A 225,944-nucleotide genomic window follows, 5' to 3' on the forward strand; every position below is an offset into this window, starting at 1 on the left:
CCCGGGTGGGCGAGTAGCTGTACCAGGAGAACGACGCCCCGCGTGGGCATCCGCGCGGCTCGTATTCCGGCCGGTCCGGGCCCACCGACGGGTAGTCGGTTTGCTGGGTTTCCCAGGTGATGATCCCGTCCTTGACGTAGATCTTCCAGGAGCAGGAACCGGTGCAGTTGACCCCGTGGGTGGAGCGCACCACCTTGTCGTGGCTCCACCTGTCGCGGTAGAACACGTCGGCCTCGCGGCCGCCGCGCCGTGTCACCGTGCGCAGGTCGGCCGAGAACTCGCCGGGCGTGAAGAACCGCCCGCTGCGTTCCAGCAACTCTTCGAGCGCTCCACCAACGTGTGGTGTGAGAGTCAACAGGTACCCCTTCTACTCCGTATCGCTGCGTCGTAGCCGGGCCGTCGCTTCGACCCCAGGTGCGTTGTGTTGAGCGTCGGCCCATGCCGTATCGGCGGCGCCATCGATGTCGGGGGCCCGGGCCGCGCACCCACATCGGGTGCGGGGGAAGGGTCTATCACCTCCGCCGTACGCGGCCTGTTAACGAATATCCGTCTGCTCAGCATGGGTTCTGCGGACCAGAGGGTTCCGGCGCGGGCGAAGGATCGCCGTCGACACCCACCTCTAGGTCAAGTCGTTTACTACAAGTTCACGTTGGGTTATATCTCCAAGTTCACCTTCGTGACCTTCTGCGGCGCTGAATGTCAGCTGCCGAAAGGCTGTGGACTTGTTATGAGGCCCCGCCGTCGAGCGTCCGCACCAGGTCAGCGACCCAGGCGCGGTCGGCGGGCACCCAGTCGACGTCGGTCAGCTCGGCCGCCGTCACCCAGCGCACCGCCCGGTGGTCGCGGGCGTGCGGCTCGCCGCCGAGCAGGTGCACGCGGTAGGCGCGCAGCGTCATGCCGTCCAGCGCGATGTCGTCGCCCAGGCGGTCGCCCACCGCGACGTCGCCGACGGCCAGCCCCAGTTCCTCGGCCAGCTCCCGGGCCAGCGCGCCGGGTTCCGTCTCACCCGGCGCGACCTTGCCGCCGGGCAGCTCCCAGCGGCCGGCCAGCTCGGGCGGCCGGACGCGCTGCGCCACCAACACACTGGCGCCGCGGATGACCGCTCCGGCGACGACGATCTGGGTGGGCATGGCCAGACGGTATACGGTCGAGATATGGCTGTGTTAACGGATGAGCAGGTCGACGCCGCACTGCCCGATCTCAACGGATGGGAGCGTGTCGACGGCGCGCTGCGCCGCTCGATCAAGTTCCCGAGTTTCCTCGCCGGCATCGACGCGGTGCGCCGGGTCGGCGAGCACGCGGAGAGTAAGGACCATCACCCGGACATCGATATCCGTTGGCGGACAGTTACTTTCGCCCTGGTTACGCACTCCGAGGGGGGCATAACCGAGAAGGACGTCGCCATGGCTCACGACATCGACGGGATCGTCGCGAGCTAGTCCTCCAACGCGGCCCGGTCTTCGGCCGTCACGCTGGCGTGACGCTCGGCGCCTTCACCGGCGACGGCGATCCAGGCCAACGTCGCCACGGCGGCCACGATGTAGATCAGGCCGGCCCAGGCCAGATACCACGGCCGGCTGATCTGCCAGATGGTCGGCTGAGCGAAGAGCAGCAGCCACGGCACGCCGACAAGGGTCAGCGCCAGCCAGCCCCAGCCCACGACGCGTGCGCCGCGCCGCTCGCGCAGCGGCCCGTGAATCGCCCAGATCATCAGCGGCACCAGCCACACCCAGTGGTGAGTCCACGAAATCGGCGACAGCAGCAGCCCGAACAACTCGACCACCAACAACTTGCCCAGCCGGTCGGACGGGTCCAGCGCCCGCCAGGCCAGGACGGCCAGCACCGCGGTGACGGCGATGGCGGCCAGGACCGGCGGGCCGAAGCCGGCGTCGTGGCCAAGGATCCGGGAGATGCCGCCGCGCCAGGATTGATTGATCGACGTGGCGATGGGGCCCACGCGATGCGCGTCGCCCAGCAGTTTGGTGAAGTAGTAGCGCGTCTGGTCCCCGACCACCAGTGCCGACACGCCGATGGTGGCGACGAAGACCACGCAGGAGAAGGCCGCCGCGGTCCACCGCCGCACGCCGAGCAGGTAGACCCCGGAGATCGCGGGCGTCAGCTTGATTCCGGCCGCGACGCCGACCAGCAGGCCGGACAGCCACCACCGCGTCGTCAACACCGCCCACAGCACCCCCACCATCAGCAACACGTTGACCTGCCCGTAGTCGAATGTGCTGCGCAGCGGCTCGATCCAGATCGTGACCCCCGTCCACGCCATGGCCATGGGGCGGCCGTCGCCGCCGGGCGCCACGCCGATCAACCGCTGGCTGATCCGTATCGCGCCGTACAGCGCGGCCATCGTCGCGATCTGCCACGCGAAGGCGACCAGGCCGAAGGGCAGCAGGCTCAGCGGGTAGAACACCACCGCCGCGAAGGGCGGATAAGTGAACGGCAGCGGGAAGTCCGGCGTCTGATCGGCGTAGACGTAGCTGTACAGCGTGCCGGGATGGTCGATCGCGGCGGCGCCGCCGAGGTAAACGTGCAGGTCGACGAAGTTCGCACCGTGGGGCGACAGATATGTCCAGCCGAGTCGCGCGGCAACACTGGCGACTAGCAGCGCGGGTGCCGCCGCCCGAAGCAGACTCGCGAACCGCCGGCGCGGGGGTGCCGCCGGGGTGGCCGAAGTGGTGTCTATGCGCCCGACTTTAGCGATTGAGGTGGCCTGAGCGGCACCGGTAGACCTCGTCACCGCCAGCGGTCCTGGTCGCCGGGCGTTCGGTCACCGCCGTCACTCGTATCAATAACGATCAAATAAATGCCACACGTGTCACTTGAGTCCCATCAGTATCAACGTAACTTCGGCGGCGGACCCGTTTTCCACAACCAGGGAGAGTCATGCCAACCATCTGGACTTACATGCGTGCAGCGGCCGTCGTCGTCGGTTCGTCCGCAGCCCTACTCACGGGCGGTATCGCCCACGCCGACCCCGTGCCGGCTCCGCCGATTCCGAACATTCCGCAGCAGCTGATCAGTTCGGCGGCCAACGCGCCCCAAATCCTGCAGAACCTCGCTACCGCCCTGGGCGCGACCCCGCCGGCGGCGCCGGCCGCTCCGGGCATCACCTTCCCGGGAGTTCCGTCGGCCGCCGCAACGTCGCCGGCGAATCCCGCGTCGAGCATCCCCTCGATTCCCGGGTTGACGCAGGCGGCGACGCCGTCCGCGCCGTCCGCCCCGGCGGCCACGCAGGGCCTGCAGGGGTTGATCCCGGGTCTGGGGCAGACGGCACCGGCGGCGCCCGCCGCACCGGCCACGTCGTCCATCCCCGGACTGCCGGCCATCCCGGGGCTGTCGACGCCGACCGCCCCCGCCACCCCGCCGACCCCGCAGATTCCGCAGGCGAAGGTCGACATGCCGGCGTTCCTGCCCAATCTGCCGGTCAACATGCCCGCGCAGATGACCCTCCCGCAGGACCTGCCGGCACTGGCCGGGGCTCCGGCGGCTCCGGCGGCAGCGCCCGCGCCGGCCGCACCGGCAACCGGGGCCAACCCGGTAGCGCCGCTGCTCGCCGCCCTGCCCTGATTAGTCAGCCCGACAGCAAAGCCACCCCCTACTGACCGGAGGACACACCGTGGCAACCACTTGGAATCTGTCCAAAGGATTGGCCGCTGTCGTGACGGCGTCGGCTGCCGCGTTCGGGTTGTGCCCGAGCGCGGCAGCCGAACCGGCGACACCGCAACCCAACTCGACTCAAGAACTCCCGGGCCTGCCGGCGCTATCGCAGCTGAGCCCGATCATTCAGCAGGCGGCCACCAACCCCGGGCAGGCGACACAGCTGCTCATGGCCGCGGCGCAGGCCTTCAGCCACAACCAGGGCGCGCCGACCGAGTCCAAGAACGTCGCCCAGTCGGTGAATCAATTCCTGGCCCAGCCGTTCCCGGGCGCGCCCGCGCCCGAACCCGGCACGGCCCTCCCGGACGGCGCGCCGGTGCCGCACGTCCCGGCGGCGGGCGTCGAACCGGGCGCCCAGTCACACCTGCCCGCCGGAATCGACCCTGTACATGCCGCCGGTCCGGGACCGGCCGCAGCCCCGTCGGCCGCCGGCGTCGAACCGGGCGCTCAGTCACACCTGCCGGCCGGAATCGACCCGGCGCATGCCGCCGGCCCGGCACCGGTCGCCGCGCCGCCGGCTTCCGCGCCGGCGCCGGGCACCGTCGCACCGGTCGCGGCACCCGTGCCGGCGCCTCCCGCGCCGGCCGAAGCTGCACCCGCCGCCGCTCCCGCACCGGCCGCCGCGCCGGCCGCGGCTCCGGGCTTCGGCCCGGACGCTCCGCCCACGCAGGACTTCATGTATCCGTCGATCGGCACCAATTGCCTGGCGGACGGCACCAGCGCGATCGCCACCGCGCTGTCGGTGGCGGGCCCGGCGAAGATCCCGACTCCCGGACCGGGCCCCGGGCAGACCGCCTACGTGTTCACCGCCGTCGGCACCCCCGGGCCGGCCGAGGTGCAGAAGCTGCCGCTGAACGTCACGTGGGTGAACCTGACCACGGGCAAGTCGGGAACGGTCGCGCTCAAGCCGCGCACCGACATCAACGGCGACGGGCCGACGACGCTCACCGCGATCGCCGACACCGGGTCGGGCAGCATCATGTCGACCATTTTCGGGCAGGTCACCACCAAGGAGAAACAGTGCCAGTTCATGCCCACGATCGGCTCCACGGTGGTGCCGTAGGGCCAGCCGCTGATCCCTGCCCTGAGCGCGCGTGTCCCCACCGGGGGCACGCGCGCTCGGCGTTTAGTGACAGCTAGTACGCCATGAACAGGATCGCGTCGCGATCGTATTCGAGCCCCGGATGATCGCTGGCGAGATGAGCCTGGGTCAGCTCGACCAGCTCGTCCTCATCCTTGCCGACGATGGCTTCCCCGCACGGACACGTTATGTGTGTCTTCACGTTGCCGCCCTTCCCTTCTGGTGACCTACTACTTGGCCGCCTTGGCTGCGGCCTTCATCTGCTTCTTGTAGGAACGCACTTTGCCCATCGATTGGGCGTCGACGATATCGGCGACGGAGATGTGCGTGCCGGCCTTGCCGAACTGCCCGGCGGCCGCGCGCCAGCCCTTGACCGTGACGCCGTACTGCTTGCCCAACAAGGCCAGGAAGATCTGCGCCTTGACCTCGCCGAAGCCGGGCAGCCCCTTGATTCGCCGCAGCAGCTCCTCGCCGTCGGGGTCCCCGGCGGTCCACAGGCCGGCGGCATCGCCGTCATAACGGTCAACGATGATCTGGGCCAGGGTCTGGATGCGTTTGGCCATCGACCCCGGAAAGCGATGTATCGCAGGCTTTTCCGAACACAGCGCCGCGAACTTGTCGGGGTCGTACTCGGCGATCTCATGAGCACCGAAGCTGCCCATCCGGTCCGCGATCTTCTTCGGCCCCGAAAAGGCCGTCTCGAACGGCACCTGCTGATCGAGAACCATCCCGATGAGCAGGGCCAACGGATTGTCGTCCAGCAGCGCGTCGGCCTCAGGATCTTGAGCGAGCCAAAGTTTCACCGTCAACGACCAACCTTTCCGCTGAACACCCTAAAACCGATGACCTATGTGTTGAGAGACTACCCATCAGAAAGGCGCTTACGGCCGGCGAATAACCAGGGAGTTGGGTGACGTGGTGGTGGATGAGGCCCGCTTGGCACTGATGCTGGACCGCGACGAACTGCATCAACTCGTCACCGCCTACTGCCGGGCCGTCGACCGCGCCGACTACGACGCGCTTCGCGGCCTCTACCACCCCGAGGCGACCGATTCGCACGGCTCGTTCTCCGCGGGCGGCGTCGAACAGTTCATCGCCCAGCTACAGGCCGCGGAACCGTATGTGCGTGTCTCCCAACACAACATCACCACGACGAACTTCGTGATCGACGGCAACACGGCCCGCGGTGAGATCTATTGCCTGGTGTTTCACACCTTCGCCGGGCCCGACCACGACTTAGACGTCATCATCGGCGGCCGGTACCTGGACACCTACATCAAAGACGACGGCCGCTGGAAGTTCCGTGCACGCACCATCGTGGCGGAATGGGCCTACCAAAACGACCCGTCCCGAGTGAACTTCGGACACCCCAGCACCCGGGGCAGCCTGCGCGGCGAGCCCGGCCAGGCCGACCCTTCGGTCAGACATTTCACACCGTCCGCAGGCTGACCCGCCAAAGTGCTTGGCGCGCACCGGGCGACGGCCGGCGGTCAGCCGCTCTTGCGACGAAATTCGCGGCGGTTCTCCACCGGGCCGTGCGCGCGAGTCTGCTTACCGCCGCCACTCTTGTGGTCGGACCCGCCCGACGACTTGGCCATCTTGCGGTCGAGGGCTTCACGGAACTTGCGCTTGTTGTCGTCGTCCGATTCCGGCGCCTCGGAGGACTTCGATTCAGCCATAACGGCAGCCTAGCCGGGATTGCCGCAATCGGGCGGCTACCGCACTCCGGGCGGCATGCCGTACACGTGCGAGATCGGCAGGGTCAGCAGCACCCGCCGATCAGTGACCATGGCCTCGCGGAACTCGTCCCAATCCGGGTGTTCGCCGGCGATGTTGCGGTACAAGGCAATCAACGCCGCGACGGTGTCGTCGCCGGGGGCGGCCGCGGGCGGCGTCAGAATCGCCGTGCCCTCGGCCACCGCGTACGACCACCCGTCGTCCGCGTCGACCAGGATGGACGCCCGCGGATCGCGGCGCAGGTTGCGCGTCTTGGCCCGCGGCTCGGTGATCGACACCCGCACGGCCAAGTCGCGCGGGTCGAAGTGGTAACTCACGTTCGACAACTGCGGGCGCCCGTCACGTTTGATGGTGGCCAGGACTCCGAGAGAGTTTCCACTGATCACGGCCAGCAGCTTGTCGTCGAAGACTTGGCGTCCCATGGGAGAAAGCCTACGTCGCGCGTCCAGCAACCGATCCCGGATCGCGTCAGCACCGGCCGCCCTGGTGAAATCGGATGATGACCAAGTACGCGGCGTTCCTGCGTGGCGTCAACGTCGGCGGCGTCAACCTCAAGATGGCCGAGGTGGCGCGCGCTTTGACCGACGCCGGATTCACCAATGTGCGAACCATCCTGGCCAGCGGCAACGTCCTGCTGGAATCGTCCGCCGGTGCGGCGGCGGTGCGCAAGAAGGCCGAAGCCGCGCTGCGCGAGAGATTCGGCTACGACGCCTGGGTGCTGGTCTACGACCTCAAGACGGTGCGCGCCATCGTCGACGCCTACCCGTTCGAGCCCGAGGTCGACGGCTACCAGTCCTACGTCACGTTCGTCGCCGACAAAGCGGCGCTCGACGAACTCGCCGCACTGGGCGAGGCCACCGGACCGGACGAGCGGATCGGCCCCGGCGCGGGCGTCATCTATTGGCAGGTACCCAAGGGCAGCACCCTGGACAGCACGATCGGCAAGACGATGGGCAAGCCGCGCTACAAGTCGTCGACTACGACGCGCAACCTGCGCACGCTGGCGAAGGTGCTGCGTTAGGACAGCGCGCTCAGTCGTCCGGCACGTTGGTCAGGTAGCGCATCGCGTCGGACTTCGTCAGCCCCAGCGCCCGGGCCACCTCGACGTACTCCTTGGCGGCGGCCGCCATCGCGGCGTCGGTCGGGTCGAAGCGGGAGATGAAAGTACCGAAGCGCCCGCGGGTTTCGACGATCGCCGCGGACTCGAGTTCGCGATAGGCGCGGGCCACGGTGTTGGCCGCGACGCCCAGCTGGCCGGCCAGGTCGCGCACCGTCGGGAGCCGGGTTCCGGGCGGCAGCGCGCCGGCCCGAACGCCGTCGATGACTTGGGTCCTGAGCTGGTCGAACAGCGGCCTGCCCGCCTTCATGTCGACCTTCAGCAAATCCCGCAGCTCCACCTCTTCAGTATGTCCCAAGCACAGCTATCTTTGTGGGATGCGAGTAGCGGTGCTGAGCGGCGCGGGGATTTCCGCCGAGAGCGGGGTGCCGACCTTCCGCGACGACAAGAACGGTTTGTGGGCCCGCTTCGATCCCTACGAGCTGTCCAGCACACAGGGTTGGCGCGACAATCCCGAGCGGGTGTGGGGCTGGTACTTGTGGCGTCACTATCTGGTGGCCGACGTCGCGCCCAACGCCGGGCACCGCGCGATCGCCGCGTGGCAAGACGGCGCCGAGGTCAGCGTCATCACCCAGAACGTCGACGACCTGCACGAGCGGGCCGGCAGCATGCCGGTTCATCACCTGCACGGCAGCCTGTTCGAATTCCGTTGTGACCGTTGCGGTATGCCTTACACGGGCGAGCTGCCCGCGATGCCCGAACCGATGCTGGAAGTGGAGCCGCCGGTCTGTCACTGCGGCGGCCTGATCCGGCCCGACATCGTGTGGTTCGGTGAGCCGTTGCCCGACGCGCCGTGGCAGTCCGCCGTCGAGGCGACCGAGGCCGCCGACGTGATGGTGGTCGTCGGAACCTCGGCGATCGTCTATCCGGCGGCCGGGCTGGCCGAGCTGGCGCTCTCCCGCGGCACGGCCGTCATCGAGGTCAACCCCGAGGTCACGCCGCTGTCCAGGCACGCGACGATCAGCATTCGCGAGACGGCCGGCCAGGCGTTGCCGGGGTTGCTGCAGCGGCTGCCCGCGCTGTTGAAGTAGCAGCGCGGGAATTACGGCCTGCGCGCGCGGCCCAGCAGGATTTCCGACACCGGCGTCGGCGCCCATGCGGGCAATGTGAACTCGCGCCGGGAGACGTCGACTTCGAATCCGGCGTCGATGATCGAGCGCTCGGTGTCGCGGTGGGTGTGGCAGTTGCCGAACAACCGGGGCCACAGCGTCGCGTCGGCGATCCGCTGGAAACGGCCCCGCGCTCCCGCGCTCGCCACGTGCTCGAGGTAGCGCAGCTCTCCGCCCGGGCGCAGCAGCGAATACAGGCGTTGCAACACGCCGCCGGGATCCTGCACGGAGCACAACACCAGCGAGCAGACCACGGCGTCGAACGGCTCGCCGCCGCTGAATCCTTCGGCCGTCTCGCCCGTCACGACGACGCGGGCGGGCACCACGTCCGCCGCCGCCCGCGCCTGGGCGGCCAGCCGCGGCTCGGGCTCGACCGCGACCACCTCGTGGACCGACTCCGGGTAGTGCGGAAAGTTCGTCCCGATACCCGCACCGACCTCCAGCACCCGCCCCGACAACCCCGAAAGGTTCTCCCGGCGAAGGGCCCGGATCACCTCGGTTTCATGGGTGGCGACGACGGGCCAGATGCGCGCGAAGAACGGGTTGTCCACCGCCGTTGTCATACACGTCAACCTTCCGACTCGGATGAGCCTCACAATAGGGTCTTGCCGACGAACCGATCGGCGCGTCAGCCGATGTTGGGCACGGATTCCACCAGCGGGCCAGCCTCCAGCGGCACCGGCTCGACGTGTTCGTGGGCGCCTCCCTCGCTGATGCCGAACCGATCATGCAGCCACGCCAGCGGCCTGGGCGCCCACCAATTCCACCGGCCCATCACATGCATGAACGCGGGCACCACGACCATCCGCACCAGGGTGGCGTCGGCGAACACGGCGAGCGTCAGGCCCAGGCCGAACATCCGCATGAACGAAACGTGCGCGGCGATCAGCGCCGCGAACGACATCGACATCACCAGGGCGGCCGCGGTGATCACCCGGCCGGTACGGGCGACGCCGAGGGCGACGCTCTCGTCGTTGGCGGCGTGCGCCTCCTTCGGGGTCGGCCGTCCGGGCCGGGCGGCCCCGGACGCGAGCCAGTACTCGCGGATCCGCGAGAGCAGGAACACCTCGTAGTCCATGGACAGCCCAAAGGCGATGCAGAACAGCAGGACCGGCATGTTGGCGACCAGCGTCCCGCTCGGCGTGGTTCCGAGCGCGCCGAGATGCCCGTCCTGGAAGATCCACACCAGCGCGCCGAAGGCCGCGGTCAGCGAGAGGATGTTGCAGGCCAGCGCCTTCGCCGGCAGCACCACGCTGCCGGTGAGCAAGAACAGCAGGACGAACGTCACGGCGGCCATCAACCCCAGCACCAGCGGAAGCCGGTCGGTGACCGCGTCCACGCTGTCGCGGTTGACCTGGGCGACACCGCCCATCGCAACGGCTCGGCCGGCCGGCCCGGGCACCTCATGCAACCGCTTGAGCTGCGCGTCGTTGGCCGGCGAGAACAGCGGCGCCGCGCTGCTGACGGTCAGGAAGGCGCTGCCGTCGGCCAGACCGGTGGCCCCGGCGGGTGGTCCCGTGCGGTTCCCGCCGACGAACGTCCCGCCCGGAGCCGACACGTCCGACACGTCGGGAACCCGCGACAAGTCGGCGGCGTACCGGTCAAGGTCTGCCGGATTCAGGGCACGCGCGTCGGGAACGACGACCGGCACGGACGTGGCGGAGTCGTCCGCGAAATCGTTGCGCAGTCGGTCACCGACCTGGTGCGACGACGTCGAACGCGGCAGCACCCGGTCGTCCGGGAAGCCCCATTTCACGCCGAGGAACGGCAGCCCGAGCAGGAGCAGCAACGCGACGACGGTCAGGCCGATCGGCGCCCACCGGCGCATCACCAGCTTGCTCGACCGGTACCAGAACAGCTGCTCGACGGGCTTGTGCGCCGGCTCGGGGCGCCGGAACACCCGGCGCAACAGCCGGCGCACGTCCAGCGCGTCCAGCCGGGGACCCAGCAGGACGATGGCGGCCGGCGTTAGCACGATCGAGGCGGTCGCGACGAAGGCCACGGTGGCCACGCCGGCGTAGGCGAACGACTTGAGGAAGTACATCGGGAACGCCACCGTCGCCGACATGGACAACGCCACGGTGACCGCGGAGAACAGCACCGTGCGCCCCGACGTCGCCATGGTCCGGATCAACGCCTCTTCCCGGTCGCTGCCCTCGGCCAGCTCGTCGCGATAGCGGCTGACGATCAGCAGTGTGTAGTCGATGGCCAGCGCCAGGCCCAACGCGGTGCTGAGGTTGAGCGCGAAGATCGACACTTCGGTGCTGAACGTGATCAGCCGCAACACCGTCATCGAACCGACGACGGCCAGCGCGCCAAGCGCCATCGGTAACGCCGCCGCCAGCAGCCCGCCGAACACCCAGATGAGGATCAGGAAGCTCAGCGGGAGTGCGATCATCTCCATCACCAGCAGATCGGCCTGGTTCTGCGTGTTGATCTGGGCGTACTGCATCGCCGCGCCGCCGGCGCTGACGGTCACGCCGTCACGGTCGTGGATGAACTGGTCCGCGATGGTCTGGGCGTTGGTCTGCGCGTAGTTCTCGCCGCCCTTGAGGTTGACCACGAGCAGGCCCGACTTACCGTCGCGGCTGATCAGGTCGGCGGCCGCCTCAGGCGCGACCGTCCACGGCGACGACACGTTGTAGACCAACGGTGACTTCTGCAGCTGGTTGACCAGGTCGGTCCCCACGGTGCGGGCCTGTTCGCTGTTGGTGCCCCCGGGCGCTGTCACCAGGATCAGCATCTGCTGACCGCTCTGCCCGAACTTGTCGGTCAGCACCTGGATCGCGTGGGCGGACTCCGAGTGCGGATCCTGGAAGCCCCCGGGCGACAGGCTCTTGGCGACGGGGATGCCGAAGATCGCGGCGGCGATGAAGACCAGGACACCTATTGCAATGATGCGGCGCGGCGCCGCGATGGCCAATCGGGCGATCCCCTGCAGCATGTCGAGCCCTTCCGCCGCCGGTGCTGATCGCGCTGGCAGCTGGCGTACCAGCGACAACGTAACAAACGCTAGTTTCCACGCGTCAAACAGATTCCTTTATAAGCACGGACGACGGCGGCAGCCGCGCGGTTCAACGCGGCGTTTTAAACCGCCGCGACAGTAAGAGTCCGGCCAGAAAAATGTGTGCCAACTAAGCAGGTCACGGGCCTAAACGCCGCGGTCGGCCGCTTACAACCTACCGAGCGGTAAATTGCCACGGTTTTCCGAATCGTGACTCAAAGATTCCTTAATGGTGGCCCATACGCTCAGTGTCATGTGGATCGACGACACAAGTGCCGACGTCATCAAGGTTGACTTCGAAGCCCTCTACCACGGCGACGTCCTGGTGGAAGGCGAGACCTCGGAGCAGTTCGACGAACTGCAAGCGGCGAGCTGAGGTCCGACCATGAGCATGCTCGCACGCCTGTTAATGGCCGAACCCGCCGTCAGTCGATGGTTCCGTCGATAAGTTCTTGCTCCGTTACGAAAGCCCCCCGCTCGTCGCGGGGGGCTTTCGTGTTTGAAGGCGTCAGCGTGGCGCCATGCGGATGGCGCCGTCCAGGCGGATGACCTCGCCGTTGAGCATCGGGTTTTCGATGATATGCACCGCGAGCGCGCCGTACTCGTCGGGATCACCCAGCCGGGCCGGGTGGGGAACCTGCTTGCCCAGGGACTTCTGCGCCTCCTCGGGCAGCGAACCCAGCAGCGGGGTCTTGAACAACCCCGGCGCGATGGTCACCACGCGGATGAGCTCGCGCGACAGGTCGCGCGCGATCGGCAGCGTCATGCCGACCACGCCGCCCTTGGACGCCGAGTAGGCGGCCTGGCCGATCTGGCCATCGAACGCGGCGACCGAGGCGGTGTTGACGATCACGCCGCGCTCCTCCCCGACCGGTTCGGTTTTGGCGATGCGCTCGGCGGCCAGCCGCAGCACGTTGAACGTCCCGATCAGGTTGACCCCGACCACCTTCTTGAACGCGTCCAGCGGAAACGGGCCGTCCTTGGACAGCGTCTTGATCGCGTTGCCGATGCCGGCGCAGTTGACGTTGATGCGCACCGGGCCCAGCGACTCGGCGGTGTCCAGCGCCTTGCTGACGGCGGCCTCGTCGGTGACGTCGGCCTGCACGTACCGGGCGCGCTCGCCGAGCTCTTGGACCGCCTCTTCGCCCCGCAGGTCGATCACCACCACCTGCGCCCCGGCGTCCAGCAGCCGCTTGGTGGTGGCCAAGCCCAGGCCCGAGGCGCCCCCGGTGACGACGGCTACGGCGTCCTTGATTTCCATTCGAGTCCTTCCTTGCGTCCAGCCAACCAGTTGGTTGGCGACTATACCCAGTCGTTGAGCACGGCTTCGACGTCGGGCAGCGGGGCGGCCGGCGGGCGGGGCACGTCGGGCGTGGTGCGGGAGAACCGCGGGGCGGGCAACGGCTGCAAACCACCCTCAACTTCGTAGAACGTGTTCCGCTCGGTGATGTGCGGCTCGGTGTGCACCTCTCCGAACGCCAGCACCGGTGTCACGCACGCGTCGGAATCGGCGAACACCTTCGCCCAGTGGTCACGGTCGTGGGCGGCGAAGGCCGCCGTCAGCGCCGCGCGCAGCTCGGGCCAGCGGCTCACATCGTTCTGCGCCGGCAGGCTGGCGGCGTCCAGGCCCAGCCCGGCGAGCATGGCCGCGTAGAACTGCGGCTCGATGGCGCCCACGGCGACGTAGCGCCCGTCGGCGCACTCATAGGTGTCGTAATAGGGCGCGCCGCCGTCGAGCATGTTGGTGCCGCGCACGTCCGACCACATGCCCAGCCCCCGCATCGCCCACATCATCTGGATCAGCACGCTGGAGCCGTCGACCATCGCGGCGTCGATCACCTGACCCTTGCCGGAGTTCTGTCGCTCCCACAATGCGGACAGGATGCCGACCAACAAGAACATGGAGCCGCCGCCGAAGTCGCCGACCAGGTTGAGCGGCGGCACCGGCCGCTCGTTCGCCCGGCCGATGGCGTGCAGGATCCCGTTGAGGGAGATGTAGTTGATGTCGTGGCCCGCTTGCTGACTGCGCGGGCCGGACTGTCCCCAGCCGGTCATCCGGGCGTAGATCAGCCGCTCGTTCACCTCGGCGCACTGCTCGGGTCCGAGGCCGAGCCGTTCGGTGACGCCGGGGCGGAAGCCCTCGATCAACACGTCGGCTTTGGCGACGAGCTTGAGCACGATGGCACGTCCCTCGTCGGACTTGAGGTCGACGGTCACCACGCGCCGGTTGCGCAGCATGGCGTCCTTGGCGACACCGCCGGGACCGGTCGATGGCCGATCGATGCGCACCACGTCGGCGCCCAGATCTCCCAAGATCATCGCCGCGTGCGGACCCGGCCCGATGCCGGCCAACTCGACGACCCGAAGTCCCTTCAGCGGTCCAGCCACGACCCACCGACCTTTCGTCTGCTCTGACGCCCGTTGTTGTTGGCATCTTCGCAGCCGCCCGCGGCGGGCGCGCAGCCCGGTCACTTAGGGTGAGCCCATGCCGCAATCCGCGATCGACACCCTGACCCCCGTCGCAGGCCTTTCCGTCACGCTGTCCGGCGGCGTGCTGTCGGTGACCATCGACCGCCCGGACAGCCTCAATTCGCTGACCGTGCCGGTGATTATCGGCATCGCCGATGCGATGGAACGCGCGGCGATCGACCCGGAGGTGAAGGTGGTGCGCCTCGGCGGCGCGGGCCGCGGCTTCTGCTCCGGAGCTGGGATCAGCGCCGACGACGTGTCCGACACCGGGCTCTCGCCCGACGAGATCGTCCTGGAGATCAACCGGCTGATCCGGGCGATCGCCGCGGTGCCGCACCCGGTGGTCGCCGTGGTCCAGGGACCGGCGGCCGGCGTCGGGGTTTCGCTGGCGCTGGCGTGCGACATCGTATTGGCATCGGAGAGCGCCTTTTTCATGCTCGCCTTCACCAAGATCGGCCTGATGCCCGACGGCGGCGCGTCCGCGCTGATCGCCGCGGCCGTCGGCCGCATCCGGGCGATGCAGATGGCGCTGCTGCCCGAACGGCTGGCTGCCGCCGAGGCGGTGTCCTGGGGACTGGCCAGCGCGGTCTACCCCGCCGACCGATTCGACGCCGAGGTGGACAAGGTGATCGCCCGGCTGTTGGCGGGACCGGTCGCGGCGTTCGGCAAGACCAAGCTCGCCATCAACGCGGCCACGCTCCCCCAGTTGGATCCGGCTTTGCAGCGTGAGTACGAGGGGCAGGCCGTGCTGCTGCGATCGCACGACTTCGTCGAGGGCGCAACCGCTTTCCAGCAGCGCCGCACCCCTGACTTCACCGACCGCTGAGCCTGGTGCTTACCGGTGGCCCAAGCCGGTAATCCTCCCCCGCGTCGGGTCCGAATAATTCGAAGACGACGAACGGAGAACCCATGGCTGAACAGGTGAGCTGCCTGGTGACCGGGGCGACCGGCTACATCGGCGCCCGGTTGGTGCCGCGACTGCTCGACGAGGGCCACCGGGTGCGCGCCCTGGCGCGCAACCCTGCCAAGTTGGCGGACGTGCCGTGGCGGCAGCAGGCTGAGGTCGCGCGCGGCGACCTGGGCGACGTCGATTCGCTGGTCGCGGCGTTCGACGGGATCGACGTCGTCTACTACCTCGTTCATTCGATGGGCACGGCGAAGGATTTCGCCGACGAGGAGACGCGGGCGGTCCGCAATGTCGTGACCGCGGCCCGGCAAACCGGCGTGCGGCGCATCGTGTATCTGAGCGGGCTGCATCCCGAGGGTCGCCAGCTCTCGCCACACCTCGAGTCGCGGGCGGCCGTGGGCGACGCGCTCATCGCCTCGGGCATCGAAACCATCGTGCTGCAGGCGGGCGTCGTCGTCGGCTCGGGTTCGGCGTCGTTCGAAATGATCCGGCACCTCACCGACCGGCTGCCGGTGATGACGACCCCGAAGTGGGTGCACAACAAGATTCAGCCAATCGCGGTGCGCGACGTGCTGTATTACCTGGTCGCCGCGGCTACGGCGGCGGTGCCCTCGTCGCGTACCTGGGACATCGGCGGGCCCGACGTGTTGGAGTACGGCGACATGATGCGGGTCTACGCCGAGGCCGCGGGCCTGGGCAAGCGGTATTTGATCGTGCTGCCGTTCTTGACGCCCACGATCGCCAGCCTCTGGGTCGGAACCGTGACACCGATCCCGCCCGGTCTGGCGCGCCCGCTGATCGAGTCGCTGGAATGCGACGCGGTGATGCGCAACCACGAGGTCGACAGCGTCATCGAGCCCCCGCTGCCCGGGCTGACCACCTACCGCCGGGCCGTCGAATTGGCACTCGACCGCGCGGCGCACGGCGTCCCGGAACCCTCGTGGTCGTCGTTGCGGACCGAACCGGCCGAGGCGCTGCCCACCGACCCGGATTGGGCGGGCGAGATCGTCTACACCGACGCGCGCACCGAGGAAACCGCCGCTGAACCCGCCAACGTCTGGGCGGCGGCGGAGGACGCCGTGAACACGCGGGCGGCAGGCTGGAAGGTCGAGGAACGCGCGGCGGGAACGCTGTTGCGGCTGCGCTCAACCAAGCGAGCGCCGGGACGGGAATGGCTCGAGATCACGGTCACGCCGCACGAGGGCCACGGCAGTCGCTACACCCAGCGGTCCATCTTCCTGCCGAGGGGCATCCCGGGCCGGGTGTACTGGTTCTTCGTGCGGCCGGCGCACGCGGCAGCCATGCGCGCGCTGGCCCGCGAAGTGGTCGGTTCGATCCGATAACGGCGTCAGACGCCGAACATCGGGGGCAGCACGAGCACCATGATCAGCCCCCACACCAAGTGGGTGAGCATCGGCGCCAGGACACCGCCGGTCGCCCGGCGCTCGAACGCGCACACCGTGCCCAAGATGACCGCGGCGAAACCGAGCATGGGGTTGCCGCTGGCCAGCGTCGCGCAGGTGTAGAGGACGGTCGAAATCACGATGGGGTGGTAGCGGCCCAGGGCGGTGTAGAGCGCGCCGCGGAAGAACACCTCCTCGGCGACGCCGTTGACGAGCGTGATCGCCACGATCACCGGATACCACCCGTGGTGGGCGTATTCCAGTACCCGGGTTATCAGCTCCGCCACCGGCGTGATCTCGCGAGCGATCAGTCCGCCGATGACGAACACGCCGCCCAGCAGGAGGCCGATGGTCGTCCCGGTGATGACCGGCCTTTGATTGCGGCCGCGCCAGCAGATGCCGCCCAGGTGCAGCGGGCCGGAGATGAACCCGCCGGCGAGCCACACCCCCGCCAGCGCCAGGGTCAGCCAGTAGAAGCTCGAATCCCCCGGATGGCGCCGCAGCGAAAACCCGAGTACCCCGGCGCCGACCACGACCGTGATGGCGACGATGACGCGCCGGCGTCGCACGACGGCCGGCGATTCGTGATGGGGCACAGCGACGTTGGTGAGGGCACGCCACCACTCGGACAGCGTGCCGGTGTTGGACGGGGCGGTTGACTGACTCATGCGGGATGCACCTTCGGGGTCAGGGCGATCAGGAGATCAAGGCCGGTGCGAAGCGCTCCGGCGAGCGGTCCGGGGACCATGCTCACCAGCCCCAGAGCCGGCCGCACGATGGGTGGGGTGACCCGCCGGGCGACGTGGCGGATGCGCCGCACGTCACCACCGGCCCACGCGGGATCGGTGTCGGCGAGGTGATGGGGATCGGCCAGGGCGTTGACCGGGGACGGACGATTCGACCGATCGGCCAGGGCCAGGGCAATGGCGTCGTCGACGCCGAGCAGGCCACCGGGCGGGTCCGGCACCCGACGGCGTACGTCGCCCTTCGACGCGACCATCGGGTGGTCCAGCGATTCGACCAGATCACCGGCCAACCCGGGCGGCACCGGCAGGGCGACGCCGGTGATCAGCGACGCCAGGCCCGTGTCGACCCTGCCGACCGGCAACCCGGCGTGCCACCTGCCGGAGATGCGCGTATACGTCTTGAGCAACTCGCGGTAGGACGTGGTGTCCGGGCCGCAGATGTCATACGCCCCGGCCGGCACCAGCTCGGAGTCGGCGGCGGCGACGAGGTAATGCAGGACATCGCGGATCGAGATCGGGTCGATCGGGTTGTCCATCCAGCTCGGCATGGGAATGAGCGGAAAACGGTCACCCACGTAGCGCATCATCTCGAACGAGGTCGAGCCGGCACCGATGATCATCGCCGCGCCCAGCCATACCAGCTCCGGGCCGCCCGGGACCGTCAGGGCCTCGGCCACTTCGGCCCGGCTCGTCAGGTGCTCGGACAACACCTCGCCGGCGGGCACGAATCCGCCCAGGTAGACGATCCGGCGCACACCGGCGTCCCGAGCCGCCGCGGCCAGGTTGGCGGCCGCGGCCTTGTCGGCGTCCCGGAAGCCGGGCTGCCCGATGGCGTGCACCAGGTAATACACCACGTCAACAGGCCCGCCGCCGGCGAAGGCGGCTCGGGTCGACGCGGGATCCGCGGCGTCGAGGGTCACCGGTGTGACTTCACCGTGCCATCCGAACCGCCTGAGGCGCTCGGGTTCTCGGGTGGCGGCCAGGACCTGATGCCCATCCGCCAGCAGCGCCGTGACCAGCCGCGATCCTACGTAGCCCGTGGCACCGGTGACCAGGATCCGCATACCGTCGACACTAGCGGGCGCAGACCGCCCGGGGGTGGCGGGCATCACGCCACGGTGGCTTTCGGCCCGCAATCTTGCACTGGCGTTACGCTCGCGGGGTTGAACCCGCGCGGCGGCGGCACCGTAGACCCGGTAGTCGTCAATAGATAGTGGAGACATGTATTACCTGCTGGTCCTTGCGGTCGGCATCGAGCGCGTCGTCGAGCTGGTGCTGTCCAAGCGGAACGCACAGTGGTCGTTTGCCCAGGGCGCCAAGGAATTTGGCCGCCCGCACTATCCGGTGATGGTGCTCGTCCACACCGGGCTGTTGGTCGGCTGCGTTCTCGAGCCGTGGGGGCTGCACCGGCCGTTCATCGCCTGGCTCGGTTGGCCGATGCTGGCGGTGGTGGCGCTCAGCCAGGGCCTGCGCTGGTGGTGCATCGCCACGCTGGGGCGGCGGTGGAACACCCGGGTGATCGTGCTGCCGCAGGCCCCGCTGGTGCGCCAGGGTCCCTACCGGTGGCTGCACCATCCGAACTATGTTGCAGTGGTGGCTGAGGGGTTGGCGCTGCCGTTGGTGCACACGGCGTGGCTGACGGCGGCCATTTTCACTTTGACGAACGCGGCGCTGCTGAGGGTGCGGCTGCAGGTCGAGAACTCCGCGCTGGGCTACACGTGACCGACTACGACACCGACCTGTTGATTGTCGGCGCGGGCCCGGGCGGCCTGGCTACTGCGTTACACGCACGCCGCCAAGGACTTTCGGTGATCGTCGCCGACCCGCGCGAGGGTCCCATCGACAAGGCGTGCGGCGAGGGGCTGATGCCCGGCGGGCTGGCCGAGCTGACGTCTCTCGGGGTCGACCCGGTGGGCATGCCCTTCCATGGCATCGCGTACGTCAGCGAACACCGCCGGGCGCAGGCGCGGTTTCGCCACGGGCCGGGCCGGGGGGTGCGGCGCACGACGTTGCACGCGGCACTGGCCGCGCGCGCCAAAGAGCAAGACGCCGAATGGATTCAGGCGCGGGTGACCACCGTGCAGCAGGACGCCCACGGAGTGACGGCCGCCGGTGTGCGCGCGAAATGGTTGGTGGCGGCCGACGGACTGCATTCTCAGGTCAGGCGGTCCGTCGGAATCACGGCGACGGCGGGAACGCCGCGGCGCTATGGCGTCCGTTGGCATTACGGGGTGCCGGCGTGGTCGGAATTCGTCGAAGTGCACTGGTCGCGATGGGGCGAGGCATACGTGACCCCGGTGGAACCGGACCTCGTTGGCGTGGCGATCCTGTCGCGGGGCCGGCCCGACCTCGCCTGGTTCCCCCGGCTGGCCGGGCAGTTGCAGGGCGCCGGCCGCGGCGAGGCGCGCGGGTGCGGGCCGTTGCGGCAGGTGGTCTCCCGCCGCGTCGCGGGACGGGTGCTCCTGGTCGGTGACGCGGCGGGGTATGAGGACGCGCTGACCGGCGAGGGCATCAGCCTTGCGGTCAAGCAAGCGGCCGCGGCGGTCGCCGCCATCGTCGACGAAAACCCTTTGTCGTATGAGCTTGCGTGGCAACGGATTACCCGAAGCTACCGGTTACTTACCCGCGGCCTGGTGTTGGCCAGCGCCCCACCGCTCGCGCGCCGTGCCATCGTGCCGGTGTGCACGCTGCTGCCCGGCGTGTTCCAGCGCGGGGTGAATGTCCTCGCGACCTGAGCTAGTGCTGATCGTGGCGACCCGCTTCGCCCGGCTACGCCGCGCTCGCGATCGCCACTAGCGCGCCTTCCAGACCGGTTCGCGCTTCTCGGCGAAAGCGAGCGGCCCCTCCTTGGCGTCTTCGGACCTGATCAGGACGCCCATTTCTCTCATGGTGCGCTGCCATCCCGCTTCCTCGTCGGTGATGACACCGTCGTCGACCCCGTAGGCGATGCGCTTGCTGGCCTGCACGGACAGCGGCGCGTTGACGGTCACCCGCGCGGCCAGGGCGAGCGCGGCCTCGAGCACCGTGCCCTCCTTGACCACCTGGTTGATCAGGCCCCACTCGAAGGCATCGGTGGCGGTGATCGGCTCGCCCGTCAGCAGCAGCTCCATCCCCACCTTGCGCGGCAGCTGCTGCACGATCCGGAACACGCCGCCCGCGGCCGCAATCAGCCCGCGTTTTACCTCCGGCAGGCCGAACTTGGCCCGCTCGTCGGCCACCACCAGGTCACTGGCCAGGGCCAGCTCGGTGCCCCCACCCAGGGCGGTGCCGTTGACCGCCGCGATGGTGGGCTTGTCGATGAAGTGGTGCACGTAACCCGCGAAGCCCCACTCACCGTGCTCGGGGTGATACAGGTTCTCCCGGCGCGAGATCGCCTTGAGATCGGCGCCGGCACAAAACGACTTGTCGCCGGCGCCGGTGATCACCACGGCCCGCACCTCGGGGTCGTGCTGCGCCGCGTCGAGCGCGTCCCCGACGCCGATGCTGACGGCACCGTTGACCGCGTTGCGGGCCTCGGGCCGGTTGATGGTGATCACCATGACGTTGCCGCGTCGTTCGACCAGCACCGCCGGCTGGTCGCTGGCAGCGTCCGTCACAACAGCTCCACGATGGTGGCGTTGGCCTGGCCACCACCTTCGCACATCGTCTGCAGGCCGTAGCGAATTCCCTTGTCCCGCATGTGATACAGCAGCGTGGTCATCAGCCGCGCACCCGAGCCGCCGAGCGGGTGGCCCAGCGCGATGGCGCCGCCGTTGGGGTTGAGCTTCTTCTCATCGGCGCCAATGTCTTTCAGCCACGCCAGCGGGACGGGGGCGAACGCCTCGTTGACCTCGTACGCGCCGATGTCGCCGATGGAAAGGCCGGACTTCTTGAGCGCCTTCTGGGTTGCCGGGATGGGCGCGGTCAGCATGATCACCGGGTCGGCGCCGGCCAGTACCGCGGTGTGCACCTTGGCGATCGGCGTGAGGCCCAGTTCCTTGGCCTTCTCTGCCGACATGAACAGGAGTGCGGCCGAACCGTCGGTGATTTGCGAAGAGTTGCCGGCGTGGATCACGCCGTCTTCCTTGAACGCCGGCTTCAGCGACGCCATCTTCTCCATCGGGGTGCCGCGGCGGATACCCTCGTCCTTGAGGACGACCTTGCCATCCTGATCCTTGATCCCGACGATCTGGTCGTCGAACGCGCCGGAATCCTGTGCGGCGGCGGCCTTTTCGTGTGATCCCAGCGAGAATTCGTCGAGCGCGGTGCGGTCGAAGCCCCACTGCTCGGCGATCATCTCGGCACCGAGGCCCTGGTTGGGCGTCTTGTGGTAGCGGTCCTTGAAGGCCTGCGGGTAGGGGTTGCCGCCACCGGCCAGCGACGAACCCATGGGGGTGCGCGACATCGACTCGACACCGCCGGCGACGACGACGTCGTAGTGTCCGGCGACCACGCCCGCCGCGGCGAAGTGGATGGACTGCTGGCTCGACCCGCATTGGCGGTCGACGGTCACGCCCGGCACGGTCTCGGGCCAACCGGCGGCCAGCAGCGCGGTGCGGCCGATGTCGAGGGCCTGCTCACCGGCCTGCATGACGCAGCCCCAGATGACGTCGTCGACGATTCCCGGGTCGATACCGGCCTTGTCGACCAGCCCGTTGAGGACCTGCGCGGACAGGTCGGCCGGGTGCACCCCCGACAGGCCGCCGTTGCGCTTCCCGAGCGGTGAGCGGACGGCCTCGACGATGACGGCTTCAGCCATGGTTGTGTCTCCTTTGACGTTAGGACCTCAGGTATTGGTGAAAGTGAGTCTTGCCTCGATTGTCAACCAACGCGTTGGGAGGGCGCGGGGCGGGGTGGTCCTAGGCGCCGCCACCACCGGCCGTGTTCTTTGCGGGCAGCAGTCGGCGACGGAGGAGGGGCAGCCCCGGGCCGTCGAAGGCGCAGCAGCGCGGGACGGCCGGTGACCGTCATCATGAGGGCGGCCGCGGGACCGCAGACTTCGATTCCCCTCCCCCACGCCCGGTCAACGTCAGTCGCGTACAACGAGATGCCCCAGAGCCGACCCAGCCGCACGAAGCCGAACGGCCACGGCCCGGTCAAGAAATCCAACGCCAGGGCCGCCAGCCCGGGGTCTGGCTTGAACGGCAGATCAAGCGGGAGCCTGATATCGCCGCTATGGACCAAGACGTCAGCGAGCGGGTCAAGCGGCCCGAACAGCGGCGGACTCAACGGATGTTCGGCACAACCGCGCAGGGTGGCCGCGATGTCGGCAGCCGGTAGACGTGCCCGACGGCGCGCAAGCTCGTCGATCGCGCGTGCCATACTGCCGCGGCGCAGAGCCGTTCCCATGAAGACCCAAAAACTGTCGGCGAAGACGCTGACCAGGTGTGCGGCCACCGTCTTGATATCCCAGCCCGCGCACAAGCTTGGTGCTCCTAGCTGTGCGTCGTCCAGGCGGTCGATCAAGGTCGCGATCTGATGTCGCTGGTCCGCAACAGCAGCGAAGACATATCCGCGGTCCACCCGCACCAGACCACTTTAGTCCGGAACAGATATTTGGTTCAATAGATCATCGATCGTCGGCAAACGCGACCACGGATTTCGGGGAAGGGGTGCGGCGTGGGCAACCGGCAGACGGCGCGCACGCCGGTTCGGTGAAGTTCGCCGATGGGCCGACGACCTCACGACATAGTCAAGAATTCGCCAAACCAGAAGTTTGTTCTGTGACGCGAGCCGTACAACGGCAATAATGGTCGAGTGAAGCGGCTCAACGGCATGGACGCGATGCTGCTGTACAGCGAGACGCCGAACCTGCACACGCACACCTTGAAGGTGGCGATCGTCGATCTCGCCGATCATCCCGGTGACTTCGATTTCGAGCTGTTCCGGCGCACCTTGCTGCGGCGTCTGCACCGGCTGGATCCGTTGCGCTACAAGCTCGTCGACATCCCGTGGCGACTGCATCATCCGATGTGGCTGGAGAACTGCGACGTCGATCTCGACTACCATCTGCGGCGCCTCCGGGTGCCCAGCCCCGGTGGGCGCCGGGAGCTCGATGGAGTCATCGGCGACATCGCCACCGCCCCGCTGGACCGCGGGCGACCGCTTTGGGAGTTCTATTTCGTCGAAGGCCTGGCTGGGCAACGGATCGCGATCATTGGAAAGCTGCATCACGCCCTGGCCGACGGGGTGGCATCGTCCAACCTCTTGGCCAGGCTGATGGATCTTCCGGGCGCAGCGCAAGACGAACGCGACAACGACACGACGTGCGTGTCGCCGTCGAAAGGGGAGCTGCTCCGCGCGGCGGGCCGCGACCACGCGCAACAGTTGGCCGCAATGCCCCGGGTGCTGGCAAGCGCGTTTTCTGGAGTGCGGCGGCTGCGCCATCGCGCCCGCGAGCGAGGCACGCAGCCCGATCTCGCCCGAATGCTGCACGCTCCGCCGACGTTCATAAACCACGTGGTGTCACCGGTACGCACGTTTGCGACCGCCACGCTGTCGCTGGCCCAGGTGAAAGAGACCAGCAAGAGCCTGCAGATCACGGTCAACGACGTGGTGATGGCGAGCGCCGCGGGCGCGTTGCGGCAGTTGCTACTGCGCTACGACGGCAGCGCGGACCGGCCCCTCGTCGCATCAGTCCCGGCGAGCACGGACAGGTCTTCGCAGCGGATCAGCGGCAACGAACTCGGTGGCATGGCGGTGTCGCTGCCCACGCACATCGACGACCCATTGGAGCGGGTGAAGCTCACGGCCACCAGCACCGCGATCGCCAAAGAAAACAACGAGCTTTTCGGTCCCGAACTGTATGGCAAGTTGATCACCTACCTACCGCCGTTTGCGGCGCCGCCGGCCTTCGGCTGGTTGGCCCGTCGGAATTCGCAGACCAGGCTGTTCAACCTTCCCGTGTCCAACGTCGTGGGACCACGTGAGCCGGGCCAGCTCGCGGGGGCACCCGTCAGTGAAATCTATTCGGCGGGGCCGCTGATCGCCGGGTGCGGCATCAACGTCACCGTGTGGAGCTACGTCGACCAGCTGAACATCTCGGTCATCGCCGATGACCGCACCCTTGGCGACACCCACGAGATGACCGACGCCATGGTTTGCGCATTTCATGAAATCCGCTCGGCGGCAGGCTTTTCCGACACGCCGGCGTAGGAGTCGACTCAGCCCAGAATGGGGAACCGTCGCCGACGGGCCAGCCGGTCGAGGGCCGCCTGCATTTGCGACCGGACTTCCACGTCCACCTCGTAAGCGTCTGGTTCGCAGCCGAATCGGGCTCCGACGTCGATCGGTCGCAGAACCTGGGCAACGATCTTGGTGGGCAACGGGAGGTTGAACGGCACGATGACGCTGAGGCCGAACGGAAACCCCAGGGTTACGGGCAGAATGTCCGACCGGAACCGCGACAGGCCCAACCGCTTCGCCAGCCATGTGCCGCGAGTCAAAAACAGTTGGCTTTCCTGTCCGCCGATGGACACGGCCGGCACGATCGGTACTCCTGCTTCGATGGCGCACCTGACGTATCCGGTGCGCCCGTTGAAGTCGACGACGTTTTCGGCCAGTGTCGGCCGATAGGCATCGTAGACACCGCCGGGGAAGACCAGCACGACGCCGCCCGACCGCAGCGCGTTTGTGGCGTTTTCCGTGCTGGCGTGAATCACGCCCAGGCGGGCCATCCAATCAGCCATCGGTCCCGGGAACAGTCCGTCGTGGCCGAGCGTGTACAGCGGGCGGTCGTAGCCGAAATTGCGGTAAAACGCCGCTGCGAAGATCAGCACGTCGGGCGTCAGCATGCCGCCCGAATGGTTGGCCACCAGCAGGACGCCGCCCGTTGCGGGGAAGGACTCCAGTCCACGCACCTCGAATCGAAACCAGCGCCGGGCAACGGGTTCCACCGCGGCGACCAGCCGCTCGGTGAGGTCGGGGTCCCAACCGGTGATCTCGGTTGCGCTCACGCGACCGGTGTGAACTTGAGGTGCAGCTCGGTGAGACCCCGCATCTGCCAGGTCGGTTCGTAGGAATAGCGGCGCCCATCCGCCGGCCCGTGCTGCGCTTCGGCAATACTGATGTCCGTCATCCGGTCCAGCACGCGATTGAGCGAAATCCGTCCTTCGGTCCGCGCCAGCGGCGCGCCGGGGCAGGAATGATTTCCGCGCCCAAAGGCAAGGTGTTCGCGGACATTCGGCCGATCGATGCGGAAATCGTCGGGTTGATCGAACTTACGGGCGTCTCGATTACTCGCGCCGGGCAAGAGCATCACCGTGCTGCCGGCCGGAATCGGGATGCCGCCGATCGATGTCGAGGTTCGGGCCATGCGGAAGTGACACTTGACCGGGCTTTCCATGCGCAGCGTCTCTTCGACGAAAGTTGGAATCTTACTGCGGTCTTCGCGCAGCAACGTCTGCAACTCAGGGTTCTCGGCGATCATTCGGACGCCGAAGCTGAGCAACTTCGTCGTGGTCTCCTGGCCGGCGGCAAAAAGGAAGGTGGCCAGGCGGACGACATCGATGACTTCGGGAGTCGAACCGTCGGGATATTTGGCCTGTGCGAGCTCGGTCAGCACATCATCCCGGAGTTCGCGCCGGCGTTCGGTGATGTGGGTGGTGAATTTTTCGTCGAGGTACTCCAGCGGGTTGTGCGCCCGTGTTATCGAGTCGTCCTCGATTCCGCCGGAAACCTTGCCGGAGAAGGCGATGCGGAACTCTTCGTGGTCTTCGGGTGGAACTCCCAGGAGGTCGGCGATCACCAGCCCCGAAAAGGGTCGCGCGTAGTCGTCGAGGAACTCACACGATCCACGGGACACGAATTCGTCGAGCTGCTCATCCGCGAGTCGCCACATGAATTCTTCATTTTCCTTGAGCCGCTTGGGTGTCAGCAGACGATTGAGTAGGCCTCGCGTACGGGTGTGGTCCGGAGGGTCTTGGGTGACGATGTGCTCGCTCATCGGAATCTGCGGCCGGTGCTGTTCGATCAGCGCACCAATGTCGTCGCCCTCGGGCTCGAAGGGCAACCCGGAGAATGGACCCGCCACCGACACACATGACGAGAACGCCGGGTCTTTGTAGACGGCGAGCGCTTCGCGGTGCCCCGTGATCGCCACCACCCCCGGCCCGGGCTGCGGCAGCACAGGGCAACGCTGCCGCAAGTGGTCGAAATAGGGATACGGGTCCGGAACAAGCGCCGGGTCAGTGAAGAAATCGACCGACTCGAAATCACTCAACGGAACTCCTCGGCATCCAAGCGATCCCTCAGGGCCCAGGCCACCCGGGGCGCAACGAACTTAGACTCCAATGTACGAGCTGAACAAATATTAGGTCAAGCGGAGTGGCGATCGTGGCGGTCCGATGCATTCCCCTCCCGCCGACACCAGCTCTTCGGCGAGGCGTATCGCGTCGGTCATGGGCGGTTCATGTTTCCGGAAGCCTCAGCGCCGTAGGGTGCCGCGATGTGAGCACCCCCGCACCCGGGCCCGGTTGGTGGCTGGCGTCGAACGGCAACTGGTATCCGCAGAAATGGGAGAGCACTTTCGTCGCGTACACCAACGAATCCCTGCAAGCGGTCTTAGAAGAGGCGAACCGTTTGACGCAGGCTTACGGGGAGCAGGGGTGGGAGATCGTCGGGTCGTCGGTGCAGCGCACCCAGGTTGCCCACCGCTTCAAGGACTACGGCCCAGGCGGGGACCACTACTTCGAGTGGAGCATCGTCTGCACCCTGAAGCGGCCCGTAGCGCCGGGCTGACATCGCCTCGTGCCGGAAGTGGTCCGCTAGCCGGCGGGATAGCCGACCGATTTGATCTCGGTGTATTGGTCGAAGCCGGCGACGCCGTTCTGCCGGCCCACCCCGCTGGCCTTGTATCCGCCGAACGGGGTGTCGGCGCCGTACGGGGCGCCGCCGTTGACGCCGATGAAGCCGGCCCGGATCCGGCGGGCCACCGCCAACGAGCGCTCCAGCGAACCCGACATCACGTTCCCGGCCAACCCGTACTTGCTGTCGTTGGCGATCCGGATCGCGTCCTCCTCGTCGTCGAACGGGATGACGGACAGCACCGGGCCGAAGATCTCCTCCTGCGCGATCGTCATGGAGTTATCGACGTCGGTGAAAAGCGTTGGGCGAACATAGAATCCCTTCTCGAAACCGGTGGGCGCATCCGGGCCGCCGACCAACGCCGTGGCGCCCTCCTCGACGCCCTTCCTGATGTAACCCATGACGCGGTCGCGCTGGACCTCCGAGATCACCGGCCCGCATAGCGTTCCGGGGTCCTGCGGATCACCGCACGTGACGTTCTCGTAGATGCTCTTGAGGATTTCCACGCCCTCGTCGTAGCGCGACCGCGGCAGCAGCATCCGGGTGGGGTTAGCGCAGCCCTGCCCGGCATGCATGCACGGGGCGATGCCGATCGCGCACGCCAGTCCGAAATCGGCGTCCTCGAGAACGATGGTGGCCGACTTGCCGCCGAGCTCGAGGAACAGCCGCTTCATGGTGGCGGCGCCCTTTTCCATGATCCGCTTGCCGACGACGGTCGAGCCGGTGAACGAGATCAGGTCGACCTTTGGCGACAGCGTGAGCTCCTCGCCGACGAAGTGATCCGATGCGGTGACCACGTTGACGACTCCGGCGGGGATGTCGGTCTTTTCGGCGATCAGCCGGCCGAGGCGGGTCGCGTTGAACGGGGTGTTGGGCGCCGGCTTGAGCACGACCGTGTTGCCGGTGCCCAGCGCCTGGCCGAGCTTGTTGAGGGTGACCTCGAAGGGGAAGTTCCACGGCACGATCGCGCCGACCACACCCACCGGCTCCCGCCATACCTTGATCGTGGTGTTGGCGCCGGTGAGGCTGATGACCCGGTCGCCGAGGTCGGTTTCCCAGGCGTACTCGTCGATCAGTCTGGCCGGGTACTTCAGCCCGTCTTCCAGCGGGGCGTCCAGCTGCGGACCGAACGTGATGGCCCGGGGCGAACCCACCTCGAGGATTAGCTCCTCGCGCAGCTCCTCCTTCTCCGATTCGATCGCCTCGTGCAGTTGCAGCAGGCAGCGCTTGCGCAACTCCCGGTTGGTCGACCAGTCGCTCTCGTCGAAGGCACGCCGGGCGGCGTCGATCGCCCGGTGCATGTCCTCCTTGGACGCGTCGGCGACCTCGCCGAGCGACTCCTCGGTCGCCGGGTTGATATTGGTGAAGGTGCCCGCTTGGCCGTCGACGAGCTTGCCGTCGATCATCATCTTCGGCTCGAAGCGGACCTTTACAGCCTCAGTCATATCTGTCACTCTTTCAGACTCGTTGGCGGGGCGTCCCGCGGGGCGCTGGTTACCCTACGGAGAGCCTTACCGGAAACTAGCCAATTGGCAAGCTGCGACCCGTTCCGGGACCGGTTATTGGGGGTCGAACAGCACCGGTACCGACGTGGGCGAGCGGAAGACCTGCCCGCGGATATGCGGGTCGTCCGCGTCGGGGTCCAGCCGCAGGTTCGGCAGCCGGTCGAGCAAAAGGTTGATGGCGGTTCGCATTTCCAGCCGCGCCAGGTGCATGCCGAGGCAGACGTGCACGCCGTGCCCCCAGCCCAGGTGGGCCCTGGTGTGCCGGAAGATGTCGAACGTGTCCGGATCCTGGTAGCGGTCTTCCTGCCGGTTGGCGGCGCCCAGCATCGGCATCACCGTCGAGCCGGCCGGTATCGGAACCCCGCCCAGTTCGGTATCGCGGGTGGCCAACCGGGTGATGGTCAGCAGCGGTGGTTCCCACCGCACGCCCTCCTCGATGGCCTGCGGGAGCAGCGACCGGTCCGCTCGGATGGCGTCGAGTTGCTCGGGATTCGACAGCAGCGCTAACAGTAGGCTGCCCAGCGACCGGTACGTCGTCTCCACCCCGGCGGGCAGCAGGAGGCGTAGGAACGAGTAAATCTCCTCGTCCTCGAGCTTCTCCCCGTCGATCTCGGCCTGCGCCAGCGCGCTGATCAGATCATCCTTGGGCTCGGCGCGGCGTGATGCGAGGATGGGTGCGAAGTAGTCGCAGAGCGCGGCCGAGGCGGCAAGGCCGCGTTCGGGGTTCAGGATCCAGCTGAGCAACGAGATGGACCACCGTTGGAACTGGGGATAGTCCTCCTCCGGCAGGCCCAGCAGGCCTGCGATAATCTGACTCGGGTAGTCGAAGGTGAATTCCTTGACCAGGTCGGCCTTGCCGTTCGCGGCGAACTTGTCGATGAGACTGTTGGCTACCCGCCCGACGAGCTCGTCTTCCCAGCGCGCCAATGCCTTCTGCGAGAACGCCTTTGACACCAATGACCGCAGCCGGCCGTGCACCGGTTCGTCCATTCCCAGCATCACCCGCTCCCCCAGTACCGGGCCGAACGCCGCGATGACCGCCGCAGACGAGAAGGTCTCGTTGTCCCGCAGCATCTGCTGGGCTTCCTCATGGCGGTAGACGATGAAGACCGGTTTGGATTCCTCGTGCGGCATCCCGGAGGTGTCCAGGCGCTGAATGGGCTCCTCGCGGCGCAGCCGCGCCAGTTCCGTATACGGGTCGCGCACGTCGCCGGAGACCGCATCGTCGAAGGCGCCGAAGTCCTCCAGGTCGTCGAAAAGCTGTTCCATGATTACCCCTCAGTCCCTTGAGTTTCCTTACGCTTCGCCGCCAGAGCGGCCAGGCGTTGCAGCACCGGCTGCGGTAGAACGCGCGCCGCCCATACCATCGCCCTCTGGCCCAATGTCAGCGGCCACGCCCCGCCCCGCATCGACCCTTGTTTGGGTATGCCCAGCACGACCCGCGACACGTGATGCATGCCCGCAGCCGGCAGGATCCTGTTGGCCGCCAGCAACATCGACGCATCCGGTCCGACACCACGGCGGCGGAACGGACCCCGGTCATCCAGCGCCTTGAGCAGGCCATCGGCGAACCGCTCGGGCGGCCGGGCAAGCTTCATCGCGGCCCTGCCCCGGCTGTTCATGGTGTTGTGCAGCCGCGTATACGGTCCGTCGAAGTTGCGATCATCGATGGTCCCCGCGTCGGTGATGATGTCGGTGTCGTACATGCCGGCCACCAGGACGGTGACACCGAGACCGAAGGGCGCGATTTCGCATCCCATCGACTCACCCCACCGCTCCAGCGCTCCCTTGGCCGCCGAGTACGGTGCGGTGCCCGGCTGACCCCGCACCCCGGCCGCACTCGATACCAAGACGATTCGGCCCTCGCCCGCCGCGCGCATCGATGGCAGCAACGCCTTGGTGAGGGCGACGGGACCCATCACGCTCGTGGTGAACATGTTCTGCCACAGCGCCATATCGGTCTCCTCGACCATTCCCGCGGCGGAGATCCCGGCATTGTGCACGATCGCGTAGGGCGCGCCGACGGCTTCTTCGATGGCCTTGGCCGCCGCGGAGATCGAAGCGGGATCGAGCAGGTCGAGTTGGACGCCGATCAGCCGATCGTCGTCTTGACCGGCCCCGGTGGCCTCCCGTAGCAGCGGGAGCCCGCGATCGGGGGTCCGCATGGCCGCGACCACCCGCCAGCCTTCGCGGTGCAGGCGCACGGCCGAGGCGAATCCCAGCCCGCGGGACGCACCGGTGATGGCGACGGTGCGCGGCTCAGCCATGCGCGCTCGGGGTTGCGCAGGCGCCTTCACCCGGCGCATCGACATGAGGCCGCCCATTGGGTTCCCCGCTCGCCCAGGTCGACCAGATGCCGACCGAGTAGGGGCCCTGCGCGCCGGCCTTCTCGTAATATCCCTGCGGGTCATACACTTTCGCCTCCGGATAAGGCCACGGGCACGCGACTGAAGTCGCCGCATGGCTGACCTTGATGACCCAGAACCACGCTCCGTAGGCGAAGTAGGACACGTTGATGATCGCGAACATCACCAGGAACGTGCCGAGGACCGGGCGCGCCGGGAAGATCCTGGCCTTCGCGGCCAGCTTCTCGGCAACCGATTTGCCGGTGTCGTCGCGGTAGCACAGTATCGCCGCGGGGACCATCACGAAGGTCACCGAGAACGACTCCCAGATCAGCGGGAACTGGAACGTCGTACCGGTGAACACCGAGCCCCACGGAATCACCTGGGAGTAGATGTACATGCCCATGTGGACGAGCTGGATCTCCAGCCAGGCATCGAAGACGAAGCCGATCGCACAGGTGAGCAGACCCAGGCTGACCAGCGGGTGCCGCGACACGAACGCCGTCGGCCCGTACTTGGCCTGCAACTTGCGCAGAATCCAGATCGCCGGGAAGTAGGGCCCGAAATAGAAAGTGACGTAACCGAATACGACGAACGGCTCGACGGTCGGCGACAGCGACACCAGCGGCCAGGACTCCGGCCAGTGGATGAGGTCGGGGTTGTACACCGCGAACGGAGACCAGTTCATGATCGGGTCCTGCCACACGATCAGCGTGGTGCACAGGAACATCAGCATCACCGGACTGCCCGGGTTGCGGCGCCAACCCCTGATGAACACCACGAGCAGGACGAGCAGCATGATGACGGTCGAGATGTGCAGGAACGTGATGTAGTCCAGACCGAAGATGAACTTCACCGGGCGCGGCCGGCCGTGCACGTTCGGGTTGGCGACGCGCGGGTCGAGGGCGACGCGGCAGTTCGCGATGAAGAACAGCGCGAACGCGGCGAGGGCGGCGCCGGCGATCCAGCCGCCCCAGCCGCGCTTCTCCGTGCGCGGCGGGAGCACCGGTTTCTGTTGTGCGGCAGACGGTGTCGATTGGTCGGTGCTCATGTCAACCTTACTCTCCGAAACGATCCACGAGATGCGAGTTGGTGCCGTCGGCATCGAGCGTCCGTGCCACCAGATAGCCGGCGCCCATCCACGCGCGGCGGGTCCATTTCCCGAAGGAGACACGAGTGCCAGGGGCGCCCGACGCGGCGGGCATCATCTTCACCCGCTCCAACGCCTCTTTGACGCCGCGCGGACTCAGCGGGTGCGCATCGGCGAACGCGCGGACCAGGGTCGCTGCGACGTCGTGGTTGACCACCGACACGCAATATTCGGGCCGACTGCCGTCGTATTGCTTCGCGTACCGGTCGAGGAACTCCTGGCCGAGCCGATTCTCCTCGTCGTACTGGTCGACCCCGACCCACCCCATGAAGGCGTCCCACATCACGGGGTTCACCCAGGCGTTTTGGAAAGCCGTGGTGGTGAATCGCGGTGGATCCCAGTTGACGGCTTCCAGCGCGGGGTTGATGAACACGATGCCGAAGCCGAAGCCCAGATGCACGATCGCCTCGGACTTGGCCTCGTGCAGCGTGCGGACGGCGTCGTTGATGTCTTGCGCGGTCTGGGCGATCGCCGCTTCCGCGACGATGCGAATCCCGTTGCGGCGGCAGGCACTTCGCAAGCTCTTCAGGTAGCTTTCGCCGATCAGGTTCTGCTCCACGAGAACTCCGATCTCGGAGAGTCCGCGTTTGGCGACGAGGTCGGCGATGAAGATCGGCTCGTCGGTCATCGAGCCCTGCGGGAAGGCGAAGGTCCATTCGCCCAGCCAGTCGTCGGTGCCGGTGACGCTGATCGCCGGCACTTTGAACCGCTCCTCGATGGCCTCGCGGGTCGGCACGCAGTTGTCGGTGATGTGCGGCCCGAACACCACCAGGCAGCCCTCGTCGACAAGCTCGCCGAAAGCGTCGATCACCGCCTTGACCGAGCCTTTCGGTAAACCCTCCACCTCGCGGTAGATCATCTGCACGGGTCGATCGATCAGGCCCTGTTCGACCGCTTCTGCGAAGACGAGGTCGAAGCACCGCGTAAAACTCGCCATCAGTTCTTCCGGGAACCCCGGCGGCAGCCTGAAGTCCATCAGGTAGCCGACCTTGATCGGCTCAGCGCTGCTTTCGTAAGACATCCAACCTCCCGGTTACTAGCTCACAGCCGCAATTCATTTCGCCGCCCCGCCCAGATATATCTCGATCATCTCGCCCAGGGCCCTGCCCACCGCCACGTCATCGGTGAGCGGTCCCGCGATCGCGGCGCGAGCCGCCTCGCGCATCGTCAGCCCCTCCGCGACAAGCCGGCCCGCCGCGATCAGCACCCGGGTCGACGCCACCTCGCGCAGTCCGCCGGTTTCCAGCCGCCGGATGGCTTGTCCGAACCGCACCAGCTCGACGGCGGTGGCCGCGTCCACGCCTGCCTCGTGCGCGACAATGCCCTCTTCGACATCGGCTGCGGGGAAATCGAATTCAATTGCGACCATCCGCTGCCGGGTGGAATCCTTGAGGTCCTTCAGCACGCTTTGGTAGCCGGGGTTGTAGGACACCACAAGGCCGAATCCGGTCGCCGCCTCCAGCGTGACCCCGAGCCGCTCGATCGGCAGCTGCCGCCGGTGGTCGGCGAGCGGATGCAGCACCACGGTGGTGTCCTGCCGCGCTTCCACCACCTCGTCGAGATAGCAGATCGCGCCCTCGCGCACCGCCCGGGTCAGCGGGCCGTCCACCCACACCGTCTCGTCGCCCTGCAGCAGATACCGGCCGACGAGATCCGCGGTGGTGAGGTCGTCATGGCAGGCGACGGTGATCAGCGGCCGCCCGAGGTCGTGGGCCATCGCCTCGACGAATCGGGTTTTGCCACAACCCGTCGGGCCCTTCAGGACGACGGCCAGCCCCTGGCGGTACGCCGCCTTGAAAATGGTTTCCTCGCCGCCGATCGCCTTGTAATACGGCCGCGTTCCGCCGGCCTCGGGGATCGCGCCGTTGCGGTACGCAAGCCCGGACTCGTTGGCCATAGCTTCCCTTCTGCTACCCACGGTGCATGGAGCCTATCCCGGAACAGATGTTTGTTTCAAGCTCTCTGACGAGGACGTTTAAGTTCGGCAATACAATTCGCCGGCACCTCATGAGACCCTGCGGCGAACCTCGGCCGAGCGCAGCGCGGACCGGAACAGCGGCCCGATCACGCCGGCGAGTTGGTCCGGGCGCGCGATCGTGGCGTGTGCGGCGCTACCGAACACCCGGCGCAGCGACGCCACGTCGGTCCCCGCGCCGACGGTCAGGCAGACGCAGCCGGTGCCGCGGTGGCGTGCCTCGTTCAGGGCGCGGCGCGCGTCGGCGGCGCCGTAGACGCGCTCGTACCCGTGGTCGTAGGCGAGCCCGTCGGAAAGCACGACCAACAGCCGCCGCGACGTGCCACCGCGCGCCTCCAACACCGCCGACCCGTGCCGGATGGCCGCGCCGAGGCGTGAGTACGCCCCGGGTTCAAGGCTGTTGAGCCGTTTCATGACTCGCGTGTCGAGGTGGTCGTCGAACCGCTTGACCGGCACCACGCTCACCGCCCGGCGGCCCTGCGAGTAATAGGCATAGAGCGCAACCCGGTCACCCAGGTCGTGGAGCGCGACGGTGAGGTTGGCGACCGCCGCACGCTGCTGCTGATGCACCGTCCGTCCCACCGTGCCGGGCTCCGCCGCCGATCCGGACACGTCGAGCAGGAGCAGCACCGACAGATCTCGCCTGCGCCGCAGGCTGTCCAGATACACCGCCTCGCCGGGCACCGACCCCGCCAGCACCTCGACCCTCGCCTCGACCGCCGCGTCGATGTCGATGTCGTCGCCCTGCGACTGCCGGTGGCGGCGGTGCAGGCCCATCCCGAGCCGGGACAGTGGGCGGCGCACACTGGTGGCGGCTTCGATCGCGTGCGTCGCCGATGGTTTGATCTCCGCCTCGACCTCGCGCACGGTGCACCACGCCCGCCGGTACTTGCGCCGCGAGACGTCCCATTCGGGATACGTGACGCCATCCGTGGGCTTCACCTGGTCTTCGGCGCGCTCGCTCGACGTGGCGGCCAGCGACGTCACCGCATGCAACGCGCGCCTGGCTGAGTCGGTCCGATGCGTCGGGGTGTCCGCACCGGGCGGTCCACCGCCACTACCGGTCTTGCGCGCCGACGACAGCATCTTCTTCAGCCACTTGCCGATGAAACCGCCGCCACCCACCGGGCTGGTGAACATGTCGGGATCGTCGGAGTCGTCGATCTCGCCGTCGCGGAGTTCTTCCAGAGCCGTCGGACCGCGGCTCCTGGGCACATGCCCGGGCTTTTCGCCCTCTCGTTGTTCGGCCGTCCGGTCGGACGCGGCCAACACCTTCGCCGCCCGGATGGCGCCGAATTCCCTTGGCGGATCGTCGATCACAGTCCGTCCGTCTGCGATCAGCAGCGAAGCGGCGGGCGAGTCGCTGCGACTCGCGATGCCGCGGTCCCCCAGCGACGCGAGAACGCCAGGCATCAGGTGGCTATTCGCGATGAGTGCGCGGTGCCCCTCCACCGCCAGGTAACGGTTGGCCAGCCGAGGGTGGCGAAGCAGGCGACGCATCAGCTCCGGGTCCAGGCTGCCCGCCGCGATCATGGAGGCCTGCACGGCAACGGCCTCGAGCCGCCCGCGGGCGCTCGCGCCGGCATCGACGTGGATCGTCTGGCCGTCGGTCCAGGAACGTTCACCCGGCGCCAGCTCGACCACCGCCACGGCGCGGCCGGCAAGCGCGGACGCAAGCATGCCGAGGCCCGGCAGCCGGTCACCGCGAACGTCGGTGGACACCCTTTTTCTCCGAACCGCTTGGACTTCGTTGACCAAATATCTGTTCCACCGTAAAGTCCGGTTCCACCCCAGTCAATCGACACGACGCACGTTGGCAAGGAGCACATGGTGATTGACTTCACCGGCCAGGTCGCAGTGGTTACCGGCGCCGGGCGCGGGCTCGGTCGACTGTACGCGCTGGACCTGGCGCAGCGGGGTGCCGCGGTGGTGGTCAACGACGTCGGCGGCTCGATGCGCGGCGTGGGCACCGACTCCGGCGTCGCCGACGACGTGGTCGACGAGATTCGGAAGGGCGGCGGCACCGCCGTCGCCTCGTACGATTCGGTCGACAGCCCGGCGGGCGGCCAGGCGATCGTCGACGCGGCCATGGGCTCGTTCGGGCGGCTGGACGCGGTGATCAGCAACGCCGGCATCTTCGGCAGTGTGTCGTTCGAGGACCTCTCGCTTGACGACTGGACTCGGATGCTGCGCGTGCATCTAGACGGCGGCTTTCACCTGTCGCAGCCTGCGTACCGCGTGATGAAGAACAACGGGGGCGGGCGGTTCGTCTTCATTTCGTCGTCCGCCGGGATCTTCGGTCAGCCGATGGAGGCGCACTACGCTGCGGCGAAGGCCGGCCTGGTGGGGTTGACGAACGTGATCGCGATCGAGGGCGAGGCACACGGAATTCTCGCCAATTCCGTTATGCCGACCGGCTTCTCGCGAATGGTCACCGAAACCGTCGGCGACGAGAAGTTCCTCGCCGAATCCGGCTTCATGCGGGCCATCCGGCCGGAGCTGGTCGTGCCGCTGGTGACGTTCCTCGCCAGCAGCGCGTGCACGTTCACCCACCGCAACTATTCGGCCGCCGCCGGCCGCTACGCGCGGGTATTCGTCGGACTCAGCGAAGGGTGGCTCGCGGACGCCGACAGCCAACCGACGGCCGAGGACATCCGGGCACACCTCGACGAGATCTCGTCGACGGAAAAGTTCATCGTGCCCGCCTCGATCGTGGACGAGGTGCTGGAAGTGTGCGAGCGCCGCGGCGTCAGCGCGATGCCGGGCAACGCCGAGGTCGCCTTCCCTGAACATTGACCAAAGATCTGCCCAACCGTAAAGTCCGGCTTGGTCGCAGTTGAAGGGTTTAAGACAAGCAAACGTGGACTTCTCCTACCCGGCGGAAGTGGAACAGTTCCGCATCGAGCTGCGCGACTGGCTGTCGCAGAATCTGACCGACGAGCTGGTGGCCGCCCGTCGGCCCGCCGGACGCGACGACGCCGCCATCGAGATGCTGCGCGCGTGGAGCGCGACGATGGCCGATGCGGGCTGGGCCGCGGTCTCCTGGCCTCGTGAGTACGGTGGCCGCGGCGCGACGATTCTCGAGCAGCTGGTCTACACCGAGGAAACCACGCGCGCTCGAGCACCGATGCCGCTCAATGTTATTGGGCTGAACAACATCGCCCCCGCCATCATGCAGTACGGCACCGAAGAGCAGAAGCTCACGCTGCTCCCCCGCATGATGCGGGCCGACGACATCTGGTGCCAAGGGATGTCGGAACCCGAAGCGGGGTCCGATCTCGCGGCACTGCGCACCCGCGCGGTGCGTGACGGTGACGACTTCGTCGTCAACGGCCAAAAGGTCTGGACCTCGCTGGGACATCGGGCGGACTGGTGCCAGCTGTACGTGCGCACGGATCCCGACGCGCCCAAGCACAAGGGCATCTCCTGCCTTATCGTCGACATGACGCTGCCGGGCATCGACGTCCGCCCGCTGGTGACGCTCAACGGCGACGCCGATTTCGCCGAGGTGTTCTTCCACGACGTGCGGGTCCCGGCGGACGCGTTGCTCGGACCGTTGAATGCGGGCTGGCAGGTGGCCACCACCACGCTCAGCCACGAGCGCGCCGGCGCCGCCCGGCTGTACGCCGAAATGCAGGTACGGCTCGAAGAACTGGTCGACGACATCGCCGCGCACACCGACGCGCTGGACGACCCCGTGACGCTGCGGCGCCTCGGCGAAATCGGGCTCCGCATCAAGTATCTCGAGGTCCTGTGCCAGCGGTCGATCTCGGCGATACTGCACGGCGGCTCCGAAACTACGGCGTTCGCCTCGGCAAGCCTCGCCAAGACCGTGTGGGGCGAGCTCGGGCAGGATATGGCCGCCCTGGCGTTCGACGTGCTGGGCACCCGTGGCGCCGGTGCGCAATGGGCGAACTACCGGCTGACGTCGCGCTCGCTCACCATTGCGGGAGGGACGACGCAGATCAACAAGAACATCACCGCCCAACGGGTACTCGGGTTGCCGCGCAAATGAATCTCGAGTTCACCGACGAGCAGGTCGCCCTGCGCGACACCACCCGGCGCTTTCTGGCCGAGAAGGCCCCTATCTCGGGTCACGTTCGGCCGCTGCTCGACGATCCGATTGGCATTAGTGAACCGGTGTGGCTTGGCCTTGCCGATCTGGGAACGACCGGTCTGCTGGTACCGGAGGACTACGGCGGCGCCGGCATGACCATGGTCGAGGCCGGCATCGTGGCCGAAGAGCTGGGCGCCGCCCTGCATCCGGGGCCGTGGTTGTCGACCGCGGTCGCCACCGCGCGAGCGCTGACGCGGCTCGGCGCCACCGACGCCGCGGCAGGGCTGTTGAGCGGAATCGCCGATGGCACCACGGTCGCCACGGTCTGCTTCCCGGATGCCGAGGTTGCCGCGAGCCCACCGGGCCCCGACGTCGAGTTGCGGGGGGAGATCGCGTCCGTGCCCGACGCGGCCGCCGCGGACGTGTTGTTGGCCCTCGCCGAGGATGACGGCGGCCCAGGGCTTTTCGCGGTGCGGGCCGACGCGCCGGGCGTTTCGGTCACGCCCGAGCGCGGCATCGACCAGACCCGCAAGCAGTTCCGTGTCACTTTCGAGGGGGCGCCCGCGCAGCGACTGGCCGCGGCGTCTCCCGAAGACGTCGCGGCGGTGTTGGACGACGTGCTGATCGCTAATGCCGCGGACGCTCTCGGCGCCGCACGCGCGGTCATGCATATTGCCGTCGAATATGCCAAAACCCGAACGCAATTCGGTCAGCCGATCGGCTCGTTCCAAGCGGTCCAGCATCTGTGCGTCGACATGTTCGAGACCGTCGAGTTGGCCCGAAGCGGGGTGATCCACGCCCTGTGGGCCGCCGACAACGCCGGCCCGGACGAGCGGCATCTTGCCGCGCTGCGCGCAAAGGCGTTCGCCGGGCGGCTGGCCACCGTGGGTGATACGGCCATCCAGGTGTTCGGCGGGATCGGCTACACCTGGGAGCACGACGCGCACCTGTACCTCAAGCGGCTGCTGAGCTGGAGCGCGTTCCTCGGTAATCCCGACCGGTACCTCACCGAACTCGGTGCGCGCCTTGCGAAGAGATGATAGTACCGACGACCTGCTCGCCGCGATTCGATCGGTGCGCAAGACGCTCGGGAGTGCCTGCGCATCGGTGTACGGACGCCTAGAATGGGTCCCCGTCACCGCTGTTATGCAGCGCATTCGCGGGCCCGGGTCTGATAACCTCTAACAAAGATTTGGTTCGGCGAGAGGGACGATTGCGTATGTCTGCCGGTCCGCAGTCGTCCGGATGTGCGCACAGCTGATCATGCCGAGAGCGGAGCCATTGCGAGCCAGCGTCCCGGTTGACTTGGGTACCCGGCGAACCGAGATCCTCAGCACCGCCGCCTCGTTGATCGCCCAGTCGGGATTGCGGACCTCATTGCAGGAGATCGCCGACGCGGCGGGGATCCTCCCCGGCAGCCTCTACCACCATTTCGAGTCCAAAGAGGCGATCCTCATCGAGTTGATCCGCCGCTATCAGGACGATCTGGATCGGATCGGGCATGCCGCGCAAGCGAAGTTGGACAAGCCCGACCCCCGACCGGTTCCCGAGCAGGTCGTCGAACTGGGCTCGGCGATCGCGGACTGCGCCGTGCGGCATCGGGCGGCGCTGCAGATGTCGTTCTACGAGGGGCCGAGCACGGATCCGGAGCTGATGAAGCTGACGCAGCAGCGGCCCGTGGCGATTCAGGAGGCGATGCTGCAAACCCTGCGCGCGGGCAGGTGGAGCGGCTACATCAAACCCGATATCGATCTGCCCACGTTGGCCGACCGGATTTGCCAGACCATGCTGCAGGTTGGCCTCGACGTCATGCGCCATAAGTCCCCCGCCGACCAGGTGGCGGCGCTGCTGTGCCGAATCATGTTGGAGGGATTGGCAACCCGGCCGCCCACCGACTCGGAGCTCGACGGGTCCAACGCCTTCGCCGCCGCCAGGGACGTCATCGAGACCTGGTCGGACGACAGCGAAGCCGATCCCAGCGACAAAGCGGCGCACGTTCGTGCGGTGGCGCGAACCGAGTTCGGCCGAAAAGGCTACGAGGCCACCACCATCAGGGACATCGCGTCGGCTGCCGGTCTTGGCACCGGAACCGTGTACCGGGTGATCGGGTCGAAGGACGAGCTACTCGCATCGATCATGGAATCGTTCGGCCGGAAGGTCGAGGCGGGCTGGGTCAACGTCCTGCGCTCGGATGCCACGCCCATCGAGAAGCTGGACGCACTGAGCTGGGTCAACGTCAATGCGCTCGATCGGTTTTCCGACGAGTTCCGGATTCAGCTCGCCTGGATGCGTCAATCGCCACCGGACACCCCCAACCCGGGGTGGTTGTACGCGACCCGCCTCCGGCAGATGAAAACCCTCCTTTCCGAGGGCATCCGATCGGGCGAGATCGGTGTGGACGGCGCGTCCACCGCGATGCTGGCGCGCTGCGTCATCGGCTTGCAGTGGATACCGGAGAACATCCTCGCCGAGGTGGGCAAACGCGCGGCGTTGGTGCACGTGCGGGACACGGTTTTGCGTGGTGTCGCGGTTCGCGCCGGGTAGGTGTTGAACCAAAAAACTGTTACCCATACAGTTGGGCGATTAGAATCGCGTTGGCAGTGAATGAGAAGGGGATTTCCATGACTGTTGTCGATCGGTTGCGGTACGACGGCAAGCGGGCTCTCGTCGTTGGCGGAGCCACCGGCATGGGTGCGGCGGCGGCCAAGTCGGCCGCCGAGCTGGGCGCCGAAGTGATCGTGATGGATTACGCGCCGGTCAACTACGACGTCGCCAAGTCCATCCAGGTGGACCTGCGCGATCCCGAGTCGATCGACGCCGCGGTCGAGCAGTTGGACGGTCCGGTCCACGCCCTGTTCTCGGCCGCCGGCATCGCCGACGGCACAACCGACCTGATGGCGATCAACTTCATCGGCCACCGCCATCTCATCGACCGGCTGCTCGAGAAGAATCAGCTGCCATCGGGCTCGGCGATCTGCTTCATCTCCTCGGTCGCCGGCATGGGCTGGGAAAACGACCTGGAGCTGCTGACGGAGTTCCTCGCCACGCCTGACTTCGCCTCGGCGCAAGAGTGGGTCAAGGCCCACGAGTCGGAGGGCATCATCCACTACGGCTTTTCCAAGAAGGTCGTCAACGCCTACGTCGCGACCCAGGGCTATCCGCTGCTGAAGAAGGGTATTCGGATCAACGCGATCTGCCCCGGCCCCACCGACACCCCGCTGGCGCAGGCCAACGCCGCTCTCTGGCTCACCTTCGCGCAGGACTATCGCGAAGAGACCGGTTCGAAGGTGCACACCCCGGAGCAGATGGGCGACGTGATGGCGTTCCTGAACAGCGCCGCCGCCTTCGGCATCAGTGGGATCACGTTGCTGGTGGACTACGGGCACACGATGGCCTCGCTTACCAACGCCTACCCGCCGGGCAAGCCCATCATCGACATCATCATGGGGCGGGTAAAGCTCTAGCGGGTCTCCGAGCGCCCGGCTGGCCGAGCGCCGAGCCGCGAGCGCCCTGCCAGCCGGGCGCTCGGCCCGGAAGCTACCGTCGGGGGCATGGCACGGATCATCGTCATCGGCGGCCACGGCAAGGTCGCGCTGCAACTGGCCCGCATACTGACCGAACGCGGCGACCATGTCAGTTCGGTCTTCCGCAACCCCGACCACTCCAAGGACGTCGCCGCCACCGGCGCCCAGCCGGTGGCAGCCGACGTCGAGCAGCTCGGAACGGGTGAGCTGGCCCGCCTGCTGGCCGGGCACGACGCGGTGGTCTTCTCGGCGGGAGCAGGTGGCGGCAACCCGGCGCGCACCTATGCCGTCGACCGCGACGCCGCCATTCGCGTGATCGATGCCGCCGCGCGGGCGGGCGTCAAGCGATTCGTGATGGTCTCCTACTTCGGCGCGGGGCCGGATCACGGTGTACCGCAGGATAATTCGTTCTACCATTACGCCGAGGCCAAAGCGGCCGCCGATGCCCACCTGCGTGCAAGCGGTCTCGACTGGACGGTGCTGGGACCGGGACGACTCACCCTGGAACCGGCCACCGGCCACATCGCGCTGGGTAAGGGCAAGGGGGAAGTCTCGCGGGCCGACGTCGCGCTGGTGGTGGCCGCCGCGCTCGCGGACGACTCGACCGTCGGCCGAACGATCGACTTCAACAACGGCGAGACACCGATCGCCGAAGCGCTGGCCAGCTGACGAGGAGCATCGGAGTAAGCTCCGGAGCGCAGCTGGTCTGCCGTCGCCGCGCCACGCGACGCCGGCATCGAGCGAGGCGCGTTAGTCATGCTTCGCAAGAGGGAACCCGGTGAGAGTCCGGGACTGTCCCGCAGCGGTATGCAGGAACGACCGCCGTCACAAGCACTGGTCTTGGCAGCCACCGAGACTGGGAAGCGACGGCCAGTAGGAGCACCACAGGGTGCGTGCCTGCGAGTCCGAAGACCTGCCAGCTGTGCCGGGCGCGCCGCGTCCGGCGGCTCATCGCCTCGTGGAATGGGCGTTTGGCTGAACGCGTTGCGGTTGTGCGCAAGGTGCACGCCGCGGCGGATCGGCTAGACGTCCTCCGGCGGTGACCACCCCGCTGATTGATAGGACCAGACCGTGACCGCTCAACCATTCACCGCCACCGTCACCGGCTCCCCTCGTATCGGGCCGAAACGCGAACTCAAGCGCGCCACCGAGGGCTACTGGGCCGGACGCACCAGCCGATCGGAGCTGGAATCCGTTGCCGCCACGCTGCGCCGAGACATGTGGGCCGGCCTCGCTGCCGCCGGCCTGGACTCGGTACCGGTGAACACCTTCTCCTATTACGACCAGATGCTGGACACGGCGGTGCTGCTCGGCGCCTTGCCCGCCCGCGCCGCGCAGGTCCCCGACGACCTGGACCGCTACTTCGCCGCCGCGCGGGGTAACTCCGAGGTCGCGCCGCTGGAGATGACCAAGTGGTTCGACACCAACTACCACTACCTGGTCCCCGAGATCGAGCCCGCGACCACGTTCTCGCTCAACCCCGACAAGGTGCTCTCCGAACTCAAAGAGGCGCTCGGGCAAGGGATTCCCGCCCGCCCGGTCGTCATCGGACCGATCACCTTCCTGCTGTTGAGCAAGGCGGTCAACGGCGGTGGTGCGCCGATCGAGCGGCTCCAGGAGCTGGTGGAAATCTACTCGGAGTTGTTGCCCCAGCTCGCCGATAACGGCGCGCAGTGGGTGCAGTTCGACGAGCCGGCGCTGGTGACCGACATCTCCCCCGACGCCCCGGCCCTGGCCGAGGCCGTCTACAACGCGCTGGGCAAGGTCAGCAACCGGCCGGCCATCTACGTCGCCACCTATTTCGGTGACCCCGGCGCCTCCCTGGCCGGGCTGGCCCGCACGCCGGTCGAGGCGATCGGCGTCGACCTGGTGTACGGCGCCGACACCGCCCTGGCGGGCATCCCGGAGTTGGCCGGCAAGACCCTGGTGGCCGGCGTCGTCGACGGGCGCAACATCTGGCGGACCGACCTGGAGGCGGCACTCGGCAAACTGACCACCCTGGTGGGTTCCGCTGCCGCGGTAACGGTTTCGACCTCCTGTTCCACGATGCACGTGCCGTACTCCCTGGAACCGGAAACCGATCTGGACGACGCGCTGCGCGGCTGGCTGGCGTTCGGCCAGGAGAAGGTCGCCGAGGTGGTGACGCTCGCGCGCGCACTGCGCGACGGACGCGATGCCGTCGCCGACGCGATCGCGGCGTCCAATGCCGCGGTGGCCTCGCGCAAGAGCGATCCGCGGCTGCACAACGACCGGTTACGCGAACGCATCGACTCGATCGTCGCGTCGGGCACCCATCGTGGTGACGCGTCGGGGCGCCGCGCCAGCCAGGAGGAGCGGCTGCACCTGCCGCCGCTGCCCACCACGACCATCGGCTCCTACCCGCAGACCTCCGCGATCCGCAAGGCGCGCGCCGCGCTCCGGGCCGGCGAGATCGACCAGGCGGAATACGAGAACCGGATGCGCAAGGAGATCGCCGACGTCATCAAGCTGCAGGAGGAGCTCGGGCTCGACGTGCTGGTGCACGGCGAGCCCGAACGCAACGACATGGTGCAGTACTTCGCCGAGCAGCTGGAGGGCTTCTTCGCTACGCAGAACGGATGGGTGCAGTCGTACGGCAGCCGCTGCGTGCGCCCGCCGATCCTGTACGGCGACGTGATTCGCACCCACCCGATGACCGTCGAGTGGATCAAGTACGCGCAGTCGTTGACCGATAAGCCGGTGAAGGGCATGTTGACCGGCCCGGTCACCATCCTTGCTTGGTCGTTCGTCCGCGACGATCAGCCGCTCGCCGACACCGCCAACCAGGTTGCGCTCGCCATCCGGGACGAGACCGTGGACCTGGAGTCCGCCGGCATCGCGGTCATCCAGGTCGACGAGCCGGCGCTGCGCGAGCTGCTGCCGCTGCGCCGCGCCGTGCAGCAGGACTACTTGCGTTGGGCCGTAGGGTCTTTCCGGTTGGCCACCTCCGGCGTCGCCGACTCCACGCAGATCCACACCCACCTGTGCTATTCGGAGTTCGGTGAGGTGATCGGGGCGATCGCCGACCTGGACGCCGACGTGACGTCCATCGAGGCGGCACGTTCGCACATGGAGGTGCTCGACGACCTCAACTCGATCGGCTTTTCCAATAGTGTCGGCCCCGGCGTCTACGACATCCACTCGCCGCGGGTGCCGAGCACGACCGAGATGGCGGAGTCCTTGCGTGCGGCACTGAGAGCCGTTCCGGCGGAACGGCTCTGGGTCAACCCCGACTGTGGGCTGAAGACTCGCAACTCCGACGAGGTCACCGCGTCGCTGAAGAACATGGTCGCCGCGGCGCAGGAGGTGCGGGCGAGCGGCTAGGGGTTTCGCGAGCGTAACCGCACTGCGAAATTCGGCTGGATTTTTCGCAGTGTGGTTACGCTCGGGATCTATTCAGGCCCGGACAGCACCTCGACGGGGACGTCGTCGGCCCACGGCTGCCGGGTCACCATGTCGGCGACCCGCACGGTGCCGCGCTCGAATTCGCCCGTCGCCGCGTCCACCAGTCGGTAGGCCTGAGTCTGCTTGTGGATGGGCTGCGCGTCGAGCAGGACCACCCGCACCTCCCCCGGCTCGAAGTGGCAGCGCTCCTGCAGGGCGGCGATCAGCTGTTCGTTGTGCATGTGGCCGTCGCCGAAATTCCAGCCGATGGCGGTGCTGCAGATGCGCTCGCCGTCGGTGAGGACGTAGTCGTCCTCGTTCTGGCCCGCCATCGCACGGTGCGCGAGCGTGAACAACGCGCGGCCGTGAGTGTTGAACCCGCGGAACGCATATCCCATGTAGAGCGGGATCTGCGCGGCCTCCGGGCTGCCGTAGAACCGCTCCAGCTGGGCCTGCGGCATGCTCGCGATCGCCACGATGCCCCGGGTGATCTTGTCGGTGGCCGAGGGCTTGATGCACCACAACGTGGTGTCCCAGTTGCCGGCGTAATACCGCATCCCGGGCAGGAAGGAAATCTTGCGCGGAAACATGTTGCCGAGCAAGACGATTCCCGCGATGACGACGAACAAGATTGCCACCACCACCGGGTGCCTCAGGTCACGCAGACCGAGGCGGGCGTGCGCGACGAACAAGGACAGCACCCCGAAGATCATGAAGACGTTCCACTCCAGCGGCACGCCCATGGGGATCGACACGAGGATGCCCAGGTGGAAACAGACCATGACGATGGCGGCAATCGTGATGGGCCAGCCGCTGTGGCAGAAGAACAGCGGCAGCGGCACCAGCATCTCGATGGCGGTACTGATATGCGCCAGCCACCGCGACAGCCGGCCGGGCCGCAGGTCCTCCGGGAACTTCTCGAAGAACTGCCGCTTCAGCCACCGCGGCCGCACCAGCGGGTTGTTGGACATCATCGTGGAGATCACGAACGGGAAATGCTTGTTGAGCTTTGACGTGGCGGCGCCCATCCAGATGACCAGGAACACCACCTTGGACCCGACGATCATGTCGGGCGCACCGAAGAGGAACGTGACCGCCATGGTCGCGTACACCTCGCCGCGGGCGGCCAGGAAGATCACCTTGTCGCGCAGCCCCAGCACGCCGAGCAACAGCAAGATGAGCACGATCTTCCACGCGGGCAGCAGCCCGATCCTGGTGCCCAATTCGGGCATCGGTCCGGTGCCGTCGGCGAACAGCGCCGCGAACGTCACCAGCAGGAACAGCGCGTACAGCGCGACGTCGACCGGCTTGCGCTTGGTGCCTCGGGTCAGCGGGACCCGGTCCGGCCAGGGGGGCAGCCGGATGGTGCCGAACCGCATCCAGTACAGGATCGAGCCCATCGGCGGGAAGAACCGGTTGTTCAGCGGCCCGAAGCCGCAACCCAGCCCGATCACCTCGAACAGCATCGTGTAGAGCACGACCTTCTCGAACACGATCGGCTCCGACCACCACGACGCGACGTGGGTGAACCCACCGAGCCCCCTGGTGGCCGAGGCGAACAGCCACGCGCCCAGGATGTAGAGCAGGATTTTGACGACATAGAACAGGTGCAGCGCGACCGGCGTGCCGAAGCCGACCTCGGCCCAATGCTTGGCCATTGGACGGATCTTTTCGCTACGGGTGCCCTTGTTCCACTCGGCCATGTCGAGCTGCGGCAGCTCGGGCTTGAGAAATCCCATGGTGGTCAGATTAGAACGTGTTCTAGGCGCACGGGGCTTAAGCCCGGCAAGAAAGCTTTGCCTGCGACCACGGTGCCGGATAGCGTGAAACCGGATCGGCGCGGTCCCTAGGAGGCGTCCACGATGACCAGGCTTCAAATTCTCATGTCGGCCGCGGCGCTGGCGGCGTTCGCCATTGCCACGCCCGTCGCCAGGGCCGACGCGCCCGCGCCGGGCGATGCCTGCAAGGTCTTGCACGCGACCACCCAGGATGCCAACAACAGGACGATGTGGTGCAACCCCACGATGACGGGCACCCACGACCTGGTGTGGCAATACGGCGGGCCGGCCTAAGCCCGCGGTCGCACCCGTCCGAGTGTGAGCTGAGGGCTTTCAGTGTGAGCTGGGGGCGAGAGATCCGGAAAATTTCCGTCCTGTTTGCACACTCAAAGCCGTGAGCGCACATGCGATTTCACTAACGGAAGATTCCCGGCGGAATCATCGGCGCCCGCTCGAGTGCCCGCGGGTCGACCATCACGTTGAGAGCGTCGAGGCGGCCTGCCCGCAGATCGGCGAGCGCATCCACGGCGGACAGAAACCGTTCCCGCTCAGCCGGTTCCACGACGTCGCCGGCGAGCTCGGTGAACTTCTGCTCGTACTGTGGACGCCCGAAGGGCCGGGCGCCGAAGGGATGCGCGTCCGCGACGGCCAGCTCGTCGACGATCACTTCCCCGCCCTTCAGCGTGACCTCGGCACGCGCCCCGAACGCCTTCTCGGCCGGATCCGTCGAGTGGTAGCGGCGGGTCCACTCCGGATCCTCCACCGTCGAGATCTTGTGCCACAGTTCGACGGTGTCGGGCCGGTGGGCCCGCTCGGGAGCGTAGGAGCGTTCGTGGTGCCAGCCGCCGTCCTGCAGCGCAACGGCGAAAATGTAGGGCAGCGAGTGGTCGAGCGTCTCCCGCGACGCGTCGGGGTCGAATTTCTGCGGATCCCCGGAGCCCGTTCCGATGACGACGTGGGTGTGGTGGCTGGTGTGCAGCACGATGGTCGCGATCGCACCGAGGCCGCCTTGCAGACCAATTAAGCGCTCGCGTAGCCGCCGGGCCAGGTCGATCGGCGCCTGGCTCTGGTATTCGGCCGAGTGCTCCTTGGTGTAGCTGTCCAGAATCGCGCGCTTCGGCTCGCCGGGAGCGGGCAGCGGCACGCGGTATTCGCGCTCGGGCCCGCCCAGCAGCCAGGCGATCACCCCGTCCTCGCCCTCCCAGATGGGCGCCGGAGATCCCTCGCCGCGCATCGCCCGATCGACCGCCTCGACGGCGACCTTGCCGGCGTGCGCCGGGGCGAAGGCCTTCCAACTGGAGATCAGCCCCTTGCGGGATTGGCGGGTGCTGGTGGTCAGGTGCAGCGCCTGCCCGACCGCCTGGTAGATCGTCTCGGTGTCCAACCGCAGCATGGTCCCGATGCCGGCCGCCACGGACGGTCCCAGGTGCGCGACATGGTCAATCTTGTACTCGTGCAGGCAGATTCCGCGGGCCAGATCGATTTGGATCTCGTAGGCGGTGGCCAGGCCGCGGATCAGGTCGGACCCGGGCAGGCCCAGCTGCTGGGCGACCGCGACCAGCGGGGGGATGTTGTCACCCGGGTGGGAGTACTCGGCGGCCAAATATGTGTCGTGGAAGTCGAGTTCGCGCACCGCGACGCTGTTGGCCCACGCCGCCCACTCAGCCGAATAGGTTCCGTCGACGCCGAAAACCCTGGCCCCGCGCCGCGCCGGATGGGCCAGCGCTTGTTGCCGCGCCACCGTGACCGGCCGGCGCAGCACGGCGGCGGCACTCACCGCCGCGTTGTCGATGATCCGGTTCGCCACCATCTCCGCGGTTTCCGCTTCGACGGCAACCGGGTCGGCGGCGACTTCGGCGATCTTGGCGGCCAGGTGTTCGCGACGGGGAAAGTCGTCGGAGCTGCGCCGCGTCCGAACCGTATGCGTCAACACAATCCGCACCCTATGACCAACGCGTGCAGAAATGTCCGTTAACCCACCGCCACCGGTACCGGCCGAGGTGTAGTTTGCTGCTGGGGCGGTGCCTAGGTTGAGGAGCCAGCCATGTCCGAGGTCGACTATTGCGTCGTCGGAGCGGGGTTCGCGGGTTTGACGGCCGCCCTGCGGTTGAAACAGGCGGGTCATTCGGTGGCCTTGCTGGAGGCGCGTGACAGGGTCGGCGGCCGCACCTTCACCGAGTACCGCCCCGACGGGACGTGGATCGATCGTGGCGGCGCGTGGATCGGACCGGGCCAGGACCGGATCTACGCGATGATGGACGAGTTCGGTGTCCCCGAGTACAAGCAGCACAACGACGGTGACGCCATGATGATCGTCGACGGCAGGAAGCACCGCTACGGTGGCACCGTCCCGTGGACGATGAGCCCGTGGGCTGTCGCCAACCTCGGCGTCGGTTTGCTGTCGATCGAGAAAATGGCGAAATCGCTTCCGCGCGAGGCGCCGTGGGACGCCAAACACGCCGACGAGTGGGACCGCATCAGCGTGGGCGAATGGATCGAGCAGAACACCATGTCCAAGCAGGCCCGCGAAATGCTGGACATGGCCTTTGCCGGCCTCTACACCTCGGCGGCGTCGGAGACGTCGTTGCTGTGGGGGTTGTTGCAGACGGCGTCGGCGGGTGGACTGACGTTCGCGATTTCGGGCAAGGGCGGCTCGCAGGATGCCCGGCCGGTCGGGGGGATGGGCGCCATTTACGGTCCGATCACGGCCGAATTGGCTGATTCCGTGCACCTTTCGCAACCGGTCCGGCAGATCGCCCAGGACGCCGACGGTGTGACGGTGACGGCCGCCGACCTGACGGTGCGCGCCCGGCGGGTCATCGTGGCGATCCCGCTGGCGATCGCCTCGTCGATCGTCTACGAGCCGTTGCTGCCGGTGGATCGGGCGATGCTGCACCAGCGCATGCCGAGCGGCGCGGTCATCAAGACGTCGATCATCTACGACGAGCCGTTCTGGCGCGCCGATGGGCTGTCCGGCCAATCGGCCGCACCGGAAACCCCGGCCACCCTGACGATCGACGCCTGCACGGACACCGGCGACCCCGGCGTCATGTGCGTCATCACCGAAGGACCCGCGGCGCGTCGGCTGACGAGGCTCAACGAGGCCGAACGCAGGGCGGCGCTCGTCGGCGAGCTGGTCGACCGGTTTGGCGAGAAGGCCAGGACGCCGCAGGAATACCACGAGCAGAACTGGACCATCGAGCGCTACTCCGGCGGCGGGATGATCAGCCACGCCCCGACCGGCGTGCTGACCGAGTTCGGTTACACCCTGCGCGAGCCCTGCGGTCGCATCCACTGGGCGGGGACGGAAAGCTCGGCCGTGATGTGCGGGTGGATCGACGGCGCGATCCGCTCCGGTGAGCGCGCGGCGGCCGAAGTGCGGGAGGCCGAGACCGCCGCGGTCGCCTGACGACGCCGGCCCCTAGCTAACCAGTCTGCTTAACCGGCGGCCGGTAGAAGATCACCAGCTGACCGATCGCCCCGGCCAGGCCGAGCACCACCGAGATCAACAAGCCGCGCCAGCCGTCCATCCAGTTGTGCCCGAACACGACGTAGTCCAGGCTCAGCTTCCCGGCGCCCAGCGTGGCGACCGCGACGGCGCTGACCGCCAGGACCAGGTTGTACTCCCAGCCCTCCTTGACGATGAAGAAGCCGTTGGCGCGATGCACGGTCCAGGCCGCGACCAGCATCAACGACACGAAGCCGGCGGCGGGGATCGGGGTGAGCAGACCGGCGGCCAAGCCCAGCCCGGCGGCCATCTCGGTCGTCGCGGCCACGGTGGCGTGGAACTTGCCCGGCTTCATGCCGATGCTTTCGAACCACCGCGCGGTGCCCGGGATGCGGCCGCCGCCGAAGAACTTGTTGTAGCCATGCGCGGCCAACGTCACGCCCAACACCAGGCGCAGGATCAGTAACCCGACGTCGTAGGGAGTCATACCTGCAAACCTAGATCATCGGGCGGACCGGATAACAGGACCGCCGAGCAGCTAACTTCGGTGGCGCATGTGGGAACATTGCGGACGTTCCGACGTTGGCCAATCCGCCGCTGACCAGAAGGGGGTGCACCACGGCTCGTATCGCACGAGGCAGCGGCGCTTCCTGTAGCGCGCCCGGGGCCTCGCCTGACGGGCAATCCGTGGTGTTACTCGACGGCACAGCGAGTCATCCGCGGGCACTGCTGGGCAACAAGGGCCACGGCATCGAGATGATGCGCCGCCACGGCCTGCCGGTACCGCCCGCCTTCTGCATCACCACCGAGGTGGGGCTGCGTTACCTCGCCGACCCCGGGTCAACGATCGACGCGATCTGGGACGACGTGCTGGACCGGATGCGCTGGCTGGAGGCGCAGACTTCGCGCACGTTCGGTCGGGGTCCGCGTCCCCTGCTGGTCAGCGTGCGCTCGGGGGCCACTCAGTCGATGCCGGGGATGATGGACACGATCTTGGACCTCGGCATGAACGATGATGTCGAGCAGGCGCTGGCCGCGGCCGACACAACGTTCGCCCGCGACACGCGCCGGCGGTTCGACCGCATGTACCGGCGCATCGTCGGGTTGGACGACCACGAATCGCCGCCCGCCGACCCCTATGCGCAGCTACGCGCCGGCATCGAGGCGGTGTTCGCCTCGTGGAACTCGCCCCGCGCGGTGGCCTACCGCGCCCATTCCGGCGGCGTCGACGATCAGAGCGGCACGGCGGTCGTCGTGCAGGCGATGGTTTTCGGCAACTACGGCCCCGATTCGGGTGCGGGCGTTCTCGTTTCGCGCAATCCCGTCACCGGCGACCGCGCACCGTTCGGCGAATGGCTGCCCGGAGGACAGGGGGACGACGTGGTGTCCGGATCGGTCGACGTCGAGCCGGTCACCGCCCTGCGCGACGAGCAGCCGGCTGTCTACCACGAGTTGATGGACACCGCACACAAATTGGAGCGCCTCGGCTCCGACGTTCAAGAGATCGAGTTCACCGTCGAAGGCGGCAAGCTCTGGCTGCTGCAGACGCGGGGCGCGGAGCGGTCGGCGCAGGCAGCGGTGCGCCTCGCGTTACAACTGCGGCACGAGGGGCTCATCGACGACGCCGAGACGCTGCGACGGGTGACCCCGGCACACGTACAGACCCTACTGCTACCGGCGTTGCAGCCCGAAATACGTTTGGCGGCAAATCTTCTCGCTAAGGGATTGCCAGCCTGCCCGGGCGTCGCGTCGGGTAGGGCATACACCGACGTCGACGAGGCGCTCGATGCTGCGGAGCGAGGCGAGTCGGTGATCCTGGTGCGCGACCACACCCGGCCGGAAGACGTCTCCGGCATGCTTGCCGCGCATGGCATCGTCACCGAGGTCGGAGGGGCGGCCAGCCACGCGGCAGTGGTCAGCCGCGAACTCGGCCGGGTGGCCGTAGTGGGGTGCGGACACGGAGTCGCCGCATCCCTGGCCGGCAAGTTGATCACCATCGACGGCGCCGAAGGCGAAGTGCGCGAGGGCAACCTGAGCCTGTCCGCGTGGTCGGAAAGCGATACACCCGAACTGCGGGAGCTGGCCGACATCGCGCGAAGGCTCAGCCCGCTGCGTGCGCACACCTCCGGCGGCCACCTGCGGCTGGATGACGCCACGGAGGATGCGGTGGCGGAGGCGATGAAACGCGGACACACCGACGTCGTCTCGGCCACCCCGCTTATCGTCATGCTGACCGCACTGCGGCTCGCGGGTGAGACCACGTCATGACCGAATTGGCGGTGTTGCAAGCGGTTCGGCTGAAGGGCCGGCTGCGTCCCGCCGAGCTTGCCGAGACACTGAACGAGGACATTGCCGACGTGACGACCATCGTCGGACAGCTGGCCGCGGCAGGCCTATTGGCCGACGGTGCGACCGTGCGGATCACCCCCGCCGGGCGCGAGCGGCTCGCGGCGCTGCTCGACGAGGAGCGCAGGGGCGCCGACCGGGCGGCGCTGGCCACCGCCTACGACGACTTTCGGCCCGTCAACGCCGATTTCAAATCCCTGGTCACGGACTGGCAGCTGAAGGGCGGCCCCGGCGGCACCCCCAACCCGCACGATGACGCGGAATACGACGCCGCGGTGCTGTCCCGCCTCGACGATGTGCATGCGCGGGTGCTGGCGATCATCGAGTCGGTCGCGGCGCAGCTGCCGCGGCTGAACGCATACCCGGCGAAATTGATTGCGGCCCTGGGCAAAGTGCGGGAAGGCGAGACCGCGTGGCTGACCAGGCCGCTCATCGACTCCTACCACACGGTGTGGTTCGAGCTGCACGAGGAGCTGATCTCGGCCGTCGGCCTCACGCGGGAGGAAGCGGCCCGATCCGGCGATGCGCAGTAGCTACAACACCGCGTCGAGAAGCCGCACATAAGCGTCGATGTCGGGAACGGCCGACTCGGCCGCGTGCACGCTGACCGCGATGGTGTCCCCGATGCCGTGCACACCATGCGTCAGCCCCATCACCGGCGACAGCCCCGGGTAGCCGGCTGTCAGGACCACCCGGGCCCCGCCGAAGCTGAGGTCGGCCGGCCCGCGGTAAACGCTGGACACCACGGTGTTGCCGGACACCTGCTCGGGGCGAACATCGAAATCGAATTGGGTTACTCCCCAACGCAAGAGGACTGCGGGCACCGCCGCAAAAGCTCGGTCGGCGTAGCGCGTGGCCGGATGCGCGAAGCGGCGCCGGCCGTCGGCCAGCTCCGCGGCGATCCGCTCGGCGCGGGCGTCCCACCCCAGCTTCGGATGCAGACCCACGGTGACGTTGCCGAAGTGGTTATAGGCATGTGCGACACCGGGTTTGGCCATCGGAACCTCGGCGCCCAACGTATCGGCGGCGTCGCCCAGCAACTCCGAGAGCGCCGCGGAGATCGCCGTCAGCGCGCCCACTGTGACGGTAGGGCCGCGCAGCTGCGAGCGGTGTCGCACCAGCGTTCGCACCGAGCGGGACGCACCGGGGCGCGCATTCGTCGGCAGTAGGGGCCGGGGACCGGCCCTAGGGGCCAGCAGCCCCGCGCGGGTGTCGCGCTCCAGCTGGCGATGGGCGCGAGCCGCCTGCGCGGCTCGCCACAGCAAGAACCCGGCCCGTAGCCGTCGCACCCCGGGCACGCGATCCGGCCGGCCGAACAGCCAACCCGCCATCGCGGATGCTCGGGCCCCGTCGGCCAGCGCGTGCGCGACCTGCATCACCGCCACGCTCCCCGGACCGGTCACGCCCGGGATGCCCAGCACCGCGCCGAAGACGTGCAGCCGCCAGGGCATCCGGCACACGTCCAGCTGGTCACCGGCCAGGGCGACGACCGCGGCCAGGCAGCCGGCCCAGCTGTGGTCGTCGAGGTCGTGGCGGACGACCCGGTCGGTCGTGACGGCCGCCGGAACCCACTGCGGGTAGACCAGCGGCCCGCGATCCCGCACTCGCAGCGCCAGCTCCGGGTCCTGGTTGGCCCGCCGGCGGAGCTGCTCGATGACGAGGGCGTAGTCGGCGGGCTCACCGTCGAACGCGTACAACAAGAACTCGTCGTTGGGAATCTTGGCCGACATCCAGTAGAACTGCGCATCGACGGCGGCCATCCGCTGCGCAGGCATTCAGCCGGGCGAGCCGATGAACCCGAGCACCAGGTCGGCGACCTTGTCGGGCTGCTCGAGCTGCAGGAAGTGCCCCGCGTGCTCCACGATGGCCACCTCGCTGCCCGGCGGCAAGACCTTCTCCGCCCAGCGGGCGAAAGCCGGTGTCATGCAGCCGTCGTCGCGGCCATGCAGGTACAGGCACGGCCACACCGGCTCTTCGGTCCACAGCTCGTTCAGTTCGGCATACTGCGCCGGCGGCCGGGTGTTGCGGATCGTGGCGCGGTACGGTCCCAGGGCCGCACGCCAGCTCTCCGGCGTCCCGATCGCCGCGTCGACGTGGCGTAGATCCTCGTCGGCGCGATAGCCCGGTGACCACCGTCGCCACAGCAACGGCAGCACCCAGGACGCGGAATGCTCTGGCAGCAAGGGCAATTGGAAGTACATGATGTACCAGCTGCGCAGCAGCTGACGCGCCAGGTGTGCGGCCAGCCGTCCTCGCTCCGCCGCGCCAGCCTTGCGACGGAAGGCCGACGACGGCGGCACGGACATGATCACGGCCTTGGTGAATGGGCTGTCGGGCATGGCGGCCAGACCGGTGGTGGCGATCGCACCCCAGTCGTGGCCGATCACCACGTCACCGTCGGTGCCGCCCGCTGCCGAGCGCACCCGCAAGGCGTCGTCCATCATCGCGCCGACGTGATAGCTGCCGTCGGCCGGGATCGACGACGGTGCGTATCCGCGCATGAAGGGCGCCACCACCCGCCAGCCGGACTCGACGAGCCGCGGGGCGATCTTGCGAAACCCGTAGGGGGTGTCGGGGAAGCCGTGCAGGCACAAGGCGATGGGGCCACCGCGTGGTCCCCAGGTGAGTGCCTTCAGGTCCCCCGCAGGGCTGGGCACGTCGATCCAGCCTGGTTCACCCATATTGACTCCCTGCTCGGCGCGTCCGCACGGACCAACCTAACGCGTGCGGGCCGAAGACGCACCGACCACATGCACTATGCGGTCAAAGGGGTGCTGCGACAGGGAGTTTCGTTACACTCGCGCGGCGGCCCGGTCCAGGTCGGCGATGATGATCTTTCGCATGCCGTACATCGCTTGGGTGGCTGCCGCCGCGCGTGCCCGGTCGGGGTCGCTGATCAGCTCGTAGAGCCGGTCCGGGACGATCTGCCAGCTCAGGCCGAAGCGGTCCTTACACCAACCGCACTGCGATTCCTGGCCGCCGTCGGTCAACCGCTCCCAGTAGTAGTCGACCTCGTCCTGGTCCTTGCAGTGGATGGTGAAGGACACCGCTTCGGTGAAGTGGAAGTGCGGGCCACCGTTGATGCCGATGAAACGGGTGCCGTCCAGCACGAAGCTGCCGGACAGGACGGTGCCCGGCTCGCCCGGTCCGGCCTCCGTGGTTCGGTTGAGGCCCTCGATGTGCGAGTTGGGGAAAATCGAGGTGTAGAACCTGGCCGCCTCCTCCAGGTTGTGGTCGAACCACAGCGACGGGGTGATCGATGGCATTGGCCGCGGCCTCCTCATTGGCTCGTTGGTGTTGTCACTGGATAGACCGCGGCCAGGGTGAAAATTCATCGCGTCGTCGACCCGCGAGACGGTGCTTAAGCTCCCTATGTAACGTCAGGTCGCATGAGCACCGTCAGCAGCCTCCCTCAGACGGTCGAGTTTTCCGGTGTCGGCGGCATCACCCTGGTCGCCGACGAGTGGAACGGCGGGACCGACGGCGCGGGACGGCCGAGCGTCCTCATGCTGCACGGTGGCGGCCAGAACCGGCATTCCTGGAAAAACACCGGCCAAACGCTCGCCGACCAGGGCTTGCACGTCGTCGCGCTCGACAGCCGCGGACACGGCGACAGCGATCGCGCGCCCAATGCCGACTACGACGTCGAGACCCTGACCGCCGATGTCTTGAAGGTGATCGAGGCGATCGGCCGGCCGGTGATGATCATCGGCGCGAGCATGGGCGGGCTGACCGGCATCCTCGCCGCCCACCGGGCGGGGCCCGCGGTGGTGACCCGACTGGTCCTCGTGGACGTGGTGCCCCGATTCGAGAAGGGCGGCAGCGCCCGTATTCGCGATTTCATGATCAGCGGCCTCGACGGTTTCGATTCGCTGGAGGAGGCCGCCGACGCCGTCGCCGAATATCTGCCGTACCGGGACAAGCCGCGCAGCCCCGAGGGCCTGAAGAAGAACCTGCGCCTGCGCGACGGCCGCTGGTACTGGCACTGGGACCCGGCGTTCATGACCAAGCCCGGCGACGATCCCGAGCTACGCACCGAGAATTTCGAGCAGGCCGCCAAACACCTGTCGATTCCCGTCCTGCTGATCCGCGGGAAGCTGTCCGACGTGGTAAGCCCCGAAGGCGTCCGGCATTTCCTGGCCAGCGTGCCCCGCGCGGAGTTCGTCGAGCTGTCCAACGCCGGGCATACCGCGGCCGGCGACGACAACGACGCGTTCAGCGACGCCGTGGTGAAGTTCGTCAAGCGGCACTGACGCCGATCGTGGCGACCCGCTTCGCCCGGCTTCGCCGCGCTCGCGATCGCCACTAACGCCGGCTAGTTAGCCGGCTTCTCGGCGTGCCCGCCGAACTGCTTACGCATCGCCGACAGCGCCTTGTTGGCAAAGTCATCGAGTGAGCGCGAGGCGAAGCGGGACTGCAACGCGGTCGTCAGCACCGGCGAAGGCACCCCCTCGTCGATCGCCGCGATGGCGGTCCACCGGCCCTCCCCGGAGTCGGAGACCCGTCCCGAGAACTCCTTGAGATCGGGCGAATCGTGCAGCGCGATCGCGGTCAGATCCAGCAGCCAGGAGCCGATGACGCTGCCGCGGCGCCAGACCTCGGCGACCTCGGGGATGTCGAAGTCGTACTGATAGAACTCCGGATTCGACAGCGGCGCCGTTTCGGCGTCACCCTCTTGAACCTGCTTGCCGATGTCGGCACCGCGCAGGATGTTCAGGCCCTCGGCGAGCGAGGCCATCATCCCGTACTCGATGCCGTTGTGCACCATCTTGACGAAGTGCCCGGCGCCGGACGGACCGCAGTGCAGATAGCCCTGCTCCGACCGGGCGACCTCGCCGTCACGCCCCGGGGTACGCGGCGCCGCTTCCACTCCGGGAGCGACAGAGGCGAAGATGGGTTCGGCGTGCAGAAAAGCCTCGTCGTCGCCGCCGATCATCAGGCAGTAACCGCGCTCCCGGCCCCACACGCCGCCGCTGGTGCCGCAGTCGAGTAGGTGAATGCCCTTCTCCGACAGCGTCTTTGCGTGACGGATATCGTCGCGGTAATACGAGTTGCCGCCATCGATGACGATGTCGCCGGCCTCCAGCGTATCGGCCAACTCGTCGATGACCCCCGTCGTGATGGTCCCGGCCGGCACCATCACCCAGACCACCCGCGGCGCGGTCAGCTTCTCGGCGAGCTCCCGCAGCGACGACACGCCGGTGGTCCGTTCCTCCCCCGCCATCGCCTTGACCGCGTCGGGGTTGTGGTCATAGACCACGCATTCGTGTCCGTCCTTGGCGACGCGGCGGACGATGTTCGCGCCCATCCGGCCGAGGCCGATCATCCCGAGCTGCATCTCTTTCTGTTCTCCTTACTGTGACGTCTGCTTTGGCAGCCACGGCTCGTGCCAGCTGCGATGACCGTGCAGCAGCGACTGCGCGGCCTCGGGTCCCCAGGAGCCCTGGTCGTAGTGATGGATCCGGCCCGGCTTGTCCAGCACGGGCTGCACGATCCGCCATGTCTCCTCGATCGCGTCTTCCCGGGCGAACAACTGGCGGTCCCCGGTGAGCGCGGCGTAAAGGAGCCGTTCGTAGGGACGCACGGCTTCCCCGAGATCCTCGGCGAACGACGAGTCCATGTGTACGTCGTGCCATTCGTCGCCGACTTGGGCGGACAACTGCAGCCGCATCCCCGGATCGGGATCGATGCGCAGCACGATCTGGTTGGGCGCAGGCGGCCGACGGTTGGGCAGGAACGAAAATCCGGGTACGTGGTGCAGGAACATTCGCACCTCGGTGACCTTCTCCGGCAACGCTTTTCCCGCGCGCAAGAAGATCGGCACGCCCGCCCAGCGCCAGTTGTCGATCTCGGTCCGCAAGGCGATATAGGTCTCGGTTTGGGAATCCTTGGCCACCCCGTCCACGTCGGTGTAGCCGCGGTACTGGCCACGCACGCAACGCTCGGGATCCAGCGCCGGCATCGCGCGGAACACCTCGGCCTTCTTGTCGTTCAGGTCATCGGCGCTGGGACCGACCGGGGGCTCCATCGCGACCAGCGCGAGCACCTGGAGCAGGTGGTTCTGCACGACGTCACGCAGGGCACCCACCGCGTCGTAGAACTTGCCGCGGTCCTCGATGCCGAAATCCTCGGCCATGGTGATGTGGATTTCGGAAATGCTGTCCCGGTCCCAGAGCTTGGCCAGGCCGTTGTTGGCGAAGCGCAGGTATTGCAATTCTTCGACGGGTTGCTTGCCCAGGAAGTGATCGACCCGCAGGATTTGGTCCTCGTCGAGCACCGCACGCAGCCGGGCGTTCAGGTCGCGGGCGGAGGCCAGGTCGTGGCCGAACGGCTTCTCCACCGCGACGCGTGCGCACTCCAACAGGTCGGCGTTGGCGAGGTTCTCCACGATCGGGGCGAACAGGGACGGCGGCATTTCCAGGTAGTACAAGGGCCGGCAGTCCTTGCCTATCTTCTCGGCGAGCTGGCCGTAGAGCTTGTCGTCGATGACGTCGCCATGGAGATACGACAGCCGGCCCGCGAGCCGGTCGAACACCGCGTCGTCGAACTTCTCACCCGACGCCTTGATGGCGTCGCGGGCGCGATCGACCAGCTTCTCGAGGGAGATGTCGTCGCTGGCCACGCCGACAATCGGGATGTCCAACATGTTGCGCGCCTCGAGCCGGTACAAGGCCCGGTACGTCATCTTGCGCGCCAGGTCCCCGGTGAGGCCGAATATCACCAGCTTGTTCGAAGAGTTGTCCCCGCCGTCAGCCAAGCCCGCACCTCCGAAAGTCATCGGCTCTTCCAGACTCACTACCCGCGGCGGTCGGACCTAACACTAGACACCGCACCCAGGCCCGACAACCGCACGCCAGCGCGGCCTTGGCAGGATGCTTGCGTGGGTGATGCGCTGCATGTCGCGGTCTACGTCCTGGCCGGCGTCGCCGCGATCGAGGCCGTCGCGCTCGCCGTGGTTTCGCGGTTGCTGGTGCGGAGCCGCCAGGAGATCGACGAGTTGCGCCACCGGACCGACACCCGCAGTTGGCTGCTGTCGGGCGGGCGGGAGGCCCTCAAGACCGTGTGGAACACCGCCAACGTGGTCCGCAAAGAAGGCTTCGGCGCTGCCGTACGCAGTTCGATCGAGGATCTCGCCGACTGGGCGGAGGTGGAACGACCCGACCTGGCTAGGGTCACCCCGGACGGCCGGGTGGTGATCCTGTTCTCCGACATCGAGGAATCGACCGCGCTCAACGAGCGCATCGGTGACCGGGCCTTCGTGAAGCTCATTGCGGCACACGACAAGCTGGTGTCCGACCTCGTGCAGCGGCGGTCCGGTCACGTGGTGAAGAGCCAGGGCGACGGCTTCATGATCGCCTTCTCCCGCGCCGACCAGGCGGTGCGGTGCGGCATCGACCTGCAGCGTGCGCTACGCAGGGACGCAAAGCGCAAGCGGCACGAGGAAATTCGCGTTCGGATCGGCATCCACATGGGCCGCTCGGTGCGGCGCGGCGAAGATCTGTTCGGCCGCAACGTCGCGATGGCGGCGCGGGTCGCAGCGCAGGCCGTCGGCGGCCAGATCTTGGTGAGTCAGCCGGTGCGAGACGCCCTTTCCGACTGTGACGACATCCGCTTCGACGAGGGCCGTGACGTCGAGCTGAAGGGATTTTCGGGCGACTATCGCTTGTTCGCCGTCGAGGCCCCGGCCGACCCCGATTCGGACTGAAAGCCCTCACCGTCGTATTCGGCCAGCCGCTGGTGCAGGCGGGACCGGACCTCGTCGGCCGTGTAGGCGCGTCGTTTGCGTTGGTCGCGAGCCACCAGCGCGCCCCCGGCGACCACACCGGCGACGCCGGCCAGCCCAAGCCATTTCCACACATTTCGCATGACCCCAGGGTATTCGCGCTGCGATTAAGTTGTGTGCTCTTGCAACTCCGAAGCCCAAGGGCCGGACGTGTTCACGACAGACGCGAAGTAGTCTCCTGATAATGCTCACCCTCGATCAAGCGCTGAACGAAACTCGCACGGGCGATCTCTGGCTGTTTCGCGGCCGTTCCCGGCCCGACCGCGCGATTCAGACGTTGACGAACGCACCGGTGAATCACGTCGGCATGACGGTGGCCATCGACGACCTGCCGCCGTTGATCTGGCATGCCGAACTGGGCGACAAGCTCGAGGACATGTGGACCGGAACCAATCACCGCGGCGTGCAGCTCAACGACCTGCACCAGGCGGTCTTGCAGTGGACGCAGCGTTACGACCAGCGGTGTTGGCTACGTCAGCTGACACCCCACCCCACCCGCGAGCAGGAGAACAAGCTCCTGCGGGTGATCGCCCGGATGGACGGCACCGCGTTTCCCACCACCGCCCGGCTGACCGGTCGCTGGTTCCGCGGCCGGCTCCCGACCATCAATGACTGGGTGCGCGGAATCCCCGTGGTGGACACCAAAGTTCGCGAGCAGACCCGGCGCCGTCGGGAACAACGCAAGATGAGCCTCGCCACGGCCTATTGCGCGGAGACGGTGGCGATCACCTACGAGGAAATGGGATTGCTGAACACGGACAAGGACACCAATTGGTTTGACCCGGGCAAGTTCTGGAGTGGCGACACGCTTCCGTTGGCGCCGGGCTATCAGCTGGGCGAGGAAATCGCCGTCGCGGTAAGCGGAGCCGGCTAGTCGACCGACATCTCACCCAGTTCGGACCATCCCGTCGCCTCGATGGTCTGGTTGATGATTTTCGGGGTGGATGTCAGTGCCTGCGGGAGTTCTTGCATCGCCCGCTGGAAGTGGTCGCTGTTGACGTGGATGCCGCCGGCCTCATCGTCACGGAAGGCCTCCACCAAGACGTACTCCGCCGGGTTGTCCAGGCTGCGCGACCACTCGAACCAGAGGTTGCCTTCCTCGGCACGAGTGGCGGCCGTGAAGGATGCGACGAGTTCTGGCCAGCGGTCCGTCCATTCGGGCTTCGTCTCGAACTTCACGACGATGAAGATCATTGCTGCCCCCGCCTTGCTCGCTCCTGGATGCTCCGCCGCGCCCGGATCGCGACGAGCAGCGCCAGGATATCCGTCCCTTGGGCGCCGCCGACGGTCCGGCCTCCAGCAAAGTGCGCCCCGGGCGTTCCGATTAAACACCCGGGGCGCACTCTCGCATTGATTCTGCGCGAATCGCGGACCGCTTACTCTCCGCGCAAGTGGCCTGCATCACAAACCGTGCGCAGACCGAGCTATTTCACTTTGCACTAGCTCCTGTTCTGCGCGCGTGTCCTATATGCGTCAAATAGTGCCGCCAAAGATCGAGACTTTCGCGAATTGGTTTCGTTAAGGATTCGCAATTCCCGGGTCGCCGGGCGGCGGCATTTCGGGCGCCGGCGGGGCCGGGGGTGCGGGCGGCGCGGGGGCGGTAGCGTCGACCAGCACGGGCGGCGCGTCCGGCGGTGGCGGCGGCGCGTCCGGCGGTGGCGGCGGCGCGTCGGGCGGCGGGGGAAGGGCACCTTCACCGTCCGGCGGCATGGGCAGGAACATGTGGTGGGTGAACCCGGCCTGGTAGGCGCCAGCCCCACCGATGTGCACTCCGCCGTGCTCACCGCTGGACACCGGGGTCCCGTCCGGCAGGGTCGCGGCTGTGTGGCCGCCGTTCCACCCGATCACGAGCGCGTTAGGGGCGGTTCCATATTGAAAGCCGCGCGCCAACAAAGCCGCTTCTTCATTCCCGGTGTTGAACCGGTTTCCGAAGACGGGCCTGTCGGATGCCGCGTTGGCAACCCAGGAAACGAGTCCCGAGCAATCCGTCCCGGAGGGAGAATCTCCACCCGCAATATAGGGCGTTCCGGATACCTGATTGATCAATGACATCAATGTCGCAAGTACTACCATGGCCGGGGACGCTAGCAATAGCAGTTATTATTCGCCAAAATTTGTGGCGCACGTCATTCGCAAACCGAAGAATGGCCTTCGCCGCATTACAGCAAATCCGGACCGGCTGTAGCTGCCGCCACCAGCAAACGGGGGCGCGGGTCAGTCGGGGCGGTCGTCCCCGCGTTCGGTATCCGCAATCTCGCGGTCGATGTCGGCTTGCTCTCGCCGGGCCGTGGCCTCGCCACGCTTCGCTCGTTCGTCCAAGCGCCGCAGTCGGGCGCGCTCCCGCTCTTCGTCCGTGCCCTCCCGAGCGTCCGCCCGGCGCTCCCGGTCGTCCGCTACTCGCTCGCGCTCGTCGGCGATTTGATCCCGCTCGTTGGCGAGCCGATCTCGTGTCCCGGCCATCCACTCACGCTTTCTGACTTCGGCCTCGCGATGTGCGAGCGCCCGCTCACGCTCATCAAGCGCGTCGGCCCTGCGTTCGGGCTCCTCGGGAGTGTCAGGGCAGTCCTCAGCGACCACGACGGGATTTTAGCGCCGCAACGGCCCGCCGCGCATGAGTGCCCGTGTGCTCTGGGGAGCCAACACCTGCCTTGGCTACTGGAACGTTCAGTCCTCACCACCGGCGGCTACGCCGTGCCCCTTACAGCCCTCCCGAGACGCATCCTGTCGAAATCTCCTGTGCAACAGTCACATTCCGAACTTGGCGCGGGCCTCGTCCGTCACCGGGGTGAACAGGTTGACAAGATTCCCGTCGGGATCCCGTAGCAGCAACGCGCGATTACCCCACGGCATTGTGGTCGGCGTTGTCACGACGTCCCCGACGCGCTCGTGCAGCCGCTCATATTCCGCGTCGACGTCGTCGACCATGAACTCCACGATCGCGCTGCGGTTGGCGGCCGGCTCGGCCGATCCGGCCGCAAACAGCGGCACGGTCTTGTCGCTGCCGATGGCCAGCGTGCCAACCGGCGTCGGAATTTCGGCGAAAAGCTCGTTGCCCCATACCGCGGGGGCCTCGGTGACCGTCTCGTAGAAATCGACGAGCCGCTTGACGTCGGCGGTGATGATGCGGGTGGAAACGAACTTCATGGAGCCCTCCTGGCAGCCGTGGCGGTGCAAGCTGGTGCGACGAGGGCATATTAAGGAACACCGCCGACAAGATCGCCGCCTCAAGGGCGAACTACTGCACGTTCCCTCAGGCAGGGGTCCAGATTCCGTTGTTCCAGAACCCCCAATTGCCCGCGCCCGTTGGATTCCACATCAGCTGAGCCCCCGGCGCCCACGCCGGCTGGGGTGGCGGCGGAGGCGCCCACGCCGGCGGCGGCCCCCAGGGGCCCGCACCCGCCGGGTAACTCTGGCCCGCCGGACCTTGCCAATCGTGGCAGCGATTCCAGTCCCAGTTGTAGACCTTGCCCCAGCTCGGGTCCCACGGATTGCCCGGGCACCAATGCGAGGTCGGCGCCGGCGCCGCCTCGGCCACTCCCCCGGTCAGCACGAAGGCTGATAACGCCATTCCGCTGCCCACCAGACGTTTTGCGAACCGCCCGACCCGGGGTTTGCGCTGCTTGACCGTCGCCATCTGTCCAGCATGGTCGACCCGCGACTCGGCCGCTAGACGTCGAACCCAAAGTTCCGACTTATTGGGCCACGAGGTGCACCGGCTGCCCGACCGGCTCAGCGGGGCGCCGCCTGCCCGCGATCCACGGGATCGACGCAAATCCGCTCACCACGGTCAAGCCCACGGCCTGAACCACGATGTACTGGGTCAGACCGCGTTCGTAGGCCACGTTGGCGATCGCCATTGCGCCCAGGCTTGCGACATAAACGGCGACCACGCCGACCGTGAACGCGTCGAACGACGGCTTCAGCCTGGCGCACCGCAGCGCGGTCACCGTGACCGCGCAGTAGGCGATGACGAGCGATACAGCGACCGGCCACTGAGGTCCGCCGAGCGCGGTGACGACGGTGACCGGCGACATCAGGATCGGCCCGGCCAACAGGACAGCCAGGGCCGCGAGCGGTGGGAATGCGCCGAATGCCTTCGCATTCGACCACCGGACGATACCGCTGCTCGTTGAGCCGTCGATTCGCGGCACCGCCCAAAACATGATGTAGAGGAATACGGCGTCCCAGATGCCCTGCCAACAGAGGTCGAGCAGGGGCCAGCCGAGCCAGAACTGGAAATACTCAAAGTTCGGGTTCCACGTCCACCACACGACGTGGCGCAGGTTGCCCTCAATGATGTAGGGGGCGTCAAGCGCGACCATGAACAGTCCGCCCGTAATCGCTGCCTGCCAACGCTTTTCGATCCCGATCGCCTCGATCACCTTGAAGCCGGTGAAAAGGAATACCGGGTAGAAGATGACCACGTACGCCGGCATCATCGTGGTGCCATGCCACAGCGGGAAGGCAGGCCAGTTGATCATCACCGCGAAGTCGCCCTGCCTGTACATGTTGAGCGTCGCCATCCCGGCTAATTCCAGCACCAGGCCGTAGATTGTCGCCGTGGCCAGCACTGCGCAGTAGACGCGTCGTCCACGTCGGAACTGGACAACGCTGTATGCCCCGGCCGCCACGAACATGATCAGCAGGGTCACGTCGAGCAGATTCGTCTGCCATGGAAGACCTGCGGGGTTGTTGAGCACAATCGCGTTCACCGGAGCACCTGCCCATCGGGCTAGACATATTTATCATAACGTATGCCCTTGGGTGGGGCGTCGTCAACGCCATCAGGGCATACTGGCCTCCACCGACATACAAATAGTACTTAATGTCTTGTCTCCTGCCTTCTTGACCGCTAGCGTCGACGCCATGACGGACTTACTGGTGAGGCGCGTCCGGTTCGACTTCGCGAGCGCCGACGTCCCGTTCAACTGGCAGCCGGAGCGGCCCGCGTTTGCCATGCAGTGCAATGCCATTTCGTTCTTTGCGCCCGGGTTCGAGAAACTGATCGTCGACGCAACGCGGGAAGCCATACCGCTGATGCGCGACCCGGCGGCGGTCGAGGAGGCAGAGTCTTACTTGCGCCAGGAGGCACAGCACTCGGCCGCTCACCAAAGCCATGTCCGTGCGCTGATCCGGCGTTGGCCCGGCTTGCAGGAAACGATGGACGACGTGGTTGCCTCATATGACCATCTCACCGCCATAAGGCCGCTTGCCTGGCGCCTCGCCTATCCGGCGATCGTCGAAGCCACGTTCACGCCGTACTTCAAGGTCTTCCTCGATCACGAAGACAAGCTATTTCGGGCCGGGGACGAGCGCGTTGCGTCGCTGTTCCTCTGGCACTTTGTCGAGGAAATCGAGCATCGCAGTTCCGCGCTGATCGTCTACAACGCCGTGCATGACAGCTATCTGTACCGCGCCAAGGCGATAGTCGACGTGCTCAAGCACATGAGCGAGATTCTGACGATCATCTCCAGCGGCTTTCAGAGGCATGTGCCGAAAGAGGACGGGGGCGAACTCGGCCAGCTGTTACCGAATGGTCTCTCTACCAGAGCACTTCGAGAGGCACTGCGCGCTGCGCATGAACTCACCAAGCCCGGTCAGTCAACCTACGCGGGTGTGCCCAAGCGAGAAGTCCTTACCATGCTCGTCGGCCTTGTCCGTTCGCAGGGGCCGCGTCACGACCCTGAAGGGGAAAACCTTCCCGAATTCGCCGGCCGATGGATCCAACGTTACGCAGAGGAACCGAAGAGTGCCGCGCGCTGGTACTCCGTCGGGGCCGCAAGTGGTTTGGAGGGCCGATGACAATTAATCCGTTGCGCCCCAGGGAATCCAACCATGCGTAGCCACGGCTGGGCGGGCAACACCCCGGCGACTGATGAAGAGGCAATCGACAGGATCCTCGACGCGGCCGACAACATCATCGCCGAACACGGATCCTCGATGCGTCTCACTGATGTAGCGCGCCACTTGGGCGTCACCAGGCAGACGGTCTATCGCTATTTCCCGGGAACCGAGGCCCTGATGGTCGCCAGCGCAATGCGATCGGCCCACGGCTTCCTCGATCAACTTGCAACACATATCAGCGGATTCACAGAACCCGCCGCGGCGCTCGTCGAAGGCGTCGCCTTCGCCGTCGAGAACCTGGCCGGCGAAAGCCAAATCAAGCACCTGCTGCGAACCGGAGCCCGCGAAGGCCAGACGGTGTCCCTGACCTCTGACACAGCTCGGGCATTCTCACGCTCGATGCTGCATCGTCTGGGCGTTGACTGGGCAATGCACGGCTTCGACGAAGCCGCGCTCGACGAGCTCGCCGAAATGGGCCTGCGCACTTTGCACTCGATCCTCCTCGACCCGGGTGAACCCCCCCGCCAAGGTGCCGAGTTGCGCAGATTCGTCGCCCGCTGGCTGGGCCCCGCGATCATCTACCCGCGCTTGGCTCAGGCGATGGATGCACTGCAGGAGCGCACCGCTCCGCTTCACCAACCGCGGCCAACTGCGGCGTGTTGATATCGACGGCTCCCATTTTCGCTGCCGCCCAATCTTCCGCCGACTCGTCGCCGCAAAGCGCAGCGTCGAAACTGCCTACGGTTCGCTGGTCACTGTGAAGTCGTAAAACCGCCAGCGCTTGACGGTTGTCTGCTGGTCTCCTTGGACGCGTGAACAAATTATTGACCGCTGCACTCGGGCGGCGATCCATCGAAGTGTCGTGCGCGTGGGCGCTTGCCGAGCTGCCCGGCGCAGTTCAGCTGTTGAAACTTGCCGAAACCCCCGCGCAAGACGCATTTTTGGCCTTCGTGAAGACGCTGCGGTCATCCGATCCCCGCCTACCGACCCGGTGTGCGGGGTGGACCGTGCACGAGTTGACCGCCCATCTGACCGCCGGCTCGGCCGAAATAGCCGACCTGGTCGAGCTTGAAATCTCCGGGGCGCCTCCGCGACCGACGCGCGACTTCGAAGAACGTGAGGCGCCCTATCGCGCGCTGGCGCCAAAGAAGTTACGGCGAGAATTGTTTCGGCAAGCCTTACGAGCCTCCATTGCCATTGAGCGCCTCTCGCGAGCCGGACGGGGCCGCCGCGTGACGTTCACCGGCGCACTGCTCGACGCACCGGCGTTGGTGCTGCACAGCGAAAGCGAACTCGTCCTTCATCGCTGGGACATCGTCGGCAACGATGGCGTCAGCGTCCGCGCGCTCAGCGACCCCCGCTTCGCGGCGCACGCCGCCACGACGGTCGCCGCCATGCGGCCAAACGTGTTTCCGCCGCGCGCAGGGGAACGCAAAACGATCATCCTGCGCTCCCCGGGCACCACTGATATCGCTGTGACTGGAGGATCAATAACGACCATCAGACCTGCTCCCCAAGACGCCGCCCACCCGATCGTTGAATGTCACCCTGCGACAAGGACAGTGCTGCTTTGGGGGCGGCATCCAGGACCGGGACTTCCCGAGCCCGCCGGGGACTCCGAAGCCCTCGCAGCCGTTACCGCGATGTTGCGCCCCGACCCAGCACGGCGGACCCGCTCATGGGGCCCGACCATATCGGGCGGGCAGCGCCCTCCGGGCCTGCCTGGCGACGCCGGGCACCGTGTTCGCCAGGTCTGACCGACTCTTGGCGAACGCACGAATCGTGCGGTAGAACGCCCAAAGTTGCTGTGGAGTAGGTAATTTCGGCAGCCATGCCAACTCCCAGTGAATCCCGTTGATCGGGTCGTCAAAGAACACTGCGTAGTAGCCGGGCCAGTACTGCGGATACTCGTTCGGTTCATCGGTGACGGGCACACCCCGCGCCACTAGGAAGTCGCGATGGAAGCGGTCGACCTCTCCCCTGCTCCGCGCCCACAGCGCGATGTGGTTGATGCCGACCGCCTGGTCGCGGTGGATGAGCTTCCCCCCGGTGCGGGCAGGCTGGATGCCGATGTAGCTGTGCGGGTGGACATGACGCGTCATGTAATACGTCGACTCGTATTCCATGTTGAGCGAAGAGAAACTGCTGTATCCAAGCCAGCCGAACAACGCGTCATAGAACGCGACCGAGTCGTCATAGTCCAGCACCGCGAACTCGACGTGACAAACACCTCGCCACCGCATCATGCCTCAGCCTCCGAGACGCGTAACACGACTGTCGCATCGTAACTGCAGAGGGGCGACGACTCGCCGCCGTCAATCTTGATCGGCCCGGCGCCCGGTCAGGTAGGCCGCGAGATTGGCCAGCGACGATCGAAGACCGTCGAGGTGATCGTCCACGGAAATGCCCGGTGGGACGTCATCGGCCCGGATGTCGACACGGGTGCTGCCGGCGCTCACCGCGGTAACCGCCCAGGTCATGGTCATCGTTCCCGCGAACGACGGGTCATCGGATTCGAAGTCGACGGCCTGCACGACCCGATCGTCGGGCACGATCTGTACGAACCGGGCAGCCACGACATCGGAGTCGCCGCTTGACTTGCCACCCGACTCGGGCGGCTCGGCGTAGGTCAACCTCATCCGGTAGGTCCCTCCGGGGCGGGCGTCGAAGTGTTCGAACTTTCCGGACATTCCGTGCGGCGGAAGCCATTCGACGAGCGCCTGCGCTTCCACCAGCGCGGCGTAAACCCGACTCAGCGGAGCGGCAATCATCAACGAGGCGGTGTCCGTTCGTCCCACGATGCCAGTGTTCCCGCTAGACGGTGAAGCGGAACACCAGCGAGTCACGTCACCGATGAACACCTCGGTGCTGCGCAGGTAGTGCACTCGGGAGTCGCTACGTCAGCCCGGCAACTCGCACACCAGAAGATGGAAGGCCCGTCGGCCATCACCGACGCGCCTGTCCTCAATCTGATCAAAACCCGCCTCGCGGATAACCGGCACCAGTTCGTCGATGGGGCGCAACCGGAATCCATGGCGAGTGAAGGGCAATTTGGACATCTGATCCGGATCACCGACTCCGAGTACCAGTCGTCCGCCCGGCCGCAGCACTCTAACAAGCTCTCTCAGAGCTGCGGCGAGGTCCGGCACGAAATAGATCGTGTTCGTCGAGATGATCGCGTCCAGTGCGGAATCCTCGAGAGGCAGACTCTCCATCCGACCGGAATGCAGACGTAACCGGCCCGCGAGCGATGTGGTCAGAGAACCGGCGTTTCGCGTCGGTGAGCATCGTTTCCGACATCTCGACGCCGTGAACAACCGCGACGTCGCGATTGAGCAAAAGGCCGATTCCGACGCCTCCTCCAAATCCGATGTCGGCGACTTCGGCCGCCGGTCCGACCCCCGTAGCGGCGACCGCGGCGACGACAACCGGGCGATTGCCACGGTTGAGGAGGCGTCCGACAACCCGGCCTGCGAACCCGGTTGGTTCACCGAGCTGGCGAGCCAGCGCGGTGAGCGCACGTTCAGCAAACGGCATGGCGATCATTAGACCAGCTGCCGCAACCCGTGTCGCCGAATCTCTATTCCGTGCGATGCCTGCTTGCTCACGTTGCACGGGAACTCGACTACACGTTGAAGCGGAACTCCACCACGTCGCCGTCGGCCTGCTTCACACCTGGTGACGGCTGGTTCGTGGTCGGCCCACTAAGCCGGAACCCTGAATCCCGACAGGTCGGCATGTTGGTTACAACCCGTAGGTGTAGACCGTACTGCGCTCCGGCCGGACGACAGCTGTCCGCGAGCTGCAGTGAGTTCATGCGGAAAGGGTGTCGGTCAACAGTCGCAGATAACGTTGCTGGGCCTCCGACGCGAGCGCCTGCCGCTGTTCCAAGAGCATCACACAACGCAACGTTAGATCGACCGATCCGTAACAGTAATGCGATATCAGCGCCAGGTGCTTGAGCTGCTCGTCGCTCATAGATTCCGCGTCGGCAAAGTCCCTCACGTAGACAATGTCGGCCTCTAACAGTTGGTTTGAGCCCTCCCAAGGAATCTCACCAGCCAAGGCAGAGGAGATTCGCCAGGGTTTCATATCGACGAAGCCGTGCGGAATGAACCCTTGGCCACGAAGCTCCAAGTCAATGTCTCCCAGCCCGGGCTGGTCCTTATACAACGTGACGAATGAGATTTCGGTCTGGATCACTACAGCCTCAGCCAGCTTCGCCCTGCCTCCTCGGAAAGCTGCAAGCTCACCGCCTTGAATATCGATCTTCAGGAAGTCGAGGTGTTGTATCTCGAGAACATCGTCGAGCCTGCAGGTTTGAATGGGAACGCGTTCGAGCACTTGTCCGAGCGGCTCGAGAACCCCGAAAAGACTTAATCTCGATGGATCCGGTTCAAGCAGGCTCGTCAATCCCTTGCCCCGACAAATCTTAAGTGTCCGAGCCTCGCCATCACCCACCGCGTACGGCAGGTAACGCTCATTAGGGCCTTCCTTTGCCACCAGCTTGTGAAACGCGTCTTCCTGAGGCTCAAAGCCAGTGACCCTGCACAGCCCCGCAGCAAGCAGTGGCATGTAGGGCGGCTCACCATCAATCATGTTCGCTCCCACATCGACTACTTCGGTGAGGCGCTCGGGAGTCAACAAAGCCTGCAACGATGCGTTCATAGCCTCATCTTCATACCTAGCTCACGTAATCAGGTCGCCCCTGAAGAGCGAACGGCGATCACGCTGACCTCTCCCCGGGTCGCAATGAACTCCGCGGTTTCTCGCTCACGGTGAATTCGTAGGGCCATCCGACGTCAGTCCTTCGACTACACGTTGAAGCGGAACTCCACCACGTCGCCGTCGGCCATCACGTAGTCCTTGCCTTCCATCCTGACCTTGCCCGCTGCCTTGGCCGCAGCCATTGAACCGGCAGCGATCAGGTCGTCATAGGACACGATCTCGGCCTTGATGAAGCCCTTCTCAAAATCGGTGTGGATCACCCCGGCGGCCTTCGGCGCGGTGTCGCCTTGGTGAATCACCCACGCCCGCGCCTCTTTTGGGCCGGCCGTCAGAAATGTTTGCAGCGCCAGGGTGTGGAAACCCGCGCGGGCCAGCGCGTCGAGTCCGCGTTCGGTTTGCCCGATCGACTCCAGCAGTTCGGCCGCCGACTCGTCGTCGAGTTCGTTCAGCTCCGCTTCGATGGCCGCGTCCAGGAACACCGCGTCGGCGGGGGCGACCAGCTGGCGCAGCTCGTCGATCCGCGCCGCGTCGGTCAGAACGGCCTCATCGGCGTTGAAGACGTAGAGAAACGGCTTGGTGGTCAACAGGTTCAGCTCCCGCAGCAGGGACGCATCAGCCCCGGCGCCGAACAGCGTCTTCCCGCCGTTGAGCGTCTCCTGGGCCGCGGCCGCGGCGTCGTATACCGGCCTGCGCTCCTTATTGGTGCGGGCCTCTTTCTCCAGCCGAGGCAGAGCGCGTTCCAGGGTCTGCAGGTCGGCCAGGATCAACTCCGTCTCGACCACCTCGATGTCCGATCGGGGATCCACCTCACCGGCCACATGGGTCACATCGTCATCGGAGAACACGCGGACCACCTGGCAGATGGCGTCGCATTCGCGAATGTGGGCCAGGAACTTGTTGCCGAGCCCCGCCCCCTCGGACGCGCCCTTAACCAGGCCGGCGATGTCGACGAATGTCACCGGCGCCGGCACGACCCGCTGGGATGCAAACAACTCGGCCAGCTTGTCCAGGCGCGGATCGGGCAGCGGAACGACACCCTCGTTCGGTTCGATCGTCGCGAACGGATAGTTGGCCGCCAGTACGTCGTTGCGGGTCAGCGCGTTGAACAGAGTCGACTTACCGACGTTGGGCAGACCGACGATTCCCAGGCTCAGGCTCACAGGGACCCAAGTCTAGGGGTCGCCGGCGGCACCGGCTGCTGTGGACCATTTCGTGCGCGATCGGCATGGCACGCCCGGGATCCCTACGAGGTATTTACGGGGCTTTCGGCCCATTGCCGGTACGGTCTACATGTGTCAGGACAGCGGGCAAAATCGACGGTGGAGGCCTCCCACCGCTCGATCCACCCAGATATCCCAGGTGTGCCGTGGTACGCCGCCCTGCTTCTCGCCGTCACCGCTACCGCCATCGGTTACGGAATTGACGCCGGCCAGAAGGAGCTGACGCATGTCTTCGCCGGCTTCTATATAGCCGGCTGCGTCGCAGCGGTGCTGGCAGTACGCCAGGACGGGCTGTTCACCGCGATGATCCAGCCTCCGCTGATACTTTTCTGCGCGGTACCCGGCGCCTACTGGTTGTTCCACGACGCCAAGGTTGGCCACCTCAAAGACTTGTTGATCAACTGCGGCTATCCACTCATCGAGCGGTTCCCGCTGATGCTGGGAACCGCCGGCGTGGTGCTGCTGATCGGGTTCGCCAGGTGGTATTTCGGGATGTCGCACGGGACGACCGCGGCGCCGAAGAGCTCCGACGACGCGGAGCCCACCGACGGCAAGTCCGTCGTCGGCGGCATTGTCGCCAAACTGCGCGCGATCGTGCACCCGGAATCGGACGCCGCCGACGAGGCAACTCCGGCCAAGGCTCGGCGCACCCGCGGGGCCGGTTCCGCGTCGCGGGCCCGCGGGACGGCGCGCAGTGATCGAGCCGCCACCCGCTCCGCCCGAACCGGTTCCCGCCGTACCCGGGAACCGCTGGACGACGCGGGCGAACGCGGCGATCGGCGCTCGTCCCGGAGAGGCTCGACAACCGCCCGGGACTACGACGCCGCGGAACCGCCCCGCCGGTCACGGCGCCGCCCGAGGCCAGATACCGATCCGGACGCGCGCGGCCAGTCGTCCCGGGAAGGCCGTCGGGACCCGCGCAGTCGCCGCAGCCCCTACGAGCGACCCGAGCCGCGGAGCGGCCGTTTCGACGGGTACGACCAGTACGACCCGCCAGGGGCGCCGGAGCTCTTCGGCGGCTACGACACTTACGACCGCTATGGGACCGCCTCCGAGCCGAGGCGCCGCCGCCCCGCCCCGAACGGCAACAACGGGACACATCACCCCATTTCGCAGGTCCGCTATCGAGGGGGCGGCGCACCCGACCAGCCCGCGGCCGAGCGGCGTAACCGCTCACGGACCTATGGCCGGCCGCGGCGACCGCCCACGGAATCCTGGGAATACGACGGCTGAGCGCCATCCGGCGCCCGACGGGTCAGAGCAGTGACCGAATCTCACGCGGCAGGGCGAATACCAGGGTTTCCTGCGCCGTAGTGACCGGTTGCACCACGTCGTAGCCGTAATCGGCGAGCCGCTCCAACACGCCCCGCACCAACACCTCGGGGACGGACGCGCCGGAGGTCACGCCCACGGTGGTCACCCCTTCCAGCCATGCCGGCTGGATATCGTCGGCCCAGTCGACCAGGTGGGCGGCCGCGGCCCCGCCGCCCAGCGCCACCTCGACCAGCCGCACCGAGTTCGAGGAGTTCCGCGAACCCACGACGATCACCAGCTGGCACTCGGGAGCCATCGCCTTGACGGCGACCTGCCGGTTCTGCGTCGCGTAACAGATGTCGTCGCTGGGCGGATCCTGCAGCTTCGGGAAGCGCTGGCGCAGCCGGTCGACGATCTCCATGGTCTCGTCGACCGACAGCGTGGTCTGCGACAGCCAGACCAGCTTGTTCTCGTCCCGGACCGTCACGTTGTCCACGGCGGCGACCCCGTCCACCAGCTGCACGTGGTCGGGCGCCTCGCCGGCGGTGCCGATGACCTCCTCGTGGCCCTCGTGGCCGATGAGCAGGATGTCGTAGTCGTTGCGGGCGAAGCGCCTCGCCTCGTTGTGCACCTTGGTCACCAGCGGGCAGGTGGCGTCGATGGTGTGCAAGTTGCGTGCGGCTGCCGCGGCGTGCACGGTGGGCGCGACCCCGTGCGCGGAGAACACGACGATGGAACCCTCGGGGACCTCGTCCGTCTCCTCGACGAACACCGCACCGGCCTTTTCCAGAGTGGTGACCACGTGCCGGTTGTGCACGATCTCGTGACGCACGTAGACCGGCGCGCCGTGCTTTTCCAGCGCGCGTTCGACCGTCTCGACGGCTCTATCCACGCCCGCGCAGTAACCACGCGGCTCGGCCAGAAGCACTCGCTTGCGGGCTGGATCGCTGGCTACCGAGCTGGACGCGCCGGGAATTCCCATGTCGACAGTCGGCGGCATGACACCCAGGGTACGTTCTGCGGACACGGGCTTGCCAGCTCGCGCCGGCGGGCTTGGAGTTAGCCGTCGCTTAAGGCAATCTTGGACCCATGGCTACTGCACCGTATGGAGTTCGGCTACTGGTCGGCGCGGCGACAGTCGCCGTCGAGGAGACCATGAAGCTGCCGAAAACCATCCTGATGTACCCCATGACATTAGCCAGTCAGGCGGCGCACCTTGTAATGCGATTTCAGCAGAACCTCGCCGAACTGGCGATCAAGGGTGACAGCACCCTGGAGAACATCTTTCCGCCAAAGGATGAGCAGCCGGAATGGGCAACCTTCGACGAGGACCTGCCCGAAGCGGTCGAAGCGCCGGGCCCCGCCGGGGACGGTAACGGCGAGGGTGATCGCCGAACCGAGGGCCGGTTCGCCCTGTACTCGCTCGCCGACGCCGCGTCCGATGCCGCCCCCTTGAAGCAGGGCAGAAAATCCCAGGACGCGCCGGCGGCTCCGCAGCCGTCGGTGGTGAGCGAGCTGGACTACGCGGCGCTGACGCTGGCGCAGCTGCGCGCCCGCCTGCAATCGCTGAGCGTCGACGAACTCGAAGCCTTGCTGGCATACGAGCAGGCCACCAAGGCCCGCGCGCCTTTTGAGACGCTGCTCGCCAACAGGATCACCCGCGCGAACGCGAAGTGACCCCGGCTGCACAATCCGAACCGAACTCCGCCGAGAACCCATTTCCGGTGCGCGCGGTGGCAATTCGGGTCGCCGGATGGATCGACAAGCTCGGCACGGTATGGGTTGAGGGCCAGCTGGCCCAGATCAGCGCGCGGGCCGACTCCAAGACGGTGTTCATGGTGTTGCGCGACCCGGCGGCCGACATGTCGCTGACCGTGACCTGTTCACGCGACCTGGTGGCCAACGCGCCGGTGAAACTGACCGAGGGCACGCAGGTGGTGGTATGCGGCAAGCCGTCGTTCTACACCGGTCGGGGCACATTCTCATTGCGACTCAGCGAGATTCGCGCTGTCGGCGTGGGCGAGCTGCTGGCGCGGATCGATCGGCTGCGCCGGCTGCTGGACGCCGAAGGGCTATTCGACCCCCGGCTCAAGCGGCCAATCCCCTTTCTCCCCAACATGATCGGCCTGATCACCGGCCGGGCCAGCGCCGCCGAACGCGACGTGACGACAGTGGCCACCGGCCGCTGGCCCGGGGCGCGTTTCGCCGTGCGCAACACCGCGGTCCAGGGACCCAACGCGGTGGCGCAGATCGTCGAGGCGCTATACGAACTCGACCGCCACGTCGAGGTCGACGTCATCGTGGTGGCCCGCGGCGGCGGCAGCGTCGAGGACCTGTTGCCGTTCTCCGACGAGACGCTGTGCCGCGCCATCGCCGCGTGCCGAACCCCGGTCATCAGCGCGGTCGGTCATGAACCCGACAATCCGCTGTGCGACCTGGTTGCCGACCTGCGCGCCGCCACCCCCACCGACGCGGCCAAGAAGGTCGTGCCCGACACCGCTGCCGAGCAGCGCCTGATCGATGATCTGCGCCGGCGAAGCGCGCAGGCGCTGCGCAACTGGGTCGCTCGCGAACAACGCGCGCTGACCCAGGTCCGCAGCCGACCGGTGCTCGCCGAACCGCTCACGGCCCTGACGGCGCGCGCCGACGAGATTCATCGCGCCCGTTCGGCGATCCGCCGCGACGTCACCCGTCTGGCCGCCGCGGAGACGGAGCGCATCGGCCATCTGAGCGCGCGGCTGGCGACGCTGGGCCCGGCGGCCACGCTCGCCCGCGGCTATGCCGTGGTACAGGCCGTGCCGGACTCCGGGCCCCCGGTGGTGCTGCGGTCGGTCGCCGACGCGCCCACCGGCAGCCGGCTACGGGTGCGGGTGGCCGACGGCGCGATCGCCGCGGTGAGCGAAGGGCGGACCGATGGCCAGTGAAGACGAGCAGTCAATTACGCCTATTAGTAAGCTCGGCTATGAAGCGTGCCGGGATGAGCTGATCGAAGTTGTCCGCCTGCTGGAGCAGGGAGGCCTGGACCTCGATGCATCGCTGAAACTGTGGGAAAGGGGTGAGGAGCTCGTAAAACGGTGCGAAGAGCACTTAGCTGGAGCCCGCAAGCGGATCGAGGATGCGCTCGCGGCCGGCCAGGCGGACGACGCCTGATTTCGGCCATATTGCGAAACACAAGCCATGACCATTTTCGAAATTGGAACACGTTTCAGTTATGCTGCGGCCCATGGCTGATGCATCACTGACCACCGAACTCGGCCGCGTCCTCGTCACCGGCGGCTCCGGATTCGTCGGCGCCAACCTGGTCACCACCCTGCTGGACCGCGGCCACCACGTGCGCTCGTTCGACCGGGCTCCGTCGCCGCTTGCGCAGCACCCGCAACTGGAGGTGCTCGAGGGCGACATCACCGACACAGCGATCTGCGCCCAAGCGGTGGACGGCATCGACACCATCTTCCACACCGCGGCGATCATCGATTTGATGGGCGGCGCGTCGGTGACCGACGCATACCGGCAGCGCAGCTTCGGGGTCAATGTCGGCGGCACCGAGAACCTGGTGCACGCCGGGCAGGCGGCGGGTGTGAAGCGATTCGTCTACACCTCGTCCAACAGCGTCGTGATGGGCGGCCAGAACATCCCGGGCGGCGACGAGACGCTCCCCTACACCAACCGGTTCAACGACCTGTACACCGAGACGAAGGTCGTCGCCGAGCGGTTCGTGCTGTCGCAGAACGGCATTGGCGACATGCTGACCTGCGCGATTCGGCCCAGCGGGATCTGGGGCCGCGGTGATCAGACGATGTTCCGCAAGCTGTTCGAAAGCGTGATCGCCGGCCACGTCAAGGTGCTGATCGGCCGCAAGTCGGCCCGACTGGATAACTCGTACGTGCACAACCTGATTCACGGTTTCATCCTGGCCGCCCAGCACCTGGTTCCAGGCGGCACGGCACCGGGTCAGGCGTACTTCATCAACGACGACGAACCGATCAACATGTTCGAGTTCGCGCGGCCGGTGGTCGAGGCCTGCGGCGTGAACTGGCCCCGGGTACGGGTCAACGGCCCCATCGTCCGCGCGGCGATGACCGGTTGGCAGCGGCTGCATTTCCGCTTCGGCATACCGGCGCCGCTGCTCGAGCCGCTGGCCGTCGAGCGGCTCTATCTGGACAACTACTTCTCGATCGCCAAGGCGCGCCGCGACCTCGGCTATGAGCCCCCATTCACCACCGAGCAGGCGATGGCGGAATGCCTGTCGTATTACGTCGACATGTTCCATCGGATGAAATGCGAAGCGCAACAGGATACGTCGGCGGGATAGCAGCGCGATCGCCCATTGCGGTGTCGCCGGCGATACCAATGCGACAGACTGGACACATGACGCTCCTCGGCGCCGATCCCGTCCTCGCGGTGCATGACCTTGACCGTGCGGCGGAGTGGTTCACTCGAGTACTGAATTGCACGGTGACTGAGCCCGACCCGGGCAATTGGGCATTCTGCTCGGCCGGGTCGGTGACGTTCCGGCTCGGCCGTTGTCCGGAGTCGTTGCCGGCGTCGGACCTCGGGGACCACAGCTACATCGCGTATTTGACCGTCGCCGGCATCGACGAGTACTACAGGCGCGCTCTCGCTGAGGGAGCCGACATCCTCAAGCCCCCGACGATCGAACCCTGGGGCCGGCGCGAGATGGGTCTGCGATCGCCCGATGGACACCGGTTCATGCTGTCGGAGCCGCTGTAAGCGGCCTTGACGAGGCTATCGGAAACCCACCATCTCGCTGCCCCAGGCCGCGCGGATGCTCGCATCGACATCGTGCGCGACGGTATCGCGCTTGTCGATGATCAGGCAGGCGCGATCGGCCTCCCGGTAGGGCCTCCAGTCCGGCTCGCCGGCCGGCCCCGCCGGCTTCGACTGCGCGGCGAAGTTGATCCACCGGGTGCGCATTCTCTTGGAGACCGACTTGGCGGTTTTGCTGCCGCCCAGTTTCAGCGTGGGATCCTTCGGCGCCCCGAGATTGCCCCAGACGTACGGCAATTCGGTGGCGTGGGCGGCATTGACCAACAGCAGCTTCAGTAGTGGGGTCGCATAATCGAAGCGGTACAGGTACACCGGCGCCACCCTGCTGTGGCCCTCGGCCAGCCAGACCGAGGGCATCCGGAATCCGACGTCGGTTGCGATGCTCAAACTCCTTGCCCTGCGCCGCAACCGCGAATACGTCGATCCGATCTGCTCGTCGGTCGGCAATTGCAGGTCGGGCTGCTCGGCGGCGATCTGGTCGAACATCGACGTGATCGCGCGAGGCGTGATCGGCATCAGCCGCGACCGCATCAACCGGAAGAGCGCCGCCTCGTGCTTGTTGGTTCCGATGATCAAGGGGACCGGAAGCGAGCGGCCCTCCTGCACGCGCTTGACCGGGTAGTCGTCCAGCAACTCGCCGTCGATGATCGGGACGAACGCCAGGAGGCCGGGATTACGCACGGGCACTTCGTCGAAGACCTCTTGGGACGCGGCAAGCAGCACAGCGGTGGGCACGTCGGGCAGCCGGTCCGCATCGACGTCAAGCCTGTCGAGGACGGTCTCGGCGACGCGCTCAGCCCTGCGCCGGTCGTATACCGATGTGGCCGGTGAACTCTGGGCGATCGCGCGGGCGAACAGCCCCCCGGCCGACGGGCTGGCGAGCAGGGTCGTCACGATCCCCGCGCCCGCGGATTCGCCGAACAGCGTGACGTTGCGGGGGTCGCCGCCGAACGCGGCGATGTTGTCGCGGACCCAGCTCAGTGCCGCCAGCACGTCGCGCAGCCCGACGTTGGAGTCGAACCGCCGCCGCGACGTGGAAAACGACGAGAGGTCCATGAACCCGAGCGCTCCAACCCGGTAGTTGACCGTGACCACGATGACTTCGCCGTCGCCGGCCAGCCGGCGCCCGTCGTACAGCGCCTGGCTGCCCGATCCCAGGACGTACGCGCCACCGTGCAGCCACACCATCACGGGCTTTCCGTCACCCGGCTGCGTGCCGGACGACGCCCAGACGTTCAGCCGCAGGCAGTCTTCGCCCTGCGGCGCGCCCAAGTCGAGCGGCATGTTGGGGAAGACCGGCTGCGGGCACGCCGGCCCGTAGCGGGTGGCGTCGGCGACCTCAGTCCACCGCTCAGGCGGCTGCGGCGCCCGGAACCGCAGCGCGCCGACGGGCGGGGCGGCGTACCGGACGCCCTTCCACGAGCTGACGCGGCCGTCGTCGGCGCCGCGGACGGGGCCGAAGGTGGTTTCGGCCACCCGGACACTGGTCGTAGTCGTCATGCGTGTGGAGCTTCCCTAACCAAGGCGTTGGGTGAGGAACTCGACTACCCGCTTGCGGGCCTCGTACGCCGGCTGGCCGTCGACTTCGCGGACCTCGTCGGTCAACACGGAGTGCGCCAGCTTGCCGAAACCGCCCACATTGCCGGGCCCTGAGTCGATCTCGATGACCTCGAACGCGTCACCAAGGCGCTCCTTGAGCACCGCGAACCGTTCGCGGGGCACGGCGCTGTCCTCGCTGAACCGCAGACCCATCGCGCACAGGCCTTCGTTGGCGCAGCGATCTGCCACGGTGGCCAGTTCGGATTCGCTCAGGCCGGGATCGCGGCGCCGCGCCCGCCCCAGTGGCAGCGGGACCGACGGCTGCGAAAGCACCGGGGCCAGCACGGCGTCGTCGACCGCGACGGCCAGCGCGAAGCCGCCGGTGAAGCATTGGCCGATCACGCCGACACCCTTGCCCGGGGTCGACGCGTTGAGGTCACGGGCAAGCGCGCGCAGGAACATCGACACCGGCCGCTGCTTGTTCGTCGCGAAGGCCGCGAATTCCTTTGCCACACAAGCCCGGCTGATCGAGGAGGCGATGTAGCCCACGGTCTTGGGTTTGCCCGGCTCACCGAACAGCGACGGCATGGCGACGGTGAAGCCGTTGTCCACCAGGTGATTGCCCAGGGCCAGCACACCGGGATGGATCCCGGGTATCTCGGGAATCAGCACCACCCCCGGGCCGGTGCCCTTGCGGTAGACGTCATGGGTGTAGCCGCCTCCGCTGAACGGCGCCACCGACCATCCGGACAGATCTGCTTGGGGTGCAGTCACGCTCGGCCTTCCTTCAGCGCGCGGGTAGCGGCGGCTGCGATTGCGTCGCCGAGGCCAGCGTACGGAACTGATCGGTGTTGCCGGCACCGGTTATCGCGATTTGGGTGGCCCCGGTCGGGCCGCTGAGCCGGGTGGTCCACACCGGCTCGGCGTCCGCCCCGCTCTGGCCGGCGCCGTTGTAGACCACCCAGTTGGTCCCGGCGACGTCGACCGCTCCGGCCGGATACGCCGACGAATGGATCGAGCCCACCAGCTTGTCCTCGTCGGCGTTGCTCTGGGTGAGGCTCAGATACATCCCGGTCGGGCTGATGTAGCCGACGACCGAGGTGGCCGCGTTCACCCGTTGACCGGTCGAGGGATCGGTGCGCCCGCCCTGGATGCCGCCGCGGTTGCCCGAGTTGGCCTGCCAGCCGGCGGGCAGCTTGGGCAGCCGAATGGGGAAGCCGAGCGTCGTGGCATCGGCCCGCAGCGCCGCCGGCGCGTCGTAGGACGGGACCGCACCCTGGTGACTGCCGGGCTGGAACGAGCACATCCCCACCAGACCGGCCAGCAAGATGCACCCGATGACCAGCGGCATCAGTGACCAGAACATGTCGCGACCGTCCTGCAGCAATCGCGGTTTGGCCGGCCTGGCAGCCGGTCCGGCCGCGGGGGCCGGCTCGCCGGCCACCTGGGCCTCCGAGCTGGCATTCAGCGGCGGCTCTTCGGTCATCCCCCGAGTATCCCAGTTCCAGCAGACCGATCAGCTTCTGGGACAATCTCCAACCATGACAGTTGAGGGCAACCGCCCATCTGGACGGCCACGTGGTGAAGCCCCGGACCGCAACCTGGCCCTGGAACTGGTCCGGGTGACCGAGGCCGGCGCGATGGCCGCCGGCCGCTGGGTGGGCCGCGGCGACAAAGAGGGCGGCGACGGCGCGGCCGTCGACGCGATGCGCGAACTGGTCAACACGGTGTCGATGCGCGGCGTGGTGGTCATCGGCGAGGGCGAGAAGGACCACGCGCCGATGCTCTACAACGGCGAGGAGGTCGGCAACGGCGACGGCCCGGACTGCGACTTCGCCGTGGATCCGATCGACGGCACCACGCTGATGAGCAAGGGCATGCCCAACGCCATCTCGGTCCTGGCGGTCGCCGACCGCGGCGCGATGTTCGATCCCTCGGCGGTGTTCTACATGAACAAGATCGCCGTCGGGCCCGAGGCCGCCAACGTGCTCGACATCACCGCCCCGATCGCCGAGAACATCAAGGCCGTCGCCAAGGTGAAAGCGCTGTCGGTGCGCGACATGACCGTGTGCATCCTGGACCGGCCCCGGCACGCCCAGCTGATCGAGGACGTCCGGCTGACCGGTGCCCGCATCCGGCTGATCACCGACGGCGACGTCGCCGGCGCCATCTCGGCCTGCCGGCCGCACTCGGGCACCGACATGCTGGCCGGGATCGGCGGCACCCCCGAGGGGATCATCGCCGCCGCCGCGATCCGGTGCATGGGCGGTGCCATCCAGGCGCAGCTGGCGCCCAAGGACGACGAGGAACGCCAGAAGGCTATCGACGCCGGCCACGACGTCGATCGGGTGCTGACCACCGAGGACCTGGTGTCCGGAGAGAACGTCTTCTTCTGCGCCACCGGGGTCACCAACGGCGACCTGCTGAGCGGCGTGCAGTACTACCCCGGCGGCTGCACGACGCAGTCGATCGTGATGCGGTCGAAGTCGGGCACTGTCCGCATGATCGAGGCTTATCACCGGCTCTCGAAGCTCAACGAATACTCCGCCATCGACTTCACCGGCGACAGCACCGCCGCCTATCCCCTGCCCTGACCGAAACCAGCGAGGACTGCTACCTATGGCCGATAGCGCCACCGATACCGAATACCGCATCGAACACGACACCATGGGCGAGGTCCGGGTGCCCGCAAAGGCGTTGTGGCGCGCGCAAACCCAGCGTGCCGTGGAGAACTTTCCCATCTCGGGCCGGGGCCTGGAGCGCACCCAGATCCGCGCCCTGGGCCTGCTGAAGGGCGCGTGCGCACAGGTCAACAAGGACCTCGGGTTGCTGGCACCGGAGAAGGCGGACGCCATCATCGCCGCGGCCGCCGAAATCGCCGACGGCCAACACGACGACCAGTTCCCCATCGACGTCTTCCAGACCGGGTCGGGCACCAGCTCCAACATGAACACCAACGAGGTGATCGCGAGCATCGCCGCGGCCAACGGTGTCACGGTGCACCCCAACGACGACGTGAACATGTCGCAGTCGTCCAACGACACCTTCCCGACCGCCACCCACATCGCGGCGACCGAGGCGGCGGTGCGTCACCTGATCCCGGCGCTCGAGGTGTTGCATGAAGCGCTGGAGAGCAAGGCCCGCGAGTGGCAGACGGTGGTCAAGTCGGGCCGCACCCACCTGATGGATGCCGTTCCGGTGACCCTCGGCCAGGAATTCAGCGGCTACGCCCGCCAGATCGAGGCGGGAATCGAACGGGTGCGCGCCACGCTGCCGCGGCTGGGCGAGCTGGCGATCGGCGGGACGGCGGTCGGCACCGGCCTCAACGCCCCCGACGGCTTCGGAGCCCGGGTGGTCGAGACGTTGATCGCCTCCACCGGCCTGAACGAACTGCGCACGGCCGCCAACTCTTTCGAAGCTCAGGCGGCGCGCGACGGCCTGGTCGAGGCCTCCGGCGCGCTGCGCACCATCGCGGTATCGCTGACCAAGATCGCCAACGACATCCGCTGGATGGGATCGGGCCCACTGACCGGCCTGGCCGAGATCCAGCTGCCGGACCTGCAACCGGGTAGCTCGATCATGCCGGGCAAGGTGAATCCCGTTCTACCGGAAGCGGTTACGCAGGNGGCCGCGCAGGTGATCGGCAATGACGCCGCGGTGGCCGTCGGCGGCTTGTCCGGCGCGTTCGAGCTCAACGTCTACATCCCGATGATGGCCCGCAACATCCTCGAGTCGTTCAAGCTGCTGACCAATGTGTCGAGGCTGTTCGCGGAGCGCTGCATCGTCGGGCTCAAGGCCAACGTCGAGCACCTGCGGGAGCTGGCCGAATCGTCGCCGTCGATCGTGACGCCGCTGAACTCGGCGATCGGCTACGAGGAGGCCGCCGCGGTGGCCAAGCAAGCCCTCAAGGAGCGCAAGACGATTCGCCAGACCGTGATCGACCGCGGCCTGATCGGCGACAAACTCTCGGAAGAAGAACTGGACCGCCGGCTGGATGTCCTGGCGATGGCCAAAGTCGAACCGGCGAAATAGGCAGGTGGTTCAGCGATGACGGCTCCTCCCGGCGGCCCCTACGGTCAGGGACCCTATGGAAATCCGTACGGGCAGCAACCCTATTGGGGAGGCCAGCCGCAGGGCGGCCCGCAACCGTACCCGCCTACCGGCCCCTACCAGTATCCGCCACCGGGGTATCCGCAAGCGGGACAGCAGTTCCCGCCCGGGCCATACCCGCCCGGGCCCCCGCCGGGCGGTCCCGGCTCGAAGCTGCCCTGGCTGATCGTCGGTGGCCTCGTCATCCTGGCCGTCATCGCGCTGGTGGCGACGCTGGTCGTGATGCGCGGCGGCAGCCACGGCAGGTCCCCGGCCGCCGGGCCGTCGTCGACCACCAGCACCACCAGCCAACCGAAGGGTCAGCAGACCGCCACCGACTGCACCCCGAACGTGTCCGGCGGTGAGATACCGCGCACCGACTCGATCGCCGCCGGTAAGCTCTCGTTCCCGGCCAGTTCGGTGCCGCCCAACTGGACGGTGTACTCCGACGACCAGAACCCGAACCTGATCGGCGCCGTGGGCGTCGCCCAGGAAGTGCCCGGGGCCAGTCAGTGGATGATGACGGCGGAGGTCGGCGTCAGCAACCTCGTCTCCAGCATGGACGTCACCGCCCAGGCGTCGAAGTTGTTGCAGTGCATCGCCAACGGGCCCGGATATGCGAACGCGTCGCCCACGCTGGGACCGACGAAGACCTCGTCGATCACCGTCGACGGGACCAAGGCCGCCCGCGCCGACGCCGACGTCACGATCGCCGACCGCACCCGCAACGTCAAGGGCGACTCGGTCACCGTCATCGCCGTCGACACCAAGCCGGTCACCGTGTTCGTCGGCAGCACACCCATCGGTGACAGCGCTTCCGCGGACATCATCGGGCGGATGATCGCCGCGCTGAAGGTCGCGAAGTCCTGACGCGGCCCGACTAGGCCGGCGCCGAGACGTGGGTGGCTTCGGATCGCCCCCGCAGAACGGTGGAATAGCACTCGGCCCAATGCGTTGCCTCTGTTTCGTCCGCCCGCTCGATGGCCGCCGCGGCGCACAGGATCCGCCGGTCGGCGGTCTTGGCGAGGTCCGCCAGCCGCGCGGCCTCGTTGACGGCGTCGCCGATCACCGTGTACTCGTACCGGTTTTCGGCGCCGATGTTGCCCGCGAAGACGCGGCCCGCCGAGACGCCGATGCCGAAATCGACCGGTAGCCGGCGCAACTGGGTGCCCAGGGCGCGGGCGGTCGCCAGCGCGGCCGACGCCGGCTCGCCGGTCGGCAACGGCGCCCCGAAGACGGCAAGCGCGGCGTCCCCGGCGAATTTGTTGATCAGCCCGTGGTGTTCGTCGACGGCATTGACGACGATGCGGAAGAAATCGTTGAGGATTTCGGCAACCTCTTGCGGGGGACGGCTTTCCGCCAGCTGCGTCGAGCCCACCAGGTCGATGTAGAGGACCGCCGCCTCGACCACGTCCCCGGACAGCGACGCGCCCTCGTCGATGGCGCGCTGGGCGACGTCCGCCCCGACGTGGCGCCCGAATAGGTCGCGCAACCGGTCGCGCTCGGCCAGCCCGGCGACCATGCGATTGAAACCCGTTTGCAGACGTCCGATTTGCGAGCGCTCATAGGCCCCGACGTAGGTTCCGATGCGGCCGTGTTCGACCTCCGCCATGGCGTCCACCACCTCGCCGAGCGGATCGGAAATGGACCGTGACGTCAAGATCATGGTCGGCAGCCCGAGCACCAGTGCCGCCAGGGACACCACGAGGATCGGAACATCCAGCGACGCGGACTTCTCGATCAGCCACCCGTACGAGCGAAGGACGACCAGGGTTGCGATCACCCCGATGGGGAAGGCGCTGCACAAAAACCACAGCAGGACCAGTCGCGCGTATACGCCGGGCACTGCCAGCCGCGGCTCGCAGCCCAGCGTGGCGGCGCGCATGACTGGGCGCAGCACGCGCTGCGCCAGCAGCATCGCCGTTCCGGCGGCGGCCGGTCCGCCCAGCAGCACACCGAGCGCGATGGGCAGCAGCAGCTGCGCCCCGCCGCGCAGGTTCAGCAGCATGAAGATTCCGCCGGTGACACCCCAGGCCCCGAACAGGATCGCCGACTGGCGGCCGGGCAGCTTCATCGCGGCCTCGCGCTGCTCCTGGTTGGGCTCGGCCCCGGCCGCGTACCAGCGCAGCGTCGGGGCCGCGCTCAGGATCGCGGCCGCCGCGACGCCGACGATGCCCAACAGGACGAGCACGACCACCGCCGTGGTATTGGCCTGCGCGAAGTCGGAATTAGCCCCGACCGACGTGTGACCGCGCAGTGGAACCAAGATGGCGGCCGCTTCGATGACGGCCAGGAAGTAGGACAGTGCGAGGTCGACCCCGTATTGAATCGCCAACCGCCGGGCCGACTTTCGTTGCCCCGCAGACGCTCGCGGCCGGCGATTCCGAAGCCGGGCGCTCGCGCGGTCCCACAAGCTCGTGCTAAGCACCGTTGTTCGGACCGCCCGAGTTCTGGCCCGGGATGTCGGTGATCGGGAAGTTGGGCATCGGCCTGGGCGAGGACGTGCTCGGCAGCGGCGGGATGTCGCCGGGCGGGATGTCGTGGAGTTCGTTCACCGGCGGCCCGTTCTCGCGGCCGCCATAGCTGCTCCCCGGCGCGCGCGGGCCCAGCAGTTCGCTGACCGTCACCATCCGGTAGCCGTTGGCCTTGAGCACCGGGATGAACTGGTAGACCAGGTCGACGGTGCTCGAGTAGGTGTCATGGAACAACACCACCGAACCCGGCTTGATGTACGTCATCAACATGTACCGCGTCGCCGCCGTGTTCGAGTCGTTCGCCCAGTCGAAAGGAATGACATCCCAGAGGATTTCGGCGAGCCCGAACCGGCCCGCCGTCTGGCGCACGGCATCGTTGGACAGCCCGCCGGCGGGGCGATACAGGTTGGGGGTCCGGCCCGTGGCGGCGGCGATCGCGTCGTTGGCCTTGGAAAACTGGGAGGCGATGTCTTCGGGAGGGATCGTCACCATGTTGGGGTGTTCCCAGGTGTGGTTGCCGATCTCCATCCCGGCGTCGGCGACCTGCTTGGCCCCCGCAGGGTTCGCGGCCACCTTGTTGCCGATCTCGAAGAACGTGGCCTTCGCGTCGTTGTCCTTCAGAATCTGCAGCAGCCGGCCGTCGAACGGGCTGGGTCCGTCGTCGAACGTCAGCGCGACACACTTGACCATCGAGCAACTGAGATTGTCGGCGCGCGTCACGTGACCGGTCAGACCCCCGATCACCAGCACCGCAACCGCCGCGACGACACCGACAACCGTGCGCCAATAGCGCCAGGCTTGGCTGTCGGGTCTTTTCGGCACCGTCGAAGTTTATCGAACGCGTGGCCAGGCGAAATCCGCCGTCACTGCGGTCCGGCGATCTCCTCGAGCATCTCGGTGACCAGCGCGGCGATCGGCGACCGCTCGCTGCGCAACAGCGTGATGTGGGCGAACAGCGGGTGGCCTTTGAGCTTCTCGATCACCGCGGCGACCCCGTCGTGCCGGCCGACCCGCAGGTTGTCGCGCTGCGCGATGTCGTGCGTCAGCACCACCCGCGACCCGGCTCCCAGCCTGGACAGCACCGTCAGCAAGACGTTGCGTTCCAGCGACTGGGCCTCGTCGACGATGACGAACGAGTCGTGCAGCGACCGGCCGCGGATGTGGGTCAGCGGCAGCACCTCGAGCATGCCCCGGGAGAGCACCTCCTCGAGCACGGCCGGGCTGGCCAGTCCCTCAAGCGTGTCGAAGACCGCCTGCGCCCAGGGGCCCATCTTCTCGCTCTCGCTGCCGGGCAGGTAGCCCAGCTCCTGGCCGCCCACGGCGTACAGCGGCCGGAAGACCACCACCTTGCGCTGGGTCCGCCGTTCCAGCACGGCCTCCAGGCCCGCGCACAACGCCAGCGCCGACTTGCCGGTGCCGGCCTTGCCGCCCAGCGACACGATGCCCACCGACTCGTCGAGCAGCAGGTCGAGTGCCACCCGCTGTTCGGCGGACCGGCCGCGCAGGCCGAATGCCTCGCGGTCGCCGCGAACCAGCTGGACGCGTTTGTCCGCATTGACCCGGCCCAGCGCGTGCGAGCTGCCGCCGAGCAGCCGAATGCCGGTGTGGCAGGGCAGGTCTCGCGCTTCGGTCAGGTCGATCTCACCTTCGGCGAACAACGCGTCGATGTCCTCGGTGGCGGTCTCGATTTCACGCATCCCCGACCACCCGGAGGCCACCACGTCTTGCGCGTGATATTCGTCGGCGGCCAGCCCGACCGCGGCGGCCTTGACGCGAAGCGGAATGTCCTTGCTGACCAACGTCACTCGCTTGCCTTCGGCGGCGAGGTTGGCGGCGCAGCTCAAGATCCGGCAGTCGTTGTTGTCGCTGCGGAAACCGGCGGGCAGCACGGCGGGGTCGGTGTGGTTGAGCTCGACGTGAAGCGTACCGCCTTGTGCCCCAATGGGAATAGGCTGATCGAGCCGGCCGTGCAGGAGCCGGAGATCGTCGAACAGGCGCAACGCCTGACGGGCGAACCACCCCAACTCGTGGTGATGCCGCTTGGCCTCGAGTTCGCTGATCACCACCAGCGGAACCACCACCTCGTGCTCGGCGAACCGGCTGCACGCCCATGGGTCGGACAGCAGCACGGAGGTGTCGATCACGTAGGTCCGGATTTCGGTCACGTAGCGCTCCTCGAGCGGAATGAGCCCGCGCGGACCCGCACAGGCATGTCGGCGGGAACTGCGACACCAGGACCGGGGCCGGTCCTTCCGTTGTGGTGACGGGAGGTGCCGCCCTGGCAGCTGAGCATGACGCTGACCATCGAGATCGACGCTACTCTCGTCGCCGCTTTGCAGCAGCGCAGGCGCGCCGACGACGGGCGCGCGCGAAGATCGGCTAGGCGATGACGAACTGCTTGAGGGCGGGCTCGTCGGCCACACCCCATGCGGTGATGCGATCCGAGATCGCCTGCCGCAGCTGCTGTTGGTCGAAGATGCCCGCGTCGGCGACGTTGCGCAGCTTGTCCCGATAGGAGTCGATGTCGGCGCCGGGCACCTGCAGGTCGGCCGCTCGGGCCGCGATGGCCGCGATCGTCTCGTCGCGGGTGTAGGAGAGGCAGTGCTCGACCAGGTTGGAGAAGAAGACTTCGTGCCGACGCTCGTCGCGCGCGATTCGGTCGATGAGCCCGGCCAGGATGGGCTCCTCGAGCTTGGCCGCCAGGTTCTCGCAGAAGACGGCGTGCGTGCGCTCGGTGAGCGCCATGTGCACCAGGGTCTCCACCTGCGTGTAGGTGTCGGCGCGGTAGCCCTTCATGACGTACTGGACCCGCGCCTCCTCGTTGGCGGTCGGGTCGACCTCGCGGGTGACCACCAGGTACTCCCGCAGCGCGATGGCGTGCAGGTGCTCCTCCGCGGTCCACCGGCCCAGCCAGCGGCCCCACCAGTCTTCGAGGATGAAGTGCTCGACGAGCTCGCGGTGATGGCCGGCCAGGTTGTCCTTGAGCAGCAGCAGGATCTCGCAGGCGTCGGTGTACGCCCGGGGCAGCGTCGCGTCGGACGGCTCCCAGTCGCGTCCGCCGAGGAACGCGAAGTTCTCGCCCCTTTCGAACGGCACGTAGTCGTGGGCGAACCAGAGTTCCTCGGTGTTGAGGTGGCGATCCATGTTGGCTTCGCACACCGGCTCGAGTTCCAGGGTCAGCGCGTTAGCTACAGGTTTCTGTGCCATGCGGTTACTGTAACTCGCGTACACAGGTTCGTGAAATCGCCCGGCCCGTGTCGTGACAACTGGTGACTTTGGTCCTTTCGCCGCGCCTAGCGGTCGACCAGCGTCCACTCCTCGAGACCCTCGTACAGCGGGAAATCCCTGGCCAGGCGCGTCACCCGCTGCCGCAGCGCGGCCAGGTCCGCCCCGCCGCCCGCCGCCAGCGCGGTGGCGATGACGTCGGCAACCTCGGTGAACTCCGCGTCCCCGAAGCCGCGGGTCGCCAGCGCGGGCGTGCCCACCCGCAGGCCGGACGTCACCATCGGCGGGCGCGGGTCGTTGGGGACCGCGTTGCGGTTGACCGTGATGCCGATTTCGTGGAGCAGGTCCTCGGCGGCCTGGCCGTCCAGCGGTGAATTGCGCAGGTCCACCAGCACCAGGTGGACGTCGGTGCCGCCGCTGACCACCGACACACCGGCTTTGGTGACGTCGGGGGCCGTCAGCCGGTCGGCGATGATGCGGGCACCGGACAGGGTGCGCTGCTGCCGGTCGGCGAACTCGGGGGTGCCGGCGATCTTGAGTGCGACGGCCTTGCCGGCGATGACGTGCATCAGGGGCCCACCCTGCTGACCGGGGAACACCGCGGAGTTGACGGATTTGGCGTACTCCTGCTTACCGAGGATCAGGCCGGAACGCGGGCCGCCGAGCGTCTTGTGCACGGTCGTGGACACCACGTCCGCGTGCGGCACCGGCGACGGGTGCAATCCCACGGCGACCAGTCCCGCGAAGTGCGCCATGTCCACCCACAGCTTGGCGTCGACCTCGTCGGCGATCGAGCGAAAAGCCGCGAAGTCCAGAATCCGCGGGTAGGCCGACCAGCCGGCGATGATGACCTTGGGCCGGAACTCGAGGGCCTTGGCCCGCACCGCGTCCATGTCCACCAGGTGCGTCGTGGGATCCACACCGTAAAAACCGGTTTCGTAGAGCTTGCCGGAGAAGTTGAGCTTCATTCCGTGCGTCAGGTGCCCGCCGTTGGCGAGGTCGAGGCCCAGCAGCCGCTCCCCCGGCGTCATCAGCGCCTGCAGCACGGCGGCGTTGGCCTGCGCACCCGAATGCGGCTGCACATTGGCGAAGTCTGCGCCGAAGAGCGCCTTGGCCCGGTCGCGGGCGATGTTCTCCACGACGTCGACGTACTCGCAGCCGCCGTAGTAGCGCCGGCCGGGCAGACCCTCGGCGTACTTGTTCGTCAGGACGCTGCCCTGGGCCTGCAGCACCGCGCGCGGCACGAAGTTCTCCGAGGCGATCATCTCCAGGGTGTCGCGCTGACGGCCCAGCTCTTTGCCGAGCACCTCGGCGATGTCGGGGTCGACCTCGGCGAGTGCGGCGGACATGACGGACGTGGAGGGGCGGGCGTCGGGTGCAGCGGTCACGGCGCCAGTCTATCCAGCGACGGTTTAGCCAGCCCAGCCGTCGGGGGCGCGTCCGCCCCTGCAACACTTGCACCATGCCGCGGCTTAGCGAGCCGAGCCCCTATGTGGAGTTCGACCGAAAGCAATGGCGCGCGCTTCGCATGTCGACGCCGCTGGCCCTCACCGAAGAGGAATTGGTTGGCCTGCGCGGTCTTGGTGAGCAGCTCGACCTGCTCGAAGTGGAAGAGGTTTACCTGCCGCTGGCCCGGCTGATCCACCTTCAGGTCGCCGCGCGCCAGCGGTTGTTTGCCGCCACGGCCGAGTTCCTCGGCGAGCCGCAACAGAACCCCGACCGGCCGGTGCCGTTCGTGATCGGCGTGGCCGGCAGCGTCGCGGTCGGCAAATCGACCACGGCCCGCGTGCTGCAGGCCCTGCTGGCCCGCTGGGACCACCACCCCAGGGTGGACCTGGTGACCACCGACGGCTTCCTATATCCGAACGCCGAACTCGATCGGCGAAACTTGATGCACCGCAAGGGTTTTCCAGAGAGCTACAACCGCCGGGCGCTGATGCGGTTCGTGACGTCGGTCAAATCCGGCAGCGACTACGCGTGCGCGCCGGTTTACTCGCACCTCAAATACGACATCATCCCCGGCGCCAAGCACGTCGTGCGCCATCCCGACATCCTGATCCTGGAGGGCCTCAACGTCCTGCAGACCGGTCCAACCCTGATGGTGTCGGACCTGTTCGACTTCTCGCTGTATGTGGACGCCCGCATCGAAGACATCGAGCAGTGGTACGTGTCGCGCTTCCTGTCGCTGCGCGGCACCGCCTTCGCCGACCCGGAGTCACACTTCCATCACTACTCGGCCCTCAACGACACCAAGGCCGTCGCCGCGGCGCGCGAGATCTGGCGGTCCATCAACCGGCCCAATCTGGTCGAGAACATCCTGCCGACCCGGCCCCGGGCCACCCTGGTGCTGCGCAAGGACGCCGACCACTCGATCAACCGGCTCCGGTTGCGCAAGCTCTAGCGGTCACGCCGTTTCGAGACGGCGCACCCCCAGGTACTGCAGCCCGGCGAAAGCCGCGGTGTACACGCCGACGGCCAGCGTTGCGGCTATCCCGGTCGCGGACAGCGGCAGCGCGCCCGCGGCCACGATCGCTGCCAGTGTGAACACGATGTTGGCCGCGATGACGCCGATGCCGACGCGGCGCAGGTTGGGCGCCGCCGCAACGAGGAATACGGCCAAGCCGCTGAACACGAAGAGGGCGCCGAGGCTGTACTCCTGCAACGACGTCAGGCCCGTCAGCGATGAAAGTGGGTCGGCGAGAAAGGCGATGGCCAAACCGCACAGTCCCGTCAAGGTGGCGTCGGCGCGCATGGCGAAACGCAGCAGCGAGTCGGTCGCGTCATACAGGGGTCGAGTTGCCAGACCGGGTGCGCCAGATGCATACATCATGTGATTACTCCTCGCGATGGCGATTGGGGTCGAACATCAGCGTGCCTCCGGCCCACTGCCATATCGACTCGTGGCACTGCCAACTACTGCCACGGATAAAAAGACCAGTGGGTTCGCCGGGCTATTCCCATTTGCGGGCAAGAATCGAAATCGTTATTCGACAACCGCCAGTCTGGCGCTCAACAGCCCCAGCAGTCACAGCAGTCATGGGGCACAACCGTCGTTCCCGGATCAGTCGCTAGCCACCGGCACCCGCCCGCGCAGGTCGGCGGCGATCAGCCGGGCGGCGGCGTTCTGCCAGTTGTGCAGCGAGCGCTGCGGAACCTCGGTGACCAGCCACTGCCAGGCCTGACGAGCGGTGGGATCCAGTCCCGCGGCGGTGGCGTTCTGCGCGTACGCACGCACGCCGACGACGTACGGGAAATACAGCGAGTTGTAGTGGCGCCACTGCTCGGTGGTCCCGAAATCGCCGGCGTCCCGCGGCTTGAGCCGCCCGATCGCGTCCGCGAGAACCGCCTTGAGTTCGTTGGCCCGTTCCAGCGGATGGTCGGGCGCCCCCCGGGCGGCGAGCCGCTCATCGATGACGGGCAGTGCGGTCAACGGGCTGGCGACCAGCTTGCTCAGATCGCCGTAATGGCCCAGGGCGCGACGCGTGAGCCTGGCGAAGGTGACGTCGTCGACGTGGCGGAGCGGATCCACCGACCGCAACGGCAGCGCCGCGCCGGTATTCCGCAGCGCCGCCCGATCCTCCCGCAGCGCGGGCGTTTTCGAGAATGCCAGCCGGTCGAGAACCCCGGCCAGCGGGTCTGCCAGCACCTGCACGGCGATCGCGACCGCCAGGCTGGTAAACAGCAGCACGGTGAGCGCGGTCTGCGCGGCGCGGTCGTGGCGGGTCAGCGCCAGGCCGATCAGCGCCTGGCCGCCGAACAACACCGCCACCGCCACCGAGCCGGCAAACGAGCGGAGCATGTCGGCGCGCAACGCCTGGCCCTCGTCGAACGCATCCCACAGCGCGACGGCGAGCCCGAGCGAGAGGACGTCGAGACTCGTCGACGCCAGCGCCACCCAACTGGGCACCAGGCCGAGCGGAATGATCAGGATGGCGTTGCCGAGCGCGAAGAACAACGTCGCGACGACGGCGAGCCCGACTGCCGACCGCGGCCGACGCGCCTGCCGCAACGCGACGGCCATCGCGGCGAAGGTGGACACCGAGATCACCGCGAACATCACCCAGTGCCCGGTCCGGAGTGGTCCCTCGACACTGCCGGCCAGCATCGCCCCGAACAGGGTCAGCGCGGCGACCCCGGCCACCAGGACCAACTCGCGCGTGCGCGGTCTCGGGCCGTCGCTGGGCCGGGCCAGCTCGACGAGCACCGCGAACCACGCCACGCCGGGGATGGTCACCAGGTAGATCTCAACGCGGCTGAGCACGTGGGCGTACCCGGGGCTGGCGGTCCGCACCGCATCCAGCGCGACCACCAGCGCGAAACCGCACAGGCCGATCGCCGCCAAGACGAGCACCGGCTTCCGCGGATCGCGAGCTAGCAGGTACAGCCCGAGCCACCCGCTCAGCGTGAAAACCACCGCCGACAGCGCAGCCATGCACCCAGTTTGGCACGGGTTTGATGCGTGCCGACCCGCTACGCCCGGCTCGCGCCGCGCTTGCGATCGACACGGGCCTGATGCGTGCCGACCGGCTACTTGCCGTACCTGCGGTGCCGCTGACTGTAATCACGCAGCGCACGCAGGAAATCCACCCGGCGGAACGCGGGCCAGTGCGCCTCCGTGAACCACATCTCCGAATACGCGCTCTGCCACAGCAGGAACCCGGACAGGCGTTGCTCCCCCGACGTGCGGATCACCAGGTCGGGATCGGGTTGCCCGGAGGTGTAGAGGTTTTCGGAAATGCCGTCGACGCTGACCGCGTCGATGAGCTCCTCGGCCGATGCACCGTTGGCGAGTTCCTTGCTCAGCAATGCCCGCACCGCGTCGACGATCTCACGGCGGCCGCCATAACCGACCGCGACGTTGACGTGGAACGTCGCAATGACGGGTGTGGATTCCACCGCGTCGCGCAGCCGCCGGGCCGGTTCCTCGCCGAGCAACTCCAGATCGCCGACGGTGCGCACGCTCCAACGATTGGCCGGTGCGCAGATCTCCTCGACGACGTCGGTGATGATTTCGATGAGCCCCGCCAGCTCGTCGGGGTCGCGTTGGAGGTTTTCCGTGGACAGCAGGTAGACCGTGGTCATCCCGATGCCGGCCTCCTGACACCAGCGCAGCATCTCGGCGATCTTCGCCGCACCCATGCGGTAGCCGTAGCTGACGTCGGTATAACCGGCGTCGCGGGCCCATCGCCGGTTGCCGTCGCACAGGACCGCGATGTGACGGGGCAGGTGGGATTTGGAGGAGGCCAGGCCCTGCCGCAGCCGCAACTCGTAGACGCGATACAGCGGGTCTTTGAGACGCGGCGGGATAATTTCCACGGAGATTCAGCCTACTGTGAGCTGCGCCAAATTCCCCCCTGCTATTCGGCGATGTCACCCGCGCGGAGAGACCATGCCGTTACCGACGCCGACTATGTTGGTGATGAGCAGCCACTGGCAATCCCCGACCTGTAAGACGAGGGCACAGGAGACATGAGCAGCCAGACGAGCACGTCTGCCAATTCGGAGCGATCGGATCGCGAATCCGAGGCCGTCACCCCCGGCAACACCGTCGAACAGCTTGTCGAGGGTACGGCCCAGGCGCTGAGCAAGCCCCGCATGCGCGGCTGGATCCACTTCTTCTCCGCGTGGCTGGCGTTCATCACCGGCGCCACGCTGGTGTCGGTGTCGTGGGCCGCCTCATCGCCGCGCGCCGGTCATTCGACGCTGATCTACGCGGCGGCAACGGTAGCGATGTTCGCCGTCAGCGCCACCTATCACCGGGTGCAGTGGACGTCCGATGCGGCCCGGAACCTCATGAAGCGGCTGGACCATTCGATGATCTTCGTGTTCATCGCCGGCAGCTACACGCCATTCGCGCGCCTGGCCATGCCGCAGCAGACCGGCGTGGAGGTGCTGTGGATCGTGTGGGGCGGCGCGGTGGCGGGCATCCTGCTGAAGGTGTGCTGGCCGACGGCGCCGCGGTGGCTGGGTGTGCCGCTGTACCTAATGCTGGGCTGGGTGGCTGTGTGGTACTGCCCGACGATTCTGCACAAGGCCGGCGTGGCGGCGATGGTGCTGCTGGCCGTCGGCGGGGTGTTCTACAGCGTCGGCGGCATCTTCTACGGGCTACGGTGGCCCGACCCGTGGCCCAGCACGTTCGGGTATCACGAGTTCTTCCACGCCTTCACCGCGATCGCGGCCATCCTGCACTACATCGCTATGTGGTTCGCGGTGTTCTACGTCGGCGACCACGCGTGGCTGGTGCGCTGAACGGCTACAGCTGCGTGACGTCGGCGGGCGACCAGTAGGCCTTCATGTGAGCGACCTTGCCGTCCTCGTCGAACGCCATCACGTCGATCGGCTCGATCACCATCCGGTGCTCCCCGGCGGTGATCGTGAGCCGGAAATGGAAGGCGGCCTCGTTGCCGGCGACCCGCAGCGTCACCAGCTTGCATTCGCGCTGCACCTCGTTGACCGCCGAATAGAAGCCGTGGATCGCCTGGCGGCCGATGTGCACCTCGCCGCCGACGGGATCCTCGACGGTGGCGTCATCGGCGTACAGCTCGACCAACTCGTCGGCGCCGCCCTTGGCGACCAGTTCGATGTAGCGGTTGACCGTGTCGGTGATGTGTTGGGCGCTCGGCATGAAATGTCACGCTACCGTGGCGCGCCGAGCGCGCTCGCGAGGTCTTCGGCGGCGGTGACCGGCAAGTCGCACACCCGGCCGCGGCACACGTAGGCGGCGTCGGCGCCGGCCACCCGGTCGCGGCCGGTCAGCAGCTCCGACGAGTCCTTTTCGCCGCCCACGACGATCGCCCCGCCCGGTGCCAGCCGCCGCGCATCGGCCAGCAGCGCCGACCGCGACGGTTCGCAGGCGACCGCGATCTGCAGCGGTCCGCGCACCGCGGCCTCCGCCACGGCCAGCCAGTGGCCCGCCGAGCGTGGCGCGCGCTCCAGGAGCACCGAATGCGCGTTGAGCCCGTCGGCCGCCGCCCGCAGATACCGCTCCGCGCGGCCGCCCTCGACCAGGTGCGCCGCGGTGAGCAGCGCCTCGGTGATCGACGACGCGCCCGACGGAGTCGCCCCGTCCAGCGGGTCGGCGGGCCGAAGCATCAACCGCTCGGCGTCGTCGGCGGTGTCGAACCAGCGGCCGGGCCGCTGCGGGTCGGCGAAGTGCCGCAGGGCGGTGTCGAGCAGATCCGTTGCCGCCGTCAGCCAGGCGGCGTCGGCGTCCAGCTGGTAGAGGGCGAGCAGGCCGGTGGCCAGCATCGCGTGGTCTTCGAGGATGGCGGCGCTGTCGCCGACCATCCCGCCCAGGCTGGCGCGCCGCAGCCGCCCGTCGACCAGGTGCGAGCCCAGCAGTGCGCGTGCGCAATCGCGTGCGGCCCCGGCCAATTCGGGCGCGTCCAGGGCCACGCTGGTCTCGGCCAGCGCGGTGATCGCCAGACCGTTCCAGGACGTGACGACCTTGTCGTCGCGGCCGGGCTGGGCTCGGGTGAGCCGGGCGGCCAGCAGCGCGGCCCGGACTCGTTCGAGCCGTTGCGGGTCGTCGGGATCGGCGGGCAATTGCAGCACCGCGGCGCCGTGTTCGAAGGTCCCGGACGCGGTGACCGCGAAAGCGGTTGCGGCCCAGGGTCCGTCGTCGGGGCCGAGCACCTCGGTGAGCTGCCCGGGCGTCCAGACATAGGTCGAGCCCTCGCGGCCGTCGGCGTCGGCGTCCAGCGACGACGTGAACACGGCGCCGTCGGCCAGGTCGTCGAGCAGGAAGCGCGCGGTCTGGGCGGCGACTCGGCGCGCCAGCGGATCCCCGGTCCGCCGGGCCCAGTGCGCGTAGGCGCGCAGCAGCAACGCATTGTCGTACAGCATCTTCTCGAAATGCGGTACCACCCAAGCGTTGTCGACGCTATAACGGGCGAACCCGCCGGCCAGCTGATCGTAGATTCCGCCGCGGGCCATCGCGTTGCCGGTGTGCGCGACGGCCTCCAGCGCCGCCGTCGATCCGGTGCGTTCGTGGTTGCGCAGCAATGCCTCGAGAATCGCCGACGGCGGAAATTTGGGCGCGCCGCCGAAGCCGCCATGCACCGCGTCCCGGTCGCCGAGCACCGCGGCGACCGCGTGGTCACACAGCGCCGGCGCGACGTCCGGGCCGCCGGGGGGCAGCCCGGAGGCCATCGCACGCAATTCGCCCGCGATGGCCTCGGACGCCTCCTCCACGTCGCCGCGGCGCTGGTGCCAGGTGGCGGACACCGCCGAAAGCAGTTGCAGAAAGCCGTCTTTCGGATAGTAGGTGCCGCAAAAGAAGGGCCGGCCGTCGGGCGTCAGGAAACACGTCATGGGCCAGCCGCCGTGTCCGGTCAGCGCCACCGTGGCGTTCATGTAGACGGCGTCGAGGTCGGGGCGTTCCTCCCGGTCGACCTTGATGCAGACGAATCCGGAGTTCATCGCGGCGGCCACCTCGTCGTCCTCGAACGATTCGTGCGCCATCACGTGACACCAATGGCAGGCGGCATAGCCGATGGAGAGCAGGATGGGCACGTCGCGCTCGGCCGCGGCCGCGAGCGCCTGCGGGGTCCACTGTTGCCAGTGCACCGGGTTGTCGGCGTGCTGGCGCAGATACGGGCTGGTGGCCAGCCCGAGGGTGTTTTTCGCGGCAGCGTCAGCCGGGCTCATCGCCGGGTCCCGGTGCCCGCTCCGATCCGTTCGCCTGGCCCGGGGGGCGGTTGTCTGCCTGGTCGACCGCGTCGGTGCCTTCGTCGGCGGCCTGGTCGGGCTCGGGGTGCTTGGGGTCGAACGAGTCGGGCACCTTCTTGAGTTGCTTGTTCATCGAGCGCAGCAGGAACAGCGTGGCGATCAGCAGCACCACGACGATCAGCAGCCCGATCGGGCTGGCCTTACCGAAGTCCGGCCCGGTGTGCTGCGGCGCGCCGTCGGCCAACGCACTCGCGGTCAAAAACAGGTGGTTCACCCGTCACTCTCGATTCCGGCGAACAAGTCGTCCTCGGGCAGTCGGACGGGCACCCGCGAGCGCGCGAGCTCGAATTCCTCCGTCGGCCAAAGCCGCTGCTGCCATTCGATCGGCGCGGCGAAGAAGTCGTGGTCCGGGTCGATTTGGGTGGTGTGCGCCCGCAGCGCATCGTCGCGTTGACTGAAATACGCCGAGCACTCGACGCGCGTCGTGACTCGGGACTCGAACGGGTCGTGCGCGGCTTCCCAGTGCTCGAGCCACTTCGCGAACGGGGGTTCGTGCCCGTGTTTGATGGCCTCATCGTGCAACAGCTGCATCCGGGCCCGCAGGAACCCGTGGATGTAGTAGAGCTTCGAAACGACCCACGGCTCGCCCGCGTCCGGAAACCGCCGGTAGTCTCCGGCCGCCTCGAAGGCGCCGACCGAAACCTGGTGGCAGCGAATGTGATCCGGATGCGGGTAGCCGCCGTTCTCGTCGTAGGTGGTGATCACGTGCGGCCGGAACTCGCGGACCACGCGAACCAGCGACTCGACCGACTCCTCCAGCGGCACCAGCGCGAAGCATCCTTCGGGCAGCGGGGGCGGCGGGTCGCCTTTGGGCAAGCCGGAGTCGACGAAGCCCAGCCAGGTGTGCTCGACACCGAGGATCTCGGCGGCCTTCGCCATCTCGTCGCGTCGGATCTCGGCGATGTGGCCGTGCACCTCGGGCAGGTCCATCGCGGGATTGAGAATGTCGCCGCGCTCGCCGCCGGTCAGCGTCACCACCAGCACCCGGTGGCCCTCGTCGGCGTAGCGGGCGAGGGTGGCCGCGCCCTTGCTGGACTCGTCGTCGGGGTGGGCGTGCACCGCCATCAACCGCAGTTCGCTCACGTGCCCCCTTGTCTGGTCCGCTGTCGTCGGTTGCGAGACCTATAATTCCAGTTCTTCAGATCGTTGCATGCTGCCGGCCGGTGTCCGGCAGCCGACCACCCAGGCATACCCACGCATGACCGAAACTTCCCCTTCGCTCCCGGAGGCCCGCTACGGGCGCGCCGGACGCCCGCGCGTGCCCCGGCGTTGGGTGGTCATCGCGCTGGGCGTGCTGGTGGTCGCGGCCGGGCTGGTGATCGCCGTGGTCGGCTACCACCGGCTGGGCACCAGTCCCGTGACGGGCACGCTGGGCAGCTATCGGGTGATCGACGACGAGACGGCGTCGGTAACGATCAGCGTGACGCGATCCGATCCGTCGCGGCCGGCGGACTGCATTGTGCGGGTCCGGGCCAAGGACGGCAGCGAGACGGGCAGGCGGGAAGTGCTGGTCCCCCCGTCCGGGGCGGCCACCGTGCAGCTGACCACCACGGTGAAGTCCAGCAAACCGCCGGTGATGGCCGACATCTACGGCTGCGGCACCGACGTACCGGCTTATCTGCGGCCAGCGTGACCCCCTAACAACAGCCGAACTGCGAATTTCGGGTCATCAATTGTTTGCGCGGTGGTAACATGGGTGAATGCACGGTTCCTGATGGGACCGTGTATTGCTGCATTAAGGCCGTGAGCAGAACGGATCGGCAGCACACGGGGAGCAGACCCGGATACTCCCGGCGGCGGGGATAAACAGGCTTACGCGGGTACGCGGAACGACAACACGAGGAGCACGACGAGATGACCGACACTTCGGTGACCTGGCTGACCCAGGAGTCACATGACCGGCTGAAGGCGGAGCTCGATCAGTTGATCGCCAATCGTCCCGTGATCGCCGCGGAAATCAACGACCGCCGTGAAGAAGGGGACCTGCGCGAGAACGGCGGATACCACGCCGCCCGCGAAGAGCAGGGCCAGCAGGAGGCCCGCATCCGTCAGCTGCAGGACCTGCTCAACAACGCCAAGGTCGGCGAAGCGCCCAAGCAGTCCGGCGTCGCACTGCCCGGTTCGGTGGTGAAGGTCTACTACAACGGCGACAAGTCGGACACCGAGACGTTCCTGATCGCCACCCGCCAGGAGGGCGTCAACGACGGCAAGCTCGAGGTTTATTCGCCCAACTCACCGCTGGGCGGCGCCCTCATCGATGCCAAGGTGGGCGAGACCCGCAGCTACGTGGTGCCCAACGGCAACACCGTCGAGGTCACGCTGGTCAGCGCGGAGCCCTACCACTCCTAGCCCAGCGCCTGGTCTAGGTCGGCCAGCAGGTCGGCGATGTCTTCGATGCCGACCGACAACCGCACCAGGTCGTCGGGTACTTCGAGTTGGGAACCGGCCGTCGACGCGTGCGTCATGGCGCTCGGGTACTCGATCAGTGACTCAACGCCGCCGAGCGATTCGGCCAGGATGAACACTTTGGTGCGGGCGCACAGATCCCGTGCGGCCTGCTGGCCGCCCCGCATGCGCACCGACACCATGCCGCCGAAGCCGCGCATCTGCCGGGCGGCGATCTCATGCCCGGGGTGGCCGGGCAGACCGGGGTACAGCACGGTGCTCACCGTCGGCTGGCCGGAGAGGAAATCCGCTACAGCCGAGGCGTTTTCGCTGTGTCGCTGCATCCGCAGCACCAGGGTCTTCAGGCCACGCATAGCCAGGTAGGCGTCGAACGGGCCGGGCACCGCGCCCGCGCCGTTCTGCAGGAAGGCGAACGCCGCGTCCAGCTCCGCGTCGTCGGTGATCAACGCCCCGCCCACCACGTCGGAGTGTCCACCGATGTATTTGGTGGTCGAATGCAGCACCACGTCGGCGCCCAGCTTCAACGGTTGCTGCAGCGCGGGCGACGCAAACGTGTTGTCCACCAAGACTTTTAGCGAGAACTGTTTGCCCAGTTCGGCGATGGCCGCGACGTCGGCGATGGACAGCAGCGGGTTGGTCGGTGTCTCCACCCAGATCAGGCGGGTCTGCGGCGTGACCGCGGCCCGGACGGCGTCCAGGTCGGACAACGCCACCGGCGTGTAGCTGACGTTCCACTGCGTGAACACCTTGTCGATCAGCCGGAAGGTGCCACCGTAGGCGTCGTTGGGGATGATCACGTGATCGCCGGGCCGCAGCATCGCCCGCAGCGCGCAGTCGGCGGCGGCCATGCCGGAACCGAACGCCCGACCGTAGCCACCCTCTTCGACCGCGGCAAGCGAGGCCTCCAGCGCGGCGCGCGTCGGGTTGCCGGTGCGCGCGTATTCGAACCCGCCGCGCAGCACGCCGACCCCGTCTTGGGCGAACGTGCTGCTGGCATAGATCGGGGCGTTGACCGCCCCCGTCGCCGGGTCCGGCCGGTAGCCGGCGTGAATCGCTTTGGTGGCGAGTCCGGTGAAGTGTCCGGTGTGATCGTCGCTCATCGACGACCAGCCTAGGTGACGACCGAGTCGGCTACCGCGCCCGCACGACTAGCCCAGCTGTTGCTCGGTCCCGTCGAGCGGCAGGCAGACCGTCGTCATGATCTTGTCCGCCAGGGTTTGCCGCTTCGAATCCCACAGCGGGAAAAGGAAACCGATGAAGCAGATGATGGCGTCCACGAAGTGCGCGAGGGAACGCACGATGGACATCCCGAAACCGAGGGGCTGGCCGGTGACCTCGCTGACCACCTTGAACTTCATCACCGATTTGCCGACGCTCGACCCGGTGGTGCCCTGGCGGTAGCCGTAGTTCCAGATCAGATAGATCAGCCCCACCAGCGACGCCAACCACTGGGCGGCCAGGCCGATGCTCGAGTTCTGCGTCGCGCAGTACTGGTTGACGGCGTACTGCGTGACATCGGTGATGCACGACGTCTGCTGGGTGGCGACCAGGATCCCGGTCCCGATACCGTGCACAACGGCGTACGGGAGGATGTCGATGATGAACGCCACGAGCCGGGTGAGCCACGGCGTATAGGACTCCGTCGGCAACGTGCGGATCGCCGGTCCGGGAGGCGGTGGCGCGTACCCGCCGGCGGACGGCGGGGGCGGCGGGTAGGAGCCGCCGGGCGGCGGCGGAGGCGGCGGATAGGAGCCGCCCGCGGGAGTCGATGGAGGGGGCGGAACCGCCTGACCACCGGACGACCCGGGCGGCGGCGGAGGTGGCGGATAAGCCTCGCCAGACGGCGGTTGATCGGTCATGGGCACCCCTTCCACTGCGGACCAGCTGAACCAGGCCGCATTACAGTACCTGAGCGCGCAGCGGCCGGGCGAGACACGCGTCGCGGCCGAAAGGGAACGTCGCTAGCGCCGGCCTACCGGTCCACGAGGCCCGTCCGAGAGGAAACCGAGCAGGTCATAACGGGTGATCACACCGACCGGTTTGCCCTCCTCGACCACCATCAACGCATCCCAGTCGCGCAGTGCCTTGCCGGCCGCGCTGACCAACTCTCCGGCGCCGATCATCGGCAGCGGCGGGCTCATGTGCAGCGAGACGGCGTCGGCCAATTTGGCCCGGCCCTCGAAGACGGCCGAGAGCAGTTCGCGCTCGGATACGCTGCCGGCCACCTCGCCGGCCATCACCGGCGGCTCGGCGCCGACCACGGGCATCTGGGACACCCCGTACTCGCGCAGGATGCCGATGGCGTCGCGGACGGTCTCGGACGGATGCGTGTGCACCAGGTCGGGCAGCTCGCCGGATTTGCGGCGCAGCACGTCACCCACCGAGGCCTGTTCGGTCGAGCCGTCGAGACGGCTGCGCAGGAACCCGTAGGAAGACATCCAGGCGTCGTTGAAGATCTTCGCCATGTAGCCGCGCCCGCCGTCGGGCAGCAACACCACGACGAGCGCGTCGGGTCCGGCCTCCTCGGCGACCTTCAGCGCGGCCACCACCGCCATCCCGCACGACCCCCCGACGAGCATCGCCTCCTCGCGGGCCAGCCGCCTGGTCATGTCGAACGAGTCGGAGTCGGACACCGCGATGATCTCGTCGGGCACCGTGCGGTCGTACGCGGCCGGCCAAAAGTCCTCGCCGACGCCCTCGACCAGGTAGGGCCGGCCGGTCCCGCCGGAGTACACCGAACCCTCGGGGTCGGCGCCGATGATCCGCACCTTCCCGCCCGACACCTCTTTGAGGTAGCGGCCCGCGCCGGTGATCGTGCCGCCGGTTCCGATGCCGGCGACGAAGTGGGTGACCTTGCCGTCGGTGTCGGCCCAGACCTCCGGGCCGGTCGTGGCGTAGTGGCTGGCCGGGCCCTCCGGGTTCGCGTACTGGTCGGGCTTCCAGGCGCCCTCGATCTCCCGGGTCAGCCGGTCGGAGACGCTGTAGTAGCTGTCCGGGTGGTCGGGCGGCACGGCCGTCGGGCAGACGACCACCTCCGCGCCGTAGGCGAGCAGCACGTTGCGCTTGTCCTCGCCGACCTTGTCGGGGCAGACGAACACGCACTTGTACCCGCGCTGCTGTGCCACCAGCGCCAGGCCGACGCCGGTGTTACCGGAGGTGGGTTCGACGATGGTGCCGCCGGGCTTCAGTAGGCCGCTCGCTTCGGCGGCGTCGATCATCCGCACCGCGATCCGGTCCTTCGAGCTACCCCCGGGGTTGAGGTACTCGACCTTGGCCGCCACAGTGCCGGCGCCGTCGGGAACCACGGAATTCAGGCGAACCAGCGGCGTGCCGCCGATGAGCTCGCTGATGTGCTGAGCGATCCGCATGCGTTCATCGTCTCAGGCAGGTTCCGGAGGTGCACGACGGCTTCGTAGTTGGCGCCCGGCGGGGGTTGCGCTAGCCGGTGGCCTCGCGGATATAGTCGCCGATCTGGCGCAGCGAGCGAACCGCCTCCGGGACCATCGGAGCGGCCAGCTGGAAGTCGTGAATCTGGCCGGGCCACACCCGCACCTCGGCCGGCACACCGACCGCAGCCAGCCGGCTCGCCGCCAGCCGCGCGTCGTGCAGCAACACCTCGGATCCCGACACGTGGATCAGCGTCCGCGGCAGGCCCGGCTTGATGTGCTCCAACGGCTCGTAGATCTCCTCGGGCCGCCCCCCGACTTTGTGCTTTTCGGCCGCGCTGGCAACCAGCTCGGCCAGCGCGTCGAACGCCCGGGCGGAGAACATCGCGTCGGTGTTGATGTTGGGATGGGCCTGCTTGTATTCCTTTGCCAACTGCAGCAGCGGCGAGATCATGACCAGCGCGGCCGGCTCCTCGCCCTCCTCCTGGAGGCGTTGCGCCAGCGCGAGTGCGAGGTAGCCGCCCGCGGAGTCGCCGGCCAGCACGATCTGATCCGGCTCGTATCCGCGCAGCCGCAGCCATTGGTAGCCGTCGTGGCAGTCATCGAGAGCCATCCCGATCGAATGCTTGGGCAGCAGCCGGTAATTGACCACCAAGATCGGCGTGTCAGCAAACTGCGACAACGCTTCGACCAGCCGGCCGTGCGAGTTCGCCCCGCACGTCAAGAACGCACCGCCGTGGAAGTAGACGACCACCCGACGGGTTCCGTCCGCGGGCAGCACGCCCGGCGCACGCACCAGCTGTGCCGACGCGTTGGGCAAGTTCACCGTCTCGCGGACGGTGGCCGACACGGGGAGCACTACCCGGGCCGCCAGGTCGATGAGGCCCCAGGGCCAGGGGAAGTTTGGAATATGGCTGCCGACGGACAGAACCGGCCGAACCGTCACTCGCGACGTCAGGTTGGCCACCCGCGCAGCAACGCTGGGTCCCGATTCGAGGACCTCGACCGGGGTGCCATCGCTCGTCGCGAACCTGCGGGGCCTGCTCGCCCTGCGAGCCGCGAGGACGTCGTGCGGACGAAGGGCGTTCCGGGGCGAGCCGGATACCTTGCCGGGTGCGCTCATGCTCAACACTTCCTACGCCGTTGTAGTGCGATACAGCATGTGACGGGGCAGCTAAGCGTCTGGTTCAGCCGTTTGCTCGAGGCACTCAGCCAACCCCGCGAACTTAGCTTGACAGCCACTTCTTAAGACAACATTTAAAGAGTCCGATTTGTTACCTCATTTGATGCGCACCGTGATCACATTGTTGGTCAGCCGACGCCGCAAACATGCAAGCCGAACTAAACTGGTCGCGTGACCATGCGGGTGCCCCGTCGTTCGGCAATCGCCCTGGCCACGGCGGGCGCACTCGCCTCGACAGGAACTGCCTATCTGGGCGCGCGCAACCTGCTGGCCGGCCAGGCGACGCACGCGCGCACCGTCATCCCCAAGGCGTGGGACATCCCGCCGCGCGCCGACGGCGTATACACCCGCGGTGGCGGCCCGGTGGAGCGCTGGCACCGCGGCGTCCCGTTCGATCTGAGCCTGATGATCTTCGGCGACTCGACGGCCGCCGGCTACGGGTGCACCAGCGCCGAGGAAGTGCCGGGAGTGCGGATCGCGCGCGGCCTCGCCGAACAGACGGGCAAGCGAATCCGGTTGAGCACCAAGGCAATCGTCGGCGCCACGTCGAAAGGCGTGTGTGGCCAGGTCGATGCGATGTTCGTGGCCGGGAAGCCGCCGGATGCGGCGGTGATCATGGTCGGCGCCAACGACGTGACGGCCCTCAACGGCGTCAGCCAGTCGGCGCAACGGCTCGGGCTGAACGTGCGCAAGCTGCGCGCCCGCGGTGCGGTGGTGATCGCCGGCACCTGCCCGGACCTGGGTGTCATCACCGCGATCCCCCAACCGCTTCGCTCGATCGCACACGAGCGTTGTCTGCAATTGGCGCGCGCCCAGGCCGCGTCCGTCCGGGCCGCCGGCGGTATGCCGGTACCCCTGGCGCAGCTGCTGACGCCGCAATTCCGGTCGACGCCACACGTGATGTTCTCCCCGGACGGCTACCACCCGTCCGCCCCCGCCTACGCGATCGCGGCCGATGCGCTGCTGCGTGCGCTGTGCGAAGCGCTGGGCGAGGAGGTCGATCTCCCGCCGCTGGAGTTGGCGGCATCGACGACCGCGCCGGTGCTCGGTCAGCGGCACACCCGCACCAGTGTGATGTCGCGGCTGTGGCGGCGCCCGGTGCCGGGACCCGCCCCATCTTCGTGCCCGCCGGTTGCCAGCGACTAGATTTGTGCTAGCCCGTCGGTGTGGAGTCACCACCCCGGTTATGTAGCGAGCTCGTCGAAATCCGGAAGGGATTTGAAGGGAACCGTCATGCCTGAAGCTGTCATTGTCTCAACTGCTCGCTCGCCGATCGGCCGCGCGATGAAGGGGTCGCTCGTCTCCATGCGGCCCGACGACCTCGCCACCCAGATGGTGCGCGCCGCGCTGGACAAGGTGCCCGCGCTCAACCCGCACCAGATCGACGACCTCATCCTGGGCTGCGGCCTGCCGGGCGGTGAGTCCGGATTCAACATGGCGCGCGTGGTCGCCGTCGAGCTCGGCTTCGACTTCTTGCCCGGCACCACGGTGAACCGGTACTGCTCGTCCTCGCTGCAGACCACCCGGATGGCGTTCCACGCCATCAAAGCCGGCGAGGGTGACGCCTTCATCTCCGCGGGGGTTGAGACCGTGTCCCGGTTCGGCAAGGGCAACTCCGACTCCTGGCCCGACACCAAGAACCCGCTGTTCGACGACGCCCAGGAGCGTTCGTCGGCGGCCGCCGCGGGCGCCGACGAGTGGCACGACCCCCGCGCCGACGGCAACCTGCCCGACGTTTACATCGCGATGGGGCAGACCGCCGAGAACGTGGCCATCCTGACCGGCGTCAGCCGCGAAGACCAGGACCGCTGGGGGGTGCGCAGCCAGAACCGGGCCGAGGAAGCGATCAAGAGCGGGTTCTTCGAGCGCGAGATCTCCCCGGTGACCCTGCCGGACGGCACCACCGTGAGCACCGATGACGGCCCTCGTCCCGGCACCACCTACGAGAAGGTCTCCGAGCTCAAGCCGGTGTTCCGGCCCAACGGCACGATCACCGCGGGCAACGCCTGTCCGCTGAACGACGGCGCCGCCGCGCTGGTGATCACCAGCGACACCAAGGCCAAGGAACTCGGCCTGACGCCGCTGGCCCGCATCGTGTCCACCGGCGTCAGCGGCCTCTCGCCGGAGATCATGGGGCTGGGCCCGATCGAGGCGTCCAAGAAGGCGCTGGCGCGGGCGGGTATGTCGATCAACGACATCGACCTCTACGAGATCAACGAGGCCTTCGCGGTCCAGGTGCTGGGCTCGGCGCGCGAGCTGGGCATGGACGAGGACAAGCTCAACGTCTCCGGCGGGGCGATCGCGCTGGGCCACCCGTTCGGCATGACCGGCGCGCGCATCGCGACCACGTTGATCAACAACCTGCAGACGCATGACAAGACGTTCGGGCTGGAGACCATGTGTGTCGGCGGCGGGCAGGGCATGGCGATGATCATCGAGCGGCTGAGCTGACTCGGAGGTCGCCGTCGAGTGTGCGGCCATGGTCGCGACACGCCGGGCAGGCCCGCCCTCAGCGCAACTCGACGCGGCACACACGAAAAGACCGGCGCGCCAATCGGCGTGCCGGTCTTTTCGTTGACGAGAACTAGTCGTTCTGCAGATAACTGAGCAGACGCAGGATCTCGATGTAGAGCCAGACCAGGGTCACGGTCAGACCGAGGGCGATACCCCAGGCCGCCTTCTCCGGCGCGCCTGCGCGCACCATCTGGTCGGCCGCGTCGAAGTCGATCAGGAAGCTGAACGCCGCGATGCCGATGCAGACCAGCGAGAAGATGATCGCCAGCGGACCGCCACTGCGCAGGCCCAGGCCGGTGCCTCCGCCGACGTGGAACATGGCCAGCACGAAGTTGCCGAGCATCAGGGCCAGCACGCCGAACATCGCGGCGACGAGCATCCGGGTGAACTTCGGGGTGACCCGGATTGCGCCGGTCTTGTAAACCACCAGCATGCCGAAGAAGACACCGAAGGTGCCCATGACGGCCTCCCCGATCAGCACGCCGGCGTTCGCGTGCGAGACCGCGAAATTGGCGAAGACGAACGAGATGGCGCCCAGGAAGAGTCCCTCGAGGACGGCGTAGCTGAGCACGATGGCCGGGCTGTCCTGCTTGCGGCCGAAGGTCGCGACCAGCACCAGCCCCAGCCCGCCGAGCGCGCCGACCAGGGTCAGCGGCATCGCCAGCGCGAGGTTGGACGCCACCAGGAAGTAGGAGACCACGGCGGACACCGCCAACACGGCCAGCGTGATGCCCGTCTTGGTGACGACGTCGTCGATGGTCAGCGGACGCGAAGCCCTGGTCTCCTGGTAGGGAGCTTGGTAGGGGGCCGCGTAGGGGTCGGCTCCATAGCCCTGCATTGGGGCCGCGCCTGTGCCGAATTGCGCGTATCCGCCCCGCTGCTTGGGCAGCGAACGAAATACCGGGTTGCTTGTCTCCCGCACCGTCGGATCCTCTCTATTGGCTTCGAGCTGTGCGAACACAATCTCAACGATCAGCGTCCCGTCCGGGTTCCCGGCCGACCTGGGCATTTCCGGTGCCTGGAGCCTTCGAGTTAACACAGCCGCTGTCGTCGCGTTAAAGATAACCCTTACCCGGGGGTATCGCGCCGGTCGTCACGATCTAGATTTTTCGTTCGAGGGTGGACCGGCGATGGGAGGCCAGGGCGTGACCGAGGAATCCGACGAGGTTCAAACCCGCGTCGACGGCAACGTCGGTCTGATCACGCTCAACCGCCCCAAGGCGATCAACTCACTCAATCAGCAGATGGTGGACGCGCTGAGCGCCATACTCACCCGCTGGGCAGACGACGACGCGGTATCCACGGTGGTGCTCTCGGGCGCCGGCGAGCGGGGCCTGTGCGCCGGCGGCGACGTGGTCTCCATTTATCACAGCGCGCGTAAGGACGGGGTTGAGGCGCGGCGGTTCTGGCGCGACGAGTATCTGCTCAATGCCCAGATCGCCGATTTCTCCAAGCCATACGTGGCGCTGATGGACGGCATCGTGATGGGCGGCGGCGTCGGCGTCAGCGCGCACGCGAACATCCGCGTGGTGACCGACACCTCCAAGATCGCGATGCCCGAGGTCGGCATCGGCTTCGTTCCCGATGTCGGCGGGATGTTCCTGCTGTCCCGTGCACCCGGTGGGCTGGGTCTGCACGCCGCCCTGACCGGAGCTCCGTTTTCCGGAGCCGACGCCATCGCCATGGGTTTCGCCGACCACTACGTGCCGCACGACGATCTCGAGGCGTTCACCCGGGCGATCGTGGCCGACGGCGTCCAGGGCGCGCTTGCCGCGCACGCCATCGAGCCCCCACCGAGCGAGCTTGCCGCACAACACGGTTGGATCGACGAGTGCTACGCCGGCGACACGGTCGAAGACATCGTTGCCGCCCTTCGCGGGCATGAGGCCGGCCCCGCCCAAGACGCCGTCGACCTGATCGGCACCCGCTCGCCGATCTCGTTGTCGGTAACCCTGGAAGCCGTCCGGCGCGCTGCCAAACTCGAGACGGTGAAAGACGTTCTCATTCAGGACTATCGGGTGTCGTCGGCGTCGCTGCGCTCGCACGACCTGGTCGAGGGCATCCGAGCACAGCTGATCGACAAAGACCGCAAGCCGAAGTGGTCGCCGGCGACGCTGGCCGCGGTGACCGCGGCCGACGTCGAGGCGTATTTCACCCCGGTCGACGACGACTTGAGTTTCTAGGAAGGCGATTTGACGATGACAGACGTTGATTACGAAACCATCCTGGTCGAGCGCGACGAGCGCGTCGGCACCATCACCCTGAACAGGCCGAAAGCGCTCAACGCGCTCAACACCCAGGTGATGAACGAAGTGACCAGGGCGGCAACGGAGTTCGACCACGATCCTGGCATCGGGGCGATCGTCATCACGGGGTCGGCCAAGGCGTTCGCGGCCGGTGCCGACATCAAAGAGATGGCCGGCCTGACGTACGCCGAGGCGTTCGACGCCGACTTCTTCGCCCCCTGGGCCAAACTGGCGGCCGTGCGCACCCCGACCATCGCCGCGGTGGCCGGGCACGCGCTCGGCGGTGGCTGCGAGCTGGCCATGATGTGCGATGTGCTGATCGCCGCCGACACAGCGAAGTTCGGCCAGCCCGAGATCAAACTCGGTGTGCTGCCCGGCATGGGCGGCTCGCAGCGCCTCACCCGCGCCATCGGCAAGGCCAAGGCCATGGACCTCATCCTGACCGGGCGCACCATCGACGCCGCCGAAGCCGAACGCAGCGGCCTGGTTTCGCGAGTGGTGCCCGCCGATGATCTGCTGGCCGAGGCCAAAGCCGTCGCCACCACGATCTCCCAAATGTCACGCTCGGCGGCCCGGATGGCCAAGGAGGCCGTCAACCGGGCGTTCGAATCCACGCTGTCCGAAGGACTTCTCTACGAACGTCGCCTCTTCCACTCCACCTTCGCGACGGAGGATCAGTCCGAGGGCATGACGGCGTTCATCGAGAAGCGCGCTCCCAACTTCACCCACCGGTAGGCATGCGGTGAGCGAGCCGGGTACAGCGACGAACACCGAAGCCGGCGGCCACCCCACGGTCGTCACCGAGGAAGCCGCGCGTCCGGATACCCACCCCCAGACTCGCGAGCCGCGGTCACCCGAAAAGCCTTGGTGGGTGCGGCATTACACCTTCACCGGCACCACGGTAGGCCTCATTTTCATCTGGTTCTCCATGACGCCGTCCCTGCTGCCGCGCGGTGCGTTGTTCCAGGGGCTGGTCAGCGGCATCTCCGGCGCCATCGGCTACGGGCTGGGCGTTTTCGCCGTGTGGCTGGTCCGCTACATGCGCGCCAAGGATCACAGTCCCCCGCCGCCGCGCTGGGCGTGGAAGGTGCTGATCCCGATCGGCGCGCTCGGCATGGTGCTGATGGCCATCTGGTTCCACGTGTGGCAGGACAACGTGCGCGACCTCATGGGCGTACAGCACCTGAAGTGGTACGACTACCCGGTGGCCGCGGGCCTTTCGCTGGTGGTGCTCTTCACCCTCGTCGAAATCGGCCAGTTCATCCGGTGGTTGGTCAGGTCCCTGGTCGGCCAGGTCGACCGCATCGCGCCGTTTCGGTTGTCGGCGACCATCGTGGTGGCGCTGCTGTTGGTGCTCACCGTCACCTTGCTCAACGGTGTCGTGCTCAAGTCCGCCATGCGGACCATGAACAACACCTTCGCCTCGGCCAACAACGAGATGAACCCCGACACCGCGCCGCCGAAGACCCCGCTGCGGTCCGGCGGGCCCGAGTCACTGGTGTCGTGGGAATCCCTTGGGCACCAAGGTCGCATCTTCGTGGAAGCCGGCCCGAGAGTTGGCCAGCTGGCCGCCTTCAACGGCGCTCCGGCAACCGAACCGATCCGGGCCTATGCAGGGCTGAACTCCGCGGACGGCATCACGGCGACCGCCGAGCTGGCGGCGCGCGAGCTGCAGCGCACCGGGGGGCTGCAACGCGCCGTCGTCGCCGTCGCGACCACCACGGGCACCGGCTGGATCAACGAGGCGGAAGCCGACGCGCTCGAGTACATGTACAACGGCAACACCGCGATCGTCAGCATGCAGTACTCGTTCCTACCGAGCTGGCTGTCCTTCCTGGTGGACAAGGAGAACGCCCGCCACGCCGGGCAGGCACTGTTCGAGGCCGTCGACCGGCTGATCCGCCAGATGCCCGAAGCGCAACGCCCCAAGCTCGTGGTGTTCGGCGAGAGTCTGGGATCGTTCGGCGGCGAGGCGCCGTTCATGAGCCTGAATAACGTCCTCGCCCGCACCGACGGCGCCTTGTTCAGCGGACCGACATTCCAGAACACCATCTGGACCGACCTGACGTCGACGCGCGACGCCGGTTCCCCGGAGTGGTTGCCCATCTACAACGACGGCAAGAACGTCCGGTTTATCGCTCGCCCAACCAATTTGGGGCGCCCGAACTCCGCGTGGGATCACCCTCGGGTGGTCTATCTGCAACACGCCTCGGATCCGATCGCCTGGTGGTCCCCCGACCTGCTGTTCAGCAAACCGGACTGGCTGCGGGAGCGGCGGGGCTACGACGTGCTGCCCGAGACGCGCTGGATCCCGGTGGTGACGTTCCTGCAGGTCACGGCGGACATGGCCGTCGCGGTCGACGTCCCCGAGGGCCACGGCCACCACTACGTCGCCGACGCGGCCGACGGCTGGGCCGCCGTGCTGTCACCGCCGGGTTGGACGCCGGAAAAGACCGACAAGCTACGGCCACTGCTTCATTCGGATGCCACCTCCACCGGGTAGCTAGAGCCAGCGGCGACCGGGGTTGCCGGAGTTGGCGAGCACTCCCGGGCCGGCGTCGAGCGAGCCGGTACCGGAAAGTTGTTCCAGCACACCGGCACCCGCGAGCGCGTGATAGCCGCCGATGACGTCGGTGGCGCGGTGCAGGCCGATGTCCAGCAGCGCGGCCGTCGCGAGGCTGGAGGTGTAGCCCTCCGAGCACACGATCACCCATTCGACGTCGTCACCGACGGCCTCGGGCAGCTTGGCCTCGCTGGTCGGATCGCAGCGCCACTCCAACACGTTGCGTTCGATCACCAGCGCGCCGGGGATCTCACCCTCGCGGAAGCGCTGCGCCTGCGGCCGGATGTCGACGAGCACCGCGCCACGCCGCAGCGCATCGGGCACCTCGGCGGCGGGAAGGCGACGGTAGCGGCGCCGGGCTGATCTCAACACGACATCGATGCGGCTCATCACGGTCCTTCCGGTTGGTCGGTCAGTTCGGTGCGCTGGCGGTGCAACCGATTTCGGCCGGTGACCTCGTAGTAGGACATCGCGGTCAGCGGCGGCGAGTAGGCGTGCACGCTGAGCGAAGGCGTCACCGGCTCTCGGACGGTGCCCGACAGGCCCGAGACCGGCACCGTCACGGGTCGCGGCGCCCACACCACGTCATGCACCCAGCCCAGCGGAAACCCGGCCTGATCACCCGCGTCGAGCCGGCGCCGGCGCAGGGCCCGGCCGTCCCAACGGAATTCGTTGAGCGACCCGGACAGGACCGTCAGCGCGCCGAGGGACCCACCGTGGTCGTGCAGTTCGGTGTGATGACCGGGGACCCAGCTGATCAGCCAGACGTCCAGCTCCTCGTCACCGTGGATGCGGGTGAACCAACGGCGCGACTCGGGTATTCCGCCCGGCGGCAGCAGGTGGTCGCAACGCCCGCTCAGCACGTCGTCGGCGGCCTGGTCGGTGGCGTGCAGGAGGTCGGGAACCCGCAGGCGGGTCGGTCCCGACGATGGGGACGAAATGGTGCGCGGGCGCAACCCAGCCGGAGCGGCGAGGGGCACAGGGCTCGCTAGGGGCAAAGACATGGGGGAGCTCCACAAAAAAGGATCGGACAGGCGGCGGCGTGTTACGGCCGACAACACTCGCAAAATCCGAAGCGCTCCATCACGGCCGCCAGTGTTGCATAGATTGAGAGGATGCGGTGGTGCGGTCAACGGCCCCGGCTGTGGGGCACGCTCCTCGTGGCGGCCGGATTATTGGCGGCTGCGGGATGCTCGCCCGACGCCCCGAGCGGTAAGCCCGCGTCCTCATCGCCGCGGCCGGCGGACCTTCCGGGGCGCCCCGGTGCGGCGCCACCGGGCGCCGTCGGTCTGTCGCCGGCGGGCGTGACGACCAGGGTCGACGTGCCCGCGAATTCGACCGAGGAAGAGTATTACCAGGCCTGTCACGCCGCAAAACTGTGGATGGATGCCCAGCCCAAGACCGGTCAGTCGCTGTTCGAGCCCTATCTGGCGATGGTGCAGGCCGCCCCGTCGGGCACCGCGGGCAGCTGGAATGCCCGCTGGGCGGATCTGACACCGGCCCGGCAGGCAGCCGTGATCACCGCCGCGCGCGCCGCCGCCGGCGACGAATGCGGCTGACGCTTTCGAACTCGTGCGCGATTGAATTCACGGGTAGAGAAAGTGCCAACCCGGCCGCTGCCACCCCGCTCAGCCGCGCAAAATGAAGAGATGCCGGACGGACCTGGCGGCGTCGTCGCGCGCCGATCGTCACCGACGCGCGTCGCGTTGGCCCTGGGCAGTGGCGGGGCCCGCGGCTACGCCCACATCGGGGTGATCGACGCGCTGCGCGCGCGTGACTACGAGATCGTGGGAATCGCGGGGTCGTCGATGGGCGCGCTGGTCGGCGGTTTGGAGGCGGCCGGGCGTCGCGACGAGTTCGCCGACTGGGCGAAGTCCCTCACGCAGCGCACCATCCTGCGGCTGCTGGACTTCTCGATCAGCGCGGCCGGGGTGATGCGGGCCGAGAAAATCCTGGACGCGGTGCGCGACATCCTCGGCCCCGTCGACATCGAGCAGCTGCCCATCCCCTTCACCGCGGTCGCGACCGACCTGTTGGCCGGTAAAACGGTGTGGTACCAGCGCGGCCCGGTCGACACGGCGATCCGCGCCTCCATCGCCATACCGGGCGTGATCGCCCCACACGAAGTCGACGGACGGCTGCTCGCCGACGGCGGCATCCTGGATCCGCTGCCGCTGGCCCCCCTGTCGGCGGTCAATGCCGACGTGACCATCGCGGTGAGCCTCAGCGGCAGCGAGTCGGTCGCCACCCGGGACGGGGAATCCGGGGTGACCGCCGAGTGGCTGAACCGCATGGTGCGCAGCACCTCCGCGCTGCTCGACACGTCCGCGGCCCGGTCGTTGCTCGATCGGCCCACCGCGCGAGCCGTCCTGGGCCGATTCGGCGGGTCCACAGCCGAAGCGGACAGCTGGTCGGAGGATCTGGACGTCGAGGAGCCCGCGCCCGGGGATGATGCGGCCGGCGTACTGCCCGATGCCACACCCGAAGTGCCGAAGCTGGGCAGCTTCGAGGTGATGAACCGGACGATCGACATCGCCCAGGCCGCCCTGGCGCGCCACACGCTCGCGGTCTACCCGCCCGACCTGTTGATCGAGATCCCGCGCTCGACGTGCCGGGGCCTGGAGTTTCACCGGGCGGCGGAGGTGATCGCCGTCGGCCGTGCGCTGGCGGACGAGGCCCTGGACGCTTTCGAGAACGAACGAACCACGCCGCCCGCGACCGAAGCCTGAAACCCGCTCTGCCACAGCGTGTCAACGTCCCGGCTCGATCAGACGCCCAGGAAGTGCGCGACGCCTCGGGCTTCGCGGCGGCCCTGCTCGCGTCCGGCGAGCGCCGACGCCACGCGGCAGACGGGGTCCAACGGGTTGGGACCGAAGGCCGCCAGCGCGTCGGCGTCGGCGAACACCGCGAACGTCGCGCCGGCGAAGGCGGAGATCTCCGCGGCCGGCCCGTCACCGAACACCGAGGGCGCGTCCACGCCCGAGGGCACCAGCACCACCGCCGTGTCACAGTCGCCGGCCGCGCCGAGGTTGACCGAGCTGGCGACCCCGCCGTCCATGTAGCGCCGGCCCGCGATCGCCACGGGGGGCCACGCCCCGGGGACTGCGCAGCTGGCCGCCACCGCGTCGACCAGGTCGACGCCGGATTCGCGGTCGAAAACCACTGATTCGCCGGTGTCCACGTCGATCGCGGTGACCCGCAGCGCCCGATCGGGCCAGTGGTGCGACGGTAGCCGCTGGGCGATCACCTGCCGGCGCACCGGCGGCGGAACGGTTTTCGTTGCCAGCGCCACAGCCCCAACCCGCTGCATCTGTTGCCGGGTCTTGTCCGACGGGTCCGCATAGGGCTCCGCCAAGGCCGCCAGGAACATTTCGGTGATCGTGGCGACGTCGACCCCGGAATCAATTTCGGCCGACGATTCGGCCACCTGCCGGTCGAACAGCACGTCAAGCGTGCTGCCGCCGCCGATCTGCGCGGCGACCGTAGAGCCCGCAGAGGTCCCCACCAGCACGTCCGAGCTCAGTAACAGCCCGGCAGCCGTCGGCGACACATCGGCGATGCCGCGCAAAACGCCTGTCTCCCAGGCTATTCCCGCTATTCCTCCACCCGCCAGCACAAGCGCTCGTCTGGTTGTCACGCCCACCCACTCTGCCAGGCCGACATTGGGCTAGCGGCGGGCGCTCGGTAGCGGGTGTTGCGATTCCTGCACCGGGGCGCTCAGCTCCTCCCGGCGCAACAGGTGCGCGGGCGGTTCGGGCAGTATCAGACCGCGGTCGATCTGCAGCGCGGCGTCGACGTGGACCAGCTCGCCCGGCTCGAGCAGCCGCCAGCGCGGGTCGTCGTCCATGCGTTCGGTGGCGAACACCACCGACGGGCGGGTGCACAGATGTTCCGACCGCGCGTGAATTCGCTTGGTGCGCAGGTCGAATTTCGGCGCCCCGGTCGGCGTGTCGTCGGACCGATCCAAGACGTACAGTTCATGGGTTTCGGGATACCGCAGCGCCCACATGTCGGTCGCAGTGCTCAGGAGCACGTTGACCGCATAAATCGGCACATTGGCCGCAAGCCATTTCATGGCATCGGTCAGGCCCGCGGTCACGTCACCCTCGAACGCCCGGATCGAGGCGGTGATCAACGCGAACACCCGCTCGGAATCGGTGTCGCCCAGGACCAGATCGTCGGTGCCGACTTCCCGCAGCCGCTCGCCGAGAACGTCCAACCCCTCCAGCACGCCGTTGTGCGCAAAGAGCCGGCCGTCCTGCAGGAACGGGTGGGTGTTGCGGACGTCGAGCGCACCGGTTGTGGCGTAACGCACGTGCGCGATGAAGGTGGTGCCGGTCAACTCGTGGGCTTCGGTGGCGAAGGCGGCATCCTCCCAGGCCGCCATGGGTTGCTTGTCCAGCTGCGGCCGGCCCCGCTCGTCGAAGACCCCGAGGCCCGTGCCGTCCGGGTTCCTTCTGCTCTGATCGGCAAGGCTGTCGGGGGCGTCCAACAACCAAAACGTCGCGGTGCAAACGTCGGTCCCGGCGTGCAGCCCGAATAGTCGACACATGGCCTCGACGGTACCCAGCTTCAGTGGGTCAACACCTCGGCGAGGTCGAGCAGCACTCGGCCTATTCGGGGCGGCGCACTCAGTCGCGGGCCTCGACCACCCAGTAGCCATGCTCGGCGTAACGCGCCCGGATGGCCTTCTTGTCATACTTGCCGACACTGGTGCGCGGAATCTCCTCGACGAACGCCCACCGCTCGGGCAGCCACCAGCGAACCACCTTCTCCGCGAGAAACTTTCGCAGGTCCTCGGCGCTGACCGTGGTGCCCTCCTTGGCCACCACGACGGCCAGCGGCCGCTCCTGCCACCGCTCGTCGGGCACGCCGACCACCGCGGCCTCGACCACATGCGGGTGCCCGATCAGGCTGTTCTCCAGCTCGACGGACGAGATCCACTCGCCGCCGGACTTGATGACGTCTTTGGCCCGGTCGGTCAGGGTGACGAAACCCCGCTCGTCGAGCCGTCCGACGTCGCCGGTGCGCAGCCAGCCGGAGTCGAACTTCGAGTCGTCGTCCGTCAGATAGTAGGAGCCGGCAATCCATGGGCCGCGGACTTCCACCTCGCCCACGGCGTCACCGTCGTTGGGCAGCACCTGACCTTCGTCGTCGACGATCCGCATCTCCACGCCGCAGACCGGTTGGCCCTGGGTGGCGCGGAACGCCCAGTGCTGATCCTCGGGGGTTCCCGGCGGGGGCCACGCCATGGTGGCCATCGGGGAGGTTTCCGTCATGCCCCACAATTGCCGGATCTGAACGCCGTGGTTCTCCTCGAAGGTGCGCATCAGCGACACCGGAACGGCAGAGCCCCCGCAGACCACCAGCCGCAGCGACGACATGTCGTGGCCGGGTTCTTCCTCCAGGCGATACAGGACGTCGTTCCAGATGGTGGGTACCGCGCCCGCCACGGTCGGTCGCTGGTCCTCCACCATGCGGATGAGCGAGCGCGCGTCGAGATGGCGGTCGGGCAGGACGAGGTCGGCGCCGGCCATCAGGGCGGCGTAGGGCAGGCCCCACGCGTTGGCGTGGAACATCGGCACGATCGGCAGCACGCTGTCGACGGAACCCACGCCGATGCCGTTGGTGGTGCAGGCCGCCATGGTGTGCAGGTAGCTCGAACGGTGGCTGTAGACAACACCTTTCGGGTTACCGGTGGTGCCGCTGGTGTAGCACATTGCGGCCGCGGACTTCTCGTCGATCTGCGGCCAGTCGAACTCGGCCGGCTCGCCGGCGAGCACGTCGGCATATCGCAGCACGGTCTTGCCCGACCCCTCGAACCGGGCGGTGTCGCCCTCCCCCACCGCGATCACGGTGTGCACGGTCTTGAGGTCGCCCAGCACCGGGGCGATCAGCTTGGCCAGCGACGTATCGACCAGCACCACTTGGTCTTCGGCCTCGTTGGCGACGTAGACGATCTGCTCGGCGAAGAGACGGATGTTGAGGGTGTGCAGCACGGCGCCCATCGACGGCACCGCCAGATAGGTGGTCAAATGTTCGGCGTTGTTCCACATGAACGTCGCCACCCGCTGGTCCCCGTTGATGCCGAGGCGGCGCAATCCGTTCGCCAGCCGGGCGGCGTCGTGACCCAGTTCTCGGTAGCTGATTTGCCGGTAGCCGTCATCGGTGGCGGTGGTGACCGTGCGCTCCCCGTGCACACCGCAGCCGTGCCGCATGATCGCGGTGATCGTCAACGGAAAGTCCTGCATCGTGCTGTCCATTGAGGTACCGCCTTTGGATCCCGGCGCAGCGTCGCCTGATGTCAACCCTCGAGATGCGTGGTGACCGCATCCCGGGCCGGTGGCGATGAGCCGCCGGCAGCCTCCACCCTAAGCCCGCGTTCGGCGCCGGCGTCGGCAATCACCCTAGGCGAGTACGGGTTCCCGCTGAGCCAGCGCGGGCAGCCGGGTGGTCGACGCCCCGGCCGGTCCCCCGCCCGCGGCGACCGGCACGACGGTGACCACACCGGAATGGCCGGCGATGTAGAGGTACCTGCCGTCGGGGCTCTCGACCACGCAGGATGAGTCGTTCGCCGCCTCGATGTCGGCGATGACGTCGTGGGTTCGCGTGCAGACCACGGCGACGCGGTCGTCGCTGACCAAGTAGGCGCGGCGGCCGTCGCGACTGAGCGCCAACCGGGTGAGCGGGCCGGCGAGCTCGCTGAGCTTGCGGGTTCCGGTGATCTTGCGGGCCCGGGTGTCGATCACGTCGAGCACCGCACCGACGATGGGGCCGCAACTGGCCACATAGGCCGTGGCGCCGTCGTTGCTCAGCGCGACGTCGCGGATCGGCAAGCCCAGCTCGTAGGCGCCGACGATGCGGGATCCGGCGCCGGCCAGACTGTCGGACCGCGTCGCGGTCTCGATGACGACGAGTTCGCCGCCGGACGGCCCGTTGGTGGCGGCGTAGAGGTGGCGCCCGTCGGGGCTGATCCGCACGCAGTCCGTGGTGGTGCCGGGTGTCGCGGCGAGTTCGATCACCTCTAAGTCATCCGTGGCGGTGTCCACAACCGCGACGTCGGCGCCGCGGGCGCCGTTGCGGCTGGCGTACACGAACCTCCCGTCGGCGCTCACGGTCAGATCGCTCACGCGGTCGGCCAGCGGGTGGGTCGCGATCCGCGCGTTCGTGGCGAGGTCGACGACGTCGATGGCGTCATACGAGGAGGACGCGGTGCTGATGTAGGCGCGCGGGGAGGCCCCGCCGCTCACGGCGATCGCGAACGGTTCGTCGATACCCGTGACGGTCTGCACGACCTGACGCGCATCGGTGTCGACGATCGAGACCGTGTCGCGGCCGTGATTCGCCACCACCAGCCGAGCGCCGTCGGGGCTGAGGCCGATGTCGCTGATCGGACCGTTGCGCACCGGGATCTGGACCGCCGGGGCGTCGTCGAATCCGAACAGCCGCTCGTCTCGATCGTCCTGGAAGGGCTTGCGGTCGTTTATACCGCTCACGCTGCACCGCCTTTGCTATGTTGTCGGCGCGGAGACGGTGCCACCGGGAATTGCGCGACAATTCGGCCTCCAGATCCACGAGGATCTCAGCACCAAAAGGCGCCGACGCGACTGGTTTTGCGAGTCTACCGGCCAAAAATCGCGTCAAACCGCTTGAATTCCCCCGACGTTAGCTACGTCACCCCCGCGCACTCAGGTTCTGCTCAGGCTTTCAATTACGCTGTATCGCAGTCGCTTACCCGTAGCGAAACTGATGCAAACGCGCTTCCGGCGGATTTCGCATTCGCCGCTAACGTCCCCGGTCAGCGCCGTGGAGTTGGCCAGGTTAAGAAACTCTCAGGGTCCGGGCGCGAAGAGGGAAAGATCACACCGCCTCGGCTAACTGAACTGGGTGCGCGGCCGGGGCAGCGCGTCGCCGTCCACGAAGATGTCCAGCTTTTCGTTGTAAAACGCCACCAGACCGGCGATCTGGCCGACCGCGGGCAACGGGTAATGGTACGTCCAGGCCAGGTCCGGATGCAGCTCATCATTAGGGGGGCCCGACCGCACCGACCAGTAACCCGACGTCAACCCCTTGTACGGACACAGTGTCTGCGTGGAGCTGGGTTCCAGATGTTCAAACGCGATATCGGTCGGGTCGATGTAATACCTTGTGGGCAAACCGGTTTCGAACAGCAGAACGGGAGAATTGGTGTCGGCCAGCACTATTCCGTCCAGCTCCACCCGCACATGCCTGTGCGAGCGCAGCGCGTCAACCCGCGAATACGGGTTGCGCGGGTGGCCGTAGATCGGTTCGTCTTCCTCGAACCAGCGCAACGGCTTCCATTCGAATCGAACCATACCGGCCACCGGCCCGCCACCGTCGACGTCGAACACGCGCGCGGCGGACGCGTGGGTCTCGCCGGCACCCACTAGGGAGTGCAGCCGCGATGGACCGAATTGCACTTTCTGCGAATGGTTTTCGTCGCGCAGGAACTCCGCACGGACATCGGCCAACGGGATGTAATACTGCGGGTAGTACGGGATCTCCCACACATAGCGGGCTGCCGTGGTGTCGAAGACCAGCGCGTCCCCAAGGTAGCCACGCACCCGGCGCGGGGCGGGCTCGACCCGACCGCGCTCAGCGGCCATCTGCGGATAGTCCCGGTCGGCGGTCACGTCTGGTCCTTGGACGCGAGTCCGGCCGGCGCATGGGCGATCGCCTTGCGGATGGCGTCGGCCAGCGCCAGCGCGCTCTCCTCGGTGAGTTCCAGCGCCACCCGCGCCGACGGCCCGAGTTCGGGGTTGATCACGTCGATGTTGACCGTGTGGCCATACGGCGCGTGAACCGGGTGATCGACGTAGACCGTCGCGCGGCTGGCGCCGAACCATCCGGTGGCGCCCTTGCCGCTGCCGTCGATTCCGACGTGTTCGGTGAGATGAGTGCACATGTCCGGCGAGACTAACCTTTCAGCTGGGTGGCGAAAAAGTCGTCGATGCGCCGCCAGCCGTCCACGGCCGCCTCCGGCCGGTAGGCGGGCCGATCGACCGAGAAGAACGAGTGTCCCGCGCCCTCGCAGGAGTGGAACTCGTGCGGTTTGTTCAGCCTGGTCAGCTCCTCGTCCAGTGCGGCCACCGCGGGTGGGGCCGGGAAGCGGTCGTCGAGCCCGAACAGGCCCAGTAGCGGGCAGCTCAGGTTCGGCGCCAGCTGCAGGATCGGCTTCATGGCCTTAGGCATGCCCTCCGGCGGATCCTCGACGATGAACGCGCCGTAGCAGTCCACCACGGCGTCCAACGGCAGCGAACACGCCGCCAGGTACGCGTGCCGCCCGCCCGAGCAGTGCCCGATGACCCCGAACTTCCCGTTAGCCCCGGGCAAGGAACGCAGGTGCTCGACCGCACCGGCGACATCGCCGACCAGTCGCTCGTCGGGCACGCCGCCCGCCGCCCGCGCCGCCGCCGCGGCGTCGTCGGGTGACGCACCCGGCGCCTCGCGCGAATAGAGGTTCGGGGCCACGGTGTGATAGCCGCTGACGGCGAGCCTCCGGACGAACTCCTTGGTTTCGCGGTCGTAGCCGGGCATGTGATGGATCCACACGACTCCGCCGCGGGACCCCTCGGCGACCGGGCAAGCCCGGTACGCCTCGATCTCGTCACCGCCGTGGCCGGTGATCGTGATCGTTTCCGCCCGGATGGCGTCTGGACTGAGCGCGTTCATCGCAACTCCTTCGGGGCTCCGTGGTTGGCCGCAAACCGGACCCCGCGGCGCACGCGGCCGGTCCGGAAACCAACGTATCCGAACGCCCCTCGCGCGTTCAGCGCCGTTTGTCGCGCACCTTGTAGGTCGAGGGCCACGACTTGCGGGACTCATCCCCGGTCAACGGGACGCCCATGCCACCCACCTTCACGTTGTAGGCCTCCTTGCCGGGGCCCACCTCCCGGTTCGCGTGTTCTTGGGCGAGGAAGTACAGCTCGTCGATGGTGGCCTCGTCGTACGCAACGAACGAGGTCTCGCGGGCGACGTCGTCGATGCCGGCCAGCATCCGCTCGGGCAGGAACCGCGATGCCAGGGCCGCCAGGCCCAACAGCGTGAACGGAATGAGCCAGTAACACACGTACGTCAACGGGGTCTTGGTGTCCAGGATCGTGGCGTCACCCCGCACCAGCGGCGGGATCGCCGACGACACCGTCATGCCCGCCGCCGTCCCCACCCAGACCCAGTTCAGGACGCTGACGACATGGCCGAACAGCTCGGTCTTGGCGACGTCGGCGGGTTGTTCCGCGGCCACGAACGCACGCACGAACGACCTGCCGGTCAGCGTTCCGGCCAGGGCCACCACGAGGAACCCGGCGGCGCTGAATGGCAGCATCCACCGTTGGGCGAACCACTCGTCCCGCGCGAAAGTCAGCCCGGTGAGCACCACAAATACGGCGGCAGAACCGATTTCGAGCGTCCGCTCCAGCTTGCCGGTGACGCTCCCGACCACCACCGCGACGGCCGTGATCGCCAGCGCTGCCAACGCCGCGGCAGGGAACGGGACGTTACCGACGAGCACCCAATAAGCGATCCACGGCGCGAGACCAGACAGCATGCCCACGATTGGTGAGTGTATGAGTGGCGGTTCGCCGCGCCGTCGGCGGCAGGCCCAAAATTTGGTCCGCGGGGTCATGACGTGACCGTGAAACGCCCCAACCGTCGCTGTGATCGCCGCGCCAGCAAGGGCTTTCCCGGTCGTGCGGCCGCGAGCAGGAGAGGGCTTATGACCCTTGGCGTCGGCACTTACCTGGGCCAATGTTGAGGCCATACGCTTGCGGACGGTAGCGGGATCTCCGAGCTGTCAGCCAGGACAGGGCAAGGCTAGGTCGAGCTATGGAGCGCAGGGCAACACCGGCCGAAGGCGTGGTGGCGATCGGCGCGTCCGCCGGAGGCATCGAAGCGTTGAGCGAACTGGCGGCGGGGATGCCGCCGGATTTCCCGTTCGCCGTCATGATCGTCATCCACATGAGCCGGGGAGGGCCATCCCTGCTGGCGCAGATCATCAACCGGAGCGGCCCGTTGCCGGCCGTCGCGGCGGTCGACGGCGCCGTCCTGGATGCCGGGCGGATATACGCCGCCGTACCCGACCACCATCTGCTTGCCCGCGACCATAGGGTGGCGTTATCGGATGGACCTTGGGAAAGCGGCCGGCGACCGGGGATCGACGCGCTTTTCCGGTCCGTCGCGCTGGACTACGGCCCGCGCACCATCGGTGTCCTGATGTCAGGACTGCTTGACGACGGCGTGGCCGGGCTGCGCGCCATCAAGGCCAAAGGAGGAATCACCGTGGTCCAGGAACCGACCGATGCTCTGTTTCCCGATCTGCCGAAGAACGCCATCAGAGCCGGCGTGGCCGATCACACCGCGACGGCGAAGGAAATCGGTAGCTTGCTGGCGCAGCTGGCTGATCGGAATATCGAAGAGCCGGCGGCGGACCCGGACGGGCAACTCGAGCTGGAGAATCAGATCGCGATGGACAGCCAGTTCGCCGCGTCGGTGAGCATGGAAGATTTGGGCCCGCCGACCGGGTACACCTGCCCCAGCTGCAACGGCGCTCTGATGGCCGTTAACGACACCGGCTACCGCTGCCAGGTCGGTCACGCGTGGACCGCCCAGTCGCTGCTGGTCGCTTACGGCGACGAACTTGAAGCGGCGGTTTGGGCGGCGATCCGCAACTTGAAGGACACGGCGCGCCTGTCCCGCACCCTCGCCGAAAACGCCCAGAGCGCAGCGGATTTGGAAGGCTATACCACGGTGGCCAACCGGGCCGCGCACGCGATTGCCGCGCTGCGGCAGGGCCTTCTGACGGCAAAGGCCGACGGCTAACGGGATGGGTTTGTGTCCAGCGCCATCGCCAAAAAGTCGAGACGCCACAGGGACTCGAACAACGTGCGTCCGAATTCCCTTACCAGACCGGCGTTTTCGGGTTTCACGTCGCCGCCCTGCGCCACGGACTCGATGATCTCCCCGATCGTGCGACGGCCGTCGACCTGCTGAACGAACGGCAGCTGGGCCGGGTTGAGCTTCAGCTTCGTGCCGGGCAAGTGGATCTCGTCGCCGGACAGCAGGCAGGCCGTCCGCAGCAATGGAACGTAGTCGAGCGCCCCGTCCGTCGAGAAGTCGATTGCGTAATCCTCTTTGGGACGGTCGGGGCGGCAGGCGATGAAGAAGTGGGTGGCGTTCGCGGGCTGCAGGCGTTCCATCACGGACCAGAGTTTGATGTCGGGTAGTTGGTTCAACATCGTCTGGAACTGGCTCGCCGGCGCGACGAAGGCATGTGGGTAGTACGGCGTTTTGTGAAACCAGCCCTGGAATGCCAGTCCGGCGGAGCTGACCAGGTCCAGGCATTCCTCGACGGTGTAGGTGCGCTGGCGACTGTGCAGGAAGGTGTCGACCAGGGCGCCGTCGGACAGCAGATCGCGGGCGCCGTTCAGGTAAGGGCGAACCGGGTGGTCCGCGGGTAGCACCGCAATCGCCTCTTTGACCAGCTGGACCGACGTGTCGTCCTGCGTCAGTCCGAGGTCGCGGAACGCCGATTCGAGCATGTCGACCCCGATCCGGCCGTACTTCGCGTAAAGCATGACTCCGAGCGCCCCGTCAGTGCGCAGGCAGCCGCCGAGCGCTTTGAGCCCGGCCAACGGGTCCGCCATGTGGTGCAAGACGCCGGTGGACACGATGAGATCGAAGTCGCGGGACAGCGTCGACACCTCTTCGATGGGAAGCAGATGCAATTCCAGGTTGTCCAGGCCGTGCTTGTCCATCAGATACTGCTGGTGCTTGAGCGCTGACCGGCTGACGTCGATCGCGACCACTTTGGCGGCGCGGTTCATGAAGGCGAAAACGGCCGCCTGAAAAGTGCCGCAACCCGCGATGAGAATGTCGAGGTCCGGCTTGTACTCCCGGTTCGGCCACAGGACGCGGTGCGCCCAAAAGGGATCGAACCAATCCCAGTGGTTCTTGGTCCACGCCGCGAGATCGGTTACCGGGGGCGGATACTCCCACCGATCGTATTGACGGGAGACACCGTCACCCCGCGGATCGTCGGTCACTTCGGCGCGGCTCCTTCGCGGTGGCGGTCGCGACCAACTTACTGCGCCTCGCGCCCCTCGGCTTGCTGACGTCGTGCCTCGGCGTTCACATCAGCGGCGGACCCGGGATCAGCCAGATCAGCGAACTGTCGATCTGCCCCCGGTACTGCGGGCAGTACGCGGCCACGGACAGGCCGACGAAATAGCTGGATTCCCTCATCGTGAGATCGGTGTCGCGCTTGACCTTCAACGCCAGAACGCTCGCGTTCGCGTTGTTGTCGAACCCCGTGCACACCCGGTGGGCCATCGCGATCGCGGTGTCGCTGTCTCGCACTTCGATCCCGTAGTTCACCAGGGACGCGATGAACGCATCATCGACTGGATCTGCCGATGCTGACGCCGAGGAGAACGGCACGACGGCGAACAGCAGGACAGCGCAGCTGGCCGACCACTTCCCGAGCCGAACGTTCATACCGGCAGTGGCCTCCTTCTGTGGCTGCATCCCGTCGGGGAACGATCAATTCGACGTCGACAGGGGCACCTTCGCCTCGCCCACACCCTGCTCGGTCTGCCCGGTTGTCGGCGGCGCGCTCACCTCTCGCAAGTTGACGGGTTGGTTACGCCAGCCGGCGTAACCAAGGGCGGCGCTGATCGCGGTGTAGACAACGGCCTCCGTCCACATGAATCCGACACCCCACTTCCTGCCGAGGAAGATGGGCTCGTCGATGATGCCGGCGGATGCGGCGACGGCGTAACCCGCGTGCGCGTAGGCGATTCCGGCGAACGCTCCGCAGAAGAATTTGCTCACTTCGCGATTCATGTCCTTGTCCTCTCTCGGTTGCGTCTCGGTTGCGGCGAGGCGTTTGATCTCACTGTCGCCCTGCGCCCCGACTGGAGGTAGGGGCCAAGGTCCTCCGGCATCGGACCATTCGTCGCCTTCCGGAACGGCGGATGGCGACCGAAAGGCCCGACCCGCGATCGGACCTATCCGGGTCCGTTGACGATGCGATCGCGGATGGCGGTGGCGGTCGCGAGATGCCCCTCGGCAGAGTTCATGAACTCGCCCGCGTGGCGCGCCTCGTTCGGATCGTTGTCCTCGACCGCGGCGACGCAGAAGTGGGAGGCGGCGTCGAAGTCGTCGAGGCTGGCTTGCAGCGCGTCGGTGAGCTCTTTGTCCGGGGAGGGCAGATGGCCCTGCAGGAAGCTCGCCGCGTCATGGCCCTCGTGGCAGGCCGCTCCGAGAGCGGCGTTGTCCTTACTACCGATGGCGAAGGTGGCCTTGCCCATGGCGATACCCAGGTCTTGCATGTGGTCCTGAGTCAGTTGGACCCATCCGCGCACGGCCTGGGTGTGAGACGTTGTCGTGGTGGTGCCGCCACCGCTGGGGTGTTTGTGGGGTGAGCAGCCGGCGACGATGAGCACCACCGCGGCGCCCACGATGGCTTGCTTGATCACCGTCGACCTCCTAAGTCCCGTGAACGGTGATCCTTCGCCCCGCCCCCGCCCGCGAGACAGGGCATAAAGGCTCTACCTCGAAAAGCAGGATGGCCCCGATTCGATCGAGGATCAGCGGCCGGGCAAACAGGCCGAGGGTGGCGGGCGGGCGTTCTCGCGCTGCACGCACTGACCTGCGCGGACGCGGGTGCCCCCAGTCGGACTCGAACCGACACTGGGCGGATTTTAAGTCCGCTGCCTCTGCCAATTGGGCTATGGGGGCTCGGCGGCGAATGTAGCGCGCCCGGGCAGAATCTAGGACATCGCGTCCCGCTCGAAATAACCGAAATTTGCAAGATGCGCTGCGAGAGCGCGTCGGCTAGGATCCGCGCCCGCGTGGCTTAACCACGGTTTTCCTTCAGGTAACAGATCACACCGCTATGTCGTCCGGCAGGACCGTGTTAAAACTACCGCCCTCATCGTTAAGAAGCCGTAAACGGCTGTCACCCGGGCCCTTTCGGCCGGGAACGTGGACTCGGGGGTCGTTAGTGTTACGCCAACGCACAGGGGCCGTTACGCGAACACTCAGGGTCGATCCACCGCATGGGGGTCGGCCGTTCCGAACACTAGGAGCAACAGATGGCTTTTCTGACTACACAAACTGAAGAGATGCTAGCTGCGGAGCAGCTGCTGTCGGGGATAAACACCAACCTGGCGGCGCAGAACGCGGGCGCCGCGGCGGCGACCACGGTGATCATCCCGGCCGCCGCCGACCCGGTGTCGGCCCAGCAAGCGGCGATCTTCTCGGCGTACGGCACCCAGTACCAGGCCATCGCCGCCGAGGCCCAGACGCTGCTGGAAAACTACGCGCAAACGCTGGGCATCAGCTCCGGCAGCTACACAAACACCGAGGCCGTCAACGCGGCTCAGTCCGGTATTCAGGCTTTGGATTCGATAAACCCCGCCGGTGGTGCGACCACCGGCTCCAACCCAATCGACATTCTCTCGTGGCTCTTGGGCTTCAACGGTCAGTACAGCGGCGGTCTCGGCGGCATGTTCGGATTGTCCAGTAACGGCGCCAACATCGGGAACATCGGCTTCGGAAACTGGGCGTCGGCCACGTCCAACCTGCTCGGCCTCGCCGGTGGCGGCCTGCTCGACACCTCCGCCGCCGACGCCGCCGGTTCCGCCGCTGATGCCGCGGGCCTCGCGGACACAACGGCGCCGATGGCCGGCGGCGGGATGGCCGGCGTGGGTGCGATGCCGATGGCCGCAGCGGGCCAAGCGAGTCTGGTCGGCAAACTGTCGGTCCCACCAACCTGGGCCGGTCCCGCCACCCCGGTTGTCGGCACCAGCGCAGCACCCGTCGAAACCGTCGGCTGGACTGCGGCCGCACCGCAAGCTGGCGCGGGAACCGTCATCCCGGGCATGCCGGGGATGGGCGCGGCTGCCCGCAACAGCGCCGGCTTCGGTGCACCGCGCTACGGCGTCAAGCCGATCGTCATGCCGAAACCGACGGCCGTATAGCCCCCGGCTACTTCCTCACAGACATCAAATTCCAAAAGACATAAGGAGCGGGAACACAAATGGTTTTTGACTTTGCAGCAATTCCCCCGGAGATCACCTCCTCGCTCATCTACTCGGGCGCGGGCTCCGCACCGCTGATGGCAGCCGCGGCAGCGTACGCCAACCTCGGTGCCGAGATCAGCACGACAGCGACCCAGTGGGAATCGATCATCTCGCTGCTGACCAGCGAACAATGGACGGGAGGCGGTTCGGCAGCCGCAGCGGCCGCGGCCCAGCCAATCATCTCGTACCTGACCGAGACCGCGGCGACACTGGAGCAAGCCAGCGCCCAGGCCACCGCCTCGGCCGCGGCGTTCGAGGCTGCGCATGCGGCGGTGGTGCCGCCACCAGTGGTCGTGGCGAATAGAACCCTGCAAGCATCGTTGTTGCCATTGGCCATTCTCCCGGGCGTCGCCGCCGAGATCGCCGCATTGGACGCGGAGTACGCCGAGATGTGGGCCCAGGACGCCGCGGCGATGGCCGCATACCAGGCTGCCTCGCTCGCTGCTGGGACGTTGACCCCCGTGACGCCCCTGACGTCGACCACCAACCCGGCGGCCGCCGCAGGCATCGACAACGGGGCAGTGGCTTTCGACGCGGTGCAAGGTACTTCGCAGATTGCGGGGTTGGATCTCTCGTCCCTCGTCACAGCGCCGCCGACCTCCAGCGGCCTTCTGCAGTCGATCGACGGCTTGCTAGGCACACCATCGTTCCTCAATGCCGTCAACGGCGCGGTCAACACCACAGCGTGGTGGGTCTGCGCGACCATCCCGAACGCGGTGTCGCTGGGGCACACGCTTGGCACCGTGCCGTCGATCCCGTTTGCGCTCACCGACTCGGTCACGCCGCTCGCCGGTGGAATGGTTCAGGGCACAATGGTGGGCTCGGTATCCGGCGCGGGAGCGTCGGCCGCGCTGGGCGAGGCCTCCGCGGTCGGCGGGCTGTCCGTGCCGGCCGGCTGGAATGCGGCCGCCCCGGCGTCGTTGGCTTCCTCCACCGCTCCCCTCGAGGGCTCGGGGTGGACGGCGGCGGCCGAGGCCGAGCCGGTCACCGCGATGCCCGGCATGCCGGGGATGGCCGCGGCCGCCAAGGGCGCCGGCGCCTACGGCTCCGGACCGCGGTACGGCTTCAAGCCGATCGTTATGCCCAAGCAGGTTGTCGTCTGATGTCGGGACCACCGATACGGGAAATAAGGGGGTGCATGTCACCCGTTTGAGGCGATCAGTTAACCGGTAGGCCGTAATCTGTCCATAACGCGGCCACCACCGCATCAATTACAACTGTTAAGACTTCGACATTGAAGGCTTGAACGACAAGGAGAAATCAAATGGCAACACGTTTTATGACTGACCCGCACGAAATGCGGGCGATGGCGGGCCGCTTTGAGGTGCACGCCCAGACGGTTGAGGACGAGGCTCGCAAGATGTGGGCGTCCTCGATGAACATCGCCGGTCAACCAGGCCTTCCGCAACATCGTCAACATGCTGCACGGAGTGCGGGACGGACTGATCCGCGACGCGAACAACTACGAGCAGCAAGAGCAGGCCTCGCAGCAGATCCTCGGCAGCTAGCACTCGAAACCCGCTGTCTTCCAACACTTTAAGGAGCTAAGCAATGACCATTAACTACCAGTTCGGCGATGTCGACGCCCACGGTGCCTTGATCCGCGCCCAGGCCGCGTCTCTGGAGGCTGAGCACCAGGCCATCGTTCGCGATGTGCTTGCTGCGGGTGACTTCTGGGGCGGTGCCGAGGTGATCTACGAGCAGGCCAACGCCCACGGGCAGAAGGTGCAGAGCGCCGGCAGCAACATGGCCAGCACCGACAGCGCCGTTGGGTCCAGCTGGGCCTGACATCGCGTCTTCACTCGAAAGGGCCCGCACACCACGGTGTGCGGGCCCTTTTCGTTTCTTAGGCCTCGCAGCCCTGCCCTACCCGGCGACCGGCGAACGCGGGATGAGTGAGGGGCGGAACCCGATCCGGTGAACCGCGCCCCACATTTGAGCGCCCTATGAACTTCGTGACAGTTAGGTGTGTGGCTTGCCAGAATGTAGGGACATGACCGCAACGTCGGGTTACGCGGGTGGCCAGCGGCCCCGCCAGGCCATCCTGGGGCAGCTGCCCAGGATTTACCGTGCCGACGGGTCACCGATCAGGGTCCTGCTGGTCGATGACGAGCCGGCGCTGACCAACCTGGTGAAGATGGCGCTGCACTATGAGGGATGGGTTGTCGACATCGCCCACAACGGCCGCGAGGCCCTCGCCAAGTTCGACAAGGTCAGCCCCGACGTGCTCGTGCTCGACATCATGCTTCCCGACGTGGACGGGCTGCGAATCCTGGAACGCGTCCGCCAGTCCGACGCCTACACCCCGACGCTCTTCCTCACCGCGCGGGACTCGGTCATGGATCGGGTCACCGGTCTGACCGCCGGCGCCGACGACTACATGACCAAGCCGTTCAGCCTCGAGGAGCTCGTTGCCCGGCTACGCGGGTTGCTGCGCCGTTCCGGCCAGCAGTCGCCCCCGGCCGCCGAGACCCTCAAAGTCGGCGACCTGAGACTCGACACCGCCAGCCGCGAAGTGATCCGCGACGGCACCCAGATATCGCTTTCCTCGACCGAGTTCGAACTGCTGCGCTTCCTCATGCGCAATCCCCGCCGCGCGCTGAGCCGCGCCGAGATCCTCGACCGCGTCTGGAACTACGACTTCGCCGGGCGCACCAGCATCGTCGATCTCTACATCTCGTATCTGAGAAAGAAGATCGACTCCGGGCGTGAATCGATGATTCACACCGTGCGCGGTGTTGGATACATGCTGCGGCCCCCGGAATGAACCAAGAGCGGGACGCCATGTCCGGGGACCTTCCGCGGTGGCTGCCCCGTTCGTTACGCCGCCAGCTGCTATTGGGCGTATTGGCGGTGGTCAGCGTGGTGCTGATGACGGTCGGAATCGTGTCGGTGCTGAGCCTGCGCGGCTACGTCACCGCGATGAGCGACGCCGAAGTCGCTGGGTCTTTGGACGCATTGGGCCACTCCTACACGAAATACCTTAGGGGCGACCAGAACCCGGGCGGCGGCGCCAAACCACTGACGGAAGCGATGCTGCAGTTCACCGATCAGACGCCGGGAAACCTGATCGTGGTGCTGCACAACGGCAACGCGGTCGGGTCGGCGGTCTTCTCGGAAGCCGAAGCGCGGCCCGCACCCGCCGATGTGGTCCGCACCATCGAAGCGCAGTCGTGGGCAAACGGCCCACCACGGACCGAAAACCTGGGCAGCCTGGGCTTCTATCGACTCAAGAGCCACGTCGATGGATCGGACGTGCTGGTTGCCGGGGTGTCGCTGAACCTCGCCGACCGAATCATCGCCCGCAAACAGGTCACCACCACCCTGCTCATCGCGGCGGCGTTGGCGGTCACCGCCGGGCTCACCTTCTGGGTCGTCGGCTACACCCTCCGTCCGTTGCGCCGGCTGGCCGGTATCGCCGCGGAAGTCGCCGCGATGCCGCTGACCGACGACGACCACCGAATCAGCGTCCGAGTACGGCCGAAGGACACCAACCAGCAGAACGAGGTCGGCATCGTCGGCCACACCTTGAACCGGTTGCTGGACAACGTCGATAGTGCGCTGGCGCAGCGCGCCGAATCCGACCTGCGGATGCGGCAATTCATCACCGACGCCAGCCACGAGCTGCGGACCCCGCTGGCGGCAATCCAGGGATACGCCGAACTGACCCGCCAAGACAGCTCGGAGCTGCCGCCGACCACCGAATACGCGCTGGCGCGCATCGAGTCCGAAGCGCGGCGCATGACGCTGCTTGTCGACGAGCTGCTCCTGCTCTCCCGCCTGGGCGAAGGACAAGACCTGGAAAGCGAGGACGTCGACCTGGCCGACCTCGTCGTCAACGCCGTGAACGACGCGGCGGTCGCAGCACCCACGCACCATTGGGTGAAGGACCTGCCCGACGAGCCGGTATGGGTTCGCGGGGATCATGCGCGGCTGCATCAGCTCGTCAGCAATCTGCTCCACAACGCCCGGGTGCACACCCCGCCCGGCGTCACCGTCACAACCGGGATCACCTGCCACCGCGACGGGCCCGAGGCGCCGTGCGTGGAACTGACCGTCGCCGACGACGGACCTGGCATCGACCCGGACCTCCTCCCCCGCCTGTTCGAGCGGTTTGCCCGGGCGAACAACTCCAGGCTCAACAGCTCGGGCACCGGGCTCGGCCTGGCCATCGTCAATTCGATCGTCAAGGCCCACCAGGGCTCGGTCACCGCCGAATCCAGCGAGGGCAGAACGGTTTTCCGGGTACGCCTTCCGATGATCGACGCTCCGGGCGCCGGGGCCGGATAGTCGCACGGATTTGCGCGCGCTTGCCGGCGTTAAGAAACCGTAAAGGGCCCCCGCGGCGCCGTTAGGAAAGTGTCAACCAAAGGCCCTAGCCCCGCGGTGCCAGCTAACTTCAAGCTGACCTTGCCTCCGAGATAGCGCTGTGGCTGCCTCGACGAGGCTCTTTCGTATGCACTTGATCGGGGTGGGACGGAGACAAGATGGGCTCGAAATGGGTGTAGTGGTGTTCGTCGTGCTCACGGTGGCGGTGTTCGCCCTACTGGGCCTGGTGCAGAAGTTGGTCGAGCGGCTGTGAACTACGAAAACATCGTCGGTTTGGTGCTTTCCGTCCTCCTCGCACTGTTTCTCGGCTGCGCTCTGCTCTTCCCGGAGCAGTTCTGATGGGCCCGGGGCTGGTCTTTCTCGCCGTCCTCGTCGTGGCTCTGGTCGCGGTGCATGTGCCCTTGGGCGACTACATGTATCGGGTCTACACATCGGCGGAGGACGGTTACACCGAGCGGGTCATCTACCGCCTGATCGGGGTTGACGCGCGCTCGGAGCAAACGTGGGGGGCCTACGCGCGCAGTGTGCTGGCGTTCTCGTCGATCAGCATCCTCTTTTTATTCGTGTTCCAACTCGTGCAGGGCACATTGCCGCTGCATCTGCATGATCCGGCCACCAAGATGACCCCGGCGCTGGCGTGGAACACCGCCGTCAGCTTCGTCACCAACACCAACTGGCAGGCCTATTCCGGCGAATCGACACAGGGCCACCTCGTGCAGATGGCCGGTCTCGCGGTGCAGAACTTCGTTTCCGCCGCCGTCGGCATGGCGGTGGCGATCGCGCTGGTGCGGGGGTTCGCCCGCACGCGCACAGGCGAACTGGGGAACTTCTGGGTCGACCTGGTGCGCGGAACGCTGCGGATTCTGCTGCCCATCGCGACCCTGGGCGCTCTCCTGCTGATCGCGGGGGGCGCGATTCAGAACTTCCACTTGAACGACCAGATCGTCACCGCCCTCAACGGGGCGCAGCAGACGATCACCGGTGGCCCGGTGGCCAGCCAGGAGGCCATCAAGGAACTGGGTACCAACGGCGGCGGCTTCTACAACGCGAATTCCGCCCACCCGTTTGAGAACCCGACCTCGTGGACCAACTGGCTGGAGATCTTCCTACTGCTGGTGATCAGCTTCTCGCTGCCGCGCACGTTCGGGCGCATGGTGGGCAGCAAGAAGCAGGGATATGCGATCGCATCTGTGATGGCTTCGCTGTACGCGATCAGCGTGACCTTCATGATGTGGTTCCAGCTGCGGCACCACGGCACGGTGCCGACCGCGGTCGGCTCGGCAATGGAGGGGGTCGAGCGACGGTTCGGCGTCGCTAACTCCGCGGTGTTCGCCGACTCGACGACGCTCACCTCCACCGGTGCCGTCGATTCCTTCCACGATTCCTACACCAGCCTCGGCGGGATGATGACCATGTTCAACATGCAGCTGGGCGAGGTCGCGCCCGGCGGCACCGGGTCCGGCCTGTACGGCATGCTGATCCTGGCGGTGATCACCGTGTTCGTCGCCGGGCTGATGGTCGGCCGTACCCCCGAGTATCTCGGCAAGAAGATCAATCCACGCGAAATCAAGCTCGCAGCAAGCTATTTCCTGGTTACGCCGCTGATCGTGCTGACCGGAACCGCAATCGCGATGGCGCTGCCGGGCGAACGCGCCGGCATGCTGAACTCCGGACCGCACGGGTTGTCGGAGGTGCTGTACGCGTTCACCTCCGCGGCCAACAACAACGGGTCGGCATTCGCCGGGATCAGCGTCAACACCAACTGGTACAACACCGCGCTCGGCCTGGCGATGGTCTTCGGCAGATTCCTGCCGATCGTGCTCGTGCTGGCGCTGGCCGGCTCGCTGGCCAAGCAGGGTCAGACGCCGGAATCGGCTGGGACGCTACCCACCCAGCGGCCACAATTTGTGGGAATGGTCGCCGGGGTGACCTTGATTCTCGTCGCCCTCACCTTCCTGCCCATGCTGGCGCTCGGACCTCTCGCTGAAGGAATTCACTGATGACCGCGACGACCGTCGACCCGACCGAGCAGTCACAGCCCGCCGCGAACACCAAACGCGTGCAAGGCGGTTTGCTCGATCCCAGGATGCTGTGGACATCGTCGCCGGACGCCCTGCGCAAACTCAACCCGCGTACCTTGTGGCGCAACCCGGTGATGTTCATCGTCGAGATCGGCGCCACCTGGAGCACCGCGTTGGCGATCATCAACCCGACCTGGTTCGCATGGTTGATCGTGGTGTGGCTATGGCTCACGGTCTTTTTCGCCAACCTTGCGGAGGCGGTGGCCGAAGGCCGCGGCAAGGCCCAGGCGGAAACGTTGCGCCGCGCCAAGAGTCAGACGCTCGCGCGACGACTCAAGGATTACCGGCCGGGTGCCCCGGCCGTCGAGGAAGAGGTCGCCGCGCCGCTCCTGCAGCAGGGTGACGTCGTCGTGGTCGAGGCGGGACAGGTCATTCCGGGTGACGGCGACGTCGTCGAAGGCATTGCCTCCGTGGACGAGTCGGCTATCACCGGTGAGTCCGCACCGGTAATCCGCGAGTCCGGCGGTGACCGCTCGGCGGTCACCGGCGGAACCACCGTGCTCAGCGACCGCATCGTCGTGCGGATCACCCAAAGGCCCGGCGAGAGCTTCATCGACCGGATGATCGCGCTCGTCGAGGGCGCCAACCGGCAGAAGACCCCCAACGAGATCGCGCTCAACATTCTGTTGGCCGCGTTGACGATCATCTTCGTTTTCGCCGTCGCCACCCTGCAGCCGTTGGCGATCTATTCGAAGATGAACAATCCCGGCGTCCCAGACACCCAGGCGCTCAACGCGAATGGTGTCGCGGGGATCGTGATGGTGTCATTGCTGGTGTGCCTGATCCCGACGACCATCGGCGCGCTGCTTTCTGCGATCGGCATCGCGGGCATGGACCGGCTGGTACAACGCAACGTGCTCGCCATGTCCGGACGCGCGGTTGAAGCCGCCGGCGACGTCAACACGTTGCTACTCGACAAAACCGGGACCATCACCCTCGGCAATCGGCAGGCCGCCGCCTTCGTCCCCCTCGACGGTGTCACCAATGCACAACTGGCCGATGCCGCGCAGTTGTCCAGCCTCGCCGACGAGACACCCGAGGGACGCTCGATCGTCGTGTACGCCAAACAGCAATTCGGGCTGCGTGCCCGCACTCCCGGTGAACTCTCACACGCCCAATGGGTGAGTTTCTCGGCCGCCACCCGGATGTCGGGTGTCGACGTCGACGGACACAAGTTGCGCAAGGGCGCGGCCAGCTCCGTCGCGGAGTGGGTGCGCGGCCAAGGCGGCAAGGTTCCCCAGCAGCTCGGTGAGATCGTCGACGGTATCTCCGCCGCCGGCGGCACCCCGCTGGTCGTCGGGGAGAGCCGCGACGGGGATGCGGCGGTGCTGGGCGTCATCCACCTCAAGGACGTCGTAAAACAGGGCATGCGCGACCGGTTCGACGAGATGCGCAAGATGGGCATCCGGACGGTGATGATCACCGGCGATAATCCGTTGACCGCCAAAGCGATTGCCGACGAGGCCGGCGTCGACGACTTCCTCGCCGAGGCCACGCCCGAGGACAAGCTCGCGTTGATCAAACGTGAGCAGGAGGGCGGCAAGCTGGTCGCGATGACCGGTGACGGCACCAATGACGCGCCGGCCTTGGCTCAGGCCGACGTCGGTGTGGCGATGAACACCGGCACGTCGGCCGCCAAAGAGGCCGGCAACATGGTCGACCTCGACTCCGACCCCACCAAGCTCATCGAGATCGTCGAGATCGGCAAGCAGCTCCTGATCACCCGCGGCGCGTTGACCACCTTCTCGATCGCCAACGACATCGCAAAGTATTTCGCGATCATCCCGGCCATGTTCGTCGCGCTCTTCCCCGGGCTGGACACGATCAACATCATGCGGCTACACAGCCCGCAGTCGGCGATCCTGTCCGCGGTGATCTTCAACGCCCTGGTGATCGTGGCGCTGATCCCGTTGTCGCTGCGTGGCGTGCGCTACACACCGAGCAGCGCATCAAAGCTGTTGAGCCGCAACCTGTATATCTATGGTCTGGGCGGCATCGTCGCCCCGTTCGTCGGAATCAAGCTGATCGACCTGATCATCCAATTCGTCCCAGGGATGTCCTGACATGAAGTTTTCGAGTTTCGTCCGCATGCACTGGGCGGCCTTTCGCGCATTGCTGGTGCTCACCGCGATCACCGGCATCGCCTACCCGCTGGTCATCTGGCTGGTCGCGCAACTGCCCGGACTGCACGACAAGGCGGAAGGGTCGATCCTCACCGCAAACGGAAAGCCGGTCGGCAGCCGGCTCATCGGTCAGCTGTTCACCGACAAGGACGGCAACCCGCTGCCGCAGTACTTCCAGAGCCGCCCCTCGGCGGCCGGTAACGGCTACGACCCGCTCTCGTCGGGCGCGAGCAACCTCGGGCCGGAGAGCATCGTCGACACACCCGCCGATCCGACCCAACTGGCGGCCGGCAAGTCCGCATCGGATGCGGGCTTCAAGCCGAGCCTGCTGACAACGGTCTGTTCGCGCAGCGCCGCGGTGGGCCAACTCGAACGGGTCGACGGTTCGCGGCCGTTCTGCACGGGCGGGGGCGTGGGTGCCGTCCTGTCGGTGATCGGACCTCGCGACGCCCGGGGGAACGTCGTCCACCCCACCCGGGTGGTCAGTGTCAACGAACCGTGCCAGGCGGCGACGCCGTTCCTGGCGCTCTACGAGGGTGTGCGCGTCGAATGCGCCAAGTACGGCGAGGACTACACGATCGGCCAGATCGTGCCGATCCGCGGCGCCGCACCCGCCAACCCGGCCGTGCCCGCCGACGCCGTCACCGCCAGCGGCAGCGGCCTGGACCCCGACATCTCGCCGGCCTACGCCGACCTCCAGGTGGCCAGGGTCGCCAAGGCAAGGCACGTCAGCCCCGATCAGATACGTGCGGTGTTGGCGCAGAGTCGGAGCGGCCGCACCCTCGGGTTTTTCGGTGAACCGTGCGTCAATGTGTTGCAACTCAACCTGGCACTCGATCACAAATATCCGGTCTCGAGCTAGCGCGATAGGGGGATGATGGTTGACGTGAGTGTCGTTGACCACCGTCCCAAACGCGGCGAGCTGCGGATTTACCTCGGCTCCGCTCCGGGGGTGGGCAAGACGTACGCGATGCTGGGCGAGGCTCATCGCAGGCTCGAACGCGGTACCGACCTCGTGGCCGGCGTGATCGAGACGCACGGCAGGGCGAAAACCGCTGAGCTGCTTGAGGGCATCGAGTTCATTCCGCCGCGCTACATCGAATACCGCGGCGGCAGCTTCCCCGAGCTCGACGTCCCGGCCGTCCTGGCGCGCAGACCGCAAGTCGTGCTCGTCGACGAGCTCGCGCACACCAATACCCCGGGCAGCAAGAACGCCAAGCGCTGGCAGGACGTCGAGGAACTGCTCGACGCCGGAATCACGGTGATCTCCACCGTCAATGTCCAGCATTTGGAAAGCCTCAACGACGTGGTCGCCCAAATCACCGGCATCGAACAAAAAGAGACCATCCCGGACTCGATCGTCCGGCAGGCGTCGCAGGTTGAGCTGATCGACATCACACCGGAGGCTTTGCGCCGCAGGCTGTCCCACGGCAATGTGTACGCGCCCGAGCGCATCGATGCGGCGCTGTCCAATTACTTCCGCCGCGGAAATCTCACCGCGCTAAGGGAATTGGCGCTGCTCTGGCTGGCCGACCAGGTCGACACGGCGCTGGCCAAATACCGCGCCGAGAACAAGATCACCGAGATGTGGGAGGCCCGGGAGCGGGTCGTGGTGGCGGTCACCGGCGGCGCGGAGTCGGAAACGTTGGTGCGACGGGCATCCCGGATCGCCTCGAAGTCCAGCGCCGAGTTGATGGTGGTGCACGTCATCCGCGGTGACGGTCTGGCCGGCCTGTCGGAGGCCCGGATGGCCAAGATCCGTGAGCTGGCGAGCAGCCTGGACGCCTCGCTGCATACCGTGGTCGGCGACGACGTGGCCACTGCCCTACTCGATTTCGCCCGCGAGATGAACGCCACCCAGCTGGTGATCGGCACCTCGCGTCGGTCGCGGTGGACGCGCATCTTCGAGGAGGGCATCGGCGCGAGGATCGTCGAGCAGTCGGGCAAGATCGACGTGCACCTGGTCACCCACGAGGAATCCAAACGCGGCTTCCGCGCGGCGTCACTGGCGCCCAACGAGCGGCGGGTGGCGTCATGGCTGGCGGCCATCATCGTGCCGTCGGCTATCTGCGCGGTCACGGTCACCTGGTTGGACCCGTATCTGGTTACCGGCGGCGAGAGCGCCTTGTTCTTTATCGGGGTGTTGCTGGTCGGGCTGCTCGGAGGTGTTGCCCCCGCGGCACTTTCGGCGGTGCTGTCCGGTTTGCTGCTGAACTATTTCCTGATCGCCCCGCGGCACAGCTTCACCATCGCCGAACCCAACAGCGCCATCACCGAACTGGTGCTGCTGATCATCGCGGTGGCGGTCGCGGTGCTGGTCGACGGCGCGGCCAAACGCACCCGGGAAGCCCGGCGCGCCTCGCAGGAGGCCGAGCTGCTGATTCTGTTCGCGGGCTCGGTGTTGCGCGGTGCCGATCTCGAGACGTTGCTCGAGCGCGTGCGCGAGACCTACTCGCAACGCGCGGTCAGCATGCTGCGCGAACGCGGCGAAGAGGATCGCGCGGGCGGCAGAAAGGCCGACGTCGTCGCCTGCGTGGGCAGGGATCCTTGTGTCAACGTCGATTCCGCCGACACCGCGATCGAGGTCGGCGACGACGAGTTCTGGATGTTGTTGGCCGGCAGGAAACTTTCGGCGCGCGATCGCCGGGTGCTGAGCGCGGTGGCCAAGCAGGCCGCGGGTCTGATCCGGCAGCGCGAGCTGGCCGAGGAAGCCAGCCGGGCCGAGGCGATCGTGCGCGCCGACGAGCTGCGCCGCTCCCTATTGTCAGCGGTCAGCCACGACCTGCGCACGCCGCTGGCGGCGGCCAAGGTCGCGGTCTCCAGCCTGCGCGCGGAGGACATCGCCTTTTCGCCCGCCGACACGGCGGAACTGCTGGCGACCATCGAGGAGTCGATCGACCAGCTGACCGCGCTGGTGGGAAACCTGCTTGATTCGTCGCGCCTGGCCGCCGGCGTGGTGCACCCGGACCTGCGCAGAGTCTACCTGGAGGAAACGGTGCAGCGGGCGCTGATCAGCATCGGTAAGGGCGCCACGGGCTTCTACCGATCCGCCATCGATCGGGTCAAGGTCGATGTGGGCGACGCGGTCGCCCTGGCCGACCCGGGGCTGCTGGAACGCGTTCTGGCCAACCTGATTGACAACGCGCTGCGATACGCGCCCAACTGTGTGGTGCGGGTCAACGCGGGGCGTGTGGGCGATCGGGTCTTGATCAACGTCATCGACGAGGGTCCCGGCATTCCGCACGGTGCAGAGGAGCAGATTTTCGAGGCGTTCCAGCGCCTCGGTGATCAGGACAACAGCACGGGGGTGGGTCTGGGCATGTCGGTTGCGCGGGGCTTCGTCGAAGCGATGGGCGGCACCATCTCGGCCGGTGACACTCCGGGCGGAGGGCTGACCGTGACGGTGGAGTTGGCTGCCCCGGAACCGATGGGTGAGCAATGACTCGGGTGTTGGTGATCGACGACGAGCCGCAGATCCTGCGGGCGCTGCGCATCAACTTGTCCGTGCGGGGATACGAAGTGATCACCGCCTCGAGCGGTGCGGGCGCGCTGCGGGCCGCCGCCGAACACAAGCCCGACGTGGTGATCCTCGACCTGGGCCTGCCCGACATCTCCGGTATCGACGTGCTGGCCGGCCTGCGCGGCTGGCTCACCGCGCCGGTGATCGTGTTGTCGGCGCGGACCGACTCGTCGGACAAGGTGGAGGCCCTGGACGCCGGGGCCGACGACTACGTCACGAAACCCTTTGGGATGGACGAGTTTTTGGCCCGGCTGCGGGCGGCCGTCCGGCGCAATGCCGCCGTGTCCGAGCTGGAGCAGCCGGTGATCGAGACGGAGGCGTTCACCGTCGATCTGGCCGCCAAGAAGGTCACCAAGAACAACGCCGAGGTCCATCTCACCCCGACCGAATGGGGGATGCTGGAAGTGCTGGTCCGCAATCGCGGCAAGCTGGTCGGCCGCGAAGAGCTCCTCAAAGAGGTATGGGGCCCGGCGTACGCCACCGAAACCCATTACCTGCGAGTGTATTTGGCGCAGCTGCGACGCAAACTCGAGGACGACCCGTCGCACCCCAAGCATCTGTTGACCGAGTCGGGCATGGGGTATCGGTTCGAGGCGTGAGGTTTGCGTGGCCGTGTGCCGTAGTCACATCTGTCACTCGCGCCCCTGCGTCGGAGGACTCGACGATTTGCCCGCCTCATAGCGACAACGCGCCGCCTCACGCAGAGCGAGCACGCGCTGATGGATTCGGTGTTCGGTGGAGCGCGGGATGGACCTCGGTCCGTATCGGCCGCGGTCGACACGACGCACCCTGTCTCGGCCGATCTCCCAACGCAAGGCGTCCGAGATGACCTTCGAGGCCCGGCCGGGGACCTGAAAACCCTGCCGGCTGAGAGCTTCGATCATTTCGCCGATGGTCGCGGGCCCGTTGTGAGCGATGTACGTCGTGAGCACGTAACGCAGTTCGATTCCCTGAAGGTTCATCGCCGCACCATCGCATACCGGTATGACACCCCGGCCTTGTCGCTGTGAGGCGGGCAAATCGTCGAGTCCTCCGGAACGGAGACGCAAGTGGCGGCTGTGACTCCCCCGAACGACCGAAGCCCGACACCCCGGCCTTGTCGCTGCGAGGCGGGCAAATCGTCGAGTCCTCCGGCACAAAGACGCAAGTGGCGGCTGTGACTCACTCCGCGATCGACAGCACGATGCCGTCCAGGATGTCGTGCTCGCTGACGGTCAGCTCGTCGATGCCGGCGCGGGCGCGCAACTCGCGCGCCAACTCCTCGACCACGATCGCACCCCCGCCGATCACGTCGGCACGCCCCTCGTGCATCGGCGGCAGCGCCGCACGTTCGGATCGAGACATCGCGATCAACCGCTCGCACACCGCCAGCAGATCGCCGCCGGAGACTCGCGAAAGATGAATGGCCGCAGAGTCATACGTCGTCATGTTGTGGGCCAGCGCGGACAGCGTGGTCATCGTGCCGGCCAGCCCGACCCAGGTCCGCGCCCCCTCCACCGGCACCACGCCCAGCGCGACCTCAAGACGTTCGCGCACCACCGCTCGGGCCTCCTCCACCTCGTCGGACGTCGGTGGGTCCGAGTGCAGGCAGCGTTCGGTCAGCCGGACGCAACCGATGTCGGCCGAGTAGCTCGCCACCACCGCCTCGCCGCCGACGACGATCTCGGTAGAACCGCCGCCCAGGTCGACGACCACGAAAGGCCCCGCAGCAGGGTCTAATTCGCCTACGGCTCCACGGAAGGAAAGCGCCGCCTCTTCGGCGCCGGTGATGACCTCCGCCACCGCGCCCGGCACCACAGCGCCCAGCACGTCGGCCGTCATCGCAAAGAAGACATCACGATTGGCGACGTCGCGCGCCGCCGACGTGGCCACCATCCGCACCCGCTCGACGCCGTGGCGCTCGAGCAGTGACGCGTAATCGGTCAAAGCGCCGCGGGTTCGGGCGATCGCCTCCGGCGCGAACTCGCCCGTCGCATCGACGCCCTGCCCCAGCCGCACGATCCGGGTCTCCCGATGAACGTCGCGCAGCCGGCCGTCGCTCACATCGGCGATCAGCAAACGAATCGAGTTGGTGCCGCAGTCGATTCCGGCGAGCCTGCTCACCATTGGTCCGCCGGCAAAACACCCGCCATTGCCGGCTCGGGGGCCAGGATCGCCAGCGCCTCGTCACCGAGGGGATTGCAACCGGGTCCCTTCGCCAGCGAGTGCGCGATCAGCACGTGCAGGCACTTGACCCGGTCCGGCATTCCGCCACCGGAAAACGTCGTGCCCAGTGGCTCGATCGCGTCCCGTTCGGCCAGATACGATTCGTGGGCTCGCCGGTACGCGGCCGCCAATTGCGGGTCACGCCGCAGCCGCTCGGTCATCTCACGCATCAAGCCCGTCGTTTCCAGCCTGCTCGCGGCCGCGGTCAACGCCGGATGTGTCAGGTAGTACAGCGTCGGAAACGGCGTTCCGTCAGGAAGTTTCGGCGCGGTCTTCACCACGCCGGGCTCGCCGTTGGGGCAGCGGTAGGCAATCTCGAGCACGCCGCGTGGCTCACGCCCGAGCTGACGCGCCACGGCCTCCAGGTCCGCACGATCAACCACCGGGCGCCGTGGGGTTCGGTGGGCCCGGCGGAACGGGACCGGCCGGGCCCGGTTCCGACGGGGCGGGCGGGACTTCGACCGGGGGAACATTGGCCGGCGGCAGGTGTGGCGCATCGGCGATGGTGTGCCAGAGCGACGTGTACCAGGGATCGCTGTTGGCGGGTTTCGCCGCCTGGCTTCCCGGCTCGGAAGGTGACGCCGCGCTCTGGGGCAGCTGGACCTGGAACGGGATGTCGCCCGGCTTCACGAAGCCGAGCCGCTCGCGGGCCTGCGCGGCGATGTAGGCCGGATCACCGAGTTTGGCCTTCTTCTGCTCGAGTTCGGCGATCTGGGCGCGCAACGCGGCTTCGCTTGCCATCAACTGATTCATCTCCGTGCGCTGTGCAAAGTAGGTCCGCACCGGGCCGGCGATGGTGAGCGTCAGCACGCAGACGACCGCGGCGAGCACCGCCGCCCGCCGCGCGGTGAAACCCAAGCGCTGCTCGGACCGCTGTTCGACCGATTCGACCGCGTGTCGCTTGATGGGCTCGACGACATGCTCGACCGACCGCGCGTTGGGCTGCTTCGCGGTTTGGGACGGCTTGGAAGACGGCTTGGCCGTGCGGCGGCGCCGAACCGAATCCCCGGCCTTCCCCGGACGCGATGCCGGGGAGCGCCGTTTCGGATCCGGCTTGGCGGGCAAGCTATTTGGCCTCCGGCGCATACCGCGGGAACGCCAGATCGCCGGCGTAGCGAGCGGCGTCGCCCAGCGCCTCCTCGATCCGCAGCAGCTGGTTGTACTTGGCGACCCGCTCACTGCGGGCGGGCGCACCGGTCTTGATCTGCCCGCTGCCGACGGCCACCGCCAGATCGGCGATCGTGGTGTCTTCGGTCTCGCCGCTGCGATGGCTCATCATCGTGCGGTACCCGCTGTGGTGCGCCAGCGCAACCGCATCGAGAGTCTCGGTCAGCGTGCCGATCTGATTCACCTTGACCAGCAACGCGTTTGCGACGCCTTTCTCGATACCTTCTTCCAGGCGCTCGGGATTGGTGACGAAGATGTCGTCGCCGACGATTTGCACACGGTCGCCGATCGCCGCCGTCAGCGCCGCCCAGCCGTCCCAATCATCTTCGGACAGCGGGTCTTCGATGGAGATCAGCGGGTAGGCGCCGAGCAGGTCGGCGTAGAACTCCGCCATGTGCTCGGCGCTGCGGGTGCTGCCCTCGAAGATGTATCCGGTGCCCTTGTTGTAGAACTCGGTGGCCGCCGCATCAATGGCCAGCGCCACATCCGTACCGAGTTTCAGGCCCGCCGACTCGATGCCCTGGCAGATCAGGTCAAGGGCCGCTTTGGTGTGCGCCACGTCGGGCGCGAAGCCGCCCTCGTCACCCAGGGCGGTGCTCAACCCCTGCTTTTGCAGCACCGATTTGAGTGAGTGGTAGACCTCAGCGCCCCAGCGCAGCGCCTCGCTGAAGCTGGGGGCGCCGATCGGGGCCACCATGAACTCCTGGATGTCGACGGCGGTGTGGGCGTGCGCACCGCCGTTGACGATGTTCATCATCGGCACCGGCAGGATGTGGGCGTTGGGTCCGCCGACGTAGCGGAACAGCGGCAGCTCGGCCGAGTCGGCGGCCGCTTTGGCGACGGCCAGCGAGACGCCGAGGATCGCGTTGGCGCCCAGCCGGGACTTGCCGGGGGTGCCGTCCAGGTCGACCAGCGCCTGGTCCACCAGCCGCTGGTCGTCGGCGTTGAGCCCGATCACCGCCGGGCCGATCTCGTCGAGAACGGCTTGCACCGCCTTTTGCACGCCCTTGCCGCCGTAACGCTCACCGCCGTCGCGCAACTCATGGGCCTCGTGCTCACCGGTCGACGCGCCGGACGGCACCGCCGCGCGGGCAAAGGTCCCGTCGATCAGGGCAATCTCGACCTCGACCGTCGGGTTACCGCGGGAATCGAGGATCTCGCGCGCCCCGACCTGCTCGATAATCGGCACTGAGTTTCTCCTTGCGTCGTAGCTGGTGCCGGCCTCGCCGCCGTTAGCGTAGGGCCTGATACATCCTGCTACAGCGGGTGACCCGCCGCATAAGCGGTCGCCCAGTCGCGCACCGCGCGCGCGTAGACGCCGGAGTTGTTGTAGGCCCGCAGCGCGGTTATCCAGCCCCGCGGCGTTGCCAGATCCTTACCCCGCCAACACAGGTAGCCCGCGGCCGCCAGCGCGGCGTCGTCGATGTTGTCCGGGCTGAGGCGGCCGTCGTTGTGGGCGTCGACGCCGTACAACCGCCAGGTCTCGGGGATGAACTGCATCGGCCCCATGGCCCGCACCACCCCGTCGTCATCCGTCACCGGTTCCTCGCTGTCGACGATGCGCAGGGTGCCGCCGCTGCCGTCCAAGCGGACACCGCGAATGGGGGGGCTGACGTCACCGTTGGGCGCCAGCCGCGCGCCGCGATAGGTGCCGTGGTGGCTCTCGACCTGCCCGATGCCCGCCAGTGTGGTCCACGCGATATGACACTTCGGGTTCTCGACCTCGGCGACCCGGGCGGCATACGCGTAGGCCTCCAGCGCGATCACCGGGATCTCCAGGGTCGGGGAGCGCTGTTCGGCCCAGGCCCGAAGCTGGTCCGCGGGCCGACCGCTGGCGTGCGTGTCCACCGGCGGCACCGGCGCCCCGGCAGGCGGCGGGACGCCCTCCGGGATGAACAGGCTGAGCTGCCACGTGCAACTGGAGGCCAGCAGCATCGCGGTCGCGCCGATCACGGCGGCCGCGCGCAACCAACGCCTCGGCGACACCATGCTGGTTAAAGCTCCCTCGACTCCCCGGCACCAACTTCCGCACAACCATCGTCCCATGGGTTGCGGTGCTGCCCGGCCCTATCGGGGCGGCCAGCGCACGATTTCGGCAAACTATCGGTTAGCTGACGCAGCATCAGCGGTCAGGCGTCGTCGGCAACCGCATCCGCCGCAGACTCGTCGGGCACCTCGTCCGACGGCCAGTGCGCACGCCACTCGTCTTCGGTGACCTCGCCGAGCGGGGCGACGTCGAATTCCTCCGGAACACCCGCGCCGCGGCGCGTCGCGGCGATCGCCCGCTCGACTGCGCGGACCGTGTCCACGAACTCCAGAACCGCCGTGCGCAGCGCGCTTTCCGCGTCGCCATCGGCCGACACCGAGATGGAGGTGATCTCGACGGGGATGAGATCGGCGGGCAGGCCGGCCTTCTCGGCACGCTGAATCACCTTCTGAGCCAACGCCAACGCCGGCTGCCCGGTATGCACCTCGTCCATCACGTATTTCCGCGGCTTTTCGGCCGCCTTGCGCTCTTCCCATTGGGCCAATTGCTCTTCGAGCGAAATGGTCTGACCCGCAAGCACACCCGGCACCCGATTGCCCAACTTTCGCATCAGCGTGACGGCGACGTCATCGATGGTGAAGGGAAATTGCGGGGCGTCCTCCGCGATGCGCGCGTGAAAGAGCACCTGCAGCAACACGTCGCCGAGTTCTTCGCGTAGCTGGTCGGCGCTGCCGCTGCGGACCGCGTCCAACAGTTCGTAGGTCTCCTCGAGCAGGAACCTGCGCAACGAGTCGTGAGTCTGCTCACTCTCCCACGGCCCGGCGGTGCGCAGTTTGTCCATCATGGCCACCACATCGACCAGTCGTTCGCCGCGCGGTGTCTCCGGCGCGGAGATCAACCGGGCGCCGGCCGCCAGCCGGGCGGTGACGGCGGGATGCTCGGGGTCCGACGACAGCAGCACCGGCGCTGGATCATCGGGGTCCCCGGCATGCACCGGACGCGCCGCGGGCAGCGACCACGGCACGGCGACCGGCATCTCCTCGGTGTACTGCACCTCACCGCTGAGGTGTTCGATCGCCTCGACCGGCACCAGCGAAGGGCGGCGGGGGTCGAACAATACGACGATCATGGACGCCGCTCTCCCCCGCGAGCGGGTGGTGCCCCCACCCCATCGCATCGCTTTGCCTCGTCGCCGGCGCGGATCATCGCGCTTGCCGCTCCTCACTGGCCATCGCTGCAGGTGAACTCGTTATATCAACATCCGTCTGGGGTTTACCTTGCAGCGCCGTCACCAGATTGGCCACCATCTGCACCAACTCCACGTCGCGGATGCGTGCCGCACCGACGCCCCCGTCCCGCGGGATGGGCACCTGCACCGTGGAAGTCGTGGCGCGGTAGCTCGCGGCCGGATACATCCGCTTGAGGCGCACCTGGGCCGAATCGGGCAGCGTTATCGGCGAGAGCCGCACGGTCGCCGCCGACGGGGCCGACACCTCGGTGATGCCGGCGCCGCGGCACAGCAACCGTAACCGCGCGACCGCCACCAGGCGCAGGGCCGGTTCGGGCAACGCACCGTAGCGGTCGACGAGTTCCTCGATCACGGCCGCGATCTCGCTGTCCGAGCCCGCCGCGGCCAGCCGCCGATAGGCCTCCAGCCGCAGCCGGTCGCTGGCGATGTAGTCCGGCGGCAGGTGGGCGTCCACCGGCAGGTCGATCCGCACATCCTTGGGCTCCTCGGCGGTGGTCACCGTCTGACCGTCGGCCGCCGCCCGGTATGCCTCCACGGCCTCGCCTACCAGCCGCACGTACAGGTCGAACCCGACCCCGGCGACGTGCCCGGACTGCTCGACACCCAGCACGTTGCCGGCGCCACGGATTTCGAGGTCTTTCAACGCGACCGCCATGCCCGCGCCCAGCTCGTTGTTCTGCGCGATGGTCGCCAACCGGTCGTAGGCCGTCTCGGTCAGCGGGGCGTGCGGCGGGTACAGGAAGTACGCGTAACCGCGCTCGCGGCTGCGCCCCACCCGGCCGCGCAGCTGGTGCAGCTGCGAAAGCCCGAAGGTGTCGGCGCGCTCGACGATCAGCGTGTTGGCGTTGGAGATGTCCAGCCCGGTCTCCACGATCGTCGTGCACACCAGGATGTCGTACTCGCGGTGCCAGAACCCCTGCACCGTGCGTTCCAGCCGCTCCTCGGGCATCTGCCCGTGCGCGACGACCACCCGCGCCTCCGGCACCAGCTCGCGGATCCGGGCCGCCGTCCGGTCGATGGAGCTCACCCGGTTGTGCACGTAGAAGACCTGCCCGTCGCGCAGCAGCTCGCGCCGCAAGGCGGCCGCCACCTGCTTGTCGTCGTGCGGCCCGACGTAGGTCAGCACCGGATAGCGCTCTTCGGGCGGGGTCAGGATGGTCGACATCTCGCGGATCCCCGCCAGGCTCATCTCCAGCGTGCGTGGGATCGGGGTGGCGCTCATGGTCAGCACGTCGACGTGGGTGCGCAGCGACTTGATGTGCTCCTTGTGCTCGACGCCGAACCGCTGCTCCTCGTCGACAACGACCAGGCCCAGGTCCTTCCAGCGCACCCCGGTCTGTAGCAGCCGGTGCGTGCCGATCACCACGTCCACCGACCCGTCGGCCAGGCCCTCGATCACGGCGCGGGACTCGGCGTTGTCGGTGAACCGGGAGAGCCCCTTGACGGTCACCGGGAAGCCGGCCATTCGATCGGTGAACGTCTGCAGGTGCTGGTCGGCCAGCAGCGTGGTGGGCACCAGCACGGCGACCTGCTTGCCGTCCTGGACGGCCTTGAAGGCCGCGCGCACCGCGATCTCGGTCTTGCCGTAGCCGACGTCGCCGCAGATCACCCGGTCCATCGGGATCGGCTTCTCCATGTCGGCCTTGACCTCGGTGATGGCGGTGAGCTGGTCGACGGTCTCGGTGAAGCCGAACGCGTCCTCCATCTCGGCCTGCCACGGGGTGTCCGGCGCGAAGGCGTGCCCGGCACTGGCCTGCCGTTTCGCATACAGCGCGACGAGCTCGCCGGCGATCTCGCGGACGGCGCGACGGGCCTTGGTCTTGGTGTTGGCCCAGTCGCTGCCGCCCAGCTTGGAGAGCGCGGGCGCCTGCCCGCCGACGTACCGGGACAGCTGGTCCAGCGAGTCCATCGGGACGTAGAGCTTGTCCGACCCGCCGCCCCGCTTGCTGGAGGCGTACTCGAGCACCAGGTACTCCCGCCGCGCCCCGCCGACCGTGCGTTCCGTCATCTCGACGAACCGGCCGATGCCGTGCTGGTCGTGCACCACCAGGTCGCCGGCCGTCAGCGCCAGCGGATCGACGGTGTTGCGCCGCTTGGCCGCCAGCCGCTTGCCCTCGACGGCGGTGGCCCGGCTGCCGGTCAGGTCGGTCTCGGTGATGACGACCAGGTTGGCGCCCGGGATGACGACACCGTCGTGCAGCGGGCCCTTGAGGACGCTGACGATCCCCGGTTTGAGCGTGGTGTCGGCCGCGCCCGGTTCCAGCATCGCCGCGGGGGTGTCGGAGTCGGCCAGCCGCTCGACGACACGATGGGCGGTGCCGGCGCCCGGGGCGACGACCGCGGCGTAGCCGCCGGTCGATACGTGCGCGCGCAGCATGGCGAAGATGCCGTCGATGTCGTGCTGGTGCCCGCGGGCCGACGGCGCCGCCCGGATCTCCAGCTCCACCGCCGACTCGTCGGACAACTGGCTCAACGTCCACCAGGGATGACCCGAGCGCGCCGCCGCGGCGTGCACGTCGTCCAGCTCGGCGAACCCCGACCCGCCGAACTGCGCGACGTCGACGGGGGCGTCGGTGCCCAGCGCCGCGACGGACCACGACGCCTCGAGGAACTCGCTGCCGGTCTTGATCAGGTCGGCGGCCCGGGTGCGCACTTTTTCGGGGTCACACAGCAGCACCGGGGTGCCCTCGGCCAGTTGGTCGGTCAGCAGCGCGTGTTCGCCGGGCCGCAGGACCGGCAGCAGCGCCTCCATGCCGTCGACCGCGATGCCCTCGCCCAGCTTGGCCAGCATGTCGGTGACGCTGCCGGTGATGGCGGGCTCGACCCCGGAATGCCGGGCGGCCAGCGCGGCGGCGCGCTCCCGCACGTCGTCGGTCAGGAGCAGTTCGCGGCAGGCCACCGCGATGACGGTCTCCACCTCGATCTCGGGTATGGAGCGCTGGTCGGCGACGGAGAACATCCGCATCTCGCTGACCTCGTCGCCCCAGAACTCGATGCGCACCGGATGCTCGGCGGTCGGCGGGAAAACGTCGAGAATCCCGCCGCGCACGGCGAATTCGCCCCGCCGGCCGACCATGTCGACCCGCGTGTAGGCCAGCTCGACCAGCCGGGCGACGACCTCCTCGAAGGCGATCTCCTGTCCGACGCTGAATGTCACCGGCTCGAGCAGGCCCAGCTGCGGCGTCATCGGCTGCAGCAGTGAGCGGACGGCGGTCACCACGACGCGCAGTAGTGGACCCAACCGGGCGTCGTCGGGATGGGCCAGCCGGCGCAGCACCGTCAGCCGGGCGCCGACGGTGTCGACGCCCGGAGAAAGCCGCTCGTGCGGCAGGGTCTCCCAGGACGGGAAGGCCGCCACGGCGTCGCCGAAGACGCCGCGAAGTTCGGCGGTCAGGTCATCGGCTTCACGCCCGGTCGCGGTGACTACCAGCAGAGGACCCAACCGCTCCAGCGCGCTGGCGACGAAAAGCCGTGCGCTGGCCGGACCCACCAGGTGCAGCTCGGCCGGTCGCCCTGCCGCGCTTTCGATCAGTTGCTGGAAGGTCGGCGCGGTGAGCGCCAATTCAACGAGCCCCGCGATCGGGGGTTCTGGGCGAGCAGGCCCCGGTGCGGTCATGATGAATCCATTCTAGGGGCGCCAGAATTCGTCAATTTTGACCCCGGCGCCGTCAAGGGATCGTTAGGAAAACGGCCCCCGACCCGACGCGGGCGCACGTTGGATTCATGACATTGCTGGACATCCTGCCGTCCCTGGGCCACGCGGCTCCCCCGCGGTTCGATCCCGCGATCTGGCCCATCACCGCCCACCCCGACGAGGAGGGCAGGCTCAGCGTCGGCGGTGTACCCCTGGCCGATATCGCCGACGAGTTCGGAACCCCGGCCTACGTGCTCGACGAAACCGACTTCCGGCGCCGCGCCCGCCGCTACCGCAAGGCGCTGCGCGGCATTCAGGTGGTGTACGCCGGAAAGTCGCTGCTGACCACCGCGGTGGCCCGGTGGGTCCGCGAAGAGGGCCTCGGTATCGACGTCTGCTCGAGCGGTGAGCTGGCCGTGGCCCTCGCCGGCGGAATCGCCCCGGCGCGGATCATCATGCACGGCAACGCGAAATCGCCCGACGAGTTGCGCGACGCTGTCCGCGCCGGGGTGGGGCGGATCGTGGTGGATTCGTGCATGGAGATCGCCTACCTCGCGGGCGTGGCCCGCCGGCGCCAGCCGGTGCTCATCAGGGTCACCCCGGACATCGATATCCACGGACACCGGGCGGTCACCACGGGTATCAGCGACCAGAAGTTCGGGTTCACTCTCGCCGGCGGCCATACCGCCGACGCGGTGAGGCGGGCGCTGGCCCACCCGATCCTCGACCTGGTCGGCCTGCACTGCCACATCGGCTCGCAGGTCACCGACCCGGCGCTGTACGGCGAGGCGATTCACCGGCTGATCGCCGCCATGGCCGACATCCGGGCCCGGCACGGCGTCATCCTCACCGAACTCAACCTCGGGGGCGGGCACGCCGTCCCCTACGTCCCGGGCGACGCCGAGCTGGACCTCGACGAGCTGGCCCGCGTCATCGAGGACGCGCTGGACGACGCCTGCGCCGCCGAGCACTTCCCCCGCCCGAGCGTCGTGGTGGAACCGGGCCGGGCCATCAGCGGGCGGGCCGGCGTCACCCTCTACCGGGTGTGTTCGGTGAAGACGCAGTCGGGCGGGCGCACCTTCGTCGCCGTCGACGGCGGCATGAGCGACAACCCGCGGGTGTCGCTGTACGGCGCCCGCTACACCGTCGCGTTGGCGAACCGGCACCCGCTGGGCCTCAAGCAGCGCGTCACCGTGGCCGGCCGGCACTGCGAAGCCGGCGACGAGATCGCCCGCGACATCGAGCTACCCGCCGACCTGCGTCCCGGCGACCTGCTGGCGGTGGCCTGCACCGGCGCCTATCACCACAGCATGGCGTCGAACTACAACCTGGTCGGCCGCCCGGCGGTGGTCGGCGTGCGGGACGGCCGGGCCCGCGAACTGGTCCGCCGTGAAACGATCGCCGACTTGCTGGCCCGCGACCGCGGCTAACCGTCGTCCTGCAGCCGCGGGTCGGCTTCCAGATGGGTCAGCCCGTTCCACATCAGGTTGACCAGGTGCGCCGCTACCACTTCTTTCTTGGGCTCACGCGTGTCGAGCCACCACTGGGCCGTCATCGAGACCGAGCCCACCAGCGCCTGGGCGTACAGCGGCGCCAGCTCGGGATCCAGGCCGCGGCGGGCGAAGTCGCCGGCCAGGATGGAGCTGACCTGGTTGACGGCGTCGTTGAGCAGGCTGGAGTAGGTGCCCGAGCTGATCGCGGCCGGTGAGTCGCGGATCATGATGCGGAAGCCGTCGGTGCGCTCTTCGACGTACGTGAGCAGCGCCAGCGCGACCCGCTCGACCCGCACCCGGGACCGGTTGTTGGTCAACGACGACGTGATGCCGTCCAGCAGCGCCGACATCTCGCGGTCGACGACCACGGCGTACAGCCCCTCCTTGCCGCCGAAGTGCTCGTAGACGACCGGCTTGGACACGTTGGCGCGCAACGCGATCTCCTCGATGGAGGTACCCTCATAACCGCGTTCGGCGAACAGCGAGCGTGCGATGCCGATGAGTTGCTGTCGGCGCTCGGTACCGGTCATCCGGGCGCGCGGCGCGCGGGCCTCTTTGTCCGGCTCCTTATCGAGAACAGCCACGTCAATCAGCGTATAGGGTCGCGCGCACCGAACCGCCCGTCTTTCCCTCGGCGCCGCGATCGGCCCGCCCACCGTCTAAAGTCTGTTGGTGGCGCGGGCCCAAAAGGCTTGCAATCCGTCGTGGTGTAATCGGCAGCACCTCTGATTTTGGTTCAGATAGTTCAGGTTCGAGTCCTGGCGACGGAGCTTGGCTCGTCGAGTAGTGGGGCCTATGCACGAATTCGAGGCGGCGGTTTCCATACTCAGGGCCCACAGTCGCGAGTGGACATGAGTGATCGCCCAGGCCCCTGTCTTTGCGTCAACATCATGTGAAGTGCCACGCTTGACGGCGTGTCGTCGTGCCAGCGCGCACGCCGGGGTTGAGGAGAGTTGATGGCGTCTCGTGGTGATACCGCGGTCCTGGTGCTCGCGGCCGGGCCCGGCACCCGGATGCGGTCGGACACCCCCAAGGTGCTGCACACGATCGCCGGTCGCAGCATGTTGTCCCACCTGCTGCACGCGATCACCAAGGTCGCGCCGCAACATCTGGTGGTGGTCCTGGGCCACGACCACCAGCGCATCTCCCCGCTGGTCGCCCAGTGGGCCGACGACCTGGGGCGCGGCATCGAGGTCTCCCTGCAGGACCGCCCGCTCGGTACCGGCCACGCGGTGTTGTGCGGCCTGTCCGCGCTGCCCGAGGACTACGCCGGCGTCGTCGTCGTGACCTCCGGCGATACGCCGCTGCTGGACTCCGACACCGTGGCCGACCTGATCGCGACCCACAACGCGGGATCGGCCGCCGCGACCGTGCTCACCACGACGCTCGCCGACCCCACCGGGTACGGGCGCATCCTGCGCACCCAGGACAACGAGGTCACCGCGATCGTGGAGGACGCCGACGCGACACCCTTCCAGCGTGAAATCCGCGAGGTCAACGCCGGCGTCTACGCCTTCGACGTCGCCGCGCTGCGCTCCGCGCTGAGCCGGCTGAGCTCCAACAACGCCCAGCAGGAGCTGTACTTGACCGACGTCATCTCGATCCTGCGCGGCGACGGGCAGGCCGTCCACGCCCAGCGCGTCGACGACAGCGCCCTGGTCGCCGGCGTCAACAACCGCGTCCAGCTCGCGCAACTGGGCGCCGAACTCAACCGCCGGATCGTCGCCGCGCACCAGATGGCCGGGGTGACCGTCGTCGACCCCGCGACCACCTGGATCGACGTCGACGTCACGATCGGCCGCGACACCGTCATCCACCCCGGCACCCAGCTGCTGGGCCGTACCCGGCTCGGCGGCCACTGCGTCGTCGGCCCGGACACCACGCTCACCGACGTCACCGTCGGCGACGGCGCATCGGTGGTGCGCACCCACGGCACCTCGTCGGCCATCGGCGCCGGCGCCACGGTCGGCCCCTTCACCTACCTGCGGCCCGGGACGGTGCTGGGCGACGACGGCAAGCTCGGCGCGTTCGTCGAGACCAAGAACTCGACGATCGGCACCGGCACGAAAGTTCCGCACCTGACCTACGTCGGCGACGCCGACATCGGCGAGCACAGCAACATCGGAGCGTCCAGCGTCTTCGTCAACTACGACGGCACCAACAAGCGGCGCACCACGATCGGCTCGCACGTGCGCACCGGTTCGGACACCATGTTCGTCGCCCCGGTGACGGTCGGCGACGGGGCGTACACCGGCGCGGGGACCGTGGTCCGCGACGACGTCCCCCCGGGCGCACTGGCGGTGTCCGCCGGACCGCAACGCAACATCGAGGGCTGGGTGCAGCGCAAACGACCGGGCAGCGCGGCCGCCGAAGCGGCCGAAAAGGCGACCCGAGAACCGGCCGGGGCCACCGACGACACAGCCGAGCCCGAATCGACATCGTGACTTTGGTATCTGGTAACCCGGCCACATTTCCGTACCATTCGCTACGTACGATTGGCCATCCACTTCTGATCCGAACGGCGAGGGCAGCGCGTTGAGCCACGACTGGACCGACAACCGCAAAAACCTGATGCTCTTCTCCGGCCGAGCGCACCCGGAGTTGGCCGAGCAGGTGGCAAAGGAGCTCGACGTCCACGTCACCGCGCAGACGGCCCGGGAGTTCGCCAACGGCGAGATCTTCGTCCGGTTCCACGAGTCGGTCCGCGGGTGCGACGCGTTCGTCCTGCAGTCGGCCCCGGCGCCGGTGAACGACTGGCTGATGGAACAGCTGATCATGATCGACGCGCTCAAGCGGGGCAGCGCCAAGCGGATCACCGCCGTCATGCCGTTCTACCCCTACGCCCGCCAGGACAAGAAGCATCGCGGCCGCGAACCGATCTCGGCGCGACTGGTCGCCGACCTGCTCAAGACGGCGGGCGCCGACCGGATCGTGACGGTGGACCTGCACACCGACCAGATCCAGGGTTTCTTCGACGGCCCGGTCGACCACATGCGCGGGCAGAACCTGCTCACCGGCTACATCCGGGACAACTACCCGGACGGAAACATGGTGGTCGTCTCCCCGGACTCGGGCCGGGTGCGCATCGCCGAGAAGTGGGCCGACGCATTGGGTGGCGTCCCGCTGGCCTTCATCCACAAGACCCGGGATCCTCGGGTGCCCAACCAGGTGGTGTCCAACCGCGTCGTCGGCGAGGTGCAGGGCAGGACCTGCGTGCTGATCGACGACATGATCGACACCGGCGGCACGATTGCCGGCGCTGTGCAGCTGTTGCGCGATGACGGCGCCGCCGACGTCATCATCGCGGCCACCCACGGCGTGCTGTCCGACCCGGCCGCCGAGCGGCTCGCGGCCTCGGGTGCTCGCGAGGTGATCGTCACCAACACCCTGCCGATCGGCGAGGAGAAACGCTTCCCCCAGCTCACCGTCCTGTCCATCGCGCCGCTGTTGGCCAGCACCATTCGCGCCGTCTTCGAAAACGGCTCCGTCACGGGGCTATTCGACGGGGACGCCTAGATGCCTGCACGGCCAGACGAGACGGTCATCTACCACAATCCCCGGTGCAGCACCTCCCGAAACACGTTGGATCTCTTGCGCGACAGTGGGTTCGAGCCGACCGTCGTCGAGTACTTGAAGAACCCGCCGTCGCGCGACGAACTGGTGCAGATGATCAACGACGCCGGGATCGACGTGCGCACCGCGGTGCGCAAGCGGGAATCGCTGTACTCCGAGCTCAATCTCGCCGATGCGACCGACGACCAGTTGCTCGACGCCATGGTCGAACACCCGATCCTGATCGAACGGCCGTTCGTCGTCACGCAGAGGGGCACCCGGCTGGCTCGGCCGGTCGACACGGTCCGCGAGATTCTGTGAGACGTGCCTGCGCGGCCGCGGCCATCGCCCTGACGCTGCCCGCGGTGGCGTGCGGCCCGAAAACGCCCGACTATCAATCGATCTGGTCCACGACGCCGACAACCACGACCACCACGACACGGGTGGCCAAGCCCGTGCCGCTGTCGCAATATCTGCAGAACATCGGCGTGACCGGCGAGCAAGTCGCGCCGGGCAACCTGCCCGACCTGACGGTGTCGATACCGACGCCCCCGGGCTGGTCGGTGGCGAACAATCCGAACATCTCCCCGAAGACGCTGATGATCTCCAAGGGCGGCAAGTATCCGACCGCCAGACTCGTGGTGTTCGTCCTGCACGGCGATTTCGATGCCGCCCAGGTGATCCAGCACGGCAACGACGACGCCCAATTGTTCGAGGATTTCAAGCAGCTGGACGCCTCGACGACGCCCTACAACGGCTTCCCCTCGTCGATGATTCAGGGCAGCTACGACTTGGATGGCACACGGCTGCACAGCTTCAACCGGATCGTCATCGCCACCGGTTCCCCGCCCGCCAAGCAGCGATACCTGGTTCAGCTGACCATTACCGGCCTGGCCAACGAGGCGGTCGCGCAGTCGACCGACATCGAGACGATCATGCGAGGGTTCGTCGTCGCGGCGAAGTGACTTCGGCCTTTGGTCGGCGAGATTGCCACCATGTCGTGATCGGGGCTACAACCACAGCCTTGGCGGCAATCTCAACGTGATCATGTGCAGTGCTGGTCCTTGGTGAATTCCACACCAGCGCCTGCCCAATCCCCGCGCAGCCGGCCCCGCGCAGTGGAGGGCCATCACCGGCATCACCGGGCCCACCACGGTGCCGCTGGAGTTCGACACCGGGCACTGAGGGAGTCCTATTAGGCTCATCAGCCATGACAAACTGGACCGCCGCAGACCTGCCGTCGTTCGCCGGGCGCACCGTGATCGTCACCGGAGCCAACAGCGGGCTCGGCGCGGTGACGGCCCGCGAGCTGGCGCGGCGGGGCGCCACGCTCGTCATGGCGGTCCGCGACGTTCGCAAGGGCGAGAAGGCCGCGCTGCAGATCAGGGGTTCGCACACCGGCCCGGTCGAGGTGCGCCCGCTCGACTTGCAGAATCTGTCGTCGGTGCGGGAGTTCGCCGACGGCGTCGACAAGGTCGACGTGCTGATCAACAACGCGGGCATCATGGCCGCCCCGTACGCCCGGACCGTCGACGGGTTCGAGAGCCAGATCGGCACCAATCACCTCGGCCACTTCGCCCTGACCAACCTGCTGCTGCCCAGGCTCACCGACCGGGTGGTCACGGTGTCGTCGATGGCGCACTGGCCGGGGCGGATCAGCCTCGACGACCTGAACTGGGAGCGGCGGCGATACTCGCCCTGGCTGGCCTACAGCCAGTCCAAGCTCGCGAACCTGCTGTTCACCAGCGAGCTGCAGCGACGCCTGGCGGCGGCCGGTTCCACGCTGCGCGCGCTGGCCGCCCATCCCGGCTACTCGCACACCAACCTGCAGGGCGCCTCCGGCCGCAAGCTGGGCGACGCGCTGATGTCGGCCGTCACCCGGGTGGTGGCCACCGACGCCGACTTCGGCGCTCGGCAAACGCTGTACGCGGCGTCGCAGGACCTGCCGGGCGACACGTTCGTCGGCCCGCGGTTCGGTCAGGCCGGCCGCACCCAGCCGGTCGGGCGCAGCCGCCGGGCGCAGGACCCCGCGATGGCGGCGGCGCTGTGGGAGCTGTCCGAGCAGCTCACCGGCACCAAATTTCCGCTCTGAGGTGCAGATGCGCTAACCTGACCGGGCGTCACGGCGAGGGTGGCTGGCCAGCCAGCACCGTTATCGACGGAGACCGACGAAACTGTCGCGACCCCGGCCGTGCCCCCACACTCAGGCATTGAGCACACAGGAGCGACACGATGGCCAAATCCGCAGGCAACCAACTCACCGCCACGGTGCGAACCGAAACCGGCAAGGGCGCGTCCCGCCGCGCCCGCCGCGAAGGCAAGATTCCCGCCGTCCTCTACGGCCACGGCGCCGCCCCGCAGCACCTCGAGCTGCCCGGCCACGACTTCGCAGCCGTGCTGCGCCACGCGGGCACCAACGCGGTGCTGAGCCTGGACATCGACGGCAAGGAACAGCTGGCGCTGACCAAGGCGCTCGACATCCACCCGATTCGCCGCACCATCCAGCATGCCGACCTGCTGGTCGTGCGGCGCGGCGAGAAGGTCGTCGTCGAGGTCCGAGTCGTCATCGAGGGCGACGCCGTTCCCGGCACCCTGGTCACCCAGGACACCAACACCATCGAGATCGAGGCCGACGCGCTCTCGATCCCCGAGCAGCTGACGGTGTCCGTCGAGGACGCCGAGCCGGGCACCCAGTTCACCGCCGGGCAGGTCGCCCTGCCGAAGGGCGTGAACCTGATCTCCGACCCGGAGATGCTGGTGGTGAACGTGGTCACCGCGCCGACCGCTGAGGACCTCGAGGAAGAGGGTGCGGGCGAGGTCGCCGAGGCCGAACCAGCCCCCGCGGAAGAGGAAGCCGGCGAGGCCGAGGCCCCCGCGGACGAGTCCGAGTAGGCGGACTCCCAACGTGGCCGAGCCGTTGCTGGTGGTCGGCCTGGGCAATCCCGGAGACAACTACGCCCGCACCCGGCACAACCTCGGGTTCATGGTCGCCGACCTGCTCGCCGAACGGCTCGGCTCAAAGTTCAAGGTGCACAAGCGTTCCGGCGCCGAGGTGGTCAGCGGCCGGCTGGCGGGGCATTCGGTATTGGTCGCCAAGCCGCGCTGCTACATGAACGAGTCCGGCCGCCAGGTCGGGCCGTTGGCGAAGTTCTACTCGGTGACACCGGCCGACATCGTCGTCGTGCACGACGACCTCGACCTCGACTTCGGCCGCATCCGGCTCAAGATCGGCGGCGGCGAGGGCGGCCACAACGGGCTGCGCTCGGTCGCGTCCGCGCTGGGCACCAAGGAGTTTCAGCGGGTCCGCATCGGGATCGGCCGGCCGCCGGGACGCAAAGACCCGGCGGCGTTCGTGTTGGAGAACTTCACCGCCGCCGAGCGCGGCGAGGTCCCCACCATTTGCCAGCAGGCCGCGGATGCCACCGAGTTGCTCGTCGAGCTGGGACTGGAGCCGGCGCAGAACCAGGTCCACGCCTGGTAAACGTCCCGCCGTGTGGGCGGTCGGCGCGGCCTAGGTGACCAGGGTGGCGGAGTGGGACCGGCGCAGCTTGCCCGACGGCGTCTTCGGGATGGTGCCCGGCCCCAGCACCACGACGTTGCGCGGCCGCATGTCGACCTCGGCCACCACCTCGCGGGCGACCTGGTGCTCGATGCGGCGCACCTCGGCCGGGTCCTGCCAGGCGTTGGACTCGACCGCGACGGCGAACGTCTCGCGTGAGTGGCCGGCGTCCAGGCGCACCGCGACGGCGCAGCCGGGCCGCACCCCCTCGACGCGGCAGGCGGCCCGCTCGATGTCGGTGGGGTAGATATTGCGGCCCGCCATGATGATGACGTCCTTGACGCGGCCGCAGACCACGACGTGGCCGTCCTCGGTCATGTAGCCGAGGTCGCCGGTGTCATACCAGCCGTTCTCGTCCTGCGCCGGGATGAAACCGCCCATGGTCAGGTAGCCGGGCGTCAGCGACTCCCCGCGCAGCTCGATGACACCGACGCCGCGCGGCGGCATCACGTCGCCGTTCTCGTCGATGATGCGCGCCTCGAGGTCCTGCAGGAGCGGGCCGAGCGTCGCCAGCCTGCGCGTGTTGCCCTTGGTGGCGGGCACGGCGCGGCGCAGGGCGGCAAGCAGGTCGGCGTCGACCTCGTCGACGACCAGCCCGGCGTTGCACTCCGAGAACGACACGGCCAGCGTCGTCTCGGCCATGCCGTAGGCAGGCAGGATCGCCGACGGCCGCAGCCCGTACGGCTTGCCGGCGTCGAGCAAGTCCTCCACGTCGGCGGGTTCGACGGGCTCGGCACCCGAGAGCGCGAAACGCAGGGTGGAAAGGTCGAAATCGCCGGGCTTGGCGTTGCGGCGCAGCCGCTTGGCCAGCAGCGCGTAGGCGAAGTTGGGCGCCGCGGTCATGGTGCCCTTGTACTTGTCGATCAACTTGGCCCACAGCAGCGTGTCGCGCAGGAAGTCCATCGGCGTGACCTTGACCAGCTCCGCGCCGAAATACATCGGGATGGTGAGGAAGCCGACCATGCCCATGTCGTGGAAACAGGGCAGCCAGCTGACCATGACGTCCTTGTCGACGTCGTACTGGGCGCCGATGAACATGGCCTCGGCGTTGGAGTGGATGTTGCGGTGGGTGATCTGCACGGCCTTTGGCGATCCGGTCGAACCGGACGTCAGCTGCATCAGCGCCAGGTCGTCCTCGCCGACCTCGATCGGGTCGATCGGCTCCGAGGCCAGCAGGTCGGCGACGGTGAGGACCTTGACGCCCTTCTCCTCGAGCACCGGGATGGCCACCAGGAAGGGCTCGGAGACGATGACGGCCTTGGCCTCGATCATGCCGATGACGGTCATGGTGTCCTCGGCCCACACGACCAGGTCGGTGCGCGGCGTGGGCTGGTGCAGCATGGTCAGGCTGGCCCCGCGCATCCACAGGCCCTGGGCCGTCGGGGCGATCTCCACGGGGAAGCCGGCGAGCACGCCGACCGCGTCGCCCAGGCCGATGTCGGCGGCGGCCAGGCCGCCCGCGATGCGACGGGCCCGTTCGTGGACCTCGCCCCAGGTGTGCCGGACCGGTTCGTGCGGTTCACCGGTGACCATGCCCGTCGTCGCGTTGCGCGCATTGCGGTACATCTTCTCGGTAAACCTGCTCACGCAAACCTCCTCGGTTCCGGCGCTTGGCGCAACGCCCGGGATTTCATATTCCGCCGACTGGGTAACGCTTCGGAACAGGCGCGCAAACACAGTCGGGCAGCGGTTAGGTCTCGAATCGGCGATGAGTCGGCTACCAGCCGTCCGGCCGGCGCGTAAGCGCGAAGCGAGCCCGAAAACCGCCGGTGGGCCCGAAGCATCAGTCGCCCGCCGGAGACCCCGGCGGACGACGATAATGAGTGATCTTGCTCAACGCGACTCGTCACCGCGGATATCTTAAACTCCTCTTAGGGAACAGCCCAAACGAATGCAAATTTGGGTTGTTTTTCACACTTCGGTGGGGGTCGGCACCACACGCGCCCCCGCGACCGGCCCACTGGCGACCCGTACCGTGCGGCAGACGCCTACCCCGGACACCTGGGCGCCCACGTCGACCGCCGAGGCGGCCGAGGCGCACAGGAAGGCGCATGTCGGGCCCGAGCCGGACACGATGCCCGCCAGCGCACCGGCCTCGACCCCGGCGCGCAGGGTCCGGCGCAGCTTCGGATTCAGGCTCACCGCGGCCGCCTGCATCTCGTTGCCCAGCAGTGCCGCCAGCTGTTCCGGGTCGCCCGCGGCCAAGGCCGCCAGCACCGGGCCCGGGCCGGCAAGCCGCGGTGGGTCCCCTGCCTCCCGCAGCCGGTCCAGCTCGACGAACACCGCCGGGGTCAGCAACTCGCCGTCGGCGAAGGCCAACACCCAGTGGAAGGTGTTGCGCGACAACACGGTGGCCAACTCCTCGCCGCGGCCGGTGCCCAGCGCGGTGCCGCCGTGCAGGGCGAAGGGCACGTCGCTACCCAGCCGCGCGGCGAGCATGCGCAGGTCGCGCCGGGGCACGTTGAGCTCCCACAGCGAGTTCATCGCGACCAGCACCGCGGCCGCATCGGCACTGCCACCGGCCATTCCGCCGGCCACCGGGATGGATTTGTCGATCATGATCGACACGTCGGGCGCCCGGCCGACGTGTTCGGCCATCAGTTCGGCGGCCTGCCAGGCGAGGTTGCGTTCGTCGGTGGGCAGTGTGTCGGCGCCCTCGCCGACGAGCTCGAGCGACAGCACGTCTGCGTTGCGGACCGTCACCTCGTCGAGCAGGGAGACGGCCTGGAAGACGGTGGTGAGCTCGTGATAGCCATCCTCGCGGCGGTCGCCGACCGCCAGATAGAGGTTGACCTTTCCGGGCACCCGAACGGTGACCGACCCGGTGGGCACCCACTGGGCGGCGGTATTGCCGTCAGATGCGGACACCGCAGCAGACTATCGCTGCCGCCGGTCAACTACACGCAGCGGCGCCGCAATCAGCTCGGGGAATGCTGCTGTTCGGCCGCGGGCGGCCCGGCGGTGGCGGTGGTGTCGGCCGGGTCGGCCGATCGCCGCAACAGCCGCACAAAGTCCTCAATGGACAGGGTCTCACCGCGACGGGCCGGGTCGATGCTGGCGGCCAACAGCCGGTTCGCCGACTCGTTGCCCGAGCCGGCCCACTCCGCGAACGCGTTGCGAGTCGTCTTGCGCCGCTGCGCGAACGCGATGTCCACCAGCTGGAACACCTGACGCCGGAAGGCTTCGTCGGTGGGCCACCGCGGGGTGGCGTGGCGGTCGATGCGAACCAGCCCGGAATAGACGCGCGGAATCGGCCAGAAGACCGTCGGCGACACCATGCCGCAGCGCCGAACCGCGCCGAAGAAGCGGACCTTGACGCTCGGCACGCCGTATTCCTTGCCACCCGGTTCGGCGGCCAGCCGTTCGGCCACCTCCGCCTGCACCATGACGGTCACGGTCTGAATGGACGGGAATTCGGCGAGCAGATGCAAGATCGCGGGCACCGCGACGTTGTAAGGCAGGTTGGCGACGACCGCGTTGGGCTTGGCGGCCAACTCGTCAGTCCGAAGGGTCAGGACGTCGCGGTTGAGCACGGTGAGCCGGTTGATTTCGCTGCGCGAGTGCTCGGCGACGGTTTGCGGCAGCCGATCGGCCAGCACCGGGTCGATCTCGACGGCGGTGACGACGGCGCCGCGGTCGAGCAGGCCCAGCGTGAGTGAGCCCAGTCCGGGCCCCACCTCGAGCACGTGGTCGGAACGGCCTATCCCGGAAGTCGCCACGATCCGGCGGACCGTGTTGGCGTCGTGAACGAAGTTTTGCCCGAGGGATTTCCGTGGCCGAAGGTCAAGTTCTTTGGCAAGCCGCCTGATCTCGGTGCGACCGAGCAGCCGGATGGTCAGTTGGCACCAGCTCTTCCGCTGCACACCGGCCACGCGCCCCAACCCTGGCGCTCTCGGGTCACCTCGGCGATGGTGATCTGTTCTTCGCGGGTGGCCAGGTCGGCGCGCGAAGCGAACCGCAGCCCGCCGTTGCGCTCCCAGGTGCCCTGGTCGAACTGGACACCGCCGTAGTAGCCGTTGCCGGTGTTGATCGCCCAGTTCCCGCCGGCCTCGCAGCCCGCGATCGCGTCCCAGATGGATCCGTTGGTGACCGGCGGCACATCGGTGCCGGGCCGGGTGCCCACCCGCACCACGGCCTCACGGGCCGGGGTGATCACGGTGTTCGCGATCGGCAACCGGCCGGTCTCGACCCCGTTGACCGTGGCCACCGCGAACGTCACGTCCTGGGTGCCCGGGGCGCCCGGGTCTTCGACCACCTGGCGGCTCATGTTCATGTCCGGGTCCTCGACCCGACGGGCATTCGGCGGCAACGGCATCCGCTCGGTTACCCGCTGGATCCGGTTACGGGTCACCTGGATTTCCATGCCGTCGACGATGGGCGACGCCGCGTTGGGCACCGCCTGATCCCCCTCGAGGAGCGGCGCGCCGGCGGCGCTGAGCAGCCCCCCGACGTTCGGTGCCGGCAGGTGGACCGTGCGGGTCGCGCCGCCGTCGTTGATGCGGACCGTCTTCGCGCTGACGACGGGCAGCGCCATCCCGGCCAGCGGGACCCGGCTGCCACGGGAGGCCGCGGCGGGGGCGGTGTCGGTCATCGCGAGTTGGGCCAGCGCCTCGTCGACGGTCGACGCCGTCGTCCACACCTGCTTGGTGTCGTGGCCGTCCAGCGAGATCTGCAGCGGCCGGCTGCGCCGCAGCACGATGTTGGCGGCGTCGTGCACCTTGACGTCTCCGGCGGGGTACAGGTCGTCGCGCTCGTCGACGGCGAAGCCGTTCTCCTGGACGATGTCGATCACGCGTGACTTCATGGTCGTCACCCGCATCGCGATCCCGTCGACGGTCAGCGTCACGGTCTTGGCCGCGGAGACCGCGTACCCACCGGCGAATGCCAGAACTACTAGCAGTCCTCCGACAACGAACCGCAACATCGGAGATGGGGTCTGATGAAGTTTTGTTAATACAGTCAACGCGCGTCTATCCCGACCACAGCAAGCACTCCAACGACCTAATCAGCACCAAGCGACAAATAAGGGCCCATAGGGCCCACCCTTTCGATCACAAGACGGTAACGAACCGGCCAATGTTCAGCAACTCCGGCGCGAGTTTGCTTACGGAATCGCCAAGTTCGGCGTGTTAACCGTGGACCAGTCCGTAGACCCGTCGAGCGTTGTTCGTGGTGGTTTGTGCCAGCTCTTCGGCTGGACGACCGACCAGTTCTGCGACCGCTCGCACAGTATAAGGAAGGCAGTACGGCTCGTTCGGCGCCCCGCGGTAGGGGTGTGGCGTCAAGAACGGCGCATCGGTTTCCACCAGCAGCTGCTCCATCGGTATCAATGGAACGGCTTCCCGCAGGCCGCGGGCGTTGCGGAAGCTCGCCGTCCCGGACAGGCTGAGCAACCATCCGGCGTCCACGCAGCGGCGGGCCATCGCGGCATCCGACGAGAAGCAGTGGAAGATCACCGCGTCGGGGGCCCCCTCGGACGCCAGCACGTCCAGCACCTCGGCGTCGGCGTCCCGGTTGTGGATCATCAGGGCTTTCCCGCACCGCTTGGCCAGGTCGATATGCCATGCGAAGGCTTCCCGCTGCGTCTCCGGGGCTGCGCAACCGTCCAGGCGCCCGGGCCAATACAGGTCCAGGCCGGTCTCGCCGACGGCCACCACCCTGGGATGCGCCACCAACCGCTCGATCTCGGCGCGTGCGACCTCGTCCAGCGCGTCGGCGCGGGTCGGATGCAGCGCCACCGCGGCATACACCCGCGGATCCCATTCGGCGGCCCGGGTCACCCACCGCGCCGAGTCCAGGTCGTCGGCGATGGTGACCACCGCCCGCACCCCGACCGCGGCGGCCCGGTCCACGATGGCCCGCACGTCCTCGGCGTCGCGCGCACCGCAGGCGTCGAGGTGGGTGTGGGCGTCGACCAGGGGCGCCAGCGGTTCCGGCGCGGGCGGCGCTTCTCGTTCTCGTCGGTTGGAGCTCACGCGCACACAATAAGGTGGACTCTCGATGAGGCCCTTCTACGTCACGACCGCGATCACCTACCCCAACGGCGATCCGCACGTCGGGCATGCCTACGAGTACATCGCCACCGACGCGGTCGCGCGGTTCAAGCGACTCGACGGCTTCGACGTGCGTTTCCTGACCGGCACCGACGAGCACGGCCTCAAGATGGTCGAGACGGCGGCCGCGGAGGGCGTACCCACCGCCGAGCTCGCGCGGCGCAACTCCGACGCGTTCCAACGGCTGCAGGAGAAGCTGAACATCTCCTTCGACCGATTCATCCGGACCACCGACCCCGACCACCACGAAGCGTCCAAGGCGATCTGGCGGCGGATGGAGGCCGCGGGCGACATCTACCTGGACAGCTATTCCGGCTGGTACTCGGTGCGCGACGAGCGATTCTTCGTCGAATCCGAGACCGCCCTGGTCAATGGGACCCGGGTCGCCGTCGAGACCGGCACGCCGGTGACCTGGACCGAGGAGCAGACCTACTTCTTCCGGTTGTCGGCGTATGCCGACAAACTGTTGGCCCACTATGACGCCAACCCGGATTTCATCGCGCCCGAGGTACGGCGCAACGAAGTGGTCAGCTTCGTCTCCGGCGGCCTGCGCGACCTGTCGATCTCGCGCACCTCGTTCGACTGGGGCGTGAAGGTACCCGATCATCCCGACCACGTCATGTACGTCTGGGTCGACGCGCTGACCAATTACCTGACCGGGGTGGGCTACCCCGACACCGAGTCCGATCTGTTCCGGCGCTACTGGCCCGCCGATCTGCACATGATCGGCAAGGACATCATCCGGTTCCACACCGTCTACTGGCCGGCGTTTCTGATGTCCGCCGGGATCGAGTTACCGCGAAGGGTTTTCGCGCACGGGTTCCTGCTTAACCGTGGCGAGAAGATGAGCAAATCGGTGGGCAATATCGTTGACCCCGTTGCCCTGATCGATACCTTTGGCGTGGACCAGCTCCGCTACTTCCTGTTGCGGGAGGTCCCGTTCGGCCAGGACGGCAGCTACAGCGAAGACGCGATCATCACCCGGATTAACACCGATCTGGCCAACGAGCTGGGCAACCTGGCCCAACGGTCGCTGTCCATGGTGGCCAAGAACCTGGACGGAGTGGTGCCGGCCCCCGGCGAATTCACCGCCGACGACACCGACCTGCTCGACATCGCCGACAGCCTGCTCGATCGTGTTCGCGCCGACTTCGACAGTCAGGCAATGCATCTGGCGCTGGAGGCGATCTGGCTGATGCTCGGCGCAGCTAACAGATACTTCTCGGCTCAGCAGCCGTGGGTGCTGCGCAAGAGCGAGTCGGAGGCGGACCAGAAGCGGTTCGCGACAGTGCTTTACACCACGTGCGAAGCGGTGCGCATCGCGGCGCTGTTGATTCAGCCGGTGATGCCCGGCTCGGGGGGCAAGCTACTCGATCTGCTCGGCCAACCGCCCGAGCGGCGCAGCTTCGACGCCATCGGCACCCGGCTGGCCCCCGGCACGGCACTGCCGGCGCCGACCGGCGTCTTCCCGCGCTACCAAGTCGACTAGCCGCCCCGGCCGGTGTCAGCAATACCAACAGGCACTCGCGGTTATGCCAATAGCAACGCTAGTGCTCATATCGGCGCTAGCATGGACGCATGGCCATCGAAGACCGCAGGGCACGCGAACGGGCTGCCCGCCGTCGGCTGATCACCGCCACGGCGCGCAAGCTGGCCGAACAAGAAGGTTGGGACGCCGTCACCACCCGCCGGCTGTCCGCCGAGATCGAATACAGCCAACCGGTGCTCTACAAACATTTCTCGGGCATGGAAGACATCGCGGCGTCGGTCGCCGTCGACGGATTCGGCGAACTCGCGGACGTGCTCCGCACCGCGCGCCAGGGCGCCACCGACGGCCGGGACGCGCTGGCCCGAGTGGCCCACGCGTTCATCGGGTTCGCCCGTGACAATCCCGCACTCTTCGACGCGATGTTCACCCGCACGACAACGGTGCGGTTCGCCGCCGCGGACACCCCTGCCGAGCTGACCGCGGCCTTCGCCGAACTGCGGGCAGCGGTCGACATGGTCGCGGGCAGCCGGGACCCCGACACGCTGACCGAGGTGGTGTGGGCCGCGCTGCACGGCCTGGTCACCCTCGACCGCAGCGGCCGGTTGCGCCCGGACCAGCACGCCGGCCGGGTCGACATGCTGATCAGCGGATTCTGCGACACCAGCACACCGACGAGGTGAGGCTGTCACGCCGGCTCCAGACACCGTCGCAGCTTTCCGAATCGAGTACTTAACAGGACGGCCCGCCATGTTCGGCGCGCTCATCTGGGCGAAGACCTCGTGTACAGCCTATGTTATGCGCCATAATCGGCCGGTGGAGCGACGACGTAATCGGCAACATGGGGATTCGCCGATGACGACCTTGAAGCAGCTGCCGGCACTTGTTGTGCTCGAGCGGATCCCGATTCCCGTCCTGGCCATCGAACATGACGGCGCCATCTTGTTTTCCAACGCCGCGTTCGCCGAGATGATGGGGTACGAGCCCGAGGAGGTCTTGTCGCTCCGGTTCCATCAGATCTTCCATCAGGCACCGGCGTCGGAATCGTTGTTATCGGTCGTTCACTCCCTGGCGAACATGGTCGTCGAACTGGCGCACAAGGACGGCTCGGTCGTGCGGGCCCTGATGAGCAAGTCGGCAGCGATGCGAGCCGACGACCAATTCGTCCTAGCGGCTTTCCAGGATCTGACCGAGCAGCTGTGGCAAGAGGACCGCTAGCCCTTCAGCAGCTGGTCGCGGCGGCCGTCTCGCGCCGTCCCCGGTAGCGGCCCGGCAGGCCGCCGGAGACCATCAGCCGGAAGTAACCGAACGACGCGTCGCTGGCCACCGCCAGGCGCGGCAACGCCAGCGGGTCGCACCGGCGATCCGCGAAGCCCGCCGTGGTGGACAACGCCCAGCGGATGCCGCGACGACGCAGCACATTCTTGGCCCGGTTGTCGAAATCCTGCGGTCGGCCGTTGGGGTAAGCGAAAAGCCTCGCCGCACACCCGGTTTCGCGTTCGAGCGCCGCGCAGGAAGCGGCGATCTCCCGCTCGACCTTGTCGTCGTCGCAGCGGGCCAGGATCGGGTGGGTCACCGAGTGCGGATGCAGCGTCACCAGGCCGTCGCCGACCATGGCCCGCGCTTCGTCCCAGGTGAGCATCCGGAATGGACCCCCGTCGCCGTCGTTGCGCTGCCCCAGGGCGCCGAGAATCCCGTCCAGGGCCGCGATGCGGTCCGCGTCGGCCGAGTCTTTCAATCCCTCTACCGCGGCGGCGTAGGCCTTGCCGCGGTTGGCGCTGCCGTCAAGCGAGCAAACACCGCGTCCCAATGCGGCAAGGTCGATCTCGCTCGCGGCGGTGCGGGCGATCGCGAGCCAAAGCCGGTCGGGCCATAATATTTCGCCGCTGTCCATCGGGCCGGTCGCCACGAACACGGCCGCGGGCAGTCCCAGCTCGCGCAGCACCGGGACCGCGTGCGTGGCGAGGTTGCGGGTGCCGTCGTCGAACGTGATCGCCAGCGCGCGCGGTGGCAACGTCCCCTCGGCAAGCCGATCGAGCGCCTCCTCCAGCGGAAGAACGTTGAAATGCCTACGGATGTACTCCAATTGACGGCGGTATAGCGCTGAGCCGAGCACGTGCCGGCAGGCCGGTGAAAGCGGTTCGTCTTCCACTCCGTGGAACATCACGATGGCGACCGCATCGCGGTGGCGCCGCCGCGCGAACGCCGGCACACCGGCGGCGCAGAGCAGTCCGGCCGCCACGTTCTTGACGGCCGGGTGCGCCGCCAAGTCTCTAACTCGTGACATCAGGCGCCAAACGCTAGCGGCGCCGCCATGATTCGCGCCTGGTGCGCCACACGATCACGCCTGCGCCGACGATGGCTACGGCGATCCAGCCTGCGCCGAACCACCACAACCAGCCGAGATCGGAGTGGCTCTGCGCCCCCGCGGCCGGACTGGCCATGGGCGAGTGTTCGACGGCCACCGGGTCCTGTCCCCCCGGTGCGGATACCACCGCGACGCCTTTGAGTCGTTGCCAGCGCTTGTTATCGGCGCTGAGCCACCGGAGCAGCTCGTCGAGCTGCGCCGGCGCGCCGTTCGATGTCGCCACTAACAGGGACCTGCCCCGGTCGAAAACCGTTTGGAGAGAGGCGAACCGAAGATTCGGGTCCAGAGCGAGCTTGGCTGGCTTACCGTCGGATTGGACGGCGTTGACGGTGATCGGCCCGCTGGGCCCCGCGGACACCGGCAGCACAACATTGGAGTGGTTCCACCCGTCGGCGGAAATCAATATCGCGGGATCCGACGAGTCGATCGCCTGCTGCACACTCGTGACCGTGGTGTAGATCGGCACGGAGCTTATTCGCTGCAGGCCCACCACCAGATTGATCGCCCGCACGGTGTCGATCAACGAGTGCTGCTCGATGCCCACCTGCACCCGGGGCATCAATGACTGTGGCACCGACTGAAAGCCGTCGGGCACCGGCGGTGCGGCGGGACTGCTCTGTATCGTGCTGTCGCCGTTGATGTTCAACGTGAGGAGCTGATTGCCGGGCCCGGCTGTGTAGAAGTCACCGCAATGTCCGACGTTGGCCGCGACGTCGAGAACCAGGTCGAGGCTGGTGTACCGCTGCAGGAGCCGGTCCGGCACTTCGACCCAGCGGTCGATGGTGCCATGGCCGTCGGTCGGCCAGTGGTCGATGGTCTCCGGGCCGACCGCTACGGCAATCTGGCCGGCGATGTTGCCCGGTGTCGGGGTGTAGGAGCCCAACAGATGCACCCGCAGCTCGTGCACGGATCTGCCGAACCTGGTCTGGTCCAGTCCGATTGACAGCCGCGGTTGTAGCGACGTGGCGTTGACGACGGGCTGCCCCAATTCGCGCAGCGCGACGCTGTTGCCGGGCCGCTGCAAGCTGGGCTTCAATTGTTCCACCGCCGCCTTGGAAGACAGGGCAAGTTGCGACACGTCGTTGAACAGCACGGCCGTGTTCGATTCGTCGGACTGGCCGAGCGGACCCGACATCAATAGCCAGGGCACACCGGAGGCGCCCTGCAGGGAAAGCCCGTTGTCGGGGCCCTCTTTGACAACGATCTGACGTTCCAGCGCTTGCGGCGGTGTCGGCGGCGCCGCCTGTCCTTCGGGCAACGGCGTCACGGATATCTCGGGGGCCTGCCTGCCGTAGTGACTGGCCACGGACGCGGCCAGTTGAATCGCGGTGTCGGACTCGTTAGCGGACGGCGATTGCGGCAGAAAGATGGACAGCTTCCGCAACACCGGGGGCAGGAAATGGGCCACCGTGGTGGGCGGCAGTTCAACCCCGGTGTAGGTGATCGACGCGTTGGTCAGGCGCAGCGGGCTCTCCGGGTACAAGCAATACCCGTCGAGCGGCACCAGGTAGGAACGCAGTGTCACCGTCAGCCAGTTGTCGTTGACTTCCGCTCCGGCCAGCGGAATGACGAGCGGCGTCTGATCGGCGGAGGGCAGGTTCAGTCGCGCGATGGTGCGCTCGCCCTGCGTCACGGTGATCAACCCCGACCGCAAGTTGATCGGAAGCTCGACGGTGGTGTTCACCGCTGTCGGTGTCAGCCCGTGCAGCACGGGCACGGTCAGTTGCTGGCTGCTCGTCAAACCCCAGAACTCCAGGGTGGGGGCGGACCCAATGTCGGTCAGCGACAGGGTCGGCGAGTCGGCCGCCGTAGCCGGGTCGCCGGGCGCACCCCACGATGCCGGGGCGCTGATCACCAAAAATCCAGCCACAGCGGCCAGCGCAACCGCTTTGCCCAGGCGTCTCGGGTACATCACCGAAACAGTATGCATCGTTGAATGCGCGTCACGCCCCACTTACCGAATCACCGTCTACAGGACCGCGAAAGAGGGTGTGGCACATCCGGCCCGACCTTCGGCACGCGGAGCTCCAGCCGATCAGGGCTCCGTGGGGGCGTCGGTGCGGGCGGCAACGGCCGGGGCATGGCGCATCATTTCGCGGCCGAGGAATTGCCGGAAGTAAGGGAGTGAGGCTTCCGTGACGGTGCCGGGCAGCAGGAGCTCCAAGATCTGGCGCAGGCGCCCGGCGATGTCGACGCCGACGCCCCTGTTCGTGTCATGACGCGCTATCGCATTGGATACCAACCGCGTTCCGAACATCGCCCCGACGAGGAACTCGGAGAGCACTTCGGGGTCGACATTCTGGCGAAGGTCTCCTTCGCTGATCGCTCTCCTGGCCTCCTCGGCGATCTTGCCTGCCAGGTCGGCGTAGAAGCCCGCGGCGGCCTCGTTCAATCCGCTTAAGGCAGAGGCCAATTGCTCGGCGGTGCGAACCATCTTGTCCGAATTCAGCACTTCGACGATGGTGAAGGCGCCGTGCAATAGGTTCTCCAGCCCCGGCGATGACGACCCACACACGTTCCGGAAAGCGGTGAGAAGAGCGTCGGAGCCCTCCCTGAGGATGTCCGACGCCAGCGATTCCTTCGAATCAAAGTGGTGATACAGGGCGCCCTTGGTCATCCCCGTCCGCTCGATGATCGCCCCCCACCCGGCGGCCGCATATCCGACTTCGCCGAACACCTCGATCGCGGCATCGAGGATCTTGCGCCGAGTGGCTTCTGATCGGACCTGGCGCGGCATCGTATTGCTCCTCCAGATCCGCGATGGATGCGAGGACGCCGTCACTCTGGTCTCACATCGACCGGCAAGACGTCCAAGATTAGCAGCCGCGGCCACCGCGAGCGTGCCGTCCGGCCGGCCTCGCTGCTCCTACGGCGAATCTTCTTCGGTCGAACTGGCGTTGACGGCGAGCGCCGCACGCCGCCTTAGGAATTGGCAGAAGTAATCGGTTCGGTCCGGCTGCAGGATGCCGCCCAGGATGAGGATCCAGCATTTCTCCAGGTCGAGCAGGAATCTTTCCGGGTCGTCCAGATTGCTGGTCTTCCGGAGCCCCATATGCAGGGACACCATCAGGCGGCCGACGTCGTGGGGGTCGCAGTTATCGCCGATGTCGCCCTCGTCGATGGCCTGCTGGACGACCCCCGACAGGGCTTCCACCCATCCGCTCAGCAACGTGTCCTGCAGACCCTCCGGCTGCCCGACCGACTCGATCAAATTCAGGCCGGCCCTGACCAGATCCGTCTTGATGTCTTGAACCGCGATCAGGTACGAGAAGTCGATGAGGGTTTCCAGGCCCGAAAGCCCCCTCGTCAACAGGTCTTCCACCGCTACGGTGGCCGCGGCGACCTGCTTGTCGATGAGCTCCACCGCCAGCGCGTGTTTCGACTTGAAGTGGAAATACATCGCGCCTTTGGTCAGCTGAGCCTCGGCCAGGATGTCGTCGAGACCGACGTCGTGATACGGCCGGCGCGCGAACTGGTGCGAAGCGGCCCGCAGAATCTGTCGCCGCGTCGCGTCGGCGCGTCCGTCGGTCGAGTGGGTCGTCATCGGGATGCCAGCTCAGTTCTCATCGGCCGCGCAGACGCGGCCCTCATGTGAAGGGTGTGAACCCGGCAGGAACGCCGGGGCCTCCACGTCGGGCCGGACAACGCGACCGTCCGCGTCGGGGTTGCGACCCTGACCTGGTCGATCGCCATCAGGTTGATGAGCAGGGCATACACCTCGGTTCTTCGGCGGTCTGAAGCGAAACCGACCGGCCACCCCCGGGCAGTACTTGGGCCGCTTCTGAGATTAGCAGCCGCAAGCGCCCGACTTGACGGTCGCGTAAATACCTGTAGTGCGGATCACAGCATCTTTACAAACTATTAGTATGCTTTATACGCTATTATCAGTTTGTCAGTTTGTAGCCTGGAGCGCCCCAAACCCCACGGTTCAGGCACTTGAGCAGCCAATACGCCCGGTCCCGGGCCACCTGCAGGTTGTGAGGAGACGCAGATGCCGGTCGTGACCACGAGGCCACGTGCGCGGGCAGCGTCAACAGGCGGACCACTAGGGAAAGGACTAAGTGCCTTCACCACCGCAGGCGAAATACTCTTCGCTAGCGGTTCGCTCATATTCCATACTTTAAGTATGTTCAGCTTCGGAATGCCGGTGTTGCAGTACGGTGCGCCCGCCGCCGAGGCCGATCAGGCTCCTGCCGGTGCCAGCGAGGTGTCGCGTGCGGCGAGCCGGGCCGCCACTGAGGGCAGGGCCTGAAGTGATCGATTTCGGCGCGTTTCCCCCGGAGTTCAATTCCGCGCGGATGTATGCCGGTCCCGGTCCCGTCTCGCTGGTGGCCGCCTCGGTGGCCTGGGACGGCCTGGCCGCCGAATTGCATTCCGCGGCAAGCTCTTACCGGTCGGTGATCGCGGGATTGACGACCGGACGCTGGATGGGTCCCTCATCGTTGACCATGGCGTCCGCCTTCGCTCCCTACATGGCGTGGACCGCCGGCGCGGCCGCACGGGCGGCCGAGGCGGCCGGTCAAGCCAGGCTCGCCATCGAAATCTACGAAGCCGCCTTCGCGATGACCGTTCCTCCGCCTGCCGTCACGGCTAACCGGGTGCAGCTCGCGACGCTGATCGCCACCAACTTCTTCGGCCAGAACTCGGCGGCGATCGCGGCCACCGAGGCCGAATACGGCGAGATGTGGGCGCAGGACGCCGCGGCCATGTACGCGTACGCCGCGGGTTCGGCCACCGCGTGCGAGGTCACCCCGTTCACCCCGCCGCCGGACGTCACCAACCCGGCGGGGGTGGCAGACCAGAGCAGCGCCCTCGCCCAGGCCGAAACGTTGACGGCGACCCATACTTCGCTCTCGAACGTGGTGTCCTCGGTGCCCAACGCCCTGCACGGACTTTCGTCGCCGATGATCGCCAGCACCCTCAGCGACGCTGGCGCCGGCGCGGCCGGGACCGTGACCACAGCGACCGACTCCGCCTCTTCGTCGCTCATGTCGAGCCTCGTATCCAGCCTCCCCAGCTCCATTCCCACCTACTTCATGGCCGCAGCGACCCCGCTGTACGGCATGTCCTCCATCCTCGGCATGGCCCAGACCGGGCAGGGTTTGGCGAACGGTGCGATGGCGGCCGCCAACGCTGCCGGCGCTGCCGCCTCGGGGGCCGCGAGCGCCGCCGCGGGCGCGGCGAGCGCGGGCGCGGGGGCGATCGGCTCGCTCGGATCCGGCGTGATCGGCAGCCTGGGCAGCGCGGCCTCGCTGGGCCCGCTGGCGGTACCGGCCAGTTGGACCAGTGTGATCCCGGCGGCGCACAGTGCCACTTCCGCTTTGCCGACCATCAGTCTCGCCGGCGCCAACACCCCGCCCAGCATCATGGGGTCGCTGCCGCGCCTGGCCGCCGCGTCGGGCAAGAACCTTGGTCCCCGGTATGGGGTCATCCCGACCGTGATGACACGCCCGCCGTCCGGTGGATACGCATAGGCCAGCAGATGAACCGACCAAGCACTCGTTACCCAAGGAGCGGTAAGTGAAGTACACGCCCACCCAGATCGCCGGCGTGACGATCATCGACCTCGAACCGCAACGCGATCACCGTGGCTTCTCCTCCCGTTCCTTCTGCGCCGATGAATTCGCCAGCCGTGGGCTGACTTTCGACGTCACTCAGACGAATATCTTCTTCAATTACACCCGTGGCACCGTGCGGGGCCTGCACCATCGGGTGCCGCCGTACGCCCAAACCCAACTGGTCCGCTGCACCCGCGGCGCGATCGCCGCCGTTGCGGTGGACATCCGCCCCGGGTCGCAGACCTACGGCGACCACGTGATGGTCGAGTTGAGCGCGGAAAACTACCGGGCGCTGTTCCTGCCGCCGTTTGTCGCGCACGGCTTCCAAACCCTGATCGACGACACCGAGGTCAGCTACCACGTCAGCGGTGAGCCGGCGCCGTCCGACGAACAGGGATTCCACTGGAACGACCCGGAATTCGGGGTTGTGTGGCCGCTCCCGGTCACGGTCATATCGGAGCGAGACGCCAGTTGGCCATCGCGAACGCCGACCTTCACGCCAATCGAGAGGGCAGCGTCATGTCTAAGCCGTTGATGACCCGGGAATTGGTGGATGTCGTGCACGCCGAACCGGGGCCGCACAAGCGGGGGCCTGCCGGCATGATGCCGCCTGCTCGCCACCAAACCAGCGCTTTACCCGTCACCGCCGCTCCGGCGCCGTCCCCCGCGGGGAATGCCGTCCGGCGCTGGCAGCACCAGTATTCGCAGCACCTGCGCATCAGCGACACCGTGATCGTGTGCGCGTCGGTGTTGCTCGCGCAGTACGTCCGATTCGGCGAAATCGCCAACACCTCGGGTTATTCGGACGTCGTGATGACGATGTTGTCATTCCTGTTCGCGGCACTGTGGCTGTCATCGCTGGCGGTATTCCAAACGCGCTCACCGCGAGTCATCGGTGCCGGCATCGACGAGTACCGGCGGATCGGCAGCGCGTCATTCTGGACGTTCGGAATCATCGCGATGGTGACTTTGCTCGCCAAGGTCGACCTGGCCCGCGGTTACCTCGCCATCGCGCTTCCCGTCGGGACCATGGGTTTGCTGGGGAGTCGCAGCCTGTGGCGCAAGCACATCCGCCAGTTGCGCGCGAACGGCCAATGCCAGACGACGGTCCTGGCGATCGGGGACCGCCAGGCGGTTTCCCACCTTGCCCACGAACTCTCGCGCAACCCGCTGGACGGCTACCTCGTCGTCGGCGTCTGCATTCCCGGCTACGGGAGACCGCGGGGCAATACCCTCACCCTCAGCGGCCGCGCGGTGCCCATTCTCGGTGACGTCACCGACGCGGTGGCCGCGATTCAGCGCTGCGGCGCGGACACCGTGGCGGTCACCCAGACGGATCACTTTGGGATGCACGGGATCCGAGAGCTGATGTGGCAGTTGGAGACGATGGACGTCGACGTCGTGGTGTCGCCCGGGGTGATGGATGTGGCGGAGACGCGGTTGACCCTTCGGCCCACCGCCGGCATGCCGTTGCTGCATGTCGAGAAGCCGCAATACGAAGGGACGCAACGCTTTCAGAAGCAGGTCTTCGATTTCCTCTTCTCGCTGGCGGCCCTCATCGGGACGGCGCCCATTCTCATCGCGGCGGCTATCGCCGTCAAGCTCACCAGCAAGGGTCCGGTGTTCTACCAATCCGAACGGATCGGCATCGACGGCAAGCCCTTCAGAATGCTCAAGTTCCGGACCATGATCGACGGTGCTGACACACAGCTCGAGCCCCTATTGGCGCTGAACGAAGGCGCCGGCGGCATGCTGTTCAAGATGCGCCAGGACCCGCGGGTCACTCCCGTCGGCAGGATTCTGCGCAGGTTCAGCATCGACGAGCTGCCGCAGTTCATCAACGTACTCAAAGGCGATATGAGTGTCGTCGGGCCTCGCCCACCGTTGCGGCGCGAAGTCGAGAACTACGACGGTGAGGTCAAGCGGCGGCTGCTGGTAAAGCCGGGCGTCAGCGGATTGTGGCAAGTGAGCGGCCGATCCGACCTGTCCTGGGAAGAGTCGGTGCGGTTGGACCTGTCCTATGTCGACAACTGGTCGATGTCGGGTGATCTCATGATCATCGCCAAGACGATTAAGGCCGTTCTCACCAGTCACGGCGCATACTAGGGAGTCATGACTGAGCCGACGACCCCTGGTGCGGTCGTCCCATCGGTGCCGCTCTCGCGGATGGCTCACGCGTTCTCGATTCAACTGATCTGCCGCGCACTGGGGATGCTGGCCTCGGTGGTCTCGGTGGCGATGACGGCGCGTTATCTGGGTCCGGGCCGCTACGGCCAGCTCTCCATCGCGGTGCTCTTCATCGCCGTGTGGACCAGCATGGCCGATCTCGGTATCGCGACCGTGATCGTGCGCCGCGTGACCTCCGGCCAGGGTGACCTCGAGCGTCTGGTGCGCGTCAACAGCGGCATGGCCCTGATCTATTGCGTTCCCCTGGCGTTGTTGGCTGCCGGGTCGGGCTTGCTCATCTACCACGACGCCGACGTCCGAGTGATGCTCGTTGTGCTGTCCGGGGCGCTGCTGATGCAGACCATGACGACGCGGTTCGAGCCGGTGTTCTTGGCCACCGTCCGGTTCTCCGCGGTGGCCATCTCCGACGTCGCCGGCCGCCTGGCCGCGCTGGCCATGGTCGCCTGCTTGGTCGCGGCGCGGGCGGACGTCATCTGGTTCGCTGTCGCGCAACTGATTCCGCCCGCCCTGCAATTGGTGATCCAGGGCACCGCGGCGATGCGGCAGATTTCGGTGCGCCCGGTCTTCGCGCCGCGGGAGGCCGCAGATCTGTTGCGGGAAAGCCTGCCGTTGATGGGCTTTCTGGTCGTCGGACTTCTGTACTGCCGCGCCGACGGGGTGATCCTGTCCCTGCTGAGCACCCACTCCGAGGTGGGCGTGTACGGGTTGGCCTTCACAATCGCGTTCAACACCATCGTGGTGTCGCTGGTCTTCCTCAAGTCGACGCTGTCGACGGCCACCGAGTTGTTCTCGCGTGACGTCGCCGCGTTCGCCGCCTTCCTGCGCCGCAGCGTGGAGCTGATGTACTTCGTGGCGGTCCCCGTCGCGGTTGTCGGCGCGCTGTTGGCCGGACCGCTGATCGGACTGTTCGGCGACAAGGCGTTCGTCGCCCGCGGGACACCGACGCTGGCGTTGCTGTTCGTGGCGGCGGCCCTGCGATTCGTCAGCGGCACGCTGGGCCAGGGTTTGGTCGCCAGCCATCACCAGCGGGTCTTGCTCTGGCTGACGGTCGCCACCCTCGTGCTCAACGTCGCGCTCAACGTCGCGCTCGCCGGGCGGTTCGGCGCCGTCGGCCCCGGCATCGCGCTGGTGTGCACGGAGCTGTTCAACCTGGCGGTCAGCAGCTGGTGGCTGCGCCGGCACTGCGGTTACCGTACGCCCGTGATGTTCTTGCTGCGGGTGCTCATACCGACGGGAGCCAGCGTCGCGGTGGCGCTGTTGCTCCGGGGTCACCACGTGGTTCTCGTCCTCGCGATCGCCGCCGTTGTCTACCTGGCCACCAGCGCGGCGGCCGGCCCGCTGCGCTGGTCGGACTTGGCCTCCTTGCGCCGAAATCAGCTGGCGGCATGAAGCGTGAATTGGACCGGCAATATCTGAAGAGCCCGGTCGGCGGCGCGGCCGCACTGCCGCCCATCCGGTCGATCGCCGTGCTGATCGTGGCCGGTTGCGGCCCCGACACACTCGAGAGGTGCCTCGCCGCCGTCGCCGAGCAGCTGGCCGGGCTGCCGGTCTATGTCTACGAGCCCGGCGACCGCACGGAACTGGCCGCCCGACACCCGCGCGTCCACTGGGTGTCGGGCACGGCGAAAGTCGGCTTCGCCGAGGCCTTCAACGCCCTGGCGGAGCGCGCGCCCAGCGAAGCGGATCTGCTGCTGCTCGACGCCAGAGTTCGCCTGCTGGGGGCGTTGACCCGCACCCGCGAGTTGCTGCGCCAGCCTCGGGTGGCCGCAGTTTCGCCGATGGCGCGCGACGACACCGCACCCGGCTGGAGGCCGTGGGACATCGCAACGCGCCGCCGAACCCTCGTTCGCGAGCTGGCCGCGGGCAGACGGCGCGGCTCACCGATTTCACGCCGCTATGCCCGCCAACCGGCCGAATCACAAGGCGTGGACGGCGAATTGGATGCCACCTGCCTGGCAATCAGCCGCGCGGCGTGGAACACCGTCGGCGGCTTCGACGAAGAGTTTCTCGGCTCAGAAGCAGCTGCGGACTGGCAGGCCCGGGCCCGTGCGGCGGCCTGGCGGATGCTGCTGGCCGACGAGACCGGTGTCGACCGCGCCGGACTCGGCGACCACGAGGGCACCGCCGCCAAGCGTCCCCGCGAGCGGGATCTGGCGCGAGCCGATACCGCGCTGCTGCTCGAGCATCAGCACAGCGTGCACCACGCCGACGCGTATCTGGCCGCTACCGCCCTGCTGCGGCGGCGGTCACGGCGGACCGCTCACGCCGGCCACCGCAAGGACCTGCCCGCGATCGTGATCACCACCAATCGCCTGGTCTACGGCGGCGCCGAAAGGCAAAAAGCTTTGCTGGCAACGGAATTGGATCGCCGGGGCTACTCGGTCACCATCGTCTGCTTGCAACGGTTCGGCCCGATGATCTCCGAGATTCCGGACACCGTGCGCGTGGTACGCCAGCCCTGGTGGGCGCCGGTCGTCCATATCCCCGAAGCCCCGGCGGTGCTCGTCACCGCCGACACCAACACGGAGGCGGGATTCGCCACACTGTGGCGTGCGGGCGCGGCCGGCCGGCGCTGGTTGGTGGCTCCGCATGTCCCGCCCGAGGAGGACCGGCCCATCTACTCGCGGCCGCTGACCGCCGCAATGCGCCGCGCCGACGGCTTCATCGTGCTGGCCCAACGGCATTGGGACATGCTGGTCGCCCAACACCGGCTATCGGGGCGGCGCTTCGTTGCGCCCAACGGCGTCGCGCTCGCCGGTGACCCTGCGCCGCGGGTCCGCGCCGCCGGTGCGCCGCTGCACTTGGTCATGCTCTCGCGCATCGTCGAGCACAAGAATCCGCACCTGCTGATCGAGGCGCTCGCCGGCCTGCCCGATATGCGTTGGCGGCTTTCGATTTTCGGTGACGGCCCGGATCGCGAGAGGTTGCAGGCGCTTACTCCGGCCGGCTTGCGCGATCGGGTGCAGTGGCGGGGATGGTCGGCCGGGCCGGGGCCCGCGCTGGCGGACGCGGACCTGCTGTGTGTCCCGAGCCGGTCCGAGGCGTTTCCGTTGGTGATTCTCGAGGCGATGGCCCGGGCGGTTCCCGTTGCGGCGTCGGCGATTTGCGCCGTGCCGGAGATGCTCGATTTCGGCAGGGCGGGATTCCTGGTCGAGCCCGTGTCGGTGGCGGGGTGGCGGGAGAGCCTGGCCCGGATCCTGGCGGACCCGGACGCATTGCCGTCGGTCGGGCGACGAGGCTTCGAGCGGATGCGCAAGCACTACACCGTCGAGGCGATGACAGACGCCTACCTCGACGCGATCAACGCGGTGCTGTGAATGCGCGCCGGAGGCAATTACTCTCGCGCAACGCCCTCGTATCGGAGGATCTTGGCCACGGTGCGGGGGGACGTCTTGTGCTGCCCGAACCCGCTGTAGAGGAAATACCTGGGCTCCACGTAAAGCTGTTCGATGTCCGTCGGCACATCGGCGAAGTACTCGGACAGGGCGGTGTCGATGAAGAACGCGTCGGAACCGGAGTGGGAGTTGCAGCAGACCAGGCGGTAGCCGAAGCGGGCGAACAGCTCGGCATAACTGCTCAGCGACGCCCCGAAATAGTCGTCGGACTGCCACACGTGCCCGGGGTCGTAGTCGATCTGAAATTTCACCGGCGGGGGGAACTTCCCGTTGTATTCGACGATGAAGAGTTTGGGACGGACGCCATCGGCCAGGAGTTTCTCGACCAGGTAGATGTCGTTGCCGTCCAGGTCGAGGGAGACCACGTCGACTCCGGTGGCATCGATTCTCTGCAGGCAGGACCGGGCCAGCGCAACGATATTGTCCGCCGTTATCCACGCCTTCTCGTAGGCGAACCGCGGATGGTTCTCGACGACCAGGGCCAGGTCCTGTCCCCCGACCCAGAAGCCCTTCCAGCCCAGGGCCGCAAGGATCAGGGTGTTGTTCTCCGTCCCGTCGCCGACACCGAACTCCGCGAAGACACCGCCGTCGAGCCGGCCGATGCGGCGCAGGATCTCCAGCGTTATTCCGTCCTCGTCGGTCGCCGAAAAGCATTTCTTGCCCGCGCGGTTGAGCGGGTTGGGATGGCTCGCCTTCAGCGCCTGGGATTGATCGAAAAGGATCAGATCCTTGAGCTGATCCCGCGTTTGGATGCCGAGAATGCGCCGGACCTTCTGCCGGAGCGTCTCTTTCGGCGGCGGTGTAGCGCTTCTGGCCATCGGAGACCAAAGCTATCACGGGCCCGGGCGACTATTCCCGGCATTCGGTGAATAGCGGTGCTGCACAACGCCCGTCCGCGCCGAAATTCGGCGGTGATTTGCTTGCCGATAGCGTCGAAGGTGCCGTAGGTTCTCCCTTGTCCCGGTGTTTGCTCAAGGCGCGGGTCATGCTCGGGAGGGTTTGATAGGCGTGTTGTGCCGCATCTGCAATTCGAGCACCAGTCTGGCGTTCACGCACCAGATCCTCGCCAGATACGACTGCAAGTACTACTTCTGCGACAACTGCGGCGGTATGCAGACCGAAGAGCCGCATTGGCTGGACGAGGCCTATGCCAGCCCCATCGCGGCGGCGGACACCACCATGCTGTGGCGCAATCAGTATCTTGCACGGGCGATGTCGGTGCTGCTGTACTTCTTGTTCGATCGCCGCGGCCGGTTTCTCGACGCGGCCGGAGGGTACGGTGTTTTCACCCGCCTGATGCGGGACATCGGCTTCGACTATTACTGGACCGACAAGCACTCCCCCAACCTGACCGCGCAAGGCTTCGAGGCGGCTGCGGGTCCGGGCCCGCCGTACACGGTGGTCACCGCCTTCGAGGTGATGGAACATCTCGCCGACCCGGTCGGATTCGTTGCCGAATTGCTGGAGACCACGGGCACCGACTCCATCGTGTTCACGACCGAACTCTTCGACGGCCGGCCCCCGCCTCCGGAGGAATGGATGTACTACGCCTTTGCCACCGGCCAGCACATCACCTTCTACCAGAAATCGACGTTGGCATTCATCGGCAAGCAATTCGGCATGCAGTTCCACACCTCCAAAACGCGGTGGTGGCAGCTCGGGGGCATGGGGTTGCACATTTGGACCCGGGCGAAAATCAATCCGCTGGCCTGGCGGCTGCTGGCCTCGCCCCGCATCACCGGCCTCCTCGAGGGCCTGCCACGACGCGCCCTTCAGACCCGGATGTGGACCGACGCCGACGTGTTCCTGAAGGCCGACGACGAGCGATGAAATCGCCCCGGGTGCTTTGGCTTTCGCCGTGGACGCGGCCGGCGGTGCGGGTGCAGGCCGAGGGGCTGCTGCGGCGCGGAGCCGACGTGTTGCTGGTGACCTCCGACCGGCACCCGGAGTCGGACGCTGCCCGTGAGTACGAGCTGGTGCTAGATCCGCGGTTCAAAACCGCCGCGACTTGGGTCCCGACCTTCAAGGCGTGGCGCCGGATACGTGAGTTTCGGCCCGACGTCGTGATCGCCGAGATCGTCCGCGATCCCCGCTGGATCGCGTTGGCCGGGCGGGTTCCCCGCATCCAGGTGGTGCATGACGACCGGCCGCACGACCCCGACGAACAGGTCCCGTCCTACGAACGCGCGGTGTTCGACCGGTGGGGCGCCCGCTCGGCGGCCACCATCACCTACAGCGAGTACGTCGCGACAGCCGTCGCGGCGCGCCGCGACGTCGCGGGGACCCCCGTGTACGTCGTGCCGCTCGCCAGTGATATTGATCCGCAACGTGTTCCACCATTCGTGGCGCCCGAGGGGCGCCGGGATTTCGTCATGTTCGGCCGGCTCAACCCGTACAAGAACGTCGACGTCGTGCTCGAGGCGTGGCAGCGCCATATCGTCGGCGGCGGCTGGCGCGGAGACAACCTGGTGCTCATCGGCGACGGGCCCCTGGACCCCGCCGCCCTGCCCAAACACACGCGCTGGCGCAACGGCAGCTACCGCTACGCCGACGTCATCCCGATCCTGGCCGCCGCGAAGGGTTCGGTCTCGCATTATCGGCGCGCGTCGCAAAGCGGCGTGCAGGTGCTCTCCATGCAGCTGGGTGTGATGCCGATCGTGTCGACGTCCGGCGGTCTGCCCGAGTACCAGCCGCCCGGCTGTCCCCCGATCGGTGTCGACGATGTCGCCGGGCTCGCCGCCGCCTTCGACCTGCTGGCCGACCCGGTAACCGCGGCGCGGCACGGCGCCGAGGCGGCACGCTACTACGCGCAGCATTGCGACGTCGACATCGTCGCGGAGCGCTTTTTGGATGTCATCGCCCGGGTGCTGGCCGGTCGGCGTTGACTTGCCTACGCCGTCCCGGGATCTGAACGCTCGCAGGCCATTCGAGCCTTCTTAAGGCGATCGGCGAGCCGGACACCCAGTGCAATGCCCAACAGGGTCGGGTTGGCCTGGCTCGACGTCGGCAGGACCGACGTGCTCGCCACGTACAGCGCGCGCACGCCGTGAACCTGTAGGTCCGGGTCGACGACACCGCCCTCGGGAGTGTGCGACATGCGCGTCGTTCCGGCCTGGTGGTAACCGGCGTGCCCGGCCAAGAACTCGCGCACCGCGCCCTCGACGTCGTCGGTCAGCCACTCGACGCGTCCGGCGCCGTGGTGACGCAGGTGCTCATCGATCGCGGCGATGGCCCTGCGCACGCTTTGGTAGTCGCCGTCGGAGAAGTGGATATGAGTGCGGATCCTGCGCATGCCGAGGGCGTCGCGGTCGTCGGCAAGCTCGACGCGGCTCTCCCAGTGCGGAAGATGTTCCCCGTGGTAGTGCAGCAGATATCGATTGTCCGCGCTCTTCACGAAAAAACCCGGCGCCTTGCGGCCCCTGCGGAAGAAGCGGGCATAGGAGAACGTGATCGCAAACCGGATCGACGGGAACAGGTCCCGCACGATGTTGCGCAGGTGCGCGAGGATCCGCGGCGGACCGTCGGTTTGGGTGTGCTTCGCGCGGATGGCCTCCGCGAGCAGGAAGCGGCCGATCGGGGAGATCAGGGTGAGATAGACGCCGGAAAGGATGCCGCTTCCATGCCCCGGGTCGCTGATTGGCGGATTGACCAGCCACACAGCGGCATTCGGCAACCCGGCGGCGCGCTGCAGACCCGGATCGAGGGTGAAGCGCCGGCGCACATACACCCCGTCGCCGTCCCGCTCGTAGGCATAGCTGACCTGATCGGTGGCGAATTGCACGCGCGCGACCCGGCCCTCGACGTGCGACATGTACCAGCGCCCGAGGTGGCCGCCCGCGTTTCCCAGACCCGCCGGGTGATGGCGGTCCGACGCGAGCAGCAGCCGGGTCGCCTCCAAACCACCGGTCGCGATGACGTAATCCGCGGCGATCACGTTCCCGTGCCGGCCGTCGAGCGTCTTGACCACGAGGTGGTCAACGGAGTCACCGGCCGGTGTCGTCACGATCTCGGTGCAGGTAAGGCCGGTCCACACGGTCAGGGAAGACGCATCGTGCAGCGCCGCCCGGTACTCGTGGCCGAAACGCGTTGGTAGTGCCCAGCGCTCGAGATCAGTTGTGCGCACGTCGCCGTCGGGCAGCCCGGCGATCAGTTCCCGCTGCGCAAGCTCCGGAATCTCCCGCGCGTTGAATGCCGCCCGACCACACGCCGCCCAATCACAGGCACGCTGCAGGTAGGGCTCGACGTCGTCGTATCGGATCGGCCAGGGTGCCTGCGCGGTGAGCGGGCGGTCCTCGAAGTCGATCGGATCGAACTTGACGCAGCGGCCACCCCAGAGCGCCGTGGTCCCACCAACCTGCCGACGGATCATGAGCTCACTGCGCGCATGGAGATCGTCGTCCTGGCGGGAATCCAGTTCCGACAACTCTTGGGCCGCTTCGTATTTGCGTTCCCGTCCGCTCTCGATCAACGCCACCTGGACGCCGGACCGCGCGAGTTCCAGCGCCGTCGCAATGCCGATCGCGCCCGCCCCGACGACCACGACGTCGGTCCGGATCGTCATGTTCGGGGCGAACTCCCGGGGGCCACGGATCACGCGGCAGCACCCCCACGGACCTCCGCCACCAGAGCGAGGAACCGCGCCAGGGTCTCCGGGTCCGGCGGCGCCGAGACCGCGCCGGCCGCTTCGCTGACCCGGAGCGGGTCGGTGGTGCTGTAAAGGATTGCGCGGCAACCGGTTGCGACAGCCGAGGAGCCGAGGATGAGCTTGGGCAGCGCTCCGGGAGCGAGCGGATCGAGCTGGAGGGTGTGGCGCCAGCGCCGCGCCAACTCCGCGTCGGCCCGCAACGCGTTCGAGAGCGCCGCGTACGAACGTTGCAGCACGCCGAATGCGAGATCCGCTGGGCGCGGAGGCGGATGGAACAGGTCGGCGCGCACCTGGCTCACCCCTTCCGGCGCGAAGGACGCGGCGAAGTCCGTGTCGAGCCCCTCGTCCTGTGAGACACCCCAGGCGCGTATCTTGCCCTGCCGGCAGGCACGTTCGAAGAATTCGCGGAGTTCACCGCCGGCCACGGTGTCCCCCGGCCGTGGGCCGTGAACGAACAGGATGTCCACGTAGTCGACGCCCAGCGCCGCGAGACTCTCGTCGAGGCTGCGGGCCGCGGTAGCCGCGTCGTACACGCGGGCGGTTTCGGGTGTCGCCTGCTGCCGCTTGACGGCGCGCCGCAGCGCCGGCGCCTTGCGCAGCAGTGCCCGCGCCGGAGCCTGAAACCGGCCGAGGCGGCGGGCCATCCCCCCGACGTCGATGCCGAATTTGGTTGCGACGGTGACGGTGTCGCGCGGGACCGTCCGCAGGAACGCCCCCAGTTCCGCCTCCGCCCTCCCCAGGCCATACATCCGTGCGGTGTCGAAGTGCGTGATGCCGCTGTGCACCGCGGCGCCCAGCACGGCCATCCGTTCCCGGCGGGACGGCGACTGCATCAGACCGCCGCATCCGAAGCCCACCGCGCTCACTCTCAGCTGCGACCCCTCGAGCTCAACTTGCTCTAACACCGCAGCCCTCGTAAATCCGGCGCAGCTCCGCGTCGATGATCCGCGGGCTCCGCGTCGCCGCGATGTGTTCCTGACCGCGACGCCCGTCACGCTCGGCCAGCTCCGGGTCGCGCAGGTACCGGCCGATCGCCGCCGCCAACGCGGACGCGTCACCGGCGGGGACGAGCATGCCCGGGTCCGAGGCGATCTCGGGCGTCCCACCGACCGGAGTCGCCACGAACGGCCGCCCGCCGGCGAGGGCCTCGGTCAGGATCATCGGCATTGCCTCGGCGAACGACGGCAGCGTCACCACGCGGACCGACCGGAGGAGTTCGCGGACCCGATCCGGATGTATCGGGGGCTCGACGCTGAGGCGCTCCGTTGGCGGCGGCGTGTAGTCGTCGACGACACCGACTATGCGGCAACGTCCTTCGATGCCCTCGGCCAGCAGCAGCCGCCAGGCCGAGACCAGCGTGTCGACGCCCTTGCGGCGACCGATGGTGCCGGCGAAAAGCACGACGGGCGGTGTCGAGCCGGCCCCGGGCGCGTCTCGATCGATGACGACCGGGTTGGCCACGATCGACACCGGCACCGCGGGCGCAACCCATTTCGCGGCGGCACGCGCTTCCTCCGACAAGACGATGAGATGGTCCGCCTTCCTCAGCGTCGAGCCCACGAAATGGCGGTGCGACCGGGAAAATTGCGGAAAGTCGGAGCCGTGGATGGTCACGACGACCCGGAAGCCGCGCGCCCGCGCGAGGCGGATCAGCGACCCTTCGCGCAGCCAGGCGCCGCCGTTCGACATATGGAAGTGCACGACGCCCCCGCGCGGCGCCCGGGCCAGCGCGGCCCCCGCGCGCGCGGTGAGCCACAGATTCTTGGCGTGGTGGCGCCCGTTCCAGGTCGACAGGACGTGAATTTCGTCGGCACCGATCCTGTTGTCGCGGATGACTCGTATCACGGACTGCGTGCCGCCGAAGCTGTACATGTCGGGCCCGACGTGAGTGACCGCAATCATTTTCCGCCGGCAGCGGCCAGCGCCGGCGCCGGGTCGCCGTCCGCCTGGTCCGCTTCGGAGTTGTTGTGCCGTAGACCGGCGAATCCCATGGCCGTTCCGAGGGCGAGCCCCAAAGCCAGTGCATCCATGGGCATTTCGGGCAGTGGCCAGACCGCGGATATCGCGAGCAGACCGGCGCAGACCGCCGCACTGATCTTCGCCGGCGTCGTCGCGCAGCGCAGCGCCCGGACAATCGGCGTCAACGCGATCCAGGCGAACGCCGCCATGCCCACGGCCCCGGCCTTGGCCAGCCACCATTGGTAGAAGAGGTGGGAGTAGGTGGGGCCCAGCGTCCAGGCGAAGGCCTTCGGATCGTTGCCGGACGGCAACTGGTAGGCGTATCCCAGGCCGTGGCCGAACACCGGCGCCTGGGCGATCGCGGCGTTGAGCCGCGCGACCTCTCGCAGCCGGTCCAGTGTCGATTCGTCGGTGGCGAGCGCACTGGCCGAAACCCCGCCGAACACCCGCTGATTGAATGCGGTGAACTGGTCGCTGAGCCACGACCCCGCCTCCGACTGCTGCAGCAGGAACAGCGACCCCGGCAATATCAGCGCGGCCACACCGGCGCTGACAGCGGCCACGGCGGCCGTACGCCGCATGGCCCGCCAGCCGAAGTTGGCGAAGAAGGCGACGGTCGCGCCCACCGCCACGGCGATCAGCGTGTTCCGCGAGAAGGCCAGCAGCGAGATGATCAGCGCGGGCGGGCCGAAGGCGAGGAACGTCATCGGCCGGACGCGACCGATGATCGACGCGGCGACCAGCGCGGTGAGCGCGGCGGTGGCCGGCGTCTGGGTGGACAGGACGATGCGGAGGGCTTGACCTGCGCCAATCGCGCCCTCCAGGCTTTCGGCCCGGCCGGCCAGCCGGATGGCATGCAACGAACTGAAGATCGCCATCGCCGCCGAGAACCACAGCGTCACGACCATCACGCGCATGCAGAACTTCAGGTAGCCGCCGTACACGATCAACAGTGCCAGCACGAACCCGATGACCATCTCGATCAAAGTCGTCGATTCGTGTAGCACCATCGTGGCGTCATGGCCCATCTGGAACCCGACCACAGTGAAGTACGCGACGGTCAGCACGAACATCGCCGGCAGCAGGAAATCCTTGAACCGCGGTCTGACGATCGGGAGGAGGTAGCCGATCGCCAGCACCGCGGCTACCTGGTACGCGTAGATCGCCACCGGCCCAATCACTTTGCCGATGTGCAATCCCTCCGGCAGCGCCGCGAACGCCAGGAACAGCGTCACCCCCGCCAGCCCCTCGCGCTTCACCCAGTAGACGACCAGGCAGAACGTTGCGGCGATGAGCAACACTCCCTCGGTGGTTCGGCGCACCGCGAGCACGCCAAAGACGAAGCAGCCGAACAGGAATACCGTCAGCAGGACGCCGTCTACTGCCAGGCGGGGGCGACCGGGCAGGTAGGGGATCACGCCGGCCCGCCGACCTTCGTCCGATAGGTCTTGGCCGCGGCCCTGATGTGCAGGGACGGCCGGGCGTCGGTCAGCACGGTGCCGACCACCTGTGCACCGGCCGAGCGCAAGGCGGTCAGCGCGTCGGTGAGCTCGTCGACGGTGGTCCGGCGCGCCCGCACCACCAGCACCGTGGCCGACACGGCCCCCGACAGCAGGCCGCTGTCCGGCGTCGCCAGCACCGGCGGCCCGTCGACCACGATCCGGTCGAAGCGTGACGACAAGTCCAGCATCACCCTGTCGATCACCTCCGGCAGAAACGCGCTGCAGGGCGGGGTTTCGCGGCGGGCGGACCGGGACGCGAGGATGAACAGCTTGGCGATCGGCGTCGGCTTCACGGCTTCCGCAGCGATCTCGGGACTGGCCAGCGCGTTGGCCAGCCCTTCCCCCGACTCGACCCGCAGCAGACCGGCGATCACGTGCCGGCGCGTATCGCCCTCGACGAGCAGGACGTCCTCGCCGATCTCGGCGAGGGCCAACGACAGGTTCAGTGCCGTGGTCGTGGTCCCCTCCCCACCGAACGGCGCCGCAACCAGCACTCGGCGGGCGTCGGGGCCGATCGCCCTGAGCAGCCGGGCGCGCAAGCCGCGCACGGCGTCGTCGAGGGCGGAGTCGACGCCGAATCGCGGGGTGTTCCCGCGCCTGCCGGGCAGCTCGGCCAAAGTCGGCAGGCCCGAAAGCTGTTCCAGCTTCTCCCGGGATCGCACGGTGCGATCGCTGGCCTCGCGGGCCACCGCCACCGCGATGGCCAGCAGGATTCCGGCGACAAATCCCATCGCCATGTTGCGCACCGGCACCGGCGTCACGGGGTGATCGGGCACCCGCGGCGCCTCCACCACCCGCGCCCTCGCCACCGGCATGGGCTTGGCCGTTGGTTGGCCGGGCGCTTCCGACGGCGGGGCCGCGGGCGGATTCGGCTCGCCGACGTCGGGCCGGGCACCGGGCGCCACCGGCACGGGCCGGCCGTTCGAACCCATGGTCGCGCCGAGCGTCGGCACCAGCGCGGCGAACTGATCGGCCATCGCTCCCGCCAGGGCCGCGGCACGGTTCGGGTCGGTGTCCTTGACGGTGATCGTGAAAAGCTGGGACTTGGCGGTGTATTTCACCTGGGTTTGGGTCACCAGGGTGTCCGCGCTGATCGGGGCCTGCAGCTGGTTCACCGCGCGCTCGGCCACCGTCCGGCCGCCCGCGATCTGCGCGTACGACGACAACCGTTCCTGCGCGGTCAGCGTGCCGTTGTACAACTCGGTGAGGTCGGTGGCACCGGGAAAGGAAATGAGGATGGTGGCCGTCGACTGGTAATGCTTCGTCTGCAATGCCGTGACCGCCGCGGCGCCGATTGTGCACGCCAGCAATGCCCCCAAGGCGAGTTTCCAATGCGTGAGGAGGGTCCGGACAAAGGTGCGGAAATCCATCCACTAACCTCTCTGGGGCGACGCCACGCCAATAGCGTCGAATTGATTTGCCTTACACCCGCCGCGCAAAGCCCAGTGCACATTATGCAGCACTCGCCACGCAGCATCGTCCTAATCGCAACGCGTTCTCGTCCCCCGCTTGGAAGCATTTGCTGGCGCCCACGATCATTGGCGCGGGGCGGAAGTCAGCGCCTCGCGCGGGATGTCGAGGGTTGCGAGCGGATACCCCCCGGATTCGTCGCGCCCGGAACGGGCCAGCCGCATGGGTGGATAGTTCACCACGTGCGACGCGTCCGGCTTGTGCTGTTGCCAATCCACGGATGCGCGCAGCGTGTAGTGCCCAGGCGCCAACCCCGCCAGGTCGACGGTCACCGATTCGGTGAACGACGCCGGGACAGGTTGACTACCCGGGTTCTCCGCTGAGGGGACCAGTTTGTGCAGGGCCACGGCTGTCGGCAGCGTGCGGACCACCGCGCCGGAGAAATCCACCAGCCGGTAGCTGGGCACCCATTTCTCGACCGCCCCGGCGCTGCCGTAGTTGGTCCACACCACCGATATGGTCGCCACGCGATCGCGAAACGATTCCGATCCCGGCCGCGCTTCCACGGAGTAGCGATAGCCGGCCGACACGTTGGCTTGTGCCCACAGCAGGTACAACGCCGGGTCCATCGGGGTGTTCGAATCCACGGCCGGGAAGTTGAAACTCGACGTCATCGAGACGTGATACTTCACGACGTCGCGCAGGCCCTTTTCGTAGTAGGACCGCGCGGTCGTTCCGTCGGGCAACTGGCACCATTCGGTGATCACCAATGCCGAGGCCAACCGGTCTTTCAGCTGGCCGACGACCGGATCTTTCGTATGCACGTAATACGAGCCATCCGACTCCGCCCACACGGGCAACGGCGCGTACACGCCGAGGCAATCCGAGCGGATGCCCACCGGCGCGGACACCTTCTTGGTGACATCATCGGCGAGCAGCTCGCGAACGATCTCGGGATTCAGCGCGGTGGTCACCAATCGCGTATGGGGGAACGCGTTCACGTTCGCCGCGACCAGCTGTCCGATGGCCGCTTTGGTGATGCTCTGATCACGAAACTGGCTGTAGTAACCCAGCTTTGCGATGCTCTCTTCCGGAGAGGGTCCCGGTGCCCCCAGCGTGTCGCGCAGATAGGCGGTGTGATTCTCGCTGAAGTCCCCATAGCCGGAGAACTCGAAAACGCTCAGCCGCTCGTCGCCGTCGTAGCGGCGACCGAGCGCGGCGAGCAGCTGCCCGAAGGCGTTCAGGTACGCGGGGTCGTTCCAGTTCGGCACCACGTGCGCCACCCCGGGTGTCCACCAGTATCGTTGCGGCCCCGTGTAGCTGGTGGACGCGGAGCGCATCCAGTCCGGAATGGCGATGTTCGTGTTGTTCGCATAGGTGGCGTCGCAACAGGAGTTGTAGGCGAACACGCGAAGCGTGAGCCGCATGTTCCTGCTCGCGAGCTTCGCCAGGGCGTCATCGATCACGCTGAAGTCGAACTTGCGATCGTCGGGCGCGTCCGCGGGCAGCGTGTTCGGGTCGGTGGGCTGCAGCTGCCGCCACGAGACGCGCAGGCTGGCGTCGTACGGCGCCGGCCACGCCGGATACCGCTGCTGCGCGGAATTGCCTTGCGGGAAAAGCGGCATCATCAGGTCTTCGTATTGCCCGCGCAGCGGATTCGCTACCTCCTGCACGCTGAGCGGGATGGCGGGACTGACCACGGCGGACAGCGGATCGGGGTCGCTGTGGCCACCGCATCCGCTCAGCACGAGCGCCGAGCACGCGACGATGACCGCCGCGCGCTTCCTCAGTTTTCGGACCATCGGTGCGATGCTAGATGGCGTTCGTCGGCAACGCCTTGAGGTCGGCCAAAAACGGCATCGGCAGCCACCGCGCGGCCAGCAACGCTTCCATCTCGTCGCCGGGCACGGGGCGCGATAGCAAAAAACCCTGCGCCCGGCGACACCCGTGTTGCATCAAAATCATTGCCGCGTCGGGTGTTTCAACTCCCTCGGCCACCACTTCCAGGCCGAACGCCTCGGCCAGCCCGATGATCGCGCGAACGATCGCCAGATCACCGGCGTTTTTGCCCAGATCGCGCACGAATCCGGTGTCGATCTTGAGCATGTCGACCGGCAGGGATTTCAGGTGCGACAACACCGCATAGCCGGTGCCGAAGTCGTCGATGGCCAGCTGGACCCCGACTTCCTTGAGCTCCGCCAGGGTCTTTCGAGTGGTGTCGATGTCGTGGACCACGGCGCGCTCGGTGATCTCCAGGCACACCGAGCCCGCTTCGAGGCCGAACTCGTCTATGGTGTCGGCGACGTCGCGCACGAACCCGCGGCTGATGAGCTGGATGGGCGACACGTTGATCCGCATGACGGCCTCCCGGCCGACACCGTTGGCCTGCCAGCGACTGAAATCGGCGCACGCGCTGCGCAGCACCCAGCGGCCCAACTCCATCGCCAGGTTGGTCGATTCGGCGATCCCGATGAACGAATCCGGCAGCAGCAGACCCCAAATCGGGTGCCGCCACCGCACCAGCGCCTCCGCGCCCACGATGGCGCCCGTCGACAGGTCGACCTCCGGCAAATAGTGCAGCAACAGCGCCTCGCTGCCGATGTCGCCCTGCAGATGCAGCTCGATGTCGTTGCGGAACGCGCGTTTGAGGGACATGTCATCGGTGGACACCGCAATCTGGTTACCGCCACCGCGTTTCGCCGTCAGCACGGCCTCGTCGGCCCGGCGGAGCAGGTCGGTGCAGTTGTCCAGCCCCGGGACACCCACCGCCAGCCCGATGCTGACCGTCCGGCTGATCACGTGGCCGCCGATGGCCAGGCGCTCGCACAGCATCGCCGAGAGGCGCCGGGCGAACGACTCGGCCGCTTCCGGCGTCATCGGCTGGTCGGGCACGACGACGAACTCGTCCCCGCCCAGCCGGGCGATCGTGCTGTTGGGAGCGCAGATCCGGATGCGTTGCGCGAAGACCCGGATGAACCAGTCACCGGCGGTGTGGCCGAGGTAGTCGTTGATCGGCTTGAGCCGGTCGAGGTCGAGGTACAGCACCGCGATGGGCCCGGGGCGTCCCGCCAACAGCCGTTCGGTCAGGTGCGCGACCAGGGCACGACGGTTGTACAGGCCGGTCAGATCGTCATGCTCGGCGAGATAGCGGAGCTTTTCTTCGGCCGCGATGCGCGCTTGCACCTGCGCGAACAGCGCGGCGACGGCCTCGAGCGTGTTGATCTCGTCTTGCTCCCACTTGCGGGCGCCGAACTTGACGAAGCCGAGCAAGCCGGTGGTGGTCTCACCCGAGACCAGCGGTGCGGCGGCCACCGAGGGCGACGCGGCCACTTTGGCGCCGCCCAGCCGGCGCCGAACATAGCGTTTCGACTGCGCCGGCCGGATCACCACCGGTTTGCGGCCGTGCCCGCACTGCGCGAGGACCGACTCCGCGATGTCCAACTGGGCGAAGGCCGTCGGATCCGGATCCGCGGCGTCCGTCCGGGGTGGCCACTCGGCGACCAGCGCCGAAGCCCGGGTCTGCGGGTCGAGGTGTCGCAAGAAGCTGGCGTCCACGTCGAACTGCTCGACGAGCTGTGCGAGCACCTTCTGGCTCACCAGGCCGGCCGTCGCTGCGGTGGCTTCCATCAGCTGCGTGGCGACGGAGGTGACGACCAGGTCCAGGCTGCGCGGCACGGTCTCCTCCGATACGGGCATGCATCCCAGCCGGGCGGGGGGACGGTCTCGAGGCGGATCCCGTGTTTACGCGGACCCGGGCAGGTCACGATCGGTTTCAGTCAGCAAAAAACGTATCACGCAGTACCCGCTTCATCCGGCCTAACGAGCAACTTGTGCGGCGCTGGTTGACGGTGACAAAGGCGGTCCTTGCGGGCCGCTGCGCGTCATTGACCGGCGGTGGAGGCGTCGCTCGCGATGTCCAGGGTGGCGATCGGATACAGGCCGGAACCGTCGCGGCCGTCGCGGGCCAGCGCCATCGGCGCGTAGTTCACCACGTGCGAGGCGGCCGGCTTGTGCTGCTGCCACTCCACCGACGCGCGCAGCGTGTAGTGCCCGGGCGCCAGGCCCGTCACGTCGACGCGCACCGACTCGGTCGACGACTCCGGAACCGCCTCCTCGCGTGACTGGCTGGAGTCGTCGTGCGACAAGGTCTTGAGATTGACCGTCGCCGGAATGGTGCGGACCACCGCTCCCGAGAAATCGACCAGCTTGTAACCGGGTGCCCATTGCTCGGTGACCGCCGCCGAGCCGTAGTTGGTCCAGACGACCGAGATGGAAGCCAGCTTGCCCTGGATGGACTGCGATCCCGGCTTGGCCTCTACCGAATACCGGTAACCGGCGGAGGTGTTCGCCTTGGCCCATAGGAGATAGAGCTGTGGATCCATCGCCGACGTCGCATCCCGGTCGGGGAAATCGGCGCTCGCCGTCATCGAGACGTGATACCTGACGACGTCGTGCAGGGCCTTCTCGTAGTACGACCGCGGGTCGGTCCCGTTCGGCAACCGGCACCACTGGCTGATCACCAGCGCCGAGGTGAGCCGCTGCTTGATCGTGTTGACGGCGGCGTCGTTGAACCGCACGTAGTGCGAGTCGCTGGACTCGGCCCACTCGGGCAGGGGGGACTGCACCCCAAGACAATCCGCGCGGATGCCGACCGGTGCGGACAGTTTTTTGGTCACGTCGTCGGCGAACAACTCGCGGACGATCTCCGGATTCTCGGCGGTGACCACGAGTTGGGTGTGGGGGAACGCGCCGACGTTCGCCGCGACCAGTTGCCCGATGGATGCTTTGGTGATGCTTTGATCACGGAACTGGCTGTAATAGCCCAACTTCGGCATGCTGTCGTCCGGTGCCGGCCCGGGAGCACCGAGCGCGTCACGCACGTACGCGAGGCTGGTCTTGCCGAAATCACCGTATCCGGAGAACTCGAACACGCTGAGGCGCTCATCGCCGTCGTAGCGCCGCCCGAGCGCGGCGAGCAACTGCCCGAAACCGTTCAGGTAGCCGGCGTCGTTCCAATTCGGGACCACCTGTGCCACACCGGGTCCGGAGCCGTTGGGCGTTGCGGGATAGCTGGTGGCCGCGGGGCGGATCCAGTCCGGAATCGCGATGTTGGTGTTGTCCGGATAGGAATCGTTGCAACAGGACTTGTAGGCGTACACGCCGAGGGTCAGCCGCATGTTCCGGCTGCCGAGCTTCGTCAGCGTGTCGTCGATCACGCTGAAGTCGAACTTGCGGTCGTCGGGAGCGTCGGGGGGCAGCGTGCGCGGGTCGACCGGCTGCAACTGCCGCCACGAAACCCGCAAGCTGGCGTCATCCGACGCGGGCCAGGCAGCGTACCGCTGCTGCGCGGGATTGCCTTGCGGGAAAAGCGGATTCAAGCCTTCTTCGTACTGGCCGCGCAGCGGGTTGGGGATTTCCTGAGCGGTGGGCGGAATGGCCGGACTGACCATCGCGGACAGTGGGCCGGGATCGCTTTTGCCACCACATCCGCTCAGCACCATCGCCGTGCACACGACAGCGGCCAGCGCGCTCTTCCTGGTCATCACGCTTGCTTCTCCCAACACACACCGGTGCCCACTGAAGTGGCCCCGTACTGCCTGGGTTTCCGGTGCGTGTATCCGCGGGGCAGGTCACGAATTGGCGTAGCGCAGCCTAACACGCACGGCCCTTGCCGCCCCGGGTCCGGCGCAGTGCGGCCTCGCCCCGGAAGCGGCTCCCGTGAGACGCGTCACAATGTGGGCGGGCCTGTCACGCTCGGCCGGCCTGCGGTGTCTCGAGGGCATCAGGCCCGTGAGAACAGGAGACAGCAATGACTGCCGCCCAGAAAATTCATGTCGTCGTGGTCGGAGGCGGATACGCCGGAACACTGGCCGCGAACCATCTACGTCAACGCCCGGACATCGACATCACGCTGGTGAACTCCCGCCCCGTCTTCGTGGAGCGAATCCGCCTGCATCAATTGGTCGCCGACACCGGCGCCGCGACCGCCGACTATGCCACGTTGCTGGCCGAGGGTGTCCGATTGGTCGTCGACACCGTCGACCGCATCGACGCCACCGCGCGGCGGGTCCTGCTGTCCTCGGGCGCCGAGCTCGACTACCACTACCTGATCTACGCGGTCGGCAGCACCGGCGCGACACCGGTGGCGGTGCCCGGATTCGCGGAGTTCGCGTACGCGGTGGCCGACCTGGACAGCGCGCAGCGGTTGCGCTATGCGCTCGTCGACCTGCCGCTGGCCGCGCCCGTCACCGTCGTCGGCGGCGGCCTGACCGGCATCGAAACGGCCGCCGAGCTGGCCGAACAGGGCCGCCAAGTGACCCTGGTGTGCGGCGCCGCGCTCGGGCCGTCGCTGAGCAAGCGGGGCCGGCGCTCGGTCGCCAAGCGCCTGCGCGGCTTCGGCGTCAACGTGCTGGAGTCCGCGATGGTGACCGAGGTGCGCTGGGACGCGGTGGTGCTCGCCGACGGCGCCGTGCTGCCGAGCGCGGCGACCATCTGGACGGCCGGATTCGCCGTGCCGGACCTGGCCGCGCGCAGCGGGCTGAGCACTGACGCGGTGGGGCGGCTGCTCACCGACGAGACGCTGACCAGTGTGGACAATCCCTACGTCGTCGCGGCGGGGGACGCCGCCGCGCCGTCGGGACAGCCCCTGCGGATGAGTTGCCAGGCCGCCGGGCCGTTGGGTGCGCAAGCCGCCAACACCGTGCTCAGCCGCATCGCCGGAACCGCCCCGGCCCCGCTCAGCCAGGCGTTCGTCGGTCAGTGCATCAGCCTCGGCCGCACCTACGGCACGGTGCAGCTGTCGCGCACCGACGACACCCCGGTGAACATGGCGCTGGGTGGCCGGACGGGCGCGTCCATCAAAGAGGCCATCTGCAAGGGAACGCTATGGGCCATCCGGCGTGAGGCCGCCAAGCCCGGCTCCTATCTCTGGCTCAAGGGCGGCAAGAGGCCCGCGCAGGCACCGGCCGAGATCGCCCTGCGATGACGCGCCCACCGGCCGGCAGCGAGCACGCGGAAAGGTTCACCGTGCTGCGGCCGCTGTTGTTCACCATCGCCTACGAGATGCTCGGCTCGGCAACCGAAGCCGACGACGTGTTGCAGGACAGCTATCTGCGGTGGGCGGCGGTCGACCTGTCGACGGTGCGCGACACCAAGTCGTATCTGGCCCAGCTGGTGACCCGCCAGGCGCTCAACGCCCTGCGTGCCGACGCGCGTCGCCGCGAGGACTACGTGGGTCCGTGGCTGCCTGAGCCGCTGCTGCTCGACGAGCAGGATCCCGCCACCGATGTCGTTCTGGCGGAATCGATTTCGATGGCGATGCTGGTTCTGCTGGAGACGCTGAGCCCCGACGAGCGGGCGGTGTTCGTATTACGCGAGGTGTTCGGCTTCGACTACGGCGAGATCGCCGAGGCGGTGGGCAAGCCGGCGCCGACGGTTCGGCAGGTGGCGCACCGGGCGCGTGAGCACGTCCGGGCGCGGCGCAAGAGGTTCGACGCGACGGACCCGCAACGCAACGAGCAGATCACCACCCAGTTCCTCGCGACGGCCGCCAGCGGCGACGTGGAGACGCTGATGACGATGCTCGCGCCCGACGCCACCTGGACGGCGGACAGCGGCGGCAAGGTGTCCGCGGCGCGCCGGCCGGTGGTGGGCGCCGATCGGGTGGCCCGGGCCATCGTCGGCCTGATCCGCAAGGCGACGGAGCTCGCGGAGTTTCGCGTCGACATGGTGACGTGCAACAGCGCGCCGGCCGTGCTGCTCTATCTCGGCGATCACCTGGAAGGGGTGATCACGCTGGAAATCGCCGACGACAAGATCACCAACTTCTACGTGACGCGCAACCCGGACAAGCTGGTCGCGCTGGCGACCGCCCGTGACGTCAGCCGCGGCTAGGTGACCGCACTTCTGTCAAGCTAGGGCGGTGCGTATCGACCGGCTCGGCGACCTTGGCGCCGCACCCCGGGTGTTGCGCGCCGTGGGCGACGCCACGGCGCGCCTCGGCCTGCCGCCGCCGGCCGCGCTGACCGGCGACTGGTTCGGCGCGCTGGCGGTGATCGCCCCGAGCGTGTCGGCGCAGCCGGTCGATCCCGACGCGGCCTTCGCGGTCCCGCTCGACTCGCAAACGGTCGACTCGCAAGCGGTGGGCGGCGGCTGGATCGGCTACCTCTCCTATCCCGATCCCGGCGCCGAGGGCGGGCCGAACCGGATCCCCGAAGCCGCGGGCGGTTGGACCGACTGCGTCCTGCGCCGCGACCGGGACGGGCAGTGGTGGTACGAAAGCCTGTCCGGCGAGCCGATGCCGGAGTGGCTGGCCGCCGTGCTGGCGACGGCGCCGCCGGAGCGCGACTGCCGGATCGACTGGGGGCCCGCCGATCGGGCGGCTCACCGCGACGGGGTGCTGAACTGCCTGGAGGCCATCCGCGCCGGCGAGGTCTACCAGGCGTGCGTGTGCACGCACTTCACCGGTACGGTCTCGGGCGCCCCGCTGGACTTCTTCGCCGACGGCATCGCGCGCACCTCCCCGGCGCGCGCGGCGTACCTCGCCGGGCCGTGGGGCGCGGTCGCGTCGCTGTCGCCGGAGCTCTTCCTTCGGCGGCGCGGCACGCTCGTGACGTCCAGCCCGATCAAAGGCACCCTGCCCCTGGACGCCTGGCCGTCGGCGCTGCGGGCGTCGGCGAAAGAGGTGGCCGAAAACATCATGATCGTGGACCTGGTGCGCAACGACCTCGGCCGGGTGGCGCTCGTCGGCACCGTGACCGTGCCCGAGTTGTTGGTGGTCCGGCGCGCCCCCGGCGTGTGGCACCTGGTGTCCACCGTGTCGGCGCGGGTTCCCGTCGAACTGCCGACGTCGGCGCTGCTCGACGCGGCCTTCCCGCCGGCCTCGGTCACCGGGACACCCAAACACCGGGCCCGCCAACTGCTCTCGCAGTGGGAGCCGCATCGTCGCGGAATATATTGCGGAACAATCGGTTTGGCCTCCCCCGTGGCCGGATGCGAGCTGAACGTCGCCATCCGCACGGTCGAGTTCGACCCGGCGGGCGGCGCCGTGCTCGGTGTCGGCGGGGGAATCACCGCCGACTCCGATCCCGACGCCGAATGGGCCGAATGCCTGCACAAGGCCTCCCCCATCGTCGGGCAGCCGCGCATCGCCGCCGCGTTCTCGGCCGGCTGACCGTCACACGCGGCGCGACTGCAGGACCGCGTCGTAGAGCTGGCGCGAGCGCACGCCCGGATTCGCGTCGGCCACCTCACCGCAGGCGTCCTTGACGCGGGCGCCGTCGGCGACCAGCTCCTGCACCCGCGCGACCAGCGACGGCAGGTCGGCGCGTGGGGTGGCGCCGGCCAGCACGACGGTGATCTCGCCAAGCACCCCGTCGTCCGCCCACGCCGCCAGCTCGGCGAGCGATCCGCGCACCACCTCCTCGTGCACCTTGGTCAGTTCCCGGCAGATCGCCGCCCGACGGTCACCGCCGAGTTGGTCGACGGCGTCGCGCAGACACGCGGCCAACCGGCGCGGCGATTCGAAGAACACGCAGGTGCGCCGCTCGTCGGCCAGCGAGTCCAGCCAGGTCCGCCGCGCGCCCTTCTTGCGCGGGGCGAAACCCTCGAAACAGAACTTCTCCGCCGGCAGGCCGGACAGGGCCAGCGCGGTCATCACCGCCGACGGGCCCGGGAGACAGGTCAGCGGAAGGTCGGCCTCCACGCAGGCCGCGACGAGCCGGAAGCCGGGGTCGCTGATCAGCGGCATCCCGGCATCGCTGACCACCAGCACCGTCGCGCCCGCCTTGAGGGCGGCGATCAGCGAATCCACCCGGGCCGCCTCGACCCGGTCGAACAGGCTGATCACCCGGCCGGAAATGGCGACGTCCAGCGCTTTCGCCAGCGTCCGTACCCGGCGGGTGTCCTCGGCCGCCACCACGTCCGCGCGGGCGAGGGCGTCGATCAGGCGGGGCGAGGCGTCCGACGGCTGGCCCAACGGGGTCGCGCCCAGCAACAGGCGGCCAGTGGTCATGACGGACAGCCTACGATCGACACCGATGTCCGCCCCGCCCCGCGAAGCGTCGTTGAACGTAGAAGATGCCGGCCCGGAGCGTGTCGTGCCCGTGGTCAGCCCGGGCCCGATGGTTCCGGTGGCCGACTTCGGGCCCACCGATCAAATCCGCGGCTGGGTCGTCACGGGCGTGATCGCCGTCCTGGCGGCGATCACCCGATTCCTCAATCTGGGTTCGCCGACCGATGCCGGCACACCCGTCTTCGACGAGAAGCATTACGCGCCGCAGGCCTGGCAGGCGCTGCACAACCACGGGGTGGAGGACAACCCCGGGTTCGGCTTGGTGGTCCATCCGCCGGTCGGCAAGCAGCTGATCGCGATCGGCGAGGCGATCTTCGGGTATAACGGCGTCGGCTGGCGGTTCACCGGCGCCCTGCTCGGCGTCGTGCTGGTGGTTTTGGTGATGCGGACCGTCCGGCGGATCAGCCGCTCGACGCTGGTCGGCGCCATCGCCGGCGTGCTGGTGATCTGCGACGGCGTCAGCTTCGTCGCCGCGCGGACCGCGCTGCTCGACGGCATCCTCACCTTCTTCGTCGTCGCGGCGTTCGGCGCGCTGATCGTCGACCGGGATCAGGTGCGCCGGCGCATGCACGTCGCGCTGCTTGCCGGGCGCGCCGTCGAGACGGTGTGGGGCCCGCGGCTGGGGGTGCGCTGGTGGCGCTTCTCCGCGGGCGTCCTGCTCGGATTGGCTTGCGGGACAAAGTGGTCCGGGCTGTATTTCGTGGTGTTCTTCGGCGCGATGTCGTTGGCGTTCGACGTCGCGGCGCGGCGCCAGTACCAGGTGCCCAACCCGTGGCGGGGCGTCTTGCGGCGCGACCTGATCCCCACCGCTTACGCGCTCGCGCTCGTCCCGTTCGCGGTGTACCTGGCCAGTTACGCCCCGTGGTTCGCGTCCGAGACGGCGATCGATCGGCACGAGGTGGGCCAGTCGATCGGCCCCCACTCGGTGGTGCCGCTGCCCGACGCCATCCGCTCGCTATGGCACTACACCGTCAAGGCTTTCGATTTTCACAAGACCTTGACGAACGCCGCCGGGAACTACCACCCGTGGGAGTCCAAGCCGTGGAGCTGGCCGATGTCGTTGCGGCCGGTGCTGTACGCGATCGATCAGCAGAACGTCTCCGGGTGCGGCGCGCAGTCGTGCGTCAAGGCGGAGATGCTGGTGGGCACTCCGGCCATGTGGTGGCTGGCGGTGCCTGTCCTCGTATATGCGGCCTGGCGCGCCTTCGTCCGCCGCGACTGGCGTTACGCCGTTGTGCTGACCGGGTATTGCGCCGGGTGGCTGCCCTGGTTCGCCGACATCGACCGCCAGATGTACTTCTTCTACGCGGCGACGATGGCGCCGTTCCTGGTGATGGGGATCGCGCTGATTTGTGGGGACATCCTCTACCAGCCGGGCCGCGCCCGCGGGCTCAGCTCGGAACGACGCACGCTCGGCCTGATCGCCGTCTGCTGTTACGTCGCGTTGGTTGTCACCAACTTCGCCTGGCTCTTCCCGGTGCTCACCGGCCTGCCGATTTCGCAGCAGACCTGGGACATGGAGATCTGGCTGCCCAGCTGGCGGTAGGGACCCCTGACGGCGATCTCGACGTCAGAGCGGGTCGCGGGCGACCGGACAGGACATGCAGCGTGGGCCGCCGCGGCCGGTGCCCAACTCGGACCCCGCGATGGTCAGCACCTCGATGCCCGCGTCCTGCAGGCGGGCATTGGTCTGCGCGTTGCGCTCGTAGGCGACGACGACGCCGGGCGCCAACGCCAACGTGTTGTTGCCGTCGTCCCACTGCTCCCGTTCGGCGATGACGGGGTCCAACCCCGTGTCGATGACGCGCAGCTGGTCGATCTCCATCGCCTTGGCGGCGGCCTCCAGAAACGGCGCCTCGTCGCTGATGGCAACGCCGTCCGGCGTGCGCTCGATCGTGAACGCCGAGAGCGTGTCGACGACGTTGGCGTACATCACCACGGTGTCGGTGTCGACCATCGTGCACACCGTGTCCAAGTGCATCTGCGCCCGCCGCTGGGCGATCGGCACCGCCAGCACCTTGTGCGCGAGGTCGTCGTCAAAAAGGCTGCGGGCCAACGCTTCGGCGCCCGCCGGGGTGGTGCGCTCACCCACGCCGACCGCGACCACACCGGGGGCGAGCAGCAGCACGTCACCTCCCTCGACCGGGGCGGTGCGCGACTCGTAGGCGCGCCGCACCCCGGTGAACCGCGGGTGATGGGCGTAGATCAGATCGGTCAACGACGCCTCGCGCACCCGGGCGCGCAGCGCCAGCGTGGGGATGACCACCCGCGGGCCGATCCAAATCGACGAGTCACGGGTGAACACCAGGTTGGGCAGTGGCTCGATGACGAAGTCGGCCCCGTGGTGCATGCGCAGCACCAGCGACACGTCGGTGCGGATGTCCGACGGCAATTCGTTGAACGTCATGCCGGCCATCAGCACCTGGGCAAGCCTGCCCGCGTCCAGCCCGCGCAGGTACGCCGACAGAGATTGCGCCAGCGGCACTCCGAGCCGGCGCGCGTCAACCGCGGCCGCGACGCCCTGCATCCGCGCGGCCCCGCTGTGGGTCAGCGCCTCGGCCAGCAGGTCCGACAACAGCAGCACCTGCACGCCGCGGGAACGCAGCAACTCGGCGAACTGGTCGTGTTCGTCTTGCGCGCGGGCGACCCAGGGCAACCCGTCGAAGAGCAACTGGTCCATGTTGCGCGGATTGAGCCGACGCAGCTCGCCGCCGGGGCGGTGCAGGATGACGACCCGCAGCGTGCCCACCTCGGAATTGGTGCCCAGGTCAACCACACCCACAGTGAAAACGGTAGCCGCTCAACCCGCCGGTCCCCCTTTCATCGAACTGATGTGCGATAGACTTGGCGTCGTGGAGATGGCGGCACAAGGCTCCCTGTTCCAGCACACCGAGCGCAGAGAACTCGGCGACGGCGCCTTTATCGAGATCCGCGCGGGCTGGCTCACCGATGCCGACGACCTGCTCGAGGGCCTGCTGTCGGCCGTGCCCTGGCGGGAGGAACGCCGCCAGATGTATGACCGGGTGGTCGACGTGCCGCGGCTGGTGAGCTTTCACGATCTCACCGTCGACGAGCCGCCCCATCCGCTGCTGGCCCGGCTGCGGCGCCGGCTCAACGACATCTACGCGGGCGAGCTCGGTGAGCCGTTCACCACGGTCGGGTTGTGCTGCTACCGCGACGGCTCCGACAGCGTCGCCTGGCACGGCGACACCATCGGCCGCAGCAGCTCCGAGGACACCATGGTGGCGATCATCAGCCTGGGCGCCACCCGCACCTTCGCCATGCGCCGGCGCGCACGTCCTTCCAAAGGCCCGTCGTTGCGGCTGCCGCAGGCGCACGGGGATCTGCTGGTGATGGGCGGATCGTGTCAACGCACCTGGGAGCACGCCGTGCCCAAGACGTCGGCGCCGGTGGGCCCGCGCGTCAGCATCCAGTTCCGCCCGCGCGGCGTGCGCTAGCCGCGGCCCCATTCGCTAGCTGCGGACCGCCTTCACCGCGCTGACGAGCAGGTCGCGGGCGCGCTGCGTATCGACTGGGGCGACCGGCTGCCCGGGAATGACCAGCGGATTGGCGGTGACGATCACCTGGTAATCACCGAATTGAGCGGAGTAGTCGTAGAGCTCGCCCGTGCGGGCACCACCCGCGACCAGAGCCTGCAAAACGCGGTGCACCCCTAGGGTGTGGGCTCCGTCGATCTGCGGCGCGTCGACCACCTCGAGGCCGCCCCGCAGTTGCGGACCGGAAAACGCCACCTTGGCGCAGTCCTTACCGGGGTCGTTGAAGGGCAAGGCTTTTGAGGTTTCCACTGCGATGACCACGAACCGGTTGCCCTTGCCCTCGGCGGAGATCGCGGCCATGTTGCCCTGCAGGTCCGGCGGCATTTCCGGCCCCGCCGCCGCTTTCGCGCAATTGGCGGGATCGAACGTCAGCCCGTCGGGGAGCTTGCGGCCGGACAACACCTTGGGATCGATCCCCCGTTCGCCGATGTCGGTGACCTTGAAGTCGGGCCCGAAGCTCGACTTGACCTCGGAGACCTTCTTGATGTCTACCTTGGCCGAGGTGGCTCCCGATGAGCAGCCGGCGAGCACACCCACCACCGCGACTGTGAACGCCAGCTTGAACACCGTGGCCAATCTACCCAAGGCCGATGCGTCAGCTGCGCAACGTGGACACCGTTTTGACGAGCAGATCGGCGGCGAATTGCGGCGGCAGTGCGGCCACCACCGAACCCGGGTCCGTGGTCAATGTGGTGAACGCGTAGAAGTTGCCCAGGTAGGCGGTGAATGTGTATGTGCGCGAATCGATCTCGGTGCCCGACTCGACGGCCGACTTGACGTCGGCCACCATCCCGACGGTTTGGGCGCCATCGATTCGCGGCGCGTTGACCAGGTGCACGCTTGCCGTGGTGCGCCCGGCGGTCATGGTCCACTGGCCACACGCGGCGACGACCTCGCCGGGCAGGTCGACCGGCCCCGGCAAAGCCACCACCACCGCGTCGACGATGCCGCCGCTGCCCGAACCGGACACGCCCTGCGCCGACTGGTCGCGCCCGTTCCCGGGGTCGGCGAGGGTGCCGCACTGGGGCGGCCTCGCCTTGCTATCCGACGCGTCGGGCCCCAGGCTCCAGATCACTCCCGGGGAGGCTCCGCTGGGAATGCCGGTGGTCGCCTCGTAACCGGGCGGCAGGTCGCGAACCACCCGTTTGATGTTGGCGGGGTTGACAGCCGTCGGCGGCGGCGCCTTGGTGGGCGCCCGCGACGGTGTGGGCGCCGGAGCGTGAGCGCACGCCGCCACCAGCAACGCGATCGCGGGAGTTGTCACCGGGCCAAACCGGAACGGCCGCATGCCCGTTGATAGCACAACGAACGGGCTCAGCCGACCACCTCGATCATCTGGCGGGCGACGTGCTCGATCTTTGCGGCCACGTCACGCCGAAACCCGTGGTCGCGTCGCTCGGGCACGTCGACGACGGTGGTGATGACGCCGACGTCTTCGCGCTGCCAGACCGCTCCGTAGTGGTCCATGATTGTGCGCATCGGCAGATTGTCGGAAAGCATTCGTGCGGAGAACTTTTCGACCCCCGCGACCCGGGCCGCGATGGACAGCGCGTTGATCAGGAACGTGCCGATCCCACGTCCCTGGTAGGCGTCGGCGACGGTGAAGGCGACCTCGGCGACGCTGCGGTCACCTTCGTCGCGCACGAATCGCGCGTCGGCCACCGGGTCCTTCCCGTCGATCACCACCCAGACGAAGTGGTCGACGTAGTCGACCTCCGAGAGGTAGTGCATCAACGCCGGGGTGGGAAGGCGCGGCGTCATGAAGCGCCGGTACAGCGTCTCGCTGGAGAATTCGATGTGTCCGTGCACGGTCCGCTCGCTGTCACCGGGCAGAACCGGTCGCAGCATCAGATGCGAGCCGTCGCGGACCCGGATCGGGATCGGCGTGATGAACGCGGCGAGACGCTGGCGCACCGTGCGCAGCAGACGCTCCATGACCCCGGGTATGTGGACCATGCGGGCGAAGGCGTCGTTGTCGCCGATCCATCCGGTCAGCGGCCCGGCGGTGGTGACCGTCGCGGTCCGCGGGATGTGGCGAAGCAGCGCGATCTCACCGATGAGCATGCCCGGCAACGCGTGTTCGACGATGACCACGGCGTCGTCGCCGATGTGGGTGATCTCGACGATGCCCGACGAGATGAGCAAAAAGGAGACCGCTTCTTCGCCCTGCTGCATCAACACCTGGCCGGCCGTGGCGCGCAGCGGTTGCAGCGAGGCGGCCAACGGCACCAGATCGGAGGCGGGACATCCCTCGAAGATGTCCATCGTCGCCAGCTCGTCCGCTCGCGCCCCGGTCAAGGCCACTGCGGTAGCCCGCCGATCCCACCGTCGCGCCATGGGTCTGCGCATCGCGGTGACCGCTGTGCCATGACCTGCCCGCCTGCGTTGCCGTCGTCTACCGCGCCAGGCCCGACAATCCCGGCCGCGGTCGGATGTTGCCCAGGTTATGGGCTGGGTTCCGGCCGCGGCAAGGACGCTTCGCCACGGTGATGCCGCGGGGCATGATGTTCGGGTGAGCGCTGGCCCGGACAAGATCGAGGTCGGCGGTCTCTGGTTCGACGCCCTGACCGAAGAGCAGGTCGTCGATGTCGTGCGCGAAGCGTGGGCGGCCGGCCGCGGCGGCTCGATCATCCCGGTGAACGTCGATGTGGCCCGGGCGGCCGCACGCGGCCCCGAGCTGGCCGAACTGATAGCCCGGGCATCCCTCGTCGTCGCCGACGGGATGCCGCTGGTGTGGGCGGCGCGGGCCAAGGGCGACCGGCTGCCCGAGCGGGTCGCCGGCTCGTCGTTGATCTTTCCGCTGAGTGCCGCGGCGGCCGCCGACGGGAAGTCGGTGTACCTCCTGGGAGGCGCCGAAGGGGTGCCGGAGCGGGCGGCCGGGGCGCTCGTGGCGCGGTCCGCCGGCCTGCGCATCGCCGGCACCCTGTCGCCGCCGTTCGGCTTCGACGACACGGAGGACGGGGCGCGGCGGGCGGTCGCCGCCGTCGCGGCCGCCGCACCCGATCTGGTCTTCGTGGGTTTGGGCTTCCCCAGGCAAGAACGCCTCATCGAGCTGGTGCGCCAAGAGCTCCCCCACGCCTGGTGCCTCGCCTGCGGCGGCGGCATCGCGATGACCGCCGGGATCGTCCGCCGGGCCTCCCCCGTGCTGCAACGGCTCGGATTCGAGTGGGTGCACCGGCTGGCGCTCGAGCCGCGCCGCCTTGCCCGCCGGTACCTGCGGGACGATCTACCGTTCGCGCTGGCATTGGTCATTCGCTCTGCGGCCCAACGGTTTAGGCGAAACTAGATTCCTTGGCACTCAAGATGAGTCGCACGGCGGCGGCGAGGTCGTCGACCACAACGTCGGCGCCCGGCGCCCCTGTGTCTCCGGTGCGGAGCAGGATGGTCGCCGTGCCGGCCGCTCGGCCCGCCTGCACATCGCTCTCGCTGTCGCCGATCATCACCGCCTCGGCCAGGTCGAAACCATGCTCGTGTGCCGCGCGCACCAACATGCCCGCACCCGGCTTGCGACAGTCGCAGCTGGCCGCGGCGTGCGGACAGTGGTACGCGGCGTCCAGGCGGGCGCCTTCGGCCGCCAGGAGTTGTTCCAGGCGGTCCTGGACGGCGGCGAAACGCGCCGCGTCCTCGGCCGGCTCCGACAGCCACCGCTGATTGGTCACCAGGATGGTGCGCAGGCCGGCCGCGTTCAGGGCGGCCACCGAACGGGCGGCGCCCGGCAACAACACCAGCTCTTCGGGGGACCGGACGTACTCCCCGTCGGCGGCCTTGACGTTGATGGTCCCGTCGCGATCCAGGAAGACGGTGCTCACTTTCCGCAGATCGGGCATCAGTCGCGACGGTCTCAGCAGGGCCCGGGAAACAACGCCGCTTCGACCATCTCGCAGATCGAGTGGCCCAGGTGCAGGCAGGCCTCCTGGACCCGTCCGGTGTTGTCGCTCGGTACCCGGATGCAGAACTCGGCCACATCGGCCACCTTTCCCCCGCGCGCACCGGTGAGCGCCACCGTCGTCATCCCGGCACCGGCGGCCGCCTCGAGCGCGCGGACGACATTCGGTGAGTTGCCCGACGTGGTGAGGCCGACCACGACATCCCCCGCGCGGCCGGCGGCGAGCACCTGGCGGGCGAACACCTCGTCATAGGAGTAGTCGTTGCCGATCGCCGTCATCGCCGCGGTGGCATCCGGCAGACTGAACGCGGCGAGACCCGGGCGGTCAAAAGCGAAGCGCCCCATCAACTCTGCGGCCAGATGACCCGCGTCCTGGGCGGACCCGCCGTTGCCGAAGAAGATCACCTTTCCTCCGGCTCGCAACGACTCGATCATCAGCCTTGCGATCTCGACGGTCTGCTCGGCGATGGCGCCCGACAGCATCTGCTGCTTGACCGCGATGGTGTCGGCCAGCCGCTCCTGGACCAGCTCGACGCTTGGCGTGACGACATCCGAGCGGCTCATGCCTGCCATGTGGTCAATCCCTTGCTCTCGAAAGCGAATTCGGTGATGGTGGCCCCGGCCGACTCGAGGCTTTCGATCAGGCGGTGCTTCTTCGCGAAGTCGCAGAACAGCAGGATGTAACCGCCGCCGCCAGCCCCGGTGATCTTGCCGCCGAGGGCGCCGTTGCGCAGGGCCAGGTCGTAGAGCTCATCGATGCGCTCATTGGTGATGTACGGGGACATGCGCTTCTTCTGGGTCCAGGCCTCGCCCAGCAGGGCGCCGAAATCGTTCAGCTTGTTCGTCAGCAGGGCGGCCTTCATGGCAACGGCCAGCTCCTTCTGTGCCCGCAGCCCGGCCAGGGTGTCGTCGGCGCCGGTGGTGGCGCGCCGCGTCTGGTCCTCGATCACCCGGGCGGAGTCCCGCGTGATGCCCGTAAAACACAGCAACAGGCTCAGTTCGAGCTCGAAGGCGGTCTCCTCGCGGATGCGCAGCGGGTTGACGATCACCCGGTCGGTGAACTCGATGAAGTTGAATCCCCCGAACGTCGCCGCGTACAGGTCCTGCATGCCACCCGTGATGCCCAGGTCCTCACGCTCGATGGCACAGGCCAGCTGCGCGGTCTCGTATTCGCCCATCGGCACGCCGTAGTGCTCGGCGAGCAGACCGGTCAGCGCGACCATCATCGTCGACGACGAGCCCAAACCCGATCCCGGCGGAGCGCTCGAACGCAGCACGAGGTCGTAGCCCTCCGTGCCATCCTTGCCGAACCTGCGCACCGCGGCCTTGATCAGATCCAGGCTGCCGTCGTAGAGGATCTCGCTGTCGAGCGTCATCTCGTGGGTGGTCTTGAAGTCCACCGACTCGATCGTGACCCGCCGATCGGTGCGCGGGGACAGCGATCCCTGCGCGTACCGGTCGATGGTCGCGGAGAGGACACAGCCGCCTTCGGTGGTCGGGAACGGCGGTACGTCCGTGCCGCCCCCCGCGAATGAAATCCGCAGCGGCGCACGTGCGCGGATCCGGGGCCGGGGCAGATGATTCACTGTCGACGTAATCCGCTCAGCCGGCCGACGCGCGTCCCGCGATCATCAGCGAAAGGTGCGCCACGTCCTTACCCCATCCGTTGCCTGCGCGAGGCCCCAATGCATCGCCTCTCACGAAGAGCCCTAGCGTAACAGCCGGATCGGCAGAAAAATCGGGATTCACCTGCGGATTATGCCAACCCGTTCATGCCTTCACGAAAGCGATGAAATGAGCCAGGATGCAGTCGAATTGACCCGTGGTCTGCTCACCGAGGCCGCGGTACCGCGGCACGGTTTCCTCGACGTATTGGGCGAATCGACGAGTTCCCCGGCCCCGACGTTCGCGCAGCGCGCCATGAACAGCCCCCTCGTCGCGACGGTCTACGAGCGGCTGTGGCGCCCGGCCGCGTTCTATGCGGCCAGCGGCGTCACCACCGCCGCCGAGCAGCGGCGCGCGGCTACGGCGTTGCGGCTGTCCACCGCGGAACGATTGCTCGATGTCGCCTGCGGCCCAGGCAATTTCACCGGATCGCTGGCGGAACAGCTACCGGACGGCGGCCTCGCCGTCGGTTTCGACATCTCCGAGCCGATGCTGAGGCGCGCCGTCCTGGACAACAGCACCCCGCGCACCTGCTATGTCCGCGGAGATGCCCGTGCGTTGCCGTTCTTAGACGAGACATTCGACGCGGTCTGCTGCTTCGGGGCCCTGTACCTGATGCCCGAGCCGTTCCGCGTGGCTCGCGAAATGGTGCGGGTGCTCAAGCCCGGGGGCCGCATCGCGGTCCTCACCAGCTACGTCCCGGACCTGCCGCCGGTCCGGCATGCGATGACCGCCGGCGCCCGCGTCATCGGGCTCACCATGTTCGACCGGCACGCCTTCGTCGACCTGTTCTCCACCGCCGGGCTGGTCGATGTCGAGCAACAGACCCAGCGGGCGCTGCAGTTCGTCGCCGCCGCAAAGCCGGGCTGACGGGACTAGGAGGCCACCTTGCACACGCCGAGGACCCGGACGACGGGCGTACCCGCCGCGCATTCCAGCACCCAGGGGTCGCCACCGTCGATGGCCTCCGACGTCAGGGTGAACATCACCGGCTGCCCGCTGCGCTGCGTCATCTGCGTGCATTCGACCCGGAACAGGCGATAATCACCACCCTGATCGATGGCGAGCGAGAACCCTGGCCGCACGGACTCAACCGGCACCTTCTGCAGGTAGTAGTCAACGTTCATCCGTCGACCGTAGGACCGGTATTCCGGCGCGCCGGGGGCCGCCACGCGCCTCTTAAGCAATGTTCAGGCAAATTTTGGGACCGTATTAATCTTCGCCGCGCGCATGCGCACCGGGCTGCAGGACGAACTCGGCGATGACGGCCGCCATCTCGTCGATCGCGCGGCGGGATATGACTTCGTAACCGTGCGTGCTCAGCGTGGGCACGCACAGCAGGCCCGCGCGCGGTGTCAGGCCGTTGGCCTTCGAGTGCGACGCGTCGGATTCGAACGCGCCAAGCGCGGCGGCCTGGGGCGACAGACCCAGCTCGGTGGCGATGCTCATCAGCCGGTCGGCGACGTCTTTGTCGTAGACGCACAGCGCGTCGCTGTAGCCGACGATCGGGCCGCCGGTGACGGTGGTGCCGTACTCCTGTTCGGTGGGGCCCACCTCCAGCGCGAGGGTGAGGGTGCCGGGCAGCGACCCGCTGGCGTAGGTGCCGCCCACGCCGCCGATCTCCTCGTTGGTGGTGAACACGAGGTAGACGTCGTCGACGGGCCGCCGGCCGCGTTCGCGCAGCTGCGCGGCCGTGCGCAGCAGGGCTGTCACGGCGGCCCGGTCGTCGAGGAAGTAGCAGCCCAGGTAGTCGCCGAACTCGACCAGCGTCCTCTTGCTGCGATCGACGCACACCCGGGTGCCCGGGCGGACGCCGGCGACCTCGAGCTCGTCGGTGCTCAGGCCGGTGAATACGTAGACGTGATCCCAGTCCAGGGCCTTGTCGCCCTGGTCGGGCTTGGTCTGCCAGATCCGCTGGCTCTCCTGCGTGGTGTGCTCGGAACCGAGCGTGAGCACCGCGGTCAGCGTCTCGTGCTGGCCGAGCACGGCGACCGGCCCGAGACCGAAATTGCCGGGGTACATCGTGCCCAGCTGGGTCAGGTGCAGCGTGCCGTCCGACTCCACCCGCTTGACCAGCATGGACAGTTCGTCCATGTGCGCCATGATCCGCGTCGCCACACCGGGTTCGGCCGCCGAGGACACCCGGTGCCGGTGCGCGCGCCCAACGCCGTCGGCGGGAGGGTCGGCGGCGACGTACCCGATCAGATTGCCGGCGTCGTCGGTCCACATGTCGTCGACGACGGGTCGCAGCTCGCGGGCACACACGGCGCGTACGTCGGCCTCCTGGCCGCACGGCCCGTAGGCCCACAGAAGTTCTTGCAGCAGGCCGTCGGTGGCGTTGTCCTCGCGCGTCGCCATCCGGTCCTTTCGGGTTCGCGGCTCGTCCGAAAGGATCAGTACCCGCGCTAAGTGGTGCGCAACCCCGCGCCCGCTCGGCGCGCCGGTTACGCGTACGCGAGTTCCAGTCGTTCGAGGCGGCGCACCAGCAGACTGGGGAGCCACCTCCCGACGGCGGCGGCCGTGACGTTCGAGGTCCGCTCGAGGAGGTGGCCCAGCACAATGGTCGCCTCCAGCCGGGCGAGTGCGGCTCCGACGCAGAAGTGGATTCCCTTCCCAAAGCTGATGTGGCCCTTCCCCGCAGGCCGGTCGAGCCGAAACTCTGCTGGGTTGTCGAAGTGCGCGGGGTCCCTGTTGGCCGCTCCCCACAACAGAATCAGCCGCGAACCCGCCGGCAGCTCGGCGCCACACAGTTCGGTGTCGTTGACGAAATGCCGGTAGTGACCCCGGAAGGGCGGTTCGTACCGCAGCACCTCCTCCAGGAACGGCCCGAGGACGTCCGGCCGATCGCGCAGCTGCCGCTGGATATCCGGCCGCGTCGCCAAAATCCATGCGGCAGAACCGATCAGGGAAGCCGTGGACTCACCGCCCGCACTGAACAGGGTGATCATCATGGCGAGTGCGGCCAAGTCGTCCAAATCGCCGGAGGCGCAGGCCACAGCGAGATCACCCAGCAGATTGTCTTGCCGGTTGCCGGCCGCGTCCTGGAACCGTTCGGTGATGTAGCCGCCGAGTTCCATCACGGCGATGCCCGCGGCGTCCAGCTGATCTTGAGTGACCAGCCCTTCGACCACTTGGGTTGCGGAGTAGCCCCACTGGATGAGCTTGTCGACGTCGGCGTCGGGAACCCCAATGATCCTGCCGACGATCATCATCGGGAGCCGGTTCGCCATGGCGCTCATCCATTCGATGCGTCCGTCTCGCGCCCGGGCATCCCAGATCCGGGCTGCGGTCTCGGCGATGAATGGTTCGAAGGCGCGGATGCGCTTCGCCGCGAGTTGTGGCAGCAACGCCTTCCGATGCACGGAGTGGACCGGCTCGTCAGCGGTGGCCAACGCTTGGGTGGGTCCGCCGAGTTCGCCCATCGGCAAAGCTGCGACGGCTCCTCCAGGCTGATACATCATGGTCGCGGTCAGGTTCGAGGAGAAATCGGCGCAGCGTGTGACCGCCTCGCTCACACCAGCCCAACTACTCACCGCGTAGAAGCCCGAATCTCCGATGCGATGGACATGCCCGGCCTGATGCATCCGCTCGTAGAGCGGATACGGGTTCTGGATGAACTCGTCGTCGAATAGCGCCAGGCCAAGATCACCGTCTCTCGATGTCATTCCTCAACGCTGAGCGGCGAAGACCTGCGGAGTCAACCGAAGTCAACGAAGTTGCAATCCCCGACACCCGCCGACTGACCGCGTCGTCTCACCAGCGTGACATGAACTGCGGAGACAGAGGAACACACGCCCAAATTCGTCTCAATTCTGAGAAGATATGCGTCCAACGACTCAAGGGGGTGTAGGCACGTGGTCCGAGACGACTGGGTCGTGGGTGGCGATCGCCGGACCGCGGCGGCTGAACGTATCTACGCCGCGGCGACCGACCTCGTGCTCCACGAGGGACTCGATGCTTTCGACATCGACACCCTGGCGACGCGGGTCCACTGCTCGAGAGCCACCATCTACCGCTACGCGGGCGGCAAGACCCAGATACGAGACGCGGTGCTGATCCGCCTGTCAGCGGGGATCGTCGACACCGTTCGCCGTGCCGTCGAGGGGCGCAGTGGCCCCGAACGCGTCGTCACCGCTGTCACCGTCGCGCTCGAAGAGATCAGGTCAAATCCACTGCGGCGACTGATGATTAGCCCCGGTATCTCCCCTGACTGGGGCGAGTTGCATTCCTCGGCGGTGCTCAGTCATCTTGCCGCCGAACTCACGGGGATCACTGACGACCCGGAGGCAGCACAGTGGATCGTGCGTGTGGTCCTCTCCCTGACCTACTGGCCACTCGCGAGCAGCCGCGTCGAACGAAAAGTACTGCAGCGGTTTTTTGCTCCCGGCTTTACCGAAGGGTGAATCAGCCGGCCGCCAATGGCAGTCGTCCAGGATCTTCGATCGCCCCGGCCGATTCGTTGACGGCCGTCATTGACGGGCGTCAGCGACTTGTCGTATCGTGCAGCGATGGAGTCGCAGGCCCCTACCGAAGCCGCAACATCGGCGCGGGGCGTCCGGGAGGCTCGACGGCTCGAAACCCGGGCACGCTTGTTCGACGCCGCGCTGGCCGAGATTGCGCAGCGCGGACTGGCCGCTGCCGACGTGAGCGCCATCGCCGCCGCGGCGGGCGTGGTGCGGGGGACGTTCTATTTCCACTTCCCGACGAAGGAGCACGTTCTCGCCGAGTTGGAGCGCAGCGAGGAGACGCGGATCATCAGCGAACTTGGCGCCGCCAACGGCGACCTGTCGTCGATCCTCTCGCAACTCGTCACCCACGTCCTCGATGCCGAAAAGCGTTTGGGTGCAGCGGTTTTCCGCGACATGCTCGGCCTACATTTCTCGTCGTCCCGGCCGGCCGAAGACGAGTTCGCGCAACACCCGCTCGCACGGTTTTTGGTGGGCGTCATCAGCCGGGCGCAATCCGCGGGGCAAGTCTCGGCCGAGGTGGACGCAGTGGAACTCGGGACGTTCTTTCTCACCGGACTCTTCGCCCTGCTGGCCACCGGGACACACGATCCTGCGCAGTTAAGCCGTTACGTGACAACGATTGTCAAAGGAATGGAGAAACGATGAACGGCATCGAAGGATACCGGGACTTTCTGGCCCGCCGTGACGGCGAAGCCGACCTGCTCAACAGGCGGTTGGCGAATCGCGAGCAGTTCTTCAACGAACTCGAGGCCAATCCCGTCCGGTCAGCCCATCCCGCCGACCGAGACACCTTCCTTCGCAACCTGCGCCGCCGGCGACCGGAAGCCGGGCTGGATCCGAAGATGCTGTTTCTGCTGGCAACGGCCAAACTGAACCAGGCTGAGAGGTTCGGCGTCGGACTCGGCGAAACCTACGGGCGCAACAGCGATCAGAACCTGCCGCCCGAGAACGTCTACCTCGAACTCGAAGAGCACTACCACACGCGGCTGCTCGCATACGCGCTCGACATCTTCGATCTGACCTTTCAAGTCGTTCCCCCGCCATTCGTGATGCGCCAGTTCGTGAAGACCGGCGTGTTCCTACCCGAACGGCTGAGCTTTGCCTTCGTCGGAGCCGCTGAGATGGCGGGCTGCATCATGTTCGACGAGCTACGCCGCGCCGGCATCAAGCTATTCGCGGACGAACCGGAAGTCGCCGAGCGAATAGAACTGCTGTACAGCGAGATCCTGACGGACGAGATCGGACACGTCGGCTACTGCGCGTCGCGTTGCACCGCCGGGGAGCGGGCGATCATGCGGCGCCTGTATCCACTCATTGGACGAATGTTCGCCCGCCAGACCGCCGAGATCAGCCTCCTGATCGACCCGAAGGCGTTGCACGCCCGACTCGACCGCCCCTTCGACGTCGACGAACTGACCGCCGACCTGGACAACGAAACGTATCTCGTCGCCCACCCGTGACGGGTTGAGTCGTTGAACACGGGATCCCAATTCGGGGAGTAACGTCATCAGCCTGTCCGGGGAACGAATGGCGAACTTTCTGGCGGTGCGATGCAGCTGGTCTGGCTCAACGTTGCCGATCTGATCGGCCAGGCCGGCGGTGACCCGTGGGCGATCAACCGGAGTCTGCAGGCCGGGAACCCGTTCGAGATTTCTCAATTGGCGGACGCCTTCCACCAGGCCGGCGTGTGCACGGCCGAGGCGGACCATGCGTTCGAGCAAGCCCGTAACCGATTCGACGCGGCCTGGAACCACCAGAACGGTGACCACCCGATCAACGATTCGGCCGAGGTGCAGCGCACGGTCAAATCGCTTGGGGCGCAATCCCTGAAGCTGCCGAAGATCGGGGCCGACCTGGAGAACATCGCGGCCGCCCTGGCCGAGGCGCAGAAGGCCGGCGCCACCGAGATCGCCGCGCTGGAACGGCAGTTACAGCTGCTCGACAAGCTCATCGGCGCGGCGATGAAGGATCTGGAGGATCCCAAACTCGACCCGAGCAGTCGTTCCCAGCTGGAGTCGTTGATCAAAGACGCCCGCGCCGACGCCGCCGACGAGACCAGGGATGCTCTGCACCAGCTGCAGTCGATCCGCGACGGCTACTCCAACACGCTGCAGAGGTCGCTGGGCGCCCTGCACGGCGACGGGTACGACCAGTCGGGTATCCAGGCGATCGAGGGTCCGCTGTCGCCGGTACCGGACCTGCCGGATGACCCCAAGGAATTTGCGGACGTCTGGAACACTCTTACGCCCGCGCAGAAGGACCGGGAGTACCAACGGAACCCGTTGATCGGAAATCACAATGGGATGCCCGCGGCGGACCGGGATCATTACAACCGGCTCGACCTGGCCGACGAACTGGGCCGCGCTCAGACGGCCGCTGCACAGGCCGACGCGCTGAAGGCCCAGCACCCCGATTGGGCGGCGGGCAAGAACATTCCGCCGCCGAACGAGCCGGGGGCGATTTTCGACGACCGCCTCGCCTACGAGGCGTGGCAACGCCAATACGATGCCGCCCGGGACGGTGCCAAGTACCTGCCCGACCTGCAAGCCGTCGACAGAACCGTCAAAGCGAGCCCCGATCGCAAGCTCATGCTGCTCGACGCCAAAACGGGTAAGCAGGCCCGCGCCGCGATCGCGGTCGGAGACCCCGACACGGCCACCCACGTATCGGTCACCGCGCCCGGCTTGAACACCACCGTCCACGGCGCCATCGGGGGCATGGTGTCCGAGGCGACCGACGCGAGAAAGGAAGCGCTCCGCCAATTGAGCCTGACCCCCGGGCACGAACACGACACCGTTTCGGCCATCGCGTGGATCGGTTATGACCCGCCGCAGGTGCCGGGCTTCGACGACATCGGCAAATCGCTCGCCGGCGGGTGGGGCGTCAGCCACGACGCCGTCGCCAGAGCCGGGGCCCATGACCTGGCCGGCTTCTACGACGGGATCCAGGCCGCCCACCACGGCGGCCCCGCCGACCTCACGGCGATAGGACACTCCTACGGCTCACTGACCACCGGCCTTGCCCTGCAAGAGCCCGGCGATCACGGGGTGTCGCGAGCGTTGTTCTACGGCTCCCCCGGCATCGAAGCCTCCACACCGCAACAACTCCACCTGCAGCCCGGGCACGTGTTCACCATGGAAACGCCCGACGACCCGATCCAGTGGACGTACGACGGCCCCGCCATCGCCCACGACGTCGCCCCGTTCCTGCCTCCGCCCTTCCGGGACCTCGCTACCAGTGTCCTGGGCGCGGCGGACGCCTCCGGCGCCGGCCACTTCGGCCCGAACCCGGCGACCAACCCCAACTTCACCCACCTGGCCACCGGTTCCGCCACCGTGCCTGACGGCCACGGCGGCACCCTCACCCTTCAAGACGCGCACGGTCACAGCGACTACCCCCGCTTCCCCGACGGCGGCGGGCTCCGAACGACCAACTACAACATCGCGGCCGTCCTCGCCGGACTCGGAGATAAGGCGGTACCCACGAAGTGAGCAACAACCAGACCAGCCCCCGCAACCTGCAACGCCACGGCATTTCGTGCATCGCCATGGCCGCAATCGCACTCGCCGCAGGAGGATGCCACGTGAACCAGCCCTATGCGCCCACCCCACCCAACGACGCGACCAAGGCCCTCCAGGTGCTCAAGTCCCTGCCCTCGTTCGAGGACACCCAAACCCAGGTGCAGGCCGCAATGAACGAGATCACCGCCGCCGCAAGCAAATTGATCCCGTCGATCACGTGGGAGACACCGCACGAAGGCTCGGGCGACAACTGCGAGCGACCGTACGAACAAACCGACGGCAAGCGGTACTTCCTCCCCGACCAGGTTGCCGCCAACGCGCCAGTCTCCGAGCAACAGTGGGCGACGATCCAAGAGACCGCCAAACAGGCGGCCGCCAAGCTCGACGCCACCGAGATGCAGGTGATGCAGGACAGCCCCGGGAACCACGACGTGGGGTTCTACGGACCCACCGGGATCTTCATCAAAGTCGGATACCGGGGGAACCTCGTCGTCGCCGGCTACACCGGCTGCCGGCTGCCCCGCGATAAGAAATAGGTCGGATCGGCACCGAGCGGGCACCGGGGACGGAGCGGCAACCCTGTTCGTCCGGGTAAAGACAGAAGGCGCTGGGCGTTCCAGGCTTTCAGGCGGAAGGCCGAGTTGGCACTCCCCCAATCGGAATGTTGCGTCGTTTCACTGGATCGACAGCGACGTCATTCGCGGATGGAGGATTGCTGGGCCCAGCCATTGAGCAACGAAGCGGCGTAGTGCGAGTCCTTCGCGTGGCGGTTGCCCAGGATCGGTCAGAAGCGACTGAACTGTGCGTAAGGTCATTTCGGCGAGTTGTGTAAGCGCGGTGGTGTCGAAGCCGTGAAGCTTCCAATCGACATCGAGGCGATGGAAGGCCGACAAGCAGAAGGTGATTGCCGTGTCGGAGGTGAGCGAGGTGGCAGCTTCGCCCCCTGGTGGCTTGGCGAGCAAGCCCTCCAACTGCGGATCGCCGGTGAGTTTCTCGACTGCGAACGAAACGATCTCGACGACCGCAGGAACCGGGTCGTTGAGGCCATCGACATGGTCAAGAACTTGGTCGATGAACCCGTTGACCGAACGCATTGCGCTGGCGATGAGCAGCGCGTCGGCGTTCGGAAAGTAGCGGTACACCGTCTGACGAGTGACTCCGAGCCTGCGGGCGACGTCGGCCAGGCGTAATGCCGAACCGTGCTCAGCGATCACCTCGTCGACCGCATTCAGAATGCGGGCGATTGCCTCCTCGTCCGAGGCGGGTGTGGCGCCCGCCCAGCCGCGACTACGCATCCGCCGTCACGAGCCTCTCGGCCTCGAACTCGATCTCAAGTGTTGTGGGGCCTGTCATTCCCAGCAGAGATTTCCACGGGGCCGAAGCGATGCGATGGGGTGCGGTGAGACGTCGGGTGAGAATTGTGAGTGCCTCCGCCAATTCCCGACGTGCAAGGTTCGCCCCGAGGCAGTAGTGCGCACCTCCGCCGAAGGTCAGGATTGCGGGCGCCTCCTCGCGTGCGATGTCAAAGCGGTCAGCATCGTCGTAGATGGCTGGATCGCGGTTGGCTGCAAAGGTGTTCACCAGTACGAAGGTCCCCGCCGGGAACGTGTAACCGCCAAACTCGGCATCCTCGGTGGCGGCTCTCGGCGCGATACAGACCGCAGGTGAGTGGCGCATGCTCTCCTCGACCGCCTGCATCGCAAGCTCGGGCTGGTCGGCCAGTTTCGCCCATTGGTCCGGATGCTCGCACAGCACCTGCACCGACGCGGCCAGCTGATGCCGCGTCGTGTCCGTTCCCGCCATCAAGAAGCCGGCCACCAGCATGCGCAGTTCGTCGAGATTCAGCCGGTCGCCGTCGCTTTCGGCCCGGATAAGCTCAGAAAGCAGATCATCGGTCAGATGGTTCCGGCGTGCGCCGACCATGTCATCGACGTAGGCGTCCAGTTCGCTCCACGACCGCATGATGGCGGATTCATCGAAAGTGGCGTCGGGCTGAAAGTTGAAGGCCTTGAAGATTTCGTCGGTCCACCGCGAGAACTGCTCCCAGTCCTGCTGCGGCGCTCCGATCAGCGCGCACATGATCGGGGTGGGGTAGGGCCGCGCGATGTCGGTCACGACGTCGCACCGACCGGCGTCTACCACTCGATCGATCAGCCCGTTCACCACCTCATGAATCGTGTCCTTGAGGCGTGACGTCGCGCGGGGAGTGAACGCCCTCGAAACCAGCTTGCGTAAGCGAGTGTGTGGCGGGCCTTCGAGACAAAGAAGACTGCTCATCAGCTTGTCGTATAGCGGACCTGAGGTGACGCCCTGCGCTGCCAGCGTGATGCCGGGTGGCATGCGGAACCTGTTGTCGCGCAGGATATCTCGAGCCAGCTCGTAGGACAGGATTTCCGGGCCGAGCGGCCCGATGGCGATGGGCGCACACGATTGCGCAGCTCGGACATCTTCGCGGATGTCGTGCGGGGTGGCGGTGAGGTCGTAGCTGAACGTGGGGAGGCCAGCTTCGAAGACGCTGGGAGCGGCGCTGTTCACATTCATCGTTGTCTCAACTTCCGCGAAGGCCTTGGCAGACATCGTTTAGACATTATTGCCATAAGCGTATGACCTTCGTCCCTCACTCGTCAATCATCCTGGACTTTACTGAGCGAGAGTAGCAATTCACCTGCTATGGTCATACGTTTTGCAATTGGATGTCGTTAGGTTGGCTCGAGCAGCACCTGCGAAGGACCGCGCCGCGTGGCCCGCCAGTAACCGCCTCATATTCGCGCGCTCGGGTTAAGACGGCTCACCGCCCGCGATGGGCCGGTCCGGGTTGGTCGGCGAGTATCCGGTAAATCGTGACCCTGCTGACACCACGAGTCGCCGCGGAAGTGCCCTCACGGGCGGCAAGCGCCTGACCTGCTCAAACTCTGTGGAGCTAAGGGGATTCGAACCCCTGACCTACTCGATGCGAACGAGTCGCGCTACCAACTGCGCCATAGCCCCTGACCGCTAGCAGGCTACCAGCCGCGCCGCGAACCGCCGAACCGCCGCCACTACTCGCCGACGGCGCGCGGCAGGTCGCGGGGCCAACCGAAGTTCCGCATCGGCATCGCGTAGTCCAGGTGCTCGAAGATCGGGTCCTCGTCGTCGATCTCCAGGACCACCGCCCCGGGGCGCCGCAGCCGCGACGGGACCACGTCGTAGTCGCGGTCGTAGGCGTTCTCCACGCCCATCCGCGCCCGCGCCATCCGCTGCATGCGGCGGCGGCGCACCTTCTCCTCGATGCGGGTCTGGCGGCGCAGGTAGGCCAGGTACAGCAGCGTCACCGCGGTGGCGGTGCCGCACGCCCACCAGGCACTCGGCGAAATCTTGAACGCGGCGGTGGCCGTGCCGACCAGGACGACGGCCATCACCATCAGGACGCGCCTGCGGAAGGCATACTTGCGGGCGCTGACCGCGGCCGCGGTCTTGGTGTCGAACCGGCGGCGGCGCGAGGCGTTCCGGGGGGCCGGCGCCGGCATTTCCTCGTCGTCGGCTTCGGCCTCCGGCTCCAGACCCGAAGAGTCCTCGACGTATTCGTAGCCGTCGTCGTCCTCGTCGCCGGCGTGGGCGACCACGTCGGTGTCGGAATCCTCGTCGTCCTCGCCGGCCTCGGCTTCCTCCTCGATCGCAACTCCTGCCGGAAGCGCCTGAGAATCCTCGACGACGTCGACGTCGAGATAGTCGGGCTCGGTGAGCTCGGGAGCCGCGACCTTCATGACCACCGGGCGCAACTGGCGCAGCTCGTCGGTGTCGTGTTCGTCTGCGCGCTCTTCGTCCTCATCCTCGGCGAGGTCGCGGTCCTCGTCGAGCTCGGTTTCGGCCGACTCTTCCGGTGCCTTCCAGTCGGGGTCGCTGCGGTGACCGGCGGCCGGACCGCTGCGTTTGATCAGGCGCGAGTTCCCGCCACCGTTGAGGACCCGGGTGGCCAGGGCCACGTCGCTGGTGCGCCGCACGGCGTCGCGTTTGCTGACGAGCATCGGCACCAAAACGAACAGCCAGAGCACTACGAGCGAAATCCACAACAGTGACTGCGGAATGCTTGGCATGACGACCTGCTCTCTTCGGTTCCGATCCCCGCCAGGCCCACCGGGGCCAGCGCGGCCGGGTCTTTAGTGACCAGGACAATTACACACCTGTAATTTGCCTCTCACAAGCACCACGAGTCACTCGTGTCGCGGTAGCCACATAGCGGCCCGCCACTCGGGGCGGTCAGGCCCAGCTGGCGTGCCCGCCCCGGACCAGGGTCGAGGCCACCGATCCGGACACCTCTTCGGCCGTGATGGCCATCAGCAGATGGTCTCGCCACGCCTTATCCACCTCGAGGTAGCGCTGCAACAGCCCCTCCTGGCGGAACCCGACTTTCGCCAAAACGGCCCGGCTGGCGGCGTTTTCGGGCCGCACCGTGGCCTCCACGCGGTGCAGCATCACCGGGCCGAAGCAATGGTCCAGACCCAGCGCCAACGCCGCCGTGGCCACCCCGCCCCCGGTCGCCGACCGCGGCACCCAGTAGCCGATCCACGCCGACCGCAGCGCCCCATGGGTGACATTGCCGATGGTCAGCTGGCCACAGAACTGGCCGTCGAGCTCGATGACGTAGGGCAACATGCGGCCCGCACGGGCCTCGGCCCGCAGGCCGGAGCACAGCGCCGGCCACGCGGCGACCGCGTGCCGGGTCGTCCAATCGCCCTCCGCGCTGGGCTCCCACGGCTCGAGGTGCGCGCGGTCGGCCAACCGGATGCGGCTCCACTGGGCGCCGTCGCGCATCCGCACCGCACGCAACCGGACCACCCCCGCCGGGACCCGCAACGGCCCGACGTCCAGCGGCCAGCCCGGATGACGGGCGTTGGTACGCAACAGGTTCACGAGCGCCCGGAGTCGTTGCACTTAACCGCGCTGAGCCAAGAAGGCGACGTCGACGATCTCGCCGGTGCGGATTTGTTCGGCGCCGCTGGGCACCACCACAAGGCAGTTCGCTTCGGCGAGGGTGGCCAGCAGGTGCGAGGACGCCCCCGGCGCCCCACCCAGTGCCTGCACCAGATATTCACCGGTCTCCTGGTCGCGCATCAGCTGGCCGCGCAGGTAGCCCTTGCGCCCGGCGACCGACGTGATCGGCGACAGCGTGCGGGCTTGCACGATCCGGCGCATCGGCTGGCGCTTGCCCAGGGAGAGCCGGATCAGCGGCCGCACCATCACCTCGAAGACCACCAGGGCGCTGACCGGGTTGGCGGGCAGCAGGAAGGTCGGGACACCGTCGCGGCCCAGCTGCCCGAATCCCTGGACGGAACCGGGATGCATCGCGACGCGGACGACTTCCATCTCCCCGAGCTCGGAAAGGACCGACCGCACCGGCTCGGCCGCGGCGCCACCGACGCCGCCGGCGATCACCAGCACCTCGGCCCGGTTGATCTGGCCCTCGATGACTTCGCGGAATTCGCCGGAGTCGCTGCTGACGATGCCGATGCGGTTCACCTCCGCGCCGGCATCGCGGGCTGCCGCCGCCAACGCGTAGGAGTTGACGTCGTACACCTGGCCGTTGCCCGGGGTGCGCGAGATGTCGACCAGTTCGCCGCCGACGGCCACCACCGTCACCCGCGGCCGCGGATGCACCAGCACCCGTTCGCGCCCGACCGCAGCCAGCAGGCCGACCTGGGCCGCGCCGATGACCGTGCCGGCACGCACCGCGACGTCACCGGGCTGCACATCATCCCCGGTGCGGCGCACGTACGCGCCCGATGGCGCCCCGCGCAGGATTCGCACCCGCGTGCTGCCGCCATCGGTCCAGCGCAACGGGATGACGGCGTCGGCCAGCGTGGGTAGCGGGGCCCCGGTGTGCACGCGGGCGGCCTGGCGGGGCTGCAGGCGGCTGGGCGTGCGTGCACCGGCCTCGACGGTCCCCATCACGGGCAGGACCAGACCCTCGCGCCGGTCTTCGTCGAGCTCGGCATCGCCGGGCGGCTCGCCCAGACTGTCGGCGCCCACTTCGCCGATGCCCAGCACGTCGACGCTGCGCACCGCATAGCCGTCGATCGCGGCCTGATCAAACCCGGGCATGGGGCGCTCGGTGACTACTTCCTCGGCGCACATCAGCCCCTGCGCCTCGGCGATGGCCACCCGGATCGGCCGCGGAGCCACCGCGGCGGCCGTTATCCGGGCCTGCTGCTCCTCCACAGAACGCACAGCGCGCCTCTCTGCCCTAGACGGGCGCCGTCTCGGGCCGGGCGCATCGGCCGGCTACTTCTCGGCCAGGCCTAACCGCGCCACCAACCATCGCCGCAAATCCGGGCCGTAGTCGTCACGATCCAATGCAAAGTCAACCGCAGCCTTGAGGTAGCCGCCGGGATTTCCCAAGTCGTGTCGGGATCCGTGATGCACGACGACATGCACGGGGTGGCCCTCCGAAATGAGCAGGGCGATCGCATCGGTCAGCTGCACTTCGCCGCCCACCCCACGGTCGACGCGGCGCAACGCGTCGAAGACGGCGCGGTCGAGCACGTAGCGGCCCGCCGCGGCCAACAACGATGGGGCGTCCTCACGCTTGGGCTTCTCGACCATGCCGTTGACCTTCAGCACGTCGGGGTTGTCGTCGCCGGGCACCGGCTCGACGTCGAAAACCCCGTAGGCGCTGATCTCCTCGGGCGTCACCTCGATGGCGCACAACACCGTGCCGCCGTGGTCCGCCCGCACCTTCGCCATCGTCTCCAGCACACCGGTCGGCAACACCAGGTCGTCGGGCAGCAGCACCATCACGGCGTCGTCGTCGGTCGTCAGCGCGGGCTCCACGCAGCTGATGGCGTGCCCCAGGCCCAGCGGCTCGGCCTGCACCACGGACTCGACCTTGATCAGCTGCGGCGCGCGACGCACCTTGTCGAGCATGGCCTTCTTGCCGCGGGCCTCCAGCGTGCCCTCGAGGACCAGGTCCTCGACGAAGTGTGCGACGACGCCGTCCTTGCCCTCGGAGGTGATGATCACCAGGCGGTCCGCGCCCGCCTCAGCCGCCTCGGCGGCGACCAGCTCGATGCCGGGGGTATCGACGACGGGCAGCAGCTCCTTGGGAACCGTTTTCGTCGCGGGCAGGAAGCGGGTACCAAGACCGGCAGCGGGCACGATCGCCGTGTGTGGGACCACCACTTTTGGGCTTGACATTGTTCACACGATAACCCGAACACGGTTTGCCGAGTCGATGTGGCGCGGCCGAAGGCCCGGCTGCGATGGTTAACCCATGGCGACCACCGGCAAGGCCGTGTTGCGGGGGCAGTTACAGGCGGCCCGGCGCCGCGTTGCCGACGCCGTTCGGGCCGACGAGGCGCGCATGCTGTGCGAGCGACTACAGGCCGCGCAGAACTTCGTGAGCAGCGGCAGCACGGTGTGCGCATACGTGCCGGTCGGCGCCGAGCCCGGCTCGATCGACATGGTGGATGTGTTGCTGCGGCTGGCCGGGCGGGTGCTGCTGCCGGTTGCGCGCACCGCCGCCGACAACACGCCGCTGCCGTTGCGCTGGGGCGAATACCGGCCCGGCACACTGACATCGGCGCGGTGGGGATTGCTGGAGCCTCCGGAGCCGTGGCTGCCGGCATCGGCGATCGCGGAGGCGAGCCTGATCCTGGTGCCGTCGTTGGCCGTCGACCGCTCCGGGGTGCGGTTGGGCCGGGGTCGTGGTTTCTACGACCGCTCCCTGCCCGGCCGCGACCCCCACGCTCGGCTGATCGCGCTCGTGCGCGACGCGGAGTTGGTGGACGAGTTGCCTGCCGAGCCGCACGACATACCGATGACCGATGCGCTCACACCGCGGGTGGGACTGATACCACTCAATCCGGGGTAACAGATCGGGAATGAGCGGCGTCACGTGGCGGTTCTAGCACTTGAGACGCTAGAGTGCTAACAGGCTTTGCAATCATCCGGAGGTTTTTGTGCCGACTTACAGCTATCAGTGCACCGAGTGCGACGATCGCTTCGACATCGTGCAGGCCTTCACCGACGATGCGCTGACCACCTGCAAGCGCTGCTCCGGGCGGCTGCGCAAGCGCTTCAACTCCGTGGGCGTGGTGTTCAAGGGCAGCGGCTTCTACCGCACCGACAGCCGCGAATCCGGCAAGAAGTCCACGACTTCTACCAACGGGTCCTCGTCGAGCGACTCCGGGTCGACCTCGGGATCCACCGAGAAGTCCGGGGCGAGCGAGAAATCCAGCTCGAGCGAGAAGTCGAGCAGCGCCTCCACGGCATCCGCCGCCGCGGCCTCGAGCTAACGGGTTATCCACAAACGCATTTGCCGCCGGCATGCGCCGGTGATCGCGTTGCGCTTACGTTCGCGGCATGGGCGAATCATCGCTGAATCCAAGCCTGTTCAGCCGCCTCTTGATGCTGCGTCCGGATTGGACCAGGACCGTGCTGGCGCGGCGTGTCGCCGCCGGCTTCCTCGTCGTGCTGGCCGCCCTGGCGGCGCTGCGCTCCGACCCGGCCGGTGACTATGCCGAGGTGGTAATCGCCGATCACGACCTGCGGCCGGGTGCCGCGCTGGCCCCCGCCGACGTTCGTCTCGAAAAGCGTTTGGCCTCAACCGTTCCCGATGGGTCACTGGCCGACGTCAGCGCCGTGGCCGGTTCGACGCTGGCCGGCCCGGCGAGGCGCGGCGAGGTGCTCACCGATGTGCGGCTGTTG

General features: G+C 67.6%; 221 protein-coding genes, 3 tRNA genes, 2 pseudogenes and 1 riboswitch (2 of these 227 only partly in view). Of the genes and pseudogenes, 99 read left to right on the top strand and 127 right to left on the bottom strand.

The window, feature by feature from the left end:
* Window positions 1–355, bottom strand: partial view of a nitrate reductase subunit alpha gene (locus tag H7J89_RS19270; RefSeq protein WP_264045606.1) — the start only. 3,353 nt of this gene lie to the left of the window's left edge; only the first 355 of its 3,708 coding nucleotides appear in the window; it begins with the start codon at window positions 353–355; its stop codon lies beyond the left edge, outside the window.
* Window positions 356–725: 370 nt separating this feature from the next.
* Entirely contained in the window at window positions 726–1,130 is a 405-nt protein-coding gene (locus tag H7J89_RS19275) for a (deoxy)nucleoside triphosphate pyrophosphohydrolase (protein WP_264045608.1), read from the bottom strand.
* Window positions 1,131–1,154: 24 nt separating this feature from the next.
* Between H7J89_RS19275 and H7J89_RS19280 the strand changes: the two genes are divergently transcribed.
* Entirely contained in the window at window positions 1,155–1,439 is a 285-nt protein-coding gene (locus H7J89_RS19280; protein WP_067308371.1) for a 4a-hydroxytetrahydrobiopterin dehydratase, read from the top strand.
* On the opposite strand, the gene H7J89_RS19285 is transcribed toward H7J89_RS19280, so the two are convergent.
* On the bottom strand, window positions 1,436–2,749 hold the full coding sequence (locus H7J89_RS19285) for a mannosyltransferase (RefSeq protein WP_264045612.1): 1,314 nt from the start codon (window positions 2,747–2,749) through the stop codon (window positions 1,436–1,438). The two genes, H7J89_RS19280 and H7J89_RS19285, sit on opposite strands and share 4 nt — an antisense overlap.
* Window positions 2,750–2,895: 146 nt before the next feature.
* Between H7J89_RS19285 and H7J89_RS19290 the strand changes: the two genes are divergently transcribed.
* Window positions 2,896–3,579: a hypothetical protein gene (locus H7J89_RS19290; RefSeq protein ID WP_264045614.1), complete on the top strand. Its 684-nt coding sequence runs from the start codon at window positions 2,896–2,898 to the stop codon at window positions 3,577–3,579.
* Window positions 3,580–3,628: 49 nt separating this feature from the next.
* Window positions 3,629–4,732 (top strand): Rv1157c family protein, encoded by a 1,104-nt coding sequence (locus H7J89_RS19295; protein ID WP_372513803.1) that lies wholly within the window; start codon window positions 3,629–3,631, stop codon window positions 4,730–4,732.
* A gap of 73 nt (window positions 4,733–4,805) precedes the next feature.
* Here H7J89_RS19295 and H7J89_RS19300 read toward each other — a convergent pair whose 3' ends face one another.
* On the bottom strand, window positions 4,806–4,952 hold the full coding sequence (locus tag H7J89_RS19300; protein ID WP_066951537.1) for a DUF1059 domain-containing protein: 147 nt from the start codon (window positions 4,950–4,952) through the stop codon (window positions 4,806–4,808).
* 28 nt (window positions 4,953–4,980) lie between these two features.
* Entirely contained in the window at window positions 4,981–5,553 is a 573-nt protein-coding gene (locus H7J89_RS19305) for an HhH-GPD-type base excision DNA repair protein (RefSeq protein WP_264046104.1), read from the bottom strand.
* A 112-nt stretch (window positions 5,554–5,665) separates the two neighbouring features.
* On the opposite strand from H7J89_RS19305, the gene H7J89_RS19310 reads away from it, so the two are divergent.
* Window positions 5,666–6,199, top strand: coding sequence for a nuclear transport factor 2 family protein (locus tag H7J89_RS19310; RefSeq protein ID WP_264045616.1), 534 nt, complete (start codon window positions 5,666–5,668; stop codon window positions 6,197–6,199).
* Between the two features lie 41 nt (window positions 6,200–6,240).
* Here the strand turns inward: H7J89_RS19310 and H7J89_RS19315 are convergent, their stop codons facing one another.
* Together H7J89_RS19315 and H7J89_RS19320 are read right to left on the bottom strand one after the other, a co-directional pair.
* Window positions 6,241–6,429 carry a DUF5302 domain-containing protein gene (locus H7J89_RS19315; RefSeq protein ID WP_264045618.1) on the bottom strand — a complete coding sequence of 63 codons (189 nt, stop codon included), beginning with the start codon at window positions 6,427–6,429 and terminating at the stop codon, window positions 6,241–6,243.
* Window positions 6,430–6,465: 36 nt separating this feature from the next.
* Window positions 6,466–6,909 carry a PPOX class F420-dependent oxidoreductase gene (locus H7J89_RS19320; RefSeq protein WP_264045619.1) on the bottom strand — a complete coding sequence of 148 codons (444 nt, stop codon included), beginning with the start codon at window positions 6,907–6,909 and terminating at the stop codon, window positions 6,466–6,468.
* Between the two features lie 77 nt (window positions 6,910–6,986).
* Here H7J89_RS19320 and H7J89_RS19325 point away from each other — a divergent pair, with 77 nt between their 5' ends.
* Window positions 6,987–7,508 carry a DUF1697 domain-containing protein gene (locus H7J89_RS19325; protein ID WP_264045621.1) on the top strand — a complete coding sequence of 174 codons (522 nt, stop codon included), beginning with the start codon at window positions 6,987–6,989 and terminating at the stop codon, window positions 7,506–7,508.
* Window positions 7,509–7,518: 10 nt separating this feature from the next.
* On the opposite strand, the gene H7J89_RS19330 is transcribed toward H7J89_RS19325, so the two are convergent.
* On the bottom strand, window positions 7,519–7,884 hold the full coding sequence (locus H7J89_RS19330) for an Rv1152 family transcriptional regulator (protein ID WP_066951550.1): 366 nt from the start codon (window positions 7,882–7,884) through the stop codon (window positions 7,519–7,521).
* Window positions 7,885–7,921: 37 nt separating this feature from the next.
* Between H7J89_RS19330 and H7J89_RS19335 the strand changes: the two genes are divergently transcribed.
* On the top strand, window positions 7,922–8,635 hold the full coding sequence (locus H7J89_RS19335; protein WP_264045625.1) for an NAD-dependent deacylase: 714 nt from the start codon (window positions 7,922–7,924) through the stop codon (window positions 8,633–8,635).
* An 11-nt stretch (window positions 8,636–8,646) separates the two neighbouring features.
* Here the strand turns inward: H7J89_RS19335 and H7J89_RS19340 are convergent, their stop codons facing one another.
* Window positions 8,647–9,276: a class I SAM-dependent methyltransferase gene (locus H7J89_RS19340; RefSeq protein ID WP_264045627.1), complete on the bottom strand. Its 630-nt coding sequence runs from the start codon at window positions 9,274–9,276 to the stop codon at window positions 8,647–8,649.
* 65 nt (window positions 9,277–9,341) lie between these two features.
* Complete coding sequence (locus H7J89_RS19345; protein ID WP_264045629.1) at window positions 9,342–11,657, bottom strand: MMPL family transporter; 2,316 nt, start codon at window positions 11,655–11,657, stop codon at window positions 9,342–9,344.
* Window positions 11,658–11,970: 313 nt separating this feature from the next.
* Here H7J89_RS19345 and H7J89_RS19350 point away from each other — a divergent pair, with 313 nt between their 5' ends.
* Entirely contained in the window at window positions 11,971–12,093 is a 123-nt protein-coding gene (locus tag H7J89_RS19350; protein WP_003878506.1) for a hypothetical protein, read from the top strand.
* A gap of 132 nt (window positions 12,094–12,225) precedes the next feature.
* On the opposite strand, the gene H7J89_RS19355 is transcribed toward H7J89_RS19350, so the two are convergent.
* Both H7J89_RS19355 and H7J89_RS19360 read right to left on the bottom strand, forming a co-directional pair.
* Window positions 12,226–12,978, bottom strand: coding sequence for a 3-hydroxyacyl-CoA dehydrogenase (locus H7J89_RS19355; protein ID WP_264045631.1), 753 nt, complete (start codon window positions 12,976–12,978; stop codon window positions 12,226–12,228).
* A 41-nt stretch (window positions 12,979–13,019) separates the two neighbouring features.
* Window positions 13,020–14,105, bottom strand: a complete 1,086-nt coding sequence (locus H7J89_RS19360) for a CaiB/BaiF CoA transferase family protein (RefSeq protein WP_264045633.1) — start codon at window positions 14,103–14,105, stop codon at window positions 13,020–13,022.
* Between the two features lie 97 nt (window positions 14,106–14,202).
* Here H7J89_RS19360 and H7J89_RS19365 point away from each other — a divergent pair, with 97 nt between their 5' ends.
* Together H7J89_RS19365 and H7J89_RS19370 are read left to right on the top strand one after the other, a co-directional pair.
* Complete coding sequence (locus H7J89_RS19365; RefSeq protein WP_264045635.1) at window positions 14,203–15,012, top strand: enoyl-CoA hydratase; 810 nt, start codon at window positions 14,203–14,205, stop codon at window positions 15,010–15,012.
* 83 nt (window positions 15,013–15,095) lie between these two features.
* Window positions 15,096–16,436: a DUF2867 domain-containing protein gene (locus tag H7J89_RS19370; RefSeq protein ID WP_264045637.1), complete on the top strand. Its 1,341-nt coding sequence runs from the start codon at window positions 15,096–15,098 to the stop codon at window positions 16,434–16,436.
* 5 nt (window positions 16,437–16,441) lie between these two features.
* Here the strand turns inward: H7J89_RS19370 and H7J89_RS19375 are convergent, their stop codons facing one another.
* Both H7J89_RS19375 and H7J89_RS19380 read right to left on the bottom strand, forming a co-directional pair.
* Window positions 16,442–17,164, bottom strand: coding sequence for a CPBP family intramembrane glutamic endopeptidase (locus H7J89_RS19375; RefSeq protein ID WP_066947937.1), 723 nt, complete (start codon window positions 17,162–17,164; stop codon window positions 16,442–16,444).
* Window positions 17,161–18,306 (bottom strand): NAD(P)H-binding protein, encoded by a 1,146-nt coding sequence (locus H7J89_RS19380; RefSeq protein WP_264045640.1) that lies wholly within the window; start codon window positions 18,304–18,306, stop codon window positions 17,161–17,163. The genes H7J89_RS19375 and H7J89_RS19380 overlap by 4 nt, the downstream gene beginning before the upstream one ends.
* 157 nt (window positions 18,307–18,463) lie before the next feature.
* Here H7J89_RS19380 and H7J89_RS19385 point away from each other — a divergent pair, with 157 nt between their 5' ends.
* Together H7J89_RS19385 and H7J89_RS19390 are read left to right on the top strand one after the other, a co-directional pair.
* Window positions 18,464–18,964, top strand: a complete 501-nt coding sequence (locus H7J89_RS19385; protein WP_264045642.1) for an isoprenylcysteine carboxyl methyltransferase family protein — start codon at window positions 18,464–18,466, stop codon at window positions 18,962–18,964.
* Window positions 18,961–19,977 (top strand): NAD(P)/FAD-dependent oxidoreductase, encoded by a 1,017-nt coding sequence (locus H7J89_RS19390; RefSeq protein WP_264045644.1) that lies wholly within the window; start codon window positions 18,961–18,963, stop codon window positions 19,975–19,977. Before H7J89_RS19385 ends, H7J89_RS19390 begins: the two co-directional genes overlap by 4 nt.
* Window positions 19,978–20,034: 57 nt before the next feature.
* Here the strand turns inward: H7J89_RS19390 and H7J89_RS19395 are convergent, their stop codons facing one another.
* The 3 genes and pseudogenes from H7J89_RS19395 to H7J89_RS19405 all read right to left on the bottom strand — a co-directional run bounded on the left by H7J89_RS19395 (window position 20,035) and on the right by H7J89_RS19405 (window position 22,744).
* Window positions 20,035–20,838: a crotonase/enoyl-CoA hydratase family protein gene (locus H7J89_RS19395; protein WP_264045646.1), complete on the bottom strand. Its 804-nt coding sequence runs from the start codon at window positions 20,836–20,838 to the stop codon at window positions 20,035–20,037.
* The gene (locus H7J89_RS19400) at window positions 20,835–21,980 is read right to left on the bottom strand and encodes a thiolase family protein (protein WP_264045647.1); all 1,146 of its coding nucleotides are present in this window, start codon (window positions 21,978–21,980) and stop codon (window positions 20,835–20,837) included. The genes H7J89_RS19395 and H7J89_RS19400 overlap by 4 nt, the downstream gene beginning before the upstream one ends.
* Before the next feature lie 100 nt (window positions 21,981–22,080).
* Window positions 22,081–22,744: pseudogene (locus H7J89_RS19405) on the bottom strand (maleylpyruvate isomerase family mycothiol-dependent enzyme).
* A gap of 234 nt (window positions 22,745–22,978) precedes the next feature.
* Between H7J89_RS19405 and H7J89_RS19410 the strand changes: the two are divergent.
* On the top strand, window positions 22,979–24,376 hold the full coding sequence (locus tag H7J89_RS19410; RefSeq protein WP_264045649.1) for a WS/DGAT/MGAT family O-acyltransferase: 1,398 nt from the start codon (window positions 22,979–22,981) through the stop codon (window positions 24,374–24,376).
* Window positions 24,377–24,384: 8 nt separating this feature from the next.
* Here the strand turns inward: H7J89_RS19410 and H7J89_RS19415 are convergent, their stop codons facing one another.
* Window positions 24,385–25,176 (bottom strand): lysophospholipid acyltransferase family protein, encoded by a 792-nt coding sequence (locus tag H7J89_RS19415; RefSeq protein ID WP_264045651.1) that lies wholly within the window; start codon window positions 25,174–25,176, stop codon window positions 24,385–24,387.
* Entirely contained in the window at window positions 25,173–26,441 is a 1,269-nt protein-coding gene (locus H7J89_RS19420) for a cytochrome P450 (RefSeq protein ID WP_264045653.1), read from the bottom strand. Before H7J89_RS19420 ends, H7J89_RS19415 begins: the two co-directional genes overlap by 4 nt.
* Window positions 26,442–26,668: 227 nt before the next feature.
* On the opposite strand from H7J89_RS19420, the gene H7J89_RS19425 reads away from it, so the two are divergent.
* Window positions 26,669–26,959: a hypothetical protein gene (locus tag H7J89_RS19425; RefSeq protein WP_264045655.1), complete on the top strand. Its 291-nt coding sequence runs from the start codon at window positions 26,669–26,671 to the stop codon at window positions 26,957–26,959.
* Window positions 26,960–26,985: 26 nt separating this feature from the next.
* On the opposite strand, the gene H7J89_RS19430 is transcribed toward H7J89_RS19425, so the two are convergent.
* From H7J89_RS19430 to H7J89_RS19460, 7 genes are all read right to left on the bottom strand, one after another.
* Window positions 26,986–28,470 carry an aldehyde dehydrogenase family protein gene (locus H7J89_RS19430; protein ID WP_264045657.1) on the bottom strand — a complete coding sequence of 495 codons (1,485 nt, stop codon included), beginning with the start codon at window positions 28,468–28,470 and terminating at the stop codon, window positions 26,986–26,988.
* A gap of 114 nt (window positions 28,471–28,584) precedes the next feature.
* Window positions 28,585–29,799: a cytochrome P450 gene (locus H7J89_RS19435; RefSeq protein ID WP_264045659.1), complete on the bottom strand. Its 1,215-nt coding sequence runs from the start codon at window positions 29,797–29,799 to the stop codon at window positions 28,585–28,587.
* 2 nt (window positions 29,800–29,801) lie between these two features.
* On the bottom strand, window positions 29,802–30,797 hold the full coding sequence (locus tag H7J89_RS19440; protein ID WP_264045661.1) for an SDR family NAD(P)-dependent oxidoreductase: 996 nt from the start codon (window positions 30,795–30,797) through the stop codon (window positions 29,802–29,804).
* Complete coding sequence (locus H7J89_RS19445) at window positions 30,790–31,926, bottom strand: spirocyclase AveC family protein (RefSeq protein WP_264045663.1); 1,137 nt, start codon at window positions 31,924–31,926, stop codon at window positions 30,790–30,792. The genes H7J89_RS19440 and H7J89_RS19445 overlap by 8 nt, the downstream gene beginning before the upstream one ends.
* A gap of 7 nt (window positions 31,927–31,933) precedes the next feature.
* The gene (locus H7J89_RS19450) at window positions 31,934–33,046 is read right to left on the bottom strand and encodes an ABC transporter substrate-binding protein (RefSeq protein ID WP_264045664.1); all 1,113 of its coding nucleotides are present in this window, start codon (window positions 33,044–33,046) and stop codon (window positions 31,934–31,936) included.
* 33 nt (window positions 33,047–33,079) lie between these two features.
* Window positions 33,080–33,922 carry a CbbQ/NirQ/NorQ/GpvN family protein gene (locus tag H7J89_RS19455; RefSeq protein ID WP_264045665.1) on the bottom strand — a complete coding sequence of 281 codons (843 nt, stop codon included), beginning with the start codon at window positions 33,920–33,922 and terminating at the stop codon, window positions 33,080–33,082.
* Window positions 33,923–34,030: 108 nt separating this feature from the next.
* The gene (locus H7J89_RS19460) at window positions 34,031–35,680 is read right to left on the bottom strand and encodes a nitric oxide reductase activation protein NorD (protein WP_264046106.1); all 1,650 of its coding nucleotides are present in this window, start codon (window positions 35,678–35,680) and stop codon (window positions 34,031–34,033) included.
* A gap of 150 nt (window positions 35,681–35,830) precedes the next feature.
* On the opposite strand from H7J89_RS19460, the gene H7J89_RS19465 reads away from it, so the two are divergent.
* From H7J89_RS19465 to metE, 7 genes are all read left to right on the top strand, one after another.
* Window positions 35,831–36,796, top strand: a complete 966-nt coding sequence (locus H7J89_RS19465; RefSeq protein WP_264046108.1) for an SDR family NAD(P)-dependent oxidoreductase — start codon at window positions 35,831–35,833, stop codon at window positions 36,794–36,796.
* 64 nt (window positions 36,797–36,860) lie between these two features.
* Window positions 36,861–38,015, top strand: a complete 1,155-nt coding sequence (locus tag H7J89_RS19470; protein WP_264045666.1) for an acyl-CoA dehydrogenase family protein — start codon at window positions 36,861–36,863, stop codon at window positions 38,013–38,015.
* Window positions 38,012–39,097, top strand: coding sequence for an acyl-CoA dehydrogenase family protein (locus H7J89_RS19475; RefSeq protein WP_264045667.1), 1,086 nt, complete (start codon window positions 38,012–38,014; stop codon window positions 39,095–39,097). Before H7J89_RS19470 ends, H7J89_RS19475 begins: the two co-directional genes overlap by 4 nt.
* A 223-nt stretch (window positions 39,098–39,320) precedes the next feature.
* A complete protein-coding gene (locus H7J89_RS19480) occupies window positions 39,321–40,601 on the top strand; it encodes a TetR/AcrR family transcriptional regulator (protein ID WP_264045668.1) in 1,281 nt (426 codons plus the stop codon).
* Window positions 40,602–40,678: 77 nt separating this feature from the next.
* Entirely contained in the window at window positions 40,679–41,521 is an 843-nt protein-coding gene (locus H7J89_RS19485; protein ID WP_264045669.1) for an SDR family oxidoreductase, read from the top strand.
* A gap of 87 nt (window positions 41,522–41,608) precedes the next feature.
* On the top strand, window positions 41,609–42,250 hold the full coding sequence (locus H7J89_RS19490; protein ID WP_264045670.1) for an SDR family oxidoreductase: 642 nt from the start codon (window positions 41,609–41,611) through the stop codon (window positions 42,248–42,250).
* A 66-nt stretch (window positions 42,251–42,316) separates the two neighbouring features.
* Window positions 42,317–42,516: riboswitch (cobalamin riboswitch) on the top strand.
* A 136-nt stretch (window positions 42,517–42,652) separates the two neighbouring features.
* On the top strand, window positions 42,653–44,923 hold the full coding sequence (gene metE, locus H7J89_RS19495) for a 5-methyltetrahydropteroyltriglutamate--homocysteine S-methyltransferase (RefSeq protein ID WP_264045671.1): 2,271 nt from the start codon (window positions 42,653–42,655) through the stop codon (window positions 44,921–44,923).
* Between the two features lie 68 nt (window positions 44,924–44,991).
* On the opposite strand, the gene H7J89_RS19500 is transcribed toward metE, so the two are convergent.
* Window positions 44,992–46,722: a DUF3556 domain-containing protein gene (locus H7J89_RS19500; RefSeq protein ID WP_264045672.1), complete on the bottom strand. Its 1,731-nt coding sequence runs from the start codon at window positions 46,720–46,722 to the stop codon at window positions 44,992–44,994.
* Between the two features lie 123 nt (window positions 46,723–46,845).
* Between H7J89_RS19500 and H7J89_RS19505 the strand changes: the two genes are divergently transcribed.
* Window positions 46,846–47,055, top strand: coding sequence for a hypothetical protein (locus H7J89_RS19505; protein WP_264045673.1), 210 nt, complete (start codon window positions 46,846–46,848; stop codon window positions 47,053–47,055).
* A 121-nt stretch (window positions 47,056–47,176) separates the two neighbouring features.
* Here the strand turns inward: H7J89_RS19505 and prpD are convergent, their stop codons facing one another.
* Window positions 47,177–48,694 (bottom strand): 2-methylcitrate dehydratase PrpD, encoded by a 1,518-nt coding sequence (prpD, locus tag H7J89_RS19510; protein ID WP_264045674.1) that lies wholly within the window; start codon window positions 48,692–48,694, stop codon window positions 47,177–47,179.
* A gap of 111 nt (window positions 48,695–48,805) precedes the next feature.
* Between prpD and H7J89_RS19515 the strand changes: the two genes are divergently transcribed.
* A complete protein-coding gene (locus H7J89_RS19515) occupies window positions 48,806–50,170 on the top strand; it encodes a flavin monoamine oxidase family protein (protein ID WP_264045675.1) in 1,365 nt (454 codons plus the stop codon).
* 16 nt (window positions 50,171–50,186) lie between these two features.
* On the opposite strand, the gene H7J89_RS19520 is transcribed toward H7J89_RS19515, so the two are convergent.
* A complete protein-coding gene (locus H7J89_RS19520) occupies window positions 50,187–50,696 on the bottom strand; it encodes a DoxX family protein (RefSeq protein WP_264045676.1) in 510 nt (169 codons plus the stop codon).
* A 110-nt stretch (window positions 50,697–50,806) separates the two neighbouring features.
* On the opposite strand from H7J89_RS19520, the gene H7J89_RS19525 reads away from it, so the two are divergent.
* Window positions 50,807–52,477: a pyruvate, phosphate dikinase gene (locus tag H7J89_RS19525; RefSeq protein WP_372513812.1), complete on the top strand. Its 1,671-nt coding sequence runs from the start codon at window positions 50,807–50,809 to the stop codon at window positions 52,475–52,477.
* Window positions 52,474–53,088: a MarR family transcriptional regulator gene (locus H7J89_RS19530; RefSeq protein WP_264045677.1), complete on the top strand. Its 615-nt coding sequence runs from the start codon at window positions 52,474–52,476 to the stop codon at window positions 53,086–53,088. The genes H7J89_RS19525 and H7J89_RS19530 overlap by 4 nt, the downstream gene beginning before the upstream one ends.
* Here H7J89_RS19530 and H7J89_RS19535 read toward each other — a convergent pair whose 3' ends face one another.
* The 3 genes from H7J89_RS19535 to H7J89_RS19545 form a co-directional block, all read right to left on the bottom strand.
* The gene (locus H7J89_RS19535; protein ID WP_264045678.1) at window positions 53,089–54,330 is read right to left on the bottom strand and encodes a WS/DGAT domain-containing protein; all 1,242 of its coding nucleotides are present in this window, start codon (window positions 54,328–54,330) and stop codon (window positions 53,089–53,091) included. It abuts the gene before it with no gap.
* Window positions 54,331–55,236, bottom strand: a complete 906-nt coding sequence (locus H7J89_RS19540) for an alpha/beta fold hydrolase (protein ID WP_264045679.1) — start codon at window positions 55,234–55,236, stop codon at window positions 54,331–54,333.
* Between the two features lie 111 nt (window positions 55,237–55,347).
* The gene (locus H7J89_RS19545; protein WP_264045681.1) at window positions 55,348–55,821 is read right to left on the bottom strand and encodes a VOC family protein; all 474 of its coding nucleotides are present in this window, start codon (window positions 55,819–55,821) and stop codon (window positions 55,348–55,350) included.
* Between the two features lie 123 nt (window positions 55,822–55,944).
* Here H7J89_RS19545 and H7J89_RS19550 point away from each other — a divergent pair, with 123 nt between their 5' ends.
* A complete protein-coding gene (locus tag H7J89_RS19550; RefSeq protein ID WP_264045683.1) occupies window positions 55,945–56,808 on the top strand; it encodes an alpha/beta fold hydrolase in 864 nt (287 codons plus the stop codon).
* A 62-nt stretch (window positions 56,809–56,870) separates the two neighbouring features.
* Here H7J89_RS19550 and gnd read toward each other — a convergent pair whose 3' ends face one another.
* Together gnd and H7J89_RS19560 are read right to left on the bottom strand one after the other, a co-directional pair.
* On the bottom strand, window positions 56,871–57,893 hold the full coding sequence (gene gnd / locus H7J89_RS19555; protein ID WP_264045685.1) for a phosphogluconate dehydrogenase (NAD(+)-dependent, decarboxylating): 1,023 nt from the start codon (window positions 57,891–57,893) through the stop codon (window positions 56,871–56,873).
* Between the two features lie 15 nt (window positions 57,894–57,908).
* A complete protein-coding gene (locus H7J89_RS19560) occupies window positions 57,909–59,312 on the bottom strand; it encodes a glucose-6-phosphate dehydrogenase (protein ID WP_264045688.1) in 1,404 nt (467 codons plus the stop codon).
* A gap of 123 nt (window positions 59,313–59,435) precedes the next feature.
* Here H7J89_RS19560 and H7J89_RS19565 point away from each other — a divergent pair, with 123 nt between their 5' ends.
* Window positions 59,436–60,260 carry an adenylate/guanylate cyclase domain-containing protein gene (locus H7J89_RS19565; RefSeq protein WP_264045689.1) on the top strand — a complete coding sequence of 275 codons (825 nt, stop codon included), beginning with the start codon at window positions 59,436–59,438 and terminating at the stop codon, window positions 60,258–60,260.
* Here H7J89_RS19565 and H7J89_RS19570 read toward each other — a convergent pair.
* On the bottom strand, window positions 60,212–60,421 hold the full coding sequence (locus H7J89_RS19570; protein WP_264045691.1) for a hypothetical protein: 210 nt from the start codon (window positions 60,419–60,421) through the stop codon (window positions 60,212–60,214). The two genes, H7J89_RS19565 and H7J89_RS19570, sit on opposite strands and share 49 nt — an antisense overlap.
* A 101-nt stretch (window positions 60,422–60,522) precedes the next feature.
* Here H7J89_RS19570 and H7J89_RS19575 point away from each other — a divergent pair, with 101 nt between their 5' ends.
* Complete coding sequence (locus H7J89_RS19575) at window positions 60,523–61,212, top strand: guanylate cyclase (RefSeq protein WP_264045693.1); 690 nt, start codon at window positions 60,523–60,525, stop codon at window positions 61,210–61,212.
* Here the strand turns inward: H7J89_RS19575 and H7J89_RS19580 are convergent.
* The 6 genes from H7J89_RS19580 to H7J89_RS19605 form a co-directional block, all read right to left on the bottom strand.
* Window positions 61,209–61,532 (bottom strand): putative quinol monooxygenase, encoded by a 324-nt coding sequence (locus H7J89_RS19580; RefSeq protein WP_264045695.1) that lies wholly within the window; start codon window positions 61,530–61,532, stop codon window positions 61,209–61,211. The two genes, H7J89_RS19575 and H7J89_RS19580, sit on opposite strands and share 4 nt — an antisense overlap.
* Before the next feature lie 324 nt (window positions 61,533–61,856).
* The gene (locus tag H7J89_RS19585; RefSeq protein ID WP_264045697.1) at window positions 61,857–62,411 is read right to left on the bottom strand and encodes a C40 family peptidase; all 555 of its coding nucleotides are present in this window, start codon (window positions 62,409–62,411) and stop codon (window positions 61,857–61,859) included.
* Between the two features lie 141 nt (window positions 62,412–62,552).
* Window positions 62,553–62,915: a hypothetical protein gene (locus tag H7J89_RS19590; protein WP_264045699.1), complete on the bottom strand. Its 363-nt coding sequence runs from the start codon at window positions 62,913–62,915 to the stop codon at window positions 62,553–62,555.
* A gap of 168 nt (window positions 62,916–63,083) precedes the next feature.
* A complete protein-coding gene (locus H7J89_RS19595) occupies window positions 63,084–63,482 on the bottom strand; it encodes a VOC family protein (protein ID WP_264045701.1) in 399 nt (132 codons plus the stop codon).
* A gap of 106 nt (window positions 63,483–63,588) precedes the next feature.
* The gene (locus tag H7J89_RS19600) at window positions 63,589–63,972 is read right to left on the bottom strand and encodes an Mtp family mycobacterial-type pilin (RefSeq protein WP_372513804.1); all 384 of its coding nucleotides are present in this window, start codon (window positions 63,970–63,972) and stop codon (window positions 63,589–63,591) included.
* Between the two features lie 58 nt (window positions 63,973–64,030).
* Window positions 64,031–65,050: a hypothetical protein gene (locus H7J89_RS19605; RefSeq protein ID WP_264045703.1), complete on the bottom strand. Its 1,020-nt coding sequence runs from the start codon at window positions 65,048–65,050 to the stop codon at window positions 64,031–64,033.
* A gap of 154 nt (window positions 65,051–65,204) precedes the next feature.
* Between H7J89_RS19605 and H7J89_RS19610 the strand changes: the two genes are divergently transcribed.
* From H7J89_RS19610 to H7J89_RS25960, 3 genes are all read left to right on the top strand, one after another.
* Window positions 65,205–66,140, top strand: a complete 936-nt coding sequence (locus tag H7J89_RS19610) for a metal-dependent hydrolase (RefSeq protein ID WP_264045705.1) — start codon at window positions 65,205–65,207, stop codon at window positions 66,138–66,140.
* 33 nt (window positions 66,141–66,173) lie between these two features.
* The gene (locus tag H7J89_RS19615) at window positions 66,174–66,845 is read left to right on the top strand and encodes a TetR/AcrR family transcriptional regulator (RefSeq protein ID WP_264045707.1); all 672 of its coding nucleotides are present in this window, start codon (window positions 66,174–66,176) and stop codon (window positions 66,843–66,845) included.
* A gap of 194 nt (window positions 66,846–67,039) precedes the next feature.
* Window positions 67,040–67,939, top strand: coding sequence for a maleylpyruvate isomerase N-terminal domain-containing protein (locus H7J89_RS25960; RefSeq protein ID WP_372513813.1), 900 nt, complete (start codon window positions 67,040–67,042; stop codon window positions 67,937–67,939).
* Here the strand turns inward: H7J89_RS25960 and H7J89_RS19620 are convergent.
* The 3 genes from H7J89_RS19620 to H7J89_RS25780 all read right to left on the bottom strand — a co-directional run bounded on the left by H7J89_RS19620 (window position 67,859) and on the right by H7J89_RS25780 (window position 69,397).
* On the bottom strand, window positions 67,859–68,425 hold the full coding sequence (locus tag H7J89_RS19620) for a VOC family protein (protein ID WP_264046115.1): 567 nt from the start codon (window positions 68,423–68,425) through the stop codon (window positions 67,859–67,861). The genes H7J89_RS25960 and H7J89_RS19620 overlap by 81 nt on opposite strands.
* Before the next feature lie 72 nt (window positions 68,426–68,497).
* Window positions 68,498–68,980 carry an SRPBCC family protein gene (locus tag H7J89_RS19625; RefSeq protein ID WP_264045709.1) on the bottom strand — a complete coding sequence of 161 codons (483 nt, stop codon included), beginning with the start codon at window positions 68,978–68,980 and terminating at the stop codon, window positions 68,498–68,500.
* Between the two features lie 102 nt (window positions 68,981–69,082).
* A complete protein-coding gene (locus H7J89_RS25780; protein ID WP_308205134.1) occupies window positions 69,083–69,397 on the bottom strand; it encodes a class I SAM-dependent methyltransferase in 315 nt (104 codons plus the stop codon).
* Here H7J89_RS25780 and H7J89_RS25785 point away from each other — a divergent pair.
* Window positions 69,342–69,731 carry a hypothetical protein gene (locus H7J89_RS25785; protein ID WP_308205136.1) on the top strand — a complete coding sequence of 130 codons (390 nt, stop codon included), beginning with the start codon at window positions 69,342–69,344 and terminating at the stop codon, window positions 69,729–69,731. The two genes, H7J89_RS25780 and H7J89_RS25785, sit on opposite strands and share 56 nt — an antisense overlap.
* A 264-nt stretch (window positions 69,732–69,995) precedes the next feature.
* On the opposite strand, the gene H7J89_RS19635 is transcribed toward H7J89_RS25785, so the two are convergent.
* Complete coding sequence (locus H7J89_RS19635) at window positions 69,996–70,850, bottom strand: FkbM family methyltransferase (RefSeq protein WP_264045710.1); 855 nt, start codon at window positions 70,848–70,850, stop codon at window positions 69,996–69,998.
* Window positions 70,851–70,996: 146 nt separating this feature from the next.
* Window positions 70,997–72,070 (bottom strand): redox-regulated ATPase YchF, encoded by a 1,074-nt coding sequence (ychF, locus tag H7J89_RS19640; protein WP_264045712.1) that lies wholly within the window; start codon window positions 72,068–72,070, stop codon window positions 70,997–70,999.
* 132 nt (window positions 72,071–72,202) lie between these two features.
* On the opposite strand from ychF, the gene H7J89_RS19645 reads away from it, so the two are divergent.
* Window positions 72,203–73,363 carry a DUF6542 domain-containing protein gene (locus tag H7J89_RS19645; RefSeq protein WP_264045714.1) on the top strand — a complete coding sequence of 387 codons (1,161 nt, stop codon included), beginning with the start codon at window positions 72,203–72,205 and terminating at the stop codon, window positions 73,361–73,363.
* A 22-nt stretch (window positions 73,364–73,385) separates the two neighbouring features.
* Here the strand turns inward: H7J89_RS19645 and H7J89_RS19650 are convergent, their stop codons facing one another.
* On the bottom strand, window positions 73,386–74,384 hold the full coding sequence (locus H7J89_RS19650; protein ID WP_067210529.1) for a 4-hydroxy-3-methylbut-2-enyl diphosphate reductase: 999 nt from the start codon (window positions 74,382–74,384) through the stop codon (window positions 73,386–73,388).
* Window positions 74,385–74,473: 89 nt separating this feature from the next.
* Between H7J89_RS19650 and H7J89_RS19655 the strand changes: the two genes are divergently transcribed.
* The 5 genes from H7J89_RS19655 to H7J89_RS19675 all read left to right on the top strand — a co-directional run bounded on the left by H7J89_RS19655 (window position 74,474) and on the right by H7J89_RS19675 (window position 78,115).
* A complete protein-coding gene (locus tag H7J89_RS19655; RefSeq protein ID WP_264045717.1) occupies window positions 74,474–75,061 on the top strand; it encodes a lipid droplet-associated protein in 588 nt (195 codons plus the stop codon).
* A complete protein-coding gene (xseA, locus tag H7J89_RS19660; protein WP_264045719.1) occupies window positions 75,058–76,308 on the top strand; it encodes an exodeoxyribonuclease VII large subunit in 1,251 nt (416 codons plus the stop codon). Before H7J89_RS19655 ends, xseA begins: the two co-directional genes overlap by 4 nt.
* Window positions 76,298–76,534 (top strand): exodeoxyribonuclease VII small subunit, encoded by a 237-nt coding sequence (locus H7J89_RS19665; RefSeq protein ID WP_264045721.1) that lies wholly within the window; start codon window positions 76,298–76,300, stop codon window positions 76,532–76,534. The genes xseA and H7J89_RS19665 overlap by 11 nt, the downstream gene beginning before the upstream one ends.
* A gap of 61 nt (window positions 76,535–76,595) precedes the next feature.
* On the top strand, window positions 76,596–77,696 hold the full coding sequence (locus tag H7J89_RS19670) for a 3-beta-hydroxysteroid dehydrogenase (RefSeq protein WP_264045723.1): 1,101 nt from the start codon (window positions 76,596–76,598) through the stop codon (window positions 77,694–77,696).
* A gap of 56 nt (window positions 77,697–77,752) precedes the next feature.
* Window positions 77,753–78,115, top strand: coding sequence for a VOC family protein (locus tag H7J89_RS19675; protein WP_264045727.1), 363 nt, complete (start codon window positions 77,753–77,755; stop codon window positions 78,113–78,115).
* Between the two features lie 15 nt (window positions 78,116–78,130).
* On the opposite strand, the gene H7J89_RS19680 is transcribed toward H7J89_RS19675, so the two are convergent.
* The 3 genes from H7J89_RS19680 to H7J89_RS19690 are packed head-to-tail and all read right to left on the bottom strand — an operon-like array spanning window position 78,131 to window position 81,197.
* Entirely contained in the window at window positions 78,131–79,672 is a 1,542-nt protein-coding gene (locus H7J89_RS19680) for a carboxylesterase/lipase family protein (protein ID WP_264045728.1), read from the bottom strand.
* A gap of 15 nt (window positions 79,673–79,687) precedes the next feature.
* Window positions 79,688–80,485 carry a dienelactone hydrolase family protein gene (locus H7J89_RS19685; protein WP_264045730.1) on the bottom strand — a complete coding sequence of 266 codons (798 nt, stop codon included), beginning with the start codon at window positions 80,483–80,485 and terminating at the stop codon, window positions 79,688–79,690.
* A 13-nt stretch (window positions 80,486–80,498) separates the two neighbouring features.
* Window positions 80,499–81,197 (bottom strand): DUF4245 domain-containing protein, encoded by a 699-nt coding sequence (locus tag H7J89_RS19690; protein WP_264045732.1) that lies wholly within the window; start codon window positions 81,195–81,197, stop codon window positions 80,499–80,501.
* Window positions 81,198–81,252: 55 nt separating this feature from the next.
* On the opposite strand from H7J89_RS19690, the gene glpX reads away from it, so the two are divergent.
* From glpX to H7J89_RS19705, 3 genes are all read left to right on the top strand, one after another.
* Window positions 81,253–82,305: a class II fructose-bisphosphatase gene (glpX, locus tag H7J89_RS19695; RefSeq protein WP_264045735.1), complete on the top strand. Its 1,053-nt coding sequence runs from the start codon at window positions 81,253–81,255 to the stop codon at window positions 82,303–82,305.
* A gap of 25 nt (window positions 82,306–82,330) precedes the next feature.
* A complete protein-coding gene (locus H7J89_RS19700) occupies window positions 82,331–83,743 on the top strand; it encodes a class II fumarate hydratase (RefSeq protein ID WP_264045737.1) in 1,413 nt (470 codons plus the stop codon).
* Between the two features lie 15 nt (window positions 83,744–83,758).
* The gene (locus H7J89_RS19705; RefSeq protein WP_264045740.1) at window positions 83,759–84,670 is read left to right on the top strand and encodes a hypothetical protein; all 912 of its coding nucleotides are present in this window, start codon (window positions 83,759–83,761) and stop codon (window positions 84,668–84,670) included.
* 10 nt (window positions 84,671–84,680) lie between these two features.
* Here H7J89_RS19705 and H7J89_RS19710 read toward each other — a convergent pair whose 3' ends face one another.
* The 5 genes from H7J89_RS19710 to glyA all read right to left on the bottom strand — a co-directional run bounded on the left by H7J89_RS19710 (window position 84,681) and on the right by glyA (window position 90,848).
* Window positions 84,681–86,135 carry an adenylate/guanylate cyclase domain-containing protein gene (locus H7J89_RS19710; RefSeq protein ID WP_264045742.1) on the bottom strand — a complete coding sequence of 485 codons (1,455 nt, stop codon included), beginning with the start codon at window positions 86,133–86,135 and terminating at the stop codon, window positions 84,681–84,683.
* 85 nt (window positions 86,136–86,220) lie between these two features.
* Window positions 86,221–87,096 carry a polysaccharide deacetylase family protein gene (locus tag H7J89_RS19715; protein ID WP_264045744.1) on the bottom strand — a complete coding sequence of 292 codons (876 nt, stop codon included), beginning with the start codon at window positions 87,094–87,096 and terminating at the stop codon, window positions 86,221–86,223.
* Between the two features lie 41 nt (window positions 87,097–87,137).
* Window positions 87,138–88,439 (bottom strand): RNA 5'-3' helicase PhoH2, encoded by a 1,302-nt coding sequence (gene phoH2 / locus H7J89_RS19720; RefSeq protein WP_264045746.1) that lies wholly within the window; start codon window positions 88,437–88,439, stop codon window positions 87,138–87,140.
* A gap of 214 nt (window positions 88,440–88,653) precedes the next feature.
* Window positions 88,654–89,481 (bottom strand): acyl-ACP desaturase, encoded by an 828-nt coding sequence (locus H7J89_RS19725; protein WP_264045748.1) that lies wholly within the window; start codon window positions 89,479–89,481, stop codon window positions 88,654–88,656.
* 86 nt (window positions 89,482–89,567) lie between these two features.
* Entirely contained in the window at window positions 89,568–90,848 is a 1,281-nt protein-coding gene (gene glyA / locus H7J89_RS19730) for a serine hydroxymethyltransferase (protein ID WP_264046117.1), read from the bottom strand.
* A 113-nt stretch (window positions 90,849–90,961) separates the two neighbouring features.
* Between glyA and coaA the strand changes: the two genes are divergently transcribed.
* Window positions 90,962–91,900 carry a type I pantothenate kinase gene (gene coaA, locus H7J89_RS19735; protein WP_067210576.1) on the top strand — a complete coding sequence of 313 codons (939 nt, stop codon included), beginning with the start codon at window positions 90,962–90,964 and terminating at the stop codon, window positions 91,898–91,900.
* Between the two features lie 3 nt (window positions 91,901–91,903).
* Here the strand turns inward: coaA and H7J89_RS19740 are convergent, their stop codons facing one another.
* The 3 genes from H7J89_RS19740 to H7J89_RS19750 form a co-directional block, all read right to left on the bottom strand.
* Entirely contained in the window at window positions 91,904–92,329 is a 426-nt protein-coding gene (locus H7J89_RS19740) for a hypothetical protein (RefSeq protein ID WP_264045752.1), read from the bottom strand.
* A gap of 231 nt (window positions 92,330–92,560) precedes the next feature.
* Window positions 92,561–93,931: a hypothetical protein gene (locus H7J89_RS19745; RefSeq protein WP_264045754.1), complete on the bottom strand. Its 1,371-nt coding sequence runs from the start codon at window positions 93,929–93,931 to the stop codon at window positions 92,561–92,563.
* A 95-nt stretch (window positions 93,932–94,026) separates the two neighbouring features.
* Complete coding sequence (locus H7J89_RS19750; RefSeq protein WP_264045756.1) at window positions 94,027–94,815, bottom strand: (2Z,6E)-farnesyl diphosphate synthase; 789 nt, start codon at window positions 94,813–94,815, stop codon at window positions 94,027–94,029.
* A 153-nt stretch (window positions 94,816–94,968) separates the two neighbouring features.
* Between H7J89_RS19750 and trhA the strand changes: the two genes are divergently transcribed.
* A complete protein-coding gene (gene trhA, locus H7J89_RS19755) occupies window positions 94,969–95,748 on the top strand; it encodes a PAQR family membrane homeostasis protein TrhA (RefSeq protein ID WP_264045758.1) in 780 nt (259 codons plus the stop codon).
* 4 nt (window positions 95,749–95,752) lie between these two features.
* On the opposite strand, the gene H7J89_RS19760 is transcribed toward trhA, so the two are convergent.
* Genes H7J89_RS19760 through mca form a run of 4 tightly spaced genes read right to left on the bottom strand, consistent with a single transcriptional unit; the run spans window position 95,753 to window position 99,312 of the window.
* Window positions 95,753–96,124, bottom strand: a complete 372-nt coding sequence (locus H7J89_RS19760; RefSeq protein ID WP_264045760.1) for a nuclear transport factor 2 family protein — start codon at window positions 96,122–96,124, stop codon at window positions 95,753–95,755.
* Between the two features lie 11 nt (window positions 96,125–96,135).
* Window positions 96,136–98,148 carry a thioredoxin domain-containing protein gene (locus tag H7J89_RS19765; protein WP_264045762.1) on the bottom strand — a complete coding sequence of 671 codons (2,013 nt, stop codon included), beginning with the start codon at window positions 98,146–98,148 and terminating at the stop codon, window positions 96,136–96,138.
* Window positions 98,135–98,443 (bottom strand): hypothetical protein, encoded by a 309-nt coding sequence (locus H7J89_RS19770; protein WP_264045764.1) that lies wholly within the window; start codon window positions 98,441–98,443, stop codon window positions 98,135–98,137. The genes H7J89_RS19765 and H7J89_RS19770 overlap by 14 nt, the downstream gene beginning before the upstream one ends.
* Window positions 98,440–99,312, bottom strand: a complete 873-nt coding sequence (gene mca / locus H7J89_RS19775) for a mycothiol conjugate amidase Mca (protein ID WP_264045766.1) — start codon at window positions 99,310–99,312, stop codon at window positions 98,440–98,442. The genes H7J89_RS19770 and mca overlap by 4 nt, the downstream gene beginning before the upstream one ends.
* A gap of 115 nt (window positions 99,313–99,427) precedes the next feature.
* Between mca and H7J89_RS19780 the strand changes: the two genes are divergently transcribed.
* Entirely contained in the window at window positions 99,428–99,862 is a 435-nt protein-coding gene (locus H7J89_RS19780; protein WP_264045768.1) for a DUF4307 domain-containing protein, read from the top strand.
* A gap of 221 nt (window positions 99,863–100,083) precedes the next feature.
* The gene (greA, locus tag H7J89_RS19785) at window positions 100,084–100,578 is read left to right on the top strand and encodes a transcription elongation factor GreA (protein WP_007168983.1); all 495 of its coding nucleotides are present in this window, start codon (window positions 100,084–100,086) and stop codon (window positions 100,576–100,578) included.
* On the opposite strand, the gene H7J89_RS19790 is transcribed toward greA, so the two are convergent.
* The 4 genes from H7J89_RS19790 to H7J89_RS19805 form a co-directional block, all read right to left on the bottom strand.
* On the bottom strand, window positions 100,575–101,735 hold the full coding sequence (locus H7J89_RS19790; protein WP_264045770.1) for a cystathionine gamma-synthase: 1,161 nt from the start codon (window positions 101,733–101,735) through the stop codon (window positions 100,575–100,577). The two genes, greA and H7J89_RS19790, sit on opposite strands and share 4 nt — an antisense overlap.
* A 48-nt stretch (window positions 101,736–101,783) precedes the next feature.
* Window positions 101,784–102,494, bottom strand: a complete 711-nt coding sequence (locus H7J89_RS19795) for an RDD family protein (protein ID WP_264045772.1) — start codon at window positions 102,492–102,494, stop codon at window positions 101,784–101,786.
* A 102-nt stretch (window positions 102,495–102,596) separates the two neighbouring features.
* On the bottom strand, window positions 102,597–104,003 hold the full coding sequence (locus H7J89_RS19800; RefSeq protein ID WP_264045774.1) for a cystathionine beta-synthase: 1,407 nt from the start codon (window positions 104,001–104,003) through the stop codon (window positions 102,597–102,599).
* A 70-nt stretch (window positions 104,004–104,073) separates the two neighbouring features.
* Window positions 104,074–105,144 (bottom strand): alpha/beta hydrolase fold domain-containing protein, encoded by a 1,071-nt coding sequence (locus H7J89_RS19805; RefSeq protein ID WP_264045776.1) that lies wholly within the window; start codon window positions 105,142–105,144, stop codon window positions 104,074–104,076.
* Between the two features lie 243 nt (window positions 105,145–105,387).
* Between H7J89_RS19805 and H7J89_RS19810 the strand changes: the two genes are divergently transcribed.
* Together H7J89_RS19810 and H7J89_RS19815 are read left to right on the top strand one after the other, a co-directional pair.
* On the top strand, window positions 105,388–106,350 hold the full coding sequence (locus tag H7J89_RS19810) for an SGNH/GDSL hydrolase family protein (protein ID WP_264046119.1): 963 nt from the start codon (window positions 105,388–105,390) through the stop codon (window positions 106,348–106,350).
* A gap of 87 nt (window positions 106,351–106,437) precedes the next feature.
* Window positions 106,438–107,655, top strand: a complete 1,218-nt coding sequence (locus H7J89_RS19815; protein ID WP_264045778.1) for an acetyl-CoA C-acetyltransferase — start codon at window positions 106,438–106,440, stop codon at window positions 107,653–107,655.
* A 133-nt stretch (window positions 107,656–107,788) separates the two neighbouring features.
* Here the strand turns inward: H7J89_RS19815 and H7J89_RS19820 are convergent, their stop codons facing one another.
* On the bottom strand, window positions 107,789–108,640 hold the full coding sequence (locus H7J89_RS19820; RefSeq protein ID WP_067735063.1) for a Bax inhibitor-1/YccA family protein: 852 nt from the start codon (window positions 108,638–108,640) through the stop codon (window positions 107,789–107,791).
* A gap of 223 nt (window positions 108,641–108,863) precedes the next feature.
* On the opposite strand from H7J89_RS19820, the gene H7J89_RS19825 reads away from it, so the two are divergent.
* The 3 genes from H7J89_RS19825 to H7J89_RS19835 are packed head-to-tail and all read left to right on the top strand — an operon-like array spanning window position 108,864 to window position 112,467.
* Entirely contained in the window at window positions 108,864–109,901 is a 1,038-nt protein-coding gene (locus H7J89_RS19825; RefSeq protein WP_264045781.1) for an enoyl-CoA hydratase/isomerase family protein, read from the top strand.
* A gap of 15 nt (window positions 109,902–109,916) precedes the next feature.
* The gene (locus H7J89_RS19830) at window positions 109,917–110,699 is read left to right on the top strand and encodes an enoyl-CoA hydratase (RefSeq protein ID WP_264045784.1); all 783 of its coding nucleotides are present in this window, start codon (window positions 109,917–109,919) and stop codon (window positions 110,697–110,699) included.
* 7 nt (window positions 110,700–110,706) lie between these two features.
* A complete protein-coding gene (locus tag H7J89_RS19835; RefSeq protein WP_372513806.1) occupies window positions 110,707–112,467 on the top strand; it encodes an alpha/beta hydrolase in 1,761 nt (586 codons plus the stop codon).
* Here H7J89_RS19835 and H7J89_RS19840 read toward each other — a convergent pair whose 3' ends face one another.
* Together H7J89_RS19840 and H7J89_RS19845 are read right to left on the bottom strand one after the other, a co-directional pair.
* On the bottom strand, window positions 112,468–112,917 hold the full coding sequence (locus H7J89_RS19840) for a rhodanese-like domain-containing protein (protein ID WP_264045786.1): 450 nt from the start codon (window positions 112,915–112,917) through the stop codon (window positions 112,468–112,470).
* Window positions 112,917–113,531, bottom strand: coding sequence for a cupin domain-containing protein (locus tag H7J89_RS19845; protein WP_264045788.1), 615 nt, complete (start codon window positions 113,529–113,531; stop codon window positions 112,917–112,919). The genes H7J89_RS19840 and H7J89_RS19845 overlap by 1 nt, the downstream gene beginning before the upstream one ends.
* 111 nt (window positions 113,532–113,642) lie before the next feature.
* Between H7J89_RS19845 and H7J89_RS19850 the strand changes: the two genes are divergently transcribed.
* Together H7J89_RS19850 and H7J89_RS19855 are read left to right on the top strand one after the other, a co-directional pair.
* Window positions 113,643–114,086: a lipoprotein LpqV gene (locus H7J89_RS19850; RefSeq protein ID WP_264045791.1), complete on the top strand. Its 444-nt coding sequence runs from the start codon at window positions 113,643–113,645 to the stop codon at window positions 114,084–114,086.
* 90 nt (window positions 114,087–114,176) lie between these two features.
* Window positions 114,177–115,256, top strand: a complete 1,080-nt coding sequence (locus tag H7J89_RS19855; protein WP_264045793.1) for a patatin-like phospholipase family protein — start codon at window positions 114,177–114,179, stop codon at window positions 115,254–115,256.
* 38 nt (window positions 115,257–115,294) lie between these two features.
* Here H7J89_RS19855 and H7J89_RS19860 read toward each other — a convergent pair whose 3' ends face one another.
* The 8 genes from H7J89_RS19860 to H7J89_RS19895 form a co-directional block, all read right to left on the bottom strand.
* Window positions 115,295–116,164: a patatin-like phospholipase family protein gene (locus H7J89_RS19860; protein WP_264045795.1), complete on the bottom strand. Its 870-nt coding sequence runs from the start codon at window positions 116,162–116,164 to the stop codon at window positions 115,295–115,297.
* Between the two features lie 30 nt (window positions 116,165–116,194).
* Window positions 116,195–117,079 carry a class II glutamine amidotransferase gene (locus H7J89_RS19865; protein WP_264045796.1) on the bottom strand — a complete coding sequence of 295 codons (885 nt, stop codon included), beginning with the start codon at window positions 117,077–117,079 and terminating at the stop codon, window positions 116,195–116,197.
* A 79-nt stretch (window positions 117,080–117,158) separates the two neighbouring features.
* Window positions 117,159–118,790, bottom strand: a complete 1,632-nt coding sequence (locus H7J89_RS19870) for a long-chain fatty acid--CoA ligase (RefSeq protein WP_264045798.1) — start codon at window positions 118,788–118,790, stop codon at window positions 117,159–117,161.
* Between the two features lie 144 nt (window positions 118,791–118,934).
* The gene (locus tag H7J89_RS19875; RefSeq protein WP_264045799.1) at window positions 118,935–120,023 is read right to left on the bottom strand and encodes a YncE family protein; all 1,089 of its coding nucleotides are present in this window, start codon (window positions 120,021–120,023) and stop codon (window positions 118,935–118,937) included.
* A 378-nt stretch (window positions 120,024–120,401) separates the two neighbouring features.
* Window positions 120,402–121,154 (bottom strand): DUF427 domain-containing protein, encoded by a 753-nt coding sequence (locus H7J89_RS19880; RefSeq protein WP_264046123.1) that lies wholly within the window; start codon window positions 121,152–121,154, stop codon window positions 120,402–120,404.
* Between the two features lie 23 nt (window positions 121,155–121,177).
* The gene (locus H7J89_RS19885; RefSeq protein ID WP_264045801.1) at window positions 121,178–121,453 is read right to left on the bottom strand and encodes a DUF6295 family protein; all 276 of its coding nucleotides are present in this window, start codon (window positions 121,451–121,453) and stop codon (window positions 121,178–121,180) included.
* Window positions 121,454–121,464: 11 nt separating this feature from the next.
* Window positions 121,465–122,220, bottom strand: a complete 756-nt coding sequence (locus H7J89_RS19890; protein WP_264045803.1) for a dienelactone hydrolase family protein — start codon at window positions 122,218–122,220, stop codon at window positions 121,465–121,467.
* Between the two features lie 97 nt (window positions 122,221–122,317).
* Window positions 122,318–123,100, bottom strand: coding sequence for a hypothetical protein (locus H7J89_RS19895; RefSeq protein ID WP_264045805.1), 783 nt, complete (start codon window positions 123,098–123,100; stop codon window positions 122,318–122,320).
* A gap of 272 nt (window positions 123,101–123,372) precedes the next feature.
* Here H7J89_RS19895 and H7J89_RS19900 point away from each other — a divergent pair, with 272 nt between their 5' ends.
* A complete protein-coding gene (locus H7J89_RS19900; protein ID WP_276042296.1) occupies window positions 123,373–124,365 on the top strand; it encodes a chemotaxis protein CheB in 993 nt (330 codons plus the stop codon).
* Here H7J89_RS19900 and H7J89_RS19905 read toward each other — a convergent pair.
* The 5 genes from H7J89_RS19905 to H7J89_RS19925 all read right to left on the bottom strand — a co-directional run bounded on the left by H7J89_RS19905 (window position 124,362) and on the right by H7J89_RS19925 (window position 127,284).
* Entirely contained in the window at window positions 124,362–125,588 is a 1,227-nt protein-coding gene (locus tag H7J89_RS19905) for a methyltransferase (RefSeq protein WP_264045809.1), read from the bottom strand. The two genes, H7J89_RS19900 and H7J89_RS19905, sit on opposite strands and share 4 nt — an antisense overlap.
* 85 nt (window positions 125,589–125,673) lie before the next feature.
* A complete protein-coding gene (locus tag H7J89_RS19910; protein ID WP_067209824.1) occupies window positions 125,674–126,039 on the bottom strand; it encodes a DUF732 domain-containing protein in 366 nt (121 codons plus the stop codon).
* A 45-nt stretch (window positions 126,040–126,084) separates the two neighbouring features.
* Complete coding sequence (locus H7J89_RS19915; protein ID WP_264045813.1) at window positions 126,085–126,387, bottom strand: hypothetical protein; 303 nt, start codon at window positions 126,385–126,387, stop codon at window positions 126,085–126,087.
* Window positions 126,388–126,551: 164 nt separating this feature from the next.
* Complete coding sequence (locus H7J89_RS19920; RefSeq protein ID WP_264045815.1) at window positions 126,552–127,022, bottom strand: hypothetical protein; 471 nt, start codon at window positions 127,020–127,022, stop codon at window positions 126,552–126,554.
* 188 nt (window positions 127,023–127,210) lie between these two features.
* Window positions 127,211–127,284 (bottom strand) — tRNA-Leu (locus H7J89_RS19925).
* 356 nt (window positions 127,285–127,640) lie between these two features.
* On the opposite strand from H7J89_RS19925, the gene H7J89_RS19930 reads away from it, so the two are divergent.
* The 12 genes and pseudogenes from H7J89_RS19930 to H7J89_RS19985 all read left to right on the top strand — a co-directional run bounded on the left by H7J89_RS19930 (window position 127,641) and on the right by H7J89_RS19985 (window position 141,282).
* On the top strand, window positions 127,641–128,528 hold the full coding sequence (locus H7J89_RS19930) for a PPE family protein, SVP subgroup (protein WP_264045817.1): 888 nt from the start codon (window positions 127,641–127,643) through the stop codon (window positions 128,526–128,528).
* A 59-nt stretch (window positions 128,529–128,587) separates the two neighbouring features.
* Window positions 128,588–129,733, top strand: coding sequence for a PPE family protein, SVP subgroup (locus tag H7J89_RS19935; RefSeq protein ID WP_264045819.1), 1,146 nt, complete (start codon window positions 128,588–128,590; stop codon window positions 129,731–129,733).
* A 161-nt stretch (window positions 129,734–129,894) separates the two neighbouring features.
* Window positions 129,895–130,138 (top strand): annotated as a pseudogene (locus tag H7J89_RS19940) (WXG100 family type VII secretion target).
* Between the two features lie 43 nt (window positions 130,139–130,181).
* Window positions 130,182–130,418 carry a type VII secretion protein EsxI gene (locus H7J89_RS19945; RefSeq protein WP_264045821.1) on the top strand — a complete coding sequence of 79 codons (237 nt, stop codon included), beginning with the start codon at window positions 130,182–130,184 and terminating at the stop codon, window positions 130,416–130,418.
* Between the two features lie 205 nt (window positions 130,419–130,623).
* Entirely contained in the window at window positions 130,624–131,397 is a 774-nt protein-coding gene (locus H7J89_RS19950; RefSeq protein WP_264045823.1) for a response regulator transcription factor, read from the top strand.
* Window positions 131,394–132,920, top strand: a complete 1,527-nt coding sequence (locus tag H7J89_RS19955; RefSeq protein WP_264045825.1) for a sensor histidine kinase — start codon at window positions 131,394–131,396, stop codon at window positions 132,918–132,920. Before H7J89_RS19950 ends, H7J89_RS19955 begins: the two co-directional genes overlap by 4 nt.
* Before the next feature lie 166 nt (window positions 132,921–133,086).
* Window positions 133,087–133,212, top strand: a complete 126-nt coding sequence (locus H7J89_RS19960) for a hypothetical protein (RefSeq protein ID WP_264045827.1) — start codon at window positions 133,087–133,089, stop codon at window positions 133,210–133,212.
* Window positions 133,213–133,297: 85 nt separating this feature from the next.
* Window positions 133,298–134,959, top strand: a complete 1,662-nt coding sequence (gene kdpA, locus H7J89_RS19965) for a potassium-transporting ATPase subunit KdpA (RefSeq protein WP_264045829.1) — start codon at window positions 133,298–133,300, stop codon at window positions 134,957–134,959.
* Window positions 134,959–137,103: a potassium-transporting ATPase subunit KdpB gene (gene kdpB, locus H7J89_RS19970; RefSeq protein WP_264045831.1), complete on the top strand. Its 2,145-nt coding sequence runs from the start codon at window positions 134,959–134,961 to the stop codon at window positions 137,101–137,103. The genes kdpA and kdpB overlap by 1 nt, the downstream gene beginning before the upstream one ends.
* A 1-nt stretch (window position 137,104) precedes the next feature.
* Window positions 137,105–138,025, top strand: coding sequence for a potassium-transporting ATPase subunit C (locus tag H7J89_RS19975; RefSeq protein ID WP_264045833.1), 921 nt, complete (start codon window positions 137,105–137,107; stop codon window positions 138,023–138,025).
* A 12-nt stretch (window positions 138,026–138,037) separates the two neighbouring features.
* Window positions 138,038–140,605, top strand: a complete 2,568-nt coding sequence (locus H7J89_RS19980; protein ID WP_264045835.1) for an ATP-binding protein — start codon at window positions 138,038–138,040, stop codon at window positions 140,603–140,605.
* Window positions 140,602–141,282 carry a response regulator gene (locus tag H7J89_RS19985; RefSeq protein WP_264045837.1) on the top strand — a complete coding sequence of 227 codons (681 nt, stop codon included), beginning with the start codon at window positions 140,602–140,604 and terminating at the stop codon, window positions 141,280–141,282. The genes H7J89_RS19980 and H7J89_RS19985 overlap by 4 nt, the downstream gene beginning before the upstream one ends.
* Window positions 141,283–141,315: 33 nt before the next feature.
* On the opposite strand, the gene H7J89_RS19990 is transcribed toward H7J89_RS19985, so the two are convergent.
* The 8 genes from H7J89_RS19990 to mfd form a co-directional block, all read right to left on the bottom strand.
* Window positions 141,316–141,645 carry a hypothetical protein gene (locus tag H7J89_RS19990; protein ID WP_264045839.1) on the bottom strand — a complete coding sequence of 110 codons (330 nt, stop codon included), beginning with the start codon at window positions 141,643–141,645 and terminating at the stop codon, window positions 141,316–141,318.
* 199 nt (window positions 141,646–141,844) lie between these two features.
* The gene (locus H7J89_RS19995) at window positions 141,845–142,789 is read right to left on the bottom strand and encodes a Ppx/GppA phosphatase family protein (RefSeq protein ID WP_264045841.1); all 945 of its coding nucleotides are present in this window, start codon (window positions 142,787–142,789) and stop codon (window positions 141,845–141,847) included.
* A complete protein-coding gene (locus H7J89_RS20000; protein WP_264045843.1) occupies window positions 142,783–143,271 on the bottom strand; it encodes a DUF501 domain-containing protein in 489 nt (162 codons plus the stop codon). The genes H7J89_RS19995 and H7J89_RS20000 overlap by 7 nt, the downstream gene beginning before the upstream one ends.
* Window positions 143,264–143,974, bottom strand: coding sequence for an FtsB family cell division protein (locus tag H7J89_RS20005; RefSeq protein WP_345317383.1), 711 nt, complete (start codon window positions 143,972–143,974; stop codon window positions 143,264–143,266). The genes H7J89_RS20000 and H7J89_RS20005 overlap by 8 nt, the downstream gene beginning before the upstream one ends.
* Window positions 143,955–145,244, bottom strand: coding sequence for a phosphopyruvate hydratase (gene eno, locus H7J89_RS20010; protein WP_264045848.1), 1,290 nt, complete (start codon window positions 145,242–145,244; stop codon window positions 143,955–143,957). The genes H7J89_RS20005 and eno overlap by 20 nt, the downstream gene beginning before the upstream one ends.
* A gap of 68 nt (window positions 145,245–145,312) precedes the next feature.
* A complete protein-coding gene (locus H7J89_RS20015; RefSeq protein ID WP_156744684.1) occupies window positions 145,313–146,041 on the bottom strand; it encodes a lytic transglycosylase domain-containing protein in 729 nt (242 codons plus the stop codon).
* A 143-nt stretch (window positions 146,042–146,184) separates the two neighbouring features.
* Entirely contained in the window at window positions 146,185–147,171 is a 987-nt protein-coding gene (locus H7J89_RS20020) for a nucleoside triphosphate pyrophosphohydrolase (RefSeq protein ID WP_264045851.1), read from the bottom strand.
* Between the two features lie 73 nt (window positions 147,172–147,244).
* Entirely contained in the window at window positions 147,245–150,907 is a 3,663-nt protein-coding gene (gene mfd, locus H7J89_RS20025; RefSeq protein WP_264045853.1) for a transcription-repair coupling factor, read from the bottom strand.
* A 107-nt stretch (window positions 150,908–151,014) separates the two neighbouring features.
* Here mfd and lysA point away from each other — a divergent pair, with 107 nt between their 5' ends.
* Window positions 151,015–152,355, top strand: coding sequence for a diaminopimelate decarboxylase (gene lysA / locus H7J89_RS20030; RefSeq protein WP_264045855.1), 1,341 nt, complete (start codon window positions 151,015–151,017; stop codon window positions 152,353–152,355).
* On the opposite strand, the gene H7J89_RS20035 is transcribed toward lysA, so the two are convergent.
* Window positions 152,352–152,948, bottom strand: a complete 597-nt coding sequence (locus H7J89_RS20035) for a TetR/AcrR family transcriptional regulator (RefSeq protein WP_156622474.1) — start codon at window positions 152,946–152,948, stop codon at window positions 152,352–152,354. The genes lysA and H7J89_RS20035 overlap by 4 nt on opposite strands.
* 168 nt (window positions 152,949–153,116) lie before the next feature.
* On the opposite strand from H7J89_RS20035, the gene H7J89_RS20040 reads away from it, so the two are divergent.
* From H7J89_RS20040 to pth, 8 genes are all read left to right on the top strand, one after another.
* Window positions 153,117–153,188 (top strand) — tRNA-Gln (locus H7J89_RS20040).
* A 186-nt stretch (window positions 153,189–153,374) separates the two neighbouring features.
* Complete coding sequence (glmU, locus tag H7J89_RS20045) at window positions 153,375–154,862, top strand: bifunctional UDP-N-acetylglucosamine diphosphorylase/glucosamine-1-phosphate N-acetyltransferase GlmU (protein ID WP_264045857.1); 1,488 nt, start codon at window positions 153,375–153,377, stop codon at window positions 154,860–154,862.
* A gap of 91 nt (window positions 154,863–154,953) precedes the next feature.
* Window positions 154,954–155,934, top strand: a complete 981-nt coding sequence (locus H7J89_RS20050) for a ribose-phosphate diphosphokinase (RefSeq protein ID WP_066957338.1) — start codon at window positions 154,954–154,956, stop codon at window positions 155,932–155,934.
* Window positions 155,935–156,291: an arsenate reductase (glutaredoxin) gene (gene arsC, locus H7J89_RS20055; protein ID WP_264045860.1), complete on the top strand. Its 357-nt coding sequence runs from the start codon at window positions 155,935–155,937 to the stop codon at window positions 156,289–156,291. It begins immediately after the preceding gene.
* A complete protein-coding gene (locus H7J89_RS20060; RefSeq protein ID WP_264045862.1) occupies window positions 156,288–156,935 on the top strand; it encodes an LpqN/LpqT family lipoprotein in 648 nt (215 codons plus the stop codon). The genes arsC and H7J89_RS20060 overlap by 4 nt, the downstream gene beginning before the upstream one ends.
* 245 nt (window positions 156,936–157,180) lie before the next feature.
* Window positions 157,181–158,062 carry an oxidoreductase gene (locus tag H7J89_RS20065; RefSeq protein WP_264045864.1) on the top strand — a complete coding sequence of 294 codons (882 nt, stop codon included), beginning with the start codon at window positions 157,181–157,183 and terminating at the stop codon, window positions 158,060–158,062.
* Between the two features lie 140 nt (window positions 158,063–158,202).
* The gene (locus H7J89_RS20070; RefSeq protein ID WP_264045866.1) at window positions 158,203–158,862 is read left to right on the top strand and encodes a 50S ribosomal protein L25/general stress protein Ctc; all 660 of its coding nucleotides are present in this window, start codon (window positions 158,203–158,205) and stop codon (window positions 158,860–158,862) included.
* A gap of 13 nt (window positions 158,863–158,875) precedes the next feature.
* Window positions 158,876–159,451, top strand: a complete 576-nt coding sequence (pth, locus tag H7J89_RS20075) for an aminoacyl-tRNA hydrolase (protein WP_264045867.1) — start codon at window positions 158,876–158,878, stop codon at window positions 159,449–159,451.
* A gap of 30 nt (window positions 159,452–159,481) precedes the next feature.
* On the opposite strand, the gene H7J89_RS20080 is transcribed toward pth, so the two are convergent.
* From H7J89_RS20080 to H7J89_RS20100, 5 genes are all read right to left on the bottom strand, one after another.
* On the bottom strand, window positions 159,482–161,116 hold the full coding sequence (locus H7J89_RS20080; protein WP_264045868.1) for a fatty acyl-AMP ligase: 1,635 nt from the start codon (window positions 161,114–161,116) through the stop codon (window positions 159,482–159,484).
* Window positions 161,117–161,440: 324 nt separating this feature from the next.
* On the bottom strand, window positions 161,441–162,397 hold the full coding sequence (locus H7J89_RS20085; RefSeq protein ID WP_264045869.1) for a 4-(cytidine 5'-diphospho)-2-C-methyl-D-erythritol kinase: 957 nt from the start codon (window positions 162,395–162,397) through the stop codon (window positions 161,441–161,443).
* Between the two features lie 50 nt (window positions 162,398–162,447).
* Window positions 162,448–163,401, bottom strand: coding sequence for a 16S rRNA (adenine(1518)-N(6)/adenine(1519)-N(6))-dimethyltransferase RsmA (gene rsmA, locus H7J89_RS20090; RefSeq protein WP_264045871.1), 954 nt, complete (start codon window positions 163,399–163,401; stop codon window positions 162,448–162,450).
* Entirely contained in the window at window positions 163,365–164,492 is a 1,128-nt protein-coding gene (locus H7J89_RS20095) for a resuscitation-promoting factor (protein ID WP_264045873.1), read from the bottom strand. Before H7J89_RS20095 ends, rsmA begins: the two co-directional genes overlap by 37 nt.
* Window positions 164,493–164,658: 166 nt before the next feature.
* Window positions 164,659–165,510, bottom strand: coding sequence for a TatD family hydrolase (locus H7J89_RS20100; protein ID WP_264045875.1), 852 nt, complete (start codon window positions 165,508–165,510; stop codon window positions 164,659–164,661).
* Between the two features lie 19 nt (window positions 165,511–165,529).
* Here H7J89_RS20100 and metG point away from each other — a divergent pair, with 19 nt between their 5' ends.
* From metG to H7J89_RS20115, 3 genes are all read left to right on the top strand, one after another.
* Complete coding sequence (metG, locus tag H7J89_RS20105) at window positions 165,530–167,071, top strand: methionine--tRNA ligase (RefSeq protein WP_264045878.1); 1,542 nt, start codon at window positions 165,530–165,532, stop codon at window positions 167,069–167,071.
* Between the two features lie 89 nt (window positions 167,072–167,160).
* Window positions 167,161–167,751 (top strand): TetR/AcrR family transcriptional regulator, encoded by a 591-nt coding sequence (locus H7J89_RS20110; RefSeq protein WP_264045880.1) that lies wholly within the window; start codon window positions 167,161–167,163, stop codon window positions 167,749–167,751.
* Window positions 167,752–167,923: 172 nt separating this feature from the next.
* On the top strand, window positions 167,924–168,286 hold the full coding sequence (locus H7J89_RS20115) for a PAS domain S-box protein (RefSeq protein WP_067200408.1): 363 nt from the start codon (window positions 167,924–167,926) through the stop codon (window positions 168,284–168,286).
* A 4-nt stretch (window positions 168,287–168,290) separates the two neighbouring features.
* Here H7J89_RS20115 and H7J89_RS20120 read toward each other — a convergent pair whose 3' ends face one another.
* From H7J89_RS20120 to H7J89_RS20135, 4 genes are all read right to left on the bottom strand, one after another.
* Window positions 168,291–169,355 (bottom strand): polysaccharide deacetylase family protein, encoded by a 1,065-nt coding sequence (locus H7J89_RS20120; protein ID WP_264045883.1) that lies wholly within the window; start codon window positions 169,353–169,355, stop codon window positions 168,291–168,293.
* Window positions 169,356–169,368: 13 nt separating this feature from the next.
* Window positions 169,369–171,366, bottom strand: a complete 1,998-nt coding sequence (locus H7J89_RS20125) for a hypothetical protein (RefSeq protein WP_264045885.1) — start codon at window positions 171,364–171,366, stop codon at window positions 169,369–169,371.
* A 105-nt stretch (window positions 171,367–171,471) separates the two neighbouring features.
* Window positions 171,472–172,173: a TetR family transcriptional regulator gene (locus tag H7J89_RS20130; RefSeq protein WP_264045887.1), complete on the bottom strand. Its 702-nt coding sequence runs from the start codon at window positions 172,171–172,173 to the stop codon at window positions 171,472–171,474.
* 129 nt (window positions 172,174–172,302) lie between these two features.
* Complete coding sequence (locus tag H7J89_RS20135; RefSeq protein ID WP_264045889.1) at window positions 172,303–172,980, bottom strand: TetR family transcriptional regulator; 678 nt, start codon at window positions 172,978–172,980, stop codon at window positions 172,303–172,305.
* Window positions 172,981–173,562: 582 nt separating this feature from the next.
* Here H7J89_RS20135 and H7J89_RS20140 point away from each other — a divergent pair.
* The 6 genes from H7J89_RS20140 to H7J89_RS20165 are packed head-to-tail and all read left to right on the top strand — an operon-like array spanning window position 173,563 to window position 180,498.
* Window positions 173,563–173,688 (top strand): hypothetical protein, encoded by a 126-nt coding sequence (locus tag H7J89_RS20140; protein WP_264045891.1) that lies wholly within the window; start codon window positions 173,563–173,565, stop codon window positions 173,686–173,688.
* A 1-nt stretch (window position 173,689) separates the two neighbouring features.
* A complete protein-coding gene (locus tag H7J89_RS20145; RefSeq protein ID WP_264045893.1) occupies window positions 173,690–174,910 on the top strand; it encodes a PPE family protein in 1,221 nt (406 codons plus the stop codon).
* A gap of 46 nt (window positions 174,911–174,956) precedes the next feature.
* Window positions 174,957–175,529 carry a dTDP-4-dehydrorhamnose 3,5-epimerase family protein gene (locus H7J89_RS20150; RefSeq protein WP_264045894.1) on the top strand — a complete coding sequence of 191 codons (573 nt, stop codon included), beginning with the start codon at window positions 174,957–174,959 and terminating at the stop codon, window positions 175,527–175,529.
* Window positions 175,514–177,100: a sugar transferase gene (locus H7J89_RS20155; RefSeq protein WP_264045897.1), complete on the top strand. Its 1,587-nt coding sequence runs from the start codon at window positions 175,514–175,516 to the stop codon at window positions 177,098–177,100. The genes H7J89_RS20150 and H7J89_RS20155 overlap by 16 nt, the downstream gene beginning before the upstream one ends.
* 6 nt (window positions 177,101–177,106) lie before the next feature.
* Entirely contained in the window at window positions 177,107–178,570 is a 1,464-nt protein-coding gene (locus H7J89_RS20160) for an oligosaccharide flippase family protein (RefSeq protein WP_264045899.1), read from the top strand.
* Window positions 178,567–180,498, top strand: coding sequence for a glycosyltransferase (locus tag H7J89_RS20165; RefSeq protein ID WP_264045901.1), 1,932 nt, complete (start codon window positions 178,567–178,569; stop codon window positions 180,496–180,498). Before H7J89_RS20160 ends, H7J89_RS20165 begins: the two co-directional genes overlap by 4 nt.
* 17 nt (window positions 180,499–180,515) lie before the next feature.
* Here H7J89_RS20165 and H7J89_RS20170 read toward each other — a convergent pair whose 3' ends face one another.
* Window positions 180,516–181,394 carry a hypothetical protein gene (locus tag H7J89_RS20170; protein ID WP_264045903.1) on the bottom strand — a complete coding sequence of 293 codons (879 nt, stop codon included), beginning with the start codon at window positions 181,392–181,394 and terminating at the stop codon, window positions 180,516–180,518.
* A gap of 190 nt (window positions 181,395–181,584) precedes the next feature.
* Between H7J89_RS20170 and H7J89_RS20175 the strand changes: the two genes are divergently transcribed.
* Complete coding sequence (locus H7J89_RS20175; protein ID WP_264045905.1) at window positions 181,585–182,406, top strand: class I SAM-dependent methyltransferase; 822 nt, start codon at window positions 181,585–181,587, stop codon at window positions 182,404–182,406.
* Window positions 182,407–182,417: 11 nt separating this feature from the next.
* Window positions 182,418–183,461, top strand: a complete 1,044-nt coding sequence (locus H7J89_RS20180; RefSeq protein WP_264046128.1) for a glycosyltransferase family 4 protein — start codon at window positions 182,418–182,420, stop codon at window positions 183,459–183,461.
* Between the two features lie 5 nt (window positions 183,462–183,466).
* On the opposite strand, the gene H7J89_RS20185 is transcribed toward H7J89_RS20180, so the two are convergent.
* The 8 genes from H7J89_RS20185 to H7J89_RS20220 all read right to left on the bottom strand — a co-directional run bounded on the left by H7J89_RS20185 (window position 183,467) and on the right by H7J89_RS20220 (window position 195,635).
* Complete coding sequence (locus H7J89_RS20185) at window positions 183,467–185,170, bottom strand: FAD-dependent oxidoreductase (protein WP_264045906.1); 1,704 nt, start codon at window positions 185,168–185,170, stop codon at window positions 183,467–183,469.
* Complete coding sequence (locus tag H7J89_RS20190) at window positions 185,167–186,093, bottom strand: aldo/keto reductase (RefSeq protein ID WP_264046130.1); 927 nt, start codon at window positions 186,091–186,093, stop codon at window positions 185,167–185,169. The genes H7J89_RS20185 and H7J89_RS20190 overlap by 4 nt, the downstream gene beginning before the upstream one ends.
* A gap of 16 nt (window positions 186,094–186,109) precedes the next feature.
* Window positions 186,110–187,123, bottom strand: a complete 1,014-nt coding sequence (locus tag H7J89_RS20195) for a glycosyltransferase family 4 protein (protein ID WP_264045908.1) — start codon at window positions 187,121–187,123, stop codon at window positions 186,110–186,112.
* Complete coding sequence (locus tag H7J89_RS20200) at window positions 187,120–188,598, bottom strand: O-antigen ligase family protein (RefSeq protein WP_264045910.1); 1,479 nt, start codon at window positions 188,596–188,598, stop codon at window positions 187,120–187,122. The genes H7J89_RS20195 and H7J89_RS20200 overlap by 4 nt, the downstream gene beginning before the upstream one ends.
* Window positions 188,595–190,052, bottom strand: coding sequence for a tyrosine-protein kinase domain-containing protein (locus tag H7J89_RS20205; RefSeq protein WP_264045912.1), 1,458 nt, complete (start codon window positions 190,050–190,052; stop codon window positions 188,595–188,597). Before H7J89_RS20205 ends, H7J89_RS20200 begins: the two co-directional genes overlap by 4 nt.
* Window positions 190,053–190,217: 165 nt before the next feature.
* On the bottom strand, window positions 190,218–191,894 hold the full coding sequence (locus H7J89_RS20210; RefSeq protein ID WP_264045913.1) for a hypothetical protein: 1,677 nt from the start codon (window positions 191,892–191,894) through the stop codon (window positions 190,218–190,220).
* A 10-nt stretch (window positions 191,895–191,904) separates the two neighbouring features.
* Window positions 191,905–193,767: a putative bifunctional diguanylate cyclase/phosphodiesterase gene (locus tag H7J89_RS20215; protein ID WP_264046131.1), complete on the bottom strand. Its 1,863-nt coding sequence runs from the start codon at window positions 193,765–193,767 to the stop codon at window positions 191,905–191,907.
* Window positions 193,768–193,973: 206 nt separating this feature from the next.
* Window positions 193,974–195,635: a hypothetical protein gene (locus H7J89_RS20220; RefSeq protein ID WP_264045914.1), complete on the bottom strand. Its 1,662-nt coding sequence runs from the start codon at window positions 195,633–195,635 to the stop codon at window positions 193,974–193,976.
* Window positions 195,636–195,901: 266 nt separating this feature from the next.
* On the opposite strand from H7J89_RS20220, the gene H7J89_RS20225 reads away from it, so the two are divergent.
* From H7J89_RS20225 to H7J89_RS20235, 3 genes are read left to right on the top strand one after another with little or no spacing between them, the layout of a single operon-like run.
* Window positions 195,902–197,077 (top strand): NAD(P)/FAD-dependent oxidoreductase, encoded by a 1,176-nt coding sequence (locus tag H7J89_RS20225; RefSeq protein WP_264045916.1) that lies wholly within the window; start codon window positions 195,902–195,904, stop codon window positions 197,075–197,077.
* Window positions 197,074–197,985: an RNA polymerase sigma-70 factor gene (locus H7J89_RS20230; protein ID WP_264045918.1), complete on the top strand. Its 912-nt coding sequence runs from the start codon at window positions 197,074–197,076 to the stop codon at window positions 197,983–197,985. The genes H7J89_RS20225 and H7J89_RS20230 overlap by 4 nt, the downstream gene beginning before the upstream one ends.
* 28 nt (window positions 197,986–198,013) lie before the next feature.
* Window positions 198,014–199,264 (top strand): aminodeoxychorismate synthase component I, encoded by a 1,251-nt coding sequence (locus tag H7J89_RS20235; protein ID WP_264045920.1) that lies wholly within the window; start codon window positions 198,014–198,016, stop codon window positions 199,262–199,264.
* A gap of 3 nt (window positions 199,265–199,267) precedes the next feature.
* Here H7J89_RS20235 and rsmI read toward each other — a convergent pair whose 3' ends face one another.
* Complete coding sequence (rsmI, locus tag H7J89_RS20240; protein ID WP_264045921.1) at window positions 199,268–200,104, bottom strand: 16S rRNA (cytidine(1402)-2'-O)-methyltransferase; 837 nt, start codon at window positions 200,102–200,104, stop codon at window positions 199,268–199,270.
* Between the two features lie 25 nt (window positions 200,105–200,129).
* Between rsmI and H7J89_RS20245 the strand changes: the two genes are divergently transcribed.
* Window positions 200,130–201,710, top strand: coding sequence for a dolichyl-phosphate-mannose--protein mannosyltransferase (locus H7J89_RS20245; protein WP_264045923.1), 1,581 nt, complete (start codon window positions 200,130–200,132; stop codon window positions 201,708–201,710).
* 24 nt (window positions 201,711–201,734) lie between these two features.
* Here H7J89_RS20245 and arcA read toward each other — a convergent pair whose 3' ends face one another.
* Window positions 201,735–202,946 (bottom strand): arginine deiminase, encoded by a 1,212-nt coding sequence (gene arcA, locus H7J89_RS20250; RefSeq protein WP_264045925.1) that lies wholly within the window; start codon window positions 202,944–202,946, stop codon window positions 201,735–201,737.
* Between the two features lie 70 nt (window positions 202,947–203,016).
* On the opposite strand from arcA, the gene H7J89_RS20255 reads away from it, so the two are divergent.
* The gene (locus tag H7J89_RS20255; RefSeq protein WP_264046134.1) at window positions 203,017–203,622 is read left to right on the top strand and encodes an alpha-ketoglutarate-dependent dioxygenase AlkB; all 606 of its coding nucleotides are present in this window, start codon (window positions 203,017–203,019) and stop codon (window positions 203,620–203,622) included.
* 15 nt (window positions 203,623–203,637) lie between these two features.
* Here H7J89_RS20255 and H7J89_RS20260 read toward each other — a convergent pair whose 3' ends face one another.
* Genes H7J89_RS20260 through pat form a run of 3 tightly spaced genes read right to left on the bottom strand, consistent with a single transcriptional unit; the run spans window position 203,638 to window position 206,058 of the window.
* Entirely contained in the window at window positions 203,638–204,297 is a 660-nt protein-coding gene (locus H7J89_RS20260) for a DUF5642 family protein (protein WP_276042385.1), read from the bottom strand.
* Between the two features lie 19 nt (window positions 204,298–204,316).
* A complete protein-coding gene (locus H7J89_RS20265; RefSeq protein WP_264045929.1) occupies window positions 204,317–205,009 on the bottom strand; it encodes a DUF5642 family protein in 693 nt (230 codons plus the stop codon).
* Between the two features lie 26 nt (window positions 205,010–205,035).
* Complete coding sequence (gene pat, locus H7J89_RS20270; RefSeq protein WP_264045931.1) at window positions 205,036–206,058, bottom strand: acetyltransferase Pat; 1,023 nt, start codon at window positions 206,056–206,058, stop codon at window positions 205,036–205,038.
* Between the two features lie 175 nt (window positions 206,059–206,233).
* Here pat and H7J89_RS20275 point away from each other — a divergent pair, with 175 nt between their 5' ends.
* On the top strand, window positions 206,234–207,007 hold the full coding sequence (locus H7J89_RS20275) for a WecB/TagA/CpsF family glycosyltransferase (protein WP_264045933.1): 774 nt from the start codon (window positions 206,234–206,236) through the stop codon (window positions 207,005–207,007).
* Here the strand turns inward: H7J89_RS20275 and H7J89_RS20280 are convergent.
* The 3 genes from H7J89_RS20280 to H7J89_RS20290 are packed head-to-tail and all read right to left on the bottom strand — an operon-like array spanning window position 206,994 to window position 209,184.
* The gene (locus H7J89_RS20280; protein ID WP_264045935.1) at window positions 206,994–207,548 is read right to left on the bottom strand and encodes a D-glycero-alpha-D-manno-heptose-1,7-bisphosphate 7-phosphatase; all 555 of its coding nucleotides are present in this window, start codon (window positions 207,546–207,548) and stop codon (window positions 206,994–206,996) included. The two genes, H7J89_RS20275 and H7J89_RS20280, sit on opposite strands and share 14 nt — an antisense overlap.
* A gap of 14 nt (window positions 207,549–207,562) precedes the next feature.
* Complete coding sequence (locus H7J89_RS20285) at window positions 207,563–208,180, bottom strand: D-sedoheptulose-7-phosphate isomerase (protein WP_264045937.1); 618 nt, start codon at window positions 208,178–208,180, stop codon at window positions 207,563–207,565.
* Window positions 208,168–209,184, bottom strand: coding sequence for a GHMP family kinase ATP-binding protein (locus tag H7J89_RS20290; protein ID WP_264046136.1), 1,017 nt, complete (start codon window positions 209,182–209,184; stop codon window positions 208,168–208,170). The genes H7J89_RS20285 and H7J89_RS20290 overlap by 13 nt, the downstream gene beginning before the upstream one ends.
* Window positions 209,185–209,401: 217 nt before the next feature.
* On the opposite strand from H7J89_RS20290, the gene H7J89_RS20295 reads away from it, so the two are divergent.
* On the top strand, window positions 209,402–210,142 hold the full coding sequence (locus tag H7J89_RS20295) for a class I SAM-dependent methyltransferase (RefSeq protein WP_264045939.1): 741 nt from the start codon (window positions 209,402–209,404) through the stop codon (window positions 210,140–210,142).
* A gap of 5 nt (window positions 210,143–210,147) precedes the next feature.
* Here H7J89_RS20295 and H7J89_RS20300 read toward each other — a convergent pair whose 3' ends face one another.
* The 3 genes from H7J89_RS20300 to H7J89_RS20310 all read right to left on the bottom strand — a co-directional run bounded on the left by H7J89_RS20300 (window position 210,148) and on the right by H7J89_RS20310 (window position 212,937).
* Window positions 210,148–210,399 carry a hypothetical protein gene (locus H7J89_RS20300; RefSeq protein WP_264045941.1) on the bottom strand — a complete coding sequence of 84 codons (252 nt, stop codon included), beginning with the start codon at window positions 210,397–210,399 and terminating at the stop codon, window positions 210,148–210,150.
* A gap of 85 nt (window positions 210,400–210,484) precedes the next feature.
* A complete protein-coding gene (locus tag H7J89_RS20305) occupies window positions 210,485–211,630 on the bottom strand; it encodes a M42 family metallopeptidase (RefSeq protein WP_264045943.1) in 1,146 nt (381 codons plus the stop codon).
* An 86-nt stretch (window positions 211,631–211,716) separates the two neighbouring features.
* Complete coding sequence (locus tag H7J89_RS20310; protein ID WP_264045945.1) at window positions 211,717–212,937, bottom strand: cytochrome P450; 1,221 nt, start codon at window positions 212,935–212,937, stop codon at window positions 211,717–211,719.
* A 189-nt stretch (window positions 212,938–213,126) separates the two neighbouring features.
* On the opposite strand from H7J89_RS20310, the gene H7J89_RS20315 reads away from it, so the two are divergent.
* The 5 genes from H7J89_RS20315 (at window position 213,127) to H7J89_RS20335 (ending at window position 217,798) form a co-directional block, all read left to right on the top strand.
* Window positions 213,127–213,675: a TetR/AcrR family transcriptional regulator gene (locus tag H7J89_RS20315; protein WP_264045947.1), complete on the top strand. Its 549-nt coding sequence runs from the start codon at window positions 213,127–213,129 to the stop codon at window positions 213,673–213,675.
* A gap of 105 nt (window positions 213,676–213,780) precedes the next feature.
* On the top strand, window positions 213,781–214,386 hold the full coding sequence (locus tag H7J89_RS20320; protein ID WP_264045949.1) for a TetR/AcrR family transcriptional regulator: 606 nt from the start codon (window positions 213,781–213,783) through the stop codon (window positions 214,384–214,386).
* Complete coding sequence (locus H7J89_RS20325) at window positions 214,383–215,201, top strand: hypothetical protein (RefSeq protein ID WP_264045952.1); 819 nt, start codon at window positions 214,383–214,385, stop codon at window positions 215,199–215,201. Before H7J89_RS20320 ends, H7J89_RS20325 begins: the two co-directional genes overlap by 4 nt.
* 90 nt (window positions 215,202–215,291) lie before the next feature.
* Window positions 215,292–217,232 (top strand): putative alpha/beta hydrolase, encoded by a 1,941-nt coding sequence (locus H7J89_RS20330; protein WP_264045954.1) that lies wholly within the window; start codon window positions 215,292–215,294, stop codon window positions 217,230–217,232.
* Complete coding sequence (locus H7J89_RS20335; protein ID WP_264045956.1) at window positions 217,229–217,798, top strand: LppA family lipoprotein; 570 nt, start codon at window positions 217,229–217,231, stop codon at window positions 217,796–217,798. The genes H7J89_RS20330 and H7J89_RS20335 overlap by 4 nt, the downstream gene beginning before the upstream one ends.
* Window positions 217,799–217,936: 138 nt before the next feature.
* Here H7J89_RS20335 and H7J89_RS20340 read toward each other — a convergent pair whose 3' ends face one another.
* The 7 genes from H7J89_RS20340 to H7J89_RS20370 form a co-directional block, all read right to left on the bottom strand.
* Window positions 217,937–218,557: a TetR/AcrR family transcriptional regulator gene (locus tag H7J89_RS20340; RefSeq protein WP_264045958.1), complete on the bottom strand. Its 621-nt coding sequence runs from the start codon at window positions 218,555–218,557 to the stop codon at window positions 217,937–217,939.
* Complete coding sequence (locus tag H7J89_RS20345; RefSeq protein ID WP_264046138.1) at window positions 218,550–219,803, bottom strand: cytochrome P450; 1,254 nt, start codon at window positions 219,801–219,803, stop codon at window positions 218,550–218,552. Before H7J89_RS20345 ends, H7J89_RS20340 begins: the two co-directional genes overlap by 8 nt.
* A 374-nt stretch (window positions 219,804–220,177) precedes the next feature.
* Window positions 220,178–220,250: transfer RNA gene (locus H7J89_RS20350), tRNA-Ala, on the bottom strand.
* Between the two features lie 50 nt (window positions 220,251–220,300).
* Window positions 220,301–221,335 carry a divisome protein SepX/GlpR gene (gene sepX, locus H7J89_RS20355; protein ID WP_264045961.1) on the bottom strand — a complete coding sequence of 345 codons (1,035 nt, stop codon included), beginning with the start codon at window positions 221,333–221,335 and terminating at the stop codon, window positions 220,301–220,303.
* A 163-nt stretch (window positions 221,336–221,498) separates the two neighbouring features.
* Complete coding sequence (locus H7J89_RS20360) at window positions 221,499–222,152, bottom strand: GNAT family N-acetyltransferase (RefSeq protein ID WP_264046140.1); 654 nt, start codon at window positions 222,150–222,152, stop codon at window positions 221,499–221,501.
* A gap of 21 nt (window positions 222,153–222,173) precedes the next feature.
* Complete coding sequence (glp, locus tag H7J89_RS20365; protein WP_264045963.1) at window positions 222,174–223,466, bottom strand: molybdotransferase-like divisome protein Glp; 1,293 nt, start codon at window positions 223,464–223,466, stop codon at window positions 222,174–222,176.
* A 54-nt stretch (window positions 223,467–223,520) separates the two neighbouring features.
* Entirely contained in the window at window positions 223,521–224,432 is a 912-nt protein-coding gene (locus tag H7J89_RS20370; RefSeq protein WP_264045966.1) for a UTP--glucose-1-phosphate uridylyltransferase, read from the bottom strand.
* A 76-nt stretch (window positions 224,433–224,508) separates the two neighbouring features.
* Here H7J89_RS20370 and H7J89_RS20375 point away from each other — a divergent pair, with 76 nt between their 5' ends.
* The 3 genes from H7J89_RS20375 to H7J89_RS20385 all read left to right on the top strand — a co-directional run.
* Entirely contained in the window at window positions 224,509–225,108 is a 600-nt protein-coding gene (locus tag H7J89_RS20375; protein ID WP_264045968.1) for a 5-formyltetrahydrofolate cyclo-ligase, read from the top strand.
* Window positions 225,109–225,196: 88 nt separating this feature from the next.
* Entirely contained in the window at window positions 225,197–225,532 is a 336-nt protein-coding gene (locus tag H7J89_RS20380; protein WP_264045970.1) for an FmdB family zinc ribbon protein, read from the top strand.
* Between the two features lie 67 nt (window positions 225,533–225,599).
* Window positions 225,600–225,944: the 5' portion of an SAF domain-containing protein gene (locus H7J89_RS20385; RefSeq protein WP_264045972.1), read on the top strand. 333 nt of this gene lie beyond the right edge of the window; only the first 345 of its 678 coding nucleotides appear in the window; its start codon is at window positions 225,600–225,602; the stop codon falls past the right edge of the window.

Origin of the sequence: Mycobacterium paraffinicum (genome assembly GCF_025822865.1) — a bacterium.
Classification (GTDB): domain Bacteria; phylum Actinomycetota; class Actinomycetes; order Mycobacteriales; family Mycobacteriaceae; genus Mycobacterium; species Mycobacterium paraffinicum.

Excerpts from the sequence above, each read along its gene's own strand:
- H7J89_RS20005 (WP_345317383.1), bottom strand. The coding sequence starts at position 143,974 with ATGCGCCGGAGGCCAAATAGCTTGCCCGCCAAGCCGGATCCGAAACGG.
- glmU (WP_264045857.1), top strand. The coding sequence starts at position 153,375 with ATGGCGTCTCGTGGTGATACCGCGGTCCTGGTGCTCGCGGCCGGGCCC.
- H7J89_RS19650 (WP_067210529.1), bottom strand. The coding sequence starts at position 74,384 with ATGCCGCCGACTGTCGACATGGGAATTCCCGGCGCGTCCAGCTCGGTA.
- H7J89_RS19320 (WP_264045619.1), bottom strand. The coding sequence starts at position 6,909 with ATGGGACGCCAAGTCTTCGACGACAAGCTGCTGGCCGTGATCAGTGGA.
- H7J89_RS19350 (WP_003878506.1), top strand. The coding sequence starts at position 11,971 with ATGTGGATCGACGACACAAGTGCCGACGTCATCAAGGTTGACTTCGAA.
- H7J89_RS19845 (WP_264045788.1), bottom strand. The coding sequence starts at position 113,531 with ATGTCTTTGCCCCTAGCGAGCCCTGTGCCCCTCGCCGCTCCGGCTGGG.
- H7J89_RS19485 (WP_264045669.1), top strand. The coding sequence starts at position 40,679 with ATGACTGTTGTCGATCGGTTGCGGTACGACGGCAAGCGGGCTCTCGTC.
- mfd (WP_264045853.1), bottom strand. The coding sequence starts at position 150,907 with ATGACCGCACCGGGGCCTGCTCGCCCAGAACCCCCGATCGCGGGGCTC.
- H7J89_RS19515 (WP_264045675.1), top strand. The coding sequence starts at position 48,806 with ATGTCCGAGGTCGACTATTGCGTCGTCGGAGCGGGGTTCGCGGGTTTG.
- H7J89_RS19935 (WP_264045819.1), top strand. The coding sequence starts at position 128,588 with ATGGTTTTTGACTTTGCAGCAATTCCCCCGGAGATCACCTCCTCGCTC.
- H7J89_RS20230 (WP_264045918.1), top strand. The coding sequence starts at position 197,074 with ATGACGCGCCCACCGGCCGGCAGCGAGCACGCGGAAAGGTTCACCGTG.
- H7J89_RS19760 (WP_264045760.1), bottom strand. The coding sequence starts at position 96,124 with ATGCCGAGCGCCCAACACATCACCGACACGGTCAACCGCTACATCGAA.
- H7J89_RS19840 (WP_264045786.1), bottom strand. The coding sequence starts at position 112,917 with ATGAGCCGCATCGATGTCGTGTTGAGATCAGCCCGGCGCCGCTACCGT.
- H7J89_RS19585 (WP_264045697.1), bottom strand. The coding sequence starts at position 62,411 with ATGGTAGTACTTGCGACATTGATGTCATTGATCAATCAGGTATCCGGA.
- H7J89_RS19980 (WP_264045835.1), top strand. The coding sequence starts at position 138,038 with ATGATGGTTGACGTGAGTGTCGTTGACCACCGTCCCAAACGCGGCGAG.
- glyA (WP_264046117.1), bottom strand. The coding sequence starts at position 90,848 with ATGTCCGCCGCACTCGCCGAGGTCGACCCCGACATCGCCGAGGTGCTC.
- H7J89_RS19505 (WP_264045673.1), top strand. The coding sequence starts at position 46,846 with ATGACCAGGCTTCAAATTCTCATGTCGGCCGCGGCGCTGGCGGCGTTC.
- H7J89_RS19380 (WP_264045640.1), bottom strand. The coding sequence starts at position 18,306 with ATGCGGATCCTGGTCACCGGTGCCACGGGCTACGTAGGATCGCGGCTG.
- H7J89_RS19890 (WP_264045803.1), bottom strand. The coding sequence starts at position 122,220 with ATGAACGCGCTCAGTCCAGACGCCATCCGGGCGGAAACGATCACGATC.
- H7J89_RS20160 (WP_264045899.1), top strand. The coding sequence starts at position 177,107 with ATGACTGAGCCGACGACCCCTGGTGCGGTCGTCCCATCGGTGCCGCTC.
- H7J89_RS20035 (WP_156622474.1), bottom strand. The coding sequence starts at position 152,948 with ATGACCGGTACCGAGCGCCGACAGCAACTCATCGGCATCGCACGCTCG.
- H7J89_RS19460 (WP_264046106.1), bottom strand. The coding sequence starts at position 35,680 with ATGCTTGCGTCCGCGCTTGCCGGCCGCGCCGTGGCGGTGGTCGAGCTG.
- sepX (WP_264045961.1), bottom strand. The coding sequence starts at position 221,335 with ATGCCAAGCATTCCGCAGTCACTGTTGTGGATTTCGCTCGTAGTGCTC.
- H7J89_RS19275 (WP_264045608.1), bottom strand. The coding sequence starts at position 1,130 with ATGCCCACCCAGATCGTCGTCGCCGGAGCGGTCATCCGCGGCGCCAGT.
- H7J89_RS19670 (WP_264045723.1), top strand. The coding sequence starts at position 76,596 with ATGCTGCGGCCCATGGCTGATGCATCACTGACCACCGAACTCGGCCGC.
- H7J89_RS19655 (WP_264045717.1), top strand. The coding sequence starts at position 74,474 with ATGGCTACTGCACCGTATGGAGTTCGGCTACTGGTCGGCGCGGCGACA.
- H7J89_RS19610 (WP_264045705.1), top strand. The coding sequence starts at position 65,205 with ATGACGGACTTACTGGTGAGGCGCGTCCGGTTCGACTTCGCGAGCGCC.
- H7J89_RS19520 (WP_264045676.1), bottom strand. The coding sequence starts at position 50,696 with ATGACTCCCTACGACGTCGGGTTACTGATCCTGCGCCTGGTGTTGGGC.
- H7J89_RS19990 (WP_264045839.1), bottom strand. The coding sequence starts at position 141,645 with ATGAACCTTCAGGGAATCGAACTGCGTTACGTGCTCACGACGTACATC.
- H7J89_RS20125 (WP_264045885.1), bottom strand. The coding sequence starts at position 171,366 with ATGCATACTGTTTCGGTGATGTACCCGAGACGCCTGGGCAAAGCGGTT.
- H7J89_RS19915 (WP_264045813.1), bottom strand. The coding sequence starts at position 126,387 with ATGAATCGCGAAGTGAGCAAATTCTTCTGCGGAGCGTTCGCCGGAATC.
- greA (WP_007168983.1), top strand. The coding sequence starts at position 100,084 with ATGACCGACACTTCGGTGACCTGGCTGACCCAGGAGTCACATGACCGG.
- arsC (WP_264045860.1), top strand. The coding sequence starts at position 155,935 with ATGCCTGCACGGCCAGACGAGACGGTCATCTACCACAATCCCCGGTGC.
- H7J89_RS20070 (WP_264045866.1), top strand. The coding sequence starts at position 158,203 with ATGGCCAAATCCGCAGGCAACCAACTCACCGCCACGGTGCGAACCGAA.
- H7J89_RS19960 (WP_264045827.1), top strand. The coding sequence starts at position 133,087 with ATGCACTTGATCGGGGTGGGACGGAGACAAGATGGGCTCGAAATGGGT.
- H7J89_RS19705 (WP_264045740.1), top strand. The coding sequence starts at position 83,759 with ATGACGGCTCCTCCCGGCGGCCCCTACGGTCAGGGACCCTATGGAAAT.
- H7J89_RS19635 (WP_264045710.1), bottom strand. The coding sequence starts at position 70,850 with ATGAACGCATCGTTGCAGGCTTTGTTGACTCCCGAGCGCCTCACCGAA.
- H7J89_RS20140 (WP_264045891.1), top strand. The coding sequence starts at position 173,563 with ATGTTCAGCTTCGGAATGCCGGTGTTGCAGTACGGTGCGCCCGCCGCC.
- H7J89_RS19620 (WP_264046115.1), bottom strand. The coding sequence starts at position 68,425 with ATGCGGTGGCGAGGTGTTTGTCACGTCGAGTTCGCGGTGCTGGACTAT.
- H7J89_RS19335 (WP_264045625.1), top strand. The coding sequence starts at position 7,922 with ATGCGAGTAGCGGTGCTGAGCGGCGCGGGGATTTCCGCCGAGAGCGGG.
- H7J89_RS19880 (WP_264046123.1), bottom strand. The coding sequence starts at position 121,154 with ATGGCCGCTGAGCGCGGTCGGGTCGAGCCCGCCCCGCGCCGGGTGCGT.
- H7J89_RS19955 (WP_264045825.1), top strand. The coding sequence starts at position 131,394 with ATGAACCAAGAGCGGGACGCCATGTCCGGGGACCTTCCGCGGTGGCTG.
- H7J89_RS19985 (WP_264045837.1), top strand. The coding sequence starts at position 140,602 with ATGACTCGGGTGTTGGTGATCGACGACGAGCCGCAGATCCTGCGGGCG.
- H7J89_RS20265 (WP_264045929.1), bottom strand. The coding sequence starts at position 205,009 with ATGCGGCCGTTCCGGTTTGGCCCGGTGACAACTCCCGCGATCGCGTTG.
- H7J89_RS19385 (WP_264045642.1), top strand. The coding sequence starts at position 18,464 with ATGTATTACCTGCTGGTCCTTGCGGTCGGCATCGAGCGCGTCGTCGAG.
- H7J89_RS20310 (WP_264045945.1), bottom strand. The coding sequence starts at position 212,937 with ATGACATCGAGAGACGGTGATCTTGGCCTGGCGCTATTCGACGACGAG.
- H7J89_RS20115 (WP_067200408.1), top strand. The coding sequence starts at position 167,924 with ATGACGACCTTGAAGCAGCTGCCGGCACTTGTTGTGCTCGAGCGGATC.
- H7J89_RS20325 (WP_264045952.1), top strand. The coding sequence starts at position 214,383 with ATGAACGGCATCGAAGGATACCGGGACTTTCTGGCCCGCCGTGACGGC.
- gnd (WP_264045685.1), bottom strand. The coding sequence starts at position 57,893 with ATGCAGCTCGGGATGATCGGCCTCGGCCGGATGGGCGCGAACATCGTC.
- H7J89_RS19530 (WP_264045677.1), top strand. The coding sequence starts at position 52,474 with ATGACCGAATTGGCGGTGTTGCAAGCGGTTCGGCTGAAGGGCCGGCTG.
- H7J89_RS19340 (WP_264045627.1), bottom strand. The coding sequence starts at position 9,276 with ATGACAACGGCGGTGGACAACCCGTTCTTCGCGCGCATCTGGCCCGTC.
- H7J89_RS20330 (WP_264045954.1), top strand. The coding sequence starts at position 215,292 with ATGCAGCTGGTCTGGCTCAACGTTGCCGATCTGATCGGCCAGGCCGGC.
- H7J89_RS19855 (WP_264045793.1), top strand. The coding sequence starts at position 114,177 with ATGCCGGACGGACCTGGCGGCGTCGTCGCGCGCCGATCGTCACCGACG.
- H7J89_RS19430 (WP_264045657.1), bottom strand. The coding sequence starts at position 28,470 with ATGACTGAGGCTGTAAAGGTCCGCTTCGAGCCGAAGATGATGATCGAC.
- H7J89_RS19370 (WP_264045637.1), top strand. The coding sequence starts at position 15,096 with ATGGCTGAACAGGTGAGCTGCCTGGTGACCGGGGCGACCGGCTACATC.
- H7J89_RS19975 (WP_264045833.1), top strand. The coding sequence starts at position 137,105 with ATGAAGTTTTCGAGTTTCGTCCGCATGCACTGGGCGGCCTTTCGCGCA.
- metG (WP_264045878.1), top strand. The coding sequence starts at position 165,530 with ATGAGGCCCTTCTACGTCACGACCGCGATCACCTACCCCAACGGCGAT.
- H7J89_RS19550 (WP_264045683.1), top strand. The coding sequence starts at position 55,945 with ATGAGCACCGTCAGCAGCCTCCCTCAGACGGTCGAGTTTTCCGGTGTC.
- H7J89_RS20280 (WP_264045935.1), bottom strand. The coding sequence starts at position 207,548 with ATGCCCGATCTGCGGAAAGTGAGCACCGTCTTCCTGGATCGCGACGGG.
- H7J89_RS19910 (WP_067209824.1), bottom strand. The coding sequence starts at position 126,039 with ATGAACGTTCGGCTCGGGAAGTGGTCGGCCAGCTGCGCTGTCCTGCTG.
- H7J89_RS19345 (WP_264045629.1), bottom strand. The coding sequence starts at position 11,657 with ATGCTGCAGGGGATCGCCCGATTGGCCATCGCGGCGCCGCGCCGCATC.
- H7J89_RS20345 (WP_264046138.1), bottom strand. The coding sequence starts at position 219,803 with ATGAATGTGAACAGCGCCGCTCCCAGCGTCTTCGAAGCTGGCCTCCCC.
- H7J89_RS19600 (WP_372513804.1), bottom strand. The coding sequence starts at position 63,972 with ATGGCGACGGTCAAGCAGCGCAAACCCCGGGTCGGGCGGTTCGCAAAA.
- H7J89_RS19615 (WP_264045707.1), top strand. The coding sequence starts at position 66,174 with ATGCGTAGCCACGGCTGGGCGGGCAACACCCCGGCGACTGATGAAGAG.
- H7J89_RS19535 (WP_264045678.1), bottom strand. The coding sequence starts at position 54,330 with ATGCCTGCGCAGCGGATGGCCGCCGTCGATGCGCAGTTCTACTGGATG.
- H7J89_RS19490 (WP_264045670.1), top strand. The coding sequence starts at position 41,609 with ATGGCACGGATCATCGTCATCGGCGGCCACGGCAAGGTCGCGCTGCAA.
- H7J89_RS19815 (WP_264045778.1), top strand. The coding sequence starts at position 106,438 with ATGCCTGAAGCTGTCATTGTCTCAACTGCTCGCTCGCCGATCGGCCGC.
- H7J89_RS20285 (WP_264045937.1), bottom strand. The coding sequence starts at position 208,180 with ATGGCAGGCATGAGCCGCTCGGATGTCGTCACGCCAAGCGTCGAGCTG.
- H7J89_RS19580 (WP_264045695.1), bottom strand. The coding sequence starts at position 61,532 with ATGATCTTCATCGTCGTGAAGTTCGAGACGAAGCCCGAATGGACGGAC.
- H7J89_RS19355 (WP_264045631.1), bottom strand. The coding sequence starts at position 12,978 with ATGGAAATCAAGGACGCCGTAGCCGTCGTCACCGGGGGCGCCTCGGGC.
- H7J89_RS19800 (WP_264045774.1), bottom strand. The coding sequence starts at position 104,003 with ATGCGGATCGCTCAGCACATCAGCGAGCTCATCGGCGGCACGCCGCTG.
- H7J89_RS19280 (WP_067308371.1), top strand. The coding sequence starts at position 1,155 with ATGGCTGTGTTAACGGATGAGCAGGTCGACGCCGCACTGCCCGATCTC.
- rsmI (WP_264045921.1), bottom strand. The coding sequence starts at position 200,104 with ATGACCACTGGCCGCCTGTTGCTGGGCGCGACCCCGTTGGGCCAGCCG.
- H7J89_RS19315 (WP_264045618.1), bottom strand. The coding sequence starts at position 6,429 with ATGGCTGAATCGAAGTCCTCCGAGGCGCCGGAATCGGACGACGACAAC.
- H7J89_RS20220 (WP_264045914.1), bottom strand. The coding sequence starts at position 195,635 with ATGACCAGGAAGAGCGCGCTGGCCGCTGTCGTGTGCACGGCGATGGTG.
- H7J89_RS19450 (WP_264045664.1), bottom strand. The coding sequence starts at position 33,046 with ATGTCTTACGAAAGCAGCGCTGAGCCGATCAAGGTCGGCTACCTGATG.
- kdpA (WP_264045829.1), top strand. The coding sequence starts at position 133,298 with ATGGGCCCGGGGCTGGTCTTTCTCGCCGTCCTCGTCGTGGCTCTGGTC.
- H7J89_RS25780 (WP_308205134.1), bottom strand. The coding sequence starts at position 69,397 with ATGGAGAGTCTGCCTCTCGAGGATTCCGCACTGGACGCGATCATCTCG.
- H7J89_RS19885 (WP_264045801.1), bottom strand. The coding sequence starts at position 121,453 with ATGTGCACTCATCTCACCGAACACGTCGGAATCGACGGCAGCGGCAAG.
- H7J89_RS19435 (WP_264045659.1), bottom strand. The coding sequence starts at position 29,799 with ATGGAACAGCTTTTCGACGACCTGGAGGACTTCGGCGCCTTCGACGAT.
- H7J89_RS19540 (WP_264045679.1), bottom strand. The coding sequence starts at position 55,236 with ATGGGTGAACCAGGCTGGATCGACGTGCCCAGCCCTGCGGGGGACCTG.
- H7J89_RS19475 (WP_264045667.1), top strand. The coding sequence starts at position 38,012 with ATGAATCTCGAGTTCACCGACGAGCAGGTCGCCCTGCGCGACACCACC.
- H7J89_RS20170 (WP_264045903.1), bottom strand. The coding sequence starts at position 181,394 with ATGGCCAGAAGCGCTACACCGCCGCCGAAAGAGACGCTCCGGCAGAAG.
- H7J89_RS20320 (WP_264045949.1), top strand. The coding sequence starts at position 213,781 with ATGGAGTCGCAGGCCCCTACCGAAGCCGCAACATCGGCGCGGGGCGTC.
- H7J89_RS20300 (WP_264045941.1), bottom strand. The coding sequence starts at position 210,399 with ATGAACGTTGACTACTACCTGCAGAAGGTGCCGGTTGAGTCCGTGCGG.
- H7J89_RS19765 (WP_264045762.1), bottom strand. The coding sequence starts at position 98,148 with ATGAGCCCGGCTGACGCTGCCGCGAAAAACACCCTCGGGCTGGCCACC.
- H7J89_RS19805 (WP_264045776.1), bottom strand. The coding sequence starts at position 105,144 with ATGAGCGCACCCGGCAAGGTATCCGGCTCGCCCCGGAACGCCCTTCGT.
- H7J89_RS19445 (WP_264045663.1), bottom strand. The coding sequence starts at position 31,926 with ATGAGCACCGACCAATCGACACCGTCTGCCGCACAACAGAAACCGGTG.
- H7J89_RS19780 (WP_264045768.1), top strand. The coding sequence starts at position 99,428 with ATGACCGAAACTTCCCCTTCGCTCCCGGAGGCCCGCTACGGGCGCGCC.
- H7J89_RS20205 (WP_264045912.1), bottom strand. The coding sequence starts at position 190,052 with ATGGATTTCCGCACCTTTGTCCGGACCCTCCTCACGCATTGGAAACTC.
- H7J89_RS20065 (WP_264045864.1), top strand. The coding sequence starts at position 157,181 with ATGACAAACTGGACCGCCGCAGACCTGCCGTCGTTCGCCGGGCGCACC.
- H7J89_RS20340 (WP_264045958.1), bottom strand. The coding sequence starts at position 218,557 with ATGCGTAGTCGCGGCTGGGCGGGCGCCACACCCGCCTCGGACGAGGAG.
- H7J89_RS19440 (WP_264045661.1), bottom strand. The coding sequence starts at position 30,797 with ATGGCTGAGCCGCGCACCGTCGCCATCACCGGTGCGTCCCGCGGGCTG.
- H7J89_RS20195 (WP_264045908.1), bottom strand. The coding sequence starts at position 187,123 with ATGATTGCGGTCACTCACGTCGGGCCCGACATGTACAGCTTCGGCGGC.
- H7J89_RS20020 (WP_264045851.1), bottom strand. The coding sequence starts at position 147,171 with ATGATCGTCGTATTGTTCGACCCCCGCCGCCCTTCGCTGGTGCCGGTC.
- H7J89_RS20245 (WP_264045923.1), top strand. The coding sequence starts at position 200,130 with ATGTCCGCCCCGCCCCGCGAAGCGTCGTTGAACGTAGAAGATGCCGGC.
- H7J89_RS19830 (WP_264045784.1), top strand. The coding sequence starts at position 109,917 with ATGACAGACGTTGATTACGAAACCATCCTGGTCGAGCGCGACGAGCGC.
- H7J89_RS20375 (WP_264045968.1), top strand. The coding sequence starts at position 224,509 with ATGGCGACCACCGGCAAGGCCGTGTTGCGGGGGCAGTTACAGGCGGCC.
- H7J89_RS20305 (WP_264045943.1), bottom strand. The coding sequence starts at position 211,630 with ATGGCGACGCGCGAGGACAACGCCACCGACGGCCTGCTGCAAGAACTT.
- H7J89_RS19570 (WP_264045691.1), bottom strand. The coding sequence starts at position 60,421 with ATGCGAAATGTGTGGAAATGGCTTGGGCTGGCCGGCGTCGCCGGTGTG.
- H7J89_RS19795 (WP_264045772.1), bottom strand. The coding sequence starts at position 102,494 with ATGACCGATCAACCGCCGTCTGGCGAGGCTTATCCGCCACCTCCGCCG.
- kdpB (WP_264045831.1), top strand. The coding sequence starts at position 134,959 with ATGACCGCGACGACCGTCGACCCGACCGAGCAGTCACAGCCCGCCGCG.
- lysA (WP_264045855.1), top strand. The coding sequence starts at position 151,015 with ATGACATTGCTGGACATCCTGCCGTCCCTGGGCCACGCGGCTCCCCCG.
- H7J89_RS19545 (WP_264045681.1), bottom strand. The coding sequence starts at position 55,821 with ATGCCATCGATCACCCCGTCGCTGTGGTTCGACCACAACCTGGAGGAG.
- trhA (WP_264045758.1), top strand. The coding sequence starts at position 94,969 with ATGAGCAGCCAGACGAGCACGTCTGCCAATTCGGAGCGATCGGATCGC.
- H7J89_RS19930 (WP_264045817.1), top strand. The coding sequence starts at position 127,641 with ATGGCTTTTCTGACTACACAAACTGAAGAGATGCTAGCTGCGGAGCAG.
- H7J89_RS19575 (WP_264045693.1), top strand. The coding sequence starts at position 60,523 with ATGCTCACCCTCGATCAAGCGCTGAACGAAACTCGCACGGGCGATCTC.
- H7J89_RS20155 (WP_264045897.1), top strand. The coding sequence starts at position 175,514 with ATGTCTAAGCCGTTGATGACCCGGGAATTGGTGGATGTCGTGCACGCC.
- H7J89_RS19725 (WP_264045748.1), bottom strand. The coding sequence starts at position 89,481 with ATGGCACAGAAACCTGTAGCTAACGCGCTGACCCTGGAACTCGAGCCG.
- H7J89_RS19680 (WP_264045728.1), bottom strand. The coding sequence starts at position 79,672 with ATGACGACTACGACCAGTGTCCGGGTGGCCGAAACCACCTTCGGCCCC.
- H7J89_RS19945 (WP_264045821.1), top strand. The coding sequence starts at position 130,182 with ATGACCATTAACTACCAGTTCGGCGATGTCGACGCCCACGGTGCCTTG.
- H7J89_RS19500 (WP_264045672.1), bottom strand. The coding sequence starts at position 46,722 with ATGGGATTTCTCAAGCCCGAGCTGCCGCAGCTCGACATGGCCGAGTGG.
- H7J89_RS19850 (WP_264045791.1), top strand. The coding sequence starts at position 113,643 with ATGCGGTGGTGCGGTCAACGGCCCCGGCTGTGGGGCACGCTCCTCGTG.
- H7J89_RS20120 (WP_264045883.1), bottom strand. The coding sequence starts at position 169,355 with ATGTCACGAGTTAGAGACTTGGCGGCGCACCCGGCCGTCAAGAACGTG.
- H7J89_RS19325 (WP_264045621.1), top strand. The coding sequence starts at position 6,987 with ATGACCAAGTACGCGGCGTTCCTGCGTGGCGTCAACGTCGGCGGCGTC.
- H7J89_RS20210 (WP_264045913.1), bottom strand. The coding sequence starts at position 191,894 with ATGGTCCGAAAACTGAGGAAGCGCGCGGCGGTCATCGTCGCGTGCTCG.
- H7J89_RS19790 (WP_264045770.1), bottom strand. The coding sequence starts at position 101,735 with ATGAGCGACGATCACACCGGACACTTCACCGGACTCGCCACCAAAGCG.
- H7J89_RS19375 (WP_066947937.1), bottom strand. The coding sequence starts at position 17,164 with ATGAGTCAGTCAACCGCCCCGTCCAACACCGGCACGCTGTCCGAGTGG.
- H7J89_RS19950 (WP_264045823.1), top strand. The coding sequence starts at position 130,624 with ATGACCGCAACGTCGGGTTACGCGGGTGGCCAGCGGCCCCGCCAGGCC.
- H7J89_RS19365 (WP_264045635.1), top strand. The coding sequence starts at position 14,203 with ATGCCGCAATCCGCGATCGACACCCTGACCCCCGTCGCAGGCCTTTCC.
- H7J89_RS20225 (WP_264045916.1), top strand. The coding sequence starts at position 195,902 with ATGACTGCCGCCCAGAAAATTCATGTCGTCGTGGTCGGAGGCGGATAC.
- H7J89_RS19995 (WP_264045841.1), bottom strand. The coding sequence starts at position 142,789 with ATGGTGAGCAGGCTCGCCGGAATCGACTGCGGCACCAACTCGATTCGT.
- H7J89_RS19745 (WP_264045754.1), bottom strand. The coding sequence starts at position 93,931 with ATGGCTGCGCTGTCGGCGGTGGTTTTCACGCTGAGCGGGTGGCTCGGG.
- H7J89_RS19665 (WP_264045721.1), top strand. The coding sequence starts at position 76,298 with ATGGCCAGTGAAGACGAGCAGTCAATTACGCCTATTAGTAAGCTCGGC.
- H7J89_RS20135 (WP_264045889.1), bottom strand. The coding sequence starts at position 172,980 with ATGACGACCCACTCGACCGACGGACGCGCCGACGCGACGCGGCGACAG.
- H7J89_RS20295 (WP_264045939.1), top strand. The coding sequence starts at position 209,402 with ATGAGCCAGGATGCAGTCGAATTGACCCGTGGTCTGCTCACCGAGGCC.
- H7J89_RS19290 (WP_264045614.1), top strand. The coding sequence starts at position 2,896 with ATGCCAACCATCTGGACTTACATGCGTGCAGCGGCCGTCGTCGTCGGT.
- H7J89_RS19595 (WP_264045701.1), bottom strand. The coding sequence starts at position 63,482 with ATGAAGTTCGTTTCCACCCGCATCATCACCGCCGACGTCAAGCGGCTC.
- coaA (WP_067210576.1), top strand. The coding sequence starts at position 90,962 with ATGCCGCGGCTTAGCGAGCCGAGCCCCTATGTGGAGTTCGACCGAAAG.
- H7J89_RS19740 (WP_264045752.1), bottom strand. The coding sequence starts at position 92,329 with ATGATGTATGCATCTGGCGCACCCGGTCTGGCAACTCGACCCCTGTAT.
- H7J89_RS19400 (WP_264045647.1), bottom strand. The coding sequence starts at position 21,980 with ATGGCTGAAGCCGTCATCGTCGAGGCCGTCCGCTCACCGCTCGGGAAG.
- H7J89_RS20370 (WP_264045966.1), bottom strand. The coding sequence starts at position 224,432 with ATGTCAAGCCCAAAAGTGGTGGTCCCACACACGGCGATCGTGCCCGCT.
- H7J89_RS20110 (WP_264045880.1), top strand. The coding sequence starts at position 167,161 with ATGGCCATCGAAGACCGCAGGGCACGCGAACGGGCTGCCCGCCGTCGG.
- glpX (WP_264045735.1), top strand. The coding sequence starts at position 81,253 with ATGACAGTTGAGGGCAACCGCCCATCTGGACGGCCACGTGGTGAAGCC.
- H7J89_RS19480 (WP_264045668.1), top strand. The coding sequence starts at position 39,321 with ATGCCGAGAGCGGAGCCATTGCGAGCCAGCGTCCCGGTTGACTTGGGT.
- pat (WP_264045931.1), bottom strand. The coding sequence starts at position 206,058 with ATGGCGCGACGGTGGGATCGGCGGGCTACCGCAGTGGCCTTGACCGGG.
- H7J89_RS19675 (WP_264045727.1), top strand. The coding sequence starts at position 77,753 with ATGACGCTCCTCGGCGCCGATCCCGTCCTCGCGGTGCATGACCTTGAC.
- H7J89_RS20165 (WP_264045901.1), top strand. The coding sequence starts at position 178,567 with ATGAAGCGTGAATTGGACCGGCAATATCTGAAGAGCCCGGTCGGCGGC.
- H7J89_RS19865 (WP_264045796.1), bottom strand. The coding sequence starts at position 117,079 with ATGTGTCGACTATTCGGGCTGCACGCCGGGACCGACGTTTGCACCGCG.
- H7J89_RS19870 (WP_264045798.1), bottom strand. The coding sequence starts at position 118,790 with ATGGACAGCACGATGCAGGACTTTCCGTTGACGATCACCGCGATCATG.
- H7J89_RS19455 (WP_264045665.1), bottom strand. The coding sequence starts at position 33,922 with ATGGCCAACGAGTCCGGGCTTGCGTACCGCAACGGCGCGATCCCCGAG.
- H7J89_RS19690 (WP_264045732.1), bottom strand. The coding sequence starts at position 81,197 with ATGACCGAAGAGCCGCCGCTGAATGCCAGCTCGGAGGCCCAGGTGGCC.
- H7J89_RS19900 (WP_276042296.1), top strand. The coding sequence starts at position 123,373 with ATGGAGCGCAGGGCAACACCGGCCGAAGGCGTGGTGGCGATCGGCGCG.
- H7J89_RS20130 (WP_264045887.1), bottom strand. The coding sequence starts at position 172,173 with ATGCCGCGCCAGGTCCGATCAGAAGCCACTCGGCGCAAGATCCTCGAT.